Genomic DNA, 188,865 nt, shown 5'->3' with positions numbered 1-188,865 from the left:
GAATCAGTACAAGATCAAGCAGCAATGGATCTTTACGAATCTGCAGGCGCTTCACAATGGGTTACTGCATAATTCAAACAATAATAATTAATAATTTTAAATAAAGTATTCAAAACCTGCTTCTATATTATAGAGGCAGGTTTTTTTGTTGTTTAAATATTTCCGGGGAAATGTAAGTATAGTATGAATACAATGCAAGCATTACAAATAATGTGACCAGATGTCTTCGCTTGGAATCGATTCTACAGATATGATTTCATCTTTAGTCGGATGTTTTATGCTAAGCTGCGATGCCCATAAAGCAATTTGTTGGCCAGGTTTATTCATATGTTGCCCATATTTTTGGTCTCCATATAATGGTAAATTTTGATTTGCAAATTGCACTCTAATTTGATGTGAACGTCCAGTTCGTAATTGTACTTCGACTAAACTTTTCTTTTCAGCATTATGAATCATCTTGTAGTCTAAGATAGCTTGTTTTGCTTCTTCTTTATTTGAATCTACCACATGTACGATGTTTTTATTACGATCCTTCCAGAGATAATCTTTAAGTTCACCGTGTTTTTTTGCAGGTGCACCATGAACAACTGCTAAATATGTTCTATTAAAGTTTTGTTTTCTTAATTCATTTGATAAACGAGATGCAGCTTTGGATGTTTTAGCAAAAACCATAGCACCACCAACAGGTCTGTCAAGACGATGTACTAAGCCAAGATAAACCTTCCCTGGTTTATTATATTTTTCTTTAATGTAATCTTTTAGCATAGATAATAAATCTTCATCTTTTGAGTCATCTGCCTGTACTGGTATGTTAATCGGTTTTTCGACCATAAGTAAATGATTATCCTCATAAAGGACATTGATAAACATTGAACTCCTCCAAATTAATTTAATGAATTACATAGTTAGTACGCAGTATTAAAAAACAACTAAAAATATATCAACATAGTATATTATCATATTTTGAAATAAATTCAATATCATAAATATATTTTAGGAATAAAAAATAATTCATTTAAAATAACGTGAAATGAAAATAAATTAAAGTGAAAAGTAAGTATATACTATTGGTGTAAATATACATCGTTGTCACACTAATTACATAGAGGTTACATAGAGTTAAAGCTAAGTGTTCTATTTATGAACTATCATGAAAGGAATTTGATTGAAATTTTTTGCAATTATTAAGGTTTTTAGTGTAATGGGAGTGTAAAAAGGTGATTGTTTTTTTAACTTCACTGTAACCCACAAGCTATTTATAGATGTTAAAGTAGAACTTGTAAATTAATTGAGGAAAGTAAATCGTCTATGGAGATGATTGAAATTACGAATTAATTTTAAAACTATAAAAATTATCTCTTAGGAGGATTATTAATAATGAAAAAAACAGTAATTGCATCAACTTTAGCAGTAGGATTAGGCGTAACAGGAGCAGCAGCAGGAAATTCAGCTGACGCTTCAGAACAAGGCGTCGACAATGCAGACTTAGCGCAACAAGCTCAATCAAACTCTGAACAATTAAATCAAGCACCCGTACAAGAGGGTTCATATAACCATAACTTTACTCAAGATGGCGTAAATTATAACTTCCAATCAGATGGCACAAACTATACTTGGAACTATGGTGAAGGTTCAAATGGTTCATCAGAACAAGCTTCAACTAATAGTGGACAACAACAAACTCAACCACAACAAGAGCAAGCGCAACAGGCAACTGCTGAGCAACCAGCTGAACAAGCAGCTCCTCAAACTGAAGAAACTCAACAACCACAACAAGAAGCAGCTTCAACTCAATCTTCAGACAGTTCAAATGAATCAAGCTCAAGTGAAGCTTCAAGTGGTTCATCTGTACAAGTTAATGATCATTTGAAAGGAATCGCTGAACGTGAATCAGGTGGCGACCTTAAAGCTGTTAACGCATCATCAGGTGCAGCAGGTAAATACCAATTCTTACAAAGCACTTGGGATTCAGTAGCACCTGAACAATACCAAGGTCAATCACCAACTGAAGCTCCAGAATCAGTACAAGATCAAGCAGCAATGGATCTTTACGAATCTGAAGGTGCTTCACAATGGGTTACTGCATAATATAAACAGTAATGTCTAATTAAAATAAAATAGAGTTAAGTGAATACACTCATCCCTGTTTCTACTTATGTAGAACAGGGATTTTTATATGTAAGTAGATTTATTTTGATAGTTGATTAAGTAATTGGTGTAAGGGAATAATATGATATTATGAAAAAACTTTTAGGACATTTAGTCGTAGCATTAACGTTAGCAATTATATTATTTTTGACTACTTTATTTTTTGATTTATTTAAATCGTTGTACTTAACAGCATTATTATTGAATATAGACTTTTTAATAAATGACAATGATTCAAATATTATTTTGGAATTTTTAATTCATGTAGGTATTACAATTTCACTCTATGGTTCACTTTATTTTATTTATAAAAAGTGGGGGGATTATTATTATATCGCAATACTTTTTACAATGATTTCATTTTTAGCATTGTATCCATTATTAATTTATATTGCAGTTAATCCGATTTTTCAATTTCAATACTTGGGTTATATATGTTGGACCATTGCGCATACTATATTTTTAGTTTGCACGCATAGAGCAATTAAATATATGGAGAGCAAACTTTAAAATTCATAATTTTGGTTGAAACATAGTCGAGGAGAGATAACTTTATATGAACTCGGGCAACTACGATTAATAGAAAGTTTAAAACATTTCAAGAAAAATATTACAGCAAAAGAAGCTCATGAATATGACTTAGCATTTTTTGACATGATTATTCAAAATATTAAGCCTAATATAACATTGAATAATCACCTTAATGAATTCAAAAAAATGGGTGAATATAGGTATATTAACTTAACGGGAAAATTTTAGAACAAACAAATAGAATAGAGCGTTTAGAATTAAATAAGGTTTTTGAAAATAGTATATTTATATCTGAAGATATTGGAAGTGAAAAGCCTGATTGTGCTACTTTTTTAAAAGTGACACATATACTTAATATTAGACCTGAGGATACAATATATGTAGGATATTCTTGGAGAAATGATGTTACTGAATCACTTAATGTAGGTATGAAAACCATTTAGTTTAATGGTGACAAAAACATAAATGACAAAAATATAGAAGTTATTAATAGTAGTATAGAAGGATTAGTAAAAAATTTGATAATACGAGTAAAACGCTAAATAAAAAACTGTTATGCATCATGCATAACAGTTTTTTTAAATTATTGACTTACAAGGTTTTTGAAGTTTTCTAAGCGTGCTGCTTTTTCTTCTTCGCTAATATCATGTTTTTTTACATAACGGTTATTTTCATGAGTTGCACATTCGTGTGAACAAGCACCTAAATAACGTACTTCATTTTCTTCAGATACAAGAATTTGTTTGTTACATTCAGGATTGCTGCAATTGATATAACGTTCGCATGGTGCACCATTGAACCATTCTTTACCAACAACTGTTTTATCAACTTGGTTAACTTCTACACTAATACGTTCATCGAAAACGTACATTTTACCGTCCCATAATTCACCTTTTACTTCTGGGTCTTTCCCGTAAGTAGCAATACCACCTTCAAGTTGACCTACATTCTCAAAGCCTTCTTTTAATAAGTAACCCGAGAATTTTTCACAACGGATGCCGCCAGTACAATAAGTGACAATTTTTTTGTCCATGAATTGTTCTTTATTTTGTTTGATCCAATCAGGTAAGTCTCTAAATCTTGTGATATCAGGACGAACTGAGCCACGGAAATGACCTAAATCATATTCGTAATCATTTCTTGCATCAATGACTATAGTATCATCAGCTAATAAAGCTTCTCTAAATTCTTTTGGTGATAAGTAATTTCCCGTTAATTCTCTTGGGTCAACGTCATCTTCTAAATCTAGTGCAACGATTTCTTCTCTTGGACGTACATGCATTTTTTTGAAAGCATGTCCTTCAGCTTCATCAACTTTAAAAGTAATTCCTTTAAATCTTTCATCTGATTTTAACTGTTCCATATATTTATTAGTAGCTTCGACTGTTCCAGATACAGTACCATTGATACCTTCTGTAGATACTAAAATACGACCCTTAAGTTCTAAATCTTTACAAAAATCTAAATGCTCCGTAGCAAAAGTTTCGGAGTCATCAAGTGTTGTATATTTATAATACAATAATACTCTATAATCCATAATTCGATTCTCCTCTAATCTATTCTTTTCATTATTATTAATATAAAATTTATGGTTGAAGTGGTTGGTTGTATTGAAGCAATGTGATGCTTCATTTATAATTTGCGTACTCATTATTTTGAGTAAAAGAACAAAATTCTCCTTATTGCATTATAACAAAAAAAGGATAATATTCAATTTATTAATTTAAATTAGTGCAACATTTTTATTATATATGAAAAGTACATTCGAAGAAATAGAAAATAAATATGCTCATCTCAAAGTCGTCACTTTAATAGTGAAAAAAATGAAAAGAGCATAGGTATATAGCATTTATTTTATACTTTCTAAATTTTGAAAGCAGCTATTATGAATTTATTTCCTTTTATTTGTGCAAACAAGTGCAGTTACTAAGCCAATTGTACTTATAGCAAAAATGATGTTCATAATTGCTAAAGTTTCGATGATTACGACATCTTTGCCTAATCTTTCAAAGGCATTTTGCTGCATTTCCTTTTCAGAACTTAAATCGCTTTGTGATCTTGAAGGTTTTTCTTCGATATCTTCTAACATTCTTTCTTCAACTTTAGGCATGTAATTCCTCCTTGTGTACTACTTTAATATGTTCCCTTTCAACAAAAAGTCAATCATACATCTGTGAAAACGCTAAACTATAAGTAATTGCAAATGGATGAGGATATTACTATACTGAATTGATAATTGTTAGTAGAAAAGGGAGAGATGTAAATGGAAACAGTATACTTGGCAGGCGGATGTTTATGGGGTGTACAAGCTTTTGTTAAAACTTTACCTGGTGTAATAGATACAGAAGGTGGTAGGGCAAACGGTATTACAGATACACTCGATGGTGAATATGATGGATACGTAGAAGTCATTAAAACAAAATTTGATCCAGAAAAAGTGACAGTTATAGACTTAATGGGATACCTATTTGAAATTATTGATCCTTATAGTGTAAACAAGCAAGGTGAAGATGTTGGCTTGAGATATAGAACAGGATTATACAGCGAAGATGCCAAGCATTTAAAAGAGGCACAAGCGTTTATAGACGCAATTGAAGACCATCATCTGATTGCAACAGAAGTATTACCACTGACAAATTACGTGAAAAGTGCAGAAGAAAATCAAGATAGATTAACAAGATTCCCTAATGATTACTGTCATCTTCCTAAAGCACTCGTAAATAAATATAAATAAATAAACAAAGCGGTTCTCATTATTCTGAGAACCGCTTTGTTTATTTGTAATGATTATGAACTAACTTATTACGCATAAGAGAAGGAGTACATCTTTAAGCTTTCAACACATCTTTTTCTAATGGAATTGATTTTTGAGCGCCTTCAACTTGTACTGTAAGAGAAGCTGCTTTATTCGCGTAAGTAATACTTTCTTCTATATTAAAGTCTGTCATATTGAGACGACTGGCTAGTGCACCAATAAAAGTATCGCCTGCTGCTGTTGTATCAATTGCTTTCACTTTAAACGAAGGTATTAAACCAGCAGTAGTTGCTGTTGCGTAATAAGTACCTTGTTCACCAAGTGTGATAATTACAACTTTCATACCTAAAGATAAAAAGTATGCTGCGTTTTGATGCATTGATGTACGATCTGTAACTGGAATACCACTTAATAATTCTGCTTCTGTTTCGTTTGGCACAATAATATCAGTTAAAGTAAGTAAATCCTTAGACAATTCACTTGCTGGAGCTGGATTTAAAATGGTAGCGACATTGTTTTCACGAGCAATTTTAAAAGCACTAATAATCGCAGGAACAGGCACTTCAAGTTGAGCAATAATGTAATCTGCTTCTGCAATTGCGTCAGATGCTTTATTTACATCTGTGTCATTTAATTCCATATTTGCACCACCATAAACTAAAATTGTATTTTGTCCATTGGCATCAATTGTAATGAATGCTTGACCTGTTTGAGCAGTATCTGTTGTCATGATGTAATCTATATTCATATGCGCTTGTTCAAAATCTTCTAACATGAAATCTGCGTCACCTTCAGTTCCAATCTTAGAAATGAAAGTTGTCTGGGCATTTGAGCGTGCAGTTGCGAGTGCTTGATTTGCGCCTTTACCGCCACCATAAATTTTTTGCGCATTTTGAAGATGTAACGTTTCTCCCGGTTTAACAAAACGATCTACGTTTAAAATTTTATCTACATTGGTAGAACCAATAATTACAACTTTATTTGTCATAGTATATTCTCCTTTTTTCTTTAAAATGTCACGTTAGATTCAAGTGCAATATTTGAAAATGGCGACGTTTCCCCTGTACGAATATTAGCTTTTGTTAATGAATGATTTAAATTTTGTTTCATTTCTTCGTGTGGAATAAAAGAAATTTCTACATTGTCACCAATTAATGATTTGATTTGTTTAAGTTGTTCAGAGTTTTGCGTTTTAATTTCTTCTGCAAGAAATATTTTTTGAACTTCAACTTCTGATAAAATGTTCTCTAAAACATCGATAAAGCGTGGTAAATCTTTAGTAATCGCTAAATCAATACGTTGTTCGTCATTTGGAATCGGCATACCCGCATCATTAATCGTTATTAAATCAAAATGCCCCAATGTTGCAATTGCATGTGAAACATGACTATTTAAAACCTTTGTTTTTTTCATAATTAAATCTCCCATCCTATACTTTATTTAATAAATACTGTAACTGCTGCTGCTATTAATATGATTATAAGTCCAATAATCGTAATAATAAGTTCTTTTGGTGTTTTTCTCTGCTTCAAGAAATAAATACCAGTTAATGTAGCTAATACTACCGATGTTTGTGATAGTATAAATCCGGTCGCTAAACCATTCATATCTGACTGTGCAGAAATTAAGTATGTTAATGCACCTAATGCAAAGAAAAATCCTGAAATAATTTGTTTCCAGCTGACTTTTTCTAAGAAAGCATTGCCCTGTTTCATATTCATAAATGCATAAATGACTGCAGCAAGCACCATACCCATTGCTTGTGGTAAGAATGCTTCCATACCACTGATATTCGTTGCTTGAGGTGCTGCAGAGTAGGCCCAATAACCTATTTCACCTATAAGTAGTAAAATAACTGCATTTCTTAATTTCTTACTATATTGTTTTCCAGATTTTTCACTCCAAACTGTCATATATGCACCAATAAGCACAACAATTAGAGCAGTGAAGCCGATAATTTTATTTGTTAATCCTGGCCAATCTCCTAATGCAAAGACACCCCATAATGATGCACCTAACAGTTGAAATGCAGTTGTGATTGGCATAGCTCTAGAAGAACCGACTAGACCAAATGCTTTAAATGTAATGATTTGTCCAAAACCCCAACCCACTCCTGAAATCAATGAAAATATAAGATTCATTCCTGTTGGAAAATTCACACCTTGAATTAATGCGAAACAAAATGCGAAAATCAACGTTCCTACTGTTGCACCAAATATTTGGTTAACTGGTCGTCCACCGAATTTAGATGCGATGGTAGGGAATAGCCCCCAACCCAGTAATGGTCCAAGACCAATTAAAATTGCTATAATATCCATAAGACACCTCTATATATATTTATGTAGTGATTATTTTTAGGTAAAACGATTTAGTAAAACGTTTTACTAAGTCATAATAACATCATTCCTTATTTTTGTACACGCTTTCATTTTCGCAAAAAAATATAAGACCTAGAAGATAAACTGAAAATTGATTACTGCTAAATCGAGTTAAGCAATCAATGACGTTTCATTTGGTCTTATATTATGTGTATTTTATTTTTTTAAATGTTGCGTTGTTTCTCTAATAATTAAATCATTATGTAAAGCAACGTTATGTAAAGTTGCATCATTTTGTTTCAGCTTATGAGTAATTAAAGCTAATGCAGCCTCACCTATTTCTTTAATCGGTTGCGCAACTGTTGTAAGGGAAGGGACAAGATACTTTGCAATGTCTATGTCATCAAACCCAATTACTGAAATATCATTTGGCACGTGAAATCCTTTATCAGCTAGACCACGCATAATACCAATAGCCATCTCATCATTCGTTGCAAAAACGGCACTAGATTTGGATTTTATTATGTCATCGATAGCTGCAAATCCACCTTCTTTACTTAAAGGGGTTTTGATAATTATAGGCGATGGTATCTTATGCGTTTTACAATGTTTAATGAAACCTTCTGTTCTTGCTTTCATATTACTAGTAAGATCATAGGGTTGAATGATTGAAATGTGAGTATGACCATAATCAATTAGATGTGCGGCTGCAAGTTCACCACCATTGTATTCATTTGTTTTTACGATATCAGTAAATCCATGGTCATCACTTTGATCTAGTACGATGTAGGGTATATTATGATTTAGTAAATATTGATTTAAACGGGACGGGTTTTTAATCATTTGTGCAATAATCAGACCATCCATGCCTCGTTCGACAAGATGCATAATACCTTCTTCTATTTTATCTTCTTTTGTTGTTAAGAAGAATAAATCGACATCATCTGGTTTATAATCGTCCATAGTTTGCATCATCGTAGAAAAGAATGGATTAGTTAAATTTGGTAATAGCACACCGATTAATTTTGTTTTGCTACCGCGTAATTGTTGCGCATTTTTATTAGGGAAGTAGCCTAACCGCTCTTTAGCAGCAATGACATTGTTTACTGTTTCCTCTGAAAAGCGGTTACTTTTTTTATTTAAAATTTGTGAGACCGTAGTCAAAGACACGTCTGCTTCTTTAGCTACATCTTTGATAGAAACTTTTTTCATCCAAGTACACTCCTTATACAATCTATCCATTTAATATAATAAGTAATATTTTTATTGATTATAGCGTACCATGTAAAAAGTAAAATGTATCAATTTCTTATGTATAAAATGAAAACGCTTTATATAGAGGGGATAATTTTAAAAAAAGTGAAGAAAACATAGGGTGACGTAGTTCATGTAGTAAATATTTTTACAGATAGGTTGGAATAAAGGTGGCTAATCTCATAAAAAATGGGGTGATGCCTTTGGTTTCTACTCCAAGAGTGGATAGAAGATGACGGATTATGAAATGTTAATGGTTGTTTTAACGATCATTAGACTCATATTATTTTGAAATTAATTAAACGGCCACCGTCTTTTAACGGGTCTGTGAGGGAGATATGTTCGCGCATATCTCATTCTTAATTATAATATAACAACAGTTAATTCATAAGTCGAAATATTTTAGTGAATGACATTTAAATGTTGTGACAGTAGTCTTCTAAGAGGGAAGGCAGTATAAAATATAACATTTAAATCGGTGCGTAAATGCTTAGGATTATGTGATATGTGCAACGTTCAAATTAAATTTTTCTTAAAATTTGATTCATTGGATAAATATGACGTATGCTATAATATGCGGTATTAAGACAAATTGGTGAGACTAGGAGATTTTCAATTATGAATAAGCCAAAATATCAAATTGTAGCGGACGAAATTAAAGAAAAAATAATTAACAAAAGCTATCAAGTTGGAATGCTCTTACCTACAGAAAAGCAATTTCAGAATAGATATAATTTAAGTCGCTATACAATCAGACAAGCAATGGATTTATTAGTTAAAGAAGGATACATTAAAAAGAAAAAGGGTTCTGGCTCATATGTGAGTTACAATTACTTAAATACAAATCAAAACAATGAAACTAAAAAAATAGGTGTAATCGTGACTTATTTATCGGATTATATTTTCCCGAGTATTATTCGGGGCATTGAGAATGTATTAAAAAAACATGGCTATTCTTTAATATTAGCAAGTACGAATAATAATCATGAAGAAGAGCATAAATGTTTAGAGATGATGCTGAATCAAGGTGTGACGGGGCTTATTATAGAACCTACTAAGAGTAATGTTTATAACCCGAACTTGTCCTATTATTCATTATTCAAACAGCGGGATATTCCGATTTTAATGATTAATGCTAAGTATGATGAGTTGAATTTACCTTATATAGCAATTGATGATGTAAAATCTGGCTATTTAGCAACAAAATATTTAATAGATCAAGGACATGAAAATATTGCTTTAATCACAAAAATAGACGATAACCAAGGTAAATTAAGAATGAAAGGTTATTTTAATGCTTTTGAAAGTAATCATATTCTTTTTAAAGGCGAACATATTTATACATTTGATACTGAAAGTAAACCGCAAGTCATCGAACAAATTGTCCAGCATATTTGTGATAAAAAGATTAATATCACTGGCTTGGTTTGTTATAACGATGAAATTGCTTACGAGATTATTCAAAGATTGAAGCAGAGAAATGTGAAGATACCAGGCGATTTATCTGTGGTTGGTGAAGATAACTCAGTACTAAGTAAATTGAGTGAGATGGATCTGACTACAACGTCACACCCCCAAGAATTACTTGGTGGAAAAGCAGCAGAATGGATGATTAACGCGATAGATACAGATAAAAAACAAATGTCACAACTTATCGATACATATATTATCGAACGTAATTCAGTAAAAAAAATATAACGACGGGCTCAAATCAATGCATGCTATTGGTTTGAGCCTTTTTATAGCTTAAAACATGTACGGACATAAAATGATAAATGTTGACATGTACGGACAAATATTATAAAGTGTATTTGAAAACGGTTTCAATAGGAGTGTTGGAAATGGATGGTTTGAAGAAAGCATTAAGCAGTGAAGATATATCGATTGGTATTGAACTTGGTTCTACAAGAATTAAAACCGTAGCAATTGATCAGCATTTAAATACAGTTGCATCTGGACATTTTGAATGGGAAAACGAATTTGTAGATGGATATTGGACATACTCAATTAATGATATATGGGTCGGTTTACAAAAAAGTTATAGTGCAATGACAACAGAAATGAAAGAAAAACATAACTTAACATTAAAACAAGTAAAGTCGATTGGTATCAGCGGTATGATGCATGGTTATCTAGCATTTGATCATAATGAAGACTTACTTGTACCATTTAGAACTTGGCGAAATGGTAATACAGCAAAGGCAGCCACATTACTAAGTGAAGCGTTCCAATTTAATATTCCAGAGCGTTGGAGTATTGCGCATGTATATCAAGCTATATTAGATAAAGAAGCCCATATAAATCAAATTGAATATTTAACAACGTTAGCTGGATATGTGCATTGGTACTTAACTGGTGAAAAAGTAGTCGGTATTGGCGAGGCTTCAGGCATGTTCCCTATGGATGTTAACAACAAAGCTTATAGATCGGATTTATTAAATACCGCGAATGATTTATTTGAAGGTAAAGGATTTGAAAAGTCAGTAGAAGCGATATTACCTGAAATTAAATTGGCAGGAGAAAATGGTGGTCGTCTTACAAGCGAAGGTGCAACATTATTAGATCCTTCAGGCAATCTTGAAGCTGGTAGCGTGATGTGTCCGCCAGAAGGTGATGCTGGCACTGGAATGGTAGCAACGAATACAGTAGCGCAGAATACAGGTAATATATCAGCTGGTACAAGTGCATTTGCAATGATTGTATTATCTGATGCATTAAAAGGTATGTACCCAGAAATTGATGTAGTAACAACGCCCAATGGTAGTGAAGTAGCAATGATTCATACCAATAACTGTACTTCTGATATTAATGATTGGATGAACCTATTTGGTGAAGTCTTAAGCGTCATGGGTGTTGATTTTTCATCAGATAAGTTGTACGGACAAATATTCGAGCGTTCATTAGAAAGTGATAACAACATTGGTGGCTTACTTTCATACAACTATGTTTCAGGAGAAAATATCACAGACGTAGAGACAGGTTATCCATTATTTGTACGTGAGCCAAACTACAATTTCAATTTAGCTAATTTTATGAAAATGCATTTATATAGTGCATTCAGTACTTTGAAAATTGGAATGGACTTATTAAAAAATAATGAATCGATTAACATAGATAAATTAATTGCGCATGGCGGTATTTTCAAAACGAAAGGTGTCGCACAGCAAGTATTATCATCAGCACTTGAAAATAAGATTACGGTAATGGATACGGCAAGTGAAGGTGGCGCATGGGGTATCAGTGTTTTAGCTTACTATACAGCACAAGAATCTCAACAGCCTCTAGATACATTTTTAAATGAAGTTGTATTTTTAAACACTGAAGAAGTAACTGTGGAACCAACGGAACAAGAAATAATTAACTTTAATAACTATTTAGAAAAAGTAAAACAAGGTTTACCTATAGAACAATCGATAGCTAAATATTTAGGAGGCAAATAACATGTTAGAAGCGTTAAAAGCTGAAGTTTATAAAGCAAATTTAGAATTGCCTAACCGAGGGTTGATTAAATATACATGGGGTAATGTGAGTGCCTTTGATGCAGAATCACAATTATTTGTTATCAAGCCGAGTGGCGTAGATTATGATGTCATGAAACCAGAAGATATGGTGGTTTGTAATTTAGATTGTGAAGTGGTTGAAGGGGATTTAAAACCTTCTTCAGATATGCCAACGCATGCTGTACTTTATAAAGCATTTGGTGATATTGGTAGTGTCGTACATACGCATTCACCATGGGCAACAACGTGGGCACAATCAGGATTAAACGTGCCAGCTATGGGAACAACGCATGCAGATACATTCTATGGCGAAATTCCGTGTGCTAGATTTTTAACGACTGAGGAAATTAATAAAGATTATGAGTATGAAACAGGCAATGTCATTATTGAAACATTTAAAGAAAAAGATATCAATCCACATGAAGTACCTGCAGTATTATTGCACGGTCACGCACCATTTATTTGGGGAAATAATTGTGAAAAAGCTGTGATGAACGCAGTAGTGTTAGAAGAAGTATGTAAAATGAATATCTTCACAAGACAATTAAATCCATTCGCAGAAACGTTACCTAAATCAGTACTTGATAAGCACTTTGAAAGAAAACACGGCGCTAATGCCTATTACGGACAAAACTAAGGAGGAAATAAAATGGCTACAACAAAAAAATTCTGGTTTGTGATTGGATCACAAGAACTCTATGGTGATGATGCACTTGCACAAGTTAAACAAAATGCACAAAATATTACGGACGAATTAAACGCACATGCACAATTACCGTTTGAAATCGAACTACAAACAAAATTAGCAATTTCTGAAGATGTTATTACAGATATTATGAAAGAAGCGAATTATCGTGATGATATTTTAGGTGTGATTACATGGATGCATACATTTTCACCAGCGAAAATGTGGATTAGAGGTACTAAATTATTACAAAAACCATTGTTACACTTAGCAACTCAATACAACAATGATATTTCTTGGGAAAACATTGATATGGACTATATGAATTTACATCAATCAGCGCATGGAGATAGAGAATACGGTTATATTAACCGTCGTCTTAATAAGAAAAATGAAATCATTTTTGGACATTGGAAAGATGAAAGTGTACAAAAACAATTAAGCGAATGGATGGTTGTAGCCAATGCTTATAATGAAAGCTTTAACTTAAAAGTTGCAAGATTTGGTGACAACATGAGAAATGTAGCTGTTACTGAAGGGGATAAAATCGAAGCACAAATTCAATACGGTTGGACTGTAGATTATTTTGGTATAGGTGATTTAGTAGAATATATAAATCAAGTAACAGATTCTGAAGTAGATCAATTATTTAAATCATATGAAGATTTATATGACTTTGATTACAGAGACTACAGTGAAGCTGCATTTAATACTTCTGTTAGAGAACAAATCAAATATGAAATTGCAATTAAACGCTTTTTAGATGACGGGGGATACACTGCTTTCACTTCTAACTTTGAAGATTTACATGGCATGAAACAATTACCAGGTTTAGCAGTACAAAGACTTAACGAACACGGTTATGGCTTTGCAGGTGAAGGCGATTGGAAGACTGCTGCTTTAGACCGTTTACTTAAAATTGCTGCAGAAAATGAAGCAACAGGGTTCATGGAAGATTATACGTATGACTTAAGAAGCCATCAATCACATATATTAGGCGCACATATGTTGGAAGTTGATCCAACGCTAGCAGACACGAAACCTAAAATCGTTGTAAATCCCTTAGGTATAGGTGATAAAGAAGATCCAGCAAGATTAGTATTTGATGGAAAAGCAGGCGACGGCGTAGTTGTTACAATGATGGATTTAGGCACACACTTCAAGTTTATTGTGAATGAAATTACTGCTAAACAATTAGATGAACCTGCACCTAACTTACCAGTAGCTAGAGCGTTATGGGATGTTAAACCATCATTAGAACAAGGCGTGAAACGTTGGATTGAAGAAGGCGGCGGCCATCACACAGTACTGTCACTTAAATTGAATACATCGCAAATAGAAATATTATTAAACATGTTTGATTCAGAATATACATTAATAAATTAAATTACAGTAGATTATCGTTAGTCAAATGACGTAATGTAAGGCATATTTTGCTTTAAAAAAGGGTGAATGGGATGAAAATAAACAGTAAAGTTTCGAATCGCTTTATCTATTTCTTCGGCGCTTTTGGTGGGATACTTTTTGGTTATGACATAGGTGTTATGACGGGAGCGTTACCATTTTTAAGAGAAGACTGGGATATTAATAGTGGATTTATAATTGGCTTAATTACTTCGTCAGTAATGCTAGGCGCCATATTTGGTGGTATTTTAGCAGGTAAATTATCTGATACGTTAGGTAGAAGAAAAATGATTTTAATTTCTGCAATTATTTTCGTAATTGGTTCTATTTTGTCAGGTATCGCACCACACGATGGTAGTTATTTCTTAATTATATCAAGGGTGATTCTTGGATTAGCAGTTGGTGCTGCATCAGCATTAGTACCAGCTTACATGTCAGAAATGGCTCCAGCCAAGTATCGTGGCCAATTGTCTGGTATGAACCAAACAATGATTGTATCAGGTATGTTGTTATCTTACATCGTAGACTATTTCTTAAGAGGTTTACCTGTTGAAATGGGCTGGAGATTAATGCTAGGTGCAGCAGCAGTTCCAGCAATCATTTTATTCTGGGGCGTATTAAAACTACCAGAGTCTCCTAGATTTTTAATTAAAAATAATAAATTTAAAGAAGCTAAAATAGTTTTAAGTAACCTTAGAAATAATCAAAACGTAGATAAAGAATTTGAAGAAATAAACAAGACAATTCAAATAGAAAGTAAGCATAAAGTAAATCAATCATTAGCAACATTATTTAGTGGTAAATATAAATATTTAGTCATCGCTGGATTAGGTGTAGCTGCGTTCCAACAATTCCAAGGGGCAAATGCAATATTCTATTATATTCCATTAATTGTTGAACAAGCTACGGGTAGCTCAGCAAGTACAGCATTGATGTGGCCAATTATTCAAGGTGTGATTTTAGTATTAGGATCATTACTATTCATTTGGATTGCGGATAAATTTAACAGAAGAACATTACTTATGTTGGGTGGTACTGTGATGGGATTATCCTTCATATTACCGGCAATCATTCATTTATTCTTACCAAATGCGAACCCGATACTAATCGTTATATTTTTAAGTATCTATGTAGCGTTCTATTCGTTTACATGGGCACCGTTAACATGGGTCATAGTTGGAGAAATCTTCCCATTAGCAATTAGAGGGTTTGCATCAGGTGCAGCATCTTCATTAAATTGGATTGGTTCTTTCTTAGTCGGATTACTATTTCCAATTATGACAGTGTATTTCCCCCAACAAATCGTATTTGCGATATTCGGCATCATTTGTATACTCGGCGTACTATTTGTGAAAAAATTCGTTCCAGAATCTAGAGGACATACACTAGAAGAAATCGAAGCAATCGGTGCTTCAAATGCTTCAAACAATGTAAAAGCACAAACTGAAAAAGTATAGTTAATATATTAATTTGAGGCTGAGACATAAATTTATGTCTCAGCCATTTGATATTTCTATAAACTACAAATGTCTAGCATTTAAATTTAAGGACCTTCTCTAAAAAATATCTTATAGGATTTTAGAGAAGGTCCTTTTCGTGATGGCCATAGCTTATTTAAAGAAACTTAAAACAAAGTCTATACCTTCTGCAAATAACACTATATTTTCAGTGTTTGTAGTGTTAATTTGAAAAATATTTTTCACAAAATCATTTGCTTCCTCGTCATAGATATAATTGTCTGAGTCGAATTTTTCATCCCAATGATTTATTTTAAAGCCTCTTTTTTAATTAAGTTAGATTATCAGTTGCATAATTGCGATGATAATTAAAATACTCACAATCCATTTCTGTACAAAGCTTGGTACTTTATTGCCTACTTTTAAACCTAATGGCGCAAAGATAATACTTCCAAGAATTAAAAATAGTGCATTTGTCATAGGGATATAACCTTGCATAAACTTTATAACGAAAGCTCCTATTGAAGACATAAAAGCAATGACGATACTGTTAGCGACAACAGTCTTCATTGGTAATTTAAATACCACGAGTAGTATAGGAATAATAATAAAGGCACCACCTGCACCGACTATACCTGAAATAATACCTATTATAACTCCAATACTTATAAGTAAAGGTCTGTTAAATTGAGAAGTTTGTGAAGAAGGCTTCACTTTAATAAACATCAATATTAGCGCTAACACAGCGATTATAATATATATAACGTTTATAAATACAGCATTAAATAAATTTACTAGAAGCGCACCAAAAATACTTCCTATAATCATGCCTCCACCCATATAAGTGACAAGTTGTGAAGAAAATCCAGGTTTTTTCCTGGCTTTTATTGAACCACTCAATGTACTAAAGAAAACCTGACTTGAAGTAAGGCCTGATGCGATATATGCACTATATGCAGGCGCACCAAATAATGGTGGTAACAATAGAATAGCTGGATAAATAATAATTGCGCCTCCAATACCTACTAACCCAGAGATAAATCCCCCAAATATTCCAATAAACAACATAATAGTTATTGTGAGCATATCCATTATTTACTTTTCACTAATAATTCAATGGCTTCGTTAATTAATTCTTGAGAATCTTCATTATTTTCATCTGCTTCTCTTACACACTCAATTAAATTTTCACTAATAATGACACCCATTAATCGTTGAATAGAACTTTTAGATGCACTAAGTTGAGTAATGACATCTTTACAATGCTTCTCGTCTTCCATCATTTTAATGACGCCATTTAACTGACCTTGAACTCGTTTTATGCGGTTAACCATTTTTTTATCGTAATCCATAATTTACCCTCCATATTAAAAACTAATTACCTACATACTAAGTGAATAAATTAAAAGTGTCAAATAGGGTATGGGGTATTTGACAATAGTGTATACAGACTTTATGATACCCCTGTAGGTATTTTTAGGAGGGTCAATATGAAACAATATAACAAAAAATATATTAATGATTTAAGTGAATCAGAATTAGTAAGATTAGCTTCTGAGGGCCAACTGATTGATGTTAGAACAGAAGAAGAATATGAATTAGGGCATATCAACGGTTCCATACTACATCCTGTTGATAGCATTGAAACATTTAATTACGATAAAAATAAAACTTACTATATACACTGTAAAAGTGGAAATCGCAGTGCTAAAGTGAGCGAATATTTATCTGACCAAGACTATGATGTAGTCAATTTAGAAGGTGGTTATCAAGCTTATGCACAGAACAATGTGAGTGAAGGTGAAGCAGTAGTAGAAAGTGCAGAGGTAGATATTAAGTCAGACCGTAAACAATTTAATTACAGTAATCTTCAATGCCCAGGGCCTATAGTTAATATCAGTAAAGAAGTAAAAAATATTCAAGAAGGTGACCAAATGGAGGTTACTGTTACAGATCCAGGTTTCTCTAGTGATATTAAAAGTTGGGTGAAACAAACAGGTCATACATTGGTAAATTTAAATGAAAATGGGCATGAGATTAAAGCTATTATCCAAAAAGAGCAACCTAAAGCTATGGAAGTTAACCAGACAGCTAAGGGCACTACAATTGTATTGTTTAGTGGAGAGTTAGATAAAGCAGTGGCAGCAATGATTATCGCAAATGGTGCTAAAGCTGTAGGCAGAGATGTTACTATCTTCTTTACTTTCTGGGGTCTTAACGCCTTGAAAAAGGAAAACACTTCAAAAGTGCGTAAACATGGTATTGCGAAAATGTTTGATTTGATGTTGCCGAAGTCCCCTTTAAAAATGCCGCTTTCTAAAATGAACATGTTTGGATTGGGTAATGTGATGATGCGTTATGTAATGAAAAAGAAAAATGTTGATTCGCTACCATCACTTATCAACCAAGCGATAGATCAAGATATTAAACTGATTGCATGTACGATGAGTATGGATGTTATGGGCATTAAAAAAGAAGAGTTGAGAGATGAAGTTGCCTATGGCGGTGTAGGTACGTATATCGGCGACACTGAAAACGCGAGTCATAATTTATTTATTTAGTACGAGTGTAACGGTTAAAAAGGAGGATGTATTATGTATTTCAAACAATTTTATAATGAACACTTATCACAAGCTTCTTATTTAGTAGGATGTCAACGTACAGGTGAAGCAATAGTGATAGATCCAATTCGTGATTTAGCGGAATATATAGAAGTAGCAGATAGTGAAGGATTTACGATTACACATGCCGTAGAAACACATATACACGCTGACTTTGCTTCGGGTATTCGCGATGTCGCAAAGCGTTTAAATGCAACAATTTATGTATCTGGTGAAGGTGATAATCAATTAAGTTACCAAAACATGCCAGACCAAACACGTTATGTTAAACACCAAGATAAAATTAAAGTAGGTCACATTAAATTAGAAGTGTTACACACACCAGGCCATACCCCAGAGAGTATTAGTTTTTTATTAACTGACGAAGGTGGAGGTAGCCAAATACCTATGGGGCTATTTAGTGGTGACTTTATATTTGTTGGTGATATTGGTAGACCTGACTTATTAGAAAAAGCAGTTCAAATGGAAGGTTCTACAGAAGTTGGTGCCGAACAAATGTATCACTCTATTGAGACTGTAAAAGATTTACCAGATTATATTCAAATATGGCCGGGACATGGGGCAGGCAGTCCTTGTGGCAAGTCACTAGGTGCGGTGCCAATGTCTACCTTAGGTTATGAAAAAGTAAACAATTGGGCATTTAATGAGACAAATAAACTAACGTTCATTGAGACATTAACATCAAATCAACCCGCACCACCACATCACTTTGCGCAAATGAAAAAAATTAATCAGTTTGGAATGGACTTATATCATTCATATGACATTTATCCTAGTTTAGATAAAGATAATTTAGCTTTTGATATCCGTTCTAAAGAAGCTTTTCATGGTGGTCATACTAAAGGTACAATCAATATCCCTTTTAACAAGAACTTTATTAACCAAATCGGGTGGTATTTAAATTATAATCAATCCATTGATTTAATAGGTGACAAAAAAAATGTAGAAGCAGCAGTACACGCATTACAATTAATAGGATTCGATTATGTTAGCGGATACCGTTTGCCAAAAAATTTAATGATGACATCATCTATTCATAGTACTGATATGACAGGTCAAGAACAGCACATATTAGATGTGCGCACTGACGAAGAATGGCAGAATGGACATCTATCACAAGCGATTCATATTCCACATGGCAAATTGATGATTGAAGATATACCATTTAATAAAGAAGATAAAATATATGTTCACTGTCAATCAGGCGTAAGAAGTTCTATAGCAGTAGGGATATTAGAAGATAAAGGTTTTAATCATATTATTAATGTGAGAGAAGGCTATCAAGCTTTTAGTGAATCAGTGAAATCAAAGTAGTAATATTGTATGTTTAATTAAAAAATAAATTAGCAAAAAGTGTATTTACGATTCAACTGTGCCGCACACCCATATTATGGAAGTACGGCACAGTTTTTTTAGTGCTAAATTGATTTTACACATGAGAGGTATATACTCGTTTTATAAACAATAATTTACATGGGAGAGGGAACGCTATGGCTGACCTTGTAGCAAAGTTAACAAACGGGATAAAATATTATGATCAAAAGAAAGTCTTAGATGGCATTAATATAGAATTATCTGCTGGAGAGATTTTAGGATTAATCGGACCTAGCGGTTCAGGAAAGACTACGACGATAAAATGTTTAATGGGTATGGAAAGTTTAGATGAAGGACAGGCTCAAATTTTCAACAAACAAATACCTAATCGCAAAGTATTGAATGAAATAGGCTATATGGCCCAAAGTGATGCGCTATACGAGTCATTAACAGGTCGAGAAAACTTAGTGTTTTTCGGTAATTTGATGGGATTAAAAGATAAGGAACTAGAAGCAGCAATTGCTAGAAATACAAAAATAGTAAATTTAGAACATGAATTAGGAAAGGTAGTTTCTCATTTTTCAGGTGGCATGAAACGTAGACTTTCTTTGGCTATAACGCTGCTAGCTAATCCTAATCTTATTATTTTAGATGAGCCTACGGTTGGTATTGATCCTAAACTCAGAAAAGATGTTTGGAAGCAATTGAATGGTTTAGCAAATGAGGGTAAATCGGTGATTGTTACAACCCATGTTATGGGAGAGGCGGAACGTTGTGATTATATAGGCCTAATTGTTGAAGGGAAACTATTTACGATTGGAACTCCTCAAGAATTAAAAGTTAAATTTGAAGCTGATTCTATAGAAGAAGTGTTTATAAAAGCAGAAGCGGAGGTACAATAATGAGATTTAAGGCGATTTTCATCAGAGTTATTAAAGAATTATTACGAGATAAAAGAACGTTAGCTTTAATGTTATTGGCTCCGATTTTAGTTTTAACACTGATGTATTTTATTTTTGATACTAATAATAAAACAAATATCAAAATGGGCATGGATGAATCAGTATCAAATGAAATTGTGAACGCTGTGCCCTCAGATAAAGTGGATATTGAAAAATATGATGCGCCTAGCTCAATTAAAGACACGATTGTGGATTCAGAGTTGGATGCATATATTGAACAAAAAGGGTCTAATCTAGAAGTTACGTATAAAAACGAAGATTCAAGTCTTACAGGGTCAACGAAACAATTGTTAGCGAGTGCAATCCAAAAGAACAAGATGCAAGATATGACTAAAATTGTCGAAAAGATACCAGACAATATAAAACATGACAATGAACAACACTCAGAAGCATTGAGCACAGATAGTCATTATCTTTATGGTGATGCTAACAGCACATTCTTTGATAAAATATTTCCAATTCTCATTGGGTTCTTTGTCTTTTTCTTCGTATTCTTAGTTTCTGGTATAGCACTTTTAAGAGAACGTACGAGAGGGACTTTAGAACGTGTACTTGCAACATCTGTTAAAAGAAGTGAAATTGTTTTTGGTTATTTAGCAGGTTATGGTTTGTTTGCGATATTACAAACGTTAATTATAGTGTTGTATTCAATATACTTATTGAAAGTTGAGATTGTAGGCAGTATTTGGTGGGTATTATTAATTAATATACTTATCGCATTATCTGCTTTAGCTATTGGTTTGTTTGTTTCAACTTTTGCAAATTCAGAATTTCAAATGGTTCAATTTATACCGTTAGTTGTTATACCTCAAGTCTTTTTCTCTGGTCTTATACCTTTAGACAGCATTGCTAATTGGGTAAGTGCTATTGGCTATATCCTTCCATTGAGATACGCAGGAGATGCCTTGACCAATGTGATGATTAAGGGACAGGGATTTGAATTTATTTGGTTCGATATTGCCATACTGTTACTATTCATTTTCATATTTACAATACTAAATATTATTGGTCTTAAACGTTACAGAAAAGTATAAATGCCAATTTCAACATAACTAGACACATCAAGAGATAAATATGATAAGACATTTTTGCTTTTAAAATAGTGCAACATTTGAAATTCCTATTCTATAATGCAATATAAAGTGTTATAAAATATAGTGTGCTACATACAAATATGAAGATATATGGATGAGGTGGTAAAGTTGAAAAAGAAAAATATTTCAGCAGAAGTGGTAGCAAAAAAAGCTAATGTATCACAATCTACAGTTTCCAGAGTTTTTACACCTGGTAAAAGTGTATCAGAAGAAACAAAACAAAAAGTGTTAAAAGTTGCCAATGAATTAAATTATAAACCAAATGCTTTAGCTAGAGGTTTGATTACTAATAAATCTAAATTAATTGGTTTAGCTATGAAAGATAAACAGAATCCCTTCTATCATGAAGTCTTAGCATTATTCACACAAAAATTGAAACAATTTGGCTATTCTGTGTTATTTGTATATACAGAAAATGAAGAAATTCAACAAGAAGAAATTAACCAATTTATTGAGTATAATGTTAATGCAATTGCTCCTACATTTGTAGAAACAGAATTAACAGAGTAGATGTACTGAATCGTATTTTATTTCATAAAATGCCAAAACCTACAGATATTTCAGGTGCAGTCATATATTTAAGTTCACAATTATCAAATTTTGTTACAGGTGAAACCATCAAAAAAGATGGTGGTTGGACAGCGATTTAGTTAGCCACTAATCCTATGTAAGCTAAATTTGTATTATAGAAATAAAACCAAAAATACTTTCGTAATAATTTATATTACGAAAGTATTTTTGGTTTTGATAAGTTAAACGTTTTAAGATCCTTTGTTAAATAAAATAAGAAGTTTATTATTTAATAAGTAAAAAGACTATAACATTACAATGATTGCGCTTACAAACATTATAATGTTATAATCTTTTGCGAGAGGTGAGCTAATGTGAAAAGTTCAGGAATTATTAAAAATATTGCTACTTTAGACAATCGTCGAGTTGATATTTTGCTCAATAACGGTGTAATTGAAAAAATTTCAAATGACAATCTTTTAGAAGGCCACATCCTTTTTGATGGTTCAAATTCTTTTGTATCAACGGGTTGGATTGATTTGCATGTACATGCATTTTCAGATTTTAGTCCTTATGGAGATGAAATCGATGAGATTGGAGTAAAGCAGGGCGTCACGACAATAGTCGATGCAGGTAGTTGTGGTTCAGATAGAGTTAGTGAATTATATGAGAGAGCACAAAGTAGTCACACAAATGTATTTTCATTTTTAAATATTTCTAAAATTGGTCTAGAAAGAATAGATGAGTTATCAAATTTAGAATGGATAGATATGAGTCAGTGTATTGAAGCTGCTGAAGATTTTAAAGATATGATAATCGGATTAAAGGCACGTATAAGTAGTAGCGTGGTTAAAGGTAATGGGACAATTCCACTAGAGAGAGCAGTAGAAATAAGTGAACAATTAAAATTACCAATTATGACTCATATTGGTTCAGCACCACCTAAAATTCAAGATGTTCTCCCTTTACTTAGAAAAGGAGATGTTATTACGCACTTTTTAAATGGTAAAGCTAATAATCTATTTGATGAAAAAGGTGAACCATTAATAGTCTTAAAAGATGCGATGAGACGAGGCGTGAATTTAGATGTTGGTCATGGTAATGCTAGTTTTTCCTTTGAAGTTGCTCAGCAAGCTCAACGAAGAAATATACATTTCGATAGTATAAGTTCAGATATTTATAAAAAAAATAGACTAGAAGGACCAGTATTTAGTTTATCTAATGTGCTAACGAAATTCTTGTATCTTGGTTACACGTTAGATGAAATTATCAAGGCAGTAACAGAAAAACCTGCTGAAATAATAAATAAACCTAATTTAGCAGAGTTTAAAGAAGGTATAACAGCAAATTTAACTATATTTGATGTTACTGATGCAGAACAAATTCTAATAGATTCTCATGAACATGAAGTTACAACAAATAAAGTAATCAAAGAAAGAGGCGTGGTAGCAAATGGCAAATTCATTGAATTATAAGTATGGTTTGAAACAAGTCATAAATGCAAGTGGGAGAATGAGTATTCTAGGTGTGTCTTCACCTACAAATTCCGTGATGGAAGCGATGAAATTTGGAGGACAAAATTACGTGGAAATTTCAGAGTTAGTTGATAAATCTGGTAAATACATTGCGAATAAAATTAATGCTGAAGATGCTGTTGTTGTAAACTCAGCTTCTAGTGGCATTGCGTTATCTATTGCAGGAATTGTTACTGGGGGTAATGAGCGTAAGAGTCAAAAATTGCATAATGAAAAAATAAATAGAAATGAAGTTATTTTATTTAAAGGACATAATGTTCAATACGGTGCACCTATCGAAACTATGGTGTATTTAGGAGGAGGGCGCACTGTTGAAGTAGGTTATGCAAACGAAGGTAGAGATAAACATATAAAAGAAGCAATAAGTGAAAATACGGCAGCTATTTTATATGTTAAATCTCATCACGCTGTGCAAAAAAATATGGCATCAGTTGAAGAAATATATGAAGTAGCACAAAGTCACAATATCCCGCTCATTGTCGATGCAGCAGCTGAAGAAGACTTGGAAAAATATATCAAATGTTCTGATTTGGTCATATTTAGTGGTTCAAAAGCAATTCAAGGACCAACTACTGGTATTGTTGCTGGTAAAAAAGTGCTCATTGAAGCGGTTAAAGTTCAATTACATTATATTGGGCGCAGTATGAAAGTAGGAAAAGAGTCGACTTTCGGATTACTACAAGCTTTGGATGAATACTTTGATAAAGTAGATAATTCCAAAAAAGAAAAAAATGAGCTGAAAAAATTAGAACCATTAAATAATTATAAAGGTATTAAATTAGAGGTTGTTCAAGATGAAGCAGGCAGAGAAATTTATAGAACACGCGTACATGTGAATCCATCTATTCTAAATTTAACAGCAGAATTATTTTCTGAAAAACTAAAAAAAGCTGATATTGCTATATATACGCGGGATTATGGGGTTAAACAAGGATTCTTCGATATTGATCCTAGACCATTAAAGCAAGGGGAAATTGAAATTATTTATGAAACAATTATTGAAATCCTGGAGGAGGTTATTTAATGAAAATTCTAGAAAGATTTTATAAAGATAGAGTAGCTTTGAACGTATTAGCTAAAGGTGAAGAAAATATAAAAGAAGTCTTTCATGCAGCAGATAAAAATGTGGTGATAGGGGTCTTATCAAAAGATTACGATAGTGTAAATACTGCTGTGAAAGCTATGAGCCAGTTTGGAAATGAGGTAGATGATGCAATATCAATAGGACTAGGCGCCGGAGATAATAGACAAGCAAAAGTGGTGGCTGATATCGCGAAATATTATCAAGGATCACATATTAATCAAGTGTTTACGAGTGTTGGGCAAACAACAGCTAACAGCGGTGAACATACTTGGGTTAACGCTTTAGTGTCTCCTACAGGCCAACCCGGATACGTTAATATTTCTACGGGACCTGTAAGTAGTGAAGGCGTTGAGAAAGCGAATATCCCAATCCAAGCAGCAATTAACTTAATTAAGGATATGGGAGGTTCGTCAATTAAATTCTTTCCAATGAAAGGTTTAGTTACGATTGAAGAGTATAAAGCAGTGGCTCAAGCATGTGGAGAAGCAAAATTTGGTTTAGAGCCAACAGGTGGTATTACAAAAGAAAATTTTGAAGAAATAGTGAAAATCGCATTAGAATATAACGTTCCTAAAATCATTCCACATGTATATTCTTCTATTATTGATAAAGATACAGGACTAACAAATATAGAAGATGTCGAGTGGCTAACATATAAAATAAAGCAATTAGTTGATGCTTATGAGTAAACATATTGCAGCCTATGGAGAAATAATGATGAGATTAGAAGTACCTGATAATCTCTTGTTAAGACAAGCAGAAAATTTAAAATACTCTTTTACTGGTACAGGTGTTAATGTAACAAGTTTATTATCACAATTTGGATATGATACAAGATTGATTAGCGCAGTTCCGGGTAATGCTATTGGAACAGCAGCTATTGGAGCAATAAGAAAGTTAGGCATCCATAGTGATTTCGTTATTAAAAATAATGATAATTTAGGAATGTACTTTTTAGAGCAAGGATTTGGAAATCGTCCAAGCAATGTTACTTATACTAATAGACAGCAAAGTAGTTTTAATACAACAGATATCTCAAAATATAATATTTCCCAGTCATTAGAAGGTATTGATGTTTTGCATATTTGTGGTATATCTTTAGCCATGAACGACTTAACTCAAAATAATATTTTGACTATAGTTAAAATAGCAAAAGAGAAAAGTATTCAAATTGTCTTTGATTGTAACTTTAGACCATCGCTATGGGGAGATAATGGTAATCAACGTGCTAAGCCTTACTATGAGAGGGTTTTAGCAGAAGCGGATATCGTGCTCATGAGTGAAAAAGATGCAATTAATACACTGAATTTAACAACAAGCAAAGAAACAAAAGAAGAACAATTAGAAGAACTATTACCAATTGTATCTAACAAATATGATATAAACATTATTGCTGGAACGATAAGAACGATTCAAGGCAATAATCAAAATAATATCAAAGGTTATTTATTTAAAAACAAAAAGATGTATTATTCTAAAGCATTCGAAGTCGATATTTTAGACCGAATCGGCACTGGAGATGCCTATACTTGTGGTGTGATGCATGGTGAATTAACAAATATGGATCCTCAAGAAATGGTTTCATTTTCAACGGCATCTTGTGTATTAGCACATACAATATCTGGGGATACATCATTGTTTGATACTGATGATATAATAAAAATCATAAATGAAGAAAAAAATGATATTGAGAGGTAATTGATTTATGACAAATTTATCATCAGATAAAGGGCCATTATATTTACAAATAAAACAAATTATTGAAGATAGAATTATTCATGGTATATACACTATTGGTAATTATATACCTACTGAAATTGAATTTGAAAAAGAATTTAACGTAAGTAAAGTGACAGTTAGAGCAGCTATTAAAGAATTAGTTACACTTGGCTACTTAGAGAAAAAAAGTGGGAAAGGTACAACTGTCATTAATCACAAACAATTAAACAATATTACTAATAATAAAAATTTTACAGAAAAGCTCGTAGAACAAGGGAATCAAATTCAAAAACTTATAAAAGATATTGTCGTCGAAGAGCATGATAAAAATAGTGAATTATTTCAAATGTTTGGTGAAAATTCCTATAAGATCACGAGAGTTTATTTATTAAATGATATACCGTACATTCTGTTTACTCATTATTTACCATATCCATTAAATAGTTTGGATAAATATGATCAATTAAAACAAAATAATGATTTATCTATTTATAAAATTTTAGAAAATGAAAAAATAGAAATAAAAGATATTGAAGATAATTTCTCTGTAGGTTTTGATGAACAGGCTACGTCTTATTTGAACCTTGACCCATCAGAGGCATTACTTGTAAGAGAAAGGATATCTTATTCAACGCTAAACAGTATAGTGGAATATAGTATCGGTTATTATAATAGTAAATTGGAGAAATACAGCATCAGTTTAAAAGAATAAGCAGACTCTTGTGACTTGTTGGTAGCGCTAACATAACTGGGGGAACAAAAATGGATTCTAATATATATTTATTGATCATTACGCTACTTTCAATCGTTATTGTCATATTAGGTGTTGCATGGTGGAAATGGCATGCGTTTATAAGTTTAACTGTAGCAGGGTTATTCTTAGCAATTATGGCAGGTTTATCTCCTGAAAAAATTGTCACAGCATATGAAACGGGTGTCGGAGACGTATTAGGACATTTAGTAGGTATCTTAGCATTAGGTACAATTTTAGGTAAATTAATGTCTGATTCTGGCGCTGGTATGCAAATATCGGATTACTTAGTAAAAGTGTTAGGTTATAAAAAATTGCCATGGGCAATGATGTTATCAGGATTTATTATTGGTATACCCGTATTTTTTGAAGTAGGTATTGTGATTTTATTACCATTGGTGATTTCAATTCATAAAACAACTAAAACCAATATATTATTAATAGCGATACCATTATTAGCAGGGTTATCAATTGTACATGGTATTGTGCCACCTCATCCTGGTGCAATGACAGCAATAGGAATATATGAAGCTGATTTAGGAAAAGTATTGTTATACTCACTAATAATTGCATTACCAACTGCGATTATTGCAGGCCCAATGTTTGGTAAGTTCATAAGTAAACGAGTTATACCGGAAAATCCACCTAATATTATTAAAGTAAATAATAAAACTAATGGATTACCAAGCGTAGGCATTTCATTTTTAGTTATCGTTTTGCCAGTACTATTAATGTTACTATCTATAATTACACCTTATTTAGGAGATATCCCTGACATAATAAAAAATACTTTAATATTTATAGGAAGTCCTGTAATAGCATTATTAATTTCTTGTTTTGCTGCTTTCTATCTATTAGGGTTTAAGCAAGGTATGACGAAAAATGTAATTAAAGATTTAGTAGAAGAATGTATTTTACCGATTGGCTCCATTATTTTAATTATTGGTGCTGGTGGGGGTTTTAAAGAAATACTTATTGAAACTGGTGTGGGTAATACAATAGCACAGATGACAGAACAACTTTCATTGTCGCCATTACTCTTAGCCTTTTTAGTAGCAGGTTTAATACGTGTCGCCACTGGGTCTGCTACAGTTGCCTTAACTACAGCTGCCGGTATCGTGTCACCAATCATTCAACATATGTCTGGGGTCAACCTGGAATTACTAGTTATTGCAACAGGGGCAGGCTCTTTAATGTTATCTCATGTAAATGACGCAGGGTTCTGGATGGTTAAAGAATATTTAGGTTTAAATGTCAAAGAGACATTTAAAACGTGGACAGTAATGGAAACATTATTATCATTTGTCGCTTTTGCAATTGCTTTTATCATAGATGGGATTATATAATAGCAATAATTTTAAATAAAAGCCCCACTCCAATAAAAAATGGAGTGGGGCTTTTATTTGAGAACGAGAAATTTATGTTTTAGACTCTTTTTAAGTTTAACTATAGTGGAAATATCTTCACATTAAGTTCGAATTTTAATGTGCTGAGTTATTACTTTGAACTTCTTCCGCATTGTTAGAAACTTCTTTATCTTTGTCTTTAATCCAAACTTTTTCTAATTCTTCTAATGTTTTTCCTTTTGTTTCTGGAATGAATTTCCATACGAACAGGCCAGCTAAAATACTCATCAGTGCGTAAAATCCGTAAGTCATTGTACTGCTAATTTCCATCATAGATGGGTAAGTAGAAGTGATTGTAAAGTTTGCTAACCATTGTACTGCAACAGCTATTGACATCGCGCCACTTCTAATTCTGTTAGGGAATATTTCTGATAATAATACCCAGATAATTGGCCCCCAGCTCATCATAAATGATGCAGTATAAATAACTAAGAATACTAAAGTTGTAATACCAAACGCGCCATTTGCAGCGAGTGCACTCATACCGATCATTCCAATTGCCATACCAGTAGAGCCGATAATTAATAAAGGCTTACGACCAAATTTATCGACATATAATATAGCGATAACGGTGAAGATTACGTTTACTAATCCCATTACAACAGTTTGTATCATGGATGTATTCTCACCTGCACCTAGATTTTCAAAAATGCGAGGTGCATAATATAAAGCCACGTTGATACCGATGAATTGTTGGAAAATAGATAATAAAATACCGATAATAATTACAGTTTTACCAAAACTAAATAATGGTGCTTTTACATCTGTTAATTTAGTTTTAGTTGATAAGATGTCATTTAAAACATTCTGTGCATGAGTCTTAGAAGCGTATATTCTATTTAATACTGTAAGTGCTTCAGTATTTCTATTATTTAATGATAAATACCTTGGTGTTTCAGGTACTAAAAATAATAGAAAGAAAAATACAATGGCTGGTATTGCTTCAGTCATAAACATATAACGCCATCCGATTAGTTCAATCCAACTTTGAGATTGGCCGAAAGTGATACCGTAGTTTACAAAATAAACGACTAACATACCAAATATAATAGCGAATTGGTTCCATGAAACAAGTCTTCCTCTTATAGAAGAAGGGGCAATTTCACTAATATACATTGGAGATATTGCCGAGGCTAATCCCACACCTATACCACCAATGATACGATATAGATTAAATGTTATCAGTAATCCAAGACTGGATTCTCCTGGTTCAAAAAATAAAAACTCAGGATAGCCTGATAAAAGCGCAGAAACTGTAAATAAAATAGCTGCTACTTGTAATGATTTTTTACGACCGAGACGGCTTGAGAAAATTGAAGATAACAAGCCACCAATAATACAGCCGATTAAGGCACTAGAAACTGTAATACCATGGACAAAGCTACCGTAATCTTTAGTTAAATATTTCTGTAGAGATTGTTCAGCCCCAGAAATAACTGCAGTGTCATAGCCGAATAACAACCCGCCAAGCGTTGCTATTAAAGCTATTTTAAAGATAAACTTCTTATTACTATAAGTTGACATATATCCATCCCCTTGATAAATCACTTGAATTTACTTAGTTTTTGAGTTACTGGTTGCGTAGCGTCATAGATTGTTTTATAAATATCAAATAAGTTGTGGTATGATTTACTGTTTTCTTCAATAGGAGATACTTTTTGATTATATGTAATCCACGATTGAGTCATTTCATTGAAAGTATCAAACCACGCTTCCCCCATGGCGGCTAACATAGCTGCACCATAAGCTGGTCCTTGTTCTTCAGTTCTTGTGGTAATGGCTGCATTGAAAACATCTGCTTGGATTTGGAGCCACTCATGATTTTTTGCTCCACCACCGATAGAAACAATTTCTTTAATGTTAATACCATTGTTTTTCATTATTTGGATGCTTTCATTTATAGAATATGTGATACCTTCGATAACAGAACGTTTCATATCGAGTTGTGTGGTATTCGCATCCAAGCCGATAAAGCTACCTCTAACTGTTGCGTCATTATGTGGTGTACGTTCACCTAGTAAATAAGGTGTGTACATTAATCCATTTGATCCTACATCAGAATCAGAAATTGTTTTTAAGAATGCAGCAAAATCTGCATCAGGATCTAGTAGTTGTTTTAACCATTCCAGGCTATAGCCAGCAGATAAAGTAACACCCATAATGTATTTTTGGTCGGGCACACAGTGGTTAAAGTAATGCACATTGCCATCATTTTCATAGTCAGCATTATTTTCAATAGATAGTGCTACGCCAGAAGTACCAATACTTACCAATTGTTTTTGTTCATCTGTGATACCAGAGCCTAAAGCGCCACATGCATTATCTGCGCCCCCTTGATAGACATTGATATCCCAATCGATATTCAAAGATTTTTTCACGTCTTCAGTTAATTGACCACTTTTTTGATGAGAAGCAATGATATCTGGACAAATAGATGCGTCAATATCTAAGCTATTTAGTAGTTCAGTAGACCAATTTTCATCTTTCACGCTAAACATAATTGTACCTGCCGCGTCTGAAGGTTCTGTGAAAATGTTGCCAGTTAATTTATAAACGATATAATCCTTTGGCAACATAAATTTATGGATTTTGTTGTAATTATCAATTTCATTATTTTTCAGCCACATTAGTTTAGGTAATGTAAATCCTTCTAACACAGTGTTTTGTGTGAATTTTAGTAGTGCGTCGAGACCTAATTTATTTTTGATTTCATCAACTTCATTAGAAGTACGTGTATCATTCCACAAAATAGCAGGCCTAATGACTGAACCTGCTTGATCAATAACTACTAGGCCATGCATTTGACCTGAAAAACTAATGCCAGTGATTTCTTTTTGTGCGTATTTGTTTAATAAATGTTTTAAACTCTCAATTGTTGCGTCATACCATAAATCTGGATTCATTTCACTGTATCCAGATTTAGGATGCAGCGTATGATAAGAGACGCTGTATGAATCTACAACGTCTCCATTTTTATTAACAACAATAGACTTTAAGGAACTTGTACCAATATCAATACCGATTACATAAGTCATTTTTATCAGTCTCCATTATTAATGTTTAAAATATATTGATTCATTTGAGCTTTAATTACTTCTAAACGATCAGAAGTATTATCAATCTCATTAATGTTGAAAGCATACTCCTCTAATTCTTTAAATGAAGTATTACCCTCAACTATTTTTTTACCAATACCTTCAGCGAACGATTTATATTTTTCATCTACAATGTTTTCAAAGAAATTATCTTCAATCATTTTGTGTGCTACTTTTAAGCCAAGTGCAAATGTATCCATACCAGCAATATGCGTTAAAATTAAATCTTCTTGTTTGAATGAAGTTCTTCTTGGTTTAGCATCAAAGTTCAAACCACCTGGATTTAATCCACCATTTTTTAAGATTTCGTACATTGCTAATGTTGTATCGTAGACGTCAGTTGGGAATTCGTCTGTATCCCAACCTAACAGCGGGTGGCCTTGGTTTGCATCAACTGAACCTAATAGATCATTATCACGTGCATATCTTAATTCATGTTGGAAAGTATGTCCCGCTAATGTTGCATGGTTTGCCTCAATATTGAATTTGAATGTTTTATCTAAGTCATATTTTTGTAAGAAAGCATGTGAAGTCGCAACATCAGTATCGTATTGGTGTGTTGTAGGTTCTTTTGGTTTAGGTTCAATTAAGAACTGACCTGTATAACCAATTTCTTCTGCATAGCTTTTAGCCAATTTTAAGAAATTAGCTAAGTTGTCTAATTCTAATTTCATGTCTGTGTTTAATAAACTTTCATAACCTTCACGTCCACCCCAGAAAACAAAGTTTTCAGCGCCTAATTTTTTAGCAATCTCTAATGATTTCTTAACTTTTGCAGCGGCATATGCGAATACTTCAGCGTTAGAAGAAGTCGCTGCACCATGTACAAAACGTTCGTGTGTAAAGTTATTTGTCGTATTCCAAAGTAATTTTTTACCAGTTTGATCCATTTTTTCTTTAATAAGGTCTACAATGACATCTAAATTTTCATTAGACTCTTTTAATGTTGCACCTTCTGGAGCGATATCTATATCGTGGAAACAGAAATAATCAATACGTGTTTTTTCCATAAATTCGAAAATTGCATCAACTCTCGCTTTAGCTTTGTCCATGTCGTTTAAGTTATCCCAATCACGTTCAGCTGTACCAACACCGAATGGGTCTGATAAGTCAGCTGTAAATGTATGCCAATAAGCCACACCAAATCTTAGGTGTTCTGCCATTGTTTTGTCGCCTATTTTTTCTTCGGGATTATAATATTTAAAACTAAAAACATTATTTGATTTAGGTCCTTCGTAATTTACTTTATCAATATTGAAATATGTCATGATAATCCTCCTATAACTAGTTGGTTAGTTTATTAAACAAACTAACTTTAGAGATAATATAGCACGGAAAAACATTTTTGTAAACGCTTTCTAAAAATTTTTGAAAATAACCCTTCTACGAGAATGTAAAAGGGCATGATTATTTAATTGAACTTTAATTGGATATCATCAATATTTAATAATTTCTGCATAATTGCGATTGAGCCACCTAATAAGGTTGCGTGCTTCACATTCGTAGTAAGATTGAGTTGTACGGAGTGAGTCGAATATTGATGCAGCTGTGTTTTAATTGAATCTAAGATAACAGGTAATTCATTGATTAATGTGCAGTTAATATAAATCATATCCGGATTAAATTGCGTATTTAAATTGTGAATTAATACTGCAATTTTGGTTGTGAAATAATCGATTTCTTGAATAACAGTATCGTTATGTTGATGATAAAGTTCGATAAGTTCTGGAAGTGATAAGTTTTGTTCAAATTGTTTACTTATACTTTGAATTAATGCTTCTTGAGAACAGATATTTTCAATTTTGTTATATGTTTCACCGTTTTGGAGTACGAGCGTTTTACCGATTTCTCCAGCTTCGCCATTAGATCCACGATATAATTTTTTGTCGATGATTAAACCTGCACCAATTCCTTTGTGAATACTTAGAGTAATTAAATTTCTCATTTCTGAATTACTGTGGATGCTTCTTTCATAAATTGCAGATAAGTTTGCTTCGTTTTCAATAATTACTGGGACTTGGGTCAGTAATCTTAACTCATCTGTAATGGAAATGCCTTCACTTTCATGGAAGGGAAGGTAAATAATATTTTGATTGTGATCTACAATACCATGAATTGAGACAGATACACCCAATAAGCCATAGGAAGTGTCATAGCTTTCAGAAGTAGGTATGTTTGCTTTTAATATAGCTAAGATGCTACTCACTTTTTTATCAGGCAAGTTATAGGATTCATGTTTTAGCACAGTACCATCAAAATAATTGTACATTAATTCTACAGAGCTATATGTTAAATCCATAGAAATATAATAGCCATAATGTTTGTTGATTTTTAAGAGGATTGGTTTCCGTCCTCCGCTTTTTGTACTATTACCTTCACCCACTTCAATGACTAAGGATTTCTTTTTTAAAGCATTTAATATATTAGAAATAGTAGCTTTATTGATTTCTAAATTCTTAGATATTTGAGTGCGCGAAATATTATGATTGTTGAATATTTGTTTTAATACACGTCTTTCATTCATATTGATTTTTAAATTGTTTTCCATTTTTTTATTACCTCATATAAGTTTAAATAGGGTTTAAATGCGATTTTTGTCTAATATTACAACAGTGTAACACATTGTTCCAAAGTTATAGATTATAGATAAAGTTATGTTAGCAAGTAACATTAGTGATACACATCTTATATTATATATTATAGTAGAGAGATTTAAAAAATGGTAATTACGAAGTTAAGATAAAACAAAAATCATCTAAATATTTTTATGTTTAGATGATTTTTATAAATTGTAATGTTTTAAGTTAATATTCTAAGCGTTTAAACATTTTTAAACCTGAGAGATAACATACAATGGAGGATACGAGTGTAATTAAAATAATAATTGTGAGTTTAGTAAAGATTTCATATGCAAAACCTCCATGCTATTATTTTATATTAATATAATGGGTTTTCATAAATTGGTCAATATAATAAAAATATAAATTTATGAACATTTTATGTATGCTATATGATATTAAATCATGATATTTTAAATATATTAAAAATGTGTAATATAGGAAGATAAACAAAAATAGCATTTTTAGAAGATGAATTTTATGATTGACAAGTTATTTTCAAGAGCGTATTATATAAAAATGTACATGGGGTGTACTGTACGAATAAAAAGCAACCCATATATTTAAAAAATGGATGAATTCAAAGATTGATACTCTCCATAACGCAATGTTTACAGCGTTTGGAATTATTTTCAAGTTAATAGTACACGGGGTGTACATTTTTTAAAAAAGAAAGGTAGATAGTAAATGTTTAATGAATTTAAATTTATATTCAGAAATAAAATGTTGATTGTATCTCTTATCGCCATAGCGCTTATCCCTCTACTTTATGTTGCACTATTTGTAGGATCAATTTGGGACCCTTATGATAAGACAGATCAATTGGAAATATCTATTGTAAATCAAGACGAGTCAGCCAAATTAAATGGTGAAAAAATAACAATTGGTGATGATTTAGTAGATGAATTAAAAGATAATGAGGATTTTAAATTCCAAGCAGTTTCCGAAAAAAAAGCGGCACATGAATTGAAAAAAGGCAATAGTGTTGGAACAATTATCGTACCTAAAGATGCATCTGAGAATGCAACGACATTATTAGATGAAAATCCGAAAAAAATTAATTTAGAAACGCAAGTTAATCCGGGATCAAGTTACACAGGTAGTCAAACTGCTCAGAAAGCAATTGATACAGTAACAGACACAATTAAAGATGACATTCGTGAGAATTACTTGAATGAAATATTTGCGAGTACTAAAAAATCACAAGATGGTTATCAAGATACATCTGACGCACTAGGCGAAATGTCTAATGCAGAGTCACAATTAATTGATGGTAATCAGCAAGTTAGTGATGGCTTAAAACAATTAGTCCCAGCAGCAGGGCAACCTGCACAGAAATTATTATCAGGTAATGACCAAGTTACTGATGGTTTAAATCAATTACAGGAAAATAATGATCAATTACAAGCTAAGTTAGATGAAGCAATCACGAGTCAGCAAGATGTTTCACTTGAAGATGACAATGAAAAAGCATTAAACAATGTAACGAAAATAAATGAAAATAATCCTACTGAGGCTGGCAATTATGGCGAAACAATTGTACCTTATATGGCGAGTGTAAGTTTATTTGTTGGAGCAGTTTCATTTAGTGCAATTTATCCATTGAGAAAAACATTAAACAAAGGTGTTTCATCAACTAAACAAGCGTTTGGTAAGCTATTACTTTATCTTCTACAAGGTAGTTTATCAGCATTGTTTATGAGTAGCTGGGTTATATTTGCTTTCAATATGTCAATTGACAATGTAGGTCAGTTCTTATTAGTGAGCTTCTTATGGGCTATTGCTGCAATAATGATTACGTCATTCTTAGCGTTATTCCTAGATAGAATTGGACTATTCTTATCCATGCTATTACTCATATTACAATTGAGTTCAAGTGAAGGTATGTTCCCAATTGAACTTTCAGCAAGCTTCTTTAGATGGATCCATCCATTTTCTCCAATGTCTTATGCAATTCAAGGATATAGAGAAGCAATCTTTACCAATGCTGGACACTTTAGCTTTAGTTTCATTGTAATACTATTAAGTGCTATTATTATTGGAATGATATTATTACAATTCTTAGTGCTATTATGGTTTAACAAGAGAGAAAAAGTTCCGTTTTCAGTGGAATTTAAGTAAAGTTAAAGCAATATAGGGGTGAAAAGTGTGGAAAATGAAAACATAAATCAAACGATAGAAGAAGCCATCACCAAATTTCAGTTTGTTATGTTGCATTTAAATAAAGAAATTGTAGAAATGATAAAGGAAACAGGTTTAGGTAATTTTTTATCAAGAGAACAAATTGAAGCAATGAGAATAATACAAACTGAAGGTAAAGTGACGATTAATGAACTTGCAATGTTGCAAAATATATTTAAAACAGCAGCGTCTAAACGTATCGTTAAATTACAAGAAATGGGCTACGTTGAAAGAGCCTATACAGATAATAAACGTATTAAATTAGTTAAACTCAGTACAGAAGGAGAAACTTTTTTAAAAAAGGCAAATTCAGTTATGATTGAAGCAGTTAAAGAACGTATAGGTGACAAATTCACAACAGATGAAATACATGAGTTTGTGGAACAGTTGGCACGACTTAATGACGCATTTAAAGCACATAAAAACTGACAAAAGCTCATATACAACGAGGAACTATAGAACATAAACAAACCAAATGCTTTTATAGCATTTGGTTTGTTTTTCAATAGATATTATTCCTTTTTCTAGTTATCCTTGTGGGGCGAGAATACGAAATCAAATTTGATTTCTGTCACGCTCCTTTTTGTTATTGCAATATTTATTATTTCGAAACATATTTTGTTTATAATGAATAGACTTAAATATTAACTATTAGTATAATTAAGATTGTAATTGAAGCGAATAAATAGAAATAGGAGGCGCAAGATTATGATAAAAAGAACAACTGAACGCGTACTCACATGGATAGGTATTGCATTACAACTAATTGGTGTAGTACTTATCGCAGTTTTCATACCAATGATAGGTAACAATGAGGTAAAAGAAACAGTCATTCAACAAATGATGGCAGATGATCCAAGCTTCTCATATAAAGATGGTACGAATATCTTCGGTATGTTGAGCAGTTTATTAACAGCAGGCTTGGTTTTATCTATAGTCATTTTAATCATTGCAATCATTGGAGCTATTTTAATAAATAAAAAAGCTAAAGCAGCAGGAATCATACTGATTCTAGTAGGTGTCATTTCATTCTTAGGCAACTGGATAAATGCCGTATTATGGATTGTTGCAGGTGTCATGTTATTAGTGAGAAAACCAAAGCAACCGATTCATGGTGAAGATGAAATGCATAGTGACAATGAACAAGACGCAGTGAATGCGTCATATGAAAAAGCTAACGATAATCAAGATCAAGATTTAAAAGACTTTGATGATTTAGATGGAAAAACAAAACAAGATCATAATGATCCATATAAATATTAATTAATTTCGATAATTTAAAAAACTAGGTTTCCAAATGATTGGGAATCTGGTTTTTTAAATTACAAATACAATAGACCTTTTATAATCGATTTTGTATTAATAAAATCGCAAAAAATATGTTATATTTTATTAAAGAGCATTCTATTAAATTAATTGTTATCAGGGCTATTTCTGATATTAAAATGGGGTGAAAAATATGATGATGGTAATTGGAATGCTATTACCTATTTTGGTAGTTGGATTTATAGTGATGTCAGTGTTAGAAGAGAAAAAAAGAAATCGAAAAAAATAAAATATTAAGTATTTGAAAGAAACACTAATTTTAGAATGCTTAATTACAAAATAGAACTGCTTTCCGCATGAAATTAGCATTTTAGTCGAAGGTTAGGCTCACCTCTGAGTGAAGGAAGACTGGTGGAAGTCTAATTTTTGATGTGGTATATGGAAATTATAATGTTTTGGTATTCATATTTCTAGGTGCTTAATTTAAAAGAGATTGGGTCTCAGAACCTTGAAAATGAATTTCCATACATAAAAGGTTTATAAAACAACGGATTGTTTAACGTGAAACAATCTGTTGTTTTGTTTTTTTACGTAAAGGTAAAGATGAAAAATATTTTATTAGTCAGACAAACAGTAAATCGATTAATATTCTGCTATCATAAACTATAATAATTAATTTATATAAGTCTAATTCATATATGATTTTGAACAAAAGGGGGCATATAATGAGTGAAATGTTGTACATCTTAAAAACTGTACTTTTACCTATTTTTATCATGATTTTTTTAGGATTTGTTTTACAAAAGAAATTTACATTAGATTTAAAAACACTAGCCAAATTAAATATATATGTGTTTGTTCCAGGGTTTATATTTGTGAAGTTTTATAAAACAGACTTTGCTGTAAAACTTTTATTTTACATAGTTATTTTCTTTGTGTTGTATATGATCGTTCTATATATAATTGGTAAACTGTTGTCTACTATTCGTAAAACAGATAAAGGAGAAGCTACAACGCTGACGAATAGTATTCTGTTTTTCAATTCAGGTAATTATGGCGTTCCAGTTAATGATTTAGTATTCAAAGGTGATCCACTAGCGATGTCCGTACAAGTAATTGTGTTGTCCTTACAAAATATATTCACTTTTTCCTATGGTATTTTTGCGATTCAGTCACTGCAAATAGGAAAATTAAAGGCGCTACTTGGATATTTTAAAATGCCAGTTTTATATGCTTTGGTATTAGCTATTATTTTAAATTATAACAATGTGCCAATTCCAGAATTTATTTGGACACCAGCAAATTACGTAGCGGATGCAATGATTGCTATTGCATTATTATTGCTAGGTGCTCAAATTGCGAACATTAAATTTAGCTTTAAATGGTCAATTTCTTATATTTATATATTTGTGAGATTAGTTATTGGCCCACTCATTGCTTTAGTCATTATTAAATTACTTGGTTTAGAAGGCGTGATTGCGCAAACGTTATTTATTGCTTCTGCTATGCCAACATCTGTAAATAGTTCAGTTATTGCGCAAGAATATGATAACCACCCAGAACTTGCTGCACAACTGGTCTTCTTATCAACGCTACTAAGTGCAGTAACAGTAGTAATTGTCATCTATTTCTCTAGAATTCTATTTTAAATATCTAGCCAATTTTGTAGGAGCGGGAATACGAAATCAAATTTTGATTTCTGTCCCACTCTTTTTTTAGAATTTTGATTTTTTTATCGGACGTGTTATAAATAGGTCTTATATGACATATTACGAAATGAAAATTTAAAATCTATTTATAAAGGACCGATTAAATTGACTGATGCAGTGTTGGGTATCGATATTGGAACAAGCTCCGTTAAAGTAATAGCAGTAAATAGACATGGTAAAGTTTTAAAGAGTGCAAGCGAATCTCTAGACATCATACAACAACAAAATGGGTTTAATGAACAACATCCAGAAGCGTGGTTTGAAGCAACTAAAATATGTATTAAGCGATTAATGGTGACAGATGAAGTTAAGCATATGCATATTAGCGGACTATCACTTTCAGGACAAATGCATAGTTTGGTGATATTGGACGATAATGACGAGCCACTACGAAATGCAATTCTTTGGAACGATACAAGGACTACACCTCAATGTGAAGTTATTAAAGAAAAGTTAGGTGATTATGTATTAGATAATCCTGTCTTAGAAGGTTTTACACTTACGAAGTTATTGTGGATAAAAGAAAATGAACCTGAACATTGGCGCAATACTAAAGTATTTTTATTACCTAAAGATTATGTTCGATTCAAGTTGACTGGCAAGTTAAATATGGAATATTCAGATGCCTCGAGTACATTATTATTTGATCATAAACAGAAAGCTTGGGATGAAAATATTGGCAAACAATTTGGTGTTCATAATATTTTTCCTGAACTTGTAGCTTCACATAAATTAGTAGGTTATATGGACAAAAAGATAGCAAAAGAACTAGGACTAAATGCGCAAGTGGCTGTTTTTGCTGGTGGTGGCGATAATGCATGTGGAGCGCTTGGTGCGGGAATGATTAAAACGAATGAAACACTCTGCAGCATTGGCACTTCAGGCGTGATTTTATCATGTGAAAGTAAAAAACATACGGATTATCGCCGAAATATGCATTACTTTAATCATGCTTTAGAAGATATGTCTTATGTTATGGGGGTGACACTTGCTGCGGGAGACAGTTTGCAGTGGTTACGTCGAAATATATTAGGACATTTAAGCTATGATGAAATCATTACTATGGCGAGCCAATCACAGGTGGGTAGTAATGGATTATTATTCACTCCATATTTATCGGGAGAACGTACGCCACATGGGGATTCCAACATTAGAGGAAGTCTTATAGGTTTAAGTTCCTTACATAGTAGTAAAGACATGGCACGGGCAGTTATTGAAGGTATAACCTTTTCTTTATTTGAGTCGATAAAGTACTTACGCGATTGTGGTAAAGATATTCAACATATCGTATCTATCGGTGGCGGTGCAAAAAGCGATTTTTGGTTGCAATTACAAGCGGATATATTTAATGCTGAAATTAATAAATTGAAGTATGAAGAAGGACCTTGTATGGGAGCGGCAATCTTGGCTGTATATGGTCTAGGATGGTATGAAAGTATCGAAGCGGCTACAAAGCAATTTATACGTTATGAAAAATCTTTTAAACCAGATAGTGAGCAACATAAACAATATATGCAATATTTTGATTTATATCAAAGTGTGTATCAACAAACTCAATATCTTACAGCTGGCTTGCTAGAAATAACTAAAAGTAAAAAAATAGTTACGAGTTGAATTATTTAAAAATTAGTAATAGTATCTACTTTATCACTTAGAAATCAACTTAAATTATAATACCACTTGAAATAATCAATGGAATAGGTTAAGTTGTATGTAATAATTCTTTAACACATATTTAATAATTATTATAAAAAAATTAAATAGCTTAAATAACCACTGGAAGTGCCTTGCATAAGGCTGAGACCGAAGTAGTAACTTAGGAATTCCTTGAACCTGATCCAGTTTGTACTGGCGTAGGAAAGTGGCGTTATAAACATGCGAATTCGTTAATCCAACGTCATTTTTCTTACCAGAAAAATGACGTTTTTTATTTGGGGTGAAAGCATTGTTTATAGCAATTACGCAGTATAAGTACTTAAAATCAGTAGAAATTAAGCAGTATATTAATATAAAGCACTTTATAGATTATTTGATCATTAGAACACCAATGGAGACACCTGAATTGATTGATTGGATTAATTTGCTTAGTCAATCCGGTTTTCCTAAAAGTAAAATAATTATTCATGACAATTTAACTGTATTAACACAATGCAAGTTATGTGCGATTCATTTTAAAGAAAAAGATGAACGTATAGCGGACTTTAAATATAAACATCCTGACATCCAAGTTAGTATGTCTACGCATGATACAAAACATATAGCGAAAGCGGAAGTATTAGAGTTAGCATTTGTCTTATATGGCCATATTTTTAAGACCAATTCTAAACCTAATCAACATCCAAGAACAGAAAATGAAATAAATAAAGCGTTAAAATTCAACATCCCAATTATTGCGTTAGGCGGTATCAATACACAAACTTTAAAAAATCTACCTAATGGATTCAAAGGTATTGCAGGGATATCTATTTTTGCGCAACAAAACATAAATGAAATCAAACAGTTGAAGGAGGCTTGGAAGATGTATGTATGATGTCATAATCATTGGCTCCGGTGTAATGGGCATGTCAGTTGCAAGAGAATTAAGTAAATCAGATATCAAAATTGCTGTGATAGATCGTGATATACCAGGGAAACATGCTTCATTTAAAGCTGGAGGGATGCTCGGCGCTCAAAATGAATTTACTAAAGATAGTCCTTTGTTTCATATAGCGCGACAAGCTCAAGAAATGTTCGAGCCATTGAGGGATAGTTTGTTAGATGAAGTAGGCCTAGATATTGAATATCTGCATAGTGGTTTAATTAAATTAGCGAGCAATATGGATGATAATGCGTGTGTTGAAAAGCAATACAAATTTCTGCATCAATACAACCCAGCTGTGGAATTATTGCCTGCAAAGTCATTGAAAAAAAGAACTAATAGCAACGTAATATCAGACAATTTATCCGCGATGTATATACCGAATGATAACCAAATCAATGCCAATAAATACACGAAAGCATTATTAAAATCGTTAGAACAACGGGGCATTCATCGAATTTACAATACCGAAGTTAGTGAGATAACACCATTAAATCCTGGCTATCGCGTGGTAACCAATACAGATGTGTTAACTGCAAAAAAGGTAGTGGTTGCTGGAGGAGCTTGGAGTGGAAAGTTATTGAAACGCTACATACCAAGCAATAGTGTTATAGGAGTTAAAGGTGAAGTGTTACTTGTAGAGCATCCAAATTTATCTTTAAAAACAACGTTATTTACTACGAATGGTTGTTATGTTGTTCCAAAAATGAAAAATCGTTATTTGATTGGAGCAACAAGTTACTTTGATGATTATTCAGTAGGCGTCTCTCAATTAGGGAAAAAATGGTTGTTACAACAAGCTACGAGTCATATTCCTAAATTAAGAGAAGGTAAATTAGTTAGTCAATGGTCAGGTGTTAGACCTTACACCTTAGGTGAAAAACCCATTATGGATGAAGTAGAAAAAAATTTATTTATTATTTCAGGGCATTATCGCAATGGCATTTTATTATCACCTTACGTAGGAAAATGGATGAGCAATTGGATTCAGTACAATCGTAAACCGGAACAATTTACAGATTTTATAATTGAAAGGGGTAAGACCAATGAAGTGCATTATAAATGGTGACAATTTTACTTTTGACAAGGCATTAAGTATTCAAGAAGTGATTCAAAAACTTGATTTGGATGAAACGCGTATGATTGTGGAACATAATGAACAATTAATTCAGCATGGACAATTTTCAAAGCAACAGGTTACGGATGAAGACCGTTTAGAACTATTAGAATTTGTAGGAGGCGGATAAAATGTTTAATATAGGTGAATTTAAGTTGAATTCAAGATTATTATTAGGTACAGGTAAATTTGATAGTGAAGCGATACAAACTGAAGCGATCGAGGCGTCAGGGACAGAGGTTTTAACCTTTGCTGTACGTCGAATGAATTTATATGATGAAAAATTGCCCAACCCATTAGCGAAAGTAGACTTATCTAAATTCATTACTTTTCCTAATACTGCAGGCGCAAAATCAGCAGAAGAAGCAGTTCGCATAGCTGAAATTGCAAATCATGCAGGCGTGTGTGACATGATTAAAGTAGAAGTCATAGGAGACGATGAAACATTATTACCTGATCCGTTAGAAACGTATAACGCTTGTAAAATTTTATTGGATAAAGGTTATACAGTTTGTCCTTATATTTCTAATGATGTGGTATTAGCAAAACGGTTAGAAGATTTAGGTGTGCATGCAATTATGCCACTCGCATCCCCTATAGGTACGGGCAGAGGTATTAATAATCCTTTGAATCTACGCTATATTATCGAAAAAGTAAATGTTCCTGTCATTGTGGATGCAGGTATTGGTTCTCCTAAAGATGCCTGTCATGCAATGGAACTTGGAGCAGACGGCATCCTACTTAATACGGCAATATCTAGCGCACAAAATCCAGTGAAAATGGCAAAAGCAATGAAATTAGGTATTAATGCAGGTAGTATGAGCTTTGAAGCGGGAAGAATACCAGTGAAATACACAGCCCAAGCATCAAGTCCTACTGAAGGTATAGGATTCCTATGACGCAACGATATGATCGTCAAATGCGTTATGAAGCATTTGGTAAATATGGACAAGATCAATTGCAACAGACACACGTCATGATTATGGGAGCAGGTGCGCTTGGAAGCCAATGTGCTGAGATATTAACTCGGATGGGTGTTGGTCAACTCACTATTATCGATATGGATATTGTAGAACAATCCAATTTACACAGACAGGCTACTTATGTTGAAGCAGACGCCACGCAAATGCTGCCTAAAGTAGAAGCGTTAAAAGTGCATCTTAAACAAATTAACAGTGAAGTTCAAGTACAGGCTTTATATCAAGAGCTTACAAATACAAATATTGAAGCATTGCTCTGTCAACATCAACCTGACATTGTACTAGATGGAATGGATCATTTTGCGATTAGATATTTGATTAATGAGGTTTGTCATAAACTAGATGTGCCGTGGATTTATGGAGCAGCTGTAGGTAGTAAGGGTACGGTATATGCCATTGACTATCAGGGACCATGCTTAAAATGTATGCTTGGCACAACACCATCTACAGGGGAAAGTTGCGCGATAAACGGTGTGCTTCCTCCAGTGATTCATCAAGTGGCGAGTATGGAAGTATCAGAGTTATTAAGATGGCTTTCTGGAAAAGGTTTTTCTAGAAAGTTAACAACGATGGATTGCTTTACCATGCAATATAAAACACTCAATATAGATACATTAAAAAATAGTAATTGTCTGATTTGTAATGAAGGAAACTATGAATATCTCAATATGACTCAACAAATTTCTATTGAAAAACAGTGCGGCAATGTATTTTTATTAAGATTTACGCCCCAAATATTTAAATATACAGATTTACTTCCATTGAAAGTTGTAAAAAGTAATCCTTTCGCTAAAATGACATATTATCGAGATTATCAAATAACGTTATTTAAAGACGGCAGAATGAACGTGTATGGTATTGAAAATGAAGACGAAGCAGTAGCATTATATGAAGAATTTCAAAAATGTTTGAAGTGATAAATTGGTTAATACATTTATTGCAAAATCAAACTAAAGTTCATGAAATGTTTAAAAATATATGACAAATTCGTTTAAAGATAGTTCTACTTTTTCAACAATGAGAGATTTAACAGTGGGGATAGTTTCTAAACCATATTCTCTGGACTATTTACTTCCAAAACTCAATCATAATTTGAAAGCTTTGGAAGCAGTATGGGATTATTCCTATGACAAAGTAAGTTATCTAGGGACGAATATTCCTATCGACCATTGTCGTAAATGTGATTTTAAAGGAGATTGCAAAACCACGGCTAAAGGTTATCAATGTCCAGAATGCGGTAATGATGATCCAGCAACTGTAGATGTCGTTAAACGAACTTGCGACTATTTAGGCAATCCTGTACAACGCCCGACAATTGAAGGTCGACATAAAGAAATGTGTGCACGTGTTAAACACTTGAAAGATACGACATTATGAAAATCTTAGAAATTACTAAAGGACAAGGTTATATTGCTAAAATAGAAGCTCAGAGCTTTGTTGATGGCGAAGGGGTTAGATGCAGTATGTACGTTTCTGGTTGCCCTTTTGTTTGTAAAAATTGTTATAATAAAGCCTCTTAAAATTTTAGATACGGAGAACGTTTTAATGACAATGTTTTAGAAGAAATTATGGATTATTGCGAACCAGATTATATTTCAGGTTTAAGCATTTTAGGTGGCGAACCTTTTTGTAATTTAGATATTACTTTAAAATGTGCCCAAGTATTGAGGCAATGTTTTGTAATTCCAAATCGTTATGGGTATGGACAGGATTTTTATATGAATATTTAGTTCAAGATACCGCTGAGAGAAAGGCATTACTTGAGCGCATCGATGTATTAGTAGATGGTCCATTTATCAATCATTTGTATCAACCGAAATTACCATATAAAGGTTCGTTAAATCAACGCATTATTGATGTACCACCCTCATTGAACACATGCAAACTGTATGAATATATTACGAATTAAGAAAGAACGTCGTTTTTATATTGTAACTCGGTTACGCAAGCGAATTAGTATTAATATAGTAAGAAGTTTCCTAATATAGAGAGGAACAAGAAACTGAATGTAATCAATATAGATAGAGATTGAGCATAGCGTAAAGGAGTAGATTATGAATGTGTACAGGATTTTCATTCTTATCAAAGAGTAATCAGGCGATTTTAGGACGTACCATGGATTTTGTCTATCATTTAGACGGGCGACCAGCTGTACAACCACGTCATTTTTATTGGGAATCACGTGTTGGATATAAAGGTGAGACTTTGTATGGTTTTATCGGAGCAGGCAGTGATATGGCAGGTTTCGTATTTGGAGACGGTGTGAATGAACACGGCGTGGGGGCTTCCATACAGTACTATAGAGGTTATGCATCGTATGCTACAACAGCACGAGAAGGATTTATAAATATTAGCCAAACTGAAATTATCACATGGATACTTGGCTATAATAAAAATATTGACGATTTAATCGAAAATGCTAAGTCAGTCAACGTAGTAGCACATGTAGTAAATGAAATTGAAGAAGTCCCGCCACTGCATTATCACATTTCTGATAATACAGGCAGATCTGTCGAGCTTACATTTCAAGATGGCCGTATCGTCATAAATGAAAACCCAATCGGCGTATTAACGAATAACCCAGATTTAAACTGGCACTATGAAAACTTAAGAAATTATACAAATGTTACACCACATAAACCACAAGAACGTACAGTTATGGGACAACCGCTAAACCCCTTAGGAAATGAAGGTGGAACTTATGGTTTGCCAGGTGGCTATACAGCACCAGAGCGATTTGTGCGTACTGCATTTTTAAAAAATCACCTTATAAATAGTGACAAACCGGAGTATGATGTGTTGGATGCTTTCAAATTATTAGATGGCGTTAGTATTCCTAAAGGCGCTGTGCTTGATGAAAATGGAGAATTGCATTATACCCTTTACCAAACTGTATTTAATTTAACGACACGCACAATGTATGTTAAATGGTACGATACGAACCAAATGACTGAATTACAATTAACTGAAGATCTCATCACCAAAAAGGATATTACTGTTTTTGAAACTGCTGAAGGTTTAGTTACCAATAAATTGAATTAATAAAAAACTATGGGTTGAAGCGGAATATTACTGAAAATGGGAGTGGGAGATAAATCTAATGTTTCTAACAAGATTTCGTCGATCCACCCCGGCAAAGCTGACTTAAAATTGGAATACAAAAGCTGAGCTCTTCGATAAGAACTACTTAACTCCATAAATGAAGTAGTAGTTCTTTAAAAGATTGGTATAAGTACATTTTCAATTCAGTCAGCCACTGCCAGTATAATGAATGAGGTTGAGACATGTATATATGTCTCAACCTCATTTTATTTTTATAAGTCATGTAGTTTAGATTCTATTTCTGCTCTTTGATTTTCCATAAAATCTGGCAAATTGAGTTCTTTTCCTAGGTTTTCAATATCTGTATCCACCGTGAATCCTGGTGAGGCAGTTGCAAATTCATACATAATACTATTATGTCGATAATAAAGAGATTTAAAAAAGTATCGGTCTATCATGCCACTATGATTTCCTGGGTTATGATCAATTGTATTTAATACGGCCTCTAAATTTGAATCTTCTGGCGTGTTCACGGCAATATGATGTACATATCCTTGACCAGGACGCGCATGCTCTCCTTGTTGTTCAATAACTACGAAATCAGTATACAAACCTTCTGAATCTAATGTCATAACTGTTTCATCAACATCTTGACGAAGTGTATAATTTAATTCGTTTTTTAGAAAATCGATTGTTGGTTGCGCTTCACGTACTCTGAGCTCAACGGGGCCCATACCTAATATTTGATGTTGTTTTGGAATATCCGTATAAGGGTTTTTTCTCCACGTTGTTGGAATTTTATAATCATCGTTAACAAGCAATACGATTTCTAAATTATCTACATCTTTAAATAATAGTGCTGGCTGATTTAAATACGTCATATCTGTTGTCGTAATGTTGGCATCTGTAAGACGTGACTTGAAATAAGATAGTGCAACTTTATTTGGGACGAGTAATGATAAACGATGGATAGAATTTGTACCAGGGCGATTTTTACCCACATTCGAAATTTCAAAAAAACTTAGTAACGTGCCGACAGAGCCAATTTCATCTCCGAAAAATAAGTGATACATAGTTGGATTATCTTGGTTCACGGATTTTTCTACCAAGCGTAACCCTAATATTTGAGTGTAGAAGTCTTTGTTTATTTGAGCATCTTTTGTATACATTGAAATGTGATGATGACCGACAATATTCATATGTGTACCTCCGGATTATGATAGTTTCTAGTTTACCCATTAGCTATTTAAAAGAAAACAAACCAATGTAGTATAAAAAGTATACTAGTTATCTATAATATATGCGGAAAACGAAAAAAAAGCAATAACTGTGAACTATTTATAAGTTATCCATAGTTTTCATTTAAATTATTTTAGTTTTATACGCCTAGTTTATGTTATTCAGTTTTTTTAAAATCTAAATAATAAAGACTGAATTCTAAATCATTTTTTAAATGTGTTTCTAATAATTCAACAGCTAAATCTATATCTCTGTTAAAAAGTGCCGAAACAATTTCCTTATGTTCTTCGATTAACCCAGGACGTCGTTGATTAATGACGGTTTGACTAAATAAATAGATAAAGCTTTTATATTTTTGATATGTGTCGAGTATAAACTGGTTATTTGTCGCGGCAATAATTTTTTGATGGAACTTGTCATTCGTTTCAATGATTTGATCTTCAGATTCTTTATCGATATTTATTTCAGCATACTTATTTAATTCTTCTAAATCCTCTTTTGTGTATACAACTGCTGCTTTTCTTAATGCATATGTTTCTAACAAAATACGCATTTCAAAAATTTGTCTATATTCTTCACTTGTTGGCATGAAAATATAAGAGTTTTTAATAAAATATTCTAATTCTAGTTGTTTCATAGCCTCACGTATAGGTGTTCTGCTCACATCATATTTCTTAGCAAGTTTAGCTTCTGTAATCTTTTCATCTTTTTTTAATTCACCAGAAATAATATCATTTCTAATTTTTTGATAAATAGTTAATTCTTTAGTGTTCAATTTCTTCACCTCATTATGATAAGTGTACTATAAATAATTCTTTCAATAAATGTATACATTTTAATTATTTTAGTATACAATAATATATGTAAACGTTTTCAGGAGGGTGTAATTTATGAAAATAGGATTTATTGGTCTCGGTATAATGGGAAAACCAATGGTTAAAAATTTCTTGAAAGAGAATGTAACGGTTCTCGTTAATGATTTGAATAAAGAAGCAGAACAAGAAGTTGTTAATGAAGGGGCACGAAGAGTATCTATACAACAAATGGCTCAAGAAGTAGATCATATTATTACTTCATTACCTAATGGTGAAATTGTAAAAGCAGTTTTATACAGTGGAAAAGATGCAATCTTAAACCAGTCAGATATTAGTGTTCAGTCAGTCATTGATACAAGTTCGTTAACGCCAAATGAGTCGTTAGAGATAAGTAAAGTTTTGAATGAAAAACAAATTAAATATATAGACGCACCTGTAAGTGGCGGCGAGCCGTTAGCAATTACGGGTGAACTCTCAGTCATGATTGGTTGTGATGAATCAGATTTAGAAATCGTTCAAAGCGTTCTAAAACCTATTGCCAAATCTGTGATAAGAGTGGGTGAGGTCGGTGCAGGAAGTGTTGTTAAACTTGCGAATCAAATTATAGTAAATACAAATATTGCAGCACTTTCCGAAGCAGTTGTACTTGCAGAAAAATTTGATATTGACTTAGAAAGTATGCATGAGGCAATTAAAGGCGGTCTTGCAGGTTCAAATGTTATGGAAGCAAAATTTCCTAAGATGATTGAAGAAGATTATCAACCTGGTGGAACACTTAATATAAATTTAAAAGATATGAAGAATGTAAGTTCGACAGCAGATACAGTTGGGTTAACATTACCTTTAGCAAACCAAGTCAAAGAAATATATAAATCGGAAGTTGCACAAGGAAACGGTGCAAATGATCATTCTGGAATTATAAAATATTTTGAAAGAATTAATAATATATAGATGAGGTGAGAAAGTGCTAACTGAAAATTTAGTTAACCAAAAAATCAATGATGAGATTCATAAGCATTTGAAAGACTTTAAATATAAAATCATTGTATTGGATGATGATCCAACTGGTACACAAACTGTTAAAGACTTACCTGTGTATACAGAGTGGTCGGAAGATTTAATTGAAGATGGTTTTAATCAAGAGAATTCTATGTTCTATATATTAACTAATTCAAGAGCGTTGAATGAACACGAAACGACGAAATTGCATCAAGAGGTAAGTCGGAATATAGAATTGGTTTCTCGACGTTTAGACTATCCTTATATTGTAATTAGCAGGGGCGATTCCACTCTAAGAGGTCACTTCTACTTGGAACCTAAGGTTTTAAGTGAAGCCTCAGAACAAGCATTTGATGCAGTGTTTTATTTACCAGCATTTTTTGAAGGTGAAAGGTATACATATAATGGCGTACATTATCTTAAGGAAAATGAGCAATATAAACCTGTTTCTGAAAGTGAATTTGCTAATGATACTACGTTTGGTTTTGAATCTGAAAAGATGGCAAGTTTTATAGAAGAGAAGAGTTATGGTGACGTTAAAGCTGAAAACGTACACCATATTACACTATATCAAATAAGAGAAAGAAATAAGGAAAGTATATTACAAATATTTCACGCCGTATCAAACTTTGATGCAGTAGTGGTAGATGCATTAAATGATGAAGATATAGATTATTTTGTCTCTTGTTTAACAGCATTTTTAGCGAATTACGATAAGAAATTTATGTTTAGAACTGCAGCCTCTTTTGTAAAATCGATGTGTCAGACTCCAGGTGAGATTATTAATCTAAACCAATTTAGTAATAATCATGGTGGTTTGATTATCGTTGGATCACATGTAAAAAAAACATCATCACAATTACATCATTTACTAAATAACACTCATATCACACCAATTGAATTTGATGTTAAATCAGTTACTAAAACAGATTTGAACCTATATATAGATAAAAGAATTCAAGAAGTAGAAGCATTAATTAAAAATAGTAAAGATGTAGTTGTCTATACTTCTAGAGATGTTATTAAGACCGAAGATTTAACGAATAATTTAGGAATTTCTACAAATATTTCAAATGCTTTGGTAGGAATTGTAAGAGGTTTAAGCATAAAACCAAAGTTTATTATTGCAAAAGGTGGAATAACTTCTAGTGATGTTGCAACTAAAGGCTTGGAAATTAAAAAAGCACAAGTAATTGGTCAAATAACACAAGGGGTGCCTGTGTGGCTGACTGGTGAAGAAGCAAAATATTCTAATATGCCTTATGTTATTTTCCCGGGAAATATCGGTAGTACAAACACGTTAACAAATGTATACAAAATGAACAGTAGTATAAGACTGAATTAGAAGGCAGGGAGATAAAATGATGGGAGAAATGTGGCCATTAATTGCTGTAGTGATAGGGGTATTTATATTATTGATGCTAATTATTTGGTTTAAATTAAATACATTTATTGCATTAATCATTACTTCAATGGTAACGGGTATCTTGCTAGGTATGCCTTTAGATACGATTGTCACAACTATTGAAAAAGGTATGGGTGATACTTTAGGCCATATTGCCATCATCTTTGGTTTAGGGTCCATTTTAGGGAAATTGTTATCTGACGGTGGTGGTGCAACACGTATTGCAGACACACTTATAAACATTTTTGGTGAAAAATATGTGACATGGGCTATGATTATTGCTTCATTCATTATTGGTATTTCATTGTTCTTAGAAGTAGCATTTGTATTATTAATTCCATTAGTATTTACATTAGCAAAAAGAATGCAAATCTCAAATCTAAAAGTGGGATTACCGATGGCAACATCAATTGCTATAACACATGGATTTTTACCACCTCACCCAGGTCCAGTAGCGATTTCTGAGGCGGTTAATGCAAATATTGGTTATGTGTTAATGTACGGAATTATTATTGGAATTCCATTAGCTATCATTGTTGGTGGCACATTCCCTATAATTGCGCATAAACTGACACCAGAAGCTTTTAATAGAGAAGGAAATCAAGCAGCGGTTGGCGAAATGAAGGAATACGATCAAGATCAATTACCTGGTTTTGGTATTAGTTTACTAACAGCACTTGCTCCAGTTATATTAATGTTATTGGCGACAGTGCTACAACTCATTACTGGTAATGACGATGGAAATGCACAAGGGTTTGAAGGTTTTATTTACTTTATTGGTACTTCTGTAACTGCAATGCTTATCGCTGTGTTATTTGCGATATATACAATGGGAATTAGACGTCAACAAACTATGAAACAAATTATGGACACTGTTTCTAACGCAATTACACCAATTGCTATGTTAATACTTATCATTGGTGGTGGAGGAACGTTCAAGCAAATATTAATTGATGGTGGCGTTGGCGATACTATATCAGAAATATTTAAAGGCACAGAAATGTCACCAATCATTCTTGCATGGCTTGCTGCAGCTTTATTGCGTACTGCATTAGGCTCAACGACAGTAGCAGCGATATCTTCAGTAGGTATTGTATTACCATTATTGCAAACAGCAGATGTGAATATTTCCTTAGTAGTTTTAGCAATTGGAGCAGGGAGTATTTTTTGTTCTCATGTTAATGATGCAGGTTTTTGGATGTTCAAAGAATACTTTGGTTTAACTATGAAAGAAACATTTTTAACATGGACACTACTAGAGTCTATATTATCTGTGGTAGGTCTTATCTTAATATTAATCGTAAATTTAATTATATGATATTAATAATTAATTAAAATAAAAAAACCCTTCACAAATACTCACTTGAATGTGACTAATATGAAGGGTTTTTTTATGATTTGTTGTCCTGAGTCAGCGTAAGTATACCATCTTCCATATGATATACACTATCACAATACTCAGTTAGTCGTTCATCATGCGTAACAACGATACAAGTTTTGTTTTGTTCCATCGTTTGTTCTTTTAAAATTTTCATTACTTCCATCGCATTATTCGTGTCTAATGAAGCGGTTGGCTCATCGGCTAAAATAATTGATGGCTTTGTATAAAGTGCTTTAGCAATCGCAACGCGTTGCTTCTGTCCGCCAGATATTTCACTTGGAAGTTTATTCTCAAGCACCGCAATATCAAGTTGCTTAACAAGTTGGTTATAACTTGCTTCGTCTAGCACATCTTTTTTTTGTTTTTGTAGTAACTTAAATTGCTGTTTTACATTTAGAAATGGCACAAGATTTGTAGCTTGAAGAATAAAACCGATTTCTTGCATCCTTGTTTTTGCTAATGCTTTTAACGACAGTTGAGACACTTGTTTATCATTGATGAAAATTTCGCCAGATGAGGGCGTTTGTAACGCGCCGGCCATTGTTAGAAATGTGCTCTTTCCAGAACCAGAGGGCCCGATAATGGCAATCAGTTCATTTTTATTAAATTTCAAAGATGTAGGTTTTACAGCTTCAATTGTTTGATTCCCATCTTTAAAATGTTTAGTGACGTTTTTAAATTCTAGCATTTATTTATACACTCCTATTTATCCTATTGCCTTGAGTGGATCTACTTTTCTAATCGTCAATATCGAGAAGAGGCTACCTAATAGAGAAACTATGATAAGGACGATGCCGTATATTAATAATGTAGTAACATCAAATTTAACTGGGACTACACTTGGTAAAAAAGCGCCGGTAAGTAAAGTTAGCGCAAGTCCAATTACTGTACCAATCATCGCAATGATGAATGTTTGTGATAATACAACTTTTGCTAAATATCCATTTGTGAAACCTTGTGCTTTTAACACACCAAATAAATTTGTTTTTTGTAACGTAATAACATATAAAAAGATGCCAATCACTGTTGCAGAAATAATAAATAAGAATGTAATCATAAAGTTTAACGTTAAGTTTTGAGCTTGATAACCCGGTAAGTGTTCAATGAAACTTTCAATTTCTATAGCTTCTAGATTACTATTTAAATCTTGTTTATTCCAATCTTTATCTCTGACTACGACCGCATTGGTTTTATCTTTATCCAATGAAGGGTTGATTTTTTGTATTGTACTATTATTAGAAAACAGGACTGGAGAGGCATTGTATTTAGCACTTTCACTAAAGCCTACAATTTCCAATTTTTCATCTGATTGTGATAACGATAATTTATCTCCTATTTTAAATCCTTTATCTTTTAAAGTTTCATCCGCCACTACTTCATTGTCAGATTTAACCTTTTTGCCTTCTATCATATCAGGTCTTAGGAAAGAATCAGAAGTGACACCAAAAAGTAAGGCATTTTCTTCTGCATGACCATTAGAAGCGATAACACCTGTCTGTGTTAAAGTCGTTTGTTTATCATATGTATTTTCGACATCATCTTTATTGAAAGAAGACTGTTCTACAGTTTCATTTGCATCTTTATTTAATATAATAGCATCGGCTTGCCATTTATCGATACCTTCTCTATTCATATTCATCAGACCGCTAGCTAAGCCGGACAGAAGGAAGAGTAGGTAACTGATCATAATTAAGACACCGATAATCAAGCTGAATTTCAACTTGTTACGCTTAATTTCATTCCATGCTAAAAACATAAATTACCTCCTATATGTAAATTACGATTAAATTTATATAAATTAAAAAATTCATTTTCAACCTATTCCATAAAGCTTATTTCTATAATAGCCTATTTAAATATAGAATATATTTATTTTCTATGAAAAAAGAAAGTATATTTAAATAGTAGAATATAGAATTTAAACACTTGTATAAACTTTTGCTTATACAAGTGTTTTTGAAATTATACTTCAAAATTTATAGTTTTTGGTTCGTCTAATGCTTTATCATTCATTATCTTAATAGATTTTGGCTGAGCTTTAACTACGCATAATTCTGGGTCAGTTTTGTTATCGAAAAACGATTTGTCTTGGTTTTGCCATAACCAATCAATTATTTCTTGATCTTGAACAATTGATAATACGGCATCAATTTCTAGAAAACTACGATTATTTGTATCATCGTAACCAATTAAAATGTGTGCACACGGATTTGACTCAATTTCGTCAATTTTTATTGAGTTAACATTCGTTTTCGTATAAAGCGTGTTACCGTTATTATAAAAAATCATATATCTACTGTTAGGTACATTATTATGTGCGGTAGATAGTACTCCGACACGTGATGTATTAAGTATTTCGTTGATTTTGTTCGTTAAATTAGTATTATCCATATATGAATCACCTCTATATACATTATTCCCTAATAATGAGAATTAAAAAGTAAATTCTGAAAAAATATAATAAAGTTCAATTTGATAATAATTATTCTAAGATCATCATAAATGCTAAAATCACAAGACATGTAGACATACTAATTTTATAGATGAATTCATATTTTAATAGAAATTTTTTTAAACAAAGTCCCATAACTGCCCAGGCAACTGCACCTGAAACACCTATAAGTGCAATGATAATTGTATAACTCAGCGTAGCAAGAAAACTTATATTTTGAGTAGTTACAAAGGTCACGATAGCAGTAAGTACATAAATGATTGTTTTAGGATTCATATATTGAAGAAGCAAACCATCTCTCATACGATACGTATTGCTTTGTTGAGCGTCTTTACTATCATGTTTAAATACAGAATAAGCAAGATACAATAAGTAAATAAATCCCACTATTTTAATTACAAATATAAAACTTGAAAAGTAAGCAGCCATATATTCACTAAATAACAAGCAAAACATGGAAAGTGTAAAAAAACCTAATCCAATACCAATTAAGAATTTCGCAGTGCCTTTAAGACCTAATTTTAAAGCGCCATCTAATGCTAATAAATTGTTAGGCCCAGGCGTATAACTCATAAAAAACGTATAAAAAATAAATGATATAAACAAATTGCATTCTCCCTTCATTATCCTGTATTATGGAAATAACATAAAAAAACTTCCGCTATATAGGATATTTCCTTTTAAAAGGATTTTATATCTATTAAACAGGAAAGTCAATGTAAAAGGGGCCTAATAATGGAATTTCATAAAATAGTAGCTAAGAATATTTACTTATATAGAAAGAAAAACAAGATTAGTTTGGAAAAATTATCAAAGCTTACAGGGGTGAGTACGTCCTCATTGAATGAAATTGAAAAAGGTAATACTATTCCTTCAATAAATACTGTTTGGAAAATTAGCAACGGTTTAAAATTATCGTTTAGTAGTTTAATGAATGAGGCAGAGTCAGATTATACACAGTTAAAAAAAGAAGAGGTTGTACCTGTTACTGAAGATGAGGGGAAATATCGTGTTTATCCATACTTCCCATTTGAAAAGAGTAAGTCCTTTGAATTCTTTTATGTAGAGCTCGATCCAGGAGCAACTTTAGATGCAGAACCCCATTTATCCGGTTCAGAGGAATCGATTATTGTAATTGATGGGAAATTAGAGATGCATTTAGAAAATGAAACACTTTATTTAGGTGAAGGAGATGCTTTGAGATTCAAATCAGACATTTCTCATAGTTATGTTAATAACGGAGAAAATATGACCCTAATATCTATGGTTATCGATTATCAATAAATTAAAACCCATGTTCCTCGACGTATTAGAGGGCATGGGTTTTGTTATATAATTCATACTATAAAATAGGATTATAAAGCTTTGTTTAAAAAATTTATTATTCTTGTTTATGAGAATCGTCTTTATTTTTTTCTCTGTTAAACCAAAAATATGCATTAGGAGCATCTTGCTGAGTTGGTTTATAAACAGCCAAGCTGCCAGATCCTTTCGATTTTTTTTGGTTTTCAAAATCTTTTAAAGCACGAAAGGCTGGTTTACATAAAATCCATATAGCTATAATATTTAGCCATGCCATCATGCCAACACCTACGTCTCCCATTGCCCACGCAGCATCAGCAGTTTTAATAGTGCCATATGCAGTGGCAAAAATAAGTAGGAAACGGGTCAATGTAATATAAAAATTTGATTTTTTAGCACTCATATTTCTAGTAAGATAAGCAATGTTTGTTTCAGTAATGTACGAATAAGCTAATATGGTAGTAAATGCAAAGAAAAACAATGCAACAGCTATAAAATAAGATCCGAACCCAGCGAAATTTGGATCAAATTGATAGTTATCGCCTTGAAATGCTTTATCGATACCAGATTGTACATACATAGCAGTCCCAGAGAAATCTTTAGAACCATCCGCATTTAATACGTAAACACCATTATCTTCAATTAAATTAGGCTGTCCTTGTGAATTCTCTGTGCCATTCGTTGTATTATAAGTTCCTGAAATTAAAATAATTAATGCAGTAGCTGTACAAACAAAAATAGTGTCTATATAAGCTGAGAAAGCTTGTACAAGTCCTTGTTTTGCTGGGTGAGATACTTCTGCTGCTGAAGCTGCATGGGGCCCCGTCCCTTGACCTGCTTCATTTGAATATAACCCTCTTTTTACACCAATTTCAATCATTGCCCCAATAATTCCACCAAAAGTAGATTGTAAACCTAGTGCAGATTTAAAAATAAGTGCGAACAATGCAGGCACTTCTTCAATATTTAAAAAAATTACAATAACAGCTAATAAAATGTAAGCTATAGCCATAAAAGGGACTATTGTTGTTGCCATACTGGCAATGCGTTTAATTCCACCAAAAATGATAAGCGATAGTAATATTACGAGAAAAATAGTAACTGCCCATTTTGGAATACTAAAAGCACTATGTAATGAAGTCGCAATAGCATTGGACTGAACTCCTGGCATTAAAAGACCGATTGAAATGATAGTCACTATAGCAAAGATCAACGCAAATATTTTTCCGAACTTTCCTCCAATACCATTCTCAATATAATAAGCAGGGCCGCCTCTGTATTCCCCATTTTCTTTTTGTTTATATATTTGACCTAAAGTAGATTCTACAAATGCAGTGCTTGCACCTAGTAAAGCCGTCACCCACATCCAGAAGACTGCGCCGGGGCCGCCAATAAATATTGCTGCTGACACACCAACGATATTCCCTGTGCCAACCCTGCCTGCCAAAGATAATGAAATAGCTTGAAAACTAGAAATGCCTTGTGGAGATTTTTCTCCTTTGAATAATAAACGTATCATTTCTTTAAATTGTCTCACTTGTGCGAAGCGAGTAATAAGTGAAAATATGAGTCCTGTTATTAATAATCCAAAAACTAGCGGAGGACTCCATATAATTTTATCTAAGAAATCAATGAATTCTGTAATCAAATTAATTCTCCTAACATAAATTGGTTTTTATACTGGTTATGTAAGCGCTTGCTCGAAATTGTACACGTCTGAAATCTGTGAGCAAGAGTGTCAATTAATTCGTTAACATTTTAATGTATTAACATATAGAATTAATTTTTAATAATTTTATATGTTAAGTAAATTTAAAATATACAAAAAATCTGTTCAAGTTTCTATTTTTTGAAACTTGAACAGATTTTTTGTTATGCTATTTTCTTTTTTCTGAAGTGGCGTTAATTCTTTTATTTAATAAAACAAAGAATAATACGAATGCGATAGAAATAAAGATGTGGCCTAAACCAGCAATGCCCGCGATTGCAGGACTTACGCTGAATCCTTTGATAGTAGCAATACCATTTACAAATTGCATCGCTACAGTTACTAATACACCTAAGTGGAAAATATAAAAGAAACTATTAAATAATTTACTATTACGAGTCAATTTAAGTTGATGTTCGATAACCATGAAGATCAAAAACATAATGGTACCTAAAACTAATAAATGTGTGTGCGTAACATTTAATTGTGAATAATCGCTAAAATTTTCTCCTTTTGACATTTCTCTATAAAACAAACCACTAAGTAATCCTAATAAAGTATAAAAAGCAGAGCTGAATATTAATTTTTTCATTTTTTCTTCCTCCAAATTGTTAATAACTATAATATAAAGTGTTTTTATGAACTGTTTATGAACAGAATAAAAATAAATTAAAAGTTTATAGCAACATGAAAGAAGCGCACGATAACGAATGAAATCTAAATTTTAATAATAATCATATCAGTAGAGCAAATTTTGAAAATAGCACATTAATCTTTTTGTTGTGCCAATAACAATGGATAAATAGTATCAAGTACAGGTGTAACTAACTGATGTATTCTTGCTTTTTTAAATAAAAAGCCTTGGATTCCCTCTATTTCTAACGCGTTACCTGAAATGATGTCGTAATACATACTTGTGCCCATTTGATTTGGGTATCCATCGTAAATTGTCAGAATATCATCGATAATATCATCATCAAAATACACATTTTCAGCTTGTGCAATGGCTACGCCTTCAACTAATAGTTGCTTACAAAGTTGTTTTATACCTGGAACTTGAAGTACTTCAGCAGGACGACGACTTAATGCAGTGACACTATTAATGGCTAAATTAACAAGCAGTTTATACCAAATGGCATCATCAATATCGTTTGTGAGTTCAACTTCTAAAGAAGAGCCTGCTACAATATCATGGAATAATCGCGTTTTTATGCAATCTTCTAAAATGATTTTGTGATCACGATAATGCATTACTGTAGAACCAGATTTTTGTCCGCTAATATAAACAACACCTTGAAATACGTGAGGGTGTTCAAAGAGTGACAACTGACCGTGCCCATTTTGAGCAAGTATAATAGTGGTTTGCTCATGGATTAAATGTTTCATTTCTCTTAATACAGCATCAAGTTGAGGTATTTTAACAGCAATAATTAAAACATCAACTTGGTCTTGAACAGTTCTTAATGGCGTTACCTGTAAGGTATGTTCATGTTCAGTATTATTATTGGCATAGTAGGTGAGCATTTGATGTTGTCGACCGAGTAAGCGTAAGTCAGGATGAGTTGCTAAAAGATCAATTGCAATCGTGCTACCTACTGCGCCAGGTCCAATTATTGCAATTTTATTCATGCTTTTCATTTCCTTTTCTAAGTAGATTAGTTAGTATATGGATAATGATACAAATATAACAAACTGTGGAGATGATTTTAATTGAAAACATTAAATCAACTAATAGATATGAAACAGAGTAACGATAAGATATCAATGGTGACAGCCTATGATTATCCTAGTGCGAAGCAAGCCGAATCAGCTCTTTTAGATACAATATTAGTTGGTGATTCATTAGGGATGACCGTCTTAGGTTATGACAGTACAGTACAAGTGACGGTAGATGATATGATTCATCATGCACAAGCAGTACGACGAGGTGCACCAGACACATTTGTAATCGTAGATGTGCCTTTTGGTGCAGTAGGTATAAATGAGCAGTCGGATTTAGAAACAGCTGTAAAATTATATCAACAAACTCAGGCGAATGCGATTAAGGCTGAAGGTGCACATTTAACTCAATATATTAAAAGTTGTAGCAATATGGGTATCCCAGTCGTTTCACATCTAGGTTTAACACCCCAAAGTGTAGGTATAACTGGGTATAAAATGCAGGCAAACACCAAAGAAGCAGCACAACAACTGATAGATGATGCATATGCTGTACAACAAGTAGGTGCGGTTATGCTAGTGTTAGAAGCTATTCCTAGCGATTTAGCGGATAAAATCACTAAAAATTTAAATATCCCAGTTATTGGAATTGGTGCTGGTAAAGGCACAGATGGCCAAGTATTGGTGTATCACGATTTATTAAATTATGAAGTGAATCATCAAGCAAAATTTGTGAAACAATATGGTGATTTTTCAAAAGGTGTTCAAGCTTTATCTGAATATAATAAAGAAGTTAAGTCACAACAATTTCCAAGTGATGAGTACACCTACAAAAAGCAGGTCATGGATGAGGTGTCAGAATGACTGAGTTAATTACTACTATAGAAGAAATGAATGGAATGTCTAAACAGTGGGCGAAATCAAAGAAATCAGTGGGCTTAGTACCTACGATGGGCGCTTTACATGAGGGCCATTTAAAAATGATGTCACAAGCCATTTCAGAAAATGACGTGACAGTTATTAGTGTTTTTGTAAATCCCCTGCAATTTGGACCTAATGAGGATTTAGATGCGTATCCTCGAGACATTGAAAGCGACATAGCAAAAGCATCATCAGTAGGCATAGATTATATTTTTTATCCGAGTGAAAAAACAATGTATCCGGGACAACCTACAATTGAAGTAAAGGCTGGACGTCTAGCGTCAGTATTAGAAGGTGCGCAGCGTCCTGGTCATTTTGACGGCGTAGTGACAGTAGTAAATAAACTGTTCAATATTATACAACCACAACGTGCTTATTTTGGAAAAAAGGATGCACAGCAATTAGCTATAGTGGAAAAAATGGTTGAAGATTTTAATCATGCAATTGATATTGTAGGCGTAGAAATTGTTCGTGAGGCAGACGGCCTAGCTAAAAGTTCACGTAATATTTATTTAACACTAGAGGAAAGAGCAGAAGCGCCTCATCTTTATAAAGGTTTGCAATTAGCACAATCATTATATAATCAAGGTGAACGCAACAGTTTGAAAATCATTGAAGCTACACGAGATTATATACAACAGCATACGAGTGGGGATATAGAAACAGTGGCAATTTATAGCTATCCTCAACTTGTCGAGCAACATGAAATTACAGATAAAATTTTTATATCGCTAGCAGTCAAATTTAGTCAGGCACGTTTAATTGATAATATTATTATCGGTGATTAATTTGTATAAATCTATTTACATATTTAGTGAACAATTCACTTAGATACAACATTCTTTCAATATACAATTTACATTTTCTTAGTGTTGATTTATCATATAGTGTGAGAGATATTTATCGAGCAAACGATTATATGATAATTAAATAGTTTCAAGGGTATAGATACAGTAGTGAACATAATGTATGCGTTATCTCAAGAACTGAATAACTATGTTTTATCTTATGTAATTAATTAAAAAGTGATTATGAGAGGTGGTAAAAAATGAGTGAATCTAACTCAAAAGATGTCATTTTAATTGGTGCTGGTGTTTTAAGTACAACATTCGGTACGATGTTAAAAGATCTTGCACCAGAATGGAATATTAAACTTTTTGAAAGACTCGAAAAACCCGCAATTGAAAGTTCTAACGAACGACACAATGCCGGTACTGGACATGCCGCATTGTGTGAATTGAACTACACAGTTGAACAAAAAGATGGCTCAATAGATATCGAAAAAGCAAAAGAAATTAACGAACAGTTTGAGATTTCAAAACAATTTTGGTCTCATTTAGTAAAAAGTAATCAAATTCAAAATCCACAAGAATTTATACGCCCGTTACCGCATATTAGTTTTGTGCAAGGTGATAAAAATGCGAACTTCTTGAAGAGACGTTATGAAGCACTTGCGCCTTTATCAATGTTTAAAGGTATAGAATATACAGAAGATCATAAAAAACTACAAGAGTGGATGCCATTAATGATGGAAGGCCGCGACCCAGAAGAAGTAGTTGCAGCTAGTAAAATTAACGAAGGTACAGATGTGAACTTCGGTGAACTTACAAGAAAAATGGCTAAAAACTTAAATGAACATGAAAATGCAGAACTTTTCTACAAACATGAAGTTCAAGACTTTAATCGTCGTAAAGATGGTAAATGGGAAGTTAAAATTAAAGATCTTAAAACTAATAAAGTAGAACATCACATTACTGACTATCTATTTATTGGTGCAGGTGGTGCTGCAATTCCAATGCTACAAAAAACTGGTATTCCAGAAAGTAAACATTTAGGTGGTTTCCCAATTACAGGAGAATTCTTAGTATGTAATAATCCTGAGGTTGTAGCTAAACACGAAGTTAAAGCTTATGGTAAAGAACCTGAAGGTACGCCACCAATGACCGTACCTCACTTAGATAGACGTTATATCCAAGATGAAAATTCATTATTATTTGGACCATTCGCAGCGATTGGCCCTAAATTCTTGAAAAATGGTTCTAATTTAGATTTATTTAAATCAGTCAACAGAAGTAATATCATCACTATGTTAGCTGCAGCGGCGAAAAACTTCCCGTTAATTAAATATTCTATTCAAGAAGTATTAGCTAAAAAAGAAGATCGAATGAAAGAATTACGTCGATTTGTTCCTGATGCTAAAGACGAAGATTGGGATATTATGCAAGCTGGTAAACGTGTTCAAGTTATCAAAGATACGAAAGAACACGGTAGAGGATTTATTCAATTCGGTACAGAAGTTGTAAATTCAAAAGACCATTCTGTAATTGCATTATTAGGTGAATCTCCAGGTGCTTCTACTTCAGTTTCAGTTGCATTAGAAGTAATCGAGAAAAACTTCCCTGATTATATGGCTGAATGGGAACCTAAGTTGAAACAAATCATTCCATCTTATGGTAAATCATTAATTGAAGATTACGCATTATTAAAAGAAATACGACAAGCAAATAATGCTGAACTTGATTTAAACAATAAATAATAAGCAATAAACTAGCCCTTGAAGTGTTAAGCTTCAAGGGTTTTTTTAACGTTAAATTCAATATATTTTCATCTAATAAGCAAAACTACTACAAAGTGTACGCTTTTATTATTCCTTCTTATAAAATATCATTTATTTCTCATATACAATTTAAAATTATATAAGAAAGCGCTTACTTTATTTTCTTAAGGGTATAAAACCAAATAAAGGAGGTATTACAATGATATATACAAATCCAAATAAAGAAGATGCAAAATATAAAGTGAAATCGAAATATGCTAATTTTATAGGTGGAAAATGGACTGAACCACAAGAAGGAAATTATTTTGATAATATTTCACCAGTTACAGGTGAAAGTTATGCCAAGATACCAAAATCCACACAAAAAGATGTTGATTTAGCAGTTAAAGCTGCTCAGAAAGCACAAGTCGAATGGGGTAAAAAATCATTATCTGAAAGATCACAATTATTATTAGATATAGCTGATCGTATTGAAGAAAATTTAGAATATTTAGCAGTGATAGAAACTTTTGATAATGGTAAACCAGTGAGAGAAACACTTACAGCAGATTTACCATTAGTAGTAGATCATTTTAGGTATTTTGCAGGTGTGGTTCGCGCCGAAGAAGGCGGCATATCACAAATAGATAATGATACGGTTGCATATCATTACAAAGAACCATTAGGCGTAATTGGACAAATTATCCCTTGGAACTTCCCTTTACTTATGGCAACTTGGAAGATTGCTCCAGCGATTGTAACAGGTAATACAGTGGTACTTAAGCCTGCAGAGCAAACACCAGTATCGATTCTACATTTTATTGAAGTGATAGAAGATATTTTACCAGAAGGTGTGCTCAATATAGTAAATGGTTTTGGAGATGAAACTGGTGAAGCGCTAGCTACTCATAAAAATATAAATAAAGTTGCATTTACAGGTGAAACGACAACTGGAAAAATTATTATGAAGAATGCCAGTGACAATGTTATACCGGTTACACTTGAACTGGGCGGTAAATCACCGAATATATTTTTCAAAGATATTATGGATGAAGATGACGAATTTTTAGAAAAAGCTGTAGAAGGCTTAGTCATGTTTGCGCTAAATCAAGGTGAGGTATGTACATGCCCTTCAAGATCGCTTATTCATGAAGACATCTACGAAAAATTCATAGCTTTATGTATAGAAAAAGTTAATAAAATAAAATTAGGAAATCCCTTAGATGAAACAACAATGGTTGGTGCACAAACTTCAAATGAACAACAAGAAAAAATAAAAAAATACTTAGATATTGGTAAAGAAGAAGGCGCTGAAATTCTTGTGGGTGGAAATGTTAGACAAGAAAACGAGAATTTAGAAAATGGCTTTTATATTGAACCAACGATATTCAAGGGCGACCAAAGTATGCGTATTTTCCAAGAAGAAATATTTGGCCCGGTATTATCTGTCGCAACTTTTAAAACAAATGAAGAAGCTCTAGAAATGGCGAATGATACTATCTACGGTCTTGGAGCAGGCATTTGGACGAGAAATCAAAACATTGCGTATCGTATTGGCAGAGGAATTCAAGCAGGACGTGTATGGGTTAATAATTATCATACTTATCCAGCGCATGCTGCTTTTGGCGGGTACAAAATGAGCGGTATCGGACGTGAAAATCATTTAATGATGTTAGATCATTATCAACAAACTAAAAATTTACTTGTAAGTTATGATACAAAACCAACAGGTCTATTTTAATGAAAAAGAAATAAATAAAATGAGAAATTTAAAACTATTGCGCTAATGCGTGATAGTTTTTTTGTTGTTACTAAAAATATTTATAATCGTATATTTTCGTAAACCTAATAAATAATTTTCTAACTTAAATTTTATATTTAAATTCAAATAAAACTCTTAAAAAAATAATACGATTGTGATATTGTATTAAACGACTAATATTAATGGAGGAAACCAATGAAAAACAATCATGATTTAACAACCAATAGAAAGAATAAATATGCTATTAGAAAACTTTCAGTTGGAACAGCGTCATTATTAGTGGGGAGCGTATTAGTATTCGGTTTATCTAACGATGCGAATGCAGCAGAAAACGAACTTCCAAAAGATACCAAAGCACTCAGTACCAATTTGAATGAAAAGGATAGATACTTAGCTAATACAGAAAAAACAAATAGTAACGAACAAGAGGTAATTTACGATTCTTCTGAAAATGATGATATTCAGAAAAATGATTTAAAAGCTAGTAATAATACTTTAGAGCAAAGTATTATTCAAAGTAAACCAATGGTTGATCATACAGCTGAAATTGAGACAAGCAATAAAGAAGAAGTAGCTGTAAATACTATAGAAAGTAAGAGCACTGACAAAAAAGAAAGTAATACAAATGAGACTAATGTAATTGAAAAAGAAAACGAAGAAAATAGCGAAATTATAAAAACCGAAAATAAAAAAATTAATAATGTTGATGACGCATCTCTAAATTACGAGGAGAGACAAACAAGTGATGTAGCAGAGGAAAATACAATAAAACCAAACGATGCGCAATCTATGCAAACAAAAGATGTTAATGGTTATATAGCAAATAATACTAGTAATAAAATAAAAGCAAAAGATGAAGTAAATACACAAAGAGAAAATACTAATTCAGCTAATGCGAACACTTTCTCAGATAGAAGTGAAAGTGCAAGAGCACTGAATACAAATGAATCAAATAATAACGTTGCTAAAGTGAGAAGGGCTCGTTCAGTCATAATTAGAAAAAAATCAGCCAGAGCAATGACAGAAGACAGTTCTTTGGAAACATTAGAATACTCAGATAATTATACATTCCAAACATTAATTTTTGATCCTAGCACATTAACAAGAAACGATGTTTCAAATAGTAAAATCATTCCCTTTGAAATTCATAGATATTTAACCGGGGCAAATTCAGGAGATAGATATAAAATAAATTTACAACTAGACCCAGTGATCGCTGACCATGTGACAAGAATTACTGTTAATCCTGCTGGTCGTACATCACCAGTAAAGTTAGTTAGATTAGCTAATAAACAAGGTGAATTGACTAACATTTGGCAAGTTAATTTCATTAGAGCAAATGGAGGTTTATTTGGTGGTGCAGAAATATTATCGCAATATACAGCCACTGGAGGACGTATAGAGCTTGACACTACTGTTAAAAACATCTTGAATAGTATGGAAAATAAAAGAGATAAGTTAAATTATCTAATATATGTTAAAGACGATTTTGAAAATAAAAAAATACAAACTTCAGAAACGAGTGGTTATTTTTTAACACCATCAGATACGGAAATAAATAACATCACCCCTTCTCAATCTAATAATGCCAATAATGCATTTAAAGCAAGTAGTGGAACAGTACAATTTGATTCTACAATCGGTAATTTCGGTGGTGCAATCATAGATCAGCAAATATTAAAGAATGGAATATTTAACTATGGTGGAAGAATACTTGATCTTGGGCTAAATAAACAATGGGCATATCATTATCAAATAGATCCTATTTTATTACCATATATTTCTTCAATAGAGTTACATAAATATGATTTTAAAGGTGTAAATGGTTTCGATAAGAAATATTATAAAGAAAACAAAGTAGCAACGCTTTCTGTTGATACAAGTGGTAGAGGGAGTATTACAGATACTGATTTAAATCAACTCATAGAATTTAATAATTCATTACCAGAAACTGTAGGTATTAGAATTGTAATTATATATAATCAAAGCCCTAATAATATATTGTCTAGAGGTGCTTCATATGATGCAAACGGGAATTTAATAACTAGTACGACCCGAGTAAAAGAAGATTTTGCTTTTAATGGTTATTTAACAGATAGAAAGGGAGGAATGATTGCTAATACTTTTGGAGCTTCAACGTACTATATTCAAGATATAGATAAAGATGGTTTGACGGATAATTTTGAAATTCATAAATCTCATTCTGATCCATTTAACGGTGATACAGATAGAGATGGTAAAAATGATGGAGACGAAGTTTTAAGATATCAGACCTCTCCATTAGTAGGCAAGCCTATTGTAAAAGATATCACAACAGAGGATACCATTATTAAAGGTGAGGTCCCATTAGATCAATATGCAGCAAATCAAAAAGTAAAAATTTCAAATGCAAATGGCAGAGTAATAAGTCAAGGTGCTGTCAATAGTAATGGTACATTTAGCTTAAACGTGTCGAAATTGACACCTGGTACTTATAAAGTGGCTATAGCCTCGCCTAACTATCGAAATGATGAGGTAAATACATTTAAGGTAATTGATATAAAATCATTTTTAAAACCAAGTATTGCCCCAGTTAACAATCAAAGTACAAGCCTTCAAGTCAATGGTGTTGGAGGATCTACTATTGTAGTCAAAGATAATAATAACAATGTCATTGGAAAAGCGGTGTTAGGGGACGGCGAGACAACAAAAGCGTTGCAGTTGACCCAACCACTTAAAGCCGGAACAATTTTGACTGCTACTGCTACAAAGAATGGGAAAACTAGCAATTTATCAGATCCAGTAACTGTGGAAGATGTAACAGCACCAAACGCACCAACGGTGAATGAAGTCACAAGTGAAAATACGCAAGTAACCGGAACAGGCGAACCATGTTCGACGATAACAGTTAAATTTCCAGATAGGAGTGTGGTAACCGGAACAGTAGATGGCCAAGGCAACTACGCAATAGATATTCCAACAAATGTGAATTTAGTAGGAAACGAAGAATTGGTTGTCACATCAACAGATGGTGCAGGCAATGTATCACCGGAAACGCGAATGACTGTTATAGATAAGACGGCACCCGTAGCACCGACGGTGAATGAGGTTACAAGTGAAGGCACGCAAGTAACAGGAACAGGTGAACCAAACTCAACAATCACGGTTAAGTTCCCAGATGGAAGTGTGATAACAGGAAAAGTAGATGACCAAGGCAACTACGCAATCGATTTACCATTAGATAAGCAAATAAATGGAAACGAAGAGTTAGTAGTGACATCAACAGACCCATCAGGTAACGTATCGCAAGAAACAAGATTTACTGTTACAGATAAGACGGCACCCGTAGCACCAACAGTGAATGAAGTAACAAGTGAAGGCACGCAAGTAACAGGAACAGGTGAAGCAGGTTCAACAATTACGATTAAATTCCCAAATGGAAGTGTGGTAACTGGAACAGTTGATAATCAAGGCAACTACGCAATAGATATTCCAACAAATGTGAATTTAGTAGGAAACGAAGAATTGGTTATCACATCAGCAGATGCATCAGGCAATGTGTCACCGGAAACAAGATTAACGGTTAATGATACGACAGCGCCATTAGCACCAACGGTGAATGAGGTTACAAGTGAAAGTACACAAGTTACGGGAACAAGTGAAGCAGGTTCAACAATTACGATTAAATTCCCAGATGGAAGTGTGTTAACAGGCAAAGTAGATGATCAAGGGAACTATGTGATCGATTTACCATTAGATAAGCAAATGAATGGCAACGAAGAGTTGGTTATCACATCAACAGATGCATCAGGAAATGTGTCACCAGAAACAAGATTGACAGTTAAAGATACGACAGCACCCGTAGCACCAAAGGTGAATGAGGTTACAAGTGAAGGCACGCAAGTAACAGGAACAGGTGAAGCAGGTTCAACAATTACGATTAAATTCCCAGATGGAAGTGTGATAACAGGAACAGTAGATAATCAAGGGAATTATGTGATCGATTTACCAGTAGATAAGAAATTAAATGGAAATGAAGATTTAATCGTTACATCAACAGACGCATCAGGTAACGTATCACCAGAAACAAGATTGATGGTTAAAGATGCGACGGCACCTGTAACACCGACGGTGAATGAGGTTCCAAGTGAAGGCACGCAAGTAACAGGAACAGGTGAAGCAGGTTCAACAATTACGATTAAATTCCCAGATGGAAGTGTGATAACAGGAACAGTAGATGATCAAGGGAATTATGTGATCGATTTACCAGTAGATAAGCAAATGAATGGAAACGAAGAGTTGGTTATCACATCAACAGATGCATCAGGCAACGTATCACCAGAAACAAGATTAATTGTTACAGATGCGACAGCACCCGTAGCACCAACGGTGAATGAAGTGACAAGTGAAGGTAAACAAGTAACAGGAGCGGGTGAACCAGGTTCAACAATAACAGTTAAATTCCCAGATGGAAGTGTAGTAACAGGTAAAGTAGATGATCAAGGGAATTACGTAATTGATATCCCTATAAATGAAGATTTAGTAGGCGATGAGGAATTAGTAGTAACATCCACAGATAACGCAAGCAATGTATCACCAGAAACAAGATTAATTGTTAAAGATACGACGGCGCCAGAAGCACCGACGATGAATGAAGTGACAAGTGAAAATACGCAAGTAACCGGAACAGGAGAAGCAGAGTCGACGATTACAGTTAAATTCCCAGATGGAAGTGTAGTAACAGGTACAGTAGATAATCAAGGCAACTACGCAATTGATATCCCTACAAACGTGGATTTAGTAGGGGATGAAGAATTGGTAGTGACATCAACAGATGCATCAGGAAACATATCACCAGAAACAAGATTGACAGTTAAAGATACGACAGCACCCGTAGCACCAACAGTGAATGAAGTAACAAGTGAAGATGCACGAGTTACTGGAACAGGTGAAGCAGGTTCAACAATTACGATTAAATTCCCAGATGGAAGTGTGTTAACAGGCAAAGTAGATAATCAAGGCAACTACGTAATAGATATACCAACAAATATAGATTTGAATGGAAATGAAAACCTCATAGTGACATCAACAGACTCATCAGGTAACGTATCATCAGAAACAAGAATGACTGTTAAAGATACAACAGCACCTGAAGCGCCGACAGTGGATGAAGTAACGAGTGGAAGTAAACAAGTTACAGGAACGGGCGAACCAGGCTCAACAATAACAGTGAAATTCCCGGACGGAAGTGTAGTAACAGGTGAAGTAGATGACCAAGGCAACTACGCAATCGATTTACCAGCTGATAAACAATTAAATGGAAACGAAGAGTTAGTAGTTATATCAACAGATGCATCAGGTAACGTATCGCCAAAAACAAGATTGATGGTTAAAGATATGATAACACCAGTAGTGCCAACGGTGAGTGGAGTAACGACTGGATCTACGCAAATTACAGGTCAAGCTAAACCGGATTCAACAATTATAGTGCATTTCCCAGATGGAACCATCATAACAGGCACGGCTAATAATCAAGGCAAATATGTAATTAATATTCCAGCTAATGTCAATGTGAAACCTGGGGATAAAATACAAGTGTCAGCAGTTGATAAGAGAGGTCATATGACTAGAACAACAATTATCGTGGGTGACAGTAGTACTTCAACATCAAAACAATTGGCTGTTCACAATAAACCTAGAAATAATAATGGTTCTAGCAATAAATTAGGCTTGACTGGAAATGAAGCACAAGATGAAGAACAAAAACGAAATATAAATAGCAGCAACAAACTTTCAAATCTGAATAATTACAAAAATAAGCTTGATAACTCAGATAATGAAAAAGTTAATAAATTGCCTGATACGGGTGAAAGTGAGAACCAAGACAATGGATTATTAAGTTCATTATTAGCTATGATTGGTGCGTTATTATTAATTGGAAGACGCCATAAAAATAAGGAAAATCATCAATAAAGATTAATATTATAGTATTACAAAATAAGTAAGACGGAATGCGCTTTAGATAGAGCTTCCGTCTTATTTTTTACTATATAATTTCTTAACGATATGCCATTTCTAAAAATATAACTTAGGCGTATAATGGAATAATTAATAAAGAAAGGTGTGGGAAAATGCAAAAAGCTTATCGGCAACTCATATTAGGGATGATTTGTTTGTTTATTGTGATGGCAATTGGTCGTTTTGCATACACACCTATTATGCCTTTTATGCAACAAACTGGACATATGGATAATCAAAGCGCAGGATTACTGGCAACTATTAATTACTTAGGTTATTTAATTGGAGCAATTATCCCAATATGGACAGTTATGTTTAGCAAGGTTACAGATTTAAAAATTTATTTACTAATCAACATAGTTTCAACAATATTGATGGGACTGTTTGATCATTTTACATTATGGATTATTTTTCGTTTAATCGCAGGTATCACGAGTGGAACAGTTTTTGTCTTAGCTTCAAATGTGACACTTGAAGCATTGAGAGTAGCGAACAAGGGCCGTATATCAGGTATGCTTTATAGTGGTGTGGGTTTAGGTATTTTCACAAGTAGCATATTTGTTTTTTTATTCACTACAGAAAATAATTGGAAGACAACTTGGATTTTACTCGGTATTTTTGCTTTAATTATGGGAAGTTTTGTGTTTTTTGGTATGCGTCAAAATTCAAATGTTGAAAATGAAATACACAACTTAAATGAAAAAGAAGATAAACCAAAGGTTAAGTTGAATAAAAAATTTATTTGGGGATTTTCAATAGCGTATTTTTGTGAAGGTGCTGGTTACATCATTACAGGAACATTCTTAGTAGCAATTGTTAAATCCATACCTGAGTTTGCAGATTATGCAGCGTTAAGTTGGATGTTTGTAGGATTGGGAGCTATTCCATCTACGATTTTATGGTCTATGATGGCTGAAAAATTAGGGCACGATAAAGCAACGAATCTAGCATTTATTTTACAAATTATTGCCGTAATATTGCCTGTTTTTTCAGAAAGCATGATGAGTTTAGTGATAAGCTCTATTTTATTTGGTGCTACGTTTCTTGGTTTAACGACATTGTTTATGTCTAAAGCGCAAACGTTAATGTTTCAAAGTAATAGTAAAATAAATTTAGTTGCTTCATTAACGGTTATTTATAGTTTGGGACAAATGATTGCACCAGCACTTTCTGGTGTATTAATTGGTGATTCAGGAAATTATAATGCAGCACTGATTTTCGCGTCTATTATACTTTGCGTTGGACTATTAAGCAGTATGTATAGTTATAGAGTCACAAATTAAATGATATATTCAAATACAGTGTCATCAAAAAAGAAAAATGATTTAAAGCATTAAATAAAAAGTTACAAGAGTTATATAAATGTACAGAAGTACTCTATGCAGGCTTTTTACCAGTCATAATACTTTTGTGTAAATTGACTTTTTATGGTAATATCGTCTTGGATAAAAATTCGAGATAATAATAGATAAGAAGGTTTAAATATATATGAAAGAAAACTTTTGGCGTGAATTACCGCGTCCATTTTTTGTTTTGGCACCAATGGAAGATGTTACAGATGTTGTTTTTCGTCACGTTGTCAGTGAAGCAGGTAGACCTGACGTTTTCTTCACTGAGTTTACAAATACAGAAAGCTTTTGCCACCCTGAAGGTGTACATAGTGTACGCGGACGCTTAACATTTACTGAAGATGAACAGCCTATTGTCGCTCACATTTGGGGAGATAAGCCAGAGCACTTCCGTGAAATGAGTATCGGTATGGCAGAAATGGGCTTTAAAGGTATCGATTTAAATATGGGCTGTCCCGTGCCGAACGTTGCAACGAAAGGTAAAGGTTCAGGTCTAATTCAGCGTCCTGAAACTGCAGCTGAAATTATTCAGGCAGCTAAAGCAGGAGGTCTGCCGGTAAGTGTTAAAACTCGACTCGGCTATTCTGATATCGATGAGTGGAGAGATTGGTTGGCACATGTATTCGAGCAGGATATTGCGAACCTGTCGATTCACCTTCGAACGCGCAAAGAGATGAGTAAAGTTGATGCCCATTGGGAATTAATCGGAGAAATTAAAAAGGTTCGTGATGAAATTGCACCGGAGACATTGTTAACGATTAACGGAGATATACCGGACAGAAAAACAGGGCTCGAACTGGCAGAGAAGTACGGTATTGACGGCGTAATGATTGGACGTGGGATTTTCCAAAATCCACATGCATTTGAAAAAGAACCGAGAGAACATACGAGCGAAGAGCTTTTAGTTCTGTTGAGACTTCATCTTGACCTATTCGACAAATATACAAAAGAAGAAACGCGTCAGTTTAAACCATTACGCAGATTCTTTAAAGTATACGTACGCGGCATCAAAGGCGCAGGTGAACTGAGACATAAGCTGATGAGTACGAGTACAACATATGAGGTACGGACACTACTTGATGAATTTGAAGCACAAATAGCACCTATGGAATAACATTAATAGACTTGGACAACAGTGATGAAGAAATAAAAAAACGGCTTAAAAATCTTGATTTTAAGATTTTTTAAGCCGTTTTTTGTTTGATTGTTAATGAAATAATGAATGCGATAACCATGAAAACTGTGATCATCAATACAACACCTGACCACTGTATCAGCCCATAGAAAATACCTGCTAATGTACCACCAATAGATGAACCCATGTAATAAAATAATAAATATAAACTGGATGCTTGTGCTTTATGATGTTCAGCACGGCTAGCAACTACGCCACTTGCTATCGCGTGACCACTGAAAAATGCATAAACACTGAATGCCAATCCGAGTATTTTAAAAACTAAAAAAGGTAAAAGTGTAATCCAAATACCGACAATTAATAGTAAGATACTAAATTTTAAAGCATTTAATGTACCTAATCTAGAACGTAATTTTGCATTTAATATAGAAGATATCATACCAATTAAGAATAATAAGTAAACAAAGCTAATAATACTCTCGTGTAATTGATAAGGTTTAGCTGCTAACACAAAGCCGATATAGTTAAAGGCAGCGATGTTACAACCTAATAGTAGAAATCCAATCATAAAAGGTTTTATTAAACGGATGTTTTTCATATGTTGACTATAGCTCAATATTAATGCTTTAACAGAAAAGCGTTGCTTCTCAAAATGTTGAGATGCTGGGAGTAAAAAAGAAAATAATATTGCTGCGATAACACTAATGACAGCAATAGAGAATAAGCCAACTTGATAACCATAGATACTTGAAATAAATCCAGTGAATATTCTACCAAACGCCCCCCCAAATGCATTGCCACTAATATAAATGCCCATTGCCTCGGGTAAACTATGTGCAGAAATTTCTTCTCCGATATACGCCATAGCGATAGATGGTAAGCCTGCTAAACAGATGCCTTGTATGAGTCTAACAAGTAAGAAGGTGTTGAAATCTGTAATAAAGGGTTGCACTAGTGCTAATAACGACACTGAAATCACAGAAAAAATCATAATAGGTTTACGTCCAATTACTTCTGATATTGCACCAAAAAATAACATGGAAAAAGCTAATGTCAGGGTTGCTGACGACAGTGCCAAACTTGCAACAGTTTCACTTACATTAAATGATTGTGTGAAATGGGGTATCAATGGTTGAACACTATAAAGAATTGAAAAAATAGTGAATCCTGAAATGAACAGAGCAACGATAATTTTAATATATGCTTTTGAACCCCTATTTACATAGTTATTTTTCAAATCCTCCATTGTATGCCCCCTTTTATTTTTAATATATCTATAGTATCACGTAATAAATCACATAAAAAACATATTAGTTGTTTAAAAAGGTGTAATGCTATGATTTTTACATCATCGAGAAGTGGTTATATTTTAATATATACTATAAATAGAATTTTCAAAAAAATTACAGGTGTCTCAAATCAATTACCAATAAATTAAAAAGCAGTTTCTGCTATTCTCTTTATATAATTTCTTTGCTATTGTTAGGTAAGGAAAATTTTGGGAGGATTTATTAATTATGAAAAAAATCGTTACAGCAACAATTGCTACATTGTCATTGGGAGCAGTGGGCATAGCACAGTCAGACGCAGAAGCATCAGAGAATAATCAATCAGGTACGCAATATTCAAGTAACCAATCTACAAATGGTATGTTTGAATATGGATATATTGATAAAGATAATAGTGGGAATTATCATCATACATTAGATGGAAACTGGGATCAATCAATGTTTGATCAACATCAATATTATTTTTACTTAATTGATGAAGAAGGAAATTACCATTATTACTATTTCCCTATGAATGATCAAGGTGCAAACTCAACAAATACGAATGCAACAAATGCATATAATGATAACAACTATAGTGCTGATAAAAGTCATGAAGCTGTTCAAAAGAGTAGCTATGATGTAAACGAAGCACCAGCTCAATCACAAGAAACACCACAAAGTTCTAATAATGAAGTTTCTGCTCAAACTTCATCACAAGAACAAAGCACAACAACTAACGACAACGCATCAAATAATAACGCAACGTATACACAAAATAATACATCATCAAACGGAAACTATGATAGTAGTTATACGCGCAATGACGGTAACGGTATTGAAGATGTAAAACAAAATGCAACATCAAATAACGTAGAGAACACAATAAATGAACCTACTACAGAACCAACAAACACAAACAGTTCTAATGAAGTACAAGTAACGCAGCAAGAAGCAGCATCTTCATCAGAAGCTTCAAGCAATAATACAACAACAAATAACAATACATCATCAAACAATAATAGCAGCACAAATTCATCAAACTGGTTAACTAGTAATAGTCAATTGCAACCATATGGTCAATATCATGGTGGCGGTGCACATTACGGTGTCGACTATGCAATGGATGAAAACACGCCAGTTTATTCATTAGCAGATGGTACTGTTGTACAAAGTGGTTGGAGTAATTATGGTGGCGGAAACCAAGTTACAATCCAAGAACAAAATAGTGACAACTATCAATGGTATATGCACATGAATTCATTGAACGTTCAAAAAGGTGACCAAGTTAAAGAAGGACAACAAATCGGTGAGTCAGGTAGCACTGGTAACTCTACTGCACCACATTTACACTTCCAACGCATGGAAGGCGGAATTGGTAACGGTTATTCGGTAGATCCAACTTCATACGTAAATTCAAAAGCATAAATTAAAAATAAAACGTTCTTGAAATTCTGTTATAGAATTCAAGGATGTTTTTTTATATTAATATGTAGAATTAATAAAGAATATTTGAAATATCTTTAATACCATATCATACTTGCATTAAATTTAAATTGAAGAGGATGATGGTATGTTTACTGTTTATGGACATAGAGGTTTATCAAGTAAAGCGCCAGAAAATACGCTCGCATCTTATAAAGAAGCTGGTAATACGCCTGGATTAAAATGGATTGAGTTAGATGTAGCGATTACTAAAGATGAACAGTTGATATTAATTCATGATGATTTTTTAGATCGAACAACGAATATGTTGGGAGAAGTGACACAATTAAATTATGACGACATTAAAGATGCCTCAGCAGGTAGCTGGTTTGGCACAGAATTTGAAGCAGAAAAACTACCTGTATTTGATGAGATTGTTGAATTGGCAAATGCCTATAATATGAATTTAAACATTGAATTGAAGGGCGTTACAGGTCCGAATGGCACAGTACTATCAGAAAGTATGATTAAACAGGTTGCAGATAAATTAAAAGATTTAGATCCAGAATTAAAAGTATTGATATCAAGTTTTAATTTGGTTTTAGTGAAATTAGCAGAGCAGTTCATGCCAGAGTATGAGAGAGCTATTATCTTTAAAGCTGCAGCTTTTGGTGATGATTGGAGAACGCTATTAGATTATTGTGGTTCAAAAATAGTGAATATAGAAGATGTTAAATTGACGCAAGCACGTGTAAAAAAAATCAAAAATGCTGGATATGCGTTAAATGTGTGGACAGTAAATAAGCAATTACGTGCAAATCAATTAGCAAATTGGGGCGTTGATGGTATTTTTACAGACAAAGCAGATGAAATGATTCATTTAGAAAGATTGTAAAATTAAAAAATCACACTTATGGAGTGGTAAGAGGAAATCAAATTCCGAATTTTGATTTTCTTCCGCTCCTTTTTTATCGATAGGATTTAAAATCAGATGCCCTTTGTCTTAATTATACATTAAATAATAATATTATTATAGACTACTTCTTTATTGTTTAGCAGTTTATACTAGTGAATAGCTTAGAGAAAGAGGGAGTGTTGAATAATGATAGAACAAAAAGAAGTGTTGGATCAAGGACCATTTTTTCATGGGACGAAGACTGAATTACAAATAGGTGATTTACTGCAAACGCAGCGCATTTCTAATTATCAAAACCGTAAAATGAACTATATTTATTTTACTGGCGCTTTAGACACAGCTAAGTGGGGGGCTGAACTCGCAGTTGCATTAGCTGACGAATCTGCACAAGAACACATCTATATTATTGAACCTATTGGAGCATTTGAAAATGATCCTAATGTCACAGATAAAAAATTTCCTGGTAATCCGACTCGTTCATATCGTTCGACGGAACCTTTGAAAATTGTAGCGAAATTAGCTACATGGGAACGACACTCCAATCCTGATATTGAACAAATGTTAAAAGGATTAGAACAATTACGTAAAGATGGATTAGACATTATTGAAGATTAATTTACAATCGTAATGAAGATAAAGTAAAGCAGTTCAAAACTGAAAAAAGTGGCTGCTTGTTTACATAAAAAAGATTATTCCCAGTGAGGTATTATCTGTTACATATTAGTGCTAAAATTTATTTAAATAACGAGATGAATAAATATCGGTTTTCAAAGCAATATAAACAGATGTAACGCTTGAATTTCGATAAAATAGTATGGTTACTATGTATGTAATATTCAAAATATAAATAAAAAGGATTAATAAATGATATGTTTCGAAAATTTATAAGTGTAATACCGACTGCTATTTGTGGCTTAGCATTGGGTATTTCAGCGTTAAGTAATCTTTTATACATTATGGAACGAAATGTTTTAGCTACAATATTTTTAATCATTAGTGTTATTGTGGTGGGATTATTTATACTGAAATGTATACAATTTCCTGAAATTGTGTTGAAAGAATTATCCGATCGTAATATATGTGCGACTTTTCCTACGATTACAATGACATTTCTGACATTACTTTATGTCTTATACCACCAACTCAATATTACCTGGGAAATCATAATTTGGTTGTGGTGGCTCGTTGTATTACTACAGTTTGTTATTATTGGGTTATTTATTTATTACCATATTTATTTACATGGAAATGAGCGAATCGTACCGAGTACCAGTTGGTTTGTTACGTTTGTGGGGATTGGTGTTATTTCAGAAACTGCTGAAGATTTTTCGCCATTATTTGGTAAATTGATCGTGTATATAGCGACGCTATGCTTTTTAGTATTGATATGCATCGTATTGTTTAAAAAGACATGGCGATTATATAACGAAAATCAATTTCCTATGACAATCATCATAGCAGCACCAGCTTCGCTTTGTTTAAATGGTTATTTATTAAGTGTAGAATGTACACAACTGTTTTACATTATACCAATGTTGATTATCTCTCAACTCATATTTATATACTCATTAACATTCATACCAAAATTATATAAGTTGAATTTTAGATTTTCATTTTCAGCATTAACCTTTCCGTGGGTGACAACAGCGACATCACTATATAACTTACTTGAAATTGAAACCTTACCTCATAAAATACAAAATGTGCTGTATTTTGTAATGATATTTGAAGTAACGTTTGCAATCCTTACTGTGATTTATGTGATTTTAGGATATGCTTCATTTTTAAAGAAACGTACAATTGAAATAAAGTAACATAAATTAAAGAACTAGCTTATCATCTTGTCAGCATAGTGGGAGCGGGTATACGAAATTAAACTTTAATTTCGTATACCCGCTCCCTTTTTAACTATGATGAATTTAGTCGTTTTAACTGACGGATTTGCTTGTTTCAAATAGATAATCTAGATGGCGTGTAGTTAGGGCTGTGTTTTGATTTATTTCTTTAACATCGTTATAAAGTGCTTCGAGCTCTTTAAAGGAACCCTGTGTTTGATTGATAAGTCCAATGTTCATAACTGTTTTTAATACTATATTGGATAATCCTTTAAATTTTTTGAAAATAATAGACTGTACTTTTGGTCTTATAGTATAGTCTTTGTGTTCTAACAATTGATGTAGTTCAGTAAAAGCAGCTATCGTTTCTTTGGCTAACGTATGCGTGTTAGTATTTTGGTTTTGTTTTAGAATAAAGAGCATGTTTAACGGTAAGACTAAAGCTGCGTGTGACATCAACCAATCTTCAAATTTCTGCTCATAAGTTAGCTTGATTTTCGTATTGTTAAATATTAAATTTAGTTTGTCTGAGAACGTTATTTCCCCCTGCATGTGACCAACTTTGAGTTCTCCAGCATTAAATCTTAAAATATTAGTATGGTTTGCTTCTCTTGAACCACCAGTCATTAAAAAGCCGAAAGTGATATGCTTAGGATGATCACTGTGTTTGGTTAATGTATTTTGTAGTAATTTAGGGTTCATGTTATTTCCAATGAAAATAATGTTTTTACTTTTGTTTTGAGCTAGTACTGGTACGACATTGTAAAAATCCGAATACTTCATAGTTACAAAAATAACATCATAAATATCATGTTCTGAAAGTGTACTTATCGTTGTTATATGTTCATTTGTCGTTTTTCTTTGCAATGAATGCTTAAGTTTCAAACCTTTTTGATTCAAGTGTTCTAATGTTTTTCCACGTGCAAACATTGTAATGTCATTATCTTTGGTATTTAGTGCGTGAGCTAAAAATTGGCCCTGTACACCTGCACCATATATTAAAATTTTCATATCATTATCACTCCAGTTTAGTTATTGAACAATTGTTTAATAGCTTGAAGTTATCATCAATAAGATTTAAACTCAATGAACAATATAATCATGTTGATGTTTAATGAACAAATATTAAAAAATGTTGTTAATAAAAAGGAGTTAAAATGGATAAACGAAAAGAAAAATCTCAACAACTTATTATTCGTAGTTTTGTTGAACTGATTAGAGAAAAGGACTTTGATAAAATATCAATGAATGATATCGCCCAGCATGCCAATATAAATAGAGGTACTATTTATTTAAACTTCATAGATAAGTACGACATTTTAGATCATGCAATTGATTATATTTTGAGAGGAGCAGTGGATAAATGCAATTTTTATCTTGCTGAATCAGGAGACAATAAAGAAACGTTACGTGAAATAATGTACGTGATTGACGATCAGTACGATATTTTAAAAACTTTGGTTAAAAAGTCAGATCTTAATATGCTTAAGCAAACATTATCGAAGAAAATGCGCGACACTATGAATCAACAAAACAGTGAAATTACTGCCCAGTTTTTATCCTCTGCTGTAGTAGGCGTTATTATATGGTGGATTGAAGAATCAAAACCATGTGATATAGATACTTTAGTAGTAGAGCTTTCCGTATTATTGGATCCACATTTAAAGCTCTTGTAACGTTCAACTGAAGTATTATCAATATATTAATTAGGAACCCCGGCCGATACGCTAAAATGACAAAAAAGGAATGTGAATAATGGAAAGTAATAATAATGATTATGAGAATTTGTTGTTTTATTTTGCTTACAAAACGTTTATAAATACAGCGGATGAAATTATTGAAGCATATGGCTTAAATAGACAACATCATAGGTTCTTATTTTTTATCGAAAAGGTGCCTGGAATTACAATAAAAGACTTATTGAAAGGTTTAGAGATTTCTAAACAAGGAAGTCATGCAACGTTAAAAAAATTAAAAGATGAGGCGTATATCACTGAAAAACCAACTGAAGAGGATAAACGTATTAAAGCTTTGTACCCAACCGAAAAAGGAAAAAAATTAGTACAAGAACTTAATAAGAAGCAAAATGATTTATTTCAAGATATACAGAAAAAAGTGGGCAATGATTGGTATGCCATAATGGAAGAATTTGCTTCTTATCGTACAGGGTTCCAAGAAGTTAAATATTTAAAATACGAGAATAAAAAAGATTAAATTATTAAAATAACTTTATGCCATTTAAAAACTAAGGATTTTCTAACTACAAATGGTGTAATGATCATTTTGATTTATTATTATGAAATAAAGAAGAGGATGATTATGTGGTTAAAATTGCAATTGCAGGGGCTGGAGCAATGGGTGGTCGTGTTGGAACGCAAATTGCCCAAGCAGGATATGATGTAACTTTAATAGATTATTGGACAGAACATATTACGAATATTAAGCAATATGGATTAAATATTCAAACAGAAAGGGATACATATAATATTAATATCAAAGCGCAATTGCCAGAACAAATCGATGAACAATATGACTTGATTATCATTTTAACAAAAGCGATGGATTCAGAAGCAATGATTGAGGCGTTAAATCAAGCCAATGCGATTAAAGATACCACGGCATTATTAACAATGATGAATGGTTTGGGACATGAAGAACGTTTTGCAAAATTTATACCGAAATCACAAATATTTTTAGCGGTCACGATGTGGACTGCAGGATTAAGAGGCCCTGGACAAATACTATTAGAAGGTACAGGAACAATAGAACTGCAACGTGCAGACGGTGGGGAAGACTATCGTACAGAAGCGATTAATGCAATTTTTAATAATGCAAAATTAAATTCTACAATCAGTGATAACGTATTTGAATCTATATGGTCAAAAGCTACATTGAACAGTGTATTGAATCCATTATGTACGATTTTAGATAAAACAATTAATCAATTTTCGCAATATGAACAAGCACGACAAATGGTTATTCCTATTATTGAAGAAATTGTAGCTGTGGCTCATGCACGTGGATTGAAACTCAATTTTGAAAATTTAATTAATAAAATTGAAGCTGCTTATCCAATTGACTCACAAGGTCTACACTATCCATCGATGCATCAAGATTTATATAAAGGACGTTTAACAGAAATAGATTATTTAAACGGACAAATTGTTACATACGGTAAAGCCTGTGGTGTGGCGACACCGAACAATGAGATGCTGACACATATGATTCATCAGTTAGAATTAACATATAAAAAATAGATTAAAATAAAGTCAATATCATTGACCTTTTATCTCAACTAAGTTAAGTTTGTAGTGTAATAGAGATGGATAAAAAAGGGGAAATGATAAATGAAAAAACGTATAGGACAATATTTAATGGACTGTATCAGTGCTATTGGCGTCGATAAAGTATTTGGTGTACCAGGTGACTTTAACCTTACTTTTCTAGATGATATTATTCGTCGCGATGATATGGAGTGGGTTGGTAACACAAATGAATTAAATGCCAGTTATGCGGCTGACGGATATGCACGCTTAAATGGGATGAGCGCAATGGTAACAACTTTTGGTGTAGGAGAACTCAGTGCTGTTAACGGTATTGCTGGCGCATATGCTGAACGTGTACCGGTTATTCAAATTACCGGTGCACCTACAAGAGCAGTAGAAAATGCAGGGAAATATGTGCATCATACCTTAGGAGAAGGGAATTTTGATGACTATAGAAAAATGTATGAGCCGATTACAACGACACAAGCGTATCTTACGCCTGAAAATGCCCAAGTAGAAATACCTAGAGTAATTGAAGCAGCACTAACTGAAAAACGTCCAGTGCATATACATTTACCAATTGATGTAGCGAGCGTAGAAATTGAAGTAGATAAACCGTTTGAAATGCCACAACATCAGGGGACGGATGTTGATAAATATGTGAACATGATTAAAGAAAAGTTACAAAGTGCAAATAAACCAGTCATAATTACAGGACACGAGATTAATAGTTTTGGTTTACATGAAAAGCTTGAGCAATTTGTGAATCAAACGCATATTCCTGTAGCACAATTATCATTAGGCAAAGGTGCATTTAATGAAGAAAACGCATATTACATGGGTATATATGATGGCTTATTAGCAGAAGAAAATATTAGAAATTACGTGGATCAAAGTGATGCAATTTTAAACATTGGCGCGAAATTAACAGATTCAGCAACTGCAGGATACTCATATCAATTTGATATTGATGATCTCGTTATGATTAATCATCGTCATTTCAAAATGAATGAAACGAAAGATATGGAAGTTCCTTTAAGCGATTTGTTGGATGGCTTAAATACAATTGATTATGTTAATGACGTAACGTTCCCTCAATATCAACGTCCTGAAGAAAACCAATACGATTTAAATGGAGATCCTTTATCTCAAGCAACTTACTTCAAGATGATGCAAGATTTTATTAAGCAAGATGACGTGATATTAGCGGAACAAGGTACATCCTTCTTTGGTGCTTATGATTTAGCATTATATAGTAATAATAAATTTATAGGACAGCCATTATGGGGTTCAATCGGCTATACTCTACCAGCGACACTTGGTACACAAATGGCAAACACACAGCGCAGAAATTTATTATTAATTGGAGACGGTTCCTTACAACTAACAGTGCAAGAAATATCATCAATGATTAGAGCGCAAATCAAGCCGATTATTTTTGTTATTAATAATGATGGTTATACAGTTGAACGTAAAATACATGGAGAAAATGCATCATACAACGATATTAAAATGTGGGAATATAAATTATTACCAACAGTCTTCGGTGGGAAAGATCAAGTCATCGTGCACGATGTGACAACGAGTGAAACGCTACAAAATGCATTCCTCGAAATCGAAGCACAACCAGATATGATGCACCTAGTTGAAGTGAAGATGGCAGTACATGACGCACCACATAAATTAAACGCGATTGGTCAAGCACTTGCGAAACAAAATGGTTAACTTCACATAAAACGTAACAAGAAAGCATTGGACATTTTACGGTTCAATGCTTTTTACATACTTTGAGATATTAATTCATTTTCATAAAATAATCACTCAATAAAAAAAGACAAACTAAGCTGTTTCATCTGCTCAGTTTGTCAGCACCTTAAATTAATCTTTTTCTATTGCCTTATAGTCTACTTGATCATAGTTTGTTTCAAGTTTACGTAACTCGTCACGGGTTTCTTTTTTTAAACCTTCGCCGTAGTCCATCATTTTAACGATATCTTTAAAAGCTGCGTATGGGATAGCGAGTTCATCAATATCGTCGATTGTTACATGTAAATCAATATCATCTGGACGATTTTCTTGTAATTTTAAGACAAAATCTGGCTCTGTCACAAATGGAGACGACATCCCCACCATATCTGCATGTTGTAAGGCATCGAGCGCACTTTCAGGTGAATTAATACCACCACTAGCGATGACAGGAATTCTACCATCAAGGTAATCATGGACGACAGCATTGACATATTGACCTGCGTGCTTGCCATCAGAACGGACTTTATTTTGATAAATTTGACGACCCCAACTTGCGATTGCTAAATATTGTACATTCGCTGTATCTAATACCCAATCAAGATGTTCGTTGAATTCGTCAATTGTATAACCGACATCACTACCACGTGTTTCCTCAGGCGTAGCACGATAGCCTAAAATAAATTGAGGTGGCGCTTCTTTATCAATGACATCTTGTACGGCAGCTAGTATTTCCAACCCAATACGTGCACGATCTTCCAAACTTTGATTTCCGTATTGACCTGTTCGTTGATTAGAAAAAGTAGAGAAAAATGTTTGTATAAGTAATCGTTGGGCAGCTGAAACTTCTACACCATCAAAACCAGCTTGTATAGCACGAGATGTTGCCTCGGCATATTGACGCGTTACAGAGGTGATTTTATCTATAGACATAGCTAGAACGTCATGTTGAACAGGAGAATTTAAGGACATAGCGCTTGGACCATAAACTTGGCCATAATTTAATATGGCTTGGTTTGAAAAGCGACCTGCGTGTGTCAGCTGTAAAATAGCTTTATTGCCATTTTTTTTCATTGCAGTTGCTAATTTTTTTAACCCAGGTATACAACTGTCATCACTAATGCTAAATCCATATTCAAATAATTGACCATAAGGTTCAATATAGGCTGCACCTGTTACTTGAAGGGGCGCGGCGTGTGCCCGACGTTGTGCATAGCGTAAGTCTTGCTCAGTAATATGACCTTCTTGTGTTGAGGAATTCGTAGTCATAGGTGATAGCACAAAACGGTTATTGAAGACGACGCCATTGGGTAATGATAATGGTTCGAATAATGCTTGATAATGAGTTTTCATAACTATAACCTCTATCTTCGTTGTAATATGTAATTTCAAATTAACACTAATAGGATATAGTGGTCAATTAAATAAAAAATAAGGTGATTTTTTCAAGCAAAATATAACAAAATTTTTCTATATCAGTTATCCTAGAGAATGAGGGTAATTTAAAAAGGGAAACATGCTTTAAAGTAGCGTGTACAAAGCTTTGTACATGGAATTTAGCATAACTGAGATATGATATACACTCAAACGAAAGTGCTTACATTATAAGTCCTGAAAAGTATATCAGGTCAGTATTGGCGGAGGTGGTAACGAACGTGGTTCAATTGAATATTTTAGACTATACTGTTATTGATGAAGGCAAGTCAGCACAAGATGCCTTACAAGATACAGTACGCTTAGCACAATTAGCAGACAATCTTGGTTATAAGCGCTTTTGGATGACAGAACATCATAATGTACCAGCATTTGCATGTAGTAGTCCAGAATTATTGATGATGCAATTACTGGCAAAGACGAAGCAAATCCGACTTGGCTCAGGTGGAGTGATGTTACCGCATTACAGCCCGTTTAAAGTGGCTGAAAATTTTCGATTATTAGAAGCATTTTACCCTGGTCGTGTAGACTTAGGTATAGGTAATAATTCAGGTACACCAAGTGTAAAACAAGTTATGAATGAAACGAAAACACATTACTTAGACTACGAGCAGTCTATTACGGATGTGCGACATTATCTAACCGAGCATGAATCAGAGCAACGTTTTAAACAAGTATTTGCACAACCTCGTGTTACGACCATGCCTCAAATGTGGCTGTTAAGTACGAGTGTATCATCTGCGCAAATGGCAGGTCGTCAAGGCATGGGGTACACACTGGGAACTTTTTTATTACCTAACGAAAAGACAATTAAAAAAGCTGAAATCAGTGTGCAAGCTTATAGAGCTGCCTTTAAACCTACGAAATTAAATATGAAATCCACTGTTATGCTCACTACATTTGTTGCAGTTGCTGATACAGCATCAGAAGCAGAAGCACTGGCGCAAGCGTTAGACGTTTGGCTATTAGGAAAACAACAATTTGCCGAATTTGAGCATTTACCTTCTATCGAAACTGCACAATCGTATCAACGTTCTGAAAGAGATGAACGTTTGATTACTCAAAGCCGTGCTCGTATAATTGTAGGTACAAAAGAAAGTGCAAAAAAACAGATAGACACAATGATCCAAACATTTAATGCAGACGAAGTGATGGTTGTACCTTTGATTCCAGATATAGAACAACGCTGTCGTACAATCGAATTACTCGCGCAAATATATTTATAACAAGTTGAAGGAAGGAAGATGTTTTATGAAAAAATTAGCTAATTATTTATGGATAGAAAAAGTTGGAGAACAGTATGTATACAGTATGACACCTGAATTACAAGATGATGTAGGAACAGTAGGTTATGTTGAATTTATGGGTGGCGACGATATTAAAGTCGACGACGAAATCGTTAGTATTGAAGCATCTAAAACAGTATTAGACGTTCAATCACCATTAGCAGGTAAAATTGTTGCACGTAATACAAAAGCAGAAGATGAACCAACTCTTTTAAATTCTGAAAAAACTGAAGAAAATTGGTTGGTTAAATTAGAAAATGTTGACGAAGCAGCATTTAATGCACTTCCTGAGGCATAAATTATGCAACAACCAGAACGTTTGTCGTATTTAATTGGGTATTTATGGCAAGAAACACATGATGATGTCAGTTTAGACTTACCTGATACGGAAAAAGGACGTTTCGAAATGTTTCGAGGGTTAGTAAATATAAGAAAAGCAACGCCTATTGCAGAAGATTTTATTGAAGTGCAGGATGCACTTTTAAAAAATTACAATGCGCCACAACTTACGTCGCTAACATCATTAACGCCATTTCTCAATGACGATATATATTTATGGCAAGGTGATATAACGAAGCTTGAAGTAGATGCTATTGTAAATGCGGCTAACAGTAAGCTGTTAGGCTGTTTTGAGCCGAATCATAATTGTATTGATAATGTCATCCATACTAAGGCAGGTGTTCAGTTGCGTTTAGCTTGTGCAGATTTAATAGATAAACAAGGTAGACCGGAAGGTGTTGGTAAAGCAAAAATCACACCTGGTTATAATTTACCTGCTCAATACGTCATTCATACAGTGGGTCCACAAATTCGTAAGACACCAGTGTCACAAATGAACCGTGAATTACTTGCGCGCTCGTACCGAAGTTGTCTCGAACTTGCGGACCAGCAAAACTTATCAAGTATTGCTTTTTGTTGTATTTCAACAGGCGTATTTGGTTTCCCTCAAGATGAGGCTACACATATAGCAATTTCGACTGTAATGCATTATAAACAAGAACATCATTCGGATATCAGTGTGATTTTCAATGTGTTTACTGATAAAGATGCTGCATTATATAAGGAAGGACTGAAACATTATGACTGAATCAATATGGGATGTATTAACTACAAGTTATGGTCGACAATCGGATATATTAGCAGATGCTTTAAATGAAGCAGATGCAGTTGTGGTTGGGATAGGCGCCGGAATGTCAGCATCAGACGGTTTTACGTATATAGGTGAACGTTTCACGCAAAATTTCCCGGATTTTATTAAAAAATACGGGTTCTTTGACATGTTACAAGCAAGTCTTCATACATTCGAAAGTTGGCAAGAATATTGGGCTTTTCAAAGCCGATTTGTTGCACTGAATTATTTAGACCAACCTGTAGGCGCATCTTATAGTGCGCTTAATCAAATTTTAAGTAATAAAGACTATCATATCATCACTACGAATGCAGACAATGCATTTGCAGTGGCAGGTTTCGATTTTGATAAAGTTTTTCATATTCAAGGAGAGTATATCTTATGGCAATGTAGTCAACATTGTCATGCGCAGACTTATCGTGATGATGCTGCAATACGTCAAATGATTGCAGAACAAGAAAATATGGAAGTGCCACGAGAACGCTTGCCGCATTGTCCTGAATGTGATGCACCGATGGAAATCAATAAACGAAAAGCACAAGTGGGTATGGTAGAGGATGCTGATTTTCATGCGCAGTTATCTCGTTATAATCAGTTCCTTGATGCACATAAAGAAGATAAAGTATTATATCTAGAAATAGGTATCGGTTATACGACACCACAATATGTGAAACAACCTTTTCAACGCATGACACGCCATAATCCAAATGCCTTATTTATGACAATGAATAAGAAAGCATATCGTATTCCAGAAAATATTCGTGATAGAACAATACATCTAACCGAAGATATTTCCACACTCATGATTGAGGCCAACAAAAAATTAACTATATAGGAGAACAATATGTATTTAATTGAACCGATTCGCAATGGCGAATACATAACAGATGGTGCAGTTGCTTTAGCGATGCAAATTCACGTTAGTCAAAATATATTTTTAAATGAGGATATCTTATTTCCATATTACTGTGATCCAAAAGTGGAGATAGGTCGTTTTCAAAATACAGCCGTAGAAATTAACCAAGATTATTTAGATGAACATGGTATCCAAGTCGTTCGTCGGGATACAGGTGGTGGTGCAGTTTATGTAGACCGTGGTGCAGTGAATATGTGTTGTATTTTAGAAAAAGACGATACAATTTATGGTAATTTCAAACGCTTTTACGAACCTGGTATACATGCTTTACATCAACTTGGTGCGACTGAAGTTGTGCAAAGTGGACGTAATGATTTAGCCATTCACGATAAAAAAGTATCTGGTGCAGCAATGACTTTGATTAAGGAACGTATTTATGGCGGCTATTCTTTATTGTTGGATGTAGATTATGAACCTATGGTTAAAGTATTGAAACCGAATCGTAAAAAGATAGAAGCTAAAGGTATTAAATCTGTAAGATCCCGTGTAGGTAATATTCGTGAATATTTGGCACCAGAATATCAAAATATAACAATCCATGAATTTAAAGATCTGATGGTTAAAGAGATTTTAGGCATTGATGATATGAATGATGCTAAACGTTATGAATTAACTGAAGCTGATTGGGAAGCTGTTGATGAAATGCTAGCGTCAAAATATAAAAATTGGGAATGGAATTTTGGTGGTTCACCACGCTACGAATATAATAGAGACGCAAGATTAGCAGTAGGTACGATTGATATTTCTCTTTCTGTAGAGCAAGGACGTATTGCAGCATGTCGTATTTATGGAGATTTCTTTGGACAAGGCGACATTAAAGACGTTGAAGATCAACTCAAAGGCGTACGTGTAGTCAAAGAGGATTTATTAAAAGCTTTAAACGATATAGATATCACATACTATTTCGGTAAAGCTACTGCAGAAGAATTAGTAGAGGTAATATTAAGTTAATAAAAATTGATAACCTCGGCAAGGCTGACTTAAAATGGAATACAAGAGCTGAAGCTCTTCGATAAGGACTACTTATCTTCATAAATGAAGTAGTAGTTCATTAAAAAATTGGTATAAGTGCATTTTCAATTCAGTCAGCCACTGCCAAATAAAGAATTATATTGAAACATGTATTCATGTCTCAGGTTTAATTATTATGTTTGCTTTGATTTGAAAAACAGCTTAAGGGTAGAAGGTGAAGAGGTTCGAAATATCATTAGCTTTTACTTAAGGAGGTTGTAACATGGATAAGCAACATATTAAAGAAGCGTTAAATAAGCATTCAGAAATAATTATCGAAACTATAGAACATGATCGCATTACTGTAAAGAAAATTGAAGATAACGATGATGAACAGTATTTACATGTATTGGAGCCTAAAGACCAAAAAGTAGAAATTGCTAAAATTACAGATCTTCAAGAAAATAACTTTAATCAATTATAATAAGTACGTATAAAAGATATAACGTACCCCGCATCCTAATTAAAAGCATGCGGGGTACGTTGGTTTAGCTAACTTTTAAATTTAGAGTACGTTTGCTGCGCGTTGATCTGTAACAATGAGTAGCACATTACCTTGATCCATAAGTTCTTCGTAATCTTGAGCATCACTTTCAGAAACGCCAAGAATTTGTAACTTATCTCTTAGTTGATCACCTTGATTTTGTTCGTTTTCGCCAACATCGGAACGATTGTAATCAATACCTGAGACTTCTGTATTTCTCACGATGCGTTCTGTATGATCAGCATCATGAGATAGAACATAAATATCTTTTGCATTAATTTTTTGATCTTTCAATGTGTTGATATTAATTTCAATGTCTTCGTCATTTGAATAAGCTTTAACAATGGGTGTCATATACATACTCCTTTAACAATTGAATTATTTTATAATGCCGTTACTTGTTTTTTCATTTTCAGCAACCGTTTTAAGACGTTTGTAACGGTCATGTGCGATATAAAATTTAGTGTGTTTAAGAGAAAAGTCATATAGTTCTTCTCTTTTAATACCTTCAGGCATTTCAAATTCTGTTGCGACTTTTTCTTCACTTGGATTTTCTACTTGTACGACTTGTTCAGGTTCAACATCTAATGTTTCTTTAGGATAAACCAAAGCAATTGTTGTTTTACTTTCTTTAATATCTTCTAAATTTTCTATTTTAAAAGCTTCGTTAATATAGTTTTCTACTCTTTTTTCGCGTTTACGCTTTCTTTTATTAATTGCAGCTTCTTTTTTATAATTTTTTCGGAAAATGAAATAGATAATTAAAACGATGACTATAAATATTAAAAAATAAAATATGGACACAAAAATGCCTCCTTCATTTAAAGTATATAAAAAATAATTTTATGTTATACCTGTATAGTAATTGTTTACCACGGGTGACATTTTCAAAACAAAATACGAATTGTATCAAGCGTGTAGATTTTGAATTGCATGATGAATTCAAATATAATGGTATATTGAATGGATTTTAAATAGCTATCAACAATTTAATATGGCAACAAATGATAATACATCATAATTTAGATTAAGCGAGAAGGAGAGACAAACATGAAATTAGGTATCGTAGGGGCAGGCAAGATCGTCAAAGAAGCATTACCAGTCATGGAAGAAATTGCAGACATTGAGTTTCATAGCATTGTTTCAACAGGAAAAAATCCGGAAAACGTAGAAAATTTACAAAAACAGTTTAATATTAAAGCCATTTTCACGGACTATGATCAGTTTCTTCAAGATGAGGGCATGAATACGATTTATTTAGCTGTGCCAAACCATCTGCATTTTGATTATGCACGCAAAGCAATTGAGCAACAGAAGCATGTAATATGTGAAAAACCATTTACTTTAACTAAAGAAGAATTAACAACATTAAAAGCATTGGCTGAAGCGCATAATGTGATTATTATCGAAGCTATTACTAATCTTTATTTGAGTAATTATGATGTGTTGAAACAATCTGTTAGTGAAATAGGTAAATGTAAAATAGCTCAATTTAATTATTCACAGTACTCTTCAAGATATGATAATTTCAAAAAAGGCATCATTCAACCTGCTTTCGACCCTGAGAAGGGCGGAGGCGCACTCATGGATATCAATGTATACAATATCCATTTAGCAGTTGGACTCTTCGGGATGCCTAAAGGGGTTGCTTATTTTGCTAACGTTAAAAAAAATATTGATACATCTGGGATCTTAAATCTTGATTATGATGATATGAAAGTTGTTTGTATTGGTGCAAAAGACTCTAGTTCTGATAATCAGTCTTACATTCAAGGTGAAAATGCAACAATTCATATTAAAGGTCCAACAAATGAATTAAAAGCATTTGATATTACATTTAACCAAGGTGGTACGCAATCATATCAAGTTAATCAACAAAAACATCGTATGTATGAAGAATTTGTGAAGATGGTTCAGATTATTAATGATAAAAAATTCGATTTAGCAGCAGAAAAATTAGATCATAGTATTCAAGTCATTGAAGTACTCGAGCTTGCATTAGATAGTGCAAATATTAAAGTAGGTCCTTCTTTAATATAATGAAGCAATAAAAATCCAGTATTTCACTTAAGTGTGAGTACTGGATTTTATGCTATCAATAGAGTTTTTAATTTTACAGCAGTTTTTGTGCATACTTTCCGCGGGAATAGCCTCACCCTGTACTCTTTAGCTCGTGATAGATTATTTTATTCGTCTATTTTAATGTGGTTATGAACTTCGTGCTGTATTTCATTGTATACAGTTGAGAAAGTTTTGTCAGATTGAATTGCTGCATTTTTTACATCTTCAAATTCCGGTTTCACTTTGATGATTTTATTATGCATCATGCCTAGTTTCACTAATATAGCACCATACTTTGTGTGAATAGTTTGAAACTGACGATGGAGAATTTTTCGATTGACTGCATAACTTCTTACGCCTAAAGAGGTTGTATTTTTAAGCATATAGTCTTCAAAATATTGTGCATCATCAAATTTACTAATCACTGTAAGTTGTGTGGCGGGTCTGCTTTTTTTCATCATAATTGGAGTGAAGTAAGCATCTAGCGCACCCTCATCCAGTACTTGTTCGATAAAGAAACCGAGCATCTCTGGTGTCATATCATCAATCTGACACTCTATCACTTGAACTTGTGTCGGCGTGTTTTCTTTTACTGTATATTGAATTGTTCGTACAACATTGGGGAAATCGAAATCTTTTGTGCCACAACCATAACCTATTTGTTCCATGGTTACTGCAGGTAAAGGACCGATTTCCGAAACTAATGCTTTAATAAAACCAGCACCAGTTGGTGTTGTCAATTCACTGTTAACATCAAATGAAGCAAGCGGAATGCCTTTGAGTATTTCAGCAGTCGCTGGCGCAGGCACTGGATAGACACCGTGTGCAATATTGATTTTACCGTTACCAGTTGGAATAGGTGAGGCATAGAGTTCATCAATAGCTAAATCTTCTAGTGCAAGACATCCGCCAATAATATCAATGATAGAGTCCATAGCGCCAACTTCATGAAAGTGAACATCTTCAACAGGCATACCGTGAATTTTAGCTTCTGCATGTGCAATCACGTCAAACACCCGGAGGCTTCTCTCTTTCACTCTGCTTGACAAGTTACTCTCTTTGATCATCTTAAAGATATCTGACGCTTTTCTATGATGATGTGCTTCTTCAAAATCAATTTTAAGTGCCATAGCTTGAATACCTTGCTTGTTTTGAGTTGAGAAGTTTAGTTTAAAATGATTGAGCGGTAATGTTTTTAATTGTGATTCAATAAAGGTGACATCTGCACCTAAATCTACAAGAGAAGACAATAACATATCTCCAGCAATACCAGCGTGGCAATCAAGATAAATCGCTTTGGACATAATGTTTCACTCCGTTCTAAGCATTTTCAATCATTTTTATAATCATTGCGGCATTATAGCCACCACCAAATCCATTATCAATGTTAAGCACACTTGTGCCAGGTGCACAAGAATTAACCATAGATAATAACGTGGTAACACCATTTAAATTGGCGCCGTAACCAACACTCGTAGGTATTGAAAAGACTGGATGATCAACTAAGCCGGCGACTACACTAGACAGCGCGCCCTCCATACCAGCAATAACTACTGACACCTTACTTTGACGAATTGCTACGATATGTGAAAAAAGACGATGGATACCAGAAACGCCTACATCATAAAAGCGTTGTACTGAAATCCCCATAACTTCAGCTGTAATAGCCGCTTCTTCAGCTACTGGTAGGTCAGATGTACCGGCGCAAATAATCGCTGCAAAATGTTCCGTTTTATTAATTTTATTAACAGGTGTACATACGATACGTGCTGTCTCATGATATTCAAGTTGTGGATACTTGCCAATGATATCATCTGCTTTAAATGGATCAATTCTAGTAATTAATATAATTTCATTATGCTTTATTAAAGCGTGTACGATTTCGTCTAATTGCGCTACAGTTTTCCCTTCACCAAATATAACTTCAGGAAATCCTTGGCGTTTTGTTCTGTGTAAATCAATTTTTGCAAAACCTAATTCATCATAATGACTTAATTTATCTTTTGCTTCTGTAATGGAAAGCTCATTTTCTTTAACCGCTAGAAGTAATGACTCTATTGGGTCTTTGTTTTCAGTCATAGTTAGACCACCTTTATTTTGTTAAATCTCATCTTGTGTATTGATGACTTCATTCATGCTGCCTGTACGATAACCCTCTAAATCAATGGTTACATAATCAAAACCAAGTTCTTTCAAGCGAAGTGTGATTTGATTTTTATATTGAATCACTACAGGGATATCTGTGCCATCTACTTCTATTCTTGCGATATTATTATGATAGCGTACTCTGACATGATTAATATTTAAGTTTAAAATAAATTTTTCAGCTTCGTTTACTTTATTAACCTTTGTGAAATTTAAAGGTTCACCATAAGGAATTCGAGAGGCCAAACTACACAATGCAGGTTTATTCCATACAGGCAGGTCATTGGATTTACTTAGTTCTCTAATTTCAGATTTATATAATTCAACTTCTTGTAGCACACTTCTAACACTGAATTCAGTTCTTGCTTTGAGTCCAGGTCTGAAGTCATTTAAATCATCCATAATCATACCATCGAGAACATAGTTGGAATTGTAGATTACTCTCAAGCGCTCAAGTTTTGAATATAATAAACGCTTACTGTAATACCAACTACTAGGAGTGTTTTTAACAATATCTGGATCTTTTAATTCTTCAATTTCAGTTTCTATCACGTTGGCATTTAGTAATTCACCTAAACGAAGGGCTTGTTTAAATTCTTCATTTCTAAATAACTCGGATTTTACAATAACTGCTTTTACATTGTCAGTGCCGAGTACATCGATGGCTTTCTTTAATACAAAGCTACTATCTACACCACCTGAAAAAGCGACGATTACACGATTCATATCTTTTAATACACGTTCTAATTGTTGTTCTTTAGTTAATACTTCAGTTAACATAATGATTCCTCCTAAATTATAATTCTACATATGGGATAGTAAGTGGTCCGAGTGGCATAACACCTATCGTCATATCTTTTCCATATTTATCTTCTAATACTTTAAGTGTTTCATTAATATTATGTGCTGGATGCAGCATGGCATCTTTGGTTTGTTGGTCACTGAGTTTAGAATATAAATAAACATCAGCAAAAGTTTGGATTACTGCTTGTTTTTGTACTTGCCATTGGTCAAGCATCGCGAAGTTAGGATCGCTGATCATGTCGACAAGCCCTTGAGGGGAGTCAGCCATTTTTAGTATCTCTGCATAATTACCATGATTAGGATAGCCATCGCTACATTCAGACAACATAATAATATTGCCACCTTCTTTAACAACTTTGTGTGCTGCACTCATGCCTTTAACTGTTTGATATAAGTTTTGATCTAAAGGATAGCCTGAGTTAGAAGCAATCACGACATCAAAACGGTTATCACACTTGAACATAGCGTGTGCTTTCGCATATTCACAACCTTTATCATGAGCTTCATATAATTCACCAGCAAACACTTCGGTAATAGCTTTATCTTTATTCAACGTGACGTTGAGCATAAAGTCTGGTTTACACATTGCATTGATTTCCCGGGTCATATTTTGAACAGGATTATCTTTCATATTGCCCCAAGTTGAGCGTATATCGCCAATCATTTTAGCGTTATGAAAGGTCATGATTGTTTCTAAGCCAGCAATCCCAGGCATAATCCCTTTAGGGCCACCAGAGAAGCCAGCGAAGAAGTGAGGTTCGATAAAACCCGTTACAATTTTAAAATCAGATTCAACATAATCCCTGTTCAGGTATACATCACAACCATATTGACTATGGCCAACTTTTTTAAGTGTATCCTTATCATTACAATGATTATGTACAATTTTCACTTTTCTCACTATATCTTCACCAAGCATTTGTACAAGTTCTTCTCGCGTTTGATCGCGATGTGTACCTGTACCATTAATAATTACAAAGTTTTCTAAAGGTACGTGGGTTAATGTTTCTATAAGTAATGGTACGAGAATGTGGTTGGGTGTCGGTCGTGTGATGTCACTAATAACAATTGATACAGTTTGGTTAGCACTTACCATGTCTTGTAATGGTTCGGAGCCAATTGGATTGTTTAATGCTGTACGTATGGCGGTCACATGGTCTTCAAGTGGATCAATGTTTTTGGGTTCAATTAGAACGCTTTGTTCGGGTAAGTCAACTTCAACATTTGATTTGCCGTATAAAATTGTAGTTTTCAAAGTTAGTCCTCCTTCTTATTTAAAGCGCTTTCATAATCAGCCGTATTTGTGGCTGATTTCAACTTAGAAAATGCTTTTTGATCTGTTTTAAAATGTTCTTGAGTGCCATCAATGCCTTTGCGTTTCTGGTATTTATCTACCATGATAACAGCAATTGGACATAAAATCGCTGTAGTAATAGCAGAAACTGAAATTTGAGCTGTCGCGATAGGTGCTATTTTTTCTATCATTGCAAATTCACTTTGGCTCAAATTACCACTAGCTAAAGCAGTTGAAGCGGCTGCGACAACTGCAGCGGGTGTAGAAACGGCGTTACCTGCAGTAGAAGATTCTGAAATAGGGCCTATAACACTTTTTTCTTTAAATAGTTTGAAAGCAATTACGCCAGTCACAGTAGTACAGACAAATGTAAGTAATGCCAATGTGAGCCCACCAGATAATACTGAGAAATTAAAGAATTCAGCTAAATTCATTCCTGCGCCTAATGAAAAGGCAAAGAAGGGTATAAGTAATGATTCTCCTGGTCGTAAAAATTTTGCGATTTTAGGATCTAAGTTACCTAAGAGCATACCTATTGCGAGTGGTAATAACACAGAAACAAAAGAAATGACTGGAAAATTCGTACCGATAAATCCTAAAGAAATTAATGTCAGTAAAGGACCATCATTGATAGCTAATATAGATAAACCACCAATATCAGAACGATTGCCATATGCACTTGTTAGAGCAGCATACATCCCGCTGTTACTATTGGTCATTGCTGCAATAATAGCGATTGTAGATAAACCAAATAACCCTGTCCATGGATCGAAAATAGCTCCAAGTAATAGACCAACGCCTAAACCCGAAAAATATTTCGTTGATGTTAATATCATGCCTTTTTTCAACGCTTTGCCACCAATTTTCAAGTTCATTTGGCTTCCTACACAAAATATAAATAGGGCAATTAACACGAGTGCGCTATCTTTGAATAAATCCTGAGAAAATCCCCCAATTTGCAACATCTCATAATGTCCTTCTTCAGTCTTTGGAGCGCCTAAAAATTTCAAACCATTCGTAATAAAATTCAAATGTAATTGATCAATCGTGTTGATTGCAGCGCCTAATAATAACGGAACAACCATCAAACCACCAGGTACTTTTTCAATTGTATCTTTAATTCTCATAACGAAACATCCCCTTAATTATGCTAGTGGTTATGGAAAAATGTTCTTATGATGTTCTTAGTTGTTTTTTTTATTAATTTTTCCGAATTTGCTATCGTGTCTGCCAGTGACAATGGGCCATCGGTTAAACTAAAAGCACTTACTAAACCATCCTCATCAAATTGGTCTATGTCAATTTCGACAGAGCCTCCGATAAAGATGACAGGGACATCAAATTGTTTTGCGCATTTTGCAATGCCCATAGGTGTCTTGCCATAAAAAGTTTGAAAATCAATTCTGCCTTCACCAGTAATCACTAGATCTGCATTTGGTAAAAGCTGTTCTAATTTCGTATGTTTTATTACTACTTGAATACCATCTTCAAAATGACTAGGTAAAAATGCTTTGAAGGCACCACCTAGACCACCAGCTGCACCAGCTCCTGGAAAATCATGAAGGCTAATATTTATACTACTTTCTACAAGGTTTGCCCAATGCGTGAGATTGGCATCAAGTTGTTTAATATCATCTTCTGAGGCGCCTTTTTGTTTACCAAAAACACGTGAAGCGCCATCAGGACCTATTAAAGGATTTTGAACATCCGTCGCAATAATAAATTCACATTGCTTAATTCTAGAGTCAAAATGTGTTAAGTCTATTTGCTTAATATGGTGCAAACTACCCCCTCCAAAGGCGATGCTTTTTCCATTTTCATCTAATAGTTTGACGCCTAATGCTTGTAACATACCTGCACCAGCGTCATTTGTTGCAGAGCCTCCAATAGCTAAAATAAACTTTTTGTAACCTTTATTTAAGGCGTCATGTATTAATTCGCCTGTTCCATAAGTCGTTGTTGTCATAGCATTTAATGTGTCATCAACTAAATGCCTTAGTCCAGAAGCTTCTGCCATTTCAATCACACATGTATCGTCATCGAGTACACCATATTGAGCAGTTACATGATTGCCAAGAGGACCTGTGACTATAGCAGTATGAAACCTGCCATTTGTGGCATTCACTAGTGCTTCCATCGTACCTTCACCGCCATCACCAACGGGTAAAGCATGGGTGTCAGCTTGTGGATATACTTCTGTAATGCTGTCTGCCATATATTTTGAGACTTGGGTTGCTGTCATACTCCCTTTAAATGAATCTGGTGCTAAAATAATTTTCACCTGATATTCCCCCTTTGTAAACGCTTTCCTTTGATTGTTATTTCATTGTATCGATTTTATTTTATTGAGTATAGGGTTAAACTATACAAATATAAATCTATAATTTTGTATAAAAATAATAAGTGGTGAAGATATGAATATAATTACAGAAGAAATGGCAACATTAATTGTAGAAGAAACAGCTAAAAGAACACAGAGTAATATTAATATCATGAATTTTAACGGGGAAATCATAGCGTCATTTGATAAAAAACGTGTAGGGACAATTCATGAAGGTGCACGTAAAGTATTAGAACGAGAAGAAACTGTCATATTATCTAAGGAAGATAGCGCGATATTAGAAGGAACACAACCAGGCATAAATTTACCAATTATTTTTCAAGATAATATCGTTGGTGTGATTGGTATAACAGGTGATCCTAAAAAACTCGCACATGTATCAGATTTAGTGAAAATGTCTACAGAATTATTGTTATATCAAAATTATTTTACATACGAATTAGAGGGGAATATACGTAGTCAGGAGTTATTTATTGAAGAATTGTTGAAAAGTGAACCGTCTAAATCATTTATTCAACATTTGGGAAATCAGCTTAATACTAATTTATTAACATTAGGCAAATGCATTATCATTAATATTGAAAAACAAATGTTTTCTAGGAATAGCATCGTGCGTACATTAGCAAGTAAGATTGACCCTAGTTCCTTTATCATTGCATTCACGAATCATAATCGTATCGTCATTCTTGCTACTGATGAAGACCAGTGCGTATTAGACGTGAAAATAAAGCAAATTCACCAAATGTTTAAAGGCTTACAATTGGAAGTACAAATGACCTCAAGCCTTGTATTTACGAATTTAAATGATTTTAAAAAAGCGTATGAAGAATGTGAACTTGTATTTATGTTAAATGAGAAATCAGCACCACTCGTCTCATTTGAAGAAGTAGAAGAAAAAACACTGTTATATCAAATCGACAGTGAAATTAGAGAAAGATTCAAAAAAAGAATATTAGGAGATTTAGATGAACAAAGTATTGCAACATTGAAAATTTTTTTTTACAACAATTTGAATATTTCACAAACGGCAAAGTATTTATATATTCATAGAAATACGCTGTTATATAGATTAGAAAAATGTAAAACAGCTACAGGCTTGAACCCTAAAAAGTATTCTGAGGCATTGAAATTACAAATTGCGTTGTGGTGCTAAAGCAAGGATAATAAGTGTGATTTGAAAAACAATTAATTATAAAATTTAGAGTTTTGATATTTATCTTGATTGAAATTTCAAATTTTAACGAGTATAAAATATTAGAACTTCAATTTTTAGAAAATTATTAAAAACCACTTTACAAATTACACGAACGACAATATAATAAAATTAAGTTATTGCTAAATAATTCTATAAAATAAATAACGAAAATCTTTATAGATGCAAAACGTTTTGTTTTCAGTTTGAAATTTTGTTTAGAAATGGTGCCATTATTGAGTTGTTAAGTAATAACTCACATCAATGTGTTATTGGTGTATTTCGAGATGAAGGAGCGTGAACAAGATGTAAGCGAAATAAAAGTTATTGTATAGAAAAGTATTATGTAAAGCACGAAGCTATAAAATAAGTATTACACTACAGAGGAAGTAGCACTTTATTTTCAACTTAAAAGTTGAGCATATTCAAAAAATTATAATTTCCACCATTGTTACTCGCGACATAATTCAATTGCAAGTATACCTTTTTATCACTTTATCAAATGATTATATATTAAATATTCACCTACTTTAAAGCAGACATTTGTTCTGTAACATGTCATTTTGAATGATTGCAAATGCCACAATTTATAAATGTTATATTATTTATATAGCACAAATCTATCTATTTAACTCACTTAATCTTTTAACATTTATCAATGAATAGAACCAGTTTATATCAAATGAAAATATTAAATAGATTAACTGTGCGTTTTATGATTGATAGAAATATAACATTTAATTGATGGTGATATGAAGACTACCTATGAAGCGGATACCTTATATTGTAAGCATCATAGTTGCATAGTGAATTAAATGATATCTTACATTCACATATGACGATAAACTGGTGAACATAAGAAGTTCCAAGCAATGCATTGATAATGATTGCTTGGACTTTTTTGTGTTTAAAGCAGCTACCATTCGTTTGAATCAAATGAATTTGTCATAAAGAAAAAATAAATATATTTTTCAAATTTTCAAATATTGTAGTTGTTTTTTATGTTTTAATGTGACATACTCAATAGCAATTAGTATAACTTTATTTAAAAAAAGGGGTGATTTAGTATGACGAAATATATTTATGCATTTGACGAAGGGCAAAAATCAATGAAAGATTTACTAGGTGGCAAAGGGGCCAATTTAGCTGAAATGAAACGCTTAGGGTTACCTGTTCCAGATGGTTTCACACTTACAACTGAAGCTTGTATTGAATATTTGAAACATGGTTCTAAAGTACCTGAAGCATTATCAGAACAATTGAATAATCAATTAGAAGCATTTTCTCAACGTACAGAAAAGTCATTCTCATCTGAGGAGCAATTACTACTTGTTTCAGTACGTAGTGGAGCAAAAATTTCTATGCCAGGTATGATGGATACGATTTTAAACTTAGGGTTAAATGATGAGAACGTGAAAAAATTAGCGACGAAAACAAACGATGCTCGTTTTGCTTATGACTGTTATCGTAGATTGTTACAAATGTTTGGTGAGGTCGTATACGGCATACCAATGAAGTCATTTGATACATATTTTAATGCTTATAAAACGCAACATGATTATCAAAATGATGCTGATATTCCTGCAGAAGGGTTACAAGAAATTTGTGAACAGTTCAAAGGTGTATATTTAGATAAAGTATACAAACCATTCCCACAAGAACCCTTTGATCAACTAACAGAAGCAATTGAAGCAGTATTCAAATCGTGGGATAACGATCGTGCTCGAGTCTATAGGGAGTTAAATGAAATTCCACATGATATAGGTACTGCAGTTAATATTCAAGAAATGGTATTTGGAAATAGTGGTGAACAGAGTGGTACAGGTGTTGCATTTACACGGAATCCTGTCACTGGAGAAGCGAAATTATTTGGAGAATATTTATTAAATGCACAAGGTGAAGATGTAGTAGCGGGTATACGCACACCTAAAGATATAGAATCATTAAAAGATCAAATGCCACATGTGCATCAACAATTTGTAGATGTATCGCAACGATTAGAGACACATTATAAAGATATGCAAGATATAGAATTTACGATTGAGAATGAACACCTCTATATTTTACAAACGCGTAATGGCAAACGTACAGCGAATGCGGCTATTCACATTTCAGTGGATTTAGTTGAAGAAGGTGTGATTACAAAAGAAGAAGCTGTGATGAACGTCGAAGTAAAATCGATTGATCAATTATTGCATCCTAATTTTGATAAAACAGCACTAGAACATGCTTCAGTTATTTCTAAATTAGGGTTGCCAGCAAGTCCGGGTGCAGCGAGTGGAAAAATTGTTTTTTCAGCAGAAACAGCTAAAATGCAATTTGAACAGGGGGAAAGTGTTATTTTAATGCGCCCTGAAACGTCACCTGAAGATATTGAAGGTATGGTTGCCAGTGAAGCAATTGTAACGACACATGGCGGAATGACTTCTCATGCAGCAGTTGTTGCACGTGGTATGGGTAAATGCTGTGTTACAGGTTGCTCAGATTTAGAAATTAACATCGTTGATAAAATTGTAAATTATCCTGGTGGCACATTGCACGAAGGCGATACGATATCTGTTGATGGCGCTCAAGGAGATATCTATGTTGGAGAAGTTGAAACAATGAAAGCAGAAAGAAGTGAAGCTTTCGAACAGTTTATGGAATGGTCTGATGGTGTAGCAAGATTAGATGTACGTATGAATGCAGAAACGCCTCAAGATATTCAAGCTGGCTATCAATTTGGTGCAAAAGGCATAGGGCTTGTACGTACAGAGCATATGTTCTTTGGACCTGAACGTCTTGTTGAAATGCGCCGTTTCATTCTGTCAGATACACAAGATAAACGTATCGCAGCTTTAAATGAAATTAAACAATATCAAACAGCAGATTTTGAAGAAATATTAAAACTATCTGGAGAACGTCCGACAATTATTCGTTTGTTGGATCCACCACTACATGAATTTTTACCAAAATCAACGGAAGAAAAATCATCTGTTGCTGGGCAATTAAATGTATCAGTAAAAACATTAGAACAATATATAGAAAATTTAAAAGAAGTGAATCCAATGCTCGGTCATAGAGGTTGTCGTTTAGCTATTACTTATCCTGAACTCTATGTGATGCAAGTAGAAGCGATTATGGAAAGTGCGTTAAGATTAAAAGGACAAGGTATGGATTGCCAACCAGAAATCATGATACCGCTTGTTTCAACAGTTGCAGAATTTACGACATTAAAGACACAAATCACTGAACGTATTGAAGCATTACAGCAAGAAGCGGGAGAATCTGTAAATTACCTTATAGGTACAATGATTGAAACGCCACGTGCTTGTCTAATTGCAGGAGACTTAGCAAAAGAATGTGATTTCTTTAGCTTTGGTACGAATGATTTAACACAGTTAACATTTGGTTTTTCACGTGATGATGCTGGGAAATTTATTGGTGGGTATTCTGAACAAGGCATCTTAGATATTGATCCTTTCCAAACATTAGATGTAGAAGGGGTAGGACAATTAGTTAAGGTAGCTACAGAACAAGCGAAAGCTACAAATCCAACGCTTAAGATTGGGGTTTGCGGTGAACTCGGTGGTGACCATAAATCAATACAATACTTTAATAATTTAGATGTCGATTATGTCTCATGCTCTCCGTATAGAGTGCCAGGTGCATTGCTTTCTACTGCACAAAGTGAAGTTGAAGGTGGTCGAATACGTGTTTAATGATACACAAACACCACAACTTACTTTGTTCGTGGTATCAGATTCAATTGGTGAGACTGCACAACGCATGATACACGCCACGTTAACTCAGTTTCCAAAAGTGTCCCAAATAGAGATTAAAAAATTTCCATTTATTAAAAGTGAAAAAGAATTAATCAATGTTTTGAAACGAGCAAAAGAACGTAGGGCAGTCGTTGTCACGACGTTAGTGAACCCAGAATTTAATATAGTAGGTCAAAAGTACGCTCAAAATGAACAAATCCCTTATGTCGACTATATGTCAGATTTAATAGGAATCATTCAGCATCTTACGAATTGTTCACCTAGTCATGAAAGTGGCGCTTTACGCAAATTAGATGAAAAATATTTTGAAAGAATTGAAGCGATGGAATACTCAGTGAAATATGATGATGGTAAACATTTTACTGATATCGGCGAAGCGGATGCGCTCATTGTTGGGGTTTCTCGAACATCCAAGACACCTTTGAGTATGTATTTAGCGAATAAAGGTTATAAAGTAGCGAACATTCCTTTAGTGCCAGAAGTTTATATACCAGATGAAGTCTTTAAATATAAGAAATTGAAAGTATTTGGTCTAACTGCTAGTCCTAATTACATTTTGAATATTCGTAATGAACGTGTAAAAGTTTTAGGATTACATGGACCTACAAATTACAATAGTATTGAACGTATCAGACAGGAACTAGTATATGCAGAAGAAATTTTCGAAAAATTAAACGCGACTGTGATTAATACGGAATATAAATCTATTGAAGAATCTGCATTTTATATTGAAAAATTCTTGTAAAACTAAATTTCAAACGACATGAAAACACTAAAAGAACCACGTGCTCATAATTGAGCACGTGGTTCTTTGTGTTTATTTATCCATATAGGTACGTGTAACCTTTCTGCGACCAAGGGTATAAACTAACAAACCGGCTATAATAGCACTTCCAATAGAAATGAATAGGTTAATCAGCATATCAGATTTCTCAGGAAGCCCATTATGTATAATAAAAGGGAGAATATAATGATTAAAGTTTGCAATCAAGAACATCATAACAGCAAAAATATAACTCCCATTACGCACTTTCTTCATTTCTTTTATCCATGCTTCCTCTGAATAAGTCTCTACTTCGTCTATTTTTTTGCTTCTAATAGCGATAATCATAATTAGAGATAATATCATAATTAAAGTAAAACCTAAAATACCTAAGATAGGTCTGCGGTGTAAGTAAAATTCTATCCATATGTCCGCTACAGAAATAATCATCATACCCCAAAATAGCCAGACAAAATATTTGGCGTATTCATGCAGTAACTGCTGTCTTTCATATTCATCAGTAAACCTGAAGTTAGGAATTAAACGAAGTAACTTGTTATTTTCCATCATACTTCTCCTTTTGATCAATAAGTTTTACACGAGAATCTTTAGCAATCGTGAATACTACAATAACTATTAAAGGGAAAAATGTGTTTAAGTCAGTTAGACGTTCCATATTTAATGCATTTCCTGCAAGTATTGGAGCGATGACTGAGTTAACTAGTAATATATAAATGATTGCTACAACAAGAAATATAATTCTCTTATTGCGTGAATTCTTTAATGTTTGATGATACGTTTCTTTATCAGTTACTTCTATTGTAAGGGTATCTGCTGCAAAATGACTCATAGACATCCTACATGCCAACATAATTATAAATATAATGCCGCCTATACTAAAAGGTGAAATAAATGAACGCTCAATATCAAAAAATATAGATAAGTAAAGTAAAGCTAGGAATATGTATAGTGAAATAATTGAAAGTTTAGCAAGTAATTTGTCAATTTCATGTCTTTGATATTCATCACGATAGTTCGTTGTTCCTGCAAATCTTTGATAAAGCCATTTATCTTTGTTATTCATTATTATCATCCTCCCAAAACAAATCATTTAAAGTGACATCTAATGCTTTAGCAATTTTTATACATAAATTAAGCGAGGGATTATATTTATCGTTTTCAATCATATTAATGGTTTGACGTGATACTTTTACTGTACGAGCAAGCGTGAGTTGTGACATGTATTTAGCATTACGAAAGCTTTTAACTTTATTCATAATAGATTTACTACCCCCTTCTTTAGTGTCAAATATATATTACATGTACAATATATCTGACATAAAACAGAGTGTCAAATATACACGACACTTTAAGTTATTTAAGCTTATAAAATATTTATGACGAAACGCCTAAGGAATCAACACGAGTCTAAAATATTTTGAATACAAAATGAGCCATTAGATTTCTGTTAGGAGACTAATGGCTAATAATATTATAATTATTAAATTGAATGTTCTATTGATAATGAATCGTTGCGGTAAATACAACAGGTTCATCAGTTCGATTAAAGTAACCATGAGACACGTCACTATTGAAACGGAAGGCTTGATTACTATTGATTGTATACATAGTTGCATCGACTTCTATTTTTAGCTGACCTTTGTTAACAATAATATATTCTTCAGACTCAGTATGGTGAGGTTCAGAAAGCATCTTGCCTCCTGCTTGTATCTCCATTTTAAACATTTCAAATTTTTTATTATCGTCATAAGGAAAATAAGGATAAATCGCTATTTGCTCATCGATGATAGGAATGATGTCTGATTCGTCAATAAAGTCAACGCTATCATTATTCATCGCGGTTAATTGAGACAATGATAAATGTAATCCATTTGCGATTTTCCATAATGTTGTAATTGTGGGGTTAGAAGCACCTTTTTCAATTTGGCTCAGCATGTTTTTACTCACACCAGTTGCTGTTGCAACTTTATCTAAACTGAGATTGTGTTTTTTTCGATAGTCAGATAAATTTCTGGCTACTAAATTCTGAATATTATACAAATGAATCCTCCTATTTACAATATAACGTACATATTGTACCATATATTGTGTTGTTTTAAAATTAACTGAGCAAGGCGGTAAAATATGGAAAAGTATAGAAAAATAAAACCCTTTAATTGGTTATTATTTATAGGAATCTTATTGGTAGGGGCTAACTTAAGGGCACCGATTACATCTATTGGTGTTGCGTTACCTGACATTAAGACAGATTTAGCGATGTCTAATAGTGCAGTCAGCGTCATTACAGTCGTGCCATTATTGGCATTCTCTGTAATTTCATTATTTGCTGCTCGAACAAGTAATAAAATAGGATTAGAAAAAACAATTTTCTTAGCACTTTGTTTAATCTTTATTGGTGTCCTTGTTAGATCAATTACGGACATTTCATGGTTATATATAGGAACGGTGCTGATAGGTATTGGTATCGGATTTGGTAATGTACTGGCACCAGCAATGATTAAGGCTAAATTCCCTCTACATATCGGTATTATGACGGGTTATTATACGGTTGTAATGAATGTGTTTGGTGGCTTATCCTCATATGGGACAGCGCCCTTAGTAAAGGCATTTAACTATAATATCGCCATAAGTGTTATAGGAATCGTCACACTTATAACAATCATTATATGGTCATTTCAATTAAAAGGAACACAAGAAACTGCAACAGCTTTACCCCGTAAAAGTATAAATGTGTGGAAATCTCCATTAGCATGGCAAATTACGATACTCATGGGGGGACAATCACTTATATTTTATTCATTGATTAACTGGATGCCAGCCTATTTATCTCATAGTGGCATGTCTATTAATGAGGCGGGAGCATACTTATCTATAATGCAGATAGCCATTATTCCATTTACTTTCATCACACCTATATTTGCGACTAAAATGAAATCGCAATTCTTATTAACATTTATTACAGGAATATGCTTTATTGTAGGTGTGACAATTATGCTAATTGTGCCACATCTTGCAATCATTTCTACTATCTTAATTGGTATTGCGGGTGGGCTTGCGTTTGGCTTAGTAAATACATTCTTTAGTTTAAGAACGGAACATATTCAAACATCAGCAAAGCTTTCAGGAATGGCTCAGGCAGTAGGTTATCTTGTTGCAGCAATAGGCCCGTTATTATTTGGTATCTTGCATGATATGACTGGTAAATGGACTTCTTCTCTAAGTATTTTATTAATTACTGCGATTGTTATAACATTATTTGGCTCACAAGCGGGACGTAATCGTACCATAGAGCAATCAAGAGCAATCAAAAAAAATTAAAATAAATCTTTTGAAAATAAGATGGCTTATAATTCATGAATTAAATGAATTTTTTTAAAATGGTAAAAATACTTATAATAGAATATAATTGAAATGATGATTCGATTGAAATATTCTTTATTGAACGTTATTATTTATAACATCCAATTTATAGGAGAATAAAATGGTATATTTGATACAATATCCAATTTTTATAAAAGTGAAGTAGTGAGGTGATTTTTATGCAATTGATGTTTGATCCAAGTATAAGTCCAATATATAGAGTAGTGTTAGCTTTATTCTTTCTAATGAACGTTGTGCTAGCTTTACTAATTGTGTTTTTAGATAGAGATAGAAGAGATGCGACCGCAACTTGGGCATGGTTATTCTTATTATTCGTTATGCCAATTTTAGGTTTTATTGTATATATATTCTTCGGACGTGCAGTTAGAAAAAAACGTGAACGAGGATTTGAGCATAATCAAATTGAAGATGGGCTAAAAAGATTACGGTCACAACTTCAAGATGACACAAACAAAATTAGTAATTCAAAAAATCCTATTGTAAGAAAACATGCTGATCTTGCTCATGCATTATTAACGAAAGAACAATCTTTTTTAAGTAATAACAATAATATCGATATTTACACAGATGGCCATGATTTATATGACCAAATGAAACAAGATTTACGCAATGCTAAGCGCTATATTCATATGGAATATTACGTTTTAAAATTAGACGGCTTAGGGACTGAGATTGTTGAAATATTAGAAGAAAAAGCTGCAGAAGGTCTAGAGGTTAAACTGCTTTATGATGCCGTGGGTTCTAAATCGGTACATAATTCTAATTTTAAAAAGTTTCAGTCAGAAGGCGGACAAGTCGAAGCATTTTTCAAATCTAAAGTTCCTTTTATAAACTTTAGAGTAAATAACCGAAATCACCGTAAAATTGTTGTTATTGATGGACAGACAGCTTATGTAGGTGGTTTTAACATAGGGGACGAATATTTAGGTTTAAACGAGAAGTTTGGCTATTGGAGAGATACACACTTAAGAGTGAGAGGCGACGGTGTCGATGCGCTGCAATTGAGTTTCATACATGACTGGAACTCACAAGCTAAACGTGAACAGCTAGAATATAATAAAAAATATTTCCCGAACAATGCCTATCAAGGTGGCAATGTATCTATGCAACTGGCTGCCAGTGCACCGAGTGATAATTGGCATCAAATTGAATTTGGATATATGAAGATGGTTATGAATGCTAAAAAATCTATCTATATGCACAGTCCTTATTTTATTCCGGATAAAGGTTTTATTAATGCCTTACGTATTGCTGCGAAATCAGGTGTCGATGTTCGTTTAATTATACCGTGTAAACCAGATCATATATTTGTATATTGGGCAACAATCACAAGTGTGGCTCAGCTGATTAAAGATGGCGTTAAAGTGTACACATATGAAAATGGGTTTATTCATTCTAAAATGATCATGATTGATGACGAAGTATCGAGCGTGGGTACTGCAAATATGGACGTCCGCAGCTTTGAATTAAACTTTGAAATTAATGCTTTTATGTATGACACACAAATTGCAGAACAATTAAAAGCAGCTTTTCTTGAAGACCTTAAAGTTTCAAAAGAACTCACAGAAGAACGCTACGAACAGCGTTCACATTGGATTAAGTTTAAGCAATCTATTGCTAAATTAGCATCTCCAATTTTATAATATTTGATAATTCATGACGTAAAATCAATACCAACAGCGGTAGTTAACCTAAGGGTGGCTATCGTTGTTTTTTAAATCAAAATAGAAAAAATAATTTTATTAGTATAGTAGACTTAATCATGTGTATAATAAACGAATTATAATATAGCAAGGGGTGTAGTTATGCAACGGGACACAGAACAATATATCTATAGAAAGTTATATAATCGCTTAAAAGATGATATACTCGCATTCAAATATGAAAGTCATGAAAAACTTCCTTCAAAAAGAGATATGGCAAAGTACCTTAATGTGAGTGTGAACAGTGTAAAATCAGCCTACGAGCAGCTATTAGCTGAAGGTTACATTTATACAAAGGAACGAAAAGGTTATTTTATAGAGCCATTAGATAAATTAATTATAGACCCTGATGCACAAATTTCATTAGATGGTCACGAGCATACAACTCGAACTACATTTGATTACTCTTTTTCCCATATGAGTACAGATATATCAGAATTTCCAATGGATACATGGTCAAAGTTAACAAAGCGTGTATTCCAAGATTATGATTATTATTTGTCGACCATTCCGCATGTTAAAGGTCCAATAGAACTTAGACAATCTATTGCGAAACTAGTGTCATATCAAAGAGGGATACAATGTCATCCAGAACAAATTGTTATAGGATCAGGAACAAATACTTTATTGATGCAGTTAATTCAATTATTGGAAAAAAACGTAACGATTGCTGTAGAAAACCCCGGCTATTCCCGCTTTAGAACATTACTAAATCAAAATAGTACATCAACAGCAGCAATAGAGTTAGATCATAAAGGTATATCTATAGATCAGCTAAAACAAGTGCAACCTAATGCTGTTATCGTAACACCATCCCATCAGTTTCCTATGGGCACCATTATGCCTGTCTCAAGACGAATCGATTTATTAAACTGGGCAAGCCAAACGCATAGTTATGTTATAGAAGATGACTACGATAGTGAGTTTAAATATGAAACAGATAATATACCGTCATTGTTTAGTTTTGATAAAAATGACAGTGTAATTTACTTGGGTACTTTTTCCAAAACATTAATGCCAGGTTTACGCATGAGTTATATGATTTTACCATCAAAATTGATTAAGCAGTTTGAATTACAAAATGACAATATGATACCGGACTTTTCTATGTTGAATGCATTAACACTCAATTTAATGATCAAAGAAGGACATTACGAAAAATATATTAAAAAAATGCATCAACTGTATGGAAAAAGAAGATCCTTATTAATCGAACATTTGGAAAACGTTTTTAAAGATGATATTCAAATAAAAGATACACGTGCTGGTTTACACTTCATAATAGAAGTAGTTTCTCCTTATACATATGAAGAAATTGAAACACGTGCAAAAGCACAAAAATTAGAACTCTATACCATTAAACGCTTTTCCGTAAAAACATTTCAAGAGAATGAGAAGATTAAAATATTAATTATTGGTTTCTCGAAAATTGAGCAGTCAAAGATACCTGAAGCTGTTAATCGTTTGAAACAAGTCCTTTCTGAATGAACTGGTATCATTAGAATGTTTAAACTGGGTCTTTACATAAGACCAATATTAGCTTAAATTTTTAGACAACAATAAATCTTTTTTAATAAGCAGGAGGAGGTTGTTTTTATGTCAGATCAATTTGAGTATTTTAAAGAAAAAAGAGAAAAGTATGTAGCACGTGGTGTGAGTAACGGAAATTTACATGTTGCAGATAAAGCACAAGGAGCAACGATTACTGATATAGATGGTCGTGAATTTATTGATTTTGCTGGTGCGATTGGTACGCTTAATGTCGGTCATACGCATCCAGAAATAACTAAACATTTAAAAGAGAAGCTAGATAAATTCATTCATCCTGGCTTTAATGTCATTATGTATGAGAGTTACCTTAACCTAGCACAGAAATTAACAGAGATTACGCCAGGTGAATTTGATAAGAAAGCTATTTTACTAAACTCTGGCGCTGAAGCAGTAGAAAACGCAGTGAAAATTGCTCGGAAATATACAGGAAGACAAGCAGTTGTGTCATTTGTACGTGGCTTTCACGGTCGCACAAATTTAACGATGTCTATGACAAGTAAAGTGAAACCTTATAAATATGGATTCGGTCCATTTGCATCTGAAGTTTACCAAGCACCTTATCCTAATGTTTCTGAAAAATCTGAAGAATTAACGGAAGCTGTATATGTAGATCAAGTGATTCATAAATTACATGACTTCTTCATTGAAACTGTAGACCCAAGTGATGTCGCGTGTATTGTGATGGAACCCGTACAAGGTGAAGGTGGATTTATTATTCCTGATCAAAAGTTTGTTGATACAGTAAAACAAATTTGTGAAGACAACGGTATCGTTTTTGTTGCAGATGAAATACAAACGGGCTTTGCAAGAACGGGTAAAACCTTTGCAATTGAACATTTTGGTATTGAACCAGACTTAATAACGGTTTCTAAATCACTTGCTGCTGGATTTCCTTTAAGTGGCGTAGTAGGTAAAGCAGAAATCGTTGATAGTGCAGCACCAGGAGAATTAGGGGGCACCTATGCAGGTAATCCATTAGCTTGTGAAGCTGCGTTAAAAGTAATCGATATTATAGAGCAAGAGCAATTAAATGATAAAGCGGAACAGCTTGGCCATGATATTGAAGTATATTTGCAAGAATTAAGTCAGTCACACAAGCATATCGCACAAATTCGTCGATTAGGCGCTATGGTCGCTTTTGAAGTTGTAGATGTTGAAACAGGTTTACCTGATAAAGCACTGACAGGTAAAATTACAAAGACAGCAAATGACAAAGGCTTATTATTGTTATCAGCAGGAATTAAAGGCAACGTTATACGCTTCTTACCTCCGTTGGTAATATCGGATGCAGAACTTAACCAAGGCTTAAACATTTTAACAAATGTATTTGATGAAGTTACCTCAACTTAATGAATGAAGTTCATTTTCAAAAAATTAAAGGGTATAAGTTAATGATAGACATAGAGCATCAAACGTTTTTTATAAGGAGTGAATTATATGGAACAGTTAAAAGTATATAATCCAGCAACGAATGAAGTAGTTGAACGTTTAGATTACACAACGCATGAGGAAATTGATGCGCAGATCAGTCGCACTTACCAAGCTTTTCAAGAATGGAAAATTGTAGATGCACATGAACGTGCTGCCAAATTAAACCAGTGGGCTACACTTATAGATGAACACCAAGATGAACTTGCACGTCTAATCACCCTTGAGGGAGGGAAACCTTTTGCTGAAGCACAAGGGGAAGTAGCTTATGCGAATTCTTATGTGAAATGGTATGCAGAAGAAGCGAAACGTGTCTACGGACGTACAATTCCTGCCCATACACCTTCTAAGAAAATGGTTATAGATAAATTTCCAGTTGGTGTGGTTGGAGCCATTACACCTTGGAATTTTCCGGCAGCAATGATTACGCGTAAAATGGCACCAGCTTTAGCAGCAGGATGTACAATCATTTGTAAACCAGCAGTGAAAACGCCTTTAACTACAATCAAATTGGTAGAACTTGCGCATGAAGCGGGTATCCCGAAAGATGCGATATCTTATATTATTGCATCAGGTAAAGATGCTGGTGATATATTTACTGGACATGATCAAATTAATAAAATAACGTTTACTGGGTCGACAGCCGTTGGTAAAACATTAATTGAACAATCAGCGCAAACGGTTAAAAATGTAACTATGGAACTTGGAGGTCTTGCACCATTTATTGTACATAATGACGCGGATATTGAAGCAGCCGTTGATGGGACGATTGCTTCTAAGTTCAGAAATGCTGGGCAAACATGCATATGTGCAAACCGTATCTTTGTTCATAAAGATATAGCGGAAGAGTATACAGCAAGGCTAACCGAAAAAGTACATGCACTCACGGTAGGTGATGGTTTAGAGGAGAAAGTGAAAATAGGCCCACTTATAGATCACAACGCTGTCGAGAAAGTATTAACACATATTACGGATGCACAAGACAAAGGTGGCAAGTTATCCCGCAGTTTAGAAGAAATTCAAGTATTGGGTGGTAATTTCTTAAAACCAGTAGTAATTTCTAATGTAGATTTAGACATGAAAGTAATGCATGAAGAAACATTTGGACCTGTGGCACCAATCATGGCCTATGAAGATTTAGATGAAGTGATAGACATTGCAAATGATACTGAATTTGGGTTAGCTTCATATTTCTTCACGAATAATTATCGTACTGGATTGAAACTGTTTAATGAATTAGAGTATGGCGTCATAGGATGGAACGACGGCGGTCCTTCTGCAGCACATGCACCTTTTGGTGGTTTGAAAGAAAGTGGCTACGGTCGAGAAGGCGGTACAGAAGGAATCGAACCATATTTAGAAACTAAATATCTATCAATAGAAACTGAATGACGCGTTGAATTTTCAGCAATTACAATATGAAATGATTTAAACGTAAACAAAGGACGGAAATAAAGTGATTGCAAGTTTGGACCATCTTATTTAAGTAGATGGTTCCAAACTTGATATATCACTTTTTGAAATTTGATGAATGATATGGGGTATGTTCAATGAAATCAGAATTTAATAAATCAATGAGTATTGTTGATGTCTTGTTTCTTGCTATCGGTGCCATGCTTGGATGGGGATGGGTCGTATTATCAGGAGATTGGGTTTCAACAGCAGGCTTTGTAGGAAGTATAATTGCATTTTTAATAGGTGGATTTTTAGTTATTGTGATAGGACTTACATATGCAGAGTTAGCAGCAGCAATTCCTGAAACAGGGGGAGGATTTGTTTTTGTGAAAAAAGCATTTTCTCCGGGAATTGCTTTTATATCCGGCTGGTCGGTACTTTTTGGCTATGTCTCTGTAATCACATTCGAAGCGGTTGCTTTGCCAACTGTGATAGATTATGTAATTCCGTTTCATCATCAAGGATTATTGTGGAATATTGCAGGATGGGATGTTTATCTAACATGGGTACTCATCGGTTCTGTAGGAAGTATCATCTTAACTTCACTTAATTACTTTGGCGTTAAGCCAGCAGCGATTATGCAAACAGTGTTTACAATATTTATCGTTGGAGTTGGGTTGTTACTTGTGTTTGGCGCAGGGTTTAATGGTAACTTTAATAATTTAAAACCATTTGAAAATGGTGTTGGTGGTACAATGTCTGTCTTAATGATGATCCCCTTCTTGTTTGTGGGATTCGACGTTATACCACAAATAGCTGAAGAAGTAAAAGCACCGGCTAAAAAAATTGGTGGTATTTTAATTTTTTCTATTATTGCGTCAGTTATATTTTATTTATTAATTGTTTTTGGTGTGTCAACAGGATTATCTCCACAAGCTTTGGCGACAAGTAGCCTAGCAACAGCTGATGCGATGGTCAATTTATTCGGTCATAGTGGTTTCGGTATCTTGCTAGTACTTGGTGGGGTAGCCGGTATTATTACGAGTTGGAATGCTTTTATTATTGGTGGTAGTAGAATCTTATATGCTATGGCAAAAAATAAGATGATTCCTCAATGGTTTGCTTATATACATCCAAAGTTTAAAACACCTACGCATGGTATCTTATTCTTAGGTGTACTTGCATTTATTGCGCCATTATTAGGTAGACCTGCACTTCAATGGATTGTTAATGCGGGTGGTGTTGGTGTTGTATTAGGTTATTTACTTGTAGCGATTTCATTCCTTAAGTTACGAAAAACACAGCCAGAGTTAGAACGTCCTTATCGTATTAAGAATGGTAAAGCAGTCGGTATAATCGCAATTGTATTAAGTGTTTTATTCTTAATCATATACTTGCCTGGCATGCCATCGTCATTGGCTTGGCCATCAGAATGGTTGATTGTCTTAATCTGGTATTTCATTGCATTTATTCTCTATTTTACGCAAAAGAGAAATGTTGTGAGTAGTGAGCAAGTTCCAGTACAAGAAGATAGGTAATACTATTTTAATATTTAATGTTTCCCAAAAAGCAGCCCGAATTTTATATTTGGGCTGCTTTTTAATGACAACAAAATTTACGACTTTGTTGTCATTTTTTGCATATTTTTATCGTAAGCTTCGGATTATATGCTATTTAAAAATTAACTAGCGATATGGATAAGTTGATCTCCAGATTTAATCCATTGTTTATTTAAACATAGTTTATATAATGAAAAACTGATTGCTGCAGGCAAGAGAATATGGAATACAAGGATTAACACCCAGATTTGCAACGAACCGCCCATTGTATTAATTGTCATAATTTGACCGATGAATCCACTAGTTCCCATACCTGCACCAGCGGCATTATTTGTCATAGGGAACAATGTTGTCATGATAGGTGCAACAATTGCACTAGCAAGTGTTGGCGGTAAGAGTATCATAGGGTGCTTAATAATATTTGGAACTTGTAACATGCTTGTACCAATTCCAACGGATAATAGGCCTCCCCAGCCATTGTCTTTAAAGCCATTGACTGCAAATCCAACCATTTGAGCTGCGCAACCAATTGTCGCCGCGCCAGCAGCTAAACCACTTAAATCAAGCATAAGTGCAAGTGCAGCACTAGAAATGGGTGCCGTTAAAGCTAAACCAAAGATGACAGCTACGAGAATTCCCATAATGAATGGTTGTTGGTCAGTAGCAGCGTTGATGATTTTACCCAATCCAGTCATAAATTGATTTAGCGCAGGACCAAAGCTTTTCGCAATGAAACCACCAATAATAATTGTTAGTAAAGGTGTTAGAATAATATCTATTTTTGTTTTTCCTGCATATAATCTACTCAGTTCAACTACGATTAAAGTAGCAATATATGCCCCTACAGGGCCACCTTCAAAAGTGGTATAACCCAATGTTCCTACAATGACACTAGAAAAAATAACGAGTGGTTTTGCACCTAATCCATATGCAATTGCAACACCTATCGCTGCACCTGTCACAGACATGGCAACCTTACCAATTTCAGTTAAAAATGTTAGATCTAATTGAGGAAGTAAAGTTTGACTACCTATTGTATCTAATATTAGGCCAATGATTAATGATCCAAATAACCCTAAAGCCATAAAACTGAGTGCTTCTATGACCCACCTATGTAAATAATTCTTCATTTTAGTCCCCTTAATGTTTAAATAAAGTTATTTTATAAATTAAATTTAGTATATAGATATTTTTCAATGATGGCTAGTACATTTTAAGAATTAGTTTATAGACAATATATCCCAGAATTAAATAAATGGGATTATAAAAATTCAAATAGGTTATATAGTATAAATACAGGGTGTATAAACGGTTAGGGGGGATTAGAATGTCGGAAATATATACGATAGGTCACGCGAACCATTCAGAACAGCAATTTATAGATATGCTTCAACAATTTAATATAGAAGTGATTGTGGATATCCGTGCATATAGAGGCAGTAAAGGTAATCCTCATTTTAATGAAGATAATATAAGACAATGGCTCACTGAAGCAAACATTGAATATCAATATAATACGTTGTTAGGTGGTAGAAGAAAAGTGTCTAAAAGTGTAGGTAGAACAATAAATGAAGCTTGGAATAATGAGTCTTTCCATAATTATGCTGATTATACTTTGACAGCGGATTTTCAAGAAGGCATCAAAGCATTAGGAATATTAGGGAATTTAAAACGTGTAGCATACATGTGTTCTGAACCACATCCAGCGCGATGCCATAGATTAATTGTGAGTAATTGGTTAGCTGCGCACAAATGGTCTGTACATCATATTATGCTTGATAACCAACAACAAATTATTCAGCAAAAACATGAATTAGGACAGTGGGGTGCTTTGCCTATTATAGAAGATGATGGATATATTGTTTATCCTGAAATTGATAATGGTAATTAGAATGTTATTACTGATTACTTTTCATAGTCATTGCTTGAACTTATAGTCTCAAGGCACATCTCATTCCTGTAATAGACTTATAAATAATCTGTGTTTTAGATGTTTGTTTTTGCGAAAAAAAGTGTCTCTATGTGCAATTAGAAAGAATTCAACATGAAAAAAGCAATTCTCTACGTTTTGAGTAGAAAATTGCTTTCATTAGTTAACTGAGGTGTTCTAATCTCAAACGCTTTGCTTTTCCTGGGAAATAAAAACGTGTAAGAATTATTTGTTTAGGCTTTATTGACTGAAGCGTCATAAATAGATTCGATTGTTTCACCTAAGATTTTATCAAATTCTTCATCTGATTGATTTACATTTAAATCATTAATAAGTGCACGAGAGAAGCTGGCTATTAAATCTTTGTTTTGTTTAAGGACTTCGTTTGCATGTTCTCTACTGTATCCGCCTGATAGTGCAACAACACGCACAACATTAGCATGGTCAATAAGTGTTTGGTATTGGTTAGCTTTTGTAGGGATAGATAATTTTAACATTACGAGTTGATCGTCGTTTAATTTGTTTAGTTCTTCTAAGATTGAGTCAGATAAATAAGCTTCAATATCTTCTTTGTTTTCAGCATTAATGTTAACTTCTGGCTCAATGATTGGAACTAATCCAGCAGAGATAATTTGTTTAGCAACATCAAACTGTTGTTTTACAACTAAATCAATACCATCTCTGTTTAGTTCTAAAATATTAGAACGCATTTTTGTACCAAAAATTTTATGATCGCTGGCACGACTTAATAAAGCATCTAAGTCTGGCATAGGTTTCATTAATTGAACGCCATCTTTTTGTTCGTCTAAGCCTTTATCAACTTTTAAGAAGGGAACAACGCCTTTATCTGCTAAGTAATCACCAGTATGTTTGCCGTCTACTTCGCGATCCATCGTTTGTTCGAAAAGAATTGCACCAATAATTTTATCAGCGCTGAATGAAGGTGATGATACAATACGTGTACGCATGTCATGAACGAGTTTGAACATTTCATCTTCGCTATCGTATTGATCTTCAGTAACGCCGTAATCTTTAAGCGCTTTTGGTGTACTACCACCACTTTGATCTAATGCAGCAATGAAACCTTTACCATTTTTCACTTTATCAAATTGTTCTTTATTCATTCTTACCACTCCTTTTACTGTATTCTCTTTTAGTATGATAAAAATTGAAGCATAACGCAAGTTCAAGGCACCTAATATATTAAAATATAATAAATATTCTATCTAATATAAAAAATGTACATTAAATTAGGTCATAGGTTTAGTGACTGATATTAAAAATATAGGTGTTGGATTATAAAAAGCATCTTGTTCTTTATATACGCGAATATAAACGCCATCATCAAGATGAATGGTTTCATATCCTAGTTGTTTTAAGATATTCATGTCATATTGTGGTCTTGATTGATGATTAATAGGTATGCTTTGTTTGATGGCTTCGCTTTCCTTCAACATCTCATCTCCCAGTGTGTTATGTGCGTGATCCGTTGGGATGTCTCCGTAATTAATAAAGGAATCTTTGCCATAATCTCCATCAATATTAATGAGATAACCGTTCGGTTTTAACACACGTAACCATTCTTTATAGGCAGCTTGTGTGTTAGGCAATAACCATGTCACATTTCGAGCGATGACGACATCAAAAGTTTCATTTTCATAATTTAGATGTTCTGCATCCATGACATTAAACTGGATGTTTTGATTTAATTGTTGTGCGTTTTGTTTTGCAGATTGAATCATATCAGCCGCCAAATCAATACCTGAAACCTCAGCACCTTGTTGTGCACATAGGATTGCTAGAAAACCAGCACCTGTACCAATGTCTAATACTTTTAAACCATCTCTTAATGGAATAATTGCTTCTATTTCTTTCACCCAAGCTTCTGCATGTTTACTTTCTAATTCTGCCTGTTTATCTTTACTAAAAGACTCGGCACGTTTATCCCAATAATTTATAATCTGTGTTTTATCCATTTTCAAAACCTCTTTATCTAATACTTTATTATTACTTCTATATTATAGAATACTTTTGATTAAAAAGTAGATTATGAGCGTCGTTTTTTTAGTTTTACACGTTTTATTTTAAATATATGTCGATTTTAATGTAATACAATTTTAAGTGTATTTATATTTATAATTATTTTATGCTTTTTAGTAATATTATCAAAAATCAAGTAATGTAAAAATTAAACGAAATATTTTTTGAAAACAACTAAATACATAAAGAAAATAAAAAAATAAATAGAATATATATTCTTTATTTATGCATAAAAATACAGTTAGTTAAGTTTGTAAGATTCATTAATTTCGTTAAGTTTAAACTTAACACTGTGATTGTAGCGATTTTTGTATTCAAATTAATTGTAGTTATTATATAATTATTCATCTTTTACATATGATTCGTTTGAATGCAATTTGCATTATTATTTAAAATTCGTTAGGCTCATGTTTGTGAATAATTAAATAGTTCTTGCTAATTCATTAAAATTATTAGCGGTAATTTTACATACAAATCTACTATGAGGGGTGTTCAACAATTGAAAAAGAATAGAGTAATGGATTGGACGACCTTTATAGGGTCTTCCGTGATTTTATTAATTGCAGTAATTCCAATGATGGTTTTTCCAAAAGCCAGTCAAGATATTATTACGAAAATGAATGAAGCTGTTGTAAGTACAATTGGTTCAGTGTACTTATTTATTGGCTTAGCGATATTAATATTTGTTTTGTACATTGCATTTGGCAAGTACGGAAATGTAACTTTAGGTAAAGCTACAGATAAACCTGAATTTAATAACTTCAGTTGGGCAGCAATGCTGTTTTGTGCTGGTATTGCTTCAGATATTTTATACTGGGGTGTTATTGAATGGGCTTTTTACTATCAAGACCCGCCACACGGTGGTAAAGGAATGACGGATAGTGCTTTAAACTATGCTACAATGTACGGCATGTTCCACTGGGGTCCTATCGCATGGGCAACATTTGTATTGCCAGCATTGTGTATTGGTTATCTTATATTCGTGAAGAATAAACCAGTATTTAAAATTAGCCAAACGTTGAGACCTATCTTAAAAAGCCAGACAGATGGTTTTATTGGACAAGTAACGGATATTATATTTATCTTCGGTTTACTTGGGGGCGCTGCAACATCACTCGCACTTGGCGTACCGATGATTACAGCAGGTATAGAAAGATTGACCGGTTTAGATGGAGATAATATGGTCATGCGCGGTGCGATTCTATTTATTATAACTGCACTTTTTGCATACAGTTCTTATTCTGGATTGAAAAAAGGTATAAAAGTGTTAAGTGACTGGAACGTTATTTTGTCATTTGTTTTACTTGGTTTTGTACTGATTGTTGGCCCAACTGTGTTTATTATGGAAACAACCATAACAGGTATGGGTAATATGGTGAAAAACTTCTTCCAAATGGCGACGTGGATAGAACCCTTCGGAGGCATCGGTGGACGTAAGGAAACGAACTTCCCGCAAGATTGGACAATATTCTATTGGTCATGGTGGATTGTATATGCACCATTTATAGGATTGTTTATCGCACGAATTTCTAAGGGACGAACTATGAAAGAAGTCGTTCTAGGTACGATAATATACGGTACTTTAGGCTGTATGTTATTCTTTGGTATTTTCGGTAACTATGCAGTTTATTTACAATTAACTGGAGAGTTTAATGTTGTTCAGAATTTGAACACGCATGGTACAGAAGCAACTATAATTGAAGTGTTGCATCAATTACCATTCCCTAACGTAGTTATTATTTTATTCTTACTTTCAGCGGTACTATTCTTAGCAACCACTTTTGATTCTGGTTCTTATATTTTAGCAGCAGCATCACAGAAAAAAGTGGTTGGAGAACCTTTAAAAGCAAATCGTTTATATTGGGCATTCGCTTTATGTTTATTACCATTTGCATTAATGCTTGTTGGTGGTGAGCGATCATTGGAAGTATTAAAAACAGCTTCTTTACTTGCTAGTGTGCCAGTACTTATTATCTTCGTCATGATGATGATTTCATTCATACGGACATTAAATGAGGATCGACTCAAACTTGAGCGCCGTGCGGATAAATATAAAGAAGTAGAACGACGCTCACTGAGAATTACACAAGTGAGAGAAAAGAAAGATGATGACAACTTATAGATGAAAATATAAAAAAAGCAGTGAAGCAATCTATCGTGATAGATGCGCCACTGCTTTTTTATAGTATTAGATAGAAGTGGATTGTGAAGTGACCTGGATTTTAAATGCGTAAGTCCACGACCATTTTTCACTAAATATATTTAATATTGAAATTAAGAGGTATCTGGAAATGAAAAAAAGACAGCTAGATTTCTAAAGAAGAATCTAACTGTCTTTTTTGATTGTACAATTCCTCCTAAATACATTGAAATAAGTGTTAATTCTTATTTTCTGGAATAGGGAAGTATTTAAAAATTTCGCCACTTTCGATTGCTTGGCCCAATTGATCTAACCAATCATAGTATGGCAATGTATCGATTAATTGTGCTTTGACTTCGCTAGCTTCTGTTTTAGTAGTTGCATCAGCATTTTTATCGTTGATGACCTTATCAAGTATAGCTACTGAATCATGAACAGCCTCAGAGTTAATTACAATTTCTCTTTTCCATTTGCGGGTAAAAAAGTTACTAAAGAAATTAAAAAAGTCTTTTTCAGCAACGAAATGTTGTTTTCTACTGCCCCGTGTAAACTGTTGTTTGACAAGATCGAATTCTTGGAGCCTTTTTACTCCAGCACTCATACTAGGCTTGCTCATTTGTAGTTGTTCACGCATTTCATCTAATGTCATGCTGTCCTCAAAGAGCATAGTACCAAATAAATTACCTACACTTCTGTTAATCCCGTACAGATCCATCGTTTCACCAATTGCATTGATGACGATGTCTTTTGCTTCATTCAATTGCTTATCAGGGTTGTTTGAATGTACCATGATGTACACCTCCGATAATTTTTTATACAAATTCAAGCTATTGATGATTAAGGGATTCAAAATAACTATATTTTTATAATTATACAAATCCATAACCAGCTTATAACTAAACTCGTTTGACACCCTTTCGATTACTATGCTAACATAAATCTTGTAAAATTCGTTAAATAAAAATTTAACAAACTTAACGGAGGTAATTTTCATGGAACTTTTAAATCAATTATCTCGTCGTCAATATATTGATGGTGAGTGGGTAAATAGCTCGAACAAAGAAACAAGAAAAATTATTAATCCATATAACCAAGAAGTCATTTTTGAAGTCGCAGAGGGCACTTCAAAAGATAGTGAACGTGCTATTTTAGCTGCAAGAAGTGCATTTGAAGGCAGTGAATGGTCTAAAGAAACAAGTGAATCTAGAGGTAAAAAAGTAGGCGCAATTGCTGACTTAATCGTAGAACACCGTGAAGAATTAGCAAGACTTGAAACATTAGATACAGGCAAAACATTAGAAGAATCATATGCAGACATGGACGACATTGCGAATGTATTTAATTATTTTGCTGGTTTAGCAGATAAAAATGGTGGAGAAATGATAGATTCACCAATTCCTAATACTGAAAGTAAAGTGATAAAAGAACCAGTAGGTGTTGTCACACAGATCACACCATGGAACTATCCTTTACTACAAGCTTCATGGAAGATTGCTCCAGCATTAGTTACAGGCTGTACCCTTGTTATGAAGCCAAGTGAAATCACACCGTTAACAACGATTCGTGTATTTGAATTGATGGAGGAAGTTGGATTCCCTAAAGGTGTCATTAACTTAGTCTTAGGTAAAGGTTCTGAAGTAGGAGAGCCGTTATCTTCTCATAAAGAAGTAGACCTAGTATCTTTTACAGGTGGTATTCAAACAGGAAAACATATTATGAAACAAGCTGCTAATCACGTAACGAATGTTGCATTAGAGCTTGGTGGTAAAAATCCTAATATTATTTTTGATGATGCTGATTTTAATCTTGCAGTCGATCAAGCTTTGAATGGTGGTTTTTTCCACGCAGGCCAAGTATGTTCTGCAGGCGCAAGAATCTTAGTACACAACGATATCAAAGATAAATTCGAATCAGCTTTAGTTGAAAGAATTAAAAATATTAAATTAGGTGATGGATTTAATCCAAAAACCGAAATGGGTCCAGTTATTTCAGCTGAACACAGAGAAAAAATAGAAAAATATATGGAAGTTGCAAAATCAGAAAACGCAACGATTGCTATTGGTGGTAAAAGACCAGAACGTGAAGACTTACAAGATGGTTTCTTCTTTGAACCAACTGTAATTACAGATTGCGATACTTCAATGCGTATTGTACAAGAAGAAGTATTTGGTCCAGTTGTAACAATTGAAGGCTTTTCAACAGAAGCAGAAGCAATTGAGCTAGCAAATGATTCAATATATGGATTAGCGGGTGGCGTATTCACTTCAGATATCGGTAAAGCTGAACGTGTTGTTAATAAATTGAAGATGGGTACAGTTTGGATTAATGATTTCCACCCATACTTTGCACAAGCACCATGGGGTGGTTACAAACAATCAGGTATTGGTAGAGAACTTGGTAAAGAAGGCTTAGCAGAATATCAAGTTGAGAAACATATTTTACGTAATACGAACCCAGAACCAGTGAATTGGTTTGGTAAACAATAGTGGTTTACACACAAATATAAAATAGTAACGATTTAAAAATTTAGGAGGTTTATCAAAAATGAAAAAATCATATGATTATATCATTATTGGTGGTGGGAGTGCCGGTTCGGTACTTGGTGGCCGTTTAAGTGAAGATGCATCTAATGATGTACTTGTATTAGAAGCTGGACGTAGTGACTATTCATGGGATTTATTAATCCAAATGCCAGCAGCATTAATGTATCCAGCAGGAAATAAACTATATGACTGGATTTATGAAACAAATGCAGAACCGCATATGGATGGACGTAAAGTTGGACATGCTCGTGGTAAAGTATTAGGTGGTTCAAGTTCAATTAACGGTATGATTTATCAACGTGGTAACCCATTAGATTATGAAAAATGGGCGCAACCAGAAGGCATGGAATCATGGGGGTATGCCCATTGTTTACCATACTTTAAACGTTTGGAGACAACATTTGGTTCTACTAAAGATGATGCATATCGTGGCCACCATGGTCCAATTAAATTAAGAAGAGGACCTGCTAAAAACCCGTTATTCCAAGCATTTTTCAATGCTGGTGTTGACGCAGGTTATAATAAAACACCAGACGTCAATGGTTTCCGTCAAGAAGGCTTTGGTCCTTTTGATAGTCAAGTACATAATGGTAGACGTGTATCAGCGTCAAGAGCTTACTTGCATCCAGCTATGAAACGTAAAAACTTAGATGTGCAAACACGTGCGTTTGTAACTAAATTAAATTTTGAAGGTAATAAAGTAACTGGTGTAACATTCAAGAAGAATGGTAAAGAACATACAGTGAATGCGAAAGAAGTTATTTTATCAGGTGGTGCAATTAACTCCCCACAATTATTACAATTATCTGGTATTGGCGATTCAGAACACCTACGTTCAGTTGGGATTGAACCTCGTCTACATTTACCAGGCGTAGGAGAAAACTTTGAAGACCATTTAGAAGTATATGTGCAACATGCATGTAAACAACCGGTTTCAATGCAACCCAGCCTTAACAAATTGAAGATGCCATTCATTGGCTTGCAATGGATTTTAGGTCGTAAAGGTGCAGCAGCATCTAACCACTTCGAAGGTGGCGGATTTGTACGTTCAAATGACGAAGTAGATTATCCAAACTTAATGTTCCACTTCTTGCCAATCGCAGTAAGATACGATGGTACGAAAGCACCACATGCTCATGGTTATCAAGTACACGTAGGTCCAATGTATTCTAACTCTCGTGGTTATTTGAAGATTAAATCTAAAGATCCATTTGAAAAACCAGATTTCGTATTTAACTATTTATCTACAGAAGAAGATAAACGCGAATGGGTTGAAGCCATCAAAGTAGCTAGAAACATCTTGTCTCAAAAGTCTTTAGATCCATTTAATGGTGGAGAAATTTCTCCAGGACGTGAAGTACAAACAGATGAAGAAATTATTGAATGGGTAAAACGTGATGGTGAAACTGCATTACATCCATCATGTAGCTGTAGAATGGGGCCAGCATCAGACGAGATGTCAGTTGTTGATCCAGAAACATTCAAAGTACACGGTATGGAAAACTTACGTGTTGTTGATGCGTCTGTAATGCCTCGTACCACAAACGGTAATATCCACTCACCTGTATTAATGATGGCAGAAAAAGCATCTGACATTATTCGTGGTAAAAATCTTATGGAACCAGAATATATTGATTTTTATCGTCATGGTGTACATGACAAAGATGCAGGAACAGTAAAATAAAAACAATTAACAATTCTATATAACTTTAAAATAGCAACTGGTGAAGTCATAAACTTAATGATTTTTACCAGTTGCTTATTATTTGTAGGGGTTAAAATGATTTTGATTAAATAGAAGTAGCATGATTGCTATTTTTACAGAAGAAACAGGTACCCAATACTTCTGAAGGTTTTAGTGAATTATACCCAAGTTTAGCAATGGAATATTTACCTTTAAGATTAAATTACGCTACTTGGGCTGGTTTGGGATGAGCACTGAGTACAGCGCTCGCAGTTGTTGTATTTAATGTAAATCTAAATCTCATAGGCATGATAGCAATCATGTTTATATTCAATAGGTATTGTATTGTTGAACACAATAGATTTAAAATAAGGAAGTATAGATTTGAACATTATCCAAGATAAGCATAGATGTTTTCACTGTCGCCAAAAATGTATGACTTTTTGGTTGGCAGTTTTTTTATGATTTTTTATAAATTCATAATGTGCATAATATATAAGTTTTTATTTGAAGTGGTAATATGTGTTTTTACGGAGAAAATAAGGCTATTATAAACATAAGTTGATATAGAAAATTTAAAGGTGTGAGGCGATTCAGAATGGAAAACATTAAAGTACAAATGGTCAGAACACAGTTAGATGACATACCACAGTATGATGTGCCTAAAGGTTTTGCCATTAGGCAATTTCGTAAAGGTGATGAAAAAATATGGGCTTATATAGAAACGCTAGCAGGTGAGTTTGAAAATGAGGAAATGGCATTAGAAAGGTTTAATAAAGAGTTTGGAGATTATATAGCAGAGATGGAACAACGTTGTATCTTCATTGAAAATGAAAAGCAAGAAGTTGTGGGTACGACTACTGCATGGTATGGCTGTTTAGGTGATGATGCTCAAATGATGGGGAGAATTCATTGGGTTGGTATCATACCAGCATATCAAGGGAAGAAGTTATCTAAGCCATTACTTAGTGCAGCAATGAACATTCTAGCGAGACATCATGATAAAGCATATTTAACTTCACAAACGATTAGTTATAAAGCAATCAATATGTATCTTGAGTTTGGTTTTAAACCTGTACAATTAGATGATAATTATCACAAAGCTTGGCAGTTATTAGCTCAAAAATTAAATGAAAATAGGAGCGGAAATAGGAAATCAAAATTTGAAATTTGATTTCTTATTCCCGCCCCTACAAGGCTAGTTTAGAAAAGGAATACAAGAACTGAAACGCTTGTATAAGAACTACTCATTTTGTTGACCAGTAATTAAATCAGAAATTGCTTTAGACGATTTACCATCTTCTAATGAGCAAAAGTCATTATAGAAAGTGTCGATTTTATCTTTGTAATCTACTTCTACTTGGTCTAGATTTTTCAAATCATCAGCTAATTTATAAGCATCTTGATAAATTGGACCTGGTAAATCTTTATGATAATCAAGATAGAAACCACGTAAATCTTGACCGTATTTATCTAAATCATAAGCGAAAAAGAATTGTGGTCTTTTTAGTACGCCGTAATCAAACATGACTGACGAATAATCCGTGATTAAACAATCTGAAATCAAGTATAATTCAGAGATGTCACTGTAATTTGAAACGTCAATTGCAAACTCTTCGTAACCTCTTAAATCGAGGGCATTAGAAATTAAGTAATGCATTCTTAATAAAATCACATAATCGTCACCTAATTGTTCATGTAAATTATCTAAGTCAATTTTCAAATCAAACAGGTACTTACCTTTTTTAACAAACTCATCATCTCTCCATGTAGGAGCATACATAATTACTTTCTTATCTTCAGGTAAATTTAAGTTTTCTTTGATATCTTGAATATATGCTTTGTCTTGTGAACGATTAACTAAAACGTCATTTCTAGGGTAACCAATTTCTAGAATTTGTTCTGGATTCATCCAGAATGCTGTTTCAAATATTTTTGATGAATAAGCATTTGGTGAAACGAGATAATCCCAACGATTTGTTTCTTCTCTGAAGTTACGTTTATAACGATCTGTTGTTGTTCCAGGCATACGAATGACTTTCATATCGTTTGCTAAGCGTTTTAATGGCGTACCGTGCCAAGTTTGGATATAGACTTGGTTAGGTTTTTTATTTAGAAACAGTGGGAGCCTAGCATTTGATATCCAGTATTTTGCTCTAGAATAAGCATCATAGTATGCTTTAGAATTTTTTCTAACCTTTTTTGCAGGGCCTGGTATTTGTACGCTGTCAGGGCTTTTTAATACCCATATAAATTCATAATTTGGATGATGTTTCATCATATATTCATAAACATATTTAGGACTATCACTGTAATTTTTACCACCAAAAGCTTCAAATACGATTGTTTTTGGATTTACTTTATCTTCAGAATCGGTCAATTGGTAAAGTGCACGATGGTTATTTTTTCTGCGTAAAACAACGTTTTTAGCTAATCTAGCTTTATTTCTAAGCTGATTAATTTTAAATGCTAATTTTCTCTTATTAAACATAAGCATAATTGCTTCAGCAATAAATAAAGGTTTTTCATTTTTGAAAATTGTAGGAAGTAATTGTCTCGTAACTCTTGGTAATAACTCACTGTTTTGTTCATATCTTTCAGGTGTTTTTCTTAATGAAGGCTCAAACGAATATTTAAACAAATTTTTCATTTTATTTTTTATAAAACGTTTGTTTTCCTTTAAAGGCGCACGTTGGATAGAATCTGAAAAGCTATAAACATAATCATTGAAGACGATGCCGAAATCTTGTTTAGACAACCTTGGTTTTAAGAATGGGTCATAAACCTCACCTTTGATATAAAATGGGAAGTGACTCACACGTACAAAACCGTTTGAATATTTTATGAAATCTAATATGAAGGACCAGTCAATAAAGACACCTAATGCTTCATTGAAATGTAAATTATGTCCACGTGCGATAGCTGTTTTAAAGACAATATTACACGCTGAATTTTTGCGTAAAAATTGATTTGATTTTGTTTTTGTATCTAGATATTCCACACGCACTAAGTCTTGGTCAATATATTGTGGTATATCAAGTGTAAATGAATGTATTGGTGAAATAAGTGCATCAAATTGGTTTATTTTTTTCATATAAAATGCAAGTGCATAAGAAGCTAAATAATCATCTGAGTCTATGAATATAAAGTATGGTGCATCTACTTCTTGCATAGCAATATTTCTTGCATGTGCATGACCTGTATTTTGTTGTAAATCAATTTCTTTAATTGGTATATCCCAATTTGCAATACTTTGTGTTGCGATTGTTTTTGAATTATCAGTTGAACCATCATTAACTAAAATTAACTCAAAATCTTGAAATCTTTGTTTTTTAAGACTAGTTAAACAACTTTCTATATAGTCTTCTGAGTTGTAATAAGTCACTATGACAGATATGGACTTCATTATTTATTCCCTCTTTTTTTAAAATTTTCTCTTTATATTTTGATATAAGGTAGAATATATCGAACTTTTAATAATATTTTAAACTATTGGTAATAGCCTTGTAAGTTATTGAAGGCTCTATTAAAAACAATGGTGATCTATCATCAGATGATCAGTTGATTGTAAAGCATCCATTGTATCATGTACAGTATTCACAATTAAAAAATAGATCTTTGTATATTGCAAAAGCCTTCTTTATAATATATTGAAGGCATCTGTAATTAATTGTATATAGATAAAGTTACCATCCTATTTTACTATAAAAATACAATATATCCAGTAGTTAAGAAGATTTAAATTGATATTAAAGCGGTCGGATGGTAAAATTTTTATTTTTCAAAGTCTTGAAATTAAATTCTTTTAATTTAGGGTATTGTCAAAGTAATAAAAATTATTTGAATTGTAAAGTGATATAACGATGATTGTAACTATTTACAAGAAAGTGTGTTGAAGAAAGGGTGCGTAACAATGACAATTAGAAAAGCAAACCAGGAAGAGTTGAAAATAATCAATGAAACGATACCGAATGTATTTAAAGAAGCAGTAACAGTAGACTTTGACTTATCAGATCATGCGATGAGATCAGTGTCAAAACAATTAATAAGCGAAGGTGCTGAATATTATGTATTAATAGAAGAAGCACATATGAAAGGTTTCGTGCTTATAGATAACAAAACAGATTATTTTATTCAAGAAGAGTATGGCTTTATATATGAGTTGTATGTATTTGATGAATATAGAAGACACGGGGTGGCTGAAGAATTAATACAATTTGTCGGTGAGTATTTTAAAGCGAAAAACCTCAAAGAAGTAAGACTGAATGTTTTTGCAAATAACTTTGCTAAACAATTATACGAAAAAATGGGCTTCTGTGATAGAAATATAACGATGTCTATGGAAATAACAGATTAAAGCAATTTACGATTTTGCACTCGTGAAGTTTGGATTAATGAATTGTGTTTAATTAAAATGAGTATAATAGAATTTTTCAAATAATGTATCGTGATAATAAGTTTCTGGTGAAGTATTGTTAATGATTATTTAAGTTCTCGTTGCTATTAATTTCATTCTCAAACAGATGATTTGTAAATTAAAATAAATTGAGTATAATTTGATTTTGTTAAAAAAAGTTAAGGAGAAATGAATAATGATTAATAATGACTTTGAAGATATAGTAATGAATAGAAAATCTGTAAAACTTTTCGATGAGCAAGTAAAAATACCAACTTCAGAGATGGATGAAATGATTCAAAAAGCAACAAAAGCACCGTCGTCAGTGAATATGCAACCATGGCGCTTTTTAGTTGTAGAAAGTGATGAAGGTAAAGACAAATTACGCCCACTTATACGTTTTAATACACGTCAAAATGATTCTTCGTCTGCAATGGTAGTTATCTTTGGGGATATGCAAAGTCATGAATATGGTGAAGAAATCTATAATAACGCTGTCAAACAAGGGTTAATGCCCGAAGATGTGAAAGATGAATTACTTGGAAAAGTATTACCTTTCTATAGAAGTTTAGAAAAAAGTGAAATGAATGATATTATAAAAATTGATAGTAGTCTAGCTGCTATGCAATTTATGTTAGTTGCCAGAGCTTACGGCTATGACACGAATCCAATAGGTGGATTTGAAAGTGACCAAATAGCAACAGCATTTGATATAGATTCAGAACGTTATGAACCTGTCATGATAATAGCGATAGGAAAAGCAAAAAATCCCGCTCATGGTTCGTATCGTTTACCAGCAGAAACAATTACTAAGCACGTATAATATTATAAGTTGAATTCAATTGCGGCTGAGGCATAAATACATGTCACAGCCGCAATTGTTATATTGTTAAAGAAGTTTGATTATATTGTAAACACGATATAATAAATTGAGTTGTTTAATCATAATTATTACAATAGAATTAATATATAATGTAACAACTTATTTGTAATGGGCAAGGGGGGAAGTTATGTGGAAATATAAAATAATGATGACGTTGTTATTTACTGTTTTTATATTTTTTAGTGGGCTATGCTTGCATAACCAAAAGCAATTAGTGGATAAAGTTTCATTTTATGCAGTTGGGGATAATTTAATCCACCCAGTAGTTTATCAAGATGCATTACAAGATGATGGTAGTTTCAACTTTAAACCTATGTATGAATACTTAGAAAGAGATATTAAATCAGCGGATATTTCGTATATAAATCAAGAATCACCAATTGGTGGAGATGAAAAGGGATTTTCAGGATTCAAACAATTTAATACGCCAAGGGAGATAGCAGATGATATTGTTGATGCGGGATTTGATATTGTTAACGGTTCGAATAACCATGCACTTGATCAAGGGACCGATGGATTGCTGAATGAGATAAATTTATGGAAGCAATTTGATAATATCTTATATACGGGTACGTTTAATTCACAAAACAGGAGAGACGATATACCAGTTTTTGAGAGAAATGGAATCAAAGTTGCACTATTAAGTTATACATACGGCACAAATGATATTTCTCCTGAAAACGCTTATCAAATCAACTATTTTGATGAAGCGCAAATTAAAAAAGATGTAGCAAAAGCCAAAACACAAAGTGATGCAGTTATTGTGTCAGCACATTGGGGAAGTGAAGGCAAACATGAACCAAATCTTAAACAGAAAAAATATGCTGAAGTATTTGCAAATGCAGGGGTAGACGTTGTAATTGGGACGCACCCTCACGTCATTCAACCTATAAAGTGGGTTAAAGGGAAGGGGAATCATAAGACACTGGTAGCTTATTCCCTGGGAAATTTTTTGAATGGGCAAACTACAGGTGATGAAAGTAATGTATTAGGAGGTAATATTCGTTTTAATATTGAGAAATTACCAAAGGGTGTAACGATTAAAAATGTTAAATGGCAATCTTTAGTTACGCATTATGAAATAGTGAATCCACTTGATGACAACACACGACATCGTTTTAAAATGTATCCATTAAAAAGATATAACGATAATTTAGCAAAACGACACGCATTAAACTATAATCACGAACATGACGTTACGAAAGAGCGTTTAGAAATGATTACTAAAGATGTCATCGATAAACAATATTTAACTCCAGATAGTTATTAATACATGTGTTTGTTAAAAAATAATATCTAATGATTAAAGGGATCTTCCAAAACTGGAGATCCCTTTAATCATTAGTAAAAATCATATTTTTTAGCGGATGACTTTTTTAGCTAAATCAGTGATGTATTTGAAGAAAGCGTCATGATCAACGTGGTCAACTACTGAGATAGATCTACCATTCACGTTGTCAGTATATGTTTGGCCTTGACTAGCTCCATCAGTATGTACAGACACATTTACACTATGTTGTTGAACAAGTTCAGGCATGCCAACGTAAGCTGTTGTTAATACATCCCATAAGAAGTAAGTAGAATTCGTTTGGAAATGTGTTAATGGCGGGACAGCAGCATAGCTTACGCCTAAGAAATCTACGCCAGTATAATGACGTTCATCTGCCCATGCTTGTCTAACATCCCATGTCATAGGTACTTGATTCGTGCTTTCTAAAGCTACCATCTCTATTTTGATATCCGTATCAAACACAATTTGCACAGCTTCGGGATCCCAAAAAGCATTCCACTCAGCTGTACCATCATGTTCAGGTTCTTCAACATTACCTTTATCTAAAAATGTACCACCCATCCACACAAGGTGGTCGATATTTTGAACAATCGTAGGCTCTACTGTGATTGCTTTGGCTAAATCTGTTAAGGGCCCTGTAAAAAGTAAAGTTATTTTTTGGGGCTGATCTTGTAATTTATCTATAATATCTTGGTAAGCAGGCTGTTTTAATAATAAAGATTGTTGTTTTGATGATTCATTTAAAATAGGTAATGCATCCATAAAAAATGCGTGCATACGCCAATCTTTTGGAAAAGGATGTTTACCGCGTTCTTTTGAAGCGGCGACATGTATTGGTTGGTCAGAGAAGCGGTTAATTATTTTTTGAGATGCACTTACTGCGGGTTCGATATAACTATCTGCGCCAATTGCGCTTACACCAATAAGCGCTACATCATCCATTTGTATTAATAGAAATAATGAGATGAGATCATCTACACCACCATCATGGTTAAAATAAATTTGTTTCATAACTTGAGTGCCTCCATATGTTCATTTTTATGTGGCTATTATACCAAAGAAAACAGCATGTAGCGTTCTGAATAATTCATTTAATAATAATTTTGAGATGTAAGTGTTTATTCATTTTAAATGCAAAATACATGGCATATTAAACTTGAATTGTTTAAAAATTTGTATACAGGTTATGTTATGTTATATTGACAGACAAAAATTAAGGGGTGTTTTTTTTGTGAAGTTTAAAAAAGAAAAAATTAATAGGGTAGATTCCGATCAAGCTAAAAAAAGTGTGGTTGCCACAGGTATTGGTAATGCAATTGAGTGGTTTGACTTCGGGCTATATGCGCAATTAGCAGTAGTTATAAGTGCTAATTTCTTTGGTAATCTACCGCAAGAGATGCAAATTGTATCTACATTTGCTGTATTTGCTTTTGCATTTATAGTACGACCGATTGGTGGTATCTTCTTCAGCCATATAGGGGATAAATATGGACGGAAAGTTGTATTATCATCAACAATTTTACTTATGGCGGCTTCAACATTGATGCTTGGGTTATTACCAACGCAAGATCAAATCGGTATATGGGCGCCAATTCTATTACTTGTAGTTCGTTTGATTCAGTCATTTTCAACTGGTGGAGAGTACGCTGGTGCTATGACGTACATAGCAGAATCATCGCCAGATAAAGCACGTGGTAAGTTAGGTAGTGGACTAGAAATAGGTACACTCGCAGGTAGTATTATGGCGGCGGTTCTAGCTGGTCTGATGTATGCATTGTTAAGCGATCAACAAATGGCAGACTGGGGTTGGAGAATTCCATTTATCCTTGCTGCGCCATTAGGTATCGTAGGTATCTTCTTGCGTACAGGATTAGACGAAAGTCCTGCCTATGAATCAACATTAGAAGAACAAGAAGAATTAGAATATTCTTATTTAGATATATTTAAATATTATTGGAAAGATATCATCGTTTGTTTTGCTGGTGTAGCATTCTTAAATGTGGCTAACTACATGGTGTTATCCTTTATGCCATCGTACTTAAACTCAACCATTAACTTAGGGGGCACCATGAGTTCTATACTGAGTACGGTCACGATGTTAGTGATGATACCAGCCGTATTTTTCTTTGGTTGGTACAGTGATAAAGTTGGTAATAAGAAGACGATTTTATTTGGTTTAATTGGCTTTAGTTTATTTTCTGTGCTCGCTTTCTGGCTCATGAGTATTCCAATAATACCAGTCGTTATCTTAGGATTATTTATCATCGCACTATTCATGTCTACATTTGAAGGCGTAATGCCATCAGTGTTACCAAGTATGTTTCATACAAAAGTGAGATTACGTACCTTGTCACTTGTTTATAATATTGGTGCTGCAATATTTGGTGGTTTGACACCATTTATTCTATCGATGTTAGTACAAACGACAGGCCAAGAAATTTCACCTTCATATTATTTGATGTTTATTAACGTCATCGGACTTATCATTTTCTTAACAATGTTTAAATCAACATCAAACAAATCATTGAGAGGAAATTATCCAAACGTTGAAAATCAAGAAGAGTATGAAGATGTAATTCAAAATCCTAAAGATGCACTTTGGTGGGAGGATGAAGTTAAAAAAGATTAATAAAGTGAATTATAAGAATTAAATCATTTAGAAAAGACGCAATGCTTATAAATAAGCATTGCGTCTTTTCTATTTAATAATCGTCTATGGGTGGTGGACTCGCTTATACATCACTTACAGATGATACAGGAAAAGAAGACACGATGTTTTTATATTAATATATTGAATATCTTTTGAGAAATTAAAAGCAATTTTAAAATAACAACGCTGTTATTTTAAGGGAAATCTACTATAATTAAGAATTGTGAATTCGATTTCATAAGTTATTAAGGGACGGGAGGACATGAAATTGTCATTTTTAAGCGAACATTTACCACTCATTTCACTCGTAATAGGGGTTGCCATACTATTATTCTTAAATATTAAGCTCAAAATCAATAGTATTCTAGCGCTCATTTTTTCAGCAACAGTGGTTGGTTTTATAAACGGGATGAAACCTGTTGCAATATTAGAAACAATTAAAGAAGGATTAGGATCCACGTTAGGAAGTCTTGCACTTATTATTGGATTTGGTGCAGTACTTGGTAAATTAATGGTGGATTCAGGTGCAGCACAACGCATTGCATCAACACTTATAGATAGATTTGGCGCTAAACATGTGCATTGGGCATTAATTATTGTAGGTGCTGTATTTGGGATTTCTGTATTTTATGAAGTGGCATTTATGATTTTAGCCCCATTAGTGATTAGTATTGCCGTGGAAGCAAAAACACCATTTATGAAGTTAGCTATTACTATGGTTGCTGCCACGACACTATCTCATAGTATATTTCCACCTCAAGCAGGACCGACTGCACTTGTAGAAGCTTACAACGCAGATATGGGTATGGTTTATATATTAGGAATTATTGTCTTTATACCTAGTGTGATCATGGCAGGTGTTGTATTACCTAAGTTTATGAAGAAAATGGATTATCCAGTACCTCCACTATTAAAAAAGAACAAGGTTTTTTCGGAAAGTGAAATGCCAAGTTTTGGAATGAGCTTATTTATACCACTTATTCCTGCTATTTTAATTTCTATTTCAACAATTCTAAGTTTATTTATTACTGAAGATACATTATTACATGAAGCTGTGACATTTTTAGGAAGTGCAGAAATCAGTCTTATTATTGCTATTTTAACTGCTATTGTCATCTTCGGTCTTAGAAAAGGTAAAAATATGGATGATATGATGAAGACATTTGAAACTGGCTTGAAGGGTGTTGCAACGATTATATTTATAGTTGGTACAGGTGGTGCGTTTAAAGAAGTTATATTAGAAGCTAATGTGGGGAACTATATAGCAGACATGATGAAAGATACTAATATTTCACCACTTATCATGGCTTGGCTCATTACAGCGTTAATTCGTATTGCTACTGGACAAGGTGTAGTTTCAGCGATTACTGCAGCAGGTATTGTAGGACCACTGATACCTACATTCAACGTAAGTCCAGTGCTTATGGTGCTTGCAACTGCAGTAGGTAGTAATACTATTACACATGTAAATGATGCTTCATTCTGGCTATTTAAAGAATACTTTAACATTTCAATAAAGGACACCTTTAAAACATGGGGCGTCTTATTACTGACGACATCAATTACTGGATTAATTGTTGTTCTAATACTAAATTTATTTATGTAATCATCTTACTAAAAGCATAATTATATATTTGAGTAACATTATAAAAAGCAGTATCTAAATGGATTAAATACAATTCCTTGTATATACTGCTTCATTTGTGTATAAATACAATAAAAAAGTAAAATAAGGGTAAATTTGTGATTTGAAAGGCTATAAAATGGTTGAAAGCATTGGTATAACAATGTTTATAGACGATTGAGTGTAAATACAGTATTTACTGTGAATATACTTTTAATGAATAAATGAGTAACATCGTAAAATAACACGCTGTGGACTTTATCTATAGGACTGAAGGCGAATGGATTGTACCATATCTTTATACATTAAGTATGCTCTATTTGTATAAAAATACCTTTATATACAAATATTTGCAATTAAAAAGTCGATTTGACTTGAGTTTTTATATGCGTATAATAATTCCGTATACAAGAGTTTGTATAAAAAATGCATTCGACTTGTTTTGAACGTAAAATAAATTAGCAAACACGCAAATAAAATGGTAGCAGTTTATGAATTATTTTATACTTTGTAAGCGTTGCTTTCTTGTTGTTAAAAAGTATCGTGAAATAGAGTATTAACGAGATTCATTCCCCGCATGATTTCATATTTAATTATTATCAATTTGGTACAGTATATTACGGTGAAGTATATGTTTTTAAATGTTCTAAGCCAATCAATAAAGACGAAGTTCATATTTAAACAAAAAAACAAGATTCTAAAACAGCAAATGAAAACCTTAGATAGTGATAATTAATATTAAGCAAACTAAGTGGAAAGTAAATTTAGTTTGCGTTTTTTATGAAAATAATAGTGCGGTTACTGCCATAAAATAATTACATAACAGTTTTTACAAAGTCATCGCGCACTAAATAATACAAATTATATACATTAGTTAAATTGTCATAACAGTATTTCAAGAAACGTTAAGTATATAAATTATTTGTAAAAAGGCTTTAAGACAATTGTTTATTTAATCATTATTTTAATTAGTCTTTGACTAATTGTAAAATTACGTGTATGATTTATGGATATTAATTCAAAATTTAGAATAATTATAGAAAAGGGATGAGGGTTTCGATGAATGATTTATTTGCACTAACAGATCAATACAGTTCGAACAATTATAGCCCACTTAAACTGGCTTTAACGAAAGGTCTAGGTGCTAAAGTTTGGGATGTTGAAGATAATAGCTACATTGATTGTATTTCAGGTTTTTCAGTCGTCAATCAAGGGCATTGTCATCCGAAAATTATAAAAGCATTTCAAGAGCAAAGTGAAAAAATAACGATGGTATCACGTGCATTATATAGCGACAATTTAGGCAAATGGGAAGAAAAAATATGTTCGCTTGCCAATAAGGAAAAAGTATTACCTATGAATACAGGTACTGAAGCCGTTGAAACCGCAATTAAGATTGCACGAAAATGGGGATCTGATGTTAAAGGTATAGCAGAAAACCAAGGCGAAATTATTGCAATGAATGGTAATTTTCATGGTCGTACACTAGGTGCCTTATCGCTATCTTCGCAAGAAAGTTATAAAAAAGGTTTTGGACCTTTGCTAGATAATATGCAATATATGGATTTCGGAGATATCACTCGCTTGAAATCACTCATTAATGAAAATACAACAGCAATTGTACTTGAGCCAATACAAGGTGAAGGTGGCGTCAATTTACCGCCAGATTATTTCATCCAAGAGGTTCGAAACTTATGTGACGAACATAACGTCTTATTTATTGCAGATGAAATACAAGTTGGTCTTGGTAGAACAGGTAAGATGTTTGCAATGGAATGGGAAGGTGTAGAACCAGATATTTACTTATTAGGTAAGTCGCTTGGTGGCGGTCTTTATCCGATTTCAGCAGTGTTAGCTAACGATGACGTGATGAAAGTACTTACACCTGGTACACATGGTTCGACATTTGGAGGTAATCCACTTGCATGTGCAGTGTCAATGGCAGCATTAGATGTGTTAATTGATGAGAACTTAATCGAACGTTCTGCTGAACAAGGGCAAAAATTACTTAACCATTTACAGCTGATAGACAGCAACATCATAAAAGATGTGAGAGGCAGAGGATTATTTATCGGTATTGAATTAACTGAATCAGCACAATCTTATTGTCAAGAGATGATTGAACAAGGTGTGCTATGTAAAGAAACACAAGGGAGTATTATTAGACTTGCACCACCACTTGTTATTGAAGATGAGGAAATTGATAAAATTATAAAAGTAATAACGGAAGTTTTAGAAAAAAAGTAAATCATAACACTTAAAAAAGTTTGAATATTCAGAAAGGGATGAACGTCATGATAGAAGTTGGGATAGTAGGAGGAAGTGGTTATGGTGCAGTCGAATTAATTCGGTTATTACAGCACCATCCAAATGTAAAAATTAAATATATCTTTTCACATTCTAAAACGGATGAACCAATAAAAGAAACATTTCCCCACTTAACTCATTTAACACATCACTATGAGACTTTAGACACTGAAACAGTTGATTGTGATGTGATGTTCTTTGCTACACCTTCAAATGTAAGTAAACATATAGCGCCTGATTTGGTAGAGAAAAATATAAAAGTCATCGATTTATCAGGTGATTTCAGATTAACTAATAGAGATGTCTACCAACAATTTTATGGTGAAGCAGCTGCGACACAACAACAATTAGATGATGCAAATTATAGTATTGCAGAATGGTCTGAAGTAGATCAAAACGATACACAACTTATAGCTAATCCAGGTTGTTTTCCCACTGCTACATTACTAGCGTTACATCCGTTAATAGACCAAAAACTAATTCAACAAGACTCAATTATTATAGATGCCAAAACAGGCGTTTCAGGGGCTGGAAGGTCACTTGCACAACACGTCCATTACGCTGAAATGAATGAAAACTTAAGTGCTTATGCGATTGGTAAGCATAAACATAAGCCTGAAATAGAACAGTATGTCTCGCACTTAGCAGATGAAGCTATAAAAGTAGTATTTACCCCTCATTTAGTACCAATGACACGTGGCATACTCTCTACGATATATGTGAAGTTAAATAAACAAAGTACTAGCGAAGATTTACATGCAACTTTCAAACGATATTATGATAGTAAACCATTTGTACGTATTAGAGATTTAGGTAATTATCCTAAAACCAAAGAAGTATATGGTAGTAATTACTGTGATATCGGTATGTATGTTGACGAAGAAACCCAAACAGCAGTGATTGTCTCTGTTATTGATAATTTAGTCAAAGGTGCAAGTGGACAAGCAATACAAAATTTAAACTTAATGTATGGATTGAATGAAGCAACAGGGTTAGCACAACTACCTGTATATCCGTAATATAAAAAGAAAGGTGAGATGAGATGAAAGATATTGAAACGTTAGATACACTCAACCAATTGAAAATAGATTTGCAAGGAGATGTAAGTTCGCCATTAGGTTTTATAGCTGGAGGCATGCATGTTGGATTAAGAAGAAAGAAAAAAGACTTTGGATGGATATACTCTACGACAGCTGCTGCTGCGGCAGGAACTTATACGCTGAACCGTTTTAAAGCAGCGCCGTTAAAAGTCACTGAAGAAACAATTAAAAATAATCAATCATTACAAGCGATTGTAGTGAATTCAGCAAATGCTAATTCATGTACTGGTGAAAAAGGTATACAAGATGCCAAAGATACACAAGCATGGGTAGCAGAGCATTTGAACTTATCCAAAGAAAGTGTGGGTGTCGCATCTACTGGTGTTATAGGATCGTTTTTACCTATGGATAAGATACAACACGGTACACAAAACGTTTTAAAAGAGCAATATAATCAAAGTGAGTTTTTCAATCAAGCTATTTTAACAACGGACACATTTACTAAACATTTATCTGTGCAAGTTGAAATTGATGATATAACTGTAACAATTGGAGGAACAGCTAAAGGTTCAGGCATGATTCATCCGAATATGGCAACGATGCTGTCATTTATTACTACAGATGCCAAAATTGATGCGGACACGCTAGACAATTGTTTAAAACAAACGATTGATAACTCTTTTAATATGATTACAGTTGATGGAGATTCTAGTACAAATGATATGGTTATTGGCTTGGCGAATGGACAAGCGAACCATGATAAACTAGATACATTACATCCAGATTGGGAAAAATTTGAATATGCATTAAATTTTGTGAGTCAATATCTTGCTAAATCAATAGCTAAAGATGGTGAAGGGGCGACAAAATTAGTTACAGCTAAAGTTAAAGGCGCAAATGACGTTGCAGAAGCAAGAAAAATTGCTAAAAGTATTGTCTCATCAAGCCTTGTGAAAACAGCAATTCATGGTGAAGATGCCAATTTTGGAAGAATTGTTACAGCAATGGGCTATGCTTCTGAAGACATAGAACCAAGTCAAACGAATGTTTCTTTATGTAATGTGCCTGTCGTTGAAGATGGCATGTCAGTTGAATTTGATGAGTTACATTTAAAAAAACAATTAGAAGCGGATAACATTTATATTGAAGCATCAGTTGGTAATGGTGAAGGCGCGGCGTCAGCATATGGTTGTGACCTATCATATGAATATGTACGTATTAATGCTTCATATAGAACCTAAGGAGTGTGACAAATGAGTTATATTGTAATTAAAATAGGTGGAAGCACTCTGACAAATCTACACGATTCAACAATAGAAGACATTGCACATTTAAGACAACAAGGCTTTAAACCCATCATTGTACATGGCGGTGGACCTTTTATTAACGGAGCTTTGGAGCAACAAGGTGTACCTACACAATTTAAAGATGGCTTGAGAGTCACAACGCGGGAAGTACTTGAAGTAACAAGTCAGACATTAATTGGATCAGTCAATCCAACGCTTGTTAGCAAAATTAATAAATCAGATATTCAAAGTATTGGCATAAATGGAATAGATGCAAAATTATTTGACGTCATCCCATTAGATGATAAATATGGTTATGTCGGTGAACCTACAGATGTAGATACTTCTGTACTTGCTTTATTAACAGAACAATTTGTACCAGTCATTGCATCTATAGGTCAACATAGAAGCACAGGGCAACTGTATAATATTAATGCAGATACATTAGCATATAAAATCGCACAATTTTTACAGGCGCCAATTTATTTATTAAGTGATATTCCTGGTGTAATCATTGATGAACAAGTGCAAGCTACATTGAATGCTGAACGTATCAATCACTATATCGATCAAGCGTCAATATATGGCGGTATGATTCCTAAAGTTCAAGATGCGATTCAAGCGATTGAATCAGGCTGTGAAAAAGTAGTCATTGCTGCAGGTAATGAATCACATATTATTAAAAAATTACAAAGTGGTCAAAACGTTGGTACAACCATCCAACAATAGTATGACTGACAATATAATTAAATTGAGGCTGGGGCATAATTACATGTCTCAGTCTCAATTATTATATTGGCAATGGCGGACTGAATTGAAAATGCGCTTATATCAAGATTTTAAAGAACTACTACTTCATTTATAAAGGTAAGTAGTTCGTATCGAAGAGCTTCAGCTCTTGTATGCCATTTTAAGGCAGCTTAGACGAAGTGGGACAGAAAAGTCTCCTACTTTGTTGGTATTGTTGTGCATGATTTCCACGATAACAACATCAGCCTATAGTATTTGACTAGTACTTCCACTCAGAAGTCGACCCAAATCGTTGCCATTTATAAAAATATAAGTTCAATCATTCATTACGATGCTAAATAAGCATCCATTAACCTCAGTTTGTCTAAACAAACCTAAATACATCCATTAGACTCAAATAACTTCTTAATAGGCTTCTATATCCCTTGAGGTGATAATGCTATATTTATCCTCGTCAATTATAAAATTTAAACTAGCGCGGTAATTATTTCCCTTACCAATTGTCACAACAAAGCAATTATAATCAAATAAATAATGAATGCGCTTTCGATTGTAATGAATTAAAATGAAATTGTGGGACAATTAAAAAATATTTAAAATTATTTGTAAAACTTCTAAGACATGTGGCTCTAAGTTTCAAAGGTTTAAATCATACTAAAAGTATCGGAATTGTTAAATGATAGGTTGAATATTCAGAAAGTTCCATCTATAATGATTTTTAAATCTTTATAGGAGGCATACACATGACAACTGAAATATTAAAAGGTGAAAAAGGAAACTTTAATCTTCAAGATTATGAACATACATATAATAACTTTGATTGGAAAGGAGCAGAAAAAGCATTTTCTTGGTATGAAACAGGAAAAGTAAATATGGCATATGAATGTATAGACCGTCACGTAGATAACGGTAAAGGGCAAAAAATTGCCTTGAATTACAAAGATAGTGCACAAGAAGCATCTTTTACTTTCGAAGATTTAAAGCTAGCTTCAAATAAAGTAGCGAATCTATTAAAGACAGAAGCTAACGTAGAAAAAGGCGATAGAGTGTTTGTGTATATGCCTAGGATGCCAGAACTTTATTTTTCATTCTTAGGTATTTTAAAAACTGGAGCAATATGTGGACCATTATTCGAAGCATTTATGGATCAAGCAGTAGAAGAACGTTTAAGTAATGCAGACGCTAAAGTCTTAGTTACTACTGAAGATTTATTACCTCGTGTACCTTACTCAAAATTACCAGACTTAGAAACGATTATAGTAGTGGGTGAAAATGTATCGTCAGAACATGTTAATTTTCATAAAGCGTTCAAGCATGCGAGTGATAGCTTCGACATTGAATGGCTAAATCGTGAAGATCCACTTGTGCTGCACTATACGTCTGGTTCAACTGGACAACCTAAAGGAGTATTACATGCACAGGATGCGATGATTGTGCATTACATTACAGGAAAATATGTACTAGATTTACAGGAAGATGATATTTATTGGTGTACAGGAGATCCAGCATGGGTAACAGGTTCATCCTATGGCATTTTTAGTCCATGGCTTCACGGCGTGACGAATTGTGTCATAGGTGGAAGATTCTCTCCGGAGTTATGGTATGAAATGATAGAAAAATATAAGGTCACATTATGGTATACCGCACCTACAGCCTTACGTATGTTGATGAGTAAAGGAGAGACATTCACTAAGCAATATGATTTGTCAACGTTAAGAAGTATCTTGTCAGTCGGTGAACCTTTAAACCCAGAAGTGATTCGTTGGGGCAATGAAGTATATGGCAGACGTATACTAGATACTTGGTGGATGACAGAAACGGGTGGATTAATGATTGTTAATTATCCAAGTCAGACAATTAAATTAGGTTCTATGGGTAAACCATTACCGGGCATTACTGCAAGTATTGTCGATGATGAAGGAAATGAAGTACCTCCTAATACATTAGGTAATTTAGCGTTAAAAGCAGGGTGGCCTTCTATGATGAGAGAAATTTGGAAAAACGAAGAAAAATTCAATTCGTATTTTGTGAATGGTTGGTATATTTCTGGGGATTCAGCATATCGTGATGAAGACAATTACTTTTTCTTCAAAAGTAGAGTAGATGATGTGATTATGACATCAGGCGAAAGAGTAGGGCCGTTTGAAGTTGAATCTAAACTTGTAGAACATCCAGCGATTGCTGAGGCAGGTGTTATTGGCATCCCTGATGAAGTAAGAGGCGAAATTATCAAAGCGTATGTCACATTGCGTGAAGGTATAGAAAAAACAGACGAACTCAAAGTTGAAATAAGACAATTTGTTAAGACGGGTTTAGCTGCACATGCCGCCCCAAGAGAAATTGATTTTATGGATAAATTACCAAAAACAAGTTTTGGTAAAATTATGCGTCGTGTCTTAAAAGCATGGGAATTAGATTTGCCAGCTGGAGATTTGAGTACAATTGAAAAATAATTTTCAACTAATATCCGATTAAATATATTGAATTAATATAAAAATGACAGCGCAACCATGAAATATAAGCGTAGGCATTACTTAAACTCATAGGAGGTAATAACAATGGGGAAAAAACAAATACATTTCAATGGCTTTATTCAGAACTCACCAGCACCCCATGCAATTGGTCTTTGGAAACATGATAAACATGAAGGAGCACAACATGGCACCATCGATTATTGGGTGAAGCTTGCCAAGCTTTTTGAAAAAGGAAAGTTCGATTCACTATTTATCGCTGATGTATTAGGAACATATAGTGAATATGGCAATGATTATAAAACAGCTGTACAACATGCCGTTCAAGTCCCAGATCATGACCCTTTATTAGTGATCTCTGCTATGGCGCAAGCAACAGAACACGTAGGATTTACACCCACTGTATCTACGACTTATTTTCAACCATATGATATTGCGAGAAAATTTTCTACATTAGATCATTTAACACACGGCCGTATTGGTTGGAACGTTGTGACATCTTATCTAGGAAGTGAAGCAGAAAATTTAGGATTAACAGAACGTATGCCTAAAGAAACAAGATACGATCGTGCAGATGAATTTTTGGATGTAACGTATAAATTGTGGGAAAGCAGTTGGGAAGATGATGCAGTCGTAAAAGATAAATCTACCAACACGTATGCAGATCCTGATAAAGTACATTTAATTAATCACAGAGGGCGTTTCTTTAATATCCCTGGACCACATATTGTAGAGCCATCTCCACAACGTACACCAGTATTATTCCAAGCAGGTGCTTCAGATAAAGGGCGTAACTTCGCAGGTAAGCATGCAGAAGCAATCTTTGTCGTGAACCACTCACTTCAAGGCTTGGCTAATGATGTAACTGACATTCGCTCTAGAGCAACACAACAAGGCAGAAACAAAGAAGATTTAAAGGTATTTACTATGATTGTTCCTGTTATTGGTGATACGGTAGAAGAAGCAGAACAATTACATCAAGAGTTAATCCAACATATCACTTATGAAGGAACTGCTGCTTTATTAAGCGGACACACAGGCATAGACTTTTCTCAATTTGATCCAGAGCAATATTTAGTAGATATTGAAACAGATGCGATTCAAAGCTTGTTAGATATTTATGCGAAAGATCCAACACGTAAATGGACGTTGAAAGAAGCAATTAAGCATCATGGCTTGGGTATTGGCTCAGTCCGCTTTGTCGGTACACCTACGCAAATTGCTGATGAAATAGAGCATTGGGTTGAAGTTTCTGATGTAGATGGATTTAATATTGCGTATGGAACAATACCGAATTCATATGAAGATTTCATAGAAAAAGTTGTTCCAATATTACAAGAACGTGGTGTTTATCGTAAAGATTATGCTGAAGAAAATACAACACTTAGAGAAAATATATTTGGTAAAGGTAAAAAGTATTTAAGCTCTACTCATCCAGGTTCACAATATAAACCGCAATTAAATAAGCAATATCGTTATAGTACAGCAGAAAATTAAATTCGATAGAGACAAAGGCCACAATAATAGCATATTTGTTTTTTGAAAATTGAGCGTCTGTCATGTGTCTGAGAAAATACAAGCAGTTTGAATAAATAAAGGGGGACATTATAGATGGGTAGTGTAGCAATCATTGCAGGTGGAAATAAATTACAATCTCGGTTAACAGGTATTGTTGAGTATGCTGAAAAATATCTAGAAGATGAAGGTATTGATACAGAGGTTGTACACGTTCATCAATTAGACGCAGAAGCGTTGATTACAGCGGATTTTTCTAATGCGTCTATTAATGAAACGCATAAAACAATAGAAAATGCAGATGGTATTATTATCATATCTCCTGTATTTAAAGCAGCTTATTCAGGCATTGTTAAAACGTATTTAGATTTATTGCCAAGAGGTGCTTTTACAGGTAAGACAGTATTGCCATTAGCATTAGGCGGAACCTTTGCGCATGTATTAGCAATTCAATATAGTTTAGACCCAGTGATTAAAGAATTAGGTGCGGACACAATTCACAAAGGTAGATTTATATTAGATAAACACATCACTTCGAATGAAGACGGCACTTATGATTATGATCAAGAAGCAAAAGAAGGATTAGATAAAACATTAAAAAAGTTTGTCAGTGACAAATCACAAGTCAGAGAATAAGATTTTGAATAAAAAAGGATGGGTGTGTGACATAAATAATGTCTCGCTTCCATCCTTTTTATGTATAAATTTATAAAGATACTAAAGACCATTGATGTTTGTCGTCATAAGTTAATTTGAAGTCTTGTGTTTCAATAGCTATCGGGAATGCAGTAGATGCTTTATCAGAAAAAAGCCATTTTTTATGTTCAGGTGTTAATAAAATATAACTCTCATCATTTTTATCGCACATGAAATTTAAAGCGTCTGGAGAAAATGAACATCCTTCATGTATTGTAAGATGCTGATTGGTTAAAGCTTGATATACATCATCTAGCTCATTACATACAAATCCGACTTCACTAATTCTTGAAAATTCAGGCTCATCTGTCATATTAGATACCCTTGCAATGAGTTCGACGATATTACCTGAAGGATCATTAAAATAAAGTGAATGTGCAACGAAAGATTCAAAGTAAGTTGTATGTTGACCATTTTCCATCAATAAAAATAAAATGTTTTGATAGTATTGTTTCATATCATAAAAATGATTGTAAGGAATGTCTATTGCAAAGTGATAAAACGGTTGATTGATTTCTTTAGATTTTTGAAAATTTAATTGAGTTTCCCCAATTTGAACAATAAAAGCATCTTGATCAATAACTTGAACAGGACACTCTAATATTTCTTCGTAAAACTGCAAAGTTTCTTCCAACTCAGAGGTTAATAACGTAACGTTTTTAAATTTCATTTGTAGATCCCCATCCAATCCCATTGTTTAGCTTAGCAAATAAATTTAATTAATAAGTTAATTGTACTTTATCAAAATATTAGAGAGTATGATAATATAACGAAGTTATAAAGTAAAAATACACTTTAATATTTTGAATATCCTAGGTGTTTTGAAATATCATTTGCAGTTGATTTTAACTTATCAATAAAAAATGCTTTTTTATTTAGTTGAGACGTTGAAAAGGATAAGCTTATTGCACCTTGAACTTCATTCTTATAGTTAACAAAGTAAGTACCAACACAAAAAATCCCTTTTTCATTTTCTTCATTATCTTCTGCATAGCCTTGATTACGAATAGATTCTATTTCTTTCATAAGAACTTCAAAATCCGTAATGGTTTGTTCAGTATAACTTTCAATATTAGAACTATCCCACACAGCTCGAATAGATTCATCACTATAAGTAGATAAAATAGCTTTCCCCACAGCAGTGGAATACATTGGTGCTCGTTGTCCTATTTTTGAGGCCATAGCATAGACAGTGTTGTTAGGTATAAATTTTTCGATATATAAAATTTCATTGCTATCTTCGAGAACTAAATGACATGTTTCGGATACCTCTATAGATAATTTGCTAATTAAACTTTTAGCAATGTTTAAGTAATCGATGTTTTGAATACTTGAATAACCTAATTGAAATAATTTGTAAGTTAATTCGTATTGATGTGTTAAAGAATTTTGTTTTACGTAATGATTATCAACGAGAGATTTTACTAATCGGTGTACTGTTGTTTTTGATAAATTGCTTAATTTAACTAGTTCATTAAGTGAAACCGGGCTATGTTTAGATATTAATCCTAATAAATTTAATGCACGATCGATAGACTGGACATTTGACATAATCTTCCTCCTTTAATTGACAGCGATTTCATTTGCACTTTATACTAATAAATAATTCCTTTATATGATATACCATTTCATAATGTGGAATAAACATAAAACTTAAAATTTATATTTGTAAGTGAATATGTTTTTAATAATAAAAGGGGCGTGTTGATGTGTTTGGGGAATTTTGGCCATTAATCAGTGTTGTATTAGGCGTCATCGTACTATTAATTTTAATTATTAAATTTAAAATTAATGCATTTATATCTTTAATTGTGACATCCATTTTTACTGGTATTATCTTAGGTATGCCATTAAATGAAATAGTTGAAACAGTTGAAACAGGTATGGGTAGTACTTTAGGAAGTGTAGCAATTATATTCGGTTTAGGCGCAATTTTAGGTAAACTACTTGCTGATGGAGGAGGAGCAAATAGAATTGCGGATACACTTATAGATAAATTTGGAGAGAAATATATCAAATGGGCGATGATTTTAGCGTCATTTATTATTGGTATTGCATTATTTTTTGAGGTAGGGCTTGTATTATTAATACCATTAGCGTTCACAATTTCTAAGCGTTTAGGCGTATCACATATGACTATTGGTATACCAATGGCTATTGCATTATCAGTGACACATGGCTTTTTACCACCTCATCCAGGACCAGTTGTCATAGCAAAAGAATTAAATGCTAACTTAGGGCAAGTGCTACTTTATGGCATGATTATAGCCATACCTACAGTTGCTATTGTTGGTGGTTTGCTTGTGAAAATGTTACCTAAATTATCACCAAGTGCGTTCACTAAAAAAGTAGATATGACAAATATAATTTCTCAGGTATCTATTGAAGAAAAATATCGTCCAGGATTTGGCATTAGTGTACTTACTGCATTATTACCTGTTATTTTGATGTTATTTGCGACAATTGTCCAAATGGTTACAGGACACCAAGATAGTGCGACAAATCAGTTTGAAAGTATTACTTACTTTATCGGTAATGCACCAATTGCAATGCTAATATCATTACTTTTTGCAATATATTCAATGGGTGTACGCCGGAATAGAAATATGAATGAGATTATGGAAAGTGCAAAATCTGGAATTATTCCTATTGGGATGATGTTACTTATCTTAGGGGCAGGTGGTTCATTTAAAGAAATATTAATCGATGGCGGTGTTGGGAAAACAATTGAGCACATGTTTGTTGGTTCGAGTATGTCTCCAATACTCTTAGCGTGGATTGTTTCGTCATTACTACGTATTGCGCAAGGTTCAGCAACGGTTGCCGCTATATCAACTACAGGAATCGTCTTACCGCTACTACAAGCGACAGATGCTAACTTAGCATTAGTAACTTTAGCTATTGGTGCAGGTAGTATTATTTTTTCACATGTTAATGACACTGGTTTTTGGATTTTTAAAGAGTACTTTGGTTTAACGATAAAGGAAACATTTTTAACTTGGTCGTTATTAGAAACCGCTATATCCGTGTGTGGATTAGTGTTTGTTTTAATTTTAAATATGATTGTTTAGCAGGAGAGGAGTATGTAAAAAATGAAAGCTGTATATATAAATGGTAAAGAGGATATTGTCATACGTGATATTGATGCAATTAATGAAAATATTAATCAAGATAAAGTGTTAATTGAAGTGAAATATGTAGGTATCTGTGGTTCGGATTTACATTATTTATCTGAAGGTATAAGTGGAGCAGCAGTGATACGAGAACCATTAATACCTGGTCATGAATTAAGTGGTATCCTACTTGAAGAAATGAAGTACAAAGGACAAACATTGCCTGAAGGCACTAAAATAACTGTGCATCCAGCAACTTACGGTGAGGAAATTGAACGTTTGCCTCATAATCCAGAGGTTTGGCCAAACGGTTCATACTTAGGATCAGCAAGATATTTACCACATAAACAAGGTGCCATGGTTGAAAAAATGATAGTAGATAAAGCACAAATACTACCATTACCTCAAAATGTATCTTTAAAGAGCGGTGCATTAGCTGAACCACTAAGTGTAGGAATGCATGCAATTAACTTGGCCGGAGGTGTTAAAGGAAAAAGAGTACTTGTTTCTGGAGGAGGACCCATTGGTTTGCTTGCGGCAGGTGCAGCTTATACTGTAGGTGCAGAAAGTGTAACGATTACAGATATGTTAAATGAACCTCTGGAACGTGCTAAAGACTTAGGGGAGATTGATACACTGAATATAAAAGATAAAGATGTACCAGCAGATTATTATGATGTGGTATTAGAATGTTCAGGTGCAACACCAGCTGTAACAACAGCTTTTAAAGCTGTTAATATTGGAGGAACAATCATTCAGGTAGGTAATATAGAAAATGAAAAAGCTTCTATTAATATAGGGACAATCAATGTAAAACAAGTAACATATCGAGGTTGTTATAGATTTAATAGTGAGATAGAAGACGCATTAAAAGTTTTAGATGAAAATGAAAAAATAGAGAATGTGGTCACACAGACTTATAGTATTGAAGACTTTAAAGAAGCGTTTGAAATTGCTAGAAATTCAAAATTTTCATCTAAAGTAATGATAAAATTATAAGTTTTATCAGTGAATAAATTTATGGAATTTGTAGCATTAAAAAAGAATATATAAAAACAGACTAAATGCTTTGCTTAGCACTTAGTCTGTTTTATTTATTAAGTTCTAAATAAATTAGAAGAAAAATAGTGTGAAGATATATGCACTAATACCAGCGAGTGCACAATATAGGAGGGCAGGCGCTAGTGTTTTTCTAATTACGCTACCTTCTTCACCTGGCATATTTACCACGGCACACACTGCAACAACATTATGAACACAAATCATATTACCTGCAGCGCCACCAATAACTTGTGCAGCTAATACAGTAAATGGCTCAGCACCAATTGCGTTTGCGATATTCATTTGAATTGGTGAGAACGTAAGTGTTGATACTGTTGCGCTTCCTGTAATAAAGGAACCTAAGGCACCTAAGAACGGAGCAACAAATAACCAAATTGGACCTAAATATTTTGACATAGCATTAGCTATATATTCAGGCATACTAATTAAGTCATTAGTATTCATACCAGAGTTAATGAACACATGAACCATTGCGAGTGTCGCAATAAGCGTAATACCAGTTATTTTTATCGTACTCAAGGATTCTGCACTAGCTTTAGCTATATCTTTAAATGGTTTTTTCTGAATGAGTATCGCAAATATTGCGGATAGTATTAAGATAGTTCCGGGTGAATATAATATTTGCCATTCTGATGAAATCTCTTCAAAATTCATTATATTAGTCCAAGTTAGATCTAAAACATTTGTTGTGAAATCTTTAATAAACGGTACCGTTCTTGTTAGTAGTAATAAGACAACTACCATTAAATACGGTGCCCAGGCAGTAAGTAAACTCATTGAGTGCTCAGATTCATCTGCTATGTATGAGTCATCTAATCCATCTTTCCACTCAGTCTTAGGCAATAACCAACCTTTACTTGCAGTTACAACTGCTACTATAAGACCAGTTAGTGAACCTAAAATTGCAACGAACTCTGCGCCAAATAAAAATGCATAGGCAAATGCTGATCCAGCATAAACAATGCCAATTAAAGCAAGCCACGGTAACATTTCAAGTATGGATTTCAATTTGTTTTTCTTACCAAAGAAAACAACTAAAGTAATGATTACAATAATTGGAATGAAAATACCACTTAATAAATCTAATGTAGTAATACGTTCAGCAGTAGATTGGAAGAATGCACTGTCAGCATCTTTCAATGTACTCAATCCTACAAGCACAGGCGTACCAACCGCACCGAATGATACGGCAATGCTATCTGCGATTAATGCAGATACTACAGCAATCATTGGTCTGAAACCTAAAGCTACCATTAATGGTGCTGTAACCATTGCAGGTGTACCAAACCCAGATGCACCTTCAATTAGTGAACCAAATAAGAATGCGACGATAATCACTTGGACACGCATATCTCCAGATATTTTCTGGAAGCCTGCATTAATACGATTTACAGCCCCAGTTTGTCGTAATGTATTAAGTAATACAAGTGCACCGAATAAGATATATAGAATCGTAAACGTTTTATGTGTACCTTGTAATAATGAAGCAATTACCACATTACCTTTCATACCCCAAACAAATATTCCCAATAACGTAACAACAATTGCACTGATTATCATACCTTTTAAAGCTGACATACGAAGTAGCACTAAAAAGATAAACGGTACAATTACTGCACTTAAAGCAATTAATAACAGCATATATTTTAACCCCTAACTTACAAAATTAATATCATCCAGTCATATGATGATTAAATCATAATTATTGTAAACGTTTTCAAAATAAAAATCAATCTTCTGTAATTAATATATAACTTAAATAAATTATTAAAAGTATCAAAAAAATCTGTGTTTATTTAATAAACTTCTATAGAAGAGCCAATTATACTAAAATTATCTATAAATAATCATTAATCGAAAGAAAACGAAAGAAAACAAAAATAAATTTGCGTTATTAGAAAAAATACAATAATATGAAGATAATATTTGAAAGCGTTTTCCTAAAGGTTAAATATGAAAGGTAGCAACTGAATTTTATTTTTATCACTCAGGTTTTTAGTATATTTTGTAATTGTATAAGTAGCCATAAGTTATCAATTTAATTACATAGGGGTGTGTTAAATATGAATGAAAAATTATCGAGAATGGGTATGCCACCAACCTTATTATGGGGATACATCGGCGTATTAATCTTTATGATGGGTGATGGATTAGAACTTGCTTGGATAAGTCCTTATCTTCATGATCACGGTCTATCCGTTCAACAAACTGCAATTTTAACGACTTGTTATGGTGTGACGATTGCAATTGGATCTTGGTTTTCAGGCGTCTTGGTCGAAATTATTGGACCGCGTAAAGTTATGTTATTAGGCACAGGGTTGTATATTATTGGCCATAGTATATTCGTAGGATTTGCAATACCTACAATGAATTATGAATTAATGATTCCGTCGTATGCCATTCGAGGATTTGGTTATCCGTTGTTTGCTTATTCATTTTTAGTGTGGGTCGCTTACCGTTCACCTCAAAAACGATTAGGTGCTGCTGTAGGTTGGTTCTGGTTTGTATTTACAGGTGGTTTAAGTGTGCTTGGTTCGTTCTATTCTTCTTTCGCAATTCAATGGTTTGGTCATGTGTTCACTTTATGGACAGCCATTATATGGGTGCTTATTGGAACATTTTTAGCAGTATTTGTAAACAGAGATCAATTTGAAATAGAAGAAAAAGGGCATAGCGTTAAAGAACATGTAAAAGAAATGGGCGCTGGAATTACGATATTAAGAAGAGAACCTCGTGTCGCAGTGGCATGTATCGTAAGAATTATTAATCAAGCAGCACAATATGCATTTCCATTGTTCTTGCCGATATATTTAGCATCCAAAGGTATTGCAACAACGACTTGGCTCAATATATGGGGAACAATTTTTATCGCAAATATTATATTTAATTTAATATTCGGTGCTTTGAGTGACAAGATTGGTTGGAAAAATACAATTTCATACATCGGTGGCATTGGTTGTGCCGTATTCACATTAGGATTATATTTTGTACCAGAATTATTTACAGGTAATGTATTTGTTATAGGTACTGTAGGGTTTTTATGGGGCATGTGTCTAGCAGGATTTGTTCCAATTTCTGCGCTTGTACCTTCGCTTGTAGGTGATGGTGACAAAGGGCCAGCGATGGCTATACTAAACTTAGGTGCAGGGTTATGTGTATTTGCTGGACCTGGGTTAGTAGCGTTATTCTACGATAGTATTGGCGTAAAAGGCATGATGTACTTAATTTTCGGATTATATGTAGCAAGTGCAATTATGACACGCTTCTTAAAAACGCCTGAAGAGCGTGCGAAAATTAGTAAGAAAGAAGCAACGTAATCGTAAAAACATGTAGTAAAAAATAAATATTTATTATTAAAAGAGTCCCATTCTATTTTGGAAATTAGAATGGGACTCTATTACTTTATAAAGTAATTATGCAATAGTTTTGAAACGGAGTGTAAATGAATGGTTTGTTTTTCTTAGAAACTGCCAGAAACAAATTGTACAACGATTTGTTTGATTACAGCTACAATTTCATTTAACAGAACAAATCACCTCCGTCAATTAAGTATTTCAACGTTATTGTAGTACAAAAAATAGTAAAATGTGTATTCATGCATAACTCAAAAAACAAATTTCACAAGTGCTATGTATTAAAAATTCACAGTGCATAAATGTTTTGGAAAATTGCATAAATGTTAAATTAATTCGTTTGAATTAGTGATGTTTATCAAATGATAAGAGATAATATTTTGAATTAAAATTTAATAATATACAGTGTTAAGTATATTTATACTTGTTTTATGTGTTAATTACGTATATTATGTATATAAATCTTATAAAAATATTGGAGTGATGAAAATGGGGTTGAACACAACAGCTTTAAATAAGTTACAAGTTTTTAAAGGGGAACACTTTTTGAAAACGTGCGATTTTTCAGCAGAAGAATTGAATACATTGATAGATTTTACTGGAGAGTTAAAGGAAAAGAAAAAACGTGGGATCCCTCATCCTTACTTAAAAGGAAAGAATTTAGCGTTACTCTTTGAAAAACCCTCTACAAGAACACGTTCAGCATTTAGTGTTGCCGCGTATGATTTGGGCGCTTATCCAGAGTATTTTGGCCAAGGAGATATTCACTTAGGTGTGAAAGAATCTACAGCTGATACTGCAAAAGTATTAGGTAGCATGTATGATGGCATTGAGTTTAGAGGTTACCATCAAAAAGATATAGAATCTTTAGCTGAAAATGCTAATGTACCAGTTTGGAATGGCTTAACGAATGAGTGGCATCCAACGCAAATGATTGCAGATTTCTTTACGTTAAAAGAAAATTGGGGAACTCTAGAAGGCAAAACATTAACTTATGTAGGGGATGCTAGAAATAATGTAGCACATGATTTACTTATCACTGGAGCTATATTAGGCGTTAACGTACATATTGCTGCACCCAAATTTTTACAACCTGATGAAGCAATTCAAAAGTTAGCTAAGGGTTATGCTGCACAATCTCAGAGTGTAATTTTAATTACTGATGATGTGAATACAGCAATTTATCAAACAGATGCTATCTATACAGATGTATGGTTATCAATGGGTGAAGACCAATCTGTTTTGGAAACGCGTATTAATGAATTATTACCTTACCAAGTGAATGAATCAATGTTATTGAATACGATGAATCCTAATGCAATCGTCTTACATTGTTTACCAGCATTTCACGATTCAAACACTGAAGTAGGACAACAGATTTATGAAAAATATGGTTTATCTGAAATGGAAATCACGGACGATGTATTTCAAGGTGAGCACGCTGTGATATTTGATCAAGCTGAAAATAGATTACATTCTATAAAAGCAATTATGGCAGTGACACTAGGAGATATATTTTAAATAAGGGTGAATGATGAACTTCAGCGTGTATTTTATAGTGAGAGAGAGAATACATGACTTAGACTCAATTGTTATAGCGCTCTAGCCGATATGATTCTGTTGTCTAGTCAGTCTTGTAAGGAGGGTCAAAAATCAAATTTTAAATTTTGATTTCTGACTCTTCCTATTTTTTGCACGCTTTCTGAAGTCATATAATTTAGTCTCCAGCTAGTACGATTTACCGCAAAACTGGGCCAAAAGACTGCTCTGAATCTTTTAATAGGACTACGTGGGTTGTAGAAGTAACCTAATGGATCAAACATATTACTTCATGAATAAAGAGAACTGCTATTTAAATGAATGAATCATGATTTATAATAAAGGGCTTACATAAAACGAGCTATATCCTTTGAAAATTTTTTTCATAATGATGAATTATATTGATTATCATTTTCTTTGCTTGTATATTTATGGTAATTAGGAGGTTAATCAATTATGAGTAAGCTATTTGAGAAAGCGCAACAGTTTGGAAAGTCCTTTATGTTACCTATTGCGATTTTACCAGCTGCAGGTTTATTGTTAGGTATTGGTGGCGCATTAAGTAATCCAAATACAATCAAAGCATATCCTTTATTGGATATTGAACTATTACAAAATATATTTATATTGATGTCATCTGCAGGTAATATTGTCTTTCAAAATTTACCTATCATTTTTGCAGTAGGTGTTGCGATTGGCTTAGCCAAAAGTGATAAAGGAACAGCAGGTTTAGCTGCCATGTTAGGGTTCCTCATTATGAATGCTTCAATGAATGGTTTGCTAATTATTACAGATACATTAGCAGATGGTAATTTAGCTAAAGTAGGGCAAAGTACAGTTCTTGGAATACAAACAGTGGAAACAGGCGTATTTGGTGGTATTATAACCGGTATCATGACAGCGCTTTTACATAATAAGTTCCACAAAATAGTCTTGCCAACCTATTTAGGCTTCTTTGGAGGTTCGCGTTTTGTACCGATTATCACAGCATTAGGATCTATTATATTAGGCGTCGTGATGTTCTTTATTTGGCCAACTGTTCAAGGGTGGATATTTGGTGTTGGAGGACTTGTAGATAAAACAGGAGTGATTGGTACATTTTTCTTTGGTTTTATTTTAAGGCTTTTGGGACCATTTGGTTTACATCATATTTTTTACTTACCATTTTGGCAGACAGCTCTAGGTGGTACTTTAGAAGTGAAAGGGCATATTGTACAAGGTACACAAAATATCTTTTTTGCTCAATTGGGTGATCCTGATGTTACTAAATATTATTCAGGTGTATCAAGATATATGTCAGGTAGATTTATTACTATGATGTTTGGTTTATGTGGTGCAGCATTGGCAATTTACCATACTGCAAAACCAGAACGTAAAAAAGTCGTTGGCGGATTAATGTTATCTGCAGCATTAACATCATTTTTAACAGGAATTACAGAACCATTAGAATTCAGTTTCTTATTTGTAGCACCGGTACTTTACGTAATACATGCCTTTTTAGATGGTTTAGCATTTATGCTCGCAGACATATTTAATATTACGATTGGGCAAACGTTTAGTGGTGGCTTCATTGATTACCTATTATTTGGAATATTGCAGGGCAACGCTAAGACGAATTTCTTATGGGTAATTCCAATAGGTATCGTTTGGTTTTTCCTTTATTATATTATATTCAGATTTTGTATAACGAAATTTAATTTCAAAACACCTGGACGTGAAGAAGGAGAAGCGGCTGAAACAGTAGAAGCAACTGATCGTGCTAAAACGATTATTCAAGGTCTTGGTGGTAAAGAGCATATTGATGTCGTTGATTGTTGCGCAACAAGATTAAGAGTTACTTTAAAGACTGATAAAGAGGTTGATAGAAAAGTATTAGAGTCGACCGAAGCAAGAGGCGTGATTCAGAAGGGGAATGGCGTTCAAATTGTTTATGGGCCCCATGTCACTACGATTAAAAATGAAGTGGAAGAACTATTAGATAGTGAACAGTCATAAACAGGCGTATAATGGTATTGTATGCGAGATTCATTTTATATTAATTTGATAAAAAATAGATAATTATGTAATATAGGTTATTAAATGTTAATTATTAAAATATATAGTGATATTAGAAAGAATGGGGTAGAAATATGAACGTTATAAATTTGAAAGATCGCACAACAGCGAGTCAATATGTTGCTATAGAGCTTTTAAAACAAATAAATTCGCAACCTAGTGCAGTCTTAGGTCTTGCTACGGGAAGTACAATGATTGATATCTATAAATACTTAGCAGAATTAATTAATATTAATCACACAGAATTAAATGAAGTGGTGACATTTAATTTAGATGAGTATGTTGGGTTAGCCGCAGATCACGAACAAAGTTACCATACTTATATGAAAGAGAATTTATTCAAACATAATCGTACTTGGAACGAGGACAATATTCATTTACCTAAAGGTGATGCTGAAGATGTAGGAACAGAATGCATAGCTTATGAACGATGTATACAAGACGCAGGGCCAGCAGACATTCAAATTTTAGGTATCGGTGAAAACGGACATATTGGGTTTAATGAGCCATTTTCATCATTTGAAAGTGAAACACGAGTAGTGAATTTGACGGATTCAACAATCAAAGCAAACAGTCAACACTTCGATCATATTGAAGATGTACCTAAACAAGCTATTTCAATGGGCTTAGCATCTATTATGAGTGCGAAACGCATTATTCTGATAGCTTTTGGAAGTAATAAAAAAGAAGCAATCCAACAATTAATGGATGGTAAAGTGTCAGAATCACTTCCTGCTTCAATATTGCACCAACATTCAAATGTAGAAGTTATCGTAGATGACGCAGTATTAAATTAAATTAATAAAAACCGATATAACTTTGTATTGGTTCAAAGTGCCAATAAAGTCTCCGGATTTGTTGGCATTTTTTTGTGTGCGCTTTCCGCGGGTACAGGCCCATCCTGTATGCTTCAGCTAGTGGTTTTTCCTCTGGAGTCGACTCAAGTCACTGCCATTTTCTACACATTGCTTAAATAATAAGAGACCTGGATCAATAGTCCAGGTCTCCAGAATTTAGTGGATTTACAAGTAGGTTTAGATAAATATTACAAACTTATTTATAAAACTAATCCAATGATTGATGCAGAAATGATGGACGCAAGTGTAGCGCCAAGTAATAAGCGAAGTGCAAATGATGCGATTTTATTTCCTTGGTCACTACTAATTCCTTTGATTGCGCCAACGATAATCCCTACAGTACCAAAGTTAGCAAAACTGATTAAGTAAACTGAGATAATACCTTGAGTACGTGTCGTCAATTCTCCTGATAATTTTTGGAAGTCTAACATTGCGACAAATTCATTAGTTATTAACTTTGTTGCCATAATAGAACCGGCTTGAACAGCTTCATGCCATGGCACACCAATAATAAAAGCAATTGGAGCAAATACATATCCAATGAGTTTTTTGAAATTGAGACCAACGAGATCAAATATTATAGTTATAGCTTCCATTATAGAGATGAAAGCTAGTAACATAATAGCCACCGTAATAGCAATCTTAAAACCATCGATTGCACTATCACCAATCATTTGGAAAAAAGGAACCTTAGTTTGTTGAGAGGATGGTTGGTTACTATTGTGACTTGATCTATTTTTATTAATTGAAGTTGTCAATGCTACGTTTTGGTTGTCAGATTCATATGGATTGATAATACTTGCTACGACTAATGCACTAAATATATTAAGCATCACTGCAGTTACCACATATTTTGGTTCAATCATTTGCATATATGAACCAAGCATTGCCATACTGACGGCACTCATAGCAGAGGTAGCAATCGTATATAATTTTGCACGGGATAGTTTGGGTATCATATCTTTAATTGTTAAAAATACTTCTGGTTGACCGAGCATGGATGTCGAAATTGCAAAGTAACTTTCAAGATATCCCATGTGCGTTATTTTATTGATGATTATTCCAACATATTTAATGATAAAAGGAAGGATTTTGAAGTAATTTAATATACCAATTATTACAGATATAAATACTAATGGCAGCAAAACGTTTAAGAAGAATGTGGAACCATCTTCGTTCTGTAAATCCCCAAACACAAAGTTTATTCCAGCATTACTGATATTGATTAGGCTCTCGAAGAAGGTTCCTAAAGTTGTTAAAGTGTTCAAACCTATAGTTGTGTTCATCATGAATAATACAATGATAATTTGAATAGCTAACATAATAGCAGGTTTTTTAAAATTAATGTCTTTTCTGTTAAAACTAAATAGAAAAGCTATGAACAAAGCAAATGAAATACCGGTAAAGGTAAATAAAATTGACATATATATCACCTACATTTGAGTGAAAGCAACTGCAATTTTAGCTCCTACAACAGCATTGTTTTCAACAAGTTTTATATTTGTTTCTAAACTCTTACCGTCAGACTTTTCAACGATTTTACCTAAGAGAAAAGGTGTGGAATCTTTTCCTCTTATACCTTGTGCTTCTGCTTCTTTTACAGCGTCTTCAATTATTACATCGATATAAGATTTAGCTAACTCATATTGCTTAGGCACAGGATTGGCAATTACGATACCGCCAGACAAGTCTAAATCACATTTTTTCTTGCAAATGCGCGCTACAGCATCAGGTGTGGCCGCAGAACTATTTAATTTAATACCACTTTCTCGAGTGAAGAATGCAGGTAATTCATCTGTTTGATAGCCAATTACAGGAACCCCTTTAGTTTCGAGATATTCCATTGTTTTTGGTAAATCTAATATAGATTTTGCGCCAGCACAGATCACTGTGACGTTTGTTTGGCCCAGTTCTTCTAAGTCTGCTGAAATATCCATGGTATGTTCAACACCTCTATGGACGCCTCCAATACCTCCAGTAACGAAGAACTGGATGTCAGCTAACTCAGCACAAATCATTGTGGATGCTACAGTAGTTGCTCCAATTTGTTTAGCTGCAATTATTTCTGCTAAATCACGACGAGATACTTTAGCTACATTGTCACTATTGGCGAGTAATCTGAGTTCATCTGATTCTAAGCCGATTTTAATTTTGCCATTCATTAAGGCAATGGTGGCAGGTACAGCGCCATTATCTCTTATAATTTGTTCTACTTTTTTAGCCATTTCAACATTTTGTGGATAGGGCATGCCATGTGAAATAATCGTTGATTCTAGTGCTACTATAGGTTTGTTGTTTGCTTTACCTTGCTGTACTTCTTTTGAAAATTCAATGCATTTTGCCATTTTTATATTCCTCCAAGTCTCTAAATAATTGTTTTTTATCTAAATTTTGGCGAACAGTATAATTCGTTTCGATTGTTTTGCGTGCGTTAATCATACCTGCTGTAAGTATGCTGTCCATATCTAAATCATTGAGCCAACTAAATACGACTGCACTAGAAAAAGAATCTCCTGCACCAGTTACATCTACAACTTTGTCTGATGGCATAATCGGTTTGATAATTTCTTGAGTGGAATTTCTATATATAAGTTCATTAACCCCATTAGTAATAATGACATTCGAAACACCTAAATCATTCCATCTTTTGGCTGCAGTTTTTAGATCATTTGTATTGTTGATTTTCATTTTTAAGTAGGTTTCTGTTTCATCACGATTAATAATGAGCCAGTCGATAGCGTGTAAAGAATCGGGCATGTTTTTCATTTTTGGTGATGACACAGGTATAACGACTAAGTTAATGTTATGTTTTTCTGAGTATGCACATAGAAAATCAATAGCGTTTTTACTGAGGTTTAAATCTACGACGATACATTTCGCTTTAATCAATAAGTGAGCTCTTTTTATCAAGAATTCAGGGGTAATGTACTCATAAACTTCCATATCTGCTAAGCCATATGTCATATTGCCTTCGTTATCAATTAGGGCAGTATAGGAACCTGTATTTGCATTTTCAACCTGTTGTACATGGTCTAAATTCATAAATGGACTAGATAATTTATGAATCATATCCCACTCGCTGTCATTACCACTAGTTGACAAGAAAGCAACAGTTTCACCCATACGACCTAAATTCTCAGCAATATTGCGTGCAACACCACCTATAGATCTTGTAGAAGTGACAGGATTTGAAGTTTCCAATTGCAATTCAGAATGAACATAAAATTTTCTGTCCAAATTGGCGGCACCAATGCAAACGAGTGGATAGTCTTCATTGAGAACGTAAGCTTTTCCTAATACATACTCTTTGCGAATTAAACCTGAGATGATGTTTGCAACACCTGGCCTGGATAAACCAATGGACTGAGCTAATTCTTGTTGAGAGATAAAAGGATTCTCTTGAATACGATTGAGGACCTCTCGTTCATTTTTATTCATAAGATCAACCTCCTTTTTCTGCAAGTTAAACATAAGTTTAAAACTAAACATTTGTTTAATTAGATAAAACTCTAACATGTAATATTACATTTGTATACGCTTACATATAAAAGTTACGAAAATTGTTACAATTAAAAAAGAGATTAATTGTAGGTGAATTAGTAAGAAAAAGCTTTAGAGTAATGAATCGAATGGTGTTGTAAAATATGAAATTATTGTGTGATTTAACAATATTGAAAATTAATTTCAGAAATTGTAATAATATGTATATTAATGAAAAACACGAAATTTTCGAGTGCTTAAAAATAAGCGTAACAACAGGGAAATACGTTATTTAAAACGAATTTCCTTGTTTATAAAATGTTATGAAATTATGTACTTTTTATAATTCGGACCAAATTAAATGTTGGTGAATGGCAAGGGCACACGCACCTTTTGCACCATTAATGGGGTGATAAAGTTTCATTTGAAAATCAATTTCATCTAATCCATCGTATAAGTTTTGGTAATTCAAATATTCTTTTAAAATTACATCTGTAATATCATTGTTAAATAATGGACCATGCAAATAAATTTTATTAGTATCTACTAACATGGTTAAATTATTGAGCGTAATTGCAACTGCACGCATAGCATCTTTAATAATTTGTACGACGCCACTATCACCTAAATGATACGCTTCTATAACAGTATCTAAGGTTATATCATTTGAATCTACTACTAAACTTGTGAGATAGGTACTTTGAGCACTTCTATAAATGACTTTAGCTTTATTTATAATATTCATGCCACCTAAATAGTTTTGTAAGCACCCTCTACGACCACATTCGCAGCGCTCGCCGTCTGGATGGATAATGGTATGTCCGACTTCCCCTACAGAAAAATTAGAAACGCCATATAAATTACCACGATACATACTAGATGAAAAAATCCCTTTTACAGCATGAAAGAAAATGAAATTTTCGCCATCATTTTCTGATGTGAGTAAATGTTCATATAGGCTCATACAATGGACGTTATTTTCTAAAAATACAGGCAGGCTAATACAAGAAAGTAAATGTTTCAAATCAAAGCCGGACCAATCACCATTAGAAGCTATTTGTTGAGAAATTTCATCAAAGTGACCTGGTAAAGCAATGCCAACTGCTTGAATATTATAAGATGCATGTTGTTTTAAGAAATGATTAAGTTCTTTCAATATTAAGCTTGAGGTAATTTTTTTTGAGAATTGTGTTGCAGTAATATCGACCATATTCTGATCAACGATATTACCAAGATTATCAGTTAAACATAACGTTACAAAATCTCTGGCTAATTCAATACCAACATAGTAATTATATTTGTTACAAATTGTAAGTAATATTTTTTTGCGCCCTGACGTTTTTTTAGTATCGATATCGTAATTATCAACTTCAATATCTGTAGATTTAATGAGCTTATCTTGTATTAGTTCTGCAGTTACTGCAGTTGTTGTTGCTGGCGTTATACCTGTGTTTCGTGCTATGTCAACCCTTGATATAGGGCCGCGTACGTATATTTCATTTAAAATTTGACCACGTATAATACGCTGTTTATTTGTCATGTTTGCTTTCATTTTTATCACCATAATTTCTTAATACTCTTATTATTATATTAAAAATAAGAAGTTGCAACTATATTGACACTTAATTGATTATAAATTATAATTAATAACAACATTGAAAGCGTTTTCAAAATCGAGTCTACGATGGGGTGTTGATGTGAGTAAATTTAATGATGCATTAGAAAAACATTTGTTGCCAGTCGCTTCTAAATTGGGATCTAATAAAATTTTAATTTCAATGAGGGATGGAATTATCGTTGCTATGCCTTTGATTATTATTGGTTCCTTATTTTTAGTAATCAGTGGTATTGCGATACCAGGCTGGATAGAGTGGTTAGAAGCACAGGGAATTCAACCATATTTAATGAAAGCAGTGAATGGCACATTTGGATTAATGGGGTTAGTTGCAAGTTTTGGTGTCGCACATAGTATTGCTCGGCAATACAATACAGATGGGGTTTCAGCCGGTATTATTGCGATGTCAGCATTTTTAGTTGTCACACCGAATGTAATGACTGGGGATAAAGTTCCTGAAGAGGCAATACCTCAAATATACATGGGAAGTCAGGGCTTATTTGTTGCACTTATTATTGGTATTATTTCAGGGTTAATTTTTCAGTGGTTTATCAATAGAAACATTAGAATTAAAATGCCAGATCAAGTACCACCAGCAGTCGCACAGAGTTTTAGTGCGTTAATACCTGGTGCAGCTATTATCATATTATGGCTTGCTGTATATATAGCGTTGGATAACTTACCGTTTGGCAACATTCATGAATTGATTGTTAATACATTAGGGGTACCGTTAAGTCTAATGGGGGGCAGCTTAATCGGTACCATTATCTTAGTTGGTCTTAATAGTGCATTTTGGTTTGTCGGTATCCATGGTGCAAACGTAGTAAATGCAGTTATGCAACCAATTTGGTTGAAAAATATTGATGAAAACCGTCTAGCATATCAAGCCAATCCACATGGAGACTTACCGCACATCATAACGCAGCCATTCATTGATAACTTTGTATTTATGGGTGGCGGTGGTTCAACGATAGGACTAGTCATCGTAATTGCGATATTAGCTTTTAAAAAACGTTCTAGTAAAATCACAAAAACGATGGCGCCACTTACACTAATGCCAGGGATATTTAATATTAATGAACCAACATTGTTTGGCTTACCTGTTGTACTTAATGTGAGATTAATTATTCTATTTGTATTAGCACCAATGATTAATGCGACAATAACTTATTTTGCAATGTCGAGTGGTCTTGTACATCTTACAAATGGTACAGCGATGCCATGGACGATACCACCTATCATCAGTGGATTCTTAGCGACAGGGCATTATAGTGGTTCATTGGTTCAAATTGTTTGTATCATTATCGATATTTTACTCTATTACCTATTTTATAGAGCGATGGAGAAATATAATTTATATTTAGAAGATAAAGAAGCGAACGGAATAAAAGAAACGGAAGAACCAAAATAAAGGAGTAGATGATATGGTTAAGAGATTATTAAGTGCTAATGCTTCAGAAATAGTGAAAATGACGGCCAAAGAATTAAAACAAAGTATTAAAGCAAGTGATGGTCGCGTAGTTTTAGCAGAGAATGTTGTTACACGTACACCAGTAATACCAGACATAACAAATGCAGAACTTTCACGTGCATTCGGAGCAGATTTGATTTTATTAAATGGATTAGACGCGTTCAATCCTAAAGTAGAAAATATAGACGAGAAAAAACATGTCATTAAAGAATTAAGACGTCTTGTTGCAAGACCTATAGGCGTTAATTTAGAACCAGTAGATGACCAAGCGAGCATGGCAGAAGAAAAATTAAATATTGCTAAAGGACGCCAAGCAAATCCGAAAGCAGTAAAAGCTTTAGAAAAATTAGGCATAAATTTTATTTGCATGACAGGTAACCCAGGTACTGGCGTATCTAATGAAAAAATTGTTGGTGCAATTGCTGAGACAAGAGCAAACTTTTCGGGATTAATTATAGCGGGAAAAATGCACAGTGCAGGTGTAGATGAACCTGTAATTACTAAAGCATATGTTGAAAAATTTATTGATGCAGGTGCCGATATTATTTTAGTACCATCTATTGGTACAGTGCCAGGATTTGATGAAGCACAATTAAAAGACATAGTGAAAGCAGTTCATCATCATGGTAGTTTAGTCATGTCAGCGATAGGTACAAGTCAAGAGAGTTCTGACGCCAGCACAATTAGAGACTTCGCAATTCGAAATAAAATATGCGGTGTGGATATTCAACATATCGGTGACGCAGGATATGGCGGTTTAGCTCCTGTAGAGAATATTTTCGAATTAAGTAAAGCAATACGTGGACAACGCCACACATTATCAATGATAGCGAGATCAATTAACAGATAGGGTATGATATTTATAAATGGAGGGATTTATATGGCAGAAAAAACAATAATGCTCGTATGTGCAGCTGGAATGAGTACAAGTATGTTAGTTCAGAAAATGCAAAAAGAAGCAGAAAAACAAGATTTAGACCGTGAAATATTTGCAGTTTCAACGACAGAAGCTGATCAGAAAATTGAAGATGCTCAAGTAGATGTTTTGTTATTAGGACCACAAGTGCGTTTTAAAAAAGATGAATATACTAAAAAAGGTGCAGAAAAAAACATACCCGTAGAAGTCATTGAAATGACAGATTACGGTACGATGAATGGCGCAAACGTATTAAGCGCTGCTGAACGTTTAATGAGTGAATAGGGGTGTGTTTATGTCTAAAGAAGAGGGAAATTTAGAATTTGCAATGTCGCTCATTGCTTATAGTGGTGATGCTAAAAGTCATGCGATGGAAGCGATATTTGCAGCTAAAAAAAGTGCGTTTGATGAAGCGGAAGCGAAGCTGAAACAAGCTGAAGAGGCTTTGCTTGAAGCACATCATGTACAAACGAATATGTTAACAAAGGAAGCACAAGGTGAACACATCAATTTAACGCTGTTAACGGTGCATAGTCAAGATCATTTAATGACAGCTATTACTTTTAAAGATATTGCTCAGGAAATGATAGATTTATATAAAGAAGTAAAAAAATAATTTTATGGATTGTTATGCTATTGAATCAATGTCAGAAAAAGATGTAAAAGTTTAATTACTTTTACATCTTTTTTATTTAAAATATAAATAAAAAGGTATCAAATTTGGTCAATGCATTTTATAATTTGAAAATAGTAATTTTTATTTAGATGTGCAACTTTTCGGATTGTGAGACGAAATAGATTACACATCTACGTTTATGAGAAAGCGGTTACAATAAAATTGTAAGGAGGTTGCTGATGTGTTAAGCAAGAGACAACATCATATATTAACGTACTTACTTGAACGTGAAGCCTTTGTTCAAATTCATAATTTAGCAACGCAGTTCAATGTATCTGAAAGAACAATTCAATATGATCTTGAATACATTGAAACTATGGAAGATAAGTTAGATTTAACGATACATCGGAATAAATATGATGGGATAAAGATTACAACAACAGCGCCTCAGCTGGCAACATTAGAGCCAAAATATACAGGGACATCGCTGCATTATTCAAAGAAAGAACGCATATTATATATCACTTTGAAGTTGTTTGAATCGATTGAACCCACATCATCCCAAGTATTAGCAACTTTGGTTTCAGTAACACGACGTACGATTGTTGAAGATTTAAAAAATGTTCAATCTTGGTTAGAAGAAAATGATTTGTTTCTTGAGTACAAGAAAAATAAAGGATTTGTGATCCAGGGTGAGGAAAATGATTATCGTAAAGCCTATGCCACACGTGTACATGAATATTTTCAAACCCACACACATCACATGGGACATCAACTTTTTTCGAATAAAGAGTTAGAACAAATTCGTTTAACAGTAACTTCTATATTATTAGATGCGAAGTATCAGTTGGTTCAAAGTGCAATTGATGGATTGATTTATCACATTTTAATTGCCCTTCATCGTACAAATGAACATTTCTCCTTTGACATACCTGATAAGGAGTACGAAAAGCTCTCTAAAACAGAGCAATTTCATATTGCGTTTAAAATTAAAGAAAAATTGGAAGATATTTTTCAAATTGAATTTCCAAAAAGTGAGTCAGCATTTATTACTTTACATTTATTAGGTGCTAAAACGTCAGAAGTGAATGAACTCAATCAACAAATAGACGATTTAGAGATATTAACAGAACAATTGATTGAACGTATGAGTGGCGAGTTAGGATTGGATTTAATGTCTGATAGCAAATTAGAAAATGGTTTAATCGTACATTTGAGACCTGCAATTCATCGATTGAAGTTTGATATGACGCATGCGAACCCTTTAAATAAGGAGATTCATGCACAGTATCACCATATTATAAAGGGAATCAAAAGGCACGTATGGGGCATTGAAGAAAATTACCAAATCCACTTTACGGATGATGAATTATCGTATATCACGTTGCACTTTGCTTCTGCGATAGAACGTATTTCAGCAGTGACAACGAATGCTATTAAAGTCATGTTACTTTGTGGATCAGGTATAGGAACCTCACAATTATTAAAAAGTAGGATGCGTCATATTTATCCAGAATTAGAAATTGTAGATGCATATTCTATATATGAAATAGATGAAGTAATGCTAAAACATGAAGGTATTGATTATATAATATCTACTGTCCCTTTTGAACAAGCAAGTGTACCAGTAATCAGGGTTTCACCATTTTTAAATAAAGACGATCGAAAGCAATTAAATGAAATTATTAACCATTCGAGAGAACGATATGTAAATGATGTCAAAGGGTTAGGACCAACGTTACAAGAAGTGTTACCACAATCTCGAATATTGACTGAACAGCCGACACTTTTAAGAAATGATGCAATTAGACAATGCGTATTACCGCTTGTAAATGACCAAATCGTAGATGAGGCCTATGCTGTTGACATTATTGAGCAATTAGATGCATTTGGACCATATATGGTGATTAGTCCTCATATTGCATTGATTCATGCTAATCATAAGCATGTTAAACAACCTGTAGGTTTCAGTTTAGTTCATTTTAAAACGGGTGTGACCTTTAGTCATCATCAATATGATCCAGTGCATATCATTATTACATTAGCTACGGAACAGCCGCAGATACATTTAAATGCTTTGCGACAATTTAGCGAGCTAATCATGGATGAAGCAACGAGAGCAACACTGTTTTCTGGAAATATAGCAGGTATCATGTCATGTATTCGTGATGTAAGTCAACATTAAAAAGGGGGATAAAAATGAGTCTGGAAATTTTATCATCGGATAAAGTACAGATACGAGATCGAGTGGATGATTGGAAAGATGCAATCAGTGTTGCATCTAAACCTCTGCTAGAACAAGGGTACTTTAAACAACAATACATTGAAAAGATGATTTATAGCGTAGAAGAATTAGGACCTTATATTGTAATAGCGCCTGAAATCGCAATAGCGCATGCTAGACCGAGTGATGATGTTAAAAAAATAGGATTAAGTTTATTGAAGTTGAATCAGCATATTAACTTTTCTGAGAACGGACATCATGCTTCTCTCGTGTTTGTATTAAGCGCTGTTGATAACGAAGGACATTTAGAAATTTTAAGGAATTTAGCAACCATCTTAGGAGATTCGAATACAGTTAATAAATTATTAGTAGCAACAGAAATTGATGAAATAATAAGTATATTTAAAGGAGAATGATGAAAATGAAAATTTTAGTTGTATGTGGTCACGGTTTAGGAAGTAGCTTTATGGTGGAAATGAATGCACAGGAATCTTTGAAAAATTTAAATGCACCATCAGACGTTAAAGTTGAACACAGTGATGTCATGTCTGCGAGTCCTGATATGGCAGATTTATTTATTTGCGGTAGAGATTTAGAAGAAAATACAAAGCATTTAGGAGACGTTATTGTTTTAGATAATATTTTAGATAAGGAAGAGTTACAAAATAAATTGAATGAGAGATTGAGTGATTTGAACATTTTATAAATTATAAGTAAGGGGGCAATGTTATGAAACCTATACTAGATTTTATCGTTGATATTTTGAGTCAACCTGCTATATTAGTTGCTTTAATCGCATTAATAGGTCTAATTATGCAGAAAAAATCAGCCACTGACATCACATCCGGTACGATTAAAACAATACTTGGATTTTTAGTGTTAAGTGCAGGGGCGAATGTTGTAACACAATCATTAGAACCATTTGGAAAAATATTCCAACATGCTTTTGGTGTGCAAGGTGTCGTACCTAATAATGAAGCGATTATTTCCATTGCTTTAGAACAGTATGGAACAACAGCAGCATTAATTATGGTATTTGGGATGATTGTTAATATCATTATCGCACGTATTACGAATTTGAAATATATCTTTTTAACAGGGCATCATACATTTTATATGGCAGCCTTTTTAGCCATATTATTGTCAGTAGGTAATATTACTGGGACATTGACAGTAATCACGGGATCTATCATTTTAGGTCTGATTATGGCTATGTTGCCAGCGTTAGCACAACCAACGATGAAGAAAATAACTGGAACTAACCAAGTCGCTTTAGGTCATTTTGGTACTATCAGTTATTGGGCAGCTGGGGAGGTTGGAAAGTTATTTAAAGGAAAATCTAAATCAACTGAAGAAATTAATTTTCCTAAAGGCTTAAGCTTTTTAAGAGAAAGTACAATTAGTATTTCATTAACAATGACATTACTATATTTTGTGGCAGCATTATTTGCGGGTCCAACCTTCGTACATACAGAAATTAGTGATGGTCAAAACTTTATTGTGTTTTCACTGATTCAAGGGGTTACTTTTGCAGCGGGTGTGTTTATTATATTAACAGGGGTACGTTTAATATTAGCTGAAATCGTACCAGCGTTTAAAGGTATCTCTGAAAAATTAGTACCTAATACAAAACCAGCATTAGACTGTCCTATAGTCTTCCCTTATGCACAAAATGCTGTATTAATTGGCTTTTTTGTCAGCTTTATTGTTGGGGTCTTAGGCATGTTCGTCTTATTCTTATTTGGTGGTGTAGTTATTCTTCCAGGTGTAGTAGCTCACTTTTTCCTTGGGGCGACAGCTGGCGTATTTGGTAACGCACGTGGTGGTATTAGAGGCGCAGTAGCTGGCTCAGCATTAAACGGTTTGTTAATTACATTCTTACCACTACTGTTCTTACCATTCCTAGGAGAACTTGGTGGCGCAGCAACGACATTCTCAGATACAGATTTCTTAGTCGTAGGTATCGTATTTGGTAATATAGCTAAATACCTTGGACTTATCGGTATCGCCGTTTTAGTCTTAATCTTAGCAGCGACAGCAATTTTACTACAAAAACGTACGAATCAAAAAGAAGCAAAAGAAGAGTAAAATTAAATATTAAAATAAAACAGGTGAGCATCTTATAAATTAAGGATGCTCACCTGTTTTTTTATGTTGAATTAGTATGAAGTCTTATTAAAAATGATCAATGAAACTGTACAAATTTAATTTGTTAGTTCATAACTTTCTGCTATTAAATCTTTAATATGATTTATAGAGTTAATCTCATTTAGATTGATACTTATCCAATTGGATTTATCCATGTGATAGGCTTTGTAAAAGCCTTCTTTTTTTCTTAAAGGACCAATGAATTCTTGTCTGATTTTTAAATTTAATATATCTATTTCATCAGACCCATTTAATCCTAATTTATCTTCAGTAATATTCATCACTAAAGCAAACCATTTTTGGTTAGATTTATGTCTTAAAGCTGCGAAATTTGAATAAGTATTCCAAGGATAATCTGGTTTCACATCATACTTACGATTTACAAAATTAAAAACTACTTCTCTATCCACTATTATTTCACCTTCTTAATAACTATCTTCCCGTATTGTTTTAATTTAATCCTTAACGAAATTTGATAATTTTGTTAGAATTCAATATAATTTCATGCTATATTGAATTGCCAAATGAAATTAAATAATGTTATAAAATAATATGTTTTATATGGTACAATGTCGATATTGTAAGTGAAGATATCGGAGGAATGTTATAAATGTTGTATACAATTACATCAACATTGCCACTAGTTCATGGTGGAAGAACGAAAGCGTTATTAAATAGAATTCAATTAATGCATGATGATTTAAATGAAATAAACACAATATTAACGACAAATTATAATCCTAATTATTATGATGTTATTAAATCATTTGTGGAAAATAATAAATTAAATGCTCAAATCAGAGTGGAAAATATTTATGATTGGCTTTCTGATTTTAAGTTATTATATAATCCATACTCTAATAGTGACAAAATTGAATATCATGAGGTTAAACGGGATATTGAAGGTCTAACAAGTGAAATACGAAAAAATAATAGGGATGTTGTCCGTTATTATGACGGTGATACATATTTTTTATACAGGAAATTCAGACCAGGAAGTGATATTTTAGAATTCGAAGATTTTATGACACCATATTGTAAAAAAAGAGTTGAAAGACATCAATATAATACTTATGGGGAATTGCATAAAAAAGTTTATTTTTCTACAAAAAATTATGGAAAAATAAGCGAAAAGTTCTATGACAGAGAAGGTAATAAATATTGTGAAAAGTTTTTTGCTGATGATGAGAACACAACACTTTTGTTAGTTCAATTATATAAAGAAGGGAAACATTTTAAAGCATTTGAAAATGAAAAACAGCTTTTTCAGTATTATTTCCAAAATCGTTTTAAAGATGGAGATATTGTTTTTAATGACGCGAGACTTCTAGATGGGGCATTACTACAACAAACAAATCATACGAAAAATATATTGGTGTTCCACAACTCACATTTAGACGGCAATAATATGAAAAAGTCATATAAATATGCACTTACAAATTCAGAACGCGTAACTAAATATTTAGTGTTGACGAACCATCAAAAAATAGATATACAAAATTCATACGCTATTGAAGATGACCATTTTGCTGTAATACCCCACTTTATTGAAGTTGCAGAGCCTTCCCGTGAACCATCAAACTTTAAAAATCAATTTATTTATATAGGTAGATTTGGGTTACAAAAACAATTAGATCATCTTATTAAAGCATATAAGTTATTTCGTGAAGCAGGCTACACGAGTAAATTAGTATTATATGGAAAAGATGAAGCAGGACAATTAAAAATGATTAAAGATTTAATAAATGAATATGCTTTAAATGAGTACGTGGAGATTAATGACTATACATCCAATCCATTAGCAGAATTTAAAGCTTCAAGAGCATCTCTATTAACGAGTAGTTTTGAAGGATTTGGATTAACAATTATGGAAAGTATAGCAGTTGGATGTCCTGTCATTGCGTATGATGTTAAATATGGTCCACGAGAAATAATTGAAAATGGACAGAACGGGTATTTAGCCGAACCTAATAATATTTCAGATTTTGCGAAAAGCATGATGAAAATTGTTGATGAACCACTTAACAATGTAAGAAATAATAATCGATTAAAACATCAAACAGCAATTAATAATTATGCTGAATTATTGAAACAACTTAGAAAATAGAAATTAAACAAATATTAAAATTATAGAACGCAAAATGTGTATATAGAGATAGAGGAGAAAATTTATGCAAATTAAAAAAGCGATTATACCCGCAGCAGGGTTAGGTACAAGATTTTTACCAGCGACAAAGGCCATGCCGAAAGAAATGTTGCCAATATTAGATAAACCTACGATTCAATATATAGTTGAAGAAGCAGTGAATGCGGGTATAGAAGATATTATTATCGTTACAGGTAAACATAAAAGAGCAATAGAAGATCATTTTGATAATCAAAATGAACTTGAAATGATACTTAAATCTAAGGGCAAAAGAGACCTACTAAATGCAGTACAATATTCAAGTAATTTAGCTAACATGTTCTATGTAAGACAAAAAGAACAAAAAGGGCTAGGTCATGCAATATGGTCGGCGAAACAATTTATTGGAAATGAACCTTTTGCGGTATTGTTGGGTGATGATATTGTAAAATCAAATACACCAGCAATTAAGCAATTAATGAATCAATATGACAAAACTGGTAAAGCAATCATCGGTGTGCAATCCGTGAATGAAAGTGAAACACACAGATATGGGATTGTGGATCCATTAGAGTCAAATAATCGATTATTTGGTGTTCGACAATTTGTAGAAAAACCTGAAAAAGGTACAGCACCATCAAATTTAGCGATTATGGGACGCTACGTATTAACACCTGATATATTTGATTATTTAGAAAGCCAAGAAATAGGTGCAGGTGGAGAAATACAATTAACAGATGCGATCGAACGGTTAAATAGTGATGATTGTGTCTATGCTTTCGATTTCGAAGGTAATCGTTTTGATGTAGGTGAAAAGTCAGGATTTGTTAAAACTACAATACAGTTTGCTTTAGACAATGAAGAAATGTCTGAAGATATAATTAATTTTATTAAATCACTAAAATTGTAATATGGATAAAGTTTTAAAAAAGCCTCAACCAATAATGGTTGAGGCTTTTTTAATTATTAAGTTATTTAACTTCGTTCGATACGTCCTTTGGTACGTCTTTGACCTTAAATGTTAAAAACATGAAATGAATTATGAAAATTAAGCAGATTATTCTTTATAATAAACAAATTGACTAGTCGTCGCGAGTAAATTTCCGTCATAGCTCCATATTTCTCCAGTTTGATCAAAGAAACCATCATAGAATCTAAGTGCACGTGTATGACCTAAGACTTCTCTATTGCCGTGCGTTTTAAGTGTTTCTGAATCAACATGAAAATAAATGGTAAGTGAAACTGTTCCAATAGGTACCATTTTTTCACGGCGCACCCAAATACGTGGAAAGAATGCGTCGCATATTGAAGTAAGTGAGAGAAAATCAAGGTTTCTCTTTGGGGTGTCCTGTATCCATTGAAGCGTCGTAGAGTCATGGGCATTGTTAGATTGTATTTGTGATAACGCGAGTGGCGCCCCTTTAATAATTCGTATATCATAATTCTGTAACCAAGGTGGTGCGCCCTCTATTGTTGGAAACTCAACCTTTTCAGCAGCTGGTACATTAGGGAACGCTATTTCGGTAGAAGACCAAGTATCTCGTCGTTGAGCAGTAATAGCCGTTCCAGTAATAACAGTTTTATCATTTTGAGAAAGCACTATATACCAATGCTGAGTGGATCTATTTGTTCGCGTTGGTGTTGCTTTAATATTAAAATCACCATCAGCTACAGGTGCTGCGTAGTTGATAGTTAATGATGCTGGTTCTCCTAATCGTTCTGGATGTTCTAAAACAGCGCGAAGTAACGTAGATGCAATAACGCCACCAAACGGCCCAATCATATTGGCATACTTTTCGGACGTGTGGCCACTATAAACACCTGACGCTTCTTCAGTTAGGTGTGTAGCTTTATCAAATGGATGTACTTGTTTATTAGAATTCATTATGTAACCTCCAATAATGTATTATTGAAGCATTTCTTTATATACTTTTTGGTTTTGATAAACAGTAGTTAGCAGAGGTGCATCTATTTGGTATGATGCTGCTAAATTTAACAAATAACCTTGTAAATGATCTGCTTCAATATTTAACCCTTTTTCCATATCTCGTTGCATAGAAGTCTTAAAGTGATAAGATAATTTTGGCAGTGATTTCATATATTGATCGACGATATTATCTGAAATGGGCGCACTATGTGCACGCATAATTGAAGCGACTTCATTGTATAGTGACTCAATAAAATCTACGCCTCCCACGCTATCACGAATTGGCCCAATTGGTGCATGCATGAGTGTAGTAAGGCTTGATAGTACAGTAATCATTAAATATTTATGCCACATACCTTTTTGGATATTTGAACTTGAAATAAATTCAGCTTTAGTATTTGAAAAAGCTTGAGCAATTTGTTCAGCACGTTCACTTTGGTTGCCATTCAATTCACCAAAAAAGAGTTTGTCAAAAGAATTTGTATGAACGATTTCACCTACAGGATTTAAAGTCGTTTCAATGACACAATAACCACCCATGATTTTATTTTTACCGAAAGTTGATTGTAATTGCGGTAGATGTGCGATTCCATTTAGTAATGGAATAATCACTGTATTGCCGTTAACAAATGGTGTTAAATCTTCAAGGGCATGTTCTAAATGATAAGACTTAGAAGACAAGAGTACTACGTCAAATGGTTTCACACGGTCTTTTTTTGTAATAAGTTGAGGGTTAAAGTGATAGTCACCCTTTTCACTATGAATAGATAGACCATTTCGTTCTAGATATGATTTTCTTTTTGAACGTACTAGAAATGTAACGTTTTGACCACCTTCAGCTAAGCGGCCACCAAAGTAACCACCGATACCACCTGCGCCTAAGACTAAAATTCTCATTATTATGCAACTCCCCATATTATGTATTGTTTCTATATCGCTAATATATATATACCACTTCATAAAATTAATACGCATACTTTTATATATATTTTATATTATTAGTATAGATGTATATATTAAATTAAGGTATTATCCTTTCTTTAAATTCCTCAAAGCATAAAGTTAATTATCAAAATGATTATTGTTTCACATGGAACGAAATTTCAAAAAACAATTTTTAGAATTTTCTAAAATTTCATTGACTAATCATGAGCGCGATGCTAGGATTAGAACAATCAATTACATATGATTTACTCTTATCTAGAGTGGTGGAGGGATGTGCCCTATGAAGCCCAGCAACCGTCGTTTTTGAAATGGTGCTAATTCACAGAAAGTAATTTTACTTTCAAAGATGAGGGAAGGTAGATACTTTCTCTTGAAAATGAAGAGGAAGTATTTTTTTATACATAGTTTTAGTCGTAAATCAAAAAAATATAAGGAGAGATTGGATGAAAAGGGTTATAAGTTTAGTTTCGTTATTCGTATTAGTAGTTATATTGGCGGCGTGCGGAAATTCAAAGGGCGAAGGCGAGGATAAAAAAATCACTATAGCAACGTCTCCAGCACCGCATGGAGAAGTACTTAAACATGCTAAAAAAGCAATGAAAGAAGAAGGTTATGATTTAGAAATCAAGACAGTGAATGACTATAAAGTGCCTAATAAATTATTGGATAAAGGGGATGTAGATGCAAATTTTTTCCAACACGTACCTTATCTAAAAGCTGAAAAAGAAGATCATAACTATAATATTGAAGAAGTAGGAAAAGTATTAACTACGCCAATGGGTGTCTATAGTAAAAAATATAAAGATATTAAAGCTATCCCTAAAGGGTCAACAATTTATGTATCGAATAACCCTGCTGAAGAAGGACGTTTCTTATCATTTTTTGTTGATAAAGGATTAATTGAAATTAAAAAAGGTGTAAATATTGAAGATGCAAAATTTGAGGATATTGTAGAAAATAAAAAGGATTTAAAATTCAATAACAAACAAGGCGCTGAATTTTTACCTAAAACATATAATAGTAAAGAAGGCGCGGCAGTTATTATGAATTCCAACTATGCTATCGATAATGGTCTAACACCACATAAAGATTCGATTGCAGTTGAGTATAAATCATCACCATTTGCAAACATAGTCGCCGTTCAAAAAGGTCATAAAGATGATAAAAAATATCAAACATTAATTAAGATACTACAATCAAAAGATACACAAGACTTTATTAAAAAAGAATACGGTCAAGATGTTATTCCGTATGAAAAATAAGATGTAACAGATGACACAATAAATTAAATACCGTAAATTTGTTATATTTTATATAGTAGTTAAAAGTATTGTGAATTAATATTTAATAGATAAGGCAGGGATAAAATGTCCAAAATAGGAATCATTGGACTTGGTAAAGTAGGAAGCCAAGTACTTACAGACATCCAAAATTTAAGTTTGTTCTCGGATATTGTATTAATTGATACGGATACAGCAAGAGCAAGTGGTGAAGCATTAGATCATTTGCATACACAAGGTATACCTAATTCAACCCACATCAATATTCGTGAAAGCAATTATGAAGATTTAGCAGATGCCTCATTCATTGTAATCGCAGCAAGTGTTCCAACAGATCCTAATGAGGGCGACCGTGTATTACTTGCGAAAGGTAATCGAATTATGATTGAGGGAGTCATGAAACAAATTAATCAGGTGACACAAGATGCGATTGTTATTTTAGTTTCCAATCCAGTGGATACAATTACTTACATGAGCAATGCATCTCAATATCCTTCGCATAAAATAATTGGTACTGGAACATCTTTGGAAACATCTCGTTTTAAAACATTGATTGCGAAATATTACCAAGTTGATCCTAAGAATGTTGAAGGATTTGTGATTGGAGAACATGGACAACATGCAGTGCCAGTATGGAGTAAAGTTAGAATTTATGGGATGACATTAGATGAATTTGAACAATTGACGCATACTTCACCAATCGATAAAGCACGTATAACTTCAGAAATTGATCAGGTATCTATGGATGTGTTTTATAAAAAAGGATGGACAAATGTAGCGATATCGAAAGTGGTTAATTATTTGATACAAGCAATTGCATTAAACCAGCAGACCATCATGCCGTTAACTTCAATAAGTAATGAATATAGTTTGAATGAGAGTGCCTTTAGTCTACCTACATTAGTGGGACGTGAAGGTATTAAACAGCGGTTTGAAATTCAACTCAGCCCAACAGAAATTGAGCAACTTAAAGAGGCGCATCGATATATACAACAAACAATTAGTAATGTAACAAACTAATAATTAAGAGATAGTAACGAATGAAAATTTCAGTTGCTATCTCTTTTTTGTTTAAAATAATCATTTATAGGAGAAATTAATGTAACGTTATATAAACAGTGAACGCCTTGATTATATAATGAGTTATAGCTACAATGTATTTGATATTATAGAAAACGCTTACTAAAAAGGCGTGTAAGAATGTGGAAAGTGCGGTGCAGCCATGCAAGAAAGACATGCTAAGCTTATTCGTTTAATATTAAATAATAGTAAGAATTATTTAAGTGCAAATGAAATAGCGAACTACTTGAACGTTTCCAACAGAACGGTACGAAGTGATATTAAGTATATTAATAGTGAGTTAGTGGAAGAACTCATTGTTAGTGTGAAAGGTAGAGGCTATAAAATGGATCATACCTTATATAGTTTAGAACAATTAGCAGAAATCGTTAAAGCATTTACGAATAAAGAAAGCGAAATACTGTTGAAATTAGGTTATCAATTGCTAATGCATCAACAACCCATGACCGTTGATCAATTGAAAAATGATTTTGATTTAACAAAATCAGAAGTAAATGACTATTTAAATAGATTACAATCATGGTGTGCATCATTTGATATTAATGTAAACATTACTAAGAAAAAAGGTATTACAGTTAAGGGTAACGAAATGAATATAAGAAATGCGATTCTTCATTTAAATCAGCTCTCTACGAAAGACCAGACCGTAGAGCAATTCATTCTAAATGAAATACCAGAAGCACATATTCAAATGATATTTCAAATTATAAAAAGTAACTTAAGTGATTATCAAATACAAACTTCGGATATACGAATTCGGCAATTGTTAATACATCTTATTATTATATTTAAACGAAACAATGACGATGATGCTTCGTGGGTTGTAGATGAAGAATCACAAATTATAGCACAGCATTGTATAGACGAAATAAACCACAAATTAGCATATGGGCTAAGTGACGAAACTGCAAAATTATTTTCATTTTTTATTAGTTACTATTTTAATAAATACGATTTAGGTTTAGAAAAAGTATTCGTTAAAAGTTACATCGATAGAATGATATATCAAATGGAAAAAAGTGTAGGAGTGGATTTTACAAAAGATAAAGAGTTACGTGACAATATTTATTCACATTTTAGTAGAACCTATTTACGTATCGCTAAGAATGTTTATATTAACAATCCATTAACTGAAGATATAAAAAAACATTATCCTTTTGTTTTTAACACATTATATGAAACAGTAAATCATCTGTCTAAAGACGCAAAAATAAATCTAGTAGAAGATGAAATTGCATTTTTAGCATTACATTTTCAATCATCCATAGATCGTAATGAGAAAAATCGGTTTAATATTGTAATTACTTGTTACTATGGTTTGGGTATTTCAAGTTTATTAGAAGCTAAGATAGCAAATTTAGATGATAGGATATATGTGATAGACACATTAAAATCAGAAAATGTGTCACAGTATGATTTTTCAGGTGTTGATGCTTTAATTACGACGCACTTTATAGATAAATCTCAAGTACCAGACACTTTGCAAGTAATAGAGGTTACCCCATTATTTTCTAACGAAGATGCCAATAAAATTCAATCCTTTATACACTATAAGCAAAATCCTGTGCTAAATCATGATGAATTAGCAGCTATTCAATTTGATGTACACTCAGACAAACAAGAGCAAACAGAAGCATCCTATGTATTTGAACAGGCACAAATTATTTTTGGAGAAAACAATTCAGTTACCGGAAAATATATCCAAAGTGCTTTAGAAAGAGAAAAGTTTTCTTCTACTTTTATTGGAAATAGTATTAGTATTCCTCATGGAGACCCTGAAAAAGTACTGAGATCACACGTGGTAATATTTAAAAATTTGCATGGGTTTAGCTGGAAACAAAATAGGGCGAAATTAGTTTTTTTCTTAGCAATAGCAGAACAAGATATTCCAGCTATGAAAAAAATAATTCATACGATAGCTAAATTAACTGAAAAAGATGTAGATCAGTTGTTAGTGCTTGAAGATCAAATTTTAAAAGATAAAGTAATCCAGTTAGTGAAAGAATAATTGCCACTACTAACGGCAATTATTCTTTTTTATATATTGTTGAATGCGCTTACAATTATAAGTAAGGAGGATGACATTATGAAAATTTTAGCGATAACATCGTGTCCAAATGGGATAGCACACACGTATATGGCTCAAGAGAAATTAGAGCAAGCAGGTCAAGAAATGGGTGTAGATATTAAAGTAGAGACGCAGGGAGGCGTCGGTGTTGAAAATGCTTTAACATCGAAAGAAATTAGAGAAGCGGATGGGATTATCATTGCCGCAGACCGTCAAGTAGATTTATCTCGATTTGACGGAAAATTATTAATTAATGAAAGTGTTCGAGAAGGTATTCATAAACCAAAAGAACTCATTCAACGTATTATCGATAAAGATGCGCACGTACATCATGATGCAAATGTGACAGGAGCTTCTAATCAAGATGATGATGAGCAAAAGAGCGGCGTGCAAATGATATATCAACATTTGATGAACGGTGTTTCATTTATGGTTCCATTTATCGTTGTTGGTGGACTATTGATGGCGATTGCATTGACTTTAGGGGGCAAAGCTACACCTGAAGGGTTAGTAATACCAGAAGATTCATTTTGGAAATCAATTGAAAACATTGGAAATTTAGCATTTAGCTTTATGGTTCCTATCTTGGCAGGCTATATCGCTGTAAGTATTGCAGATAAACCAGGACTTGTTCCAGGGATGATTGGTGGTGCGATTGCTGCTGATGGCAGTTTTTATGGTAGCGATGCAGGTGCAGGATTCTTAGGTGGTATCGTAGCAGGTTTCATAGCAGGTTATATTGCAAAATGGATAAAAAATATTAACATACCGAAAGTAATGGCTCCTATTATGCCAATTATCATTATACCGATAATTTCTTCACTTATTGTAGGGCTCATTTTTATTTTTCTAATTGGTGCGCCGATTGCTAGTGTTTTTGAAGGCTTAACGACATGGTTGAAAGGTATGCAAGGAACAAATATTGTGATTTTAGCATTGATTATTGGGGCTATGATTGCTTTTGATATGGGAGGACCAGTAAATAAAGTTGCATTTCTATTTGGTTCAGCACTGATTGCTGAAGGAAATTATGCAGTAATGGGTATGGTTGCTGTTGCGGTATGTACGCCACCTATTGGTCTAGGACTTGCAACATTTATCAACAAACGCAAGTTTAATAAAGGTGAAGTAGAAATGGGCAAAGCCTCATTTACAATGGGATTATTTGGTATAACGGAAGGTGCGATTCCTTTTGCTGCCCAAGATCCATTACGTATTATACCTTCCAATATGATAGGCGCCATGATTGCTGCGGCGATTGCAGCAATTGGTGGCGTAGGTGACAGAGTAGCGCATGGCGGACCTATTGTAGCAGTGCTTGGTGGTATTGACCAAGTTCTTTGGTTCTTTATAGCAGTGATTGTAGGTAGTGTTGTGACAATGTTATCAGTGTTAACACTAAGAAGAAAAACACCAGCAATAGCTGGAGATAGCGCACATACAGATTCAGGAATGGCAGCACATAATCAAAATAATACAGAAGTAACAACGCAAAATAGCGCTGAAATGATCGAAGGTAACCAAGCAATAACAGATGACGAAATTGAAGTATTTCAGCAAGAGGTTATTGAAATATCAGAGAAGAAATTGACAAGAGACGAAGCAATTGAACATCTTGTAGGTCAATTAAATAAATATGATTACATTATAGATATGGAAAGACTGAAAACAGACGTCTTAAAACGTGAAATGGAGTCGACAACGGCTATAGGCATGAACGTTGCAATTCCTCATGCCAAATCAGATGCAGTGAAAAAACCAATCGTAGCAGTTATGAATAATAAACAAGGCGTGAATTGGGACAGCTTAGATGGGACGTTACCAAAAATTGTTTTCTTAATTGCAGTACCAAGTGATAGTAGTGATACACACTTGAAATTGTTACAGCGCTTATCTAGAGCGCTAATGGATGATGATACCCGTCAAAGTTTAATCGATGCAACACATACAGAACAAATATACGAAATACTAAAAGCAATATAAGTGGAGGTATGAGCATATGCCATTATTCTTACAACCCGTTTTTCAAGAACGTATATGGGGTGGTATGGCTTTAAAATCATTCAATTATGATATCCCTAATGAATATACAGGTGAATGTTGGGGAATATCAGCACATCCTAATGGACCGAATATAATTGAGAATGGTAAACATAAAGGTAAAACATTAGAAACAGTATGGAATGAAGATAAAGCATTATTTGGTGAAACTGGTGATTCTAAATTCCCTTTATTAACTAAAATATTAGATGCAAATGATAAATTATCAGTTCAAGTCCATCCAAATGATGAATATGCACAAAAATATGAAGGTGAATACGGCAAAACAGAGTGTTGGTATATTCTAGATGCACAAGAAGATGCAGAGATTATTTATGATGTGAACGCTAAAAATCAGGATGAATTAAATGAAATGATTGATCAACAACAATTTGATAACCTTTTTAAAACAGTAAAAGTACAAGTAGGAGATTTCTTCTATGTGCCAGCTGGAACAGTACATGCAATTGGAAAAGGTATTATGATTTTAGAAACGCAACAGTCTTCGGATACCACATATAGAATATACGATTATGATCGTATAGATAAAGACGGAAACAAACGTGATTTGCACTTAGAACAAAGTAAAGAGGTAATTCATCTTTCAGAACACTCACCTAATACGATGCCAATACATGAAAATATTCAAGGACAGCAGTACACACAATTTGTGTCCAATGACTTTTTCACAGTTGAACGTTGGGTGATTGATGGTAACTTAGATTATAGAAAACCGCATGAATACTGTCTTGTTTCAATTGTTGAAGGTAGCGGACAAATCGCTGTAGACGGAAGCGACTATAGTTTAAATAAAGGCATGCACTTTATACTGACAACAGAAGACAATGAAATTCAATTTAATGGTGACATGACGATGATTGTCAGTCATATATAAATAAGGAGAGGCGGGATAAATTTGATTTGTCACAAGGCAAACTGGTTTTTCCCCTTGTCTCTTTTTGTACATAAGTAAGATAAATTAATAAATAATGGAGTTGGTGGCTGATGTTGAAAATTTGTGTTGATATTGGAGGAACTAAAACAATTGTTGGGCTTATCAATGAAGAATTAGAAATCGTAGCGAGCCAAAAATTTAAGACGAATAAAGATATGCCTGAAAAGGAATTCAATGAAATTATAAGTATTGCGAATGACTACCTAACAAATTATAAGGACGTCGATAAGACTGCTTTAAATATTGCGATGCCAGGACCATGTGATTATACCCAAGGCTTATTTTTAAATCCACCCAATTTGCAAAAATATAAGGGGTTTAATGCGGGTGCTTATATTATGCAAAATAGTAAATTCAATCCACAATTTGTTAATGATACGGATGCTGCAATTTTGGCAGAACATCAGTATATAAAAGCACAAACTAAGGATTTCATTTATTTAACGATTAGTACAGGTGTCGGCATGGCCTACATGAAAAAAGGAGAGTTAGTTTCTGGCGTTGACGGGAACTTTGGTGAGATTGGACATACAGTAATTAAAAATGACAGTAGTTATCAATGTCCTGTCTGTAAGCAATATGGCTGTGTTGAAAATGAGGTTTCCGGGTTAGCAATTAGTATAAAAGCGAGTGATATTTTACAAAGAGAAGTGAGTACGAAAGAAGCTATTGAAATGTATGTTCAAGGGGAAGATAAAACAGTAACTCAAATGATTGAAGAAGTTTTAAAATTAACCCAACAACTTTGTACAAATTTATTTAGTGTATTTAATATTTATCATATTGTATTAGGAGGCGGCGTGACAAAAAGTCCATTGCCTTATAAAGAAAGTATAGAAACATATGTTAAAGCACACCATTTAATACGACATAGTCCGATTAGTATTAAAATAAGTGACTTAGAAGCTAATGTTTTAACGGGTTTATATTTTGTGAATGAATAATAAAAAGACTACACACTATCGTCACATACTTCAAATATGTGACGATAGTGTGTAGTCTTTTTAAAGTTTATTTCTTTTAATAGCTAAGTATTTTCGTATATTCAACGTTTTAGATAATTGATCTGAAATCAACAAACCTAAAGCAATTGCGCCTGCTATCAAAATAGCACGAATGAATGTGTTAGTCGCTTCAGTAAAATTAAGCGTAACAAGCTGTTGTGTCGCACTGAAAGCAATACTTCCTGGAACAAGTGGAATAATGCCAGGGATCATAAATAGCACAACAGGCGCTTTATATATTCGACTCATAGTATGGCTGATTAAACCTAGTGTTAAACTACCTAATAAACTTGTATATATTGTATCCATTTGTCCATGCTCGCTTAAAATAAAGTGGACAATATAACCCATGGCTCCAGCAAATCCAGCAGGAAGAAACACCTTTTTATGCGAATCGTAAATCACGTTGAAAAAATAAGAGGCGCTGAAACTGCATAAGAATGTAATTAAAATAGTCATGAAGACCCCCCTTAAAATAGTGAATACGCAATTGCTATGCCTGAACCAATCGCAAAAGCAATAACTAATGCTTCCAAAAATTTTGCTGTAAACATAAGCATGTGACGGCCAAATAAATCTTGTATTGCGGTTGTAATTAAGACACCAGGAACAATAGGCATAACTGAAGCAAGCATGGCAGGTCCAAACATATTATCAACGTTAAATAATTTAGACCCAAATATAACAATAGTTCCTATTAAAAAAGAGGCTACAAATTCAGGTATAAACATAGTTAATGACTTGCTATGCATGTACTCTACAATTAAAAATCCTGTAGCACCAGCTATGATTGCGGTAATTGCATCTGGCCATGTACCGTTTTGTAAATATAAAAAGCTCAGTGATATAATTCCAGCTGCTATCCCTTTTTTCCACAATGGAATCGTTAATGATGTACGTTCTATATTTTTTAAAAGGTCATAAGCTTCTTCTATAGACAATTGATTACTCGTGAGTTTTCTTGAAACTGCATTAACTTGAAATATTTTCAATAAGTTGGTGATATTTTTATTAATACGTAAAATGCGCGTATCGTGTTCCTCACTAAGTGAAAAGTTGATGAACACATTTATGACATATCCTTGGCTATTGTAATAGCCCATACAAATTGCTATGCGACGCATGGTATCTTCAACACGTGATACTTCAGCGCCAGAAGATAAAAGTATTTTACCGGTAAGTAATATGACATTCATGGTTATTTGATCTTTTTGATTATCCAAACATACACCTCCAACTTATGGAACGATTATTGTTATTATCCCAATATTAATTAACAAACACAAAGGTAAATACCTTTATTAATAGAATATAGAAGTTGAAATATAAAATTACACACGCAGGCGTCTTCGTTTTGTGGAATGGGATAATAACGCGCAGTCTAAAAACGCCCAAACATATCTATGTTGGGCGTTTTTGACGTTATATATTTTCAGAGTGTGAACTTGCTTTCTAGTGACTTTTAATGTTATCTTCCAAGTGAAATTAAGGATTACAAAAGCTAGGCTTTTGCATAAGCATCACTAAGGAAAATTTTTTCATTAATTTCCAAGTGATGCTTTAAAACCTTTATCAAGATCTGAAATGATATCTTCTACTTTTTCTGTTCCAACTGATAATCTTACAAGTTCTGGAAGTACACCTGAAGCTTTTTGTTCTTCTGGTGACAATTGCAAGTGTGTTGTGCTGGCAGGATGAATGATTAATGATTTAGAATCACCAACGTTTGCTACGTGTGAGAATAAATCTAATCCTTCAACAAAATTAGCAATATCGTCTACAGAACCATCAACACCGAATGTAAGTATAGCGCCTTGGCCATCTGGTAGATATTTTTGAGCTAATTTATTATAAGCATTGTTTTCTAAACCTGGATAGTTTACCCATGTTACATTTGGATGTTTTTCTAAGTATTGTGCGATACGTAAAGCATTTTCTGAATGACGTTCCATACGTAGATGTAAAGTTTCTAAGCCAATTAAGAATTCATGAACATTGAAAGGTGATACAGATGCACCTAAATCACGTAATAATTGAACACGTGCTTTAGTGATATACGCAGCTTCTCCTACATCTTTCGCATAAGAGACACCATGATAACTAGGGTCTGGTTCTACTAAGCCAGGGAATTTACCATTATCCCAATTGAATTTACCACTATCAACAATGACGCCGCCGATTGAAGTACCATGTCCACCAATAAATTTAGTGGCTGAATGAACAATAATGTCAGCACCATGCTCAAATGGACGTAATAAATAAGGCGTTGGGAATGTATTGTCAACAATTAACGGAACACCATTATCATGTGCAATATCTGCAACAGCTTCTATATCCAGAACATCTATACGAGGGTTGCCGATTGTTTCTGCATAAACAACTTTTGTTTTATCTGTAATAGCATTTTTAAAGTTTTCAGGATTGCTAGGATCTACAAAATGTACTTTAATGCCTAATTTTTTAAATGTCACTTTTAATAAATTATACGTACCACCGTATAAGTTTGAAGAAGCAACAATTTCGTCACCTGTTTCAACAATGTTTAATAATGCAAGATGTATTGCTGCTTGTCCTGAAGCAGTAGCTAAAGCACCAACGCCACCTTCTAGAGCCGTGATACGTTCTTCAAAGACATTTTGTGTTGGGTTCATAATTCTCGTGTAAATATTACCGTCCTCTTGTAGCGAAAATAATTTTTGTGCATGGTCTGTACTATCAAATACATAACTTGTTGTTTGGTGGATAGGTACTGCACGTGATTTTGAATCATCCACTTGTTGACCACCATGAATTGATAATGTATCTAAATGCCATGAATTCTGACTCATAATGTAAATCCTCCCATAAATTTGAATTTTCTGATAACTAATACTATACAAGAGCTATATAGCGAATTCAAGTATTCTTATTAAAAAAGTAAGGATTTATTTTAGGTGTTTTACAATACTTTAATTATAAAATTTGCAAAAAGGGTTCGAATTATTTATAATTCATATCAGTATAGTAAGGAATGGATAAAACATTAAAAACACCTGTGTGTGGAGGACTATAATGATTGCATATGATTTAATCGGCAATACGCCTATGGTATTATTAAAATATTTTAGTAATGAGGATGTTCAAATTTATGCTAAATTAGAACAATTCAATCCTGGTGGTAGTATTAAAGATAGACTTGGGAAGTATTTAATTGAAAAAGCTTTAGAGAACAACTTAGTAAAAAAAGGTGGAACTGTAGTAGAGGCATCAGCAGGCAATACGGGTATTGGCGTAGCTATTGCAGCCAACCATCATAATATAAATGCAGTGATTTTTGCACCTGTAGGTTTTGCAG

Annotated in this window: 164 protein-coding genes, 2 pseudogenes and 2 riboswitches (1 of these 168 cut by a window edge); of the genes and pseudogenes, 110 read left to right on the top strand and 56 right to left on the bottom strand. The window is 33.4% G+C overall.

Annotated elements, in window-relative coordinates:
- Window positions 1-201 precede the first annotated feature (201 nt).
- Window positions 202-870, bottom strand: a complete 669-nt coding sequence (locus tag ACA31_RS12510) for an RluA family pseudouridine synthase (RefSeq protein WP_057513651.1) — start codon at window positions 868-870, stop codon at window positions 202-204.
- Between the two features lie 507 nt (window positions 871-1,377).
- Here ACA31_RS12510 and ACA31_RS12505 point away from each other — a divergent pair.
- The 3 genes from ACA31_RS12505 to ACA31_RS13600 all read left to right on the top strand — a co-directional run bounded on the left by ACA31_RS12505 (window position 1,378) and on the right by ACA31_RS13600 (window position 3,122).
- Window positions 1,378-2,088, top strand: coding sequence for a transglycosylase family protein (locus ACA31_RS12505; protein WP_057513650.1), 711 nt, complete (start codon window positions 1,378-1,380; stop codon window positions 2,086-2,088).
- Between the two features lie 150 nt (window positions 2,089-2,238).
- Window positions 2,239-2,658: a hypothetical protein gene (locus tag ACA31_RS12500; RefSeq protein ID WP_057513649.1), complete on the top strand. Its 420-nt coding sequence runs from the start codon at window positions 2,239-2,241 to the stop codon at window positions 2,656-2,658.
- 242 nt (window positions 2,659-2,900) lie between these two features.
- The gene (locus ACA31_RS13600) at window positions 2,901-3,122 is read left to right on the top strand and encodes an HAD hydrolase-like protein (protein WP_172793180.1); all 222 of its coding nucleotides are present in this window, start codon (window positions 2,901-2,903) and stop codon (window positions 3,120-3,122) included.
- A gap of 140 nt (window positions 3,123-3,262) precedes the next feature.
- Here the strand turns inward: ACA31_RS13600 and trhO are convergent, their stop codons facing one another.
- Window positions 3,263-4,216: an oxygen-dependent tRNA uridine(34) hydroxylase TrhO gene (gene trhO, locus ACA31_RS12490; protein ID WP_057513648.1), complete on the bottom strand. Its 954-nt coding sequence runs from the start codon at window positions 4,214-4,216 to the stop codon at window positions 3,263-3,265.
- Between the two features lie 354 nt (window positions 4,217-4,570).
- A complete protein-coding gene (locus ACA31_RS12485) occupies window positions 4,571-4,789 on the bottom strand; it encodes a hypothetical protein (RefSeq protein ID WP_057513647.1) in 219 nt (72 codons plus the stop codon).
- 153 nt (window positions 4,790-4,942) lie between these two features.
- Here ACA31_RS12485 and ACA31_RS12480 point away from each other — a divergent pair, with 153 nt between their 5' ends.
- On the top strand, window positions 4,943-5,413 hold the full coding sequence (locus ACA31_RS12480; RefSeq protein WP_057513646.1) for a peptide-methionine (S)-S-oxide reductase: 471 nt from the start codon (window positions 4,943-4,945) through the stop codon (window positions 5,411-5,413).
- Window positions 5,414-5,507: 94 nt separating this feature from the next.
- Here ACA31_RS12480 and rbsK read toward each other — a convergent pair whose 3' ends face one another.
- From rbsK to rbsR, 4 genes are all read right to left on the bottom strand, one after another.
- Window positions 5,508-6,422, bottom strand: a complete 915-nt coding sequence (gene rbsK, locus ACA31_RS12475) for a ribokinase (RefSeq protein WP_057513645.1) — start codon at window positions 6,420-6,422, stop codon at window positions 5,508-5,510.
- 20 nt (window positions 6,423-6,442) lie between these two features.
- Window positions 6,443-6,847 (bottom strand): D-ribose pyranase, encoded by a 405-nt coding sequence (gene rbsD / locus ACA31_RS12470; protein ID WP_057513644.1) that lies wholly within the window; start codon window positions 6,845-6,847, stop codon window positions 6,443-6,445.
- Window positions 6,848-6,870: 23 nt separating this feature from the next.
- On the bottom strand, window positions 6,871-7,752 hold the full coding sequence (rbsU, locus tag ACA31_RS12465) for a ribose/proton symporter RbsU (protein WP_057513643.1): 882 nt from the start codon (window positions 7,750-7,752) through the stop codon (window positions 6,871-6,873).
- Window positions 7,753-7,968: 216 nt separating this feature from the next.
- Window positions 7,969-8,964, bottom strand: coding sequence for a ribose utilization transcriptional repressor RbsR (gene rbsR / locus ACA31_RS12460; protein ID WP_057513642.1), 996 nt, complete (start codon window positions 8,962-8,964; stop codon window positions 7,969-7,971).
- A 274-nt stretch (window positions 8,965-9,238) separates the two neighbouring features.
- Here rbsR and ACA31_RS13630 point away from each other — a divergent pair, with 274 nt between their 5' ends.
- The 6 genes from ACA31_RS13630 (at window position 9,239) to ACA31_RS12435 (ending at window position 16,052) form a co-directional block, all read left to right on the top strand.
- The gene (locus ACA31_RS13630) at window positions 9,239-9,298 is read left to right on the top strand and encodes a hypothetical protein (RefSeq protein ID WP_441296197.1); all 60 of its coding nucleotides are present in this window, start codon (window positions 9,239-9,241) and stop codon (window positions 9,296-9,298) included.
- A 326-nt stretch (window positions 9,299-9,624) separates the two neighbouring features.
- Window positions 9,625-10,704 (top strand): GntR family transcriptional regulator, encoded by a 1,080-nt coding sequence (locus ACA31_RS12455; protein WP_057513641.1) that lies wholly within the window; start codon window positions 9,625-9,627, stop codon window positions 10,702-10,704.
- 143 nt (window positions 10,705-10,847) lie between these two features.
- Window positions 10,848-12,446 (top strand): xylulokinase, encoded by a 1,599-nt coding sequence (locus tag ACA31_RS12450; RefSeq protein ID WP_082587080.1) that lies wholly within the window; start codon window positions 10,848-10,850, stop codon window positions 12,444-12,446.
- 1 nt (window position 12,447) lies between these two features.
- Window positions 12,448-13,143, top strand: a complete 696-nt coding sequence (locus tag ACA31_RS12445; RefSeq protein WP_057513639.1) for an L-ribulose-5-phosphate 4-epimerase — start codon at window positions 12,448-12,450, stop codon at window positions 13,141-13,143.
- A 12-nt stretch (window positions 13,144-13,155) separates the two neighbouring features.
- Window positions 13,156-14,577, top strand: a complete 1,422-nt coding sequence (araA, locus tag ACA31_RS12440) for an L-arabinose isomerase (protein ID WP_057513638.1) — start codon at window positions 13,156-13,158, stop codon at window positions 14,575-14,577.
- A gap of 71 nt (window positions 14,578-14,648) precedes the next feature.
- Window positions 14,649-16,052: a sugar porter family MFS transporter gene (locus ACA31_RS12435; RefSeq protein ID WP_057513637.1), complete on the top strand. Its 1,404-nt coding sequence runs from the start codon at window positions 14,649-14,651 to the stop codon at window positions 16,050-16,052.
- A gap of 336 nt (window positions 16,053-16,388) precedes the next feature.
- Here the strand turns inward: ACA31_RS12435 and ACA31_RS12430 are convergent, their stop codons facing one another.
- Both ACA31_RS12430 and cstR read right to left on the bottom strand, forming a co-directional pair.
- A complete protein-coding gene (locus ACA31_RS12430) occupies window positions 16,389-17,144 on the bottom strand; it encodes a sulfite exporter TauE/SafE family protein (RefSeq protein WP_057513636.1) in 756 nt (251 codons plus the stop codon).
- On the bottom strand, window positions 17,144-17,404 hold the full coding sequence (cstR, locus tag ACA31_RS12425; protein ID WP_002506435.1) for a persulfide-sensing transcriptional repressor CstR: 261 nt from the start codon (window positions 17,402-17,404) through the stop codon (window positions 17,144-17,146). The genes ACA31_RS12430 and cstR overlap by 1 nt, the downstream gene beginning before the upstream one ends.
- Window positions 17,405-17,542: 138 nt before the next feature.
- On the opposite strand from cstR, the gene ACA31_RS12420 reads away from it, so the two are divergent.
- From ACA31_RS12420 to ACA31_RS12370, 12 genes are all read left to right on the top strand, one after another.
- Entirely contained in the window at window positions 17,543-18,613 is a 1,071-nt protein-coding gene (locus tag ACA31_RS12420) for a DsrE/DsrF/DrsH-like family protein (RefSeq protein WP_057513635.1), read from the top strand.
- A gap of 33 nt (window positions 18,614-18,646) precedes the next feature.
- Window positions 18,647-19,987, top strand: a complete 1,341-nt coding sequence (gene cstB, locus ACA31_RS12415; RefSeq protein ID WP_057513634.1) for a persulfide dioxygenase-sulfurtransferase CstB — start codon at window positions 18,647-18,649, stop codon at window positions 19,985-19,987.
- Window positions 19,988-20,163: 176 nt separating this feature from the next.
- A complete protein-coding gene (locus ACA31_RS12410; protein ID WP_057513633.1) occupies window positions 20,164-20,889 on the top strand; it encodes an ABC transporter ATP-binding protein in 726 nt (241 codons plus the stop codon).
- Window positions 20,889-21,983, top strand: coding sequence for an ABC transporter permease (locus ACA31_RS12405; protein ID WP_057513632.1), 1,095 nt, complete (start codon window positions 20,889-20,891; stop codon window positions 21,981-21,983). Before ACA31_RS12410 ends, ACA31_RS12405 begins: the two co-directional genes overlap by 1 nt.
- 150 nt (window positions 21,984-22,133) lie before the next feature.
- Window positions 22,134-22,553 carry a LacI family DNA-binding transcriptional regulator gene (locus ACA31_RS12400; RefSeq protein WP_253721397.1) on the top strand — a complete coding sequence of 140 codons (420 nt, stop codon included), beginning with the start codon at window positions 22,134-22,136 and terminating at the stop codon, window positions 22,551-22,553.
- A gap of 29 nt (window positions 22,554-22,582) precedes the next feature.
- A complete protein-coding gene (locus ACA31_RS13595; protein WP_156393460.1) occupies window positions 22,583-22,693 on the top strand; it encodes a hypothetical protein in 111 nt (36 codons plus the stop codon).
- A gap of 234 nt (window positions 22,694-22,927) precedes the next feature.
- A complete protein-coding gene (locus tag ACA31_RS12395) occupies window positions 22,928-24,028 on the top strand; it encodes an amidohydrolase/deacetylase family metallohydrolase (protein WP_057513630.1) in 1,101 nt (366 codons plus the stop codon).
- Window positions 24,006-25,112: a DgaE family pyridoxal phosphate-dependent ammonia lyase gene (locus tag ACA31_RS12390; RefSeq protein WP_057513629.1), complete on the top strand. Its 1,107-nt coding sequence runs from the start codon at window positions 24,006-24,008 to the stop codon at window positions 25,110-25,112. Before ACA31_RS12395 ends, ACA31_RS12390 begins: the two co-directional genes overlap by 23 nt.
- On the top strand, window positions 25,112-25,861 hold the full coding sequence (gene dagF / locus ACA31_RS12385; RefSeq protein ID WP_057513628.1) for a 2-dehydro-3-deoxy-phosphogluconate aldolase: 750 nt from the start codon (window positions 25,112-25,114) through the stop codon (window positions 25,859-25,861). The genes ACA31_RS12390 and dagF overlap by 1 nt, the downstream gene beginning before the upstream one ends.
- On the top strand, window positions 25,854-26,870 hold the full coding sequence (locus tag ACA31_RS12380; RefSeq protein WP_057513627.1) for a sugar kinase: 1,017 nt from the start codon (window positions 25,854-25,856) through the stop codon (window positions 26,868-26,870). The genes dagF and ACA31_RS12380 overlap by 8 nt, the downstream gene beginning before the upstream one ends.
- 7 nt (window positions 26,871-26,877) lie before the next feature.
- Window positions 26,878-27,603, top strand: a complete 726-nt coding sequence (locus tag ACA31_RS12375) for a GntR family transcriptional regulator (RefSeq protein ID WP_057513626.1) — start codon at window positions 26,878-26,880, stop codon at window positions 27,601-27,603.
- A gap of 50 nt (window positions 27,604-27,653) precedes the next feature.
- Window positions 27,654-28,988 (top strand): GntT/GntP/DsdX family permease, encoded by a 1,335-nt coding sequence (locus ACA31_RS12370; protein ID WP_057513625.1) that lies wholly within the window; start codon window positions 27,654-27,656, stop codon window positions 28,986-28,988.
- 135 nt (window positions 28,989-29,123) lie between these two features.
- Here the strand turns inward: ACA31_RS12370 and xylE are convergent, their stop codons facing one another.
- The 4 genes from xylE to xylR form a co-directional block, all read right to left on the bottom strand.
- On the bottom strand, window positions 29,124-30,572 hold the full coding sequence (xylE, locus tag ACA31_RS12365; protein ID WP_057513624.1) for a D-xylose transporter XylE: 1,449 nt from the start codon (window positions 30,570-30,572) through the stop codon (window positions 29,124-29,126).
- A 20-nt stretch (window positions 30,573-30,592) separates the two neighbouring features.
- A complete protein-coding gene (xylB, locus tag ACA31_RS12360; protein WP_057513623.1) occupies window positions 30,593-32,083 on the bottom strand; it encodes a xylulokinase in 1,491 nt (496 codons plus the stop codon).
- 5 nt (window positions 32,084-32,088) lie between these two features.
- The gene (gene xylA / locus ACA31_RS12355) at window positions 32,089-33,411 is read right to left on the bottom strand and encodes a xylose isomerase (RefSeq protein WP_057513622.1); all 1,323 of its coding nucleotides are present in this window, start codon (window positions 33,409-33,411) and stop codon (window positions 32,089-32,091) included.
- A 143-nt stretch (window positions 33,412-33,554) separates the two neighbouring features.
- Window positions 33,555-34,691 (bottom strand): transcriptional repressor XylR, encoded by a 1,137-nt coding sequence (gene xylR, locus ACA31_RS12350; protein WP_057513621.1) that lies wholly within the window; start codon window positions 34,689-34,691, stop codon window positions 33,555-33,557.
- Between the two features lie 757 nt (window positions 34,692-35,448).
- On the opposite strand from xylR, the gene ACA31_RS12345 reads away from it, so the two are divergent.
- The 13 genes and pseudogenes from ACA31_RS12345 to ACA31_RS12285 all read left to right on the top strand — a co-directional run bounded on the left by ACA31_RS12345 (window position 35,449) and on the right by ACA31_RS12285 (window position 47,634).
- Window positions 35,449-36,882 carry a YhgE/Pip family protein gene (locus ACA31_RS12345; protein WP_057513620.1) on the top strand — a complete coding sequence of 478 codons (1,434 nt, stop codon included), beginning with the start codon at window positions 35,449-35,451 and terminating at the stop codon, window positions 36,880-36,882.
- 27 nt (window positions 36,883-36,909) lie between these two features.
- Window positions 36,910-37,371 (top strand): MarR family winged helix-turn-helix transcriptional regulator, encoded by a 462-nt coding sequence (locus ACA31_RS12340; RefSeq protein WP_057513619.1) that lies wholly within the window; start codon window positions 36,910-36,912, stop codon window positions 37,369-37,371.
- A 279-nt stretch (window positions 37,372-37,650) separates the two neighbouring features.
- Window positions 37,651-38,205: a DUF4064 domain-containing protein gene (locus tag ACA31_RS12335; protein ID WP_057513618.1), complete on the top strand. Its 555-nt coding sequence runs from the start codon at window positions 37,651-37,653 to the stop codon at window positions 38,203-38,205.
- 728 nt (window positions 38,206-38,933) lie between these two features.
- Complete coding sequence (locus tag ACA31_RS12330; RefSeq protein ID WP_057513617.1) at window positions 38,934-39,857, top strand: AEC family transporter; 924 nt, start codon at window positions 38,934-38,936, stop codon at window positions 39,855-39,857.
- A 165-nt stretch (window positions 39,858-40,022) separates the two neighbouring features.
- A complete protein-coding gene (gene xylB, locus ACA31_RS12325; RefSeq protein WP_057513616.1) occupies window positions 40,023-41,531 on the top strand; it encodes a xylulokinase in 1,509 nt (502 codons plus the stop codon).
- 154 nt (window positions 41,532-41,685) lie between these two features.
- Window positions 41,686-41,794, top strand: a riboswitch (TPP riboswitch).
- A 68-nt stretch (window positions 41,795-41,862) separates the two neighbouring features.
- Entirely contained in the window at window positions 41,863-42,447 is a 585-nt protein-coding gene (locus tag ACA31_RS12320) for a thiamine phosphate synthase (RefSeq protein WP_057513615.1), read from the top strand.
- On the top strand, window positions 42,440-43,564 hold the full coding sequence (locus tag ACA31_RS12315) for an NAD(P)/FAD-dependent oxidoreductase (RefSeq protein ID WP_057513614.1): 1,125 nt from the start codon (window positions 42,440-42,442) through the stop codon (window positions 43,562-43,564). Before ACA31_RS12320 ends, ACA31_RS12315 begins: the two co-directional genes overlap by 8 nt.
- On the top strand, window positions 43,542-43,742 hold the full coding sequence (gene thiS, locus ACA31_RS12310) for a sulfur carrier protein ThiS (protein WP_057513613.1): 201 nt from the start codon (window positions 43,542-43,544) through the stop codon (window positions 43,740-43,742). Before ACA31_RS12315 ends, thiS begins: the two co-directional genes overlap by 23 nt.
- Window position 43,743: 1 nt before the next feature.
- Window positions 43,744-44,511 (top strand): thiazole synthase, encoded by a 768-nt coding sequence (locus tag ACA31_RS12305; protein ID WP_057513612.1) that lies wholly within the window; start codon window positions 43,744-43,746, stop codon window positions 44,509-44,511.
- On the top strand, window positions 44,508-45,509 hold the full coding sequence (locus ACA31_RS12300; protein WP_057513611.1) for a ThiF family adenylyltransferase: 1,002 nt from the start codon (window positions 44,508-44,510) through the stop codon (window positions 45,507-45,509). Before ACA31_RS12305 ends, ACA31_RS12300 begins: the two co-directional genes overlap by 4 nt.
- Before the next feature lie 157 nt (window positions 45,510-45,666).
- Window positions 45,667-45,969, top strand: a pseudogene (nrdD, locus tag ACA31_RS12295) (anaerobic ribonucleoside-triphosphate reductase); the annotation flags it as partial.
- Window positions 45,966-46,501 (top strand): annotated as a pseudogene (gene nrdG / locus ACA31_RS12290) (anaerobic ribonucleoside-triphosphate reductase activating protein). The pseudogenes nrdD and nrdG, both read left to right, overlap by 4 nt.
- 149 nt (window positions 46,502-46,650) lie before the next feature.
- The gene (locus ACA31_RS12285) at window positions 46,651-47,634 is read left to right on the top strand and encodes a choloylglycine hydrolase family protein (protein WP_057513609.1); all 984 of its coding nucleotides are present in this window, start codon (window positions 46,651-46,653) and stop codon (window positions 47,632-47,634) included.
- A gap of 272 nt (window positions 47,635-47,906) precedes the next feature.
- On the opposite strand, the gene ACA31_RS12280 is transcribed toward ACA31_RS12285, so the two are convergent.
- Both ACA31_RS12280 and ACA31_RS12275 read right to left on the bottom strand, forming a co-directional pair.
- Window positions 47,907-48,833: a VOC family protein gene (locus ACA31_RS12280; protein ID WP_057513608.1), complete on the bottom strand. Its 927-nt coding sequence runs from the start codon at window positions 48,831-48,833 to the stop codon at window positions 47,907-47,909.
- Window positions 48,834-49,030: 197 nt separating this feature from the next.
- A complete protein-coding gene (locus ACA31_RS12275; protein WP_253721396.1) occupies window positions 49,031-49,657 on the bottom strand; it encodes a GntR family transcriptional regulator in 627 nt (208 codons plus the stop codon).
- Between the two features lie 106 nt (window positions 49,658-49,763).
- On the opposite strand from ACA31_RS12275, the gene ACA31_RS12270 reads away from it, so the two are divergent.
- Genes ACA31_RS12270 through ACA31_RS12260 form a run of 3 tightly spaced genes read left to right on the top strand, consistent with a single transcriptional unit; the run spans window position 49,764 to window position 53,410 of the window.
- Window positions 49,764-50,639 carry an NAD(P)-binding domain-containing protein gene (locus tag ACA31_RS12270; protein ID WP_057513606.1) on the top strand — a complete coding sequence of 292 codons (876 nt, stop codon included), beginning with the start codon at window positions 49,764-49,766 and terminating at the stop codon, window positions 50,637-50,639.
- 13 nt (window positions 50,640-50,652) lie between these two features.
- Window positions 50,653-52,032 carry a four-carbon acid sugar kinase family protein gene (locus ACA31_RS12265; protein WP_057513605.1) on the top strand — a complete coding sequence of 460 codons (1,380 nt, stop codon included), beginning with the start codon at window positions 50,653-50,655 and terminating at the stop codon, window positions 52,030-52,032.
- A gap of 16 nt (window positions 52,033-52,048) precedes the next feature.
- Window positions 52,049-53,410 carry a gluconate:H+ symporter gene (locus ACA31_RS12260; RefSeq protein WP_057513604.1) on the top strand — a complete coding sequence of 454 codons (1,362 nt, stop codon included), beginning with the start codon at window positions 52,049-52,051 and terminating at the stop codon, window positions 53,408-53,410.
- A gap of 73 nt (window positions 53,411-53,483) precedes the next feature.
- On the opposite strand, the gene ACA31_RS12255 is transcribed toward ACA31_RS12260, so the two are convergent.
- The 4 genes from ACA31_RS12255 to ACA31_RS12240 form a co-directional block, all read right to left on the bottom strand.
- Window positions 53,484-54,161: an ABC transporter ATP-binding protein gene (locus tag ACA31_RS12255; protein WP_057513603.1), complete on the bottom strand. Its 678-nt coding sequence runs from the start codon at window positions 54,159-54,161 to the stop codon at window positions 53,484-53,486.
- An 18-nt stretch (window positions 54,162-54,179) separates the two neighbouring features.
- Window positions 54,180-55,229, bottom strand: a complete 1,050-nt coding sequence (locus ACA31_RS12250) for an ABC transporter permease (protein ID WP_057513602.1) — start codon at window positions 55,227-55,229, stop codon at window positions 54,180-54,182.
- 206 nt (window positions 55,230-55,435) lie between these two features.
- On the bottom strand, window positions 55,436-55,864 hold the full coding sequence (locus ACA31_RS12245; RefSeq protein ID WP_057513601.1) for a pyridoxamine 5'-phosphate oxidase family protein: 429 nt from the start codon (window positions 55,862-55,864) through the stop codon (window positions 55,436-55,438).
- 91 nt (window positions 55,865-55,955) lie between these two features.
- Window positions 55,956-56,531 carry a LysE family translocator gene (locus tag ACA31_RS12240; protein WP_057513600.1) on the bottom strand — a complete coding sequence of 192 codons (576 nt, stop codon included), beginning with the start codon at window positions 56,529-56,531 and terminating at the stop codon, window positions 55,956-55,958.
- A gap of 129 nt (window positions 56,532-56,660) precedes the next feature.
- Here ACA31_RS12240 and ACA31_RS12235 point away from each other — a divergent pair, with 129 nt between their 5' ends.
- Window positions 56,661-57,209: a helix-turn-helix domain-containing protein gene (locus ACA31_RS12235; RefSeq protein WP_057513599.1), complete on the top strand. Its 549-nt coding sequence runs from the start codon at window positions 56,661-56,663 to the stop codon at window positions 57,207-57,209.
- A gap of 97 nt (window positions 57,210-57,306) precedes the next feature.
- Here the strand turns inward: ACA31_RS12235 and ACA31_RS12230 are convergent, their stop codons facing one another.
- The 3 genes from ACA31_RS12230 to ACA31_RS12220 all read right to left on the bottom strand — a co-directional run bounded on the left by ACA31_RS12230 (window position 57,307) and on the right by ACA31_RS12220 (window position 60,564).
- Complete coding sequence (locus ACA31_RS12230; RefSeq protein WP_057513598.1) at window positions 57,307-58,875, bottom strand: alanine/glycine:cation symporter family protein; 1,569 nt, start codon at window positions 58,873-58,875, stop codon at window positions 57,307-57,309.
- A gap of 229 nt (window positions 58,876-59,104) precedes the next feature.
- Window positions 59,105-59,527, bottom strand: coding sequence for a DUF2871 domain-containing protein (locus tag ACA31_RS12225; protein ID WP_057513597.1), 423 nt, complete (start codon window positions 59,525-59,527; stop codon window positions 59,105-59,107).
- A 176-nt stretch (window positions 59,528-59,703) separates the two neighbouring features.
- Entirely contained in the window at window positions 59,704-60,564 is an 861-nt protein-coding gene (locus ACA31_RS12220; protein ID WP_057513596.1) for an oxidoreductase, read from the bottom strand.
- Window positions 60,565-60,645: 81 nt separating this feature from the next.
- On the opposite strand from ACA31_RS12220, the gene panB reads away from it, so the two are divergent.
- From panB to ACA31_RS12185, 7 genes are all read left to right on the top strand, one after another.
- On the top strand, window positions 60,646-61,458 hold the full coding sequence (gene panB / locus ACA31_RS12215; RefSeq protein ID WP_057513595.1) for a 3-methyl-2-oxobutanoate hydroxymethyltransferase: 813 nt from the start codon (window positions 60,646-60,648) through the stop codon (window positions 61,456-61,458).
- Window positions 61,455-62,303: a pantoate--beta-alanine ligase gene (panC, locus tag ACA31_RS12210; protein ID WP_057513594.1), complete on the top strand. Its 849-nt coding sequence runs from the start codon at window positions 61,455-61,457 to the stop codon at window positions 62,301-62,303. The genes panB and panC overlap by 4 nt, the downstream gene beginning before the upstream one ends.
- Window positions 62,304-62,563: 260 nt before the next feature.
- Window positions 62,564-64,051, top strand: a complete 1,488-nt coding sequence (mqo, locus tag ACA31_RS12205) for a malate dehydrogenase (quinone) (protein WP_057513593.1) — start codon at window positions 62,564-62,566, stop codon at window positions 64,049-64,051.
- Between the two features lie 220 nt (window positions 64,052-64,271).
- Window positions 64,272-65,792 carry an acetaldehyde dehydrogenase ExaC gene (gene exaC / locus ACA31_RS12200; RefSeq protein ID WP_057513592.1) on the top strand — a complete coding sequence of 507 codons (1,521 nt, stop codon included), beginning with the start codon at window positions 64,272-64,274 and terminating at the stop codon, window positions 65,790-65,792.
- 216 nt (window positions 65,793-66,008) lie between these two features.
- Complete coding sequence (locus ACA31_RS13145; protein ID WP_082587079.1) at window positions 66,009-71,765, top strand: Ig-like domain-containing protein; 5,757 nt, start codon at window positions 66,009-66,011, stop codon at window positions 71,763-71,765.
- 158 nt (window positions 71,766-71,923) lie between these two features.
- Window positions 71,924-73,093, top strand: coding sequence for a YbfB/YjiJ family MFS transporter (locus ACA31_RS12190; protein ID WP_057513591.1), 1,170 nt, complete (start codon window positions 71,924-71,926; stop codon window positions 73,091-73,093).
- Between the two features lie 205 nt (window positions 73,094-73,298).
- On the top strand, window positions 73,299-74,273 hold the full coding sequence (locus ACA31_RS12185) for a tRNA dihydrouridine synthase (RefSeq protein ID WP_057513590.1): 975 nt from the start codon (window positions 73,299-73,301) through the stop codon (window positions 74,271-74,273).
- A gap of 70 nt (window positions 74,274-74,343) precedes the next feature.
- Here ACA31_RS12185 and ACA31_RS12180 read toward each other — a convergent pair whose 3' ends face one another.
- On the bottom strand, window positions 74,344-75,540 hold the full coding sequence (locus ACA31_RS12180) for an MFS transporter (RefSeq protein WP_057513589.1): 1,197 nt from the start codon (window positions 75,538-75,540) through the stop codon (window positions 74,344-74,346).
- Between the two features lie 271 nt (window positions 75,541-75,811).
- Here ACA31_RS12180 and ACA31_RS12175 point away from each other — a divergent pair, with 271 nt between their 5' ends.
- The 4 genes from ACA31_RS12175 to ACA31_RS12160 all read left to right on the top strand — a co-directional run bounded on the left by ACA31_RS12175 (window position 75,812) and on the right by ACA31_RS12160 (window position 79,717).
- Entirely contained in the window at window positions 75,812-76,990 is a 1,179-nt protein-coding gene (locus ACA31_RS12175; protein ID WP_057513588.1) for a M23 family metallopeptidase, read from the top strand.
- A 145-nt stretch (window positions 76,991-77,135) separates the two neighbouring features.
- A complete protein-coding gene (locus ACA31_RS12170; protein ID WP_057513587.1) occupies window positions 77,136-77,882 on the top strand; it encodes a glycerophosphodiester phosphodiesterase family protein in 747 nt (248 codons plus the stop codon).
- A gap of 207 nt (window positions 77,883-78,089) precedes the next feature.
- Complete coding sequence (gene arr, locus ACA31_RS12165) at window positions 78,090-78,518, top strand: NAD(+)--rifampin ADP-ribosyltransferase (RefSeq protein ID WP_057513586.1); 429 nt, start codon at window positions 78,090-78,092, stop codon at window positions 78,516-78,518.
- 254 nt (window positions 78,519-78,772) lie between these two features.
- The gene (locus tag ACA31_RS12160; protein WP_057513585.1) at window positions 78,773-79,717 is read left to right on the top strand and encodes a TDT family transporter; all 945 of its coding nucleotides are present in this window, start codon (window positions 78,773-78,775) and stop codon (window positions 79,715-79,717) included.
- A gap of 114 nt (window positions 79,718-79,831) precedes the next feature.
- Here ACA31_RS12160 and ACA31_RS12155 read toward each other — a convergent pair whose 3' ends face one another.
- Window positions 79,832-80,749 (bottom strand): ketopantoate reductase family protein, encoded by a 918-nt coding sequence (locus tag ACA31_RS12155; RefSeq protein ID WP_057513584.1) that lies wholly within the window; start codon window positions 80,747-80,749, stop codon window positions 79,832-79,834.
- A gap of 146 nt (window positions 80,750-80,895) precedes the next feature.
- Here ACA31_RS12155 and ACA31_RS12150 point away from each other — a divergent pair, with 146 nt between their 5' ends.
- From ACA31_RS12150 to ACA31_RS12135, 4 genes are all read left to right on the top strand, one after another.
- Window positions 80,896-81,414, top strand: a complete 519-nt coding sequence (locus ACA31_RS12150; protein ID WP_057513583.1) for a TetR/AcrR family transcriptional regulator — start codon at window positions 80,896-80,898, stop codon at window positions 81,412-81,414.
- Window positions 81,415-81,493: 79 nt separating this feature from the next.
- Complete coding sequence (locus ACA31_RS12145; RefSeq protein ID WP_057513582.1) at window positions 81,494-81,952, top strand: MarR family winged helix-turn-helix transcriptional regulator; 459 nt, start codon at window positions 81,494-81,496, stop codon at window positions 81,950-81,952.
- Window positions 81,953-82,059: 107 nt separating this feature from the next.
- Window positions 82,060-82,995, top strand: a complete 936-nt coding sequence (locus tag ACA31_RS12140; protein ID WP_057513581.1) for a ketopantoate reductase family protein — start codon at window positions 82,060-82,062, stop codon at window positions 82,993-82,995.
- Between the two features lie 90 nt (window positions 82,996-83,085).
- Window positions 83,086-84,729, top strand: coding sequence for an alpha-keto acid decarboxylase family protein (locus ACA31_RS12135; RefSeq protein WP_057513580.1), 1,644 nt, complete (start codon window positions 83,086-83,088; stop codon window positions 84,727-84,729).
- A 153-nt stretch (window positions 84,730-84,882) separates the two neighbouring features.
- Here the strand turns inward: ACA31_RS12135 and ACA31_RS12130 are convergent, their stop codons facing one another.
- Complete coding sequence (locus tag ACA31_RS12130) at window positions 84,883-86,103, bottom strand: NADH-dependent flavin oxidoreductase (RefSeq protein ID WP_057513579.1); 1,221 nt, start codon at window positions 86,101-86,103, stop codon at window positions 84,883-84,885.
- Between the two features lie 302 nt (window positions 86,104-86,405).
- Between ACA31_RS12130 and ACA31_RS12125 the strand changes: the two genes are divergently transcribed.
- The 6 genes from ACA31_RS12125 (at window position 86,406) to ACA31_RS12100 (ending at window position 90,950) form a co-directional block, all read left to right on the top strand.
- On the top strand, window positions 86,406-87,410 hold the full coding sequence (locus tag ACA31_RS12125) for an LLM class flavin-dependent oxidoreductase (protein ID WP_057513578.1): 1,005 nt from the start codon (window positions 86,406-86,408) through the stop codon (window positions 87,408-87,410).
- 25 nt (window positions 87,411-87,435) lie between these two features.
- Window positions 87,436-87,768 carry a glycine cleavage system protein H gene (locus ACA31_RS12120; protein WP_057513577.1) on the top strand — a complete coding sequence of 111 codons (333 nt, stop codon included), beginning with the start codon at window positions 87,436-87,438 and terminating at the stop codon, window positions 87,766-87,768.
- 3 nt (window positions 87,769-87,771) lie between these two features.
- Window positions 87,772-88,557: a protein-ADP-ribose hydrolase gene (locus ACA31_RS12115; protein WP_057513576.1), complete on the top strand. Its 786-nt coding sequence runs from the start codon at window positions 87,772-87,774 to the stop codon at window positions 88,555-88,557.
- Entirely contained in the window at window positions 88,550-89,434 is an 885-nt protein-coding gene (locus tag ACA31_RS12110) for an SIR2 family NAD-dependent protein deacylase (protein WP_057513575.1), read from the top strand. Before ACA31_RS12115 ends, ACA31_RS12110 begins: the two co-directional genes overlap by 8 nt.
- A 9-nt stretch (window positions 89,435-89,443) precedes the next feature.
- The gene (locus ACA31_RS12105) at window positions 89,444-90,466 is read left to right on the top strand and encodes a lipoate--protein ligase (RefSeq protein WP_057513574.1); all 1,023 of its coding nucleotides are present in this window, start codon (window positions 89,444-89,446) and stop codon (window positions 90,464-90,466) included.
- A 283-nt stretch (window positions 90,467-90,749) separates the two neighbouring features.
- On the top strand, window positions 90,750-90,950 hold the full coding sequence (locus tag ACA31_RS12100; RefSeq protein WP_002511628.1) for a hypothetical protein: 201 nt from the start codon (window positions 90,750-90,752) through the stop codon (window positions 90,948-90,950).
- An 81-nt stretch (window positions 90,951-91,031) separates the two neighbouring features.
- Here ACA31_RS12100 and ACA31_RS12095 read toward each other — a convergent pair whose 3' ends face one another.
- Window positions 91,032-91,364, bottom strand: a complete 333-nt coding sequence (locus ACA31_RS12095) for a general stress protein (protein WP_057513573.1) — start codon at window positions 91,362-91,364, stop codon at window positions 91,032-91,034.
- A 24-nt stretch (window positions 91,365-91,388) separates the two neighbouring features.
- Entirely contained in the window at window positions 91,389-91,814 is a 426-nt protein-coding gene (locus ACA31_RS12090; protein ID WP_057513572.1) for a hypothetical protein, read from the bottom strand.
- A 246-nt stretch (window positions 91,815-92,060) separates the two neighbouring features.
- Between ACA31_RS12090 and ACA31_RS12085 the strand changes: the two genes are divergently transcribed.
- On the top strand, window positions 92,061-93,050 hold the full coding sequence (locus ACA31_RS12085; protein ID WP_057513571.1) for a Gfo/Idh/MocA family protein: 990 nt from the start codon (window positions 92,061-92,063) through the stop codon (window positions 93,048-93,050).
- Window positions 93,051-93,196: 146 nt separating this feature from the next.
- Here the strand turns inward: ACA31_RS12085 and larC are convergent, their stop codons facing one another.
- From larC to ACA31_RS12055, 6 genes are read right to left on the bottom strand one after another with little or no spacing between them, the layout of a single operon-like run.
- Window positions 93,197-94,375, bottom strand: coding sequence for a nickel pincer cofactor biosynthesis protein LarC (gene larC / locus ACA31_RS12080; RefSeq protein WP_057513570.1), 1,179 nt, complete (start codon window positions 94,373-94,375; stop codon window positions 93,197-93,199).
- Window positions 94,376-94,391: 16 nt separating this feature from the next.
- The gene (larB, locus tag ACA31_RS12075; RefSeq protein WP_057513569.1) at window positions 94,392-95,150 is read right to left on the bottom strand and encodes a nickel pincer cofactor biosynthesis protein LarB; all 759 of its coding nucleotides are present in this window, start codon (window positions 95,148-95,150) and stop codon (window positions 94,392-94,394) included.
- A 21-nt stretch (window positions 95,151-95,171) separates the two neighbouring features.
- Window positions 95,172-95,996 carry an ATP-dependent sacrificial sulfur transferase LarE gene (gene larE / locus ACA31_RS12070; protein WP_057513568.1) on the bottom strand — a complete coding sequence of 275 codons (825 nt, stop codon included), beginning with the start codon at window positions 95,994-95,996 and terminating at the stop codon, window positions 95,172-95,174.
- A 16-nt stretch (window positions 95,997-96,012) separates the two neighbouring features.
- Window positions 96,013-97,275: a nickel-dependent lactate racemase gene (gene larA, locus ACA31_RS12065; protein WP_057513567.1), complete on the bottom strand. Its 1,263-nt coding sequence runs from the start codon at window positions 97,273-97,275 to the stop codon at window positions 96,013-96,015.
- Between the two features lie 2 nt (window positions 97,276-97,277).
- Window positions 97,278-98,441 carry a 2-keto-3-deoxygluconate permease gene (locus ACA31_RS12060; RefSeq protein ID WP_057513566.1) on the bottom strand — a complete coding sequence of 388 codons (1,164 nt, stop codon included), beginning with the start codon at window positions 98,439-98,441 and terminating at the stop codon, window positions 97,278-97,280.
- Between the two features lie 23 nt (window positions 98,442-98,464).
- Entirely contained in the window at window positions 98,465-99,595 is a 1,131-nt protein-coding gene (locus tag ACA31_RS12055) for a glycerate kinase (protein WP_057513565.1), read from the bottom strand.
- A 133-nt stretch (window positions 99,596-99,728) separates the two neighbouring features.
- Here ACA31_RS12055 and ACA31_RS12050 point away from each other — a divergent pair, with 133 nt between their 5' ends.
- From ACA31_RS12050 to ACA31_RS12040, 3 genes are all read left to right on the top strand, one after another.
- Complete coding sequence (locus ACA31_RS12050; RefSeq protein ID WP_057513564.1) at window positions 99,729-100,808, top strand: CdaR family transcriptional regulator; 1,080 nt, start codon at window positions 99,729-99,731, stop codon at window positions 100,806-100,808.
- A 1,106-nt stretch (window positions 100,809-101,914) separates the two neighbouring features.
- A complete protein-coding gene (gene ppdK / locus ACA31_RS12045; protein WP_057513563.1) occupies window positions 101,915-104,548 on the top strand; it encodes a pyruvate, phosphate dikinase in 2,634 nt (877 codons plus the stop codon).
- On the top strand, window positions 104,541-105,356 hold the full coding sequence (locus ACA31_RS12040) for a pyruvate, water dikinase regulatory protein (protein WP_057513562.1): 816 nt from the start codon (window positions 104,541-104,543) through the stop codon (window positions 105,354-105,356). Before ppdK ends, ACA31_RS12040 begins: the two co-directional genes overlap by 8 nt.
- A 72-nt stretch (window positions 105,357-105,428) precedes the next feature.
- Here the strand turns inward: ACA31_RS12040 and ACA31_RS12035 are convergent, their stop codons facing one another.
- The 4 genes from ACA31_RS12035 to ACA31_RS12020 all read right to left on the bottom strand — a co-directional run bounded on the left by ACA31_RS12035 (window position 105,429) and on the right by ACA31_RS12020 (window position 107,435).
- Window positions 105,429-105,941 (bottom strand): hypothetical protein, encoded by a 513-nt coding sequence (locus tag ACA31_RS12035; protein ID WP_057513561.1) that lies wholly within the window; start codon window positions 105,939-105,941, stop codon window positions 105,429-105,431.
- Entirely contained in the window at window positions 105,931-106,458 is a 528-nt protein-coding gene (locus ACA31_RS12030) for a hypothetical protein (protein WP_057513560.1), read from the bottom strand. The genes ACA31_RS12035 and ACA31_RS12030 overlap by 11 nt, the downstream gene beginning before the upstream one ends.
- Window positions 106,451-106,651 carry a helix-turn-helix transcriptional regulator gene (locus tag ACA31_RS12025; protein ID WP_057513559.1) on the bottom strand — a complete coding sequence of 67 codons (201 nt, stop codon included), beginning with the start codon at window positions 106,649-106,651 and terminating at the stop codon, window positions 106,451-106,453. Before ACA31_RS12025 ends, ACA31_RS12030 begins: the two co-directional genes overlap by 8 nt.
- 238 nt (window positions 106,652-106,889) lie before the next feature.
- Window positions 106,890-107,435 (bottom strand): helix-turn-helix domain-containing protein, encoded by a 546-nt coding sequence (locus tag ACA31_RS12020; RefSeq protein WP_057513558.1) that lies wholly within the window; start codon window positions 107,433-107,435, stop codon window positions 106,890-106,892.
- A gap of 84 nt (window positions 107,436-107,519) precedes the next feature.
- Between ACA31_RS12020 and ACA31_RS12015 the strand changes: the two genes are divergently transcribed.
- The 6 genes from ACA31_RS12015 to ACA31_RS11990 all read left to right on the top strand — a co-directional run bounded on the left by ACA31_RS12015 (window position 107,520) and on the right by ACA31_RS11990 (window position 116,391).
- Complete coding sequence (locus ACA31_RS12015) at window positions 107,520-108,713, top strand: CynX/NimT family MFS transporter (RefSeq protein WP_057513557.1); 1,194 nt, start codon at window positions 107,520-107,522, stop codon at window positions 108,711-108,713.
- A 221-nt stretch (window positions 108,714-108,934) separates the two neighbouring features.
- Entirely contained in the window at window positions 108,935-110,419 is a 1,485-nt protein-coding gene (cls, locus tag ACA31_RS12010; RefSeq protein ID WP_057513556.1) for a cardiolipin synthase, read from the top strand.
- Window positions 110,420-110,581: 162 nt separating this feature from the next.
- Window positions 110,582-111,967: a MocR-like transcriptional regulator GabR gene (gabR, locus tag ACA31_RS12005; RefSeq protein WP_057513555.1), complete on the top strand. Its 1,386-nt coding sequence runs from the start codon at window positions 110,582-110,584 to the stop codon at window positions 111,965-111,967.
- A 108-nt stretch (window positions 111,968-112,075) separates the two neighbouring features.
- On the top strand, window positions 112,076-113,380 hold the full coding sequence (gabT, locus tag ACA31_RS12000; protein WP_057513554.1) for a 4-aminobutyrate--2-oxoglutarate transaminase: 1,305 nt from the start codon (window positions 112,076-112,078) through the stop codon (window positions 113,378-113,380).
- 87 nt (window positions 113,381-113,467) lie between these two features.
- Window positions 113,468-114,850: an NAD-dependent succinate-semialdehyde dehydrogenase gene (locus tag ACA31_RS11995; RefSeq protein ID WP_057513553.1), complete on the top strand. Its 1,383-nt coding sequence runs from the start codon at window positions 113,468-113,470 to the stop codon at window positions 114,848-114,850.
- A 158-nt stretch (window positions 114,851-115,008) separates the two neighbouring features.
- A complete protein-coding gene (locus tag ACA31_RS11990; RefSeq protein WP_057513552.1) occupies window positions 115,009-116,391 on the top strand; it encodes an APC family permease in 1,383 nt (460 codons plus the stop codon).
- A gap of 143 nt (window positions 116,392-116,534) precedes the next feature.
- Here ACA31_RS11990 and ACA31_RS11985 read toward each other — a convergent pair whose 3' ends face one another.
- Window positions 116,535-117,542 (bottom strand): PTS transporter subunit IIC, encoded by a 1,008-nt coding sequence (locus ACA31_RS11985; RefSeq protein ID WP_057513551.1) that lies wholly within the window; start codon window positions 117,540-117,542, stop codon window positions 116,535-116,537.
- 197 nt (window positions 117,543-117,739) lie between these two features.
- On the opposite strand from ACA31_RS11985, the gene ACA31_RS11980 reads away from it, so the two are divergent.
- Window positions 117,740-118,303 carry a DUF488 domain-containing protein gene (locus tag ACA31_RS11980; RefSeq protein WP_057513550.1) on the top strand — a complete coding sequence of 188 codons (564 nt, stop codon included), beginning with the start codon at window positions 117,740-117,742 and terminating at the stop codon, window positions 118,301-118,303.
- A gap of 272 nt (window positions 118,304-118,575) precedes the next feature.
- Here ACA31_RS11980 and ACA31_RS11975 read toward each other — a convergent pair whose 3' ends face one another.
- Window positions 118,576-119,466, bottom strand: a complete 891-nt coding sequence (locus ACA31_RS11975; RefSeq protein ID WP_057513549.1) for a fructose bisphosphate aldolase — start codon at window positions 119,464-119,466, stop codon at window positions 118,576-118,578.
- 126 nt (window positions 119,467-119,592) lie between these two features.
- Window positions 119,593-120,318, bottom strand: coding sequence for a class I SAM-dependent methyltransferase (locus tag ACA31_RS11970; RefSeq protein WP_057513548.1), 726 nt, complete (start codon window positions 120,316-120,318; stop codon window positions 119,593-119,595).
- Between the two features lie 563 nt (window positions 120,319-120,881).
- Here ACA31_RS11970 and ACA31_RS11965 point away from each other — a divergent pair.
- Entirely contained in the window at window positions 120,882-122,504 is a 1,623-nt protein-coding gene (locus ACA31_RS11965; RefSeq protein WP_057513547.1) for a BCCT family transporter, read from the top strand.
- A gap of 256 nt (window positions 122,505-122,760) precedes the next feature.
- Here ACA31_RS11965 and cudC read toward each other — a convergent pair whose 3' ends face one another.
- Entirely contained in the window at window positions 122,761-123,312 is a 552-nt protein-coding gene (gene cudC, locus ACA31_RS11960) for a choline uptake/conversion transcriptional regulator CudC (protein ID WP_057513546.1), read from the bottom strand.
- Between the two features lie 202 nt (window positions 123,313-123,514).
- Here cudC and betB point away from each other — a divergent pair, with 202 nt between their 5' ends.
- The 3 genes from betB (at window position 123,515) to ACA31_RS11945 (ending at window position 127,923) form a co-directional block, all read left to right on the top strand.
- Window positions 123,515-125,008, top strand: a complete 1,494-nt coding sequence (betB, locus tag ACA31_RS11955) for a betaine-aldehyde dehydrogenase (RefSeq protein WP_057513545.1) — start codon at window positions 123,515-123,517, stop codon at window positions 125,006-125,008.
- A gap of 58 nt (window positions 125,009-125,066) precedes the next feature.
- Window positions 125,067-126,749, top strand: a complete 1,683-nt coding sequence (gene betA, locus ACA31_RS11950) for a choline dehydrogenase (protein ID WP_057513544.1) — start codon at window positions 125,067-125,069, stop codon at window positions 126,747-126,749.
- A 598-nt stretch (window positions 126,750-127,347) separates the two neighbouring features.
- Window positions 127,348-127,923 (top strand): GNAT family N-acetyltransferase, encoded by a 576-nt coding sequence (locus ACA31_RS11945; RefSeq protein WP_057513543.1) that lies wholly within the window; start codon window positions 127,348-127,350, stop codon window positions 127,921-127,923.
- 69 nt (window positions 127,924-127,992) lie between these two features.
- On the opposite strand, the gene ACA31_RS13135 is transcribed toward ACA31_RS11945, so the two are convergent.
- Complete coding sequence (locus tag ACA31_RS13135) at window positions 127,993-130,155, bottom strand: bifunctional glycosyltransferase/CDP-glycerol:glycerophosphate glycerophosphotransferase (protein ID WP_082587076.1); 2,163 nt, start codon at window positions 130,153-130,155, stop codon at window positions 127,993-127,995.
- 507 nt (window positions 130,156-130,662) lie between these two features.
- Between ACA31_RS13135 and ACA31_RS11935 the strand changes: the two genes are divergently transcribed.
- From ACA31_RS11935 to ACA31_RS11925, 3 genes are all read left to right on the top strand, one after another.
- Window positions 130,663-131,106 carry a GNAT family N-acetyltransferase gene (locus ACA31_RS11935; protein WP_057513542.1) on the top strand — a complete coding sequence of 148 codons (444 nt, stop codon included), beginning with the start codon at window positions 130,663-130,665 and terminating at the stop codon, window positions 131,104-131,106.
- A 235-nt stretch (window positions 131,107-131,341) separates the two neighbouring features.
- Window positions 131,342-131,968 (top strand): nitroreductase family protein, encoded by a 627-nt coding sequence (locus ACA31_RS11930; protein ID WP_057513541.1) that lies wholly within the window; start codon window positions 131,342-131,344, stop codon window positions 131,966-131,968.
- Window positions 131,969-132,155: 187 nt separating this feature from the next.
- Window positions 132,156-133,298 carry a CapA family protein gene (locus ACA31_RS11925; RefSeq protein ID WP_057513540.1) on the top strand — a complete coding sequence of 381 codons (1,143 nt, stop codon included), beginning with the start codon at window positions 132,156-132,158 and terminating at the stop codon, window positions 133,296-133,298.
- 90 nt (window positions 133,299-133,388) lie between these two features.
- Here the strand turns inward: ACA31_RS11925 and ACA31_RS11920 are convergent, their stop codons facing one another.
- On the bottom strand, window positions 133,389-134,330 hold the full coding sequence (locus tag ACA31_RS11920) for a nucleoside hydrolase (RefSeq protein ID WP_057513539.1): 942 nt from the start codon (window positions 134,328-134,330) through the stop codon (window positions 133,389-133,391).
- 220 nt (window positions 134,331-134,550) lie between these two features.
- Between ACA31_RS11920 and ACA31_RS11915 the strand changes: the two genes are divergently transcribed.
- The 9 genes from ACA31_RS11915 (at window position 134,551) to ssuE (ending at window position 147,598) form a co-directional block, all read left to right on the top strand.
- Entirely contained in the window at window positions 134,551-135,948 is a 1,398-nt protein-coding gene (locus ACA31_RS11915) for an MFS transporter (RefSeq protein ID WP_057513538.1), read from the top strand.
- Between the two features lie 289 nt (window positions 135,949-136,237).
- Window positions 136,238-137,575 carry a gluconate:H+ symporter gene (locus ACA31_RS11910; protein ID WP_057513537.1) on the top strand — a complete coding sequence of 446 codons (1,338 nt, stop codon included), beginning with the start codon at window positions 136,238-136,240 and terminating at the stop codon, window positions 137,573-137,575.
- 1,077 nt (window positions 137,576-138,652) lie between these two features.
- Complete coding sequence (gene rocD, locus ACA31_RS11905) at window positions 138,653-139,840, top strand: ornithine--oxo-acid transaminase (protein ID WP_057513536.1); 1,188 nt, start codon at window positions 138,653-138,655, stop codon at window positions 139,838-139,840.
- Between the two features lie 47 nt (window positions 139,841-139,887).
- Window positions 139,888-140,919, top strand: a complete 1,032-nt coding sequence (gene argC, locus ACA31_RS11900; RefSeq protein WP_057513535.1) for an N-acetyl-gamma-glutamyl-phosphate reductase — start codon at window positions 139,888-139,890, stop codon at window positions 140,917-140,919.
- A 23-nt stretch (window positions 140,920-140,942) separates the two neighbouring features.
- On the top strand, window positions 140,943-142,181 hold the full coding sequence (gene argJ, locus ACA31_RS11895; RefSeq protein ID WP_057513534.1) for a bifunctional glutamate N-acetyltransferase/amino-acid acetyltransferase ArgJ: 1,239 nt from the start codon (window positions 140,943-140,945) through the stop codon (window positions 142,179-142,181).
- Window positions 142,182-142,193: 12 nt separating this feature from the next.
- Window positions 142,194-142,955: an acetylglutamate kinase gene (argB, locus tag ACA31_RS11890; RefSeq protein ID WP_057513533.1), complete on the top strand. Its 762-nt coding sequence runs from the start codon at window positions 142,194-142,196 to the stop codon at window positions 142,953-142,955.
- A 764-nt stretch (window positions 142,956-143,719) separates the two neighbouring features.
- Window positions 143,720-145,429, top strand: coding sequence for an acetate--CoA ligase (gene acsA, locus ACA31_RS11885; protein ID WP_057513532.1), 1,710 nt, complete (start codon window positions 143,720-143,722; stop codon window positions 145,427-145,429).
- 105 nt (window positions 145,430-145,534) lie between these two features.
- A complete protein-coding gene (locus tag ACA31_RS11880; RefSeq protein WP_057513531.1) occupies window positions 145,535-146,944 on the top strand; it encodes an LLM class flavin-dependent oxidoreductase in 1,410 nt (469 codons plus the stop codon).
- 114 nt (window positions 146,945-147,058) lie between these two features.
- A complete protein-coding gene (ssuE, locus tag ACA31_RS11875) occupies window positions 147,059-147,598 on the top strand; it encodes an NADPH-dependent FMN reductase (protein ID WP_057513530.1) in 540 nt (179 codons plus the stop codon).
- Between the two features lie 70 nt (window positions 147,599-147,668).
- Here ssuE and ACA31_RS11870 read toward each other — a convergent pair whose 3' ends face one another.
- Both ACA31_RS11870 and ACA31_RS11865 read right to left on the bottom strand, forming a co-directional pair.
- Window positions 147,669-148,328 (bottom strand): hypothetical protein, encoded by a 660-nt coding sequence (locus tag ACA31_RS11870; RefSeq protein WP_057513529.1) that lies wholly within the window; start codon window positions 148,326-148,328, stop codon window positions 147,669-147,671.
- A 125-nt stretch (window positions 148,329-148,453) separates the two neighbouring features.
- A complete protein-coding gene (locus tag ACA31_RS11865) occupies window positions 148,454-149,209 on the bottom strand; it encodes an IclR family transcriptional regulator (RefSeq protein WP_172793176.1) in 756 nt (251 codons plus the stop codon).
- 158 nt (window positions 149,210-149,367) lie between these two features.
- Between ACA31_RS11865 and ACA31_RS11860 the strand changes: the two genes are divergently transcribed.
- Both ACA31_RS11860 and ACA31_RS11855 read left to right on the top strand, forming a co-directional pair.
- Window positions 149,368-150,729, top strand: a complete 1,362-nt coding sequence (locus ACA31_RS11860) for a gluconate:H+ symporter (RefSeq protein ID WP_057513527.1) — start codon at window positions 149,368-149,370, stop codon at window positions 150,727-150,729.
- 21 nt (window positions 150,730-150,750) lie between these two features.
- Window positions 150,751-151,770, top strand: a complete 1,020-nt coding sequence (locus tag ACA31_RS11855; RefSeq protein WP_057513526.1) for a zinc-binding dehydrogenase — start codon at window positions 150,751-150,753, stop codon at window positions 151,768-151,770.
- A 114-nt stretch (window positions 151,771-151,884) separates the two neighbouring features.
- On the opposite strand, the gene ACA31_RS11850 is transcribed toward ACA31_RS11855, so the two are convergent.
- Window positions 151,885-153,474 (bottom strand): L-lactate permease, encoded by a 1,590-nt coding sequence (locus ACA31_RS11850; protein WP_057513525.1) that lies wholly within the window; start codon window positions 153,472-153,474, stop codon window positions 151,885-151,887.
- Between the two features lie 422 nt (window positions 153,475-153,896).
- Here ACA31_RS11850 and ACA31_RS11845 point away from each other — a divergent pair, with 422 nt between their 5' ends.
- From ACA31_RS11845 to nagB, 4 genes are all read left to right on the top strand, one after another.
- On the top strand, window positions 153,897-155,150 hold the full coding sequence (locus ACA31_RS11845; protein WP_057513524.1) for an MFS transporter: 1,254 nt from the start codon (window positions 153,897-153,899) through the stop codon (window positions 155,148-155,150).
- A 525-nt stretch (window positions 155,151-155,675) separates the two neighbouring features.
- Window positions 155,676-156,707: an ornithine carbamoyltransferase gene (gene argF / locus ACA31_RS11840; protein ID WP_057513523.1), complete on the top strand. Its 1,032-nt coding sequence runs from the start codon at window positions 155,676-155,678 to the stop codon at window positions 156,705-156,707.
- Window positions 156,708-157,181: 474 nt separating this feature from the next.
- Window positions 157,182-158,720: a PTS transporter subunit EIIC gene (locus ACA31_RS11835; protein WP_057513522.1), complete on the top strand. Its 1,539-nt coding sequence runs from the start codon at window positions 157,182-157,184 to the stop codon at window positions 158,718-158,720.
- A gap of 134 nt (window positions 158,721-158,854) precedes the next feature.
- Window positions 158,855-159,577, top strand: a complete 723-nt coding sequence (nagB, locus tag ACA31_RS11830; protein WP_057513521.1) for a glucosamine-6-phosphate deaminase — start codon at window positions 158,855-158,857, stop codon at window positions 159,575-159,577.
- Between the two features lie 260 nt (window positions 159,578-159,837).
- Here the strand turns inward: nagB and ACA31_RS11825 are convergent, their stop codons facing one another.
- The 4 genes from ACA31_RS11825 to ACA31_RS11810 all read right to left on the bottom strand — a co-directional run bounded on the left by ACA31_RS11825 (window position 159,838) and on the right by ACA31_RS11810 (window position 164,657).
- Window positions 159,838-161,061, bottom strand: a complete 1,224-nt coding sequence (locus ACA31_RS11825; protein WP_057513520.1) for a NupC/NupG family nucleoside CNT transporter — start codon at window positions 161,059-161,061, stop codon at window positions 159,838-159,840.
- Between the two features lie 9 nt (window positions 161,062-161,070).
- A complete protein-coding gene (locus ACA31_RS11820; protein ID WP_057513519.1) occupies window positions 161,071-161,982 on the bottom strand; it encodes a pseudouridine-5'-phosphate glycosidase in 912 nt (303 codons plus the stop codon).
- Window positions 161,966-163,075 carry a carbohydrate kinase gene (locus tag ACA31_RS11815; protein WP_057513518.1) on the bottom strand — a complete coding sequence of 370 codons (1,110 nt, stop codon included), beginning with the start codon at window positions 163,073-163,075 and terminating at the stop codon, window positions 161,966-161,968. Before ACA31_RS11815 ends, ACA31_RS11820 begins: the two co-directional genes overlap by 17 nt.
- 382 nt (window positions 163,076-163,457) lie before the next feature.
- Window positions 163,458-164,657 carry an ROK family protein gene (locus ACA31_RS11810; protein ID WP_253721395.1) on the bottom strand — a complete coding sequence of 400 codons (1,200 nt, stop codon included), beginning with the start codon at window positions 164,655-164,657 and terminating at the stop codon, window positions 163,458-163,460.
- A gap of 157 nt (window positions 164,658-164,814) precedes the next feature.
- Here ACA31_RS11810 and ACA31_RS11805 point away from each other — a divergent pair, with 157 nt between their 5' ends.
- The 8 genes from ACA31_RS11805 (at window position 164,815) to ACA31_RS11770 (ending at window position 172,047) form a co-directional block, all read left to right on the top strand.
- The gene (locus tag ACA31_RS11805) at window positions 164,815-166,143 is read left to right on the top strand and encodes a PTS sugar transporter subunit IIC (protein ID WP_057513516.1); all 1,329 of its coding nucleotides are present in this window, start codon (window positions 164,815-164,817) and stop codon (window positions 166,141-166,143) included.
- 13 nt (window positions 166,144-166,156) lie between these two features.
- A complete protein-coding gene (locus tag ACA31_RS11800) occupies window positions 166,157-167,053 on the top strand; it encodes a DUF7916 family protein (RefSeq protein ID WP_057513515.1) in 897 nt (298 codons plus the stop codon).
- 30 nt (window positions 167,054-167,083) lie between these two features.
- Window positions 167,084-167,404, top strand: coding sequence for a PTS sugar transporter subunit IIB (locus tag ACA31_RS11795; RefSeq protein ID WP_057513514.1), 321 nt, complete (start codon window positions 167,084-167,086; stop codon window positions 167,402-167,404).
- 10 nt (window positions 167,405-167,414) lie between these two features.
- Window positions 167,415-167,735 (top strand): PTS lactose/cellobiose transporter subunit IIA, encoded by a 321-nt coding sequence (locus ACA31_RS11790; RefSeq protein WP_057513513.1) that lies wholly within the window; start codon window positions 167,415-167,417, stop codon window positions 167,733-167,735.
- Between the two features lie 241 nt (window positions 167,736-167,976).
- On the top strand, window positions 167,977-169,920 hold the full coding sequence (locus tag ACA31_RS11785; protein WP_057513512.1) for a BglG family transcription antiterminator: 1,944 nt from the start codon (window positions 167,977-167,979) through the stop codon (window positions 169,918-169,920).
- Window positions 169,921-169,934: 14 nt separating this feature from the next.
- A complete protein-coding gene (locus ACA31_RS11780) occupies window positions 169,935-170,375 on the top strand; it encodes a PTS sugar transporter subunit IIA (protein ID WP_057513511.1) in 441 nt (146 codons plus the stop codon).
- 5 nt (window positions 170,376-170,380) lie between these two features.
- Window positions 170,381-170,665 (top strand): PTS sugar transporter subunit IIB, encoded by a 285-nt coding sequence (locus ACA31_RS11775; protein WP_057513510.1) that lies wholly within the window; start codon window positions 170,381-170,383, stop codon window positions 170,663-170,665.
- A 23-nt stretch (window positions 170,666-170,688) separates the two neighbouring features.
- A complete protein-coding gene (locus ACA31_RS11770; protein ID WP_057513509.1) occupies window positions 170,689-172,047 on the top strand; it encodes a PTS ascorbate transporter subunit IIC in 1,359 nt (452 codons plus the stop codon).
- A gap of 116 nt (window positions 172,048-172,163) precedes the next feature.
- Here the strand turns inward: ACA31_RS11770 and ACA31_RS11765 are convergent, their stop codons facing one another.
- Window positions 172,164-172,517 carry an MmcQ/YjbR family DNA-binding protein gene (locus ACA31_RS11765; protein WP_367576199.1) on the bottom strand — a complete coding sequence of 118 codons (354 nt, stop codon included), beginning with the start codon at window positions 172,515-172,517 and terminating at the stop codon, window positions 172,164-172,166.
- Between the two features lie 200 nt (window positions 172,518-172,717).
- Between ACA31_RS11765 and ACA31_RS11760 the strand changes: the two genes are divergently transcribed.
- Window positions 172,718-174,214: a glycosyltransferase gene (locus ACA31_RS11760; protein ID WP_057513507.1), complete on the top strand. Its 1,497-nt coding sequence runs from the start codon at window positions 172,718-172,720 to the stop codon at window positions 174,212-174,214.
- Window positions 174,215-174,278: 64 nt separating this feature from the next.
- On the top strand, window positions 174,279-175,142 hold the full coding sequence (gene galU, locus ACA31_RS11755; protein ID WP_057513506.1) for a UTP--glucose-1-phosphate uridylyltransferase GalU: 864 nt from the start codon (window positions 174,279-174,281) through the stop codon (window positions 175,140-175,142).
- A gap of 147 nt (window positions 175,143-175,289) precedes the next feature.
- Here the strand turns inward: galU and ACA31_RS11750 are convergent, their stop codons facing one another.
- Together ACA31_RS11750 and panE are read right to left on the bottom strand one after the other, a co-directional pair.
- On the bottom strand, window positions 175,290-176,117 hold the full coding sequence (locus tag ACA31_RS11750; RefSeq protein WP_057513505.1) for an acyl-CoA thioesterase: 828 nt from the start codon (window positions 176,115-176,117) through the stop codon (window positions 175,290-175,292).
- 21 nt (window positions 176,118-176,138) lie between these two features.
- Complete coding sequence (gene panE / locus ACA31_RS11745; RefSeq protein ID WP_057513504.1) at window positions 176,139-177,056, bottom strand: 2-dehydropantoate 2-reductase; 918 nt, start codon at window positions 177,054-177,056, stop codon at window positions 176,139-176,141.
- Window positions 177,057-177,352: 296 nt separating this feature from the next.
- A riboswitch (SAM riboswitch) is annotated at window positions 177,353-177,457 on the top strand.
- A 90-nt stretch (window positions 177,458-177,547) separates the two neighbouring features.
- Here panE and ACA31_RS11740 point away from each other — a divergent pair.
- The 6 genes from ACA31_RS11740 (at window position 177,548) to ACA31_RS11715 (ending at window position 185,471) form a co-directional block, all read left to right on the top strand.
- Window positions 177,548-178,366, top strand: coding sequence for a MetQ/NlpA family ABC transporter substrate-binding protein (locus ACA31_RS11740; RefSeq protein WP_057513503.1), 819 nt, complete (start codon window positions 177,548-177,550; stop codon window positions 178,364-178,366).
- A 105-nt stretch (window positions 178,367-178,471) separates the two neighbouring features.
- Window positions 178,472-179,404 (top strand): lactate/malate family dehydrogenase, encoded by a 933-nt coding sequence (locus ACA31_RS11735; protein ID WP_057513502.1) that lies wholly within the window; start codon window positions 178,472-178,474, stop codon window positions 179,402-179,404.
- A 202-nt stretch (window positions 179,405-179,606) separates the two neighbouring features.
- Window positions 179,607-181,472 carry a BglG family transcription antiterminator gene (locus ACA31_RS11730; protein ID WP_057513501.1) on the top strand — a complete coding sequence of 622 codons (1,866 nt, stop codon included), beginning with the start codon at window positions 179,607-179,609 and terminating at the stop codon, window positions 181,470-181,472.
- Window positions 181,473-181,550: 78 nt separating this feature from the next.
- A complete protein-coding gene (locus ACA31_RS11725) occupies window positions 181,551-183,515 on the top strand; it encodes a fructose-specific PTS transporter subunit EIIC (RefSeq protein ID WP_057513500.1) in 1,965 nt (654 codons plus the stop codon).
- Window positions 183,516-183,531: 16 nt separating this feature from the next.
- The gene (gene manA / locus ACA31_RS11720; RefSeq protein WP_057513499.1) at window positions 183,532-184,467 is read left to right on the top strand and encodes a mannose-6-phosphate isomerase, class I; all 936 of its coding nucleotides are present in this window, start codon (window positions 183,532-183,534) and stop codon (window positions 184,465-184,467) included.
- Between the two features lie 110 nt (window positions 184,468-184,577).
- Complete coding sequence (locus ACA31_RS11715) at window positions 184,578-185,471, top strand: ROK family protein (RefSeq protein ID WP_057513498.1); 894 nt, start codon at window positions 184,578-184,580, stop codon at window positions 185,469-185,471.
- Window positions 185,472-185,531: 60 nt separating this feature from the next.
- Here the strand turns inward: ACA31_RS11715 and ACA31_RS11710 are convergent, their stop codons facing one another.
- From ACA31_RS11710 to ACA31_RS11700, 3 genes are all read right to left on the bottom strand, one after another.
- Complete coding sequence (locus ACA31_RS11710) at window positions 185,532-185,990, bottom strand: threonine/serine exporter family protein (RefSeq protein ID WP_057513497.1); 459 nt, start codon at window positions 185,988-185,990, stop codon at window positions 185,532-185,534.
- Between the two features lie 11 nt (window positions 185,991-186,001).
- Entirely contained in the window at window positions 186,002-186,754 is a 753-nt protein-coding gene (locus ACA31_RS11705; protein ID WP_057513496.1) for a threonine/serine exporter family protein, read from the bottom strand.
- 318 nt (window positions 186,755-187,072) lie between these two features.
- Window positions 187,073-188,359: a homocysteine synthase gene (locus ACA31_RS11700; RefSeq protein ID WP_057513495.1), complete on the bottom strand. Its 1,287-nt coding sequence runs from the start codon at window positions 188,357-188,359 to the stop codon at window positions 187,073-187,075.
- Window positions 188,360-188,582: 223 nt separating this feature from the next.
- Between ACA31_RS11700 and ACA31_RS11695 the strand changes: the two genes are divergently transcribed.
- Window positions 188,583-188,865, top strand: the 5' portion of a protein-coding gene (locus ACA31_RS11695; protein WP_057513494.1) for a PLP-dependent cysteine synthase family protein. 617 nt of this gene lie beyond the right edge of the window; 283 of the gene's 900 nt are visible here — the first part of the coding sequence; the start codon lies at window positions 188,583-188,585; its stop codon lies beyond the right edge, outside the window.

The sequence above is a fragment of the Staphylococcus sp. NAM3COL9 genome (genome assembly GCF_001431205.1).
GTDB lineage: Bacteria > Bacillota > Bacilli > Staphylococcales > Staphylococcaceae > Staphylococcus.
This window is presented reverse-complemented; position numbering and strand designations above follow the sequence as displayed.

What these genes read in the sequence shown, in the direction of transcription:
- ACA31_RS12510 (WP_057513651.1), bottom strand. Translation starts at nt 870, where the DNA reads ATGTTTATCAATGTCCTTTATGAGGATAATCATTTACTTATGGTCGAA.
- ACA31_RS12505 (WP_057513650.1), top strand. Translation starts at nt 1,378, where the DNA reads ATGAAAAAAACAGTAATTGCATCAACTTTAGCAGTAGGATTAGGCGTA.
- ACA31_RS12500 (WP_057513649.1), top strand. Translation starts at nt 2,239, where the DNA reads ATGAAAAAACTTTTAGGACATTTAGTCGTAGCATTAACGTTAGCAATT.
- trhO (WP_057513648.1), bottom strand. Translation starts at nt 4,216, where the DNA reads ATGGATTATAGAGTATTATTGTATTATAAATATACAACACTTGATGAC.
- ACA31_RS12485 (WP_057513647.1), bottom strand. Translation starts at nt 4,789, where the DNA reads ATGCCTAAAGTTGAAGAAAGAATGTTAGAAGATATCGAAGAAAAACCT.
- ACA31_RS12480 (WP_057513646.1), top strand. Translation starts at nt 4,943, where the DNA reads ATGGAAACAGTATACTTGGCAGGCGGATGTTTATGGGGTGTACAAGCT.
- rbsK (WP_057513645.1), bottom strand. Translation starts at nt 6,422, where the DNA reads ATGACAAATAAAGTTGTAATTATTGGTTCTACCAATGTAGATAAAATT.
- rbsD (WP_057513644.1), bottom strand. Translation starts at nt 6,847, where the DNA reads ATGAAAAAAACAAAGGTTTTAAATAGTCATGTTTCACATGCAATTGCA.
- rbsU (WP_057513643.1), bottom strand. Translation starts at nt 7,752, where the DNA reads ATGGATATTATAGCAATTTTAATTGGTCTTGGACCATTACTGGGTTGG.
- rbsR (WP_057513642.1), bottom strand. Translation starts at nt 8,964, where the DNA reads ATGAAAAAAGTTTCTATCAAAGATGTAGCTAAAGAAGCAGACGTGTCT.
- ACA31_RS12455 (WP_057513641.1), top strand. Translation starts at nt 9,625, where the DNA reads ATGAATAAGCCAAAATATCAAATTGTAGCGGACGAAATTAAAGAAAAA.
- ACA31_RS12450 (WP_082587080.1), top strand. Translation starts at nt 10,848, where the DNA reads ATGGATGGTTTGAAGAAAGCATTAAGCAGTGAAGATATATCGATTGGT.
- ACA31_RS12445 (WP_057513639.1), top strand. Translation starts at nt 12,448, where the DNA reads ATGTTAGAAGCGTTAAAAGCTGAAGTTTATAAAGCAAATTTAGAATTG.
- araA (WP_057513638.1), top strand. Translation starts at nt 13,156, where the DNA reads ATGGCTACAACAAAAAAATTCTGGTTTGTGATTGGATCACAAGAACTC.
- ACA31_RS12435 (WP_057513637.1), top strand. Translation starts at nt 14,649, where the DNA reads ATGAAAATAAACAGTAAAGTTTCGAATCGCTTTATCTATTTCTTCGGC.
- ACA31_RS12430 (WP_057513636.1), bottom strand. Translation starts at nt 17,144, where the DNA reads ATGGATATGCTCACAATAACTATTATGTTGTTTATTGGAATATTTGGG.
- cstR (WP_002506435.1), bottom strand. Translation starts at nt 17,404, where the DNA reads ATGGATTACGATAAAAAAATGGTTAACCGCATAAAACGAGTTCAAGGT.
- ACA31_RS12420 (WP_057513635.1), top strand. Translation starts at nt 17,543, where the DNA reads ATGAAACAATATAACAAAAAATATATTAATGATTTAAGTGAATCAGAA.
- cstB (WP_057513634.1), top strand. Translation starts at nt 18,647, where the DNA reads ATGTATTTCAAACAATTTTATAATGAACACTTATCACAAGCTTCTTAT.
- ACA31_RS12410 (WP_057513633.1), top strand. Translation starts at nt 20,164, where the DNA reads ATGGCTGACCTTGTAGCAAAGTTAACAAACGGGATAAAATATTATGAT.
- ACA31_RS12405 (WP_057513632.1), top strand. Translation starts at nt 20,889, where the DNA reads ATGAGATTTAAGGCGATTTTCATCAGAGTTATTAAAGAATTATTACGA.
- ACA31_RS12400 (WP_253721397.1), top strand. Translation starts at nt 22,134, where the DNA reads ATGGATGAGGTGGTAAAGTTGAAAAAGAAAAATATTTCAGCAGAAGTG.
- ACA31_RS13595 (WP_156393460.1), top strand. Translation starts at nt 22,583, where the DNA reads ATGCCAAAACCTACAGATATTTCAGGTGCAGTCATATATTTAAGTTCA.
- ACA31_RS12390 (WP_057513629.1), top strand. Translation starts at nt 24,006, where the DNA reads ATGGCAAATTCATTGAATTATAAGTATGGTTTGAAACAAGTCATAAAT.
- dagF (WP_057513628.1), top strand. Translation starts at nt 25,112, where the DNA reads ATGAAAATTCTAGAAAGATTTTATAAAGATAGAGTAGCTTTGAACGTA.
- ACA31_RS12380 (WP_057513627.1), top strand. Translation starts at nt 25,854, where the DNA reads ATGAGTAAACATATTGCAGCCTATGGAGAAATAATGATGAGATTAGAA.
- ACA31_RS12375 (WP_057513626.1), top strand. Translation starts at nt 26,878, where the DNA reads ATGACAAATTTATCATCAGATAAAGGGCCATTATATTTACAAATAAAA.
- ACA31_RS12370 (WP_057513625.1), top strand. Translation starts at nt 27,654, where the DNA reads ATGGATTCTAATATATATTTATTGATCATTACGCTACTTTCAATCGTT.
- xylE (WP_057513624.1), bottom strand. Translation starts at nt 30,572, where the DNA reads ATGTCAACTTATAGTAATAAGAAGTTTATCTTTAAAATAGCTTTAATA.
- xylB (WP_057513623.1), bottom strand. Translation starts at nt 32,083, where the DNA reads ATGACTTATGTAATCGGTATTGATATTGGTACAAGTTCCTTAAAGTCT.
- xylA (WP_057513622.1), bottom strand. Translation starts at nt 33,411, where the DNA reads ATGACATATTTCAATATTGATAAAGTAAATTACGAAGGACCTAAATCA.
- xylR (WP_057513621.1), bottom strand. Translation starts at nt 34,691, where the DNA reads ATGGAAAACAATTTAAAAATCAATATGAATGAAAGACGTGTATTAAAA.
- ACA31_RS12345 (WP_057513620.1), top strand. Translation starts at nt 35,449, where the DNA reads ATGTTTAATGAATTTAAATTTATATTCAGAAATAAAATGTTGATTGTA.
- ACA31_RS12335 (WP_057513618.1), top strand. Translation starts at nt 37,651, where the DNA reads ATGATAAAAAGAACAACTGAACGCGTACTCACATGGATAGGTATTGCA.
- ACA31_RS12330 (WP_057513617.1), top strand. Translation starts at nt 38,934, where the DNA reads ATGAGTGAAATGTTGTACATCTTAAAAACTGTACTTTTACCTATTTTT.
- ACA31_RS12315 (WP_057513614.1), top strand. Translation starts at nt 42,440, where the DNA reads ATGTATGATGTCATAATCATTGGCTCCGGTGTAATGGGCATGTCAGTT.
- thiS (WP_057513613.1), top strand. Translation starts at nt 43,542, where the DNA reads ATGAAGTGCATTATAAATGGTGACAATTTTACTTTTGACAAGGCATTA.
- ACA31_RS12305 (WP_057513612.1), top strand. Translation starts at nt 43,744, where the DNA reads ATGTTTAATATAGGTGAATTTAAGTTGAATTCAAGATTATTATTAGGT.
- ACA31_RS12300 (WP_057513611.1), top strand. Translation starts at nt 44,508, where the DNA reads ATGACGCAACGATATGATCGTCAAATGCGTTATGAAGCATTTGGTAAA.
- ACA31_RS12285 (WP_057513609.1), top strand. Translation starts at nt 46,651, where the DNA reads ATGTGTACAGGATTTTCATTCTTATCAAAGAGTAATCAGGCGATTTTA.
- ACA31_RS12280 (WP_057513608.1), bottom strand. Translation starts at nt 48,833, where the DNA reads ATGAATATTGTCGGTCATCATCACATTTCAATGTATACAAAAGATGCT.
- ACA31_RS12270 (WP_057513606.1), top strand. Translation starts at nt 49,764, where the DNA reads ATGAAAATAGGATTTATTGGTCTCGGTATAATGGGAAAACCAATGGTT.
- ACA31_RS12260 (WP_057513604.1), top strand. Translation starts at nt 52,049, where the DNA reads ATGATGGGAGAAATGTGGCCATTAATTGCTGTAGTGATAGGGGTATTT.
- ACA31_RS12255 (WP_057513603.1), bottom strand. Translation starts at nt 54,161, where the DNA reads ATGCTAGAATTTAAAAACGTCACTAAACATTTTAAAGATGGGAATCAA.
- ACA31_RS12250 (WP_057513602.1), bottom strand. Translation starts at nt 55,229, where the DNA reads ATGTTTTTAGCATGGAATGAAATTAAGCGTAACAAGTTGAAATTCAGC.
- ACA31_RS12245 (WP_057513601.1), bottom strand. Translation starts at nt 55,864, where the DNA reads ATGGATAATACTAATTTAACGAACAAAATCAACGAAATACTTAATACA.
- ACA31_RS12235 (WP_057513599.1), top strand. Translation starts at nt 56,661, where the DNA reads ATGGAATTTCATAAAATAGTAGCTAAGAATATTTACTTATATAGAAAG.
- ACA31_RS12225 (WP_057513597.1), bottom strand. Translation starts at nt 59,527, where the DNA reads ATGAAAAAATTAATATTCAGCTCTGCTTTTTATACTTTATTAGGATTA.
- ACA31_RS12220 (WP_057513596.1), bottom strand. Translation starts at nt 60,564, where the DNA reads ATGAATAAAATTGCAATAATTGGACCTGGCGCAGTAGGTAGCACGATT.
- panC (WP_057513594.1), top strand. Translation starts at nt 61,455, where the DNA reads ATGACTGAGTTAATTACTACTATAGAAGAAATGAATGGAATGTCTAAA.
- mqo (WP_057513593.1), top strand. Translation starts at nt 62,564, where the DNA reads ATGAGTGAATCTAACTCAAAAGATGTCATTTTAATTGGTGCTGGTGTT.
- exaC (WP_057513592.1), top strand. Translation starts at nt 64,272, where the DNA reads ATGATATATACAAATCCAAATAAAGAAGATGCAAAATATAAAGTGAAA.
- ACA31_RS13145 (WP_082587079.1), top strand. Translation starts at nt 66,009, where the DNA reads ATGAAAAACAATCATGATTTAACAACCAATAGAAAGAATAAATATGCT.
- ACA31_RS12190 (WP_057513591.1), top strand. Translation starts at nt 71,924, where the DNA reads ATGCAAAAAGCTTATCGGCAACTCATATTAGGGATGATTTGTTTGTTT.
- ACA31_RS12185 (WP_057513590.1), top strand. Translation starts at nt 73,299, where the DNA reads ATGAAAGAAAACTTTTGGCGTGAATTACCGCGTCCATTTTTTGTTTTG.
- ACA31_RS12180 (WP_057513589.1), bottom strand. Translation starts at nt 75,540, where the DNA reads ATGGAGGATTTGAAAAATAACTATGTAAATAGGGGTTCAAAAGCATAT.
- ACA31_RS12175 (WP_057513588.1), top strand. Translation starts at nt 75,812, where the DNA reads ATGAAAAAAATCGTTACAGCAACAATTGCTACATTGTCATTGGGAGCA.
- ACA31_RS12170 (WP_057513587.1), top strand. Translation starts at nt 77,136, where the DNA reads ATGTTTACTGTTTATGGACATAGAGGTTTATCAAGTAAAGCGCCAGAA.
- arr (WP_057513586.1), top strand. Translation starts at nt 78,090, where the DNA reads ATGATAGAACAAAAAGAAGTGTTGGATCAAGGACCATTTTTTCATGGG.
- ACA31_RS12160 (WP_057513585.1), top strand. Translation starts at nt 78,773, where the DNA reads ATGTTTCGAAAATTTATAAGTGTAATACCGACTGCTATTTGTGGCTTA.
- ACA31_RS12155 (WP_057513584.1), bottom strand. Translation starts at nt 80,749, where the DNA reads ATGAAAATTTTAATATATGGTGCAGGTGTACAGGGCCAATTTTTAGCT.
- ACA31_RS12150 (WP_057513583.1), top strand. Translation starts at nt 80,896, where the DNA reads ATGGATAAACGAAAAGAAAAATCTCAACAACTTATTATTCGTAGTTTT.
- ACA31_RS12145 (WP_057513582.1), top strand. Translation starts at nt 81,494, where the DNA reads ATGGAAAGTAATAATAATGATTATGAGAATTTGTTGTTTTATTTTGCT.
- ACA31_RS12135 (WP_057513580.1), top strand. Translation starts at nt 83,086, where the DNA reads ATGAAAAAACGTATAGGACAATATTTAATGGACTGTATCAGTGCTATT.
- ACA31_RS12130 (WP_057513579.1), bottom strand. Translation starts at nt 86,103, where the DNA reads ATGAAAACTCATTATCAAGCATTATTCGAACCATTATCATTACCCAAT.
- ACA31_RS12120 (WP_057513577.1), top strand. Translation starts at nt 87,436, where the DNA reads ATGAAAAAATTAGCTAATTATTTATGGATAGAAAAAGTTGGAGAACAG.
- ACA31_RS12115 (WP_057513576.1), top strand. Translation starts at nt 87,772, where the DNA reads ATGCAACAACCAGAACGTTTGTCGTATTTAATTGGGTATTTATGGCAA.
- ACA31_RS12110 (WP_057513575.1), top strand. Translation starts at nt 88,550, where the DNA reads ATGACTGAATCAATATGGGATGTATTAACTACAAGTTATGGTCGACAA.
- ACA31_RS12105 (WP_057513574.1), top strand. Translation starts at nt 89,444, where the DNA reads ATGTATTTAATTGAACCGATTCGCAATGGCGAATACATAACAGATGGT.
- ACA31_RS12100 (WP_002511628.1), top strand. Translation starts at nt 90,750, where the DNA reads ATGGATAAGCAACATATTAAAGAAGCGTTAAATAAGCATTCAGAAATA.
- ACA31_RS12095 (WP_057513573.1), bottom strand. Translation starts at nt 91,364, where the DNA reads ATGACACCCATTGTTAAAGCTTATTCAAATGACGAAGACATTGAAATT.
- ACA31_RS12085 (WP_057513571.1), top strand. Translation starts at nt 92,061, where the DNA reads ATGAAATTAGGTATCGTAGGGGCAGGCAAGATCGTCAAAGAAGCATTA.
- larC (WP_057513570.1), bottom strand. Translation starts at nt 94,375, where the DNA reads ATGTCCAAAGCGATTTATCTTGATTGCCACGCTGGTATTGCTGGAGAT.
- larB (WP_057513569.1), bottom strand. Translation starts at nt 95,150, where the DNA reads ATGACTGAAAACAAAGACCCAATAGAGTCATTACTTCTAGCGGTTAAA.
- larE (WP_057513568.1), bottom strand. Translation starts at nt 95,996, where the DNA reads ATGTTAACTGAAGTATTAACTAAAGAACAACAATTAGAACGTGTATTA.
- ACA31_RS12060 (WP_057513566.1), bottom strand. Translation starts at nt 98,441, where the DNA reads ATGAGAATTAAAGATACAATTGAAAAAGTACCTGGTGGTTTGATGGTT.
- ACA31_RS12050 (WP_057513564.1), top strand. Translation starts at nt 99,729, where the DNA reads ATGAATATAATTACAGAAGAAATGGCAACATTAATTGTAGAAGAAACA.
- ppdK (WP_057513563.1), top strand. Translation starts at nt 101,915, where the DNA reads ATGACGAAATATATTTATGCATTTGACGAAGGGCAAAAATCAATGAAA.
- ACA31_RS12035 (WP_057513561.1), bottom strand. Translation starts at nt 105,941, where the DNA reads ATGGAAAATAACAAGTTACTTCGTTTAATTCCTAACTTCAGGTTTACT.
- ACA31_RS12030 (WP_057513560.1), bottom strand. Translation starts at nt 106,458, where the DNA reads ATGAATAACAAAGATAAATGGCTTTATCAAAGATTTGCAGGAACAACG.
- ACA31_RS12025 (WP_057513559.1), bottom strand. Translation starts at nt 106,651, where the DNA reads ATGAATAAAGTTAAAAGCTTTCGTAATGCTAAATACATGTCACAACTC.
- ACA31_RS12015 (WP_057513557.1), top strand. Translation starts at nt 107,520, where the DNA reads ATGGAAAAGTATAGAAAAATAAAACCCTTTAATTGGTTATTATTTATA.
- cls (WP_057513556.1), top strand. Translation starts at nt 108,935, where the DNA reads ATGCAATTGATGTTTGATCCAAGTATAAGTCCAATATATAGAGTAGTG.
- gabR (WP_057513555.1), top strand. Translation starts at nt 110,582, where the DNA reads ATGCAACGGGACACAGAACAATATATCTATAGAAAGTTATATAATCGC.
- gabT (WP_057513554.1), top strand. Translation starts at nt 112,076, where the DNA reads ATGTCAGATCAATTTGAGTATTTTAAAGAAAAAAGAGAAAAGTATGTA.
- ACA31_RS11995 (WP_057513553.1), top strand. Translation starts at nt 113,468, where the DNA reads ATGGAACAGTTAAAAGTATATAATCCAGCAACGAATGAAGTAGTTGAA.
- ACA31_RS11990 (WP_057513552.1), top strand. Translation starts at nt 115,009, where the DNA reads ATGAAATCAGAATTTAATAAATCAATGAGTATTGTTGATGTCTTGTTT.
- ACA31_RS11985 (WP_057513551.1), bottom strand. Translation starts at nt 117,542, where the DNA reads ATGAAGAATTATTTACATAGGTGGGTCATAGAAGCACTCAGTTTTATG.
- ACA31_RS11980 (WP_057513550.1), top strand. Translation starts at nt 117,740, where the DNA reads ATGTCGGAAATATATACGATAGGTCACGCGAACCATTCAGAACAGCAA.
- ACA31_RS11975 (WP_057513549.1), bottom strand. Translation starts at nt 119,466, where the DNA reads ATGAATAAAGAACAATTTGATAAAGTGAAAAATGGTAAAGGTTTCATT.
- ACA31_RS11970 (WP_057513548.1), bottom strand. Translation starts at nt 120,318, where the DNA reads ATGGATAAAACACAGATTATAAATTATTGGGATAAACGTGCCGAGTCT.
- cudC (WP_057513546.1), bottom strand. Translation starts at nt 123,312, where the DNA reads ATGGTACATTCAAACAACCCTGATAAGCAATTGAATGAAGCAAAAGAC.
- betB (WP_057513545.1), top strand. Translation starts at nt 123,515, where the DNA reads ATGGAACTTTTAAATCAATTATCTCGTCGTCAATATATTGATGGTGAG.
- betA (WP_057513544.1), top strand. Translation starts at nt 125,067, where the DNA reads ATGAAAAAATCATATGATTATATCATTATTGGTGGTGGGAGTGCCGGT.
- ACA31_RS11945 (WP_057513543.1), top strand. Translation starts at nt 127,348, where the DNA reads ATGGAAAACATTAAAGTACAAATGGTCAGAACACAGTTAGATGACATA.
- ACA31_RS13135 (WP_082587076.1), bottom strand. Translation starts at nt 130,155, where the DNA reads ATGAAGTCCATATCTGTCATAGTGACTTATTACAACTCAGAAGACTAT.
- ACA31_RS11935 (WP_057513542.1), top strand. Translation starts at nt 130,663, where the DNA reads ATGACAATTAGAAAAGCAAACCAGGAAGAGTTGAAAATAATCAATGAA.
- ACA31_RS11930 (WP_057513541.1), top strand. Translation starts at nt 131,342, where the DNA reads ATGATTAATAATGACTTTGAAGATATAGTAATGAATAGAAAATCTGTA.
- ACA31_RS11925 (WP_057513540.1), top strand. Translation starts at nt 132,156, where the DNA reads ATGTGGAAATATAAAATAATGATGACGTTGTTATTTACTGTTTTTATA.
- ACA31_RS11920 (WP_057513539.1), bottom strand. Translation starts at nt 134,330, where the DNA reads ATGAAACAAATTTATTTTAACCATGATGGTGGTGTAGATGATCTCATC.
- rocD (WP_057513536.1), top strand. Translation starts at nt 138,653, where the DNA reads ATGAATGATTTATTTGCACTAACAGATCAATACAGTTCGAACAATTAT.
- argC (WP_057513535.1), top strand. Translation starts at nt 139,888, where the DNA reads ATGATAGAAGTTGGGATAGTAGGAGGAAGTGGTTATGGTGCAGTCGAA.
- argJ (WP_057513534.1), top strand. Translation starts at nt 140,943, where the DNA reads ATGAAAGATATTGAAACGTTAGATACACTCAACCAATTGAAAATAGAT.
- argB (WP_057513533.1), top strand. Translation starts at nt 142,194, where the DNA reads ATGAGTTATATTGTAATTAAAATAGGTGGAAGCACTCTGACAAATCTA.
- acsA (WP_057513532.1), top strand. Translation starts at nt 143,720, where the DNA reads ATGACAACTGAAATATTAAAAGGTGAAAAAGGAAACTTTAATCTTCAA.
- ACA31_RS11880 (WP_057513531.1), top strand. Translation starts at nt 145,535, where the DNA reads ATGGGGAAAAAACAAATACATTTCAATGGCTTTATTCAGAACTCACCA.
- ssuE (WP_057513530.1), top strand. Translation starts at nt 147,059, where the DNA reads ATGGGTAGTGTAGCAATCATTGCAGGTGGAAATAAATTACAATCTCGG.
- ACA31_RS11870 (WP_057513529.1), bottom strand. Translation starts at nt 148,328, where the DNA reads ATGAAATTTAAAAACGTTACGTTATTAACCTCTGAGTTGGAAGAAACT.
- ACA31_RS11865 (WP_172793176.1), bottom strand. Translation starts at nt 149,209, where the DNA reads ATGTCAAATGTCCAGTCTATCGATCGTGCATTAAATTTATTAGGATTA.
- ACA31_RS11855 (WP_057513526.1), top strand. Translation starts at nt 150,751, where the DNA reads ATGAAAGCTGTATATATAAATGGTAAAGAGGATATTGTCATACGTGAT.
- ACA31_RS11850 (WP_057513525.1), bottom strand. Translation starts at nt 153,474, where the DNA reads ATGCTGTTATTAATTGCTTTAAGTGCAGTAATTGTACCGTTTATCTTT.
- ACA31_RS11845 (WP_057513524.1), top strand. Translation starts at nt 153,897, where the DNA reads ATGAATGAAAAATTATCGAGAATGGGTATGCCACCAACCTTATTATGG.
- argF (WP_057513523.1), top strand. Translation starts at nt 155,676, where the DNA reads ATGGGGTTGAACACAACAGCTTTAAATAAGTTACAAGTTTTTAAAGGG.
- ACA31_RS11835 (WP_057513522.1), top strand. Translation starts at nt 157,182, where the DNA reads ATGAGTAAGCTATTTGAGAAAGCGCAACAGTTTGGAAAGTCCTTTATG.
- nagB (WP_057513521.1), top strand. Translation starts at nt 158,855, where the DNA reads ATGAACGTTATAAATTTGAAAGATCGCACAACAGCGAGTCAATATGTT.
- ACA31_RS11825 (WP_057513520.1), bottom strand. Translation starts at nt 161,061, where the DNA reads ATGTCAATTTTATTTACCTTTACCGGTATTTCATTTGCTTTGTTCATA.
- ACA31_RS11820 (WP_057513519.1), bottom strand. Translation starts at nt 161,982, where the DNA reads ATGGCAAAATGCATTGAATTTTCAAAAGAAGTACAGCAAGGTAAAGCA.
- ACA31_RS11815 (WP_057513518.1), bottom strand. Translation starts at nt 163,075, where the DNA reads ATGAATAAAAATGAACGAGAGGTCCTCAATCGTATTCAAGAGAATCCT.
- ACA31_RS11810 (WP_253721395.1), bottom strand. Translation starts at nt 164,657, where the DNA reads ATGACAAATAAACAGCGTATTATACGTGGTCAAATTTTAAATGAAATA.
- ACA31_RS11800 (WP_057513515.1), top strand. Translation starts at nt 166,157, where the DNA reads ATGGTTAAGAGATTATTAAGTGCTAATGCTTCAGAAATAGTGAAAATG.
- ACA31_RS11795 (WP_057513514.1), top strand. Translation starts at nt 167,084, where the DNA reads ATGGCAGAAAAAACAATAATGCTCGTATGTGCAGCTGGAATGAGTACA.
- ACA31_RS11790 (WP_057513513.1), top strand. Translation starts at nt 167,415, where the DNA reads ATGTCTAAAGAAGAGGGAAATTTAGAATTTGCAATGTCGCTCATTGCT.
- ACA31_RS11780 (WP_057513511.1), top strand. Translation starts at nt 169,935, where the DNA reads ATGAGTCTGGAAATTTTATCATCGGATAAAGTACAGATACGAGATCGA.
- ACA31_RS11775 (WP_057513510.1), top strand. Translation starts at nt 170,381, where the DNA reads ATGAAAATTTTAGTTGTATGTGGTCACGGTTTAGGAAGTAGCTTTATG.
- ACA31_RS11770 (WP_057513509.1), top strand. Translation starts at nt 170,689, where the DNA reads ATGAAACCTATACTAGATTTTATCGTTGATATTTTGAGTCAACCTGCT.
- ACA31_RS11760 (WP_057513507.1), top strand. Translation starts at nt 172,718, where the DNA reads ATGTTGTATACAATTACATCAACATTGCCACTAGTTCATGGTGGAAGA.
- galU (WP_057513506.1), top strand. Translation starts at nt 174,279, where the DNA reads ATGCAAATTAAAAAAGCGATTATACCCGCAGCAGGGTTAGGTACAAGA.
- ACA31_RS11750 (WP_057513505.1), bottom strand. Translation starts at nt 176,117, where the DNA reads ATGAATTCTAATAAACAAGTACATCCATTTGATAAAGCTACACACCTA.
- panE (WP_057513504.1), bottom strand. Translation starts at nt 177,056, where the DNA reads ATGAGAATTTTAGTCTTAGGCGCAGGTGGTATCGGTGGTTACTTTGGT.
- ACA31_RS11740 (WP_057513503.1), top strand. Translation starts at nt 177,548, where the DNA reads ATGAAAAGGGTTATAAGTTTAGTTTCGTTATTCGTATTAGTAGTTATA.
- ACA31_RS11735 (WP_057513502.1), top strand. Translation starts at nt 178,472, where the DNA reads ATGTCCAAAATAGGAATCATTGGACTTGGTAAAGTAGGAAGCCAAGTA.
- ACA31_RS11730 (WP_057513501.1), top strand. Translation starts at nt 179,607, where the DNA reads ATGCAAGAAAGACATGCTAAGCTTATTCGTTTAATATTAAATAATAGT.
- ACA31_RS11725 (WP_057513500.1), top strand. Translation starts at nt 181,551, where the DNA reads ATGAAAATTTTAGCGATAACATCGTGTCCAAATGGGATAGCACACACG.
- manA (WP_057513499.1), top strand. Translation starts at nt 183,532, where the DNA reads ATGCCATTATTCTTACAACCCGTTTTTCAAGAACGTATATGGGGTGGT.
- ACA31_RS11715 (WP_057513498.1), top strand. Translation starts at nt 184,578, where the DNA reads ATGTTGAAAATTTGTGTTGATATTGGAGGAACTAAAACAATTGTTGGG.
- ACA31_RS11710 (WP_057513497.1), bottom strand. Translation starts at nt 185,990, where the DNA reads ATGACTATTTTAATTACATTCTTATGCAGTTTCAGCGCCTCTTATTTT.
- ACA31_RS11700 (WP_057513495.1), bottom strand. Translation starts at nt 188,359, where the DNA reads ATGAGTCAGAATTCATGGCATTTAGATACATTATCAATTCATGGTGGT.